We start from the raw sequence: 227925 nt of genomic DNA, 5'->3' as shown, positions 1-227925 counted from the left end.
GCTCGGTGGCCCTGGTGACGGGAGGGAACAGTGGCATCGGTCTCGAGACGGCGCGACAGCTGCTCGCCATCGGTCTGGACGTATGGATCGGAGCGCGGGATCTCGACAGGGGGCAACGCGCCGCCGCGGAACTGGGCTCGGCCGCGCGCGTCGTGCAGCTCGATGTCACGGACCCGTCTTCGGTCGCCGCAGCCGCCCAGCAGGTCGGCGAACTGGACATACTCGTGAACAACGCCGGGGTGAACCCAGGTAACGACGACATAGTCGGCACCACGCTGGAGCAGTTGCGCACCGCGTACGAGACCAACGTCTTCGGTCTCATCTCCGTCACGCAGGGATTCCTCCCTGCGCTGCGCAGGTCCCCGCACCCGCGCATCGTCAACGTGTCCAGCGGAACCGGATCACTGACCTGGAACAGCGGCCCGAACCCACAGTTCGACTGGGAACGAGTGAAGGGCGGCGGCGTGGCCTACCGAAGCTCGAAGACAGCCGTCAACGCCGTCACGCTGCTGACCGCTCAGACCCTGGGCGAGAGGGTCAAGGTCAACGCCCTGGCGCCCGGTCTGCGCCATACCAACCTGGTCGCGGGCATGTCGGCGGGCGGAGACCCGGCCGAGGCGGCCACGGGAGTGGTCCGTCTCGCCCTCCTGGCCGACGACGGCCCCACGGGAGCCCTGTGGTCGTGGGACGGTACGCGCGTGCCCTGGTAGAGGTGAGTGCGCTCCGAGCCACAGTCAGGTCGTATCCACATAGCAGTCGAGCGACGTCACCAGCGAGCCAGTGCCCGCAGCGACTCCGGCGTGCCCGCGTAGTGGTTGATGTCGGTACGCCCGTCGATTCCGGGAATCGTGCCGCGATCGGTGAACTGCCAGAACAGCCACTCGGTCCAGCCGCCGGGGAGCGGCCCCAGCTCGTCGTCGTAGTCGGCGATCCACAGCGGATAGTTGTTGAACTCGTGGGTGTCGGCCATCGCCGTCCGCCAGAAGTTCGGATAGGTGTAGATGATCGGCTGACGGCCGGTCAGCGTCTGGACGGTATCGAGGTACCGGTGCGTCCAGTCGATCACCTCGGCGGGCGACCGGCCCTTCGCATCTTCGAGGTCGAGCACGGGCGGCAGATCGCCAGGGCCGTTGATGCCCAGCACCAGTGCCGAGTAGTACGCGCCCTGCAACTCTGGCGAGAGCGTCACATCGGCGTAGTGGTACGCCCCGCGCGCCACGTTCGCCGTACGCATGACGACGGAATCCTCGACGAAATACGGGTTGACGTAATCCAGCCCTTCGGTGGCCTTGACCATCGCGAATCCGTGGCCTGCAGCCTTGACGGCGTCCCAATCGATAGAGGTGCCGTCGATGTGTTGCCACGACGAGACGTCCGGTCCCTGCGGAACGGCGGACGCTATCCCAGGCGCAGCACAGGCGATGACACCGACCGAGAACAATCCGAACAGGGCACGCAACGTGCGGGAGAAGACCACTCGGGTGAGATTAGGGGCCCGGACCTGGGCACTCAATGGTGAACAGTCACTAATGCACTCTGTTCACAGACGTGGTTGAGTCGTCACTAATGAGACGTGGGTAACACTCACGCTGCCGACAGCGACATACCCAGAGTCGGCACGAACAAACCCAATGGAAACACGAACTACATCTCTTGGCTCGGAGGCGCACCCATGACTGTCGTGAACGATCTCTCGCATCTGGCTCTCACGGAACTCGACCCGTCCGACTACGCGGTGCCGACCATCGCGCCGATCCGAAGCACCGGACACCTCGACCCTGTGTTCTGCATCCATCCCCTGGTGGGTCTGGTCGACTGCTACGTGGGTCTGGCAGCTCACGTCGACGACGACCGCCCCATCTACGGCGTCCAGGTACCCGCGTCCGGTGAGCGCGCCGAATCCTTCGCAGCACTGGCCGCGCAGTACGCCGACGACATCGCTCGCATCCAGACCGACGGTGCCGTCCACCTTCTGGGTATGTCGTTCGGTGGAGTTCTCGCCCACGCCATCGCCGTCGAACTGCAGAACCGGGGCATCAGCGTCGGCGCACTGACGCTGCTGGACAGCGACCCTGTGCTGGCCCGCGCCGAGGGCGCAGATCTCCTCGGAGCCATGGGCGACGAGATCGATCGCAGCCATGTCGAGGAACTGCTCGCCGTCGCGTCGCACAACGACGAACTCGTCCAGCGCCACCTACCCGGCATCTACTTCGGCGACATCCTGGCCGTCTCGTCCCTTGGCACCGACTCCGGTTCCGCATGGCATCCCTTCGTCTGCGGCACCGTCGCCAAGTACCTCGTGCCCGACGCCACCTCGTTCGACGTCGTCGGCCCTCTCGTCGAGAGCTACCTCGACTGACCCTGCTCGCTACCCCAGCCAGTCCAGCACGGCCGCGGCCGTCCAGGATTGCTGCATGCTGCCGAGCGGCTTGCCCGTGAACGGCTCGTAGTACTCGGCGAAGCTGCCGTCGCTGGCCTGGCGCAAGCCTTCGTCGCGCAGCGACAGTGACCGCTCCGACCACCCGCGACGCGCAAACGCCCACGAGAACAGCCACGTCATCACCGGCCATACCGGCCCGCGCCAATACTCACGGGCACGAAAATCCTTCGACACCGGCGACGTCGACGGCGGAACCGCGTACCGCAGATCCGGATGTCCACAGAATCGTGTGCCCTCGAAGATCCGCAGTAGGTTGCGCTCCTGCTCGCGCGGCAGTCCGCCGCACAGCAACGGAGCGAACATCGCGATGGTCTCGGTGCCGATCCACTGACCCGTCCGCAGATCGAAGTCACGGGCCCCACCGGAGCGCGCGTCCGTCGTCGCGATGACTCCCTTCCGGAACTTCACCGCCCACGACCGCAGCTCCCGAACATCGGAGTGGGGACGCGAATGGTCCTCGCCGATGGTCGCGAGCACATCGCAGGCCACCGCGAAGATGGCGCTGACGAACACATCTTCTACAGCAAAGCTCATCTTCGTCTTCAATGCGTCGTCGTCGTACCCGACCTGCTTCATCTCCTCGACGAGCCAGATGTAGCGGTCGTACTCGAGATTGCTGGGCCGCTGGGAGGCATCGGAGATGACCGCCTTGTCCTCCCGGAAGTACGGATCCATCTCTCCGGGAACCACATTCGCGTAGGCCGAATCCCACCGTGGCGAATTGTCCATCCCCGACTCCCAGCCGTGGAAGACGGCGACTCTTCCGTTGTCGTCGACGTCGCGGGCCTGGGCTAGCCAGCGATGCCACCGCACCAGATCACCCCAGCGTCGATCGAGAAACTCCTCGGCGACGGCACGCGTCGTGCGTCCGTGGCGCTTGGAATGATCGAGGATGCGCTGCACGGCAATCGCGTGCACCGGTGGCTGGGTGATGCCCGAGGTCTGCGGGTTCATCGGCGCGTGCGGGGCGAGCGTGCCGGTGGCCCACCGCGCCGGACCGGGAAAGTATCCGTCGACACCGTTGGCGAAGACGATGTGCGGGATCATCCCGTTCTTCCACTGCGCCGAGAGCAGCGTGTCCATTTCCACCACGGCGCGCTCGACACTCAGCGGTGCGAGCCCGACGGAAACGAACGCCGCGTCCCAACTCCACATGTGCGGATACAGCCTCGGGGCCGCGCTGGTCATGGTGCCCAGGTCGTTGCCCCTGAGCAGATATGCCGCGCGCGCCGCCAACTGCGTGGAAGTGAAACCTCGATCGCCCATGCAGACAGTTTGCGTCCGCGCGCGCGATTCCGCTCGTTTCGATTGCGGACCGAACCTGTCCGCGATCACTTCTACAGTGGTTTTCACCAGCCCACCCAGGAGGAAACAATGGCCACCGAGAACACCGACATCGAGAAAATGCTCGCCGAACAGCGCGCGAACTTCCTCATCACGGTCCGCGGCATCAGCGAAGAACAGGCGCACACCCGAACGACCGTTAGCGAGCTCACCCTCGGCGGACTGCTGCATCACGTGATCAGCAACGAACGGCACTGGATGAAGGTGATCGCCGAACTCGACGACACGGCCGAGTTCGACATGGAATCCGCCGGTGGCGAATACGTCATGGCCGAGAACGAAACGGTCGCGGGGTTGATCGCCGAATGGGAAGAGGTGGCACGCTCCACCTCGGCTGCGCTGGAGACGTTGGACCTCGACCTGTCGGTCCCGGTGCCGACGGCACCCTGGGCACCCGAACGCATTTGGCAGAGTGCGCGATTCACAGTGCTGCACATCCTGCGCGAGATCTCCCAACACGCGGGACACGCAGACATCATTCGCGAAGAGCTCGACGGCGCGAACACCACACAGACCTGGGCGGCCGCGGCGGGGATGAGCTTCTAGACCGTCTGGTTACTGTGGCTGTATGACTCGTACTGCGTTGGTGACCGGAGCAAGCCGTGGCCTCGGGGCCCACATCGCCCGACTGCTCGCCCCGGATCACCACGTCCTGCTCGGCGGACGATCGGCCGAGTCTCTCGAGCCGATCGCGTCGGAACTGGCCGGATCCACCCCGTGGCCGGTGGAGCTGACCGATCCCGACGCGTTGGCGGCGGCCGCGTCGGGCATCGATTCTCTGGACGTGTTGGTGCACAACGCCGGAGTGGCGGCGCTGGGGACGGTCGAGGAGTCGACGGCGGAGGATTGGCGTCGCCAGTACGAGGTGAACGTCATCGCCGTCGTCGAGCTGACCCGGCTGCTGCTGCCGGCGCTGCGAAAGGCGAACGGTCATGTGGTGCTGATCAATTCGGGTGCCGGCATTCGCGCGAACCCCGGTTGGGGCGGTTACGCGGCGAGCAAGTTCGCACTACGCGCCTTCGGGGATGCACTGCGGCAGGAAGAGCCGTCGTTGCGCGTGACCTCACTGCATCCGGGACGCATCGACACCGAGATGCAGCAGGAGATCGTCGCGCACGAGGGTGGGGAGTACGACGGCTCGAAGTTCCTGCAGCCCAGCACCGTTGCCCAAGCGGTACGCAATGCGATCGATACGCCTGCCGACGCTCATCCCACGGAAGTGGTGCTGCGCACCAGGTGAGCGGAAATTCGTAGCAGGAGTCGAATTTCCGCTCACAACAAACGGTTTGGCGTAGGTCCGGTCATCGCCTAGTTTGACGGACTTGCGAGGGCATGGGCTATGTAGCTTGCATTTTCGGCAGCGTCTGTGGCGAAACGCACGTTCAACACAATTTGCCCTCCGGACATGCCGATGGCCTGCACTAGGCTGCCCAGCATTGGTCTTTCGACCAGGCCGAATGCCTACGGCAACCACTATCTTGGGCATCCCGGACCGTACCGGGTCGTGGCTGTCGAGCCGGAGATACCGCACGCCGTCCGTCGCAAAGCGGATCGCCGCCGCCGTGCAGTCCCTCGCCCCGAAGGAGCCCGTAACACGTACGCGGTCCGCGTCGAGGAGCTTCACCCATTGGCTCGAGACGAATGGTCAATTCACGCTACCGGCGCATCCGATCACCGTCGCCGCATACTTAGTCGACGCGGCGAACATCCGCACCAAAAGAAGGAGCGCGCCGCGAAAACACACCCCTAGCCGTCAACGACATCGGGCTTTGACGCTTGAACGGAAGTAGGCTCGTCAGGCTTTACCGGTATGTTCTGCGCAGCATGGTTGCCTATCACTTCTTCGGCCGGATCCTTTGCGGCATCGTCTTGATAGTGCTGTTTTTCATGCGTGCTTAGCGAAATAATATCCTCACGGAACTTCGAGAAATCCTCGACAGTCAGCGACTTCGAGTCCTGCAGGTTGTGTTCAGTCCGAATCCTCGACAGCTGGAACGTCGCTTGTTCGACCCAATCGCTCCTGTCAAATGCATCGAGCAGCTCGTAGATTAGTTTCTGCGCTTGGCGTTTTGTAATACCCGTTTTGTAGTTCTGAGCAAAGCTTTTTATCGCGCGCTTGACGCGATCGTCACTCCGGCTGTGCTCTTCTTCTATTTCGGCAGTATCCAGAGCCGCACCAAGGTGTTCCAGAAGGACGGCGAACCGAGTGCGCAGTTTGTCCGCTCCCGCTACGTCAGGTTTGACGTCAAGAAGCAAGACTATCTCGCGAGCCAATCCCACCTTTTCTATATGTTCACCTTCGAACGCTGTGCTGTAGGTTGCCTCTAAGGCGCCCCAGATCGATTTTTTTTCGGCCACTGCGGTCGACAACGCTTGCTCCGAAAAAAGATCGATATCTACCTCTGCGAGGTCTTTGAATCGGGCTAAATGATTGAGGGCCGCTCGGTGAACTATTGATACTGGCAACAGGTCTTCGATCTCTTCGACTACCACACCTCCCTCTGCGTCTAAGCCGCTGGCGCTAAACCATAGGTCAAGTCTAATGATATATTTGTCTTGCAGCACACGCTTACGCCTTGCCTCGCCTCGCTTCAGCACTCTTTCTGCATCACGTCCCGACTGGTCGCCATCAAGTAAAGCTACACACGGGGGTTTAATAGTGTCGCGGCCTCGGGCAAGATATGCCATATAAGGTATGCCGTCCGCTCCGCCCGCAGCAACTATAGTGACATCATTGAGATTCAGTGCCGATTGCCTGAAGGCGGAGAATCGGGAAAGATGAGCTGACAATCCGGCAATTAATACCTGGTCGGCCAGGCCCTCTACAAATAGATTTTGCCCACCGATAAAAGCAGTCTCCGCGACGTATGTTCCGAGTGACGAGCGGAGGGGCTCATACCGATTGTTCGCAGCGTCGCGAACGACGCGCGTACCTTCATCTTCAGCACCTTTGTCCAGGACTCTTATGCGTTGAGGATTGTTCTTGTCGATTAGAAATGGGGAGTGGGTAACGTAAACTACTTGACCCCCGGCAGACCCGTTCTCAGGCAGGGCGTAGTCGTAAAGCACACGGAGTAGATCCTGTTGCCCTACGCTAGAAAGGAACGCATCCGGCTCGTCGAGCAACAATATATCCGGCTTCGTCAGACCTTGCTTGTGTGCTGATAACTGGACAAAATAACTCAAAAAGTACCGCAGTCCTTGACTTCGTTCGGCGAAAGAGTATGTCGAGCCTGTCCTATCTTGGATGGTAAAAGCCAGTTCATGTTCACGCGCTTCCAGAACCAGTTCGAACTTCCGGTCCTGCGTCCACCAGCGCTGGACATTCAAGTTATCGCGTATCGCGGCATTCATGCTGCCGACGACGGCCTCGACCTGACCTTCTTTTCCTGATGCGAGGGCTTGCCTTAGTTCCGTGAATGCTTGAGGGTCGATCCGGGCTGCGTCTACGAGAAGAGTCCGAGCCAACTCGAACTCGTCCTTACGTTGGCGTTCTGCTGCAAGCGATGCTTCATCGATTGGAGATGCTAGCGAAGGGAGTACGGCTTGACCGACGTTGTCTACCGTGGGTTCTTTTATGCCCAGTATTTGAGCGAACAGATTCGATCTCTGCCGTCGGTCATGCAGTCGTATGCGGCTCTCGCCGGTGAGCTCAGCGATAGATACGCTGTCCGGTATCGCCACGCCGGTCTTAAGCTCGTAAATCTCGGGCATGAATGCTTCGAGCTTTGCCAGGTTTTGCGAAGTCAATCGAACTTTTTCATCATTGATCACAAGGTATGGTTCGCCGTCGCCTGGTCGATACAATGTGAATGCCCGTACGTCACGTAACGCGGGTACACCTGGAACCTGATCAGTTTCTTCCAGAGAAAATGATGCGCCGAACTCCGGCAACCGAATTTTTCCAGTCTGAACCGAATACTCATCGCTATATCGGCAAAAATCCTCTCTCGAAATTGGTTTTCCGGTTAGGGCTGCTCTGAGCGCAGTGAGCAGTTGACTCTTTCCCGCTTCATTGGCTCCTACGATGGCGGTGATATCGCGTTCGACGGGCACGCGCACGAACGGATACCAAGGGTCCTTAGTTTCCCAGTCCGCAGGCTCGCTACCCTCACGTGTTTTCAGTTCGAAGTCATAGTTGAAGGATCGGAAGAATCTCACGTCGATACGATCGAGCTTCATGGCGTTTAAATCTCCTCTGAGTGCCCGTCTATGAACCGTGCTGGCGCCCAGCAGGGCTGCTTGCCAGGCTAGCCGTTGACTGTGAATTCGGAGGCGAGACGCAGTGGCGAGGTCTTGGAATTGCTCGCGGAGCTATTACGCGTCAACTCATCTCGGCGGTGCGGTAACTGTCGCGAGCGCATCGTCCCCGTCTCGGGTTCGCCTACGACCACCCGCTGATCTCCACCACTCAGAGATCGTCGAGTTTCACTATGCCGTCTTGCAGAGCCCGGGCGACCAGTGTCGCCTTCGTCGGCGCAGCCCGACCGACGCGGGAGTATTTGTCCCGGATTCGGGTCAGGTGTGTGTTGACGGTTCCCAGGGCGATGTGGAGGCGAGCACCGACTTCGACTTTGGTGTCGCAGTTCAACCAGACCTTCAGGACTACAACTTCACGCTCCGTCAGTCCGGGTGACGTGTACGTCGGCGCTGGCCGTTGGCCATGATCTCGCCCCGAGGCAAGAGTGGAACGGGTGACGGGCGGCCTCGGGCCGAGGGGTTTACGCACTGTCCCGGGCACTGCGACGCGCGTCTGGACTTGGGGTCGATGATCGATCAACACCATCTGGTCCTCCTCGAGATACCGGCCTTGAGGCCGATGTGTATCGGACCACGGCTCTGAACCCCCTGCAACACAAACCAATTCGAGAAGAACATCGATTCGAGTGTTCGGTCTACACCGAGATGTAGTCATAACTAAACAGTGCGGGCACGGTCACCGGATTGCTATAGTTCGTAATCCACTCAGGTGCTCTGAAGTCCAGTGAAGGCGGTTGACGTTGAACCCTAGGCCTGTCCCGCGTGAACAATTTCTCCACGCCGGATACCGGCTCCTGAACGAAGTGGACATGACCGATCTCGCCCGGTCGCTGTCCATCTCGGCGGTAGTCGACGGTGCTGGGCTGTCGCACCAGACGTTCCACAACACCTACCCAGGGAACTCCCGCAGCGGAGGTTCCGGCGGCAAAGAAGCGTTCGTTGCGGATCTGCTCGACAACCTCACCGTGAATTACAGCGGAACTGCACCGACCGACCCGCCTGCCGGGCTACGAGACGCGGCCGCACCCGTGTCCGCCCTATTCGAAGACCTGACCTCCGGCCTGATGCGGCGGCGCCTGGTCGCCACCTTGCTCGCTACCGACCACGACGGGGCACGCAAAGCCGTCACCCCCGAGTTCGAGCGACTGGACGCCGACCTGCGCACCAAGGTGGGTCAGGCTATCCAAGCTCAGGGCGGGTCCGTCCGCCAACCGATGTCACTGACCTCCCTCTCCACTGTCCTCGGAGCTCTGCTCGACGGACTCGCACTACGAGAGATGCTTACTCCCGGTTCCTTCTCCGGGGACGACATTGCCGCAACGACCACCTCGATCCTGCGGTGGGCAATCGATCCACTGCATTCCGATCGGCAGGCACTCGACCCTGAACCGGCATACCCTTCCGACGACTCCGACGCTCTACGGCCAGACCTCGAGGCCGACGTGATCGCCGCAACGGAAGCTCTGTTCGTCGACAACGGATACTTTCTCGTAACTCTCGCCGATATCGCGGCGGCCGCACGCCTCCGAGCCGACGACCTTCGACGGCTGTTCCCGAGCAAAGTCGACATCATCGTGGCCGCGCTGAAACCGAAATTCGATCGAGTTCTGCGATTGCGTCGAGCCGATGAGCGTCTCGGCGTCGAACCCGCTATCGCATTGCGCCGCACTCTGATCGAAGTAGGCGAGTTCGTGATCGACAACCGAGCCATGAGTTCCGGGATGCTGCTCGCCTTGAGCTTCGAGCAGTTTCAGCAACCCAACACCGTCACCACAGTTCTGGAAAACCTCTACCTGCCATCTGCGGTGATCCCGATCCTGGAACGGGGACGCGAAGCGGGCGTGTTCAGCGATGAAGCACCGACGATCGAGGCGGCAATCATGCTGACCAACAACGTCCTGTTTCGATGCTTGACGCGGCCGACCGAAACGGCAGTCGACGTTGCCGACGGCGTACTCCGACTGCTCATGCCCGGCATCGCAACAAGGACCCCATAAGGGTGCCGCACCACCGCGCCGATTACTGCGGCGTGGCGAGGTGAGTGTGACCGAAATGGATCCCATGCACTGGGATCGATTGGCACGACTGTCGCAGCACCTGCTCGACGACATCGAAGTCGGATCCGGGGACCACGGCACCTGGTATGTGAGTCGCGATATCGAGGCCGCGTTGCTTCGACGCACTGTCCTGGGATCCGAGCCGCAGATCGTGGTCGGTGAGGCCGGGCACGGAAAATCGACACTGCTGTGGTCGCTGCACCGAGCGCTACAGGAGCAGGGGCTCCATCCGCTGCTGGTCTCTGCCACCTGGCTCCATCCTGGAGACGACGGTATACGTACAGCCTCGAACGCCGAGATCATCTCCGCCATCACCGGTCGACCCGGCGCCATACTGTTGCTCGACACCGCGGACCTGATGCTGCACAGCCGCTCTGCTCGCCACGACATCATCGACCTGGTCACAGTGGTCGCTCGGACGGCAGTCCCCGTAGTTCTGACGACCAGGCCGCTCGAAGGACAAAGCCTTCCCGCGACCCTGGGGCACAAGATCACCCTCGGGCCGTTCTCCTCGAACTCCGAACTCCCGACCGCAATCGAGGCCCTGACCGTCGAATTCATCGCCGACGACTCGGTGATGTCCACGAATCCGGTGTCGGCGATCCAGTCCGCCCTGGCCCGCGGTGCTCTCGTCGACGACGTGTGCACCAGCCCCTTGCTGCTCAGACTGCTCTTCTCATTGTCGGCACCACATTTCCCTCAGCTCGAACTCGACGTCACCGGCCTCTACAACCTGTTCTGGTCTCGCCGTATCGTCAGCGATCACCGCTCCGGACCGGAGGTACCGGCTGAGGACTCCGATGACCTCTCGGCCAGTGCTGGGTTTCTGGCGATCGCCATGCTCGCTCTGGGCACACCCGAACCACCCGTCGACGTCCTTGTTCGACGCGCGGCGCAGGTCGCCGCATCGGCGGACCATGCGTACGACGACGTTGTCCTACGCAGACATGTACGGGCACTGACCCGGCGCGGAGTGCTGGTGACAACCGACAATCGTGCCCGGTTTCTCCATCAAACGTTCTTCGAGTTCGCCGCCGCCAAGGGTCTCGCCAACAGGGGAGCCGAAGACGAACTGCCGAGATTGACAGCTCGTGTTGCACAGACGCCCGACGATTTGTTCGTCGGTGCCGTGGTCGAACAAACCTTGATCATCCTGGGAGCAGATCGGCTGGCCAGACCCGCCGTCCGCGCGAGCTGTCAGACCCTCATCCGCACCGGGCTTCCGTATCCCATCTCGATTGCCATGACCGCGTGGGCGCATCACCCGGCACTACTCGAGCTCACCGCTGACATGTTCGCTGCGGTCGCCGATGACCAGCTGCGTCATTACCTGACGACGCTGCCCTTGCTGGACTCACGGCAATTCGCCCAGCGTGCACGAGATTTCGGCAACCGACTCGACATCATTCCCAGGGGATCAGGAACAGGAACATTTCACGAAATATTGTCGCCCCACGACAGCTCGGTTCATCCGCCGAAGTCGCGGGGGCCAGACGGACTCACCGCGTACCAAGAGCGCCTCGTTCAAGCCCTGCAGCGCGTGGAGGCCCGGCGGGGTGAACTGGAACGCGCCACGGATGAGGCCTACCGTGCGATTCGACGCGCGGCTGGCAGCAAAGACGACGATCATCTCGGCCGCATCTTGTTCAGCATTTCCCGATCTGCGTTCTATCGGTTGAAAGCCGGTTCGAGTTGGAGTGCACCTGGGGAGAAGCTCTGCGCCGACATAGATGCTCACGGAGACACCATCGGCGAGCGCTTCGACCTCACGCGGTTGCACGACGCCTACGTGGCCGCGGTTCAGGACGCGGACGATGCCCGCCATGCCAGGGATAGGCATGGCGGATCCGCAGGTCGGTGATGTTCGTCGCCAGTTCTGAGTTTCTCGAGAAGTGGAACAAGCACGCCGTGCGATCGGATCACATCGTCCCCCAACGTGATTCCCGTTCACCGCCCGTCCGGCGGTGGACATGATCGAAAGGTCAGGCCATGAACCCGGCAGATCGGCACGACCCAACACACACGGCTCTCCGGCTCGTCCAGTCCATCGCGCTCTCCGTGCCCGCGTATCGCCGTCTCCTGGCCGAGCACGGAATCGAGATCGACGCGATCGCCACGATGACCGACCTCGCTCGGTTGCCGACCACCTCGAAGGACAACTACCGACGAACCAACATCCTCTCCGATCTGCAGGCCGGCGGACCCGAGGAAGTCGAGACCATCGCAAGCAGCGCCGGCTCTTCGGGCACCCCGACCTTCTGGTCACGTGGCCAGCGGAGCACCGATCACGGAGCAGCGATGTTCGGGCACGTACTGCGGGAATGTGCCGACACGGAACAGCGCACGACTCTCGCCCTCGTGACGTTCCCACTCGGTCCGTACATTGGAGGTGCCTTCATGTACGCCATGTTGCTCGAACTCCGGAAGCGTGGTCACCGGCTCTCGATAGCGACCCCGGGCATGGATCCCGACGTCATTGCCGAGATGGTGTCCGAGGCCGCAGATGGATATCAGCAGGTCGTCATCTTCGCGTATCCCCCTATTGCCCGAGACCTCCTCGACACCCACGGCGAACTGCTTCGACGGCACGACGTCGTGATCATCGTCGGCGGTGAACCCGTCAGCGAAGCATGGCGATCCCTCGTCCACGGCATGCTCGGCGACCCCGACGGAGACCGAGTGCGCGTGGTGTACGGCGCAACCGACGTCGGATTCGTCGGCTACGAAACGGCAGCCACAATCGCCATACGCTCAGCGTCAGTTGAGGATTCGGTCTTGAACCGCGCGATGTTCGGTACCGAGTACGCCGAAGGAGATGTCGTGCAGCAACCCGCATTCGTGCAGTATCGACCCGAGTTCACCTACATCGAAGTCGATTCCGACGGGTACCTACTCTTCACGGTCGGCGGCGTACTACCGCTGGTGCGGTACCGGGTGAACGACAGGGGTGAAACCCTCGTCGGCAGCGCCGTCCGCGAACGACTGGCCGACGCCGGCCATCCTGCTCTGGCGGACGGTATCGACCCGAATGCGCACTATCTGTTGGTTTTCGGACGTACCGACGTCGCCGCCATCTACAGTGCCGTCAACATCTATCCGGACTACTTGCGGCCGGCCGTCGAACACATCTCTCTGGCAACACGATTGACGGGACGGTTCATCGCTCGCTGCGAGACCGACAGCGAACAGCGTCAGACATTGACGCTCGACGCCGAGCTTCGGCCCACACTGGAATCCGATCCCGATACTGCCGAACAACTCCGGCAGCTGTCCATCGCCAGCCTTCGACAATTGAGCGCGGAATACCGCATCGTGCACGACCAGAAGGGTCACGACGCAGAACCCGTCGTACGCCTGCGGCCGTTCCGCTCCGCCGGCTTCGTCACCGGAGGTAAGCAGAAGTCGATCGACTAGGCACCTGCTCAGCCCCCCGCACCCGTCCTGCCGACGGGTGCGGGCACCTCACCTGCCCGAGGACCCGTCCACCCGGAGTCCTCACGCGACGCTCGGTCATGGTCGCAGGTCTGGAACTCGGTCTGCGAAAGTCCTACGGTTAGGTCATGGCACTGTCGAAGGCAGAACGCGAAGAGTTTCTGGCCGAGTCTCACGTCGCCGCGCTGTCCGTGGCCGCGGGCCCGGATCGTGGTCCGTTGACCGTCCCCATCTGGTACGACTACACACCTGGCGGCCAGGCCTGGGTCCTCACCGGGAAGACGTCGAAGAAAGCCGAATTGATCAGAGCCGCAGGGCGATTCACGCTCATGATCGAGCAGTCGAATCCGACCATCAGATACGTGTCCGTCGAGGGACCGGTTGCGCGGGAAGAGCCGAGTACGCCGGAGCTACTACGCGCCATGGCTGCACGCTACCTACCGCCGGAGAAGGTCGACGGCTACCTCGAGATGGCCGACAGCGAGCACGAAGAGAACGTGGTGTTCCACCTGCAGCCGGAGCATTGGCTGTCGGCCGATCTGGGCGCGATCTGAGAGAACGCACCAGTACCGTCTTCCCGTATCAAGAAGTCGGTGTCAGGGCGTTGCCGGGCGGGATGGTCGCGCAGTTGCTGTACGTCGGCCCACCCTCAAACCGCTGGGTCAAGAACTGCAGACTCTGAGCCTCGAATGCCGGGAAGGCTTCGCTGTGCGTCAAACCGTCGTACTGCGCATACTGCACATCGACGCCCCGGCCGCAGTATTCGTACGCCAGTCCCTGTACATCCGCGGTGATCATGACGGAATCGCCGATCGGATCGGCGTGCCCGACAGCCAGGAACATCGGCGTCCGCGGAGTGCCCTGGCTACCCATGATGTTGTCGTCGATCGCCGCCACCACCTCGGGCACGTCGAGCATGGAGGTGTACGGAGCCTTGACCATCGAGGCGTCGGTGAGTGTCGGGTAGTCGTCGGCGAACTGGGCGATGCACTCCTGATCGACCTGATCGATCACCTGGCGGCCGTAATCGGAGATGAAATCGTCCAGGTCGAGACCGTAGGCGCGTTCGTAGGCGACGATCAGTGCCGGGATGACCCCCGCCCACTCCTTGTTACCGCTGACGTACGGCAGGTTGTGAGCCAGGTCGACGGGCAGTCCGCCGGCAGCCGCTCCGACGAAGTTCAGCTCGGGTGCGTACTCGGGGGCAATCTCGGCACCCCACTGCGTCGGCACGGAGCCTCCGGAGTACCCAACCATCCCGACGGGTGTGCTCGACGGAAGCTGTAGGAGGGACTGAGCCGCACGAATGCCGTCCAGCGCTGCGTAACCCGACTGCCGCCCGATCGTCCACTCGAGCTCCTCACCCTCGTAATCCGGCACGACGACGGTGTAGCCCGCTGCGAGGTAGCCGGCAATGACCGCCTGTTCCGCGCCGGCAATGGGACTCGTGGACCCGCCACTGAGCGTGTAGGACGGGTTGCATTGAGAGCCGAGGGCGTCGTACGCCATGTGGTACGAGACGATCCGCGTCGGCCCGGGGACCAAGGGTCGCAGCACGGTGGCGACCGTGACGACGCCGTCACCCTGCTGGTCGGTAGTTCTGTACAGCACCTGGCTACCCGTGATCGGGGTCGGCTGGGTGGGGGTACGGAACGTCATGGGCCTCGACCGAAGCACCGTTCCCGGAGAGACGTCCAGGCCGCCGTCCCAATCGTAGAACGGATCGTCGGCCGGAATCGGTGAGCCGGGCCCCGGATCTGCCTGTGCAACAGGGACACTCACGAGCGTGAGGGACCCGAGAACCAGGACGACGGAGGCCACCAACCTCATCGCGAATCCTCTACCGACCTGTGACATGGAACAAATTAAAGCCCCGACCTCGAAGTTATGGACGGAAATCGCCAGATTTTCATCCACAACTTCGAGTTCGGCGGAGGGTCACTTCAGGACGATGTTCACCATTCGACCCGGGATCACGATGATCTTGGTCGGGGCCTTGCCGTCGAGCAGGGCCACGATTTTCTCGTCGGCCAGAGCCGTCTTCTCGACGTCGTCCTTCGTCGCATCGGCGGGGACGGTGATGCGGCTGCGGACCTTGCCGTTGACCTGGATGGGGTAGTCGACGGTATCGGCGACCAGCCACTTCTTCTCCACCCGCGGGAAGGGCCCGTGCGCCAACGACTTCTCGTGACCGAGCTTGCTCCACAGTTCCTCGGACAGGTGCGGGGCCAGCGGAGCGAGCATCAGGATCAGCGGCTCCACCACTCCGCGAGGCGCACCGTCGGGGTACGCCTTGGTGATGTGGTTGGTCAGCTCGATGAGCTTGGCACCGGCCGTATTGTCGCGCAGTGCAGCATAATCCGCGTGCACACCGTCGATCACGCGGTTCAACACCCGCAGCGTGTCCTCGGTCGGCTTGTCGTCGGTGACGCGGACCTCGCCGGTCACCTCGTCGAGCACCAGTCGCCAGACGCGCTGCAGGAACCGCTGCGCGCCGACGACGTCCTTGGTCGCCCACGGCCGGGAGGTGTCCAGCGGCCCCATCGACATCTCGTAGAAGCGCAGGGTGTCGGCACCGTACTCGGCGAAGATCTCGTCGGGGGAGACCGAGTTCTTCAGGGACTTACCCATTTTGCCGTATTCACGGTTGACGGGCTGGTCCTGATGGAAGTAGCCACCGTCGCGTTCGACGACCTCAGCCGCGGGTACGTAGACGCCGCGGGCATCGGTGTAGGCGTAGGCCTGGATGTAGCCCTGGTTGTACAGGCGACGGTACGGCTCGCTCGAGCTGACGTGGCCCAGATCGAAGAGCACCTTGTGCCAGAAGCGCGAGTACAACAGGTGCAGCACCGCATGCTCGACGCCACCGACGTAGAGATCGACTCCGCCGGGATCGTTCGGTCCGTGGATCTCCGGACGCGGTCCGACCCAGTACTTTTCGTTCTCGGGGTCGGCGAAGGCCTCGGAGTTGGTGGGGTCGATGTAGCGCAGCTGGTACCAGGAACTACCGGCCCACTGCGGCATGACGTTGGTGTCGCGGGTGTATGTCTGCAACCCGTCGCCCAGATCGAGTTCGACGTTGACCCACTCGCTGGCCTTCGCCAGTGGCGGGGACGGCTCGGAGCCGGCGTCGTCGGGATCGAACGAGACCGGTGCGTAGTTCTCGACCTCCGGAAGTTCAACCGGCAGAGCGGAATCCGGCAGGCCGTGCGGGTTGCCCTCGGAGTCCCAGACGATCGGGAAGGGCTCACCCCAGTAGCGCTGGCGAGCGAACAGCCAGTCGCGCAGCTTGTACTGAATGGTGCCGCGGCCGGTGCCGTCGGCCTCCAACCGCGCGATGACGGCAGCCTTGGCCTCGTCCACGGGCAGGCCGTCGAGGAAGTCGGAGTTCACCAACGCGCCGTCGCCGACGTATGCCGCCTCGGTGACGTCTCCGCCCGAAATGACCTCGCACACAGGCAGACCGAACGCCGTGGCGAACTCCCAGTCGCGTGCGTCGTGCCCGGGTACAGCCATGATCGCACCGGTGCCGTAGCCCGTGAGCACGTAGTCGGCGATGAACACCGGCACCTGCTCACCGTTGACCGGGTTGCTCACGTAGGCACCGATGAAGACGCCGGTCTTCTCCTTGTTCTCCTGCCGCTCCAGATCCGACTTGGCGGCGATCGACGCGCGATATGCCGCAACGGCTTCCGCGGGAGTGGCGGCTCCGCCCGTCCACTTCTCGGACACGTCGGAAGGCCACTCGGGAGCAACCAACCCGTCGACCAGTTCGTGCTCGGGGGCGAGCACCACGTAGGTCGCACCGAACAGCGTGTCCGGGCGGGTGGTGAACACCTCGATGTTCGAGAACGAGACCTGTGCACCACGGGATCGCCCGATCCAGTTGCGCTGCATGGTCTTGACCTTCTCGGGCCAATCCAGGTATTCGAGGTCGTCGACCAGGCGGTCGGAGTACGCGGTGATGCGCATCATCCACTGCCGCAGGTTCTTTCGGAACACCGGGAAGTTGCCGCGATCACTGCGTCCGTCGGCGGTGACCTCCTCGTTGGCGAGCACCGTACCCAGACCGGGGCACCAGTTGACCATCGAGTTGGACTCGTACACCAGACGGAAGCCGTCGATCACCTCACGACGCTCGCCGACGGTCAGCGAGTCCCAGGAGCGGCCGTCGTCCAACGTGCGCTCACCCGAGGCGAACGCCGCCTCGAGTTCCGAGATGGGCCGCGCTTTGCCGAGGTCCGCGTCGAACCACGAGTTGAAGATCTGCAGGAAGATCCACTGTGTCCAGTGGTAGAAGTCGACGTCCGTCGTCGCCAGGGACCGTCGGCGATCGTGTCCGAGGCCCAGCCGACGCAACTGGCGTCGCATGTTGGTGATGTTGTCCTCGGTGGTGCTGCGCGGGTGCGTGCCCGTCTGCACGGCGTACTGCTCGGCCGGCAGACCGAACGCGTCGTAGCCCAGCGCGTGGAGCACGTTGCGACCCTGCATGCGGTGATACCGCGCGAACACGTCGGTGGCGATGTAACCGAGAGGGTGGCCGACATGTAGGCCGCTGCCCGAGGGGTACGGGAACATGTCCTGGACGAACAGCTTGTCCTTCGGGACGTCTCCGGCGAGGGTTCCGACCGGGTTGGGAGCGTCGAAAGTGCCCTGCGTCTCCCACAGGTCCTGCCACTGCTCCTCGATGTGCCCGGCGAGTTCGGCTGTGTAGCGGTACTCGGGGGCGGACTCGGTGGGTGCTTCAACGGAATCGGTCACACCTACCAGCCTAAAGTGTGACGCGGCCCGGCTGGTACCAGGACCTCGCTGCGCCGTATCCTGGCCAGGTGGTCATCGTCTCGGTTGTGTTGTTCGTGCTCGCCCTCGTCGTCGGCGCTGTCGCCCTCGCGTCGCTGCTGGGCCGGCTCCCACGCAACCGCTTTGCCGGTGTCCGCACCGCCGAGGCCATGCGTGACGACGAGACGTTCACCCTCGCCAATCGCGTCGCCGGTCCCACCACCGCCGCATCGGCCCTGGTGCTGGCCATCGGCGGCGTGGCCGCTCTCGCACTGAGCGGCATCGCCGCCGTCGTGGGCGTCGTCGTTGCCCTCGTTGCCGCGCTGTTCATCGCCGCGGCCGGTGGATCCATCGGGGCCCGCGCAGCAGCGGCCGTTCCGCCACCCGCCGAGGCGGACGGATGCGGAAGCTCGTGCATCTCGTGCAGCCTCAAGGACGCCTGCCAGCCGAGCTGAGCAGATGAAGGCGAAGGCACTACGCACGTTCGACCCGGCCGGAGTCGTCTTCGGCGTCGTCGTCCCCCTTGCGGTAGCCGCACTCGGACTCGTCCTGGCATACCTGTGGCAGGGACGCCTGCCGGAGGAGGTCGCCACTCACTTCAGCGGCACCGAACCGGACGACTTCTCCAATCCGCTCTCCAACGCCTGGACCCTTGCGATCGTGATCGTGCTGGTGGGCGGCGGGTGCAGCGCCGTCGCGTCGTTGGCTCGGGTGCTGCTGATCATGCGTCGCACGATGCTGATCATCGGGCTGACCGTCGTCGGGCTGATCGGTGTTCTGCAGATCGCGACCCTTGTTCGCGAACTGGACATGCCGACCGCGCAGAGCGTCACCATCCCCGGTTGGGCCATCGCGGTGGGGACCGTCGTCGGCTTCGCGGCCGGGCTGTTCGGCGCGTCGCGACTGCGTGACCACCGCGAACGCGTCGTCGCCACGTCTGCGCCGCATTCCGATCTCCCGCGGTGCAGCCCCGAATTACCCCTGGTGGTCCGCGTCGGTGCCAGTCGCATCGCCGGTATCACCGTCGTGGCAGTGTCCCTGGCCGGGGCCGCTCTGACGTGCTATCTGTCCAGCTCACTGTGGCCGATCTTCCTGTTCGCCCCACTGACGATTCTGATTCTGTCGTTGCTGCGATTCACCGTGCACATCGACAGCGACGGCCTCTTCGTGTCCAGCCTGGGCATGGCGGCATTCGATTACGGAATCGACGAGATCACCGGCGCCTCGGTTCGGGCGGTCGATCCCTCGAAGGAGTTCGGCGGTTGGGGTCTGCGGGCCAAGGGACGCGGAAACTACGCCGTCGCCACCGAGGCCGGCCCCGCGGCCTTCGTCACGTTCGCCAACGGGGACCGGCTCACCATCGGTTCTGCCGACGCAAAGACAATCGCAGGCACTCTCAACTCATTGACCGCCCGTACTCGCAGCGCCACGGTGGATTAAGTTAGCCGAGTGAAGTTGTTGCGGGATACCGTGCTGGATCCCTTCCTGTTGGGAATCTTCGCGGTCGCAGCGCTGGCCAGCCTCTTCCCGGCGACCGGCACAGCGGAGGACGTACTGGGCTGGGTGACGCGCATCGCCATTGCGCTGCTGTTCCTGATCTACGGCGCCCGACTCTCGCCCCGCGACGCCTGGAACGGCGTCAAACACTGGCGGCTGCACTCGGTGATCCTGGCGTGCACGTACCTGCTGTTCCCGGCACTCGGGCTGGCCCTGCGGATCCTCGTCCCCGGCGTCATCAGCGACGACCTCTACACCGGAATGCTGTTCCTCTGCCTGGTCCCCTCGACCGTGCAGTCCTCGATCGCCTTCACCTCCATCGCCCGCGGCAACGTCGCCGGTGCTGTGGTGAGCGCCTCGTTCTCCAACATCATCGGCGTCTTCGTCACCCCACTGCTCGTGATCGCCCTGATGACCACGACCGGTTCCGTGACCATCGACCCCAGCTCGGTGCTCGACATCGCCCTGCAACTACTGCTTCCGTTCGCCGTCGGTCAGCTCATCCGGCCCTGGGTGACAGGCTGGCTCACCCGGCACAGCGCGCCGACGAAACTCGTCGACCGCGGTTCGATCCTGCTGGTCGTCTTCGCCGCATTCAGCGAATCCATGAACCAGAACGTGTGGTCCTCGGTGGCGGTGTGGCGCATCGGCGTCGTCGTCGCGGTGTGCGCTGCGTTGCTCGCCCTGGTGCTGGTGATCACCTGGTACGGAGGCAAGTGGTTGGGCTTCCCCTTCGAGGATCGGATGGTACTGCTGTTCTGCGGATCCAAGAAGAGCCTGGCCAGCGGGCTACCGATGGCCGCTGTGCTGTTCGTCGGCCAACCCGTCGGACTGATCGTGCTGCCGCTGTTGATCTTCCACCAGATTCAGCTGATGGTGTGCACCGTGATCGCCCAGCATTTCGCGCGACGACCGGAAACGGAACAGAGCCCGGTGGGCAGCGTCGCGGACTAGATTGGGTGTCACTCGAGCCGATCACGGGAGAAGACGATGACCAGGAAAATCCATGCCGACGGTATCGTCTCTGCGGCCTACACCGGCCGCCTCGCCACCAATCCCGTACCCGCACTGCGACTTCCCGAGGAACAGCTCGACCCCGACGCCGCCTACCGCTACATCCACGACGAACTGATGCTCGACGGCAGCTCGCGCCTGAATCTGGCGACGTTCGTCACCACGTGGATGGATCCCCAGGCCGAGAAACTCATGGCCGAGACGTTCGACAAGAACATGATCGACAAGGACGAATATCCGTCCACCGCCGCCATCGAGGAACGCTGCGTCAACATCGTTGCCGATCTGTTCCACGCGCCGGGACTCGACCGGGAGGACCCGTCGTCGGCCACGGGGGTCTCGACGATCGGATCCAGTGAGGCCGTCATGTTGGCCGGCTTGGCGCTCAAGTGGCGCTGGCGAGCCAAAGGAGCCGGCACCGGCACTCCGAATCTGGTGTTGGGCAGCAACGTTCAGGTGGTGTGGGAGAAATTCTGCCGCTACTTCGACGTGGAGCCGAAGTACCTTCCGGTCGAGCGCGGTCGCTACGTCATCACCCCGGAACAGGTTCGAGACGCGGTGGACGAGAACACCATCGGTGTCGTCGCGATCCTCGGCACCACGTTCACCGGGGAACTCGAACCGGTACAGGAGATCTGCGCGGCACTGGACGCGATCGCGGGTAGCGGCGGGCCGGACGTACCGGTCCATGTCGACGCGGCCAGCGGCGGCTTCGTCGTACCGTTTCTGTACCCGGAGCTCGTGTGGGACTTCCGGTTGCCTCGGGTCAAGTCCATCAACGCCAGCGGCCACAAATACGGATTGACCTATCCAGGAATCGGATTCGCCGTCTGGCGAACCAAGGAAGACCTCCCCGATGACCTCGTCTTCCGCGTCAACTACCTCGGCGGAGACATGCCCACCTTCACGTTGAACTTCTCCAGGCCGGGCAATCAGGTGATCGGGCAGTACTACAACTTCCTGCGCCTGGGCCGGTCCGGCTACACCGACATCATGAAAGCGCTGCGCGACACGGCCGTTCGCGTGAGCCGACACCTCGACAAGCATCCCGACATCGAGGTCATCACCGACGGATCGGCCATCCCGGTCCTGTCGTTCATGTTGAAGGACCATTGCGGTTTCACCGTCTTCGACGTCTCCCACGAGCTACGTGCCCGCGGATGGCAGGTGCCGGCGTACACGATGCCCGACAACGCCACCGACGTCGCCGTACTCCGAATCGTCGTCCGAGAGGGCTTCAGCGCGGACCTGGGCCGAATGCTGTGCATCGCCATCGACGACGTGATCGCCGGACTGAAATCCGGTGGCCACTCGACGGCCACCGCATTTGCTCACTGACCCCACGTCGGAGCAGGTTCCGAGTAGCGTCCACTCCAGTGACGTCGGCGTCCTCGCCGAAGCATGGTGGACCCGGAGATGGGGTGGACTGCATGGGTCTGTTGACTCGCGGTATCGCTTGGATCGGTCTGTACATCGCAGTGGCTGTGGTGCCTTTGATATTCGCGGTGATGGGACACCCAGGTCCCGGACGAGGATTCCTGACCGATTTCTCCGTTGCCCTCGGATTCATCGGGTTGTCGATGATGGGTATGCAGTTCGCCCTGGTCGCTCGATTCCAGGCTGCCGCAGCCCCATTCGGCGAGGACGCGCTCGTGCAGTTCCATCGCCAGGTGTCCTACGTGGCGCTGGCGTTCATCCTCGCTCATCCGATCCTGCTGCAGATCGCAGGAACGGACATCCTCGGCCTGCTCGACCTCGTCGAGGCACCATGGCGGGCCCGGTTCGCCGTGACCTCCACAGTGTTGTTGCTGGTCCTCGTCGGCACGTCGATCTGGCGGCGCAAGCTACGGATGCGCTACGAGGTGTGGCAGATCGTGCACGGGGTGATCTCGGTGGTGGTCGTCGCCTTCGCGTTGGCGCATGTTCTTCTCGTCGGCTACTACGTGGACAGCACGGTCAAGAAGGCGCTCTGGCTGATCATGTCCATCGGTCTGGTGTCGTTGCTGCTGTGGGTACGGGTAGCCCGACCGATTCGGCGTATCCAACGCCCCTGGCAGGTGGATTCTGTCCGACCCGAGCGCGGTGACGCCTGTACCGTGACGCTGAGCCCAGTGGGACACAACGGCTTCCGCTTCGAGCCCGGACAGTTCGGCTGGATCATGGTCGAGCGATCACCCTTCGCCGTCACCGCACATCCGTTCTCGTTCTCCTCGAGCGCCGAGAACACCGCAACCGTGCAGATGACGATCAAGAATCTCGGGGATTTCACTTCCACGGTACCGACACTGACCCCAGGTTCGCGGGCCTATCTGGACGGGCCCCACGGTGCCTTCGGTCCGGATCGACACGAAGGCCCCGGCTTCGTACTGATAGCCGGTGGAGTGGGCATCACGCCGATGATCAGCATCCTGCGCACAATGGCCGACCGTCACGATCGCCGACCCTATGTGCTGTTCTATGCCAGCAGATCGGAAGAGGACATCACCTTCGAGTCCGAACTCGACGATCTACGCGAGCACCTGGATCTGACCATCATCCACATTCTGCAGAATCCACCGCCGGACTGGACCGGCGAATCGGGATTTCTCGATCGTGAGATGTTCGCTCGTCATCTGCCCGAAAGGCACCACGCCATGCAGTACTTCGCCTGTGGCCCAGGGCCCATGCTCGACGCGATCGAGGACTCGTTGATAGCCCTCGGCGTGCCCGCACCGCGAGTACACACCGAACGCTTCACCTTCGTCTGATCGGATGTCATCGTGAGACACGTCTATACGACCCGCGCCGTCTTCGTCATCGCGCTGCTGTTGCTCGGAGCTGCCGCTTGGTTCGGACTGGCGACCCAATAATCGAGAATCAGTTCCGCTCGACATCGATCGGGTGGGACGCGAGCAACGCCAACGGCATCGGCTGTCGTCGCAGTACGTGCGCCCACAGATCGATTCGCGGCGGACCGATCACGTCGGATGCCAAGGCCGACACCACCATCCAGTCCTCGCGATCGAGTTCGCCTTCCAGTTGGCCGAACGTCCAGCCCGAATATCCGGCGAAGATGCGTACACCCTCGATGAGTGGGCCGATATCGGCTGGATCGGAATCGAGATCGACCATCACCACTCGGCCGTCGACGCGGCGCAGACCGGGAACGCCGTCGATCGACACACCGGTCCGCAGCGTCGCCAGGCACAGGGCGGAATCGCGCTTGACCGGGCCACCGACGTACAACGCCTGCGGCTTGGCTGCCAGCTCGGACCAGTTGGGCAGTACGTTCTGCACCGCCGTCTCACTGGGACGATTGATCACGACACCGAGGCTGCCCGCGTCGTTGTGTTCGATGATGTAGATGACGGTGCGCCGAAACGTGGGCTCCACGAGTTCGATGGACGACACCAACAGACTGCCGGGACGAACATCGCGCAAGGCCGACGCCGTCTGGTCCTCGGGTTCCTCCGCATGCGATGCCACGCTCATCATTGTGGCACCGAGCACCCGCGGATGTGGCGCAAGCGATACGGCCAGTCCTCATGAGTCGAGTCCGGCGATATCGGCAAGAAGTCCCAACTGATACTCGAACAGATCGTCCCTGCTGGCGAACGTCGTGGCTCCGTACTGATCGAACACATCGAAGCTGATGGCCCCGAACAGTGACGCCCACACCATGACTCCCAGTGCGATCAGCTCGTCGGGCAGATCCATCTCCATCTGTGCACGAATGTCCTCGAAGCTGCCGTGCAGTGACGCCAGCTCGGGCGGATCGGCCTCGACGTCCGGTCGACGTGTCTGCCACGCCGAGTGCAGGACGGCCACCAACGTGGTGATCACTCGAGTGCCCGGCCCGGTGGTCTGCTCCGCGGGGGCGTGATAGCCGGGCACCGGGCTGCCGAACAGCAACGCGTAGCGCGCCGGCTCCCGCAATCCCCACTGCCGCACCGTCCGGCCGAGCGCGAGGAATTTCTCCTTGGGTCCGTCCGCTGCGTCCACCGCTGCGTCGACGGCGTCTCCGAGCTCGGTGTATCCGTCGACGACGAGCAGGGTCAGCAGCTCGTCGCGACTGGCGACGTATCGGTAGACGGCCGAGGACACGACTCCGAGGTCCCGCGCGACGGCGCGCAACGACAGGGCCGGGGCGCCATCGGCGGCCAGGTGTTCGCGTCCGATGCGCGTGATGTCGGCCAGGGTCTGAGCGCGGGCTCGGGTGCGGGGAGTGCTCGCCATGGCACTCACAGTAACTCCTGCTCTTTTAGGAGAGCAGTGCTCTTGCTTTTGTGCAGCCATGGGTGCAGACTCGACGTATCAGAGAGCACCGCTCTCGTTTACCTCGAATGGAGCGATCATGACCGAACTTCACGTCGTCACCGGAGCCGGACCTGTCGGCTGGACGGTCGCCGAACAGCTTGCTGCACAGGGTCATTCGGTGCGAGTCCTCACTCGATCCGGCAGCGGCCCCGAGCACCCGATGATCGAACGTCGCGTTGTGGACATCGAATCCGATGACCTTCGACCGCACCTGAGCGGTGCCACCGCCGTCTACCACTGCACCCACGTCGCGTACGAGAACACGGTATGGCGGAACAAGCTCGTCGCGATGGAACACCGCGTGCTCGACGCGGCCGCGGGCACCGTCGTCGCGTTCCCCGAAAGTCTGTACGCCTACGGCCGGGTCGACGGACCGATCCGCGAGGATTCGCCCCGAGACGCGACGTTCCGCAAGCTGGGGGTGCGCACCCAACTGTTGGCCGCACGCAACGCGCACTCGACACCCACCGTCAGCGTCGCTGCCTCGGATTTCTACGGGCCGCGTGTGTTGACCTCGCACATGGGTGAGCGGGTGATCGCGCCGATTCTGGCCGGCAAACCGGTCCGCGTCTTGGCCTCTGCCGATCTGCCTCACTCGTTCACCTACGTCCCGGATCTGGCAGCCGCGATGATCACGGCCGCGGCGTCGCCGTCGCTGTGGAACACCGTCCTGCATGCGCCCACCGCGCCTGCGGTGTCGCAACGAGCGATGATCGAGATGTTCTCGGCTGCAGCACAATTACCGTCTCCGAAGGTCGGCACCATTCCGGCCTGGGCACTGCGACTGCTGAGCGCGGTGCCAGGACCGATGAAGGAACTCGGCGACACCCTCTACCAGTTCCGCTACCCCTACGTTCTCGATTCGGGCCGCAGCGAGGCGATCCTCGGGCAGCAGCCGACGTCACTCGTCGACGGCACTGCCGCAACGATGGCGTGGTGGGCCGCGACGCCCGCCGTCTCCGTATGACGGGCGGGGGCTAAAGTCCCGTCGGTGAGCGACGCTTCCTTCCGTACCCGGCTACGCGAATCTCCGGGGGTCGGCAAGCTGACCACCATCAGGTTCGCCGGTCAGTTCGGCGACGGGTTGTTCCAGGCCGCGCTCAGCGGTGCCATTCTGTTCAACCCGGAGCGCGCGACGAATCCTGCCGAGATCGCGGCCGGGTTCGCGGTGCTGCTCGTCCCGTATTCGCTCGTGGGGCCGTTCGCCGGAGCACTACTGGATCGATGGGATCGGCGGTCGGTCCTGCTGTGGGCCAATCTGATCCGCATTGTCCTGATCATGGCCACCGCGCTGCTGCTGTGTGCCGGAGTGGACTCGACACCGCTGTTGCTGCTGGCGCTGGCCACTGTAGGGCTGAGCAGATTCGTACTGGCCGGCGCCTCGGCGTCCTTGCCACACGTGATTCGGCAATCGTGGCTGGTGCCGATGAACTCGGTACTGGCGACCGTCGGATCCGGTTTCGCAGCAGCAGGTGCGGGCCTCGCGGTCGCGGTGATCGGTCTCGTCGGCGCAGGGGATCTCGGTTCGGGCATCGCAGTCGGTCTCGCCGCCACCGGATCGATCGTCGGAGCGATCGCTGCGGCCCGCTTCCGACCACGGTCACTCGGACCGGGCGTCGAGAGCCGCACCGACAGTCCGCTGAAAGACGTTGCTGCAGGGCTGAAATCAGGCGCACAGGCCGTCTGGCGCTCCGCCGGTGTCACGACCGCGATGCTCGGCATCGGTGCGCACCGCATCGTGTTCGGCATCAACACGCTGATCATGGTGTTGATTCTTCGCGAGACTACGGGCAGCACACTGCCCGGCGGCCTCGCCGGCTTCGGCATCGCTGTCGGTGCCACGGCGATCGGCATGTTCCTCGCCGCCCTGATCACCCCCTTCGCCGTTCCCCGTTTCGGGCGCACCCGCACGATCGCCGCCGCGCTTGTGCTCGCCATCGTGGCGCAGCTCGGTGCCGTATCGGGTCTGACGCAGACCAGTCTGCTGATCGGAGCCTTCCTTCTGGGCATCGCCGGGCAGACCGTCAAACTCAGTGGCGACGCTGCCATGCAGATAGAGATCGACGACGCCCATCGCGGACGCGTTTTCGCGTTGCAGGACACCGTGTTCAACGTCGCATTCGTCGCTGCCCTCGCTGCTGCGGCGGTCGCGGTCGGCCCGGACACGACCGATCTGAGCCAGGACCCCACCGCGCACATCCTGGTGTTCGTCGGGGCCGGTATCTACGCTCTCGGCCTGGCCGCGGCGGTGATGAACACCGGGCGCACACGCCGCTGACGTGGTGTACCTTTCCGTATCGGACCGATAGGTTTCGTCGGAGAACACGGGGGCACCGCATGTACGGCCGCACGACGTCGCTCGGGTGCATACTCGCGGTTGCCGCAGGTACGGCCGTTCTTGCTGCGCCCCCGGCGTTCGCAGCACCGCCTCCGCCGGTGAACTCCTGTGGCGAAACAGGATTCGACCCCAAGGACTACCCACCCGAGCCCACCGGGCCGGGCAATCCGCCGCAGCTGCCGCCGTTGCCGGATCGTGTGGTGATCCCCGTGCCGTATCCGTCGATCGAACTCGTGCCGGTTCCCGACCCCGCCCCGAACATCACTCGCGTGCAGGCCGAACCGCTGACCGACCCGTGTGCGGACCCGTGCCCCGATCTCACCGACGACACCGATTCACCGACGCCGGCAACGGGCTCTGCAGATCATCTGCCGTTCCCCCGCATCGAGATCGACCCGCAACCCGAAACCATTCCCATCCCGATTCCCGGCCCGGGCGGCGCACCGGCAACGCCGCCACCCGCACCCGCCATCCCTGCAGCCGAGCCAGGTCCGAAGACTCCGCCTGTGGCGGTACCCACCGTCGGGAGCGTCGCAGTGGTCTCCCAATTGACCGGACCGGGGTCGGAGAACCGCACCGACAAGCGCTGGCAGGTGAACGGAACCGACCTCGGCATCATGTGGGAGAGCAAGCCCGGCGAGGTCGCCGTCGCATTCGGCGATTCCTTCGGTAAGGGGTGGGAGTTCGGCGTCGTCGGCGGCGACGACTGGCGCTCCAACGCGCTCGGCCACAGCACCGACACCGACCTGTCCGACGGTATGACCCTGGACTCGATGGTGCAGGATTCCCGTTGTCACGCAGCCGAATTACTGCCCTCGCGCAAGGTGAAGAACTGGGAGACCACGGTCATTCCCACCTCCGGTTTCGCCATAGACGATCGGCAGTACATGTCGTACATGTCCATCAGGCGCTGGAGCACGATTCCCGGCATGTGGTGGACCAACTACGGCGGCATCGCCTATTCCGACGACAACGGTTCGACCTGGGTCAAGGACGAGCATGCCAAGTGGGACAACGTGTTCGGCTTCTCCAAGTTCCAGGTGTCCACAATGGTCCCGGCGGGGGAGTACGTCTACATGTTCGGCACCGTCAACGGACGCGTCGGACAGGTCGGTCTCGCTCGCGTCCCGAGAACCGACGTACTGAACAAGACCGCTTACCAGTACTGGGTGAACGGCACCTGGGCTCCCGTCGGATCGAACGAGGCCACCCCCATCGCCGACGGTATGGCCGGGGAACTGTCGGTCCGTCACGACGAGTCCCGAGGCCTGTGGCAGATGACGTATCTCGATCCGATCCGCGGGGATCTCGGGCTGCGAGAGGCGAATTCACCCCAAGGGCAGTGGACCGCGCCCAGCACGCTGATCGACACTGCCGAGTACCCGAAGGCGTACGGCGGCTTCATTCACCCGTGGTCGACCTCGAACGAGCTGTACTTCACCATCTCCGAGTGGGACAGCTACAACGTCTACCTCGTCAAGGCCGAGCTTCGCTCGTCCTGAGCACGTGCGCGGGACGCGCCTACTGCGTGGGCCACCACTCGAGCAGCGCGGCCTCGGCGTCCTCGCGGGAGAGCGGTCCTCGATCGAGGCGCAGTTCTTTCAGGAACTTCCATGCCTTGCCCACGTCGGGTCCGGCCGGGATGTTCAGCAACTCCATGATGGCGTTACCGTCGAGGTCCGGCCGCACCCGCGCCAGGTCCTCCTGCTCGGCGATGCGGGCGATGCGTTCTTCCAGGTCGTCGTAGGTGGCCTGCAGCGCCGCAGCTCGACGCTTGTTCCTCGTGGTCGAGTCGGCCCGAACCAGCTTGTGCAGCTTGGGCAGTAGCTCGCCGGCATCGGTGGCGTAGCGACGGACGGCAGAGTCGGTCCACTGACCCTTGCCGTAGCCGTGAAAACGCAGATGCAGGAACACCAGATGCGAGACGTCCTCGATCATCTTCTTGGAATACTTCAAGGCGCGCATGCGCTTTCGGACCAGCTTGGCACCGACGACCTCGTGGTGATGGAAGCTGACTCCGCCGCCCGGCTCGTTTCGCTTGGTATCGGGCTTGCCGATGTCGTGCAGCAGTGCGGCCCAACGCAATACGAGGTCTGGATCGCCGTCCTCGAGATCGATCGCCTGCGCGAGCACCGTCAGCGAGTGGGTGTACACGTCCTTGTGCTGGTGGTGCTCGTCGATCTCGAGCTTCATGTTGGGCACCTCGGGAACGATCCGCTGCGCCAACCCCGTCTCGCACATCACGTCGATACCGTCGACCGGGTGCGCGCCGAGCAACAGCTTGTCCAACTCCACCTGGATTCGCTCGGCGGTGATGCGGTCGATCTGCTCCGCCATGTCCTCGATCGCCCGATGCACCCGAGGCATCAGCGTGAATCCCAACTGAGAGACGAACCGCGCGGCCCGCAGCATCCGCAGTGGATCGTCTCCGAACGATACCTCCGGTGCCGACGGGGTATCGAGAACGCCCTCGAGCAGCGCATCCATACCGCCGAGTGGATCGACGAACTCCTGAGCCCCGTCCGCTCCGAGACGTACTGCCATGGCGTTGACGGTGAAATCGCGTCGAACGAGATCGTCTTCGAGGCTGTTGCCGTACTGCACCTCGGGATTGCGGGAGACCTGATCGTAGGAGTCGGTGCGATAGGTGGTGATCTCGATCGTCTGGCCGTCCTTGGCCGCACTGATGGTCCCGAACGCGATGCCGGTGTCCCACTGATGGTCCGCCCAGCCCGACAGCAACCTCTGCACGTCCTCGGGCCTGGCGTCGGTGGTGAAATCCAAGTCGGTTCCGAGTCGACCGAGAACTGCATCGCGCACCGTGCCACCGACGAGGAAGAGCTCGTGCCCCGCCGCCGCGAACAGTGCACCCAGCGGCGTCAACACCGGAGCGAGTTCGCGCAGCGTCACCGCAGCTCCCGCCAGCAACCTCTCCCGGCGGGCATCGGTGTGCTCGGCGGAAACGGAGGACAGGGACTGATCGGCCACGGTGGAAGAGCCTACTTGCGCCGAGCCGATCGATTGTCCCGGCCTTCACCCCGCGGTGCGGCACAGTAGAAGAGTGCGCACAGGCAACTAGTATGGATCGGGTGTCTGCTGCCGAACGTGCGAACAGGAGCCGCCGCAACCCGCGGCGGCGTCAGGCACGCGCCGACACCGAAGCACCCAAGCTGCGGACCGTCCGCGAGACCTCGGCAGGAGGCCTCGTGGTCGACGGCCTCGACGGGCCGCCGGCCAAACGTTGCGCCGCCCTGATCGGCCGCACCGACCGCCGCGGACGCCTGCTCTGGTCCCTGCCCAAGGGTCACATCGAGCAGGGCGAAACGGCCGAGCAGACGGCCATGCGCGAGGTCGCCGAGGAAACCGGTATCCGCGGTACCGTCCTGGCCTCGCTGGGCAGCATCGACTACTGGTTCGTCACCGAGGGCCGACGCGTCCACAAGACCGTCCACCACTACCTGCTCCGATTCCTGGGCGGCGAACTCTCCGACGAGGACCTCGAAGTGACCGAGGTCGCGTGGGTTCCGCTGACCGAACTACCGTCTCGACTCGCCTATGCCGACGAACGTAAACTCGCCGCCATCGCCACCCGCCTGATCGACGACATGAGCAGCGGCAACTCGGGCGCACCCATCCCCGGCGGGAAGTGATCGTGCGGGCCCGGAAGGTCGCTGCCGCCGCATTGACCACGTTCGTTCTTGCGGTGGCACCGTCGGTCGGCACCGCAGCACTGATCCCCGCGCAGCTTCCCGGCGCCGCAGCCCAACCCGACTCCTCCGTCGGCGACGCGAGCGGCACCACCAGCGCAGTTCCGGACACTCCGATGACGCAGGACGGCAACCCCTTCCTGACGCTGAGCATCGAGACCGTCGCCCCCTCCACCGTCACCACCAGCAGCGACCCGTTCGTCACCGTGCGCGCCACGGTGAGAAACACCGGGGACCGCCGCGTCGACGACGTCAGTGTCCGGATGCAGGCCGCTGCCGCCGTCGACACCACCGCCGGACTGCGGACCTCGTTGACTCTCGACCAGGACCGATTCGAGCGGGTCGGCGATTTCGTCACGGTCGCCGACTCGTTGGAGAAGGACGAGAGCCGCCAGTTCGACATGTCGATGCAGCTGCGCAGCACCACCGAACCCTCGCTGGGAATCGAGGCCCCCGGCGTCTACCCGCTACTGCTCAACGTCAACGGCACCCCCGAATACGGCGGAACCGCACGACTCGACGACGCCCGCTTCCTGCTCCCGGTCGTCGGACTGCCCCGCAATCCCGGTGAGATGGACCCCACCGCTCCCGGCGCGATGCCGCTGCCCCCGAACACCAGCAACCCCGTCGCGATGACGGTCCTGTGGCCACTGGCCGACATTCCTCGTCTCGCTGCCGGAATCCCCGGTTCCGTGGACGAGCGCGTTCGGCTGATCGACGACGAACTCGCCAGCGAACTTGCCGGTGGCGGACGGCTCGACACCCTGCTCAAAGCCGTCGAATTCGCGACGCAACCCGGCCTCGATCCCGACGGCAGACTGGCGTCGAGCCTGTGTATCGGCCTCGACCCCGATCTGCTCGTCACCGTCTCGAACATGACCCGCGGATACCTCGTCGTCGACAACCCGGCCGATCCCGCCAGCACGACCCGCGAGGGCACCGGAAGTGCAGCCGCGGCCCAGTGGCTGTCCCGACTCGAAGCGGTCGCGTCGAGCAGCTGCGTGACGGCGATGCCGTTCGCTCAGACCGATCTGGGAGCGGTGGCCGACATCGGCGATCCCACGTTGCTCAGCAGTGCCGTCAGCACCCCGGCCGACATCGTCGACGGCATCCTCGGCATCACCTCGACGCGAGGCTTCACCTGGAGCACCACCGGTGGGGTCGACCCGGGCACCGCCGATGCTCTGCGGTCGGCCGGCACCGACACCGTGCTGGTCGCCGACAACAGCCTCGACCCGCCGACCTCGGCCCCCACCTCGCTGCTGGTCTCGTCCGAGACCCAGCCGTCGGGGGATCAGCAGACCGAGACACTGGCCGCAACCCACTACGACGCCGCTACTGCTTCGGCGCTGGCCGGCGTCGGAGACACCCCGTCCACGCCCGCCCTGACCCCCACCGAGCAGCGCTTCGATCTCGCCACCGACTCCCGCACCGCACGCCTGCAGGATGCGCTCGGAGCCATCAACTTCCATGCACTCGTCGGCGCCGATCGGCCCGGCCGCACCGTCACCGTCGCGCCCCCGCAGTACTGGACCGCGGGCGGAGACGAACCGTCGGCGATTCTGTCGACGGTGTCCTCGCTGCTGCGTTCCGGTCTGGCGACGCCGCGCCCACTGGCCGAGTTGCTCGCCGAACCCACGTCCGGACCACCGGTGACCAGCATCGACGCGTCCACCGAACTCGATGCCGACACCATCGGCCTGGTGCGATCGCAGAGCGCCCGGGTCGACACCCTGATGCAATCGCTCGTCGACGATCCTCAGTCCGAGCTGACCCCACGGCTGTACACCGCCCCGCTGCGCGAGGACATGCTCCGCGCACTGTCGACGGCGGGTCGCGCGGGCGCCGCCAGTGACGAAACCGGCACCATGGCGAGCGACCGACTCGCCGCCATCCGCATCGGACTGGACACCATCTACGGATCGGTGACCGTGCTGGCCCCGGGCGGGGTCTACACCCTCGCCTCGGAGCAGAGCCCGCTGCTGCTCGTCGCCCGCAACGACCTTCCCGTCCCGGTCAACGTGCTGCTCCGGGTCGATGCGCCGCAGGAGATGACGATCAGTGACGTCGGCATCACCCAACTTCCGGCCCGTGGATCACGGACCATCACCGTCCCGGCCGAGGTGGACGACACCCGCAATCTGTCGGTCGACTTCTCCGTCACGACGCTCGACGGCTCCCGGCTCGGCGAGGTCTCGACGGTGTCCGTTCGATCGAACGCATACGGCCAGGCACTGGCGATAATTACCGCCTGCGCCGGTGCTCTCCTACTGTTACTTGCAGGTCGACGCCTCTGGCACCGTTTCAGAGGTCAACCCGACCCGGCCGACGAAGGGTACGAGAGACCATGACAGGCAACGTCCCGTACGACGGCGACCTGCCGCGGTCACGCATGCCCGCATCGCAGGTGTTCCGGCGCACGACGCCACCGCGATCCGCGCCATGGGAGCGGCAGTCGCGGCCGGAGCTGCGCTCGTACCCGGCGCCGCCGCCGCTCGACGGGCAACCGGCCGCCGACGACACCGTCACCCAGATGATCCCGCGATTCCGGGACGAGGACTACCCGCAGGCACCGTCCGGAACGGTTCCGCCGACCAAGATTCCGCCGGGCGGGTCCGACCCGGCGCCACAGCCCGAACCGAGGCCGCAGAAGTCACTGCTGGCCGCGTCCGGTTCGATCGCGGTAGCGACCCTGGTCAGCCGCATCACCGGATTTGCCAAGCAGGTCGCCATGACGGCCACGCTCGGCCCAGCGCTGGCCAGTGCGTTCACCGTCTCGACGATCCTGCCGAACATGATCTCCGAGCTGGTCCTCGGCGCGGTGCTCGGAGCCATCGTCGTTCCGGTGTTGGTCCGAGCCGAGCAGGAGGACGCCGACGGCGGACGGGCATTCGTTCGGCGCCTCTTCACCATCGCGGTGGCGCTGCTCGGAACCGTGGCGCTCGCGGCCACCATCGCAGCCCCGCTGTTGGCGCGGCTGATGCTCGACGGCGATCCGAAGGTCAACGAGGACCTGACCATCGCGTTCACCTATCTGGTACTGCCCGCGCTGATGTTCTACGGACTGTCCGGCCTGCTCACGGCCGTGCTCAACACCCGGCAGAACTTCAAGCCCGGAGCTTGGGCACCGGTGTACAACAACCTGATCGTGCTCGCGGTGTTCGCTCTGTACTTCGTCATGCCGGGCGAGATCAGCGTGAACCCGGTCGAGATGGGCAACCCCAAACTCCTCGTTCTGGGCCTCGGTGTGACCGCCGGTGTCATCACCCAGGTTCTCGCTCTGATCCCGGCCCTGCGCCGCGAACGCATCGACCTGCGCCCGCTGTGGGGATTCGACGAGCGACTCAAGAAGTTCGGTGCGATGGCCGCCGCGATCGTGCTCTACGTCGTCATCAGCCAGATCGGGCTGATCGTGGCCACCAGGATCGCGTCGGGCACCGACGATGCGAGCAACGTGATCTACTCGCAGGCCTGGATCGTGCTGCAGCTGCCCTACGGCATCCTCGGCGTGACGGTACTGACGGCCATCATGCCCAGACTCAGCCGCAACGCCGCCAACGGTGACACTCCGTCCGTCGTCGACGATCTCTCGGTCGCGACCCGCCTGACGATGGTCGCGCTGGTGCCGATCGTGGTGTTCCTGACCTTCGCGGGGCCTTCGGTGGGCGAGGCGCTGTACGGCTTCGGCCGGTTCGCCGAGGTCGCACCCAGACTCGGCGAGGCCGTCAGCTGGTCGGCGTTCTCCCTCATCCCGTACGCCCTGGTGCTGATTCACCTGCGGGTCTTCTACGCCCGTGAGAAGGCCTGGACACCGACGTGGATCATCCTCGGCATCACCGCCGTCAAGATCGGCCTGTCGTTGCTCGCCCCGATCGTCGCGTCCTCGCCCGAGCAGGTGGTGCTGCTCCTCGGTGCAGCGACCGGCCTGGGCTACACCGTCGGCGCGATCATCGGCGGATACCTGCTCCACAAGAGCCTGGGCAGCCTGCGGATGGCCAACGTCGGCAAGACGGTCTGGCTGGTTCTCATCGCCTCACTGGCCGGCGGCGCGGCCATGCTCGCGATCGACCGGATCCTCGGGCTCGACGCCATGATGAACGGCTGGGTCGGCAACTTCGCCCGCGTGGCGATCGACGCCGTCATCATGCTCGGCATCACGTTCTCGATCCTCTGGTTCGGCAAGATTCCCGAAGTTCTGGCGGTCACTGTGGCCCTGAGCCGCCTCGTCCGCAGATTCCGCGGCGGTTCCGAAGCGCGGGACGCAGATCTCGCTGCTGCAGAAACCGGCGTCATTCCGGTTATTCGATCCGAGCCCACATGGGACACTGCGCGGGATCGGCTCCCGTACCCTGGTCATCGGCACCCGGGGGCAGACGCTCATGAGGGTCGACCGTTCGTAGATCAACACGGGGCATATTCGCCTGAAGGAGTTACTGTGACCGACGACGATGTTGCTGGGGGGCCGGCACAATCTCCAGCAAGCGAAGCCGACCGAACGAGCGGCGGCGTCGAGGTCGACACCCAGGACCGCACCGAGCCCGTGAAGGCCGAGTCTGCTTCTTCCGCCAAGACTCCGAAGCCCGCCGAGACACCGGCGAAGACTGCCGCTGACTCGAAGACTGCAGCCGAGTCGACGGCACCGAGCGCGGCCGCGGCTCCCGAGCAGGACGTCGAGAAGACCGCCGCCGAGGCAACTCCCGTCGAATCCGCTGCCGACAAGCCCGCCGCCGACAAGCCTGCTCCGAAGCCGGTGGATCAGACGATTTCCATCTCCAAGGCTGCTCTCGCGGCGCGTCCGACCGACAAGACCATCTCCATCTCCAAAGCCGATCTCCCGGTCGAGACCCCCGGCGAGAAGAAGTCGACGCAGCAGTCGAAGCCGGAGCAGTCGAAGTCCGCGGCCGATGCGGATTCCGAGAAGACCGCAGCAACCCCGGCCACACCCGGCACTGCCGACTCGACCACCACGGACGAGGCCGCAGCTGCAATGGCCCCGGCGAGCGCTCCCGAGCGCACGCTCCGCGGCCCGACACTCATTCCCGGTGCCTCCGTGGCCGGAGGACGGTACCGACTGCTGGCACCGCACGGCGGCGCACGTGGACTCAAGTTCTGGCAGGCCCACGACGTCAAGCTCGATCGCGAGGTCGCACTGACGTTCGTCGACGCCGATCAGCAATCCACCGCCTCGACCGACGACCGCACCCAGGGACCGCAGGCAATTCTCTCGCGCACGCTCCGTCTGGGTCGGATCAATTCGCCCGGCCTCGCCCGCGTGCTCGACGTGGTGCGTGGCAGCTCCGGTGGCATCGTCGTCGCCGAGTGGACGCCCGGCCGGTCGCTGCGCGAAATGGCCGATACGGTGCCTGCACCCACCGGTGCTGCGCGCGCGATCAAGGTCCTGGCCGCAGCGGCCGAGGCCGCACACCGCAGCGGCGGGGCCCTGTCGATCGATCACCCCGATCGCGTGCGCATCAGCTCCAGCGGCAATGCCGTCCTCGCCTTCCCCGCGACACTGGCCGACGCCGACCCGAGTTCGGATGTCCGCGGACTCGGCGCAATGCTCTACGCGCTGATCACCGCCAGGTGGCCGCTGTCCGACACCACCGGCGGTGCCGTCGTATCCGGTGATGCCGCTCAGGCCCGCAGCGTCGGTGGCATGCGCCCGGCCGACCGCGACGACAAGGGTGCCCCGCTCGAGCCGCGACAGGTCCGTCCGGATGTTCCGTTCGAGATCTCCGCCGTCGCAGTGCGGGCACTGGAACAGAACAGCGGAATCCGCACCGCTGCCACCGTGCAGCACGTCCTCGATCAAGCAGCGGTCGTCAACGACAAGACGGATCTGATGCCGGCGCTGCGACTGGGCCAGCGAGCGCCCGGTGCCAGTGGGCACTCGCTCGCGGATCCCGAGGAGATCGCCGCCGAGAAGGCCAAGTCGATGCGCACCAACATCGCCATCGCGGTACTCGGCGCACTAACTGTCGTCGTTCTCGCGTTCGCCGGCTTCTGGCTGTTCACTTCGATTGCCGGCAACGACACCGACACTCCGCTCGACACCCAGGACTTCGGTCTCACCACTCCGGCCACCGCACCACCGGCAGGCGATGCGACTGCTCCTCCGGCCGAGGCCGGTGGACCGGTGGCGATGAACGGCGTCAGCGTGTTCTCACCCCAGGGTTCCGCGGACAACCCGAGTACCGCCTCCAACGTGATCGACAACGACCCCAACACCGCGTGGACGACCGACTCGTACTTCCAGCAGTTCCCGGCCCTCAAGAACGGTGTCGGCCTGCTCGTGTCCATCCCGTCCTCGACGCTGCAGAACGCGTGGATCGAATCGACGTCTCCAGGAACCGTCGTGGAGATCCGGTCGGCCCCGAACGACTCACCCAGCCTGAGCGACACCACGCTGCTCGGTGAAGCCACGCTGCAGAACGGCCGAACCGACATCGCCCTCAGCGACACGGAGCCGACCGGGAACGTGCTCGTCTGGATCACGAGTCTCGGTGAACAGGGCGGTCGCATCGCCACCTCGATCTCCGGGATCGGTTTCGACTCCTAGATCGGGCATTCGGTAACCAAAACGGGTTCGTTTCGTACTTCGCGGTCTCGATGGCCTAGGCTCCCCCCAATGCGTTAACACGGGGGGAGCCGTTTTCGTATGACCGAACGTTTCGATTCGGCGCCAGGGGAGCGCACGGATGCGGAGCTTCTTGCTGCCCATGCGGCCGGGGAGCCGAATGCCTTCGCCACACTGATCTACCGACACCACGAACATCTGTGGCTGACGGCCCGCCGGACGAGCTACACGCCCGAGGACGCCTCCGATGCTCTGCAGGAGGCATTGCTCTCCGCCCATCGCACGGCCGGGTCGTTTCGCGCCGACGCCGCAGTGCGGAGTTGGCTGCACAAGATCGTCGTCAATGCCTGCCTCGACCGTATCCGTAGAAACAAGGCTCGCCCGTCGGTTCCGTTGAGCGAGAACGAAAGTCACGAGCCGGTGTCGCCCAGGGATCGGATCTCCGAGACGGAGACGAGCATTCTCGTTCGGCAGGCTCTGATGACGTTGCCGCCCGACCAACGTGCAGCCGTCGTCATCGTGGACATGGAGGGCTACTCGGTGGCCGACGCTGCCGCATTGCTCGGCGTTCCCACCGGTACCGTCAAGAGTCGATGCGCCCGCGGTCGACTCAAACTCTCGACGCAGCTCGCGTACTTGAAAGATGCGGGGAACCGAATCTGACCCCCTCGCGTCTATACCGTGTGAGAGGGAAAGCAGACCAGGCGAAGGGAGGCAGGAACGTGCCGTCGAGCACCGACGCTCTACAAGCCCCGTTCTCGCCGGAGCTACTCGCCGATCTGCATGCGGATGCACTTCCCGAGGACGTCAGTAGGCAACTGTGGCCACTGGTTCGACTCGACGAGGATTCGATGCAGATACTCGCCGGTCTCGACGCCGTCTCGGCTCGACTGCACGAGGTGGGCGAGGATCCCACCGGGACGATGCCGATTCCGCCCGACGTCGCTCGGCAGATCGATCGCACCCTCCACACGGTCGAGCAATCGGCGGTCGAGCAATCGGCGTCCCCGGTGGGCGTCGTCGTTCCGCTGCGTCCGCGCAGACGCCGTGTCGTTCTCGGAACCGCCGCTGCCGCAATACTTCTGGCGACCGGATCGATTGCTGCCGCGGCGGTCCTGTTCACACCGGACGAACCCGAATCGATCACTGCCGACCCGTCGCAGGCTCCGGATTCGTCGCTGGTTCTCGATTCTGCCGACCTCGACTCCGGTTTCGCGTTCAGCATCATCGGCAAGCGTGATCCCGGGGTACTGGCCGATCCGGCCGACCTCGCTGCCTGTCTGCAATCCAACGATGTGGATCCGGCCACCACCGTTCTCGGATCGAGTCGAGTGCGCGTCGACGGGCGAGACGGAACCCTGCTGGTCCTCGCCGGAGCGCAGCCCGCACAGTTCATCGCCCTTGCGGTGGGTAACGACTGTGGCACCGCCAACCCGGACGTGCTGACGCGTCGGGATATCGGCTGACAGATCTCTCACCGGGGAACAACTGCCTCTAGGGTGGTGTTGACCAGATGTACGTCGACCGGCGTGTGCGCTGAGCACTCGGTTGTCGACCGCACGTATACCCCGCACATGATCGGAAGGTCTGCATTGAGTACCCCCAAGGTTCACGATCTCATCATCGTCGGCTCGGGACCGGCCGGTTACACCGCCGGTGTCTACGCCGCACGGGCGGAACTGGAACCGATCCTGTTCGAGGGAACGCAGTTCGGCGGTGCGTTGATGACCACCACCGAGGTCGAGAATTTTCCCGGGTTCCGCGAGGGCATCATGGGCCCGGATCTGATGGAACAGATGCGCGAGCAGGCGAAACGATTCGGTGCCGACATCCGAACCGAGGACGTCGAGGAGCTCGACCTGACGGGCCCGATCAAGACGGTCTCCGCCGGCGGCGAGACCTACCGTGCCCGCGCGATCATCCTCGCGATGGGCGCAGCAGCTCGCTACCTATCCATCCCCGGTGAGGAGAAGTTGCTCGGACGCGGCGTCAGCGCCTGCGCCACCTGTGACGGCTTCTTCTTCCGCGATCAGGACATCGCCGTCATCGGTGGTGGCGACTCGGCCATGGAGGAAGCGACCTTCCTCACTCGCTTCGCCCGCAGTGTCACGATCGTGCACCGCCGCAGCGAGTTCCGTGCGTCGCGCATCATGCTCGAACGCGCCAAGAACAACGACAAGATTCGCTTCCTCACCGATACCAAGGTGCTCGAGGTCCTCGGCGACACCAGCGTCACCGGGCTTTCGCTCGAGCACGCGGAAACCGGCGAGAAGACCACTCTCGACGTGACCGGAATGTTCGTGGCGATCGGCCACGATCCCCGCAACGAGCTGGTCAAAGGCCAGGTCGAGCTCGACGACGCCGGCTACGTCACGGTCGCGTCGCCCACTTCGGCCACGTCCGTCGAAGGCGTGTTCGCTGCCGGAGACCTCGTCGATCACGTGTACCAGCAGGCCATCACGGCTGCGGGTACGGGCTGCACCGCGTCGATCGACGCCGAGCGCTGGTTGGCCGAGCAGGGCGACATCACCAGCAACACGCTCGAACACGCCGACCAGCCGGTCGACGCAGTCAACGCCTGACAGGCACCGAACTTCCAACATCGAGGAGATACACAATGTCCGACGACAAGAGCACAGTCACCATCACCGACGCGTCGTTCGTCGACGATGTTCTGACCAGTGAGAAGCCCGTCCTGGTCGACTTCTGGGCCACCTGGTGCGGCCCGTGCAAGATGGTCGCCCCGGTTCTTGAGGAAATCGCGGCCGAGCACAAGGACAAGCTCACCATCGCCAAGCTCGACATCGACGCCAACCCGCAGGCTGCTCGCGACTTCAAGGTCATGTCGATTCCCACGCTGATCCTCTTCCAGGGTGGCAAGCCGGTCAAGCAAATTGTCGGCGCAAAGGGCAAGGCCGCGCTGCTCAAGGACCTCGAAGGCGTTATCTGACTCACCCACACACAGTGTGGATTGCAGCGGAAGCCAGTCTTTCTGCGACAATCATCGGATGTGCCGATGCTTCGGCATCGGCACATCAGCTGCAAGTGTGAGTGCCGTCGGAACGATCGAGAGGCTTTGTCGAGGATGCAGGAACTCAGTCACGGCGATTCCGGACCCGCCGTCGCCGAGGTCCGCGGCACTCTGTCGGCTCTCGGATTTCTTCACGAAGCAGTCGTTCCCCCCGGCCCGATGGACGACGGCCACTGGACAGCTCCCGGTTCCGTCTTCGACGGTGCCCTCGGTGGAGCAGTACGCGCATTCCAGCAGCATCGCGGTCTGCTGGTCGACGGTGTGGTCGGCCCGGCCACGTATCGCGCGCTGAAAGAAGCGTCGTACCATCTCGGCGCTCGAACCCTCATCTACCAGCTGTCCGCACCGCTGTACGGCGACGATGTCGCCTCGTTGCAAACGAGGCTGCAGGATCTCGGCTTCTACAACGAACGCGTCGACGGCTTCTTCGGCCCCCGCACACACGAGGGCCTGTCTTCGTTCCAGCGCGAGATCGGACTCTCCCCGGACGGCATCTGTGGACCGGCGACCCTGCGCTCTCTCGACCTTCTCGGAACTCGCGTCACCGGTGGATCCCCTCACGCCATGAGCGAGGAAGAACTCGTTCGCAAGTCCGGACCGCAGTTGACCGGCAAGCGCATCGTGATCGATCCCGATCTCGGTGGAGCCGACACCGGACGCATCGTCGACGGAGCCTTCGGCCGCGTCTCCGAATCGGAGATTCTCTGGGATCTGGCGAGTCGACTCGAAGGCCGCATGGCCGCGACCGGAATGGAGACCTTCCTCTCCCGTGCGCGCGGGACCAATCCTTCGGTCGCCGACCGCGCCGAGACGGCCAACGCCTGGGGTGCCGATCTGATGATCTCGTTGCGCTGCGCATCGAGCACCAGCCCCGTGGCCAACGGCGTCGCGAGCTTCCACTTCGGTAACTCGCACGGATCCACCTCGATGATCGGTCAAGTACTGACCAGCTACGTGCAGCGTGAAATCGTCGCCCGCACACCGCTTCTCGACTGCCGCAGCCACGGCCGCACGTGGGATCTGTTGCGCCTGACCAACATGCCGACCATCCAGATCGATCTCGGCTACCTCACCAACGAATCCGACGTCGAAGTTCTCAGCGACCCGCGGTTCCGCGACATCATCGCCGAAGCGATTCTGATCGCCGTGAAGCGCCTGTACCTACTCGGTCAGGACGATCAGCCGACCGGAACGTTCACCTTCGCCGAGTTGCTCGCCGAAGAGCTCGCTGCCTCCGATCGCCCCTGACCTACCGCGCGCGAACGCGTCGGTCGGTGAACGGTCAGCGCGCCCCGACCGTCGACTTCTGCTCGATATCGACGACGGAGATGCTGGCCGCGATCAGTAGCTGCTCGAGTGCAGACTCGACATCCTGCTTCCACCCGTGATCGCGATCGAGCTCGAGCCTCAGTCTCGGAAATCTGTGGTGGGGAGCAATGACCTCGAACCCGACCTTCTCGAGGAAGTCCGCTTCGATCATGCACGTCGACGCCGAACACGTCAGCTGCGCCGTGGCGTTCGGAACCGCCGGCGCAGCATCGTCGGCGTTGCGCCGAATACCGAACGCCTCCAGAGCGCGAACTCCACGATTGACGAGATCGCCCACGACCGCCTGAATCAGCGTGGCCGAATGCAGGTCCGCGTCGTCCGGCGAATCGATCCGGAGTTGGGTCAGTAGAACTGCATCGTGACTGACCGGCGATGTCGGGAACGTCGTCGCCCGCGGAACTGCGCGGGGTGGACAGTAGAGGGCGCATCCGATCGTCCTGCCGTCGACGGACAGCAACTGCCCGCACGATCCCCACTCGAGCATGATGGTCGACAGCCATACTTCGTTCTCGAATTCGAGGTCGACCGAGGAACTCTCCGACGCGGGGTCGAGGACCCAGAAGCTGCATCGCCGCGAATGCGTCGGCAAGTGCTCGAACGAACCGAGCGTCACTCCGGTCACCATCGCCGACACCGCTTACCTCAGCCTTCGTGCTCTCGTTCACCGCGAGAATTCTCGATCGGAGCCGATCAGCTCCTCGATCAGGATAGGCGATTGATTCGTTTAACCCGTCGGGTGGAGCCGATCATTCAAATGTGTTGTATCACAGTATTTTTCGAGCAGATTTCGAGATTTCGGGACCGCCTCCGACCGAGCTACGTCACAGTGACGTTTCGACCGCGTATGACTGGTCCTGAAAAATCGCCGCTACTTTTTCTTCTGCGCTTCCATCATCTCGACGATCCTCTGAAGGTCGTCGACCGAACCGAATTCGACCACGATCTTCCCTTTTCGCTTGCCGAGACTGACCGTCACCCGTGTATCGAACGAATCCGAGAGGCGATCGGCGACGTCCTGGAGGCCCGGCATCTGAATCGGCTTGCGCCGGGGTGCCGGTTCCGGGCTCTTTCCGTCCTCCCGATTGGCAAGGGTGACGGCCTCTTCGGTCGCGCGAACGGACAGACCTTCGGCGACGATTCGCGCCGCCAACGACTCCTGCGCATCCGACCCAGCGTCCAGCGACAGCAAGGCGCGGGCGTGGCCGGCCGACAGAACTCCGGCAGCGACTCGTCGTTGCACGGGAATCGGCAGCTTCAACAGACGAATCATGTTGGTGACGACCGGACGTGACCGACCGATTTTCGCGGCCAATTCCTCGTGCGTGACGTCGAATTCTTCGAGCAGCTGTTGATACGCGGCCGCTTCTTCGAGCGGATTGAGCTGCACCCGATGGATGTTCTCGAGCAAGGCATCGCGCAACATGGCGTCGTCTGCGGTTTCCCGAACGATCGCGGGGATCGACTCGAGGCCGGCTTCTTGGCTTGCTCGCCACCGACGCTCGCCCATGACGAGCTGATATTTCGCGTCTCCGGCGGCAGCGGAACCCGATACGAGGCGAACCACGATGGGCTGCATGAGCCCGAATTCGCGGATCGAGTGAACCAATTCGGCCAACGAGTCGTCGTCGAAGACGTGCCTCGGCTGCTTCGGATTGGCTTCGATTCGATCCGGTGCGATCTCGCGGTAGACGGCGCCGACGGGGGAGAGGTCGTCTCCACTCAGCACCGGCGGTGTCGGTGTGGGTGCCGTCGCGGTCTCGGTGGGCTCGTCGGCCGGTGCGGTTCGTTTCGGCTTGGTGGACGTGTCCGGACGGTCCTTCGCGTTGCGATCGGCCCCGATTATCACGTCTGCTGCAGCGTTGCCCAGACGTGGGCCGGCGTCAGGTCCGGTGGGGATCAGTGAGGCCAGGCCGCGGCCCAGACCACCTTTGCGCGTTGAGCTCATCTGGTTACTTCTTTCGTGCTTCGTCGATGCCGGCCGATCGGGCAGCGAGCTCTCGTCCGGCGTCCAGGTAGCTCATCGCACCTCGTGAACCCGGGTCGTAATCCAACACCGTCATGCCGTACCCGGGAGCCTCGGATACCTTCACGCTGCGAGGTATGACGGCGCGCAGGACGGCGTCGCCGAAGTGCTTGCGAACCTCTTCCGCGACCTGGTCTGCCAACTTGGTGCGCCCGTCGTACATCGTCAGGATCACGGTGGAGACGTGGAGTTCGGGATTCAGATGCGACTGCACCAGCTCGATATTGCGAAGGAGCTGGCCCACACCTTCGAGCGCGTAGTACTCGCATTGAATGGGGATGAGCACCTCGGTCGCAGCGACGAGCGCGTTGACCGTCAGCAGACCGAGCGACGGGGGGCAGTCGATCAGGATGAAGTCGGCGTCGATGCCGGCGAGCTCCTCCACCGACAGCGCCGTCTTGAGGCGCCCTTCACGGGCGACCATGGACACCAATTCGATCTCTGCGCCGGCGAGGTCGATGGTTGCCGGGATGCAGAACAACCTGTCGCTGTGGGGACTCTTCTGCACTGCGTCCTTGGCGCTCACCTCACCGATGAGGACCTCGTAGCTGGACGGCACACCGGAGTGATGCTCGACGCCCAACGCGGTGCTGGCGTTGCCCTGAGGGTCCAGGTCGACCACCAGAACTGTCAGGCCCTGGAGTGCGAGTGCGGCAGCCAGGTTCACGGCGGTCGTCGTCTTCCCGACGCCGCCCTTCTGATTGGCAATCGTCAGCATGCGTCGCTTCGCAGGTTTCGGCAGCGACACCGATCCAGGATGCAGAACTTGGCTGGCTCGATGTGCCGCGGCGCCGATGGGAGTGTCGTTCGGTGAGATCGCGTTGGTGTACTCGAACCCGGAGTTGGCCGCCACCCCCGACTTGTTCCCCGAGTTGCTCGACGCGTTCTTCTTGGACGCTGTTTCACGTGAAACAGCGGGATCGGACCCACCCGACATATGTGCTCCTTAGTGCGGAACTGACTGTGTTCAATACGATCGATCAGATCGAGCGTGGGACGTACGAGCCCACGATCGAAATCAGTGACGACTCAGTCTCCGCGGCTCACGCACCGCTCTGACGACGATGGTGGGAGTGGGCAACAGACCCACTCCACACTCCACTACCTCCAGCTTGCCAGCACCCATTCGAGTGAGGGAAGTCCGGTCGCGTTCGATCTCTTCTGCGGCGCTCGAACCCTTCAGAGCCAGCATGCGCCCGTGCTCATGAACCAGGGGGAGTGACCACTTCGCCAGCTTCTCCAACGGCGCCACCGCTCTCGACGTGACCACGTCGGCACCGCCGGCTTCCTTCTTGACGCCGGGCTGTTCCGCGCGACCACGCACGACCAAGATGTTCAGATCGTGTTCTTCGATGAACTCGGCGAGATACACGGTTCGGCGAAGAAGGGGCTCGACGAGGGTCACGCGCAGATCGGGTCGCGCGATCGCCAGCGGGATTCCGGGCAAGCCCGCGCCACTGCCGATATCCACAACGGTCTCGCCTTCATCGATCAGCTCACCGATCGCCGCACAGTTGAGGATGTGTCGCTCCCACAGCCGTGGAACTTCACGCGGTCCGATGAGGCCTCGTTCGACACCGGCCGTCGCCAACGAGTCGTGATACCTCTGTGCCAACTCGAGCCGATCACCGAAGATCTGCTCCGCCACGGCCATCAACTGGTTGCTATCCGATCCTTCTTGTTCCACGTGAAACATCTTCCCGTGCCCGGGCACGGAACGCCAAACGACATTGCTGTAACTCGGTCGAATACGCTCTCCACTTCACAATCGGCCGCAGAGCGGGCACCTGACGGGCGACACTCGGACGGAGCCGCTCATCCATTCACGAACGAAGCGCATGCCGATGTTCGGCCGAGTCGGGCCAACGGATGGAGCTGTCCCGTCCTCGGTCTTGCGGCCAATCTGCCGACCCGAACCGGAATGGTGTGACCCATGCCGCCGGGCCATTTCTTAGCCCTCACAGGCCGCTCGAGTCGGCACGCCATGTTTCACGTGAAACTGCTGCCGGACGGACCATCGGCCGAACCTCTCGACACGTTCTCCCGAGCGTCGTCGACGACATCGCGGTCGACGACTTCCCGACGCATCGATGTCGACATCGTCGCGCCCGTGACTCGGCGAGCTGTTTCGTCCCAACTGGATCGGATTGCCGGCGCTACACACAACGGGCTCGGCCGATCGGTTGGCACACGCCCGCACGACAGTCGACGGATCCACTGGGCGAAGTGTCGGCCACATCAATGTCGGCCGCCCATCCATGACCCCACGCGTTGATGTACACCCGACATCGATCGCGTCCATGTCTGTAGACGCGTCCGTGACACAACCGATCAACCATGACAATGTTTCACGTGAAACTGGGCACCAGCTCGAGCCGGCGTTGTCCGGCGGAGTGGACCCGCGGACGATGGGGACACGAACGAATCTCGTCCACGACGAGCACAGTTCCCAGCACCCGCGGTTCCAGTCACGGCCACAGTGGGGGGAGCGGCCCCGAGACGTAGATGTTCCCGATCGCATCATGATCGACTCGAGCACCTACTCGCTGCATCCGAACTCCAGACGCATCCACAAAGCATCTGCATCTACCGGTCATCCACATCGCCCACGGACTCGACGACCCACACGCGCGTCCTGTCGATGTCCCGCAGTCCCGAACGCACTCCGACCCGTCTCTCCGGCCCGTCTCTCCGAATCGAGAACATCGAGCTCCTCGATCGGCACCGCTCGTGACAACTTCGGCCCCACGCGCCTGGATGGCCTGCCGAGGATGGTCACAGCTCGAACCTCCGACTAGCGGTGCCATCCCTGCAATCCGATTGCCTTGGATGGATCCAGTACCGATGGATCGTCGACATCTCGTGGAGTGCGACTCCAGCCCCTCACAACTATCACACGTCGCGCCACTGAGGGATGGTCACGACCTCATGGGGAGGGCCACCGGCAGAGACCCGCTCAGTGGACTCGATCGCTGAACCCGACAAAGGCCGATCTGGATCGAATCGATTCGGCCTAACACCGGATCGATTGTGACCGGGTGTACTGTGCTGACCGGAAGTCGATCGACTCTGATCGTCGTCGTACTGTTTCACGTGAAACCGCCCGAGATCCGGACCAGCTCGATCGGTTGCCCGGATTCGCAACTGACTGAAACCGACGCCCGTGCATCTATCCGGGCGGTCGGTCGAACGGCAGCCTCCGCGAGCTAAATTCCATCGAAGTTTTGGCCACCAATGTTCGCGCCTCGCATGCGGCGTGTTTCACGTGAAACAAACCCGACCGACACGCAACGGAGCAAAAGAATCACCGTCGCCTTTGCCGTCACAGTGACGAAAGCGCAGTGCATGCCTGATCTCGAGAAATCGGCAAGAAAATCGATCCCAACCGCGCGACCCATTGGCAGCCGTCGAGCAAATTACATCGATGAGATTCCGCCGACGGATCCAGAACATCCGGATACGACGATGGCCCCCACCGAAGTGGGGGCCATCGACTGGAACGCTCTGTTACGCCTTGACGACGACTACTCGTCGAGCCGGCTCGACGCCGGTGCTTTCGCTCGCGACGCCGTCGATCTTGGCGACCGCGTCGTGCACGATCTTTCGCTCGAACGGGGTCATGGGGGTCAGCTCTTCGCGCTCTCCGGATTCGAGTACACGACGCGCTGCTTCGGCACCGAGGTTGCCGAGTTCGGTCCGCCGATTCGCACGCCAGCCGGCGACGTCGAGCATCAGCTTGCTGCGCTCACCCGTCGACTGCTGAACAGCGAGACGAGTCAGCTCCTGCAGTGCATCGAGAACTTCACCCTTGCGGCCGACGAGCTTGGCGAGATCGTCGCCACCGTCGATGCTGACGATGGCGCGGTCACCCTCCACGTCGAGATCGATATCGCCGTCGAAGTCCAGGACGTCGAGCAACTGCTCGAGGTAATCGCCGGCGATCTCGCCTTCTTCGACCAGGTAGTCCTCGTCGTCCTCATCGTCCTCGTCCGACGCATCGTCGGACTTGTCCTCGACGACACTCGAATCCTCGGACTTCTCGACCACAGGAGTCTCGTTCGACTCCACGTCGACTGCACTCACCTGATCGGCCTCGACCGCCACGTCACTTGCTCCATCCCCGGATACCGCACCGACTGTGTTCTGTACTTCGTCGTTCTGAGCTTCTTCTACGTCCGCTGCCATGTTCGTCCTTCTCTCGACGTGTCGGTCAGCGCCGCTTGCGCTTGGTCGACTTGTTCCGGTTCGCCTGCGGTCTCGGTTTCGCCGGTGATGCAGCACCGGTGGTCGAATCGGCAATGCCCTCGCCGGTCTCGGCCGTCGACGAATCGCTCGTCGGCGTCATCTTCGAGAGCTTGGGGCGAGCACCGGGCTTCGGCTTGGTGGTGGACACCGGCTTCACACCCGGCTTCGGCGCGTTCTCGGAACGCTTCTCCATCGCAACTGCGGCCTTGGATGCTTCTTCCTTGTCGATCTTTCCGAACACCAGATGCTGCTGCACGTACGTCCAGGTGTTGTTGCTGACCCAGTACAGCAGGATCGCGACGGGAAGCAGGGCGCCGAACACCAGAACGCCGAGCGGGAAGACGTAGAGCGCGAGCTTGTTCATGATCGCGGACTGCGGGTTCGCAGCAGCGGCTGCGCTCTGGCGTGCAACCGAAGCACGGGAGTTCATGTGCGTCATGATCGCCGCGATGATCATCAGCGGGATCGACACAGCGGCGATGACCCACGTGGACGGAATGGTGGCGTCGGGGCCCACGGCGAATGCGTTGAGCTGATCCTGCGGCATGGTGATCCACGCCGAGATCGGAGCGCCGAACAGACGGGCGTCCAGGAAGGACTGCACGTCGGCCACGTTGAACGCGTAGTTGGACAGCTCGCGGTTCTCCTCGGGGGTCAACCCGAGCTGGCCGAAGCCGGTACCGGTGCGGTTGAACGAGCGCAGCACGTGGAACAGGCCGATGAACACCGGTGCCTGCGCCAGCACGGGCAGGCAACCCATCAGCGGATTGAAGCCGTGTTCCTTCTGGAGCTTCTGCATCTCCACGGCCATCTTCTGCTTGTCTTTGCCGTACTTCTTCTGCAGAGCCTTGATCTGCGGCTGTAGCTCCTGCATCTGCCGCGTGGTGCGGACCTGCTTGACGAAGGGCTTGTACAGAATCAGGCGGAGGGTGAAGACCAGGAAGACGACGGACAGTGCCCAGGCGAACCCATTGCTGGGATCCTGGAACACAAAGCCGAACACCTTGTGCCACACCCAGAGAATCCAGGCAACCGGGTAGTAAATGAAGTCGAGCACGGCTCTATGTACTCCTCTGTTCTTCCACTCGCGCGAGATCGTGGTGTTCTTCGGTTTCGGTCGGTTCGGTGACGATCGCGCGCCACCTACCGGGTTCGGGTACCGGGTCCCAACCTCCAGAGTGCCAGGGAGCACATTTGAGGAGGCGGACGACTGCCAGCAACGAGCCCTTCGTCATCCCGTGTACCTGGAGCGCCTCGATGGCGTATTCGCTGCAGGTGGGGGAGAAGCGACAGGTGGGAGGTCTCATCGGGGACACGTAGGTCCGGTACAACCCGATGAAATAGACGAGTGTTCGAGCAGGAATGGAACGAAGGTTGCCCATGAATGTCATGACGGCGGACCCTTCGGAGCTTCGAGAAGACCGAGCTTCTTCAATCCTGAACGCAGTTGAACCAGTAGATCTGCCGAGGACGCCCTCGCAGCTCCGGGCAGTGCACGGATCACCACGTCGGTGGTCTCGGGGAGCTCACCGATGACGTCGGTACAGATATGCCGAAGCCGGCGCGCAACTCGATGACGAGTTACGGCCGGCCCGACTGCCTTGCTGACGATCAATCCGAAACGTGGCCCGCGAACGGTCGATGCGATGTCCTGTTCGTCACGCACTACGGCGTGAACCACAAGATCCGATCTACCCATTCGGCGTCCTCGACGCACCGCTACGGAGAAATCACGTGCTCGGTGTAGTCGATTCGGCTCAGGAAGCATCCCGAGCTCCAAGCTTCGGACGAACAGATATCAGGCTGTGAGTTCTTTACGGCCCTTGCCGCGACGTGCGGAAACGATCGCACGACCCGCACGGGTACGCATACGAAGACGGAAGCCATGAACGCGCGCGCGGCGGCGATTGTTCGGCTGGAACGTCCGCTTGCCCTTGGCCACGGTCAACACTCCTCGAGATTGAAACGCCGATCTGTCGGCGCCTGCTGGAAAGGTTCTCAGCGAGTCCGGATGAACTTGCTTGCCTCCCGAGCGAGAAATCCGAGTGAAGACAGACTGTGAGCAGCCAGCAAGCATCGGCCACCTCGCTATTGGGTGACTGTTCGAGAGTACTGATCGAGTCACCGCCGGTCAAACTCGCTCTCGAGCCACGAGCGCCGTCGTTCATACACAGGCAGTGCCGGTTTCCGGCCACCGATGGTGTGATGTGCGTCGAAATCGCCGCCGGACGACCGCACGCTGCGACACAATTCGTTCGATCGCACTACAGACAGTCTGCATCGGTGCAGGTCAGACTGGCGCAATTGCCATACCACGAGCCCGAACGCGTTCTGGGGTCACATCGGTGTCGTTTATCCACACCTGTGGATAATTGTGTGGAAACACAGTTCAGGTGGCATATTCGTACCTTGCGGGGTCCACCCACGGACCCTGGTCTCGGCCGCAGCGACGCACGAACGACGACGCTATCCGACGACGTTGCCGCGCGGGTACGAAACGACGCGCGAATTCACGCGTCGAACACCGCCCGAGACCAATGCTCGACGACGGAGGGCCCAACGTGAACGACGATCCGGATGCGCTCGCGCGCATCTGGCCCGAGGTGGTCGCGGAGCTCACATCCGACCGACACAGTGGGTCGCCGCTGACCAAAGGCCAGAAGGCCTGGCTCGCGCTGGTCAAACCGCTGACATTGACGCAGGGCTTCGCACTGCTCGCAGTTCCGTCGACTTTTGCGCAGGAAGCGATCGAACGAGATCTTCGCGAACCCATTCTCGGCGCCCTCGGGCGTCACCTGGGACAGGGTGTCGAGGGACTCGGAGTGCGTATCTCCGCTCCCGAGGACGAGAAGATCGACTCCGAGCGATCGCCGTACCCCGATGCCCCCAGTTCTCCGACCTATCGGCGCCGCGTCCTGACCAGCAGAGACGACGAGCCGTCGGACTCCGAGACGGCCGACTACGAAGAGGTCGACGACGAACGCGAGGCTCTCGCAAGCGTCCAGAACTCGTGGCCGACGTATTTCACGAAACCTCCCGAGTCGACGCCTCCGTCTTCGGGTGCCAACAGCCTCAACTCGAAGTACACCTTCGACACCTTCGTCATCGGCGCCTCCAATCGATTCGCTCACGCAGCCGCGGTGGCGATTGCCGAAGCACCTGCTCGCGCCTACAACCCGCTGTTCGTGTGGGGGGCGTCGGGTCTCGGCAAGACTCACCTCCTGCACGCGGCCGGGCACTATGCGCAGCGCCTGTTCCCGGGCATGCGCGTGAAGTACGTCTCGACCGAGGAATTCACCAACGACTTCATCAACAGTCTTCGTGACGACCGCAAGGTGGCGTTCAAGCGCCGCTACCGGGAGACCGACGTACTGCTCGTCGACGACATCCAGTTCATCGAGGGCAAGGAAGGCATCCAGGAGGAGTTCTTCCACACCTTCAACACCCTGCACAACGCGAACAAACAGATCGTCGTCTCGTCCGACCGCCCACCGAAGCAGTTGGCCACGCTCGAGGAGCGGCTTCGTACCCGCTTCGAGTGGGGCCTGATCACCGATGTGCAGCCGCCCGAGCTCGAGACGCGGATCGCCATTCTGAGCAAGAAGGCTCGGATGGACCGGCTCGACGTGCCGCACGACGTGCTCGAGCTCATCGCCAGCCGAATCGAGCGCAATATTCGTGAGCTCGAAGGCGCCCTCATCCGAGTGACGGCGTTCGCATCGCTGAACGGACAAGCACTCGACCTCACTCTGGCCGAGGTGGTTCTCCGCGATCTCATCCCCGATTCGTCGAGTCTGGAGATCAATGCGGCCACGATCATGGCCGTGACCGCGGAGTACTTCAACACCTCCATCGAGGACCTGTGTGGGCCGGGTAAGGCCAGAGCACTGGCCATGGCCAGGCAGATCGCGATGTATCTCTGCCGGGAGCTCACCGATCTGTCGTTGCCCAAGATCGGCCAGACGTTCGGCCGGGACCACACGACGGTGATGTACGCGGACAAGAAGATTCGCAAGGAGATGACCGAGCGTCGCAAGGTGTACGACCAGGTTCAGGAGCTGACCGCGCGGATCAAGCAGCGCTCGAAGCGGTAGGCAACCGGCAACGAACGATCCCGGACGACGGCACCGAATCCCATCGCGGGTTCGGTGCCGTCGCTGTTTTCCCGTCGTTCGCCGGAGCGATTCTCGACGCAGATTCCTCGATTTCTGGAGGCGCCGACCATTGATTCACACCTGTGGATAACCATGTGGACAACATCGAAGTTCTGGGGATGGAGTGTGGGTGCCTGTGCACCGATGTGATTCGTCCACAGGCAGCCGGTCGTCAACCACGTATTGGTCCCGAGTTCATCCCCACGACACCACGCTCGGCCACCAGCGGATCGAATGGTCCGTGCACAGATTCCACAGGACCTATTAATACTTCTGTTTTCTCCTTGAAAGAACTTCTTTGAAAACAGGTGTTGGGGAACGATCCGTTCACAGGCCCCCCGAGATCACCCGAATCCCACGTTCGGCGTGACCCTCGCGCTTCCGTCTTCGGTTCGGAGGGCATACGGTGTGCTTGCGCTGGATGTGCCACACTCGTCCTTGCATCGGTTCGAGCCGCAACCATCGTGGTTGCACCGCTCCGGCCATGACGACGAACACCACCGAACGAGAGGAAATGCCGAGCGATGGAGCTTGGAAGTTTGAAGTTTCGCGTTGCTCGTGAAGATTTTTCCGATTCCGTCGCGTGGGTAGCCCGTAGCCTGCCGTCTCGGCCGCCCGTTCCCGTTCTCGGTGGAGTTCTTCTCGCTGCCGACGAGCAGGGTCTGACGGTTTCCGGATTCGACTACGAGGTCTCCGCTCAGGTCAAAGTGTCGGCCGAAGTTGCCACTGCCGGCCGAGTCCTGGTGTCGGGCAAGCTACTTGCCGATATCACCAAGTCGCTGCCGAACAAGCCGGTCGACGTCACGGTCGACGGCACCCGCGTTCTGGTCAACTGCGGAAGCGCCAAGTTCTCGCTGCCGACGATGCCGGTGGAGGATTACCCGCAGCTCCCCGAGTTGCCCAGCAACACCGGTTCGCTGGCCGGTGACGTCTTCTCCGAGGCGATTGCCCAGGTCGCGATTGCGGCGGGCAAGGACGACACGCTTCCCATGCTCACCGGTATCCGCGTGGAGATCGACGGCACCAACGTCGTTCTCGCGGCCACCGACCGTTTCCGGTTGGCGGTTCGTGAGGTGGAATGGGCTCCCGCCGGGGCCGACACCACCACCGCGGTGCTCATCCCGGCCAAGACTTTGTCCGAGTCGGCAAAAACGCTCGGTGGTAACTCCGGCTCACCGGTCGAGCTGGCCCTCGGTTCCGGCTCGTCCATCGGTAGCGACGGTTTGCTGGGCATCGTCAGCGACGGGCGCCGCACCACCACGCGTCTGCTCGATGCCGAATTCCCGAAGTTCCGTCAGTTGCTGCCGGCCGAGCACACTGCGGTGGCGACCCTCGAGATCGCATCGCTCATCGAGGCCATCAAGCGTGTGGCTCTCGTTGCCGAGCGTGGCGCGCAGGTTCGCCTGGAATTCAACGCCGAGGGCGTGTTGCTCTCCGCAGGTGGCGACGATGCAGGCCGCGCCGAGGAGGCACTGCCTGCCGATTTCCAGGGCGAGGCACTGACCATCGCGTTCAACCCCGGCTACCTCATCGACGGACTGTCGTCGTTGCACAGCGAGAAGGTCACCTTCGGATTCACCACGCCGAGCCGGCCCGCAGTGCTGCGGCCGACCTCGGACGAGGAACTCGTGCCCGATGACGCAGGCAAGTTCGCGGCGCCGCAGTCCGAGTACACGTACTTGCTGATGCCGGTCAGGCTGCCGGGCTGATCCAGCCTCGTTACTGTTGAACCCGCGGGAACTTTCGCACCTGACACAGACAAGGACGCCTCATCATGCAACTGGGCTTGGTCGGTCTCGGAAAAATGGGCTTCAACATGCGCGAGAGACTGCGTGAGCACGGTCACGAGGTCGTCGGTTACGACCCTCGACCCGAGGTGACCGACACCCCGTCACTGGCCGGTCTGGCGCAGGCGTTGACGGCGCCCCGCGTGGTGTGGGTGATGGTTCCGTCGGGCAAGATCACCCGCGATACCGTCACCGGTCTGGCCGATGTGCTCGAGCCGGGCGATCTGGTGATCGACGGCGGCAACTCTCGGTTCACCGACGACAAGCCCAACGCAGAGTTGTTGGACGCCAAGGGAATCGGCTACATCGATGCCGGAGTATCCGGTGGCGTCTGGGGCCTGAAGAACGGCTACGGCCTGATGGTCGGTGGCCAGGACGAGCATGTCGCCCGTGCGATGCCGATCTTCGATGCACTGCGTCCCGAGGGCGAGCGCGCGGACGGTTTCGTTCACGCCGGTCCGGTCGGTGCCGGTCACTACTCGAAGATGGTGCACAACGGCATCGAGTACGGGCTGATGCAGGCGTATGCCGAGGGTTACGAGATCCTCGAAGCCGAAGAACTCGTGCAGGACGTGCAAGGAGTGCTGCGGGCCTGGAGCAAGGGCACGGTCGTGCGGTCGTGGCTGCTCGATCTACTGGTCGAAGCGCTCGGTCAGGATCCGGAGTTCAGTGAGATCTCCGGGTACACCGAGGATTCCGGTGAGGGCCGCTGGACCGTCGAGGAAGCCATTCGTCACGCTGTCCCCGCGCCGGTGATCTCTGCGGCGTTGTTCGCGAGATTTGCGTCGCGGCAAGAGGATTCGCCTGCCATGAAGGCTGTTTCGGCACTGCGGAATCAGTTCGGCGGGCATGCGGTCAAGAAGGCCGACGCCGACGAGACCCTGCGCGCCCCGGCGCCGAAGAACACCGAGTAAGTGTTCGTCCGGTCTCTGCAGCTACACGATTTCCGATCCTGGGACGACCTCACCGTCGACCTCGGACCGGGCTCGACCGTGTTCGTGGGGCCGAACGGACACGGCAAGACCAATCTGCTCGAGTCGATCAACTATCTGTCGACGTTGTCCTCCCATCGCGTGTCGTCGGACGCTCCCATGATCAGGGCAGGTGCCGCCAAGGCGTTCGTGGGCAGTGCCGTGGTCAATCACGGTCGCGAACTGATCATCGATGTCGAGCTTCTCGAAGGTAGAGCCAACAAGGCTCGGATGAACAGGTCACCACTGCGGCGCCCACGCGAGATTCTGGGCGTGTTGCAGAGTGTGCTGTTCGCTCCCGAGGATCTCTCGCTGGTCCGCGGCGATCCCGGCGAGCGACGACGCTATCTCGACGAGCTGCTCACCAGCCGCATTCCTCGAATGGCCACTGTCCGTGCCGATTACGACAAGGTTCTGCGGCAACGATCGGCTCTGCTGAAGACTGCTAGTGGATCGTTGCGCCGCGGAGCGTCGTCCGGCGACGGCGCGAGTGCCCTTGCCACCCTGGACGTCTGGGATGGTCATCTCGCGGCTCATGGCGCTCGATTGCTCGCTGCCAGAATAGCTTTGGTGCACGAGCTGATGCCCTTTGTGCAACAGGCCTACAGTTCGATCGCACCGGAATCGCGGTTGGCTGCCGTTGCCTACCGTTGCAGTCTTGCCGATGCCCTCCCACCGGAATTCTCCGATGCCGATCGCGCACCCGAGCCTGATGACATCGATGTGCTGGAAGCTGCTTTCCTTCACCAACTTTCGGTGATGAGACAGCGCGAGATCGAACGTGGGGTGTGTCTGGTGGGACCGCACCGCGACGACCTGGAATTGATGCTCGGTGATCAACCGACCAAAGGCTTTGCCAGCCATGGTGAATCGTGGTCGTATGCACTGTCGTTGAGGCTCGGGTCCTTTGCGCTGTTGCGAGAGGACGGCACCGACCCGGTTCTGATGCTCGACGACGTGTTCGCCGAGCTCGACCGCAAGAGGCGCACGGCGTTGGCGACGGTGGCCGCCGGCGCAGAGCAGGTCCTCATCACGGCGGCGGTACCGGAGGACGTCCCTCCCGAACTCGATGCTCGACGGTACGGGGTCGAGGCGACGCAGAGTTCGGATTCCGGTGCAGCAGGGCGTATCTCGCGAATCTCGGACCTGTCGGACGACAACGGCATCGCACGTTCGGAAGGTGAGGTTCCATGACCGACGACGAGGCATCGCCCACAGACAACGGTGAAGTACCGGAACTGAAGGGCGTCGATCTGGCGCGTCGAGCACTCGAGGACGCGCGGGCCGCAGCCAAGGCCAGTGGCAAATCGGTTGGACAGGGACGGTCGTCGCCCACCGGCGGAGTTCGAGCGCTGCGGGGGCGTCGTAGACGCGGTTGGTCGGGTGCCGGACCGGACGACCGTGATCCACAGGCCTTCGGGGCGTTGGCGAATTCGATCGCGTCCAAGCGTGGGTGGTCGGCCAAGGTGTCCGAGGGCGCGGTGCTGGGCCGGTGGCCGAGCGTGGTCGGCGAGGACATCTCGGCTCATGCGGACCCCACCGGTCTCAAGGACGGAGTGTTGAGTATTTCGGCGGAGTCCACGGCATGGGCGACGCAGTTGAGGCTGATGCAGTCGCAGATTCTGGCCAAGATCGCAGCCGCCGTCGGTCACGGCGTGGTGACGTCTCTGCGTATCACCGGTCCGACGACGCAGAGCTGGAGAAAGGGAGAACGTCACGTGCGCGGACGGGGCCCGCGCGACACGTACGGATAGTGATACATCCCAACGATGGCTTTCCGAACCGGCTGGTCCAGGTGATCCTCAACAGATGTTGGGGCCAGTGTTGCTGTGACATGGTCGATGTGCGTAGCGTGATTCGCGACACTCAGCGGTCGGGGGATCGATGAAGATGTTCTGCACGGCCATCGGACGAGGAGAAGTTGTGTCTGCACCAACCAAGAAGGCATCGACAGCGGCCGTCGATGTGGACGGAACCCCCGAAGACCGAGTCGTTCTACATGCCAGAAAAGTCGAGTTCGACTGGAATTCTCTGCCGTTGCACTACATGGACGGCAATCCACTCGCGACCCACCTGATCAACGTGATGCACCTGCTACTGCCCGAGGGCGAGGAATGGTTCGTGCGCACGTTCAAGGAAGCGCTGCCGCTCATCCACGACGATCAACTGCGCGACGACGTGATCGGATTCATCGGTCAGGAAGCCATGCACGCGCAGGCGCACACCGATGTCCACGACCAGCTCCGGGCGCACGGCATCGATGTCGATCCCTACGTCGATCAGATGAAGTTTCTCTTCGGCCGCGCCCTCGGCAACAGGTCCGGTCACGGCCAGAACAGTTTGGTCGAACGTCTCGCCCTCATCGCCGCCGCAGAGCACCTCACCGCCTTCCTGGGCGATTGGGTGCTCAATGCCTCGGAGTTGGACGAGGCCGACGTCGATCCGATCATGCTGGATCTGCTGCGGTGGCACGGAGCCGAGGAGGTCGAACATCGTTCGGTGGCCTACGAGGTGATGCGGTACTTCGACGTGCGCCCGGCCCGCCGAATTCGCACGTACGTCGTCATCGCGCCCACCCTCGTGTGGTTCTGGACCCGCGGTGTTCGCTTTCTGATGAGCCAGGATCCGACGCTCGCGCACCTTCCACCCAAGCAGCGCACCCCGTCGTTCCGAGAATTTCGCCGAGTGGCCAACGCCGGTCTGTTCCCGACCCCGATGTCGATGGTGAAGGCATCGCTGCGCTACTTCAAGCGCACCTATCACCCTTCTCAGGAAGGGTCGACGGCGCAGGCAGTGCAGTATCTGGCCACCTCACCGGCAGCTCGGTCCGCCGATCGATGACCAAACGCACGTTGCGGAGCAAGCTCGGCGCAATGGCACAGATGGTCGACTCGTTCCGAGCGGGACGCACCATTCCGAAAAATCTGTACGGCCGTGACGAGCCCGATCAGACCGTGTCATTGGTGACCGATGCGCTCGACAAATGGTTCGCTCTGCTCGACGGTGACGACTACGACGCGTCGTTCGCGGCGCCGGCCGTCGCACGCACCCGGCTACTGACGTTGGATTCACGTGAGGTGCTGTGCGTCGACGAGCAGGTGGTCCAACTGACGTTCTCGGCCGCCGACGGCGCGGCGCTGCCTGCTTGGGCACCGGGAATGCACCTGGATTTCTATCTCCCGTCCGGACGCCGTCGGCAGTACTCGCTGTGCGGACGACCGAATACCGACTCCTACTCCATCGCCGTGCGCCTGGTGCCCGACGGCGGCGGCGGGTCGCGTGAGATGCACGATCTCCCGGTCGGCACCGAGGTGTCAATTCGTGGGCCGCGCAACGGTTTTCCGTTCGTCCAGTCCGAGCATGCAGTGTTCGTGGCCGGCGGAATCGGCATCACCGCCATCATCTCGATGGTGCGTCGTGCTCGTGAGACGGGGATGGACTGGCACCTCGTCTACTGCGGCCGCTCGCGCGAATCGATGCCGTTCCTCGACGAGATCGCCGGCTGGGATGCCGATCGCGTGACGGTGCGGACCGACGATGTGGACGGCATGCCGTCGAGCATGGATCTGCTCGGTGCCACGGCACCCGGCGGTTCGGTCTACGTGTGTGGACCTCCGCCGATGATCGATCTGGTTCGGGCCTCGTTCGACTCGCTGCCCGCCACTCATCTGCACTTCGAGCGGTTCTCGCCTCCGCCGGTGAAGAACGGCGCCGAGTTCGAGGTCCAGCTCGTCGATTCCGGGCAGGTCATCGCAGTGGGTCCGGACGAGACTGCGCTGCATGCCATTCGGCGTCTGCGCCCGGACGTCGCGTACTCCTGCCAACAGGGATTCTGCGGGACGTGTCGGGTTCGAGTACTGAGCGGAACACCGCAGCATCGAGAGAATCGACTCACGGTCGAGGAGCAGCAGCACGAGATGTTGATCTGCGTTTCGCGATCCGAGGGCGAACGGATCGTGCTCGATCTCTAGCGGAGCAGCTGGATTCACCCTTCATATTTGTCGTCCGGCATCGAGAAAATGCGCCTGTGAAGCAATCAGGGGCCTTTTAGGGGTGTCATCGTGCCCATGCTGTCGTAGGCAACCAGTACTATGGACCGGTACGACATCAAGCCCGGAACAAACGCATGGACCCGGGCGCGGCCGAAAGCGACTGCGCTCGTCCCTGCGGTAGCACCCTGACGGGGTGTGAGCGGGGTAGTGGACGCGTAGAAGGAGAACCAGCTAACCGTGGCTGCCCAGAAGTCAGGTAACAACGAGAACAGCAAGGATTACGGCGCTTCGTCCATCACGGTCCTCGAGGGCCTGGAAGCGGTTCGTAAGAGGCCCGGTATGTACATCGGTTCCACCGGTGAACGAGGCCTGCATCACCTGATCTGGGAGGTCGTCGACAACTCCGTCGACGAGGCCATGGCCGGCTATGCCTCCACCGTCGACGTCACCATCCACGAGGACGGCAGCGTCGAGGTCAAGGACGACGGTCGAGGAATCCCCGTCGCCATGCACTCCTCCGGTGTACCCACCGTCGAGGTCGTCATGACGCAGCTGCACGCAGGCGGCAAGTTCGACTCCGACTCCTACGCGGTGTCCGGTGGACTGCACGGCGTCGGCATCTCGGTGGTGAACGCGCTCTCCACCAAGGTCGAGCTGCAGATCGCGCGCGACGGTCATCGCTACAAGCAGACCTACGACTACGCCAAGCCCAGTCCCCTCGAGACCGTCGGCGACACCGGTGAGACCGGTACCACCGTGCGTTTCTGGGCCGACGGCAAGATCTTCGAGACCCTCGACTACAGCTTCGAGACCGTGCACCGCCGCCTGCAGGAGATGGCGTTCCTGAACAAGGGACTGACCATCAACTTCACCGACGAGCGAGTGGCGGCAACCGACGCGACCGAGGAAGAACTCGGTGAGACGGCCGAGGCTCCCAAGACGGCGGAGGAAGAGCAGGCCGACGCCGCAGCAGCCAAGCCGGCCAAGGTGCGCAAGCGCACCTACCACTACCCCGACGGTCTGGTCGACTTCGTCAAGCACATCAACAGGACCAAGACCGCGATCCACAACTCGGTCGTCGGCTTCACCGGCAAGGGTGAGGGCCACGAGGTCGAGATCGCCATGCAGTGGAACGCCGGTTACTCCGAGTCGGTGCACACCTTCGCCAACACCATCAACACGCACGAGGGCGGCACCCACGAAGAGGGTTTCCGAACCGCTCTGACCTCGACGGTGAACAAGTACGCGCTGGAGAAGAAGCTCGTCAAGGAGAAGGACGTCAAGCTCACCGGCGACGACATCCGCGAGGGTCTTGCCGCAGTCATCTCGGTGCGGGTCGGCGAACCGCAGTTCGAGGGGCAGACCAAGACCAAGCTCGGCAACACCGAGATTCGGTCGTTCGTACAGAAGGCATGCAACGAGCACCTGGCGCACTGGTTCGAATCCAACCCGGCCGACGCCAAGACCATCATCAACAAGGCGGTCTCGTCCGCGCAGGCCCGGATGGCTGCACGTAAGGCCCGAGAGTTGGTGCGCCGCAAGAGCGCAACCGATATCGGTGGCCTTCCCGGCAAGCTCGCCGACTGCCGCTCGAACGATCCGAGCAAGTCCGAGATCTACATCGTGGAGGGCGACTCCGCAGGCGGCTCGGCCAAGTCGGGGCGAGACTCGATGTTCCAGGCGATCCTGCCGCTGCGCGGAAAGATCATCAACGTCGAGAAGGCTCGCATCGACCGCGTCCTCAAGAACAACGAGGTCCAGTCGATCATCACCGCTTTCGGTACCGGCATCCACGACGAGTTCGACATCACCAAGCTGCGGTATCACAAGATCGTGCTGATGGCCGACGCCGACGTCGACGGCCAGCACATCTCCACCCTGCTGATGACGCTGCTGTTCCGCTTCATGCGACCGCTGATCGAGCACGGCCACGTCTACCTCGCCATGCCGCCGCTGTACAAGCTGAAGTGGAGCCGCGGCGAACCGGACTTCGCCTACTCCGACCGTGAGCGCGACGGTCTGCTCGAGGCCGGCATCGCCAACAAGCGCAAGATCAACGTCGAGGACGGCGTCCAGCGCTACAAGGGCCTCGGCGAGATGAACGCCAAGGAACTGTGGGAGACCACGATGGATCCGTCGGTCCGAGTCCTGCGTCTGGTGACGCTGGACGACGCGGCCGCCGCCGACGAACTGTTCAGCGTTCTGATGGGCGAGGACGTCTCCGCGCGTCGTAGCTTCATCGCCCGCAACGCGAAAGATGTTCGCTTTCTTGACGTCTAGTCACTTCCCTTCACGCACCGATGTGTTCTCTCGGTGCGTGAAGGTGACCGTTTCTCGAGGAGAATTGCATGTCTGACATCACCGAACCGCCGGTAGGACCCCCGCCGGGATCGACCACCAACGCCGAGGGCGGCGACCGGATCGATCCGGTCGACATCCAGCAGGAAATGCAGCGCAGCTACATCGATTACGCCATGAGCGTCATCGTCGGGCGTGCCCTGCCCGAGGTGCGTGACGGACTCAAGCCGGTGCACCGCCGCGTCCTGTACGCGATGTACGACTCGGGCTTCCGACCCGACCGCAGCTACGTCAAATCCGCACGCCCCGTTGCCGAAACGATGGGTAATTACCACCCACACGGTGACACCTCGATCTACGACGCACTGGTGCGTCTGGCCCAGCCGTGGTCGATGCGGTACCCGCTGGTCGATGGCCAGGGCAACTTCGGTTCGCGCGGTAACGACGGCGCCGCAGCCATGCGTTACACCGAGGCGCGGCTGACCCCGCTCGCGATGGAGATGCTGCGCGACATCGACGAGGAAACCGTCGACTTCATCCCCAACTACGACGGCAAAACCCAAGAGCCGACGGTACTTCCGTCGCGGGTACCGAACCTGTTGATGAACGGCTCCAACGGCATCGCCGTCGGTATGGCCACCAACATTCCGCCGCACAACCTGCGTGAACTGGGCGACGCGGTGTTCTGGGCACTCGACAACTTCGAGGCCGACGAGGAAGCAACGCTCGCGGCCTGCATGGAGCGCGTCAAGGGCCCCGACTTCCCGACGCACGGACTCATCGTCGGTGGCCAGGGCATCCAGGATGCGTACTCCACCGGCCGCGGCTCCATCCGGATGCGCGGCGTCGTCGAGATCGAAGAAGATTCCAACGGCCGCACCACGATCGTCATCACCGAGTTGCCGTACCAGGTCAACCCGGACAACCTGATCACCTCGATCGCCGAGCAGGTGCGGGACGGCAAACTCTCGGGCATCTCCAAGATCGACGACGAGTCCTCCGACCGTGTCGGTATGCGCATCGTGGTCACCATCAAGCGCGACGCGGTCGCGAAGGTGGTGCTGAACAACCTCTACAAGCATTCGCAGCTGCAGACGAGCTTCGGCGCGAACATGCTCTCGATCGTCGACGGCGTCCCGCGCACACTGCGCCTGGACCAGATGATCAGGTACTACGTCACTCACCAACTCGACGTGATCGTTCGGCGTACTCGGTACCGGCTACGCAGAGCGGAGGAGAGGGCCCACATTCTGCGTGGACTCGTCAAGGCTCTCGACGCACTCGACGAGGTCATCGCGCTGATCCGTGCGTCGCAGACGGTGGATCTGGCCAAGCAGGGCTTGATCGACCTGCTCGACATCGACGAGATCCAGGCCCAGGCCATCCTCGACATGCAGCTGCGACGCCTCGCAGCCCTCGAGCGTCAGAAGATCATCGACGAGTTGGCAGAACTCGAACGTACGATCGCCGACCTGCAGGACATTCTGGCCAAGCCGGAGCGGCAGCGACAGATCGTGCGAGACGAGCTCGCCGAGATCGTCGAGAAGTTCGGCGACGACCGTCGTACGCGCATCATCGCCGCCGACGGGGACGTCAACGACGAGGATCTGATCGCGCGGGAGAACGTGGTCGTCACGATCACCGAGACCGGATACGCCAAGCGCACCAAGACCGACCTCTACCGCTCGCAGAAGCGCGGTGGCAAGGGAGTGATGGGCGCAGGGCTCAAGCAGGACGACATCGTCAGCAAGTTCTTCGTCTGCTCCACGCACGACTGGATCCTGTTCTTCACCACCAAGGGTCGCGTCTACCGGGCCAAGGCCTACGAACTGCCCGAGGCGAACCGAACCGCCCGCGGTCAGCACGTCGCGAACCTGCTCGCCTTCCAGCCGGACGAGCGCATCGCGCAGGTCATCCAGATCAAGACCTACGAGGATGCTCCGTACTTGGTGCTCGCCACCAAGGGCGGTCTGGTCAAGAAGTCACGACTGACCGACTTCGACTCCAACCGCAGCGGCGGCATCGTCGCGGTCAACCTGCGTGGTGAGGACGAGTTGGTCGGAGCCGTTCTCGCGTCCTCGGACGACGATCTGTTGCTGGTCTCGGCGCAGGGTCAGTCGATCCGGTTCTCTGCTACCGACGAGGTGTTGCGCCCGATGGGCCGTGCCACCTCGGGTGTGCAGGGTATGCGCTTCAACGGCGAGGACGCGTTGCTCTCGCTCAACGTCGTCAGCGAGAACAAGTTCCTGCTGGTCGCTACGTCGGGTGGTTACTCCAAGCGCACCGCGATGGAGGATTACCCCCAGCAAGGCCGCGGCGGAAAGGGAGTGCTGACAATCCAGTACGACCCGAAGCGTGGCACGCTGGTGGGAGCTCTCATCGTCGACGACGAGGACGAGCTGTACGCCATCACGTCCAGTGGTGGCGTAATCCGAACCGCTGCCAAGCAGGTTCGGAAGGCCGGCCGACAGACCAAGGGCGTGCGGTTGATGAATCTCGGTGAAGGCGACACCCTGCTCGCGATCGCGCGCAACGCCGACGAGATCGAACCGGATGCTCTGGGCACCGAAGACGATGCAGCGAAGGAGTCGTAAGTGAGCACTCCCAACCGGCCTGGTAGCAGGCCCGGCCCCAGCGGTGGACCGGACAGCCGGGACGGTGATCGGGCTGCGCAGCCCGCGCGTCCGGTGCCGCCCGAGGGAGCTCGCCCGGGCAACCGTCCGCAGCCGGCTGCTCGTCCGGCGCCCGCCGCGGGCCGTGGCCCGGCCCCGCAGGGGGGTGCTCGCCCTCCGATGCGACCGGCACCCGGTGCTCAGAACGGCCCGGCTCGTCCGGCTCAGGGACCTCCGCCCCCGCAGCGACCGCCCGCACCTCAGGGACCGCCGCCCCAGGCGCCCCCGGGGTCCGGCAAACAGGGTCCGCCTGCCCCTCGTCAGGGACAGGCTCCTGCCGGTCCGCCGCAGGCTCAGCCGCCCCAGGCTCCTGGCCGTCAACCCGGTCCAGGTCAGCAAGCACCCGGCCGGCCCAATGGTGGTCCGCCGCCGAACGGTCAGCCACCGCAGCGGCAGGCACCGGCCGGTCAACCCCCACGGCAGGCAACCCCGCAGCCGTCGGGACAGCAGCCCTCGGCCCCGCAGCCTTCGGCGTCGCCCGACGAGACCGTGCGCTCTCCGGAGGTGTCCGCCGAGTCGGCGGCCGCCGGTGAAGCATCTCGTGAGCCCGCTCGGGTTCAGGAGGCCGGTCCGGCAGCCACTCAGGCGATGCCGGCCCAGCAGAACGACGCTCCACACGGTGGCTCCGGAACGCCGCCCTGGCAGCGCGGAGTCGGTCAGCGTCCCGCATCGCAAGGAACGGACGACCGGCAGCAGCCGCAGAACCAGCCGCAGACCAACCTGTCCGGACGCGGTGCCGCATTGCCTCCGAACGCAGAGTTCGATCGGTCCGCACGTACGGCCGCCGAGCCGGTCCAGCGCGAATCGACCGAGGACAAGACCGAACGGCGAGAAGCCGCCAGGTCGAAGGCGGCGGTCATCGACGGGCCGACACGGCACATCGAACGCAAGGATCTGGCGAAGGACATGCCGGATCTGTCTGCCGTCCGGCACCCGGAGCCGTCCCCGTCCGAGCGCGCAGCACCCGCGGCCATCACGGCCGTGCCCAGTGCGGACGGCGATCCCCTGCGGGCGACCATTCAGATCCGCAAGATCGATCCGTGGTCGACGCTCAAGATCGCCCTCGTGATCGCGGTATCACTGTTCTTCGTGTGGATGGTGTCCGTCGGCCTGCTGTACGCCGTGCTCGACGGCATGGGCGTCTGGGAACGTCTCAACAGTGCGTTCACCGAGATCGTCAACGAATCCGGCGACGGCGGACTTGTCAGTGCCGGGCAGGTGTTCGGCTACGCAGCAGTGATCGGTGTGATCAATGTCGTCCTCTTCACCGCTCTCACCACCATCGGCGCCTTCATCTACAACCTGTCTTCGGACCTGGTCGGTGGCGTCGAAGTGACACTGGCAGACCGCGACTGACCTGCACCATCGAGAGCCGTATCGGGCCGTTTTGGAAGACAGCGGCCCGATACGGTAATCTCATCCCTCGGTTCGAGGAGAGGTTTTCTTCGGTCCGAAGTAGTGATGAGGGCCTATAGCTCAGGCGGTTAGAGCGCTTCCCTGATAAGGAAGAGGTCGGAGGTTCAAGTCCTCCTAGGCCCACACCGAACGAACGAAAAGAGGCAGGACGTGAAAATCCTTCTTCTGGTCGCATCGGCGGTGATCGCAGTGCTGACATTATCCAAGGTGCGCTCGCAGCGCAGCTCGGACGGCGTCTGGCACAGCATCCCCACCGCGTGACAATCGCTCGGAGTGGACGTGTAAGGTTCGTTCACGATTACCGGCAACACCCGGGGCCTTAGCTCAGTTGGTAGAGCGCTGCCTTTGCAAGGCAGATGTCAGGAGTTCGAATCTCCTAGGCTCCACAAGAAAAAGGGACGTCCACTTCGGTGGGCGTCCTTTTTTGTCTCTCTCCATCCGGTCCCAAGTCCACTCGATGTGACATCGACCCCCCAAAAGGCCACTGAATGTGACATTGAGTGCCCTCGAGTACCGCGACGTCCGCAGCGGATCAGCCGTCCGGTTGTGATCGGACCCAAGGCGGTCTGTGCTTCGGCGCCCATATATCCAGACAGTCATCTGTTCTGTGTCGCATCGATGGTTCGGTCCTTAGCGTGGTCGGTGTGCAAGGGCGTCGGTTCTCGGATCGACGTGAACGGTCGAGACGGCGCACCGCAGGGGGGTGTGCCGTCGTTCGATCTCGGCGGGCGGTGTTCGCCACTGTCTCGGATCGGTTGGCGATTCGGGCATCTCGAGTTTCGAAGGAGCCCCGCAGATGACGCGTGTTCTCGATCATGAAGAGCTGTTGACCGAACTCGACGGCACGCTGGAAGCCAATCTGAATCGCCATCTGTCCATGGCGAAGGAATGGCATCCGCATGATTACGTTCCGTGGGATCTGGGGCGGAACTTTGCGGCGATGGGTGGGCAGGACTGGTCTCTCGAGCAGTCGTCGCTGTCGGAAGTGGCTCGTACGGCGATGATCACCAATTTGCTGACCGAGGACAACTTGCCGTCGTATCACCGTGGGTTGGCGGACAACTTCTCGTTGGACGGTGCGTGGGGCACATGGGTGGGGCGCTGGACTGCGGAGGAAAACCGGCACGGCATCGTCATGCGCGATTATCTGGTCGTGACCCGCGCGGTCGATCCCGTGGAGTTGGAGCGGGCTCGCATGCATCACATGACGGTGGGTATCGATGCGCCGATGGACGGCGCGAATTTCCTGCACTCGGTGGCGTATGTGACGTTTCAGGAGCTGGCCACGCGGGTCTCGCACCGAAACACGGGGTTGGCGTGCGGAGATCCGGTGGCGGATCGGATGTTGGCTCGTGTTGCAGCGGACGAGAACCTGCACATGATCTTCTATCGCAACCTCGGTGAGGCGTCGCTGGATCTGGTGCCCGATCAGATGGTTCGTGCCATCACCGATGTCGCGACCGACTTCCAGATGCCCGGCCTGAACATGCCCAATTTCCGCAAGAACGCGATGACCTTGGCCAAGCACGGGATCTACGATCTCCGGCAGCATCTGGACGAGGTGTTGATGCCGGTTCTGCGCAAATGGAAGATCTTCGAGCGCAACGATTTCACGGGTGAGGGCGAGCGGGATCGCGATCGACTGGCAGCGTTCGTCGAAGACTTGGCGGAGAAGGCGACCAAGTTCGAGGAGTCACGTGATCGACTGCTTGCCAGGGAGGCTGCTCGCGCCGAGAAGGCGTCCTGACCTGCTGCGTCTTCTCTGGCCAGAGTCGTGATCGCGTCTCGGAGGTGTTAGAGTCCGGGCATCGTTGGGTCATGTGAGGCGATGGCCGTAGTGCGTGGGGAGGGCCGATGGTGCCTGGGGGGTATCGGGTGAGTGGTGGTGTCTCCATCGGTGAATGCTGCCTCCAGACGGCCGAATCATGGTCTTGCACGGTTGGAATCGACTGGTGAGCAGGCCCAGGTTCGACGAGTCCGGCCGCATGCTCGCCGTCTTCGCGGCGGTCACCACGGTTCTCTACGCTGCCAGCGCGATAGCGTCGTGGTCGAATCTGACCGGTGCCCAGCAGGTTCTGGCCGCGTTGGCTCTGCTTCTGGGTCCGGCTGCGATCGTGGTGCTGGCGAGGGCGGGTGTGCCGAGCCCCAAACAGGCGGTGGGATTCGCGACCGCGTTGTCGGTGATGGCACTCGCCTGTGCGTTGGGGAGCAGCGACACCATGCCCGCGTTCTTGATCTGCGTGCAGGCCGCAATGTTCCTCGGTATGCACATCGGTGCGTTCTGGTCCGAACGCAACGCAGGCATTTGGGTTGCAGTGCTTGCTGTTTCGGCGGTCATCGGAGCGGCGATTGCGCCGTACGGAACGCCGTTCATCAGTTACATCCTCGTGGCGCTCGGCATCGTCGGTGCGACCGAGGTGTTCGGTGTCTTCGCGCGCCGAATGCGCTATTCCGCGACGCACGACGCGCTGACCGGTCTGCTCAACAGGTTCGGGTTCGAATCCAAGATCGAGAAAATGCTGCCGGCGTGCGCTGCTCGCGGGTTGTCGGTCAGTCTCGCCGTGCTCGATCTGGACAATTTCAAGGAGATCAACGACGAGTACGGCCACATTGCCGGTGACGTCCTGCTCACTCGGGTCTCGAAGGCCTGGAAGGGGCAGCTGACCAAACGGGATGTTCTCGGTCGGCTCGGCGGAGACGAATTCGTGCTGTTCATGCCGGGAGTTCTCGAAAAGGAGGCCTGGCAGATCATCGAGCGCCTGCGCCTCGCTCATCGCGCGGAATGGAGCGTCGGATTGGCGTGCATGCCCGCGGGACGCCGCTGGGGCGAGATCTATCGTGCAGCCGACGCCGATCTGTACCGGGCGAAGCGAAGCAGACCGCCGAGGACCAGTCGGCCGTCCGATCCCGACGCTGGTTACAGCGGCCCGATCCGCAGAATTGCGCAGTAGCACTCACTCGACGCATCGTTGATCCCCAGATTTCATCCACAGGCTGGGGATAGATTTCTCGGCGAGGTGTACTTCTCGCGTTGACTCGTCGGCAACGACGATGCTGCGGGGGATACGCGATGGTCACTCTCGACGAATTCAGGTCATGGGACAGCCGAGTGCTGGTCGCCGCGTCCGAAAGCCTGATGCGGCGGTGGCGAGAGGTGGCTGCCGTCCACGATTCGGTAACGGACGAAATTGTGGGCAAAGGGTGGGACGGTCCCGCGGCCGAGGCGGCACGGGAGGCCATGAGACGCATCCGGTCCGATCTGGGAGACGCCGCAGCCGAGTTGCTTCGGATCGCGACATGCACCGCGGATGCGTCGATAGACATGCAGAGTCTGGTCACTGCGCTCCGCTCGGTGGAGCAGACGGCGGCGGAGGAGCGATTCGCGGTCGGATCCGACGGCTCGGTGTCCGACGCCGGCGCGTCGTATTCGGTTGCGCTCGTGGATCTGTGGTCGACGATGCGAGAGCGACGTCGATGCCGTGAGGAGCTCGCCGAGCGAATCGCGCAGCTGATTCGTACGGCCACGGACTTCGACGACGTCCTTGCCCGACGCCTCGTCGGGGGAACCTCCGCAGCCTCCGTTGCGACGGCAGTTGCCGCTTCGGTGCCGCGGGACGGGTCCCCGGCGGCCAATGCTGCCTTCTGGAGCGCGCTCTCGCCTGCGGCACGCACCAGGTTGCTGGTCGAACAGCCGGCGCTGATCGGCAATCTCGACGGCCTGCCTGGACGAGTACGTGACAGCGCGAACCGTCGAGTGTTGGCCGCCGAGCGTCTCCGCCTCCGCGCCGTCGAAGTCGAACTGCAGAAAGAGTTGGCCCACAACGTGTTCGGCGGCATGTTCAGTGACGCCGATGCCGGACTCGAGCAGACTCGCACGCGGCTGGCATCACTCGATGCGATCGACGCGACGCTGGCGCAGGGGGCTCGGCAGCTTCTGGTCCTCGACAATTCCTCCTACGAGGAGACGCTGGCGGCCGTAGCGGTGGGCGATGTCGACACGGCCACCCATGTCGCCGTCTTCGTGCCCGGTCTCGACTCGACCGTGCACGGCAACCTTCTTCGTTACGACGGCGACATGGAGAACGTCAAAGACACTGTGCAGCAGCTTGTTCCGCAGTCTGCGGCCGCGGTGACCTGGCTCGACTACCGGGCCCCGCAGCTCGGTTGGAGCCTGCTCGATCCGGACCGGAGCGTGGCCTCGGGTGCGGCGGCGCGGGCGGGAGCGGATCGACTGGTTCCGTTCCTGGACGGCCTCGACGCCGCACGTGCGAGCGACCCGCATCTGTCGGTATTGGCCCACTCGTACGGATCCCTCACCGCGGCAACCGCTCTCCTGGACGACACCGGGGTCGACGATTTCGTCGCTCTCGGATCACCGGGATTCGGCACACACAGCGTGGCAGATCTTCGGCTTCCCGTCGGACACGTCTTCGCGGCGGAGGCCGAGGGCGATATCGTCGCCGACCTGGGTGCATTCGGTCGCGATCCAGGCGCACTGGACGGAGTCACCGTGCTGTCCACGGAGCGTTCCGACGGGGGCCACGATTCGATCGGGCACAGCGACTATCTCACCGAGGGCTCCACCAGCGGCCGGAATACCGCGCTGGTCGTAGCCGATCGCAGCGGGGAGGCCGTGGTCAGAGCGAGGCCGGGTCTGCTCGATCTGCTGCAGAGAGTTCTGTACCTATGACGACGTGTCGTCGTAGTCGGCCAGGCTCGGCGGAGCATCGGCGGGTGGGGGCACCTCGTTGCGACGGCGACCGAGGAAGAACACGACACCACCGACGACGGCAGCAGCGGCGCCGAACACGAGAATTCGCCTGGTCTGACGCGATCCCGAGTCGACCGTGACCAACGCTCGGGTGCGATTCGCTTCGGCAATGCGTTCTGCGGTCACTGCTCGGCGCTGCGCAGCCTGTTTGCGGGCCAGCCCGTAACCTCGTCTGGCCAACAGCAGACCGACTCCGGCCGGGCCCTTGCTTGCGGCGGATGCGGCGCCGAGCAGGGCGGATGCTGCGGTACCGGTGGACGACCGAACCCGGTCGGACTTCGTTGTGCTCGTCATACCCTCACTGTTCCACAACACGACCCCCGCTGAACCTTCGCGATCCAGCCGACTCGACGCCCGTTGTGAACTGCCCGATCGCCCGAGATGGCACGATGGAGGGCGTGACTTCACCAAACAAGACCCAAACGGCCACGCTGCACACCAACCGCGGCGATATCGTCATCGAACTGTTCGGCAATCACGCCCCCAAGACCGTCGCGAACTTCGTCGGTCTCGCGGACGGATCCAAGGAGTACACGACGCAGAACGCGTCGGGTGCCAAGACCGGACCGTTCTACGACGGCGCAGTCTTCCACCGCGTCATCGACGGCTTCATGATCCAGGGCGGCGACCCCACCGGCACCGGTACCGGTGGACCGGGCTACAAGTTCGAGGACGAGTTCCACCCGGAACTGTCCTTCGATCGCCCGTACCTGCTGGCCATGGCGAACGCAGGCCCCGGCACCAACGGCTCGCAGTTCTTCATCACCACCGGCAAGACCCCGCACCTCAACCGCAAGCACTCCATCTTCGGTGAGGTCACCGACGAGGCGTCGAAGAAGGTCGTCGACGCGATCTCGAGCACGCCGGTCGGCCGCGGAGATCGCCCGGTGGACGAGGTTGTCATCAACAACATCACCATCGCCTGATCTGACCGAAGGACTTTCGACAAGATGACGAACCCCGGCTGGGGTGGCGCGTACGGCGACCAGCCCAACCCACCCCAGTCGGTGTGCGTCCGACATCCCGATCGCCCGACCGGCCTGGCTTGTTCGCGCTGCGGCAGGCCCGCATGCCCGCAGTGTCTGCAGGCCGCGGCCGTCGGACAGCACTGCGTCGATTGCGTGCGCGAGGGCAACAAGAACATCCGCACTGCGCAGACCGTCGCCGGTGCACCCATGGCACGATCCGCCAAGACCCCGCTGACGTACGCCCTCATCGCCATCAACGTGATCGTCTATGCCATCACGGTGGCGCAGTCCGGCGATCCGATGAACAACACCTCCGGATCCGCGCTCGCCCGCAGCTGGGCCCTCAACAGCCTGCTCGTCTCCGACGGCGATGTGTTCCGGCTGATCGGCAGTGGCTTCGTCCACTACGGGCCGATACACCTGCTCGTGAACATGTTCGCGCTGTACATCATCGGTCGTGACGTCGAACTCGTGCTCGGCCGAACCCGCTACCTGGTCGTCTACTTCCTCTCGCTCCTCGGAGGAAGTGCGTCGGTGATGCTGCTGGAGAACCCACTGGCGCTCACCGTCGGCGCGTCCGGAGCCGTCTTCGGTCTCCTGGGTGCCCAGGCCGTCATCCTGCTACGGCTCAAGCGAAGCCCGGCACCCATCCTCATCGTCATCGCGGTGAACATCTTCATCAGCATCTCGATCCCCAGCATCTCGCTGTGGGGACACATGGGCGGACTCGTCGCCGGAGCCGCCGCCACCGCCGGTCTGGTGTTCTTGTCCAACCGAACCCCAGACACCGGACAACCACGAACCATGGCCGGCGTGTCCATGGCATGGCTGTCGGTCATCGCCGTCGCTCTGGTGTCCCTGGGAATCATCGCAATCCGCGTCCTCGACCTGCGCGCCCAGATGGGCCTCTAGCAAGTCCACTCGATGTGACATCGACCCCCCAAAAGGCCACCGAATGTCACATCGAGTAACCCACAGGGGCCGGACGCTCAGGTGTTGCGTGGCACCAGCCCGTGGATTTCGAGTGCGTCGAATACGTCTCGCGGGTCGGTTCCGAGGTCCCATCGGCCGAAGATGATCAGTCTGTCGTCGTCTTCGCCGGGTGGTCGGATGTCGAGTTCGAGCATCGGCACTCGTCGGCCGAGTCTGGGGTATCGCACGATTTTGACGCGGACGATGTCGTTGCGGGTGTAGGTGCGTGTTCCGGTGAGGCGTTTCATCACCAGTGATCCGTCGCGGGTGATGGCCAGTCGCGGGCGTTGTGCGCCGGCGAGTGCGGCGATGATCCACATTCCGACGGCTGCGAGGCCGACGAGGAATGTTCCGGCGGCGTCGGTGGAGGAAAATGCGGCGCCGATTCCGAGGGCGATTCCGCCTACGACCAGGGCTGCGACGGCGACGAGGGGCGTCGCCCACTGCTGTTCGTACACACCCTGTGGATCGTTCGTAGAGTTATCCACAGGGTTTATCCACATTGGGGATGAATGACATCGATGTAACTCGGTCGACTCTCAGCGCCACCGCATGGTCATGACGAGTCCGACGACCATGAACCCGAAGCCGATCAGGAAGTTGTAGGCACCGAGGTTTCCGATGAAGGCGATGTCCTCGGAAGCCAGGTAGTAGACGATCAGCCACAGAAGCCCGACCAGCATGAATCCCAGCATCAGCACCACGTACCAGACCGGTGACGGCCCGGCGTTGACCTTGACCGGCGTGCGGTTCGCCGGGTTGATCGTGTAGTCGTTCTTCTTCCGTACCTTCGACTTCGGCATTGCTTCCTCTTCGCGTTCGTGACGGCCCGTGGCACTGCGGCCGTACCTGTGGACAACTGACGATCGGAACCTGTGGATCGGCGGGTGTCGCGCATCCCCAGGCTAGTGTGACTTCGAGGACCGTGACGGTCACCGACCGGTTGCTGTACACGCTAACGCAGGTGAGCCCAGCACCGACCCACCGGACAAATTGCGAGCACCCGTGACACGACGATCGACTGCCCCCGCCGACACCCGCTGGTGGGTGCTCGCCGTTGCGGTGTGCGCTGTCGTCGGTCTGCTGCTCGGCACCACCAGGCATGTATCGGACGGCACCGAGTTGCGCGGCGGGGACACCACCCGGCTCGCAGATCTGGTCGACGCGGCTCAACGCAGCAGTGATGATGCCCAGCGGAGCCGAGACACGCTCGAGCAGCAGCTCGAGTCCATTCAGCAGCGCACTGCGACGGGGGACACCGAGGTCGCCGACGCGTTGGCGCGTGTCGATTCCCTGGCCGACGCGGCGGGACGCGAGCCCGCGTCCGGCGGGGGTCTGACCGTCACGATGGCCGACGCCCCTCGTGGTCCGGACGGCTCGTATGCGTCCGACGCGTCGGTCGACGATCTGGTTGTTCATCAGGTCGATGTGCAGAGCGTGCTCAACGCGTTGTGGGCAGGCGGCGCGTCGGCGATCGCGATGCAGGATCAACGGCTGGTGGCCTCGTCGGCTCCGCGCTGCATCGGGAACACCCTTCTTCTCGGCGGGCGGACGTACAGTCCGCCGTACGTGATGACGGCGATCGGGGATTCGGATCGGCTGCGCGCGGCGTTGAAGAACGAGCCGGGTGTGCGGTTGTACGAGCAGTACGCGTTGCGATACGGCCTCCGTTACGACGTCGCAGCGTCCGAGGACCTCTCGGTGCCCGCGTACTCCGAATCGGTGCGCATGCGGTATGCACAGCCTCGCTGAGTACGCTGTCCGCATGCGTATTCTCGTCGTCGACAACTACGACAGCTTCGTCTTCAACCTCGTCCAGTACCTGGGCCAGTTGAACGCCGATGTCGAAGTCTGGCGTAACGACGACGGGCGCCTCACCGACCGCGATGCGGTCGCGGGCCGGTTCGACGGAATTCTGCTCAGCCCGGGACCGGGCACGCCGCAGCGCGCAGGTGCCACGATGGATCTGGTCTCGGCAAGTGCTCGCACGAAGACGCCCCTGCTCGGGGTCTGTCTCGGTCATCAGGCGATCGGCGCAGCGTTCGGCGCAACCGTGGAGAAGGCTCCGGAACTGCTGCACGGCAAGACCAGTCTGGTGCACCATTCGGGCGTCGGAGTTCTCGAGGGCATGAACGAGCCCTTCACCGCCACTCGCTACCACTCGCTGACCGTCCGGGAAGACACGATCCCGGCCGAACTCGAGATCATCGGGCGCACCGAATCCGGTCTGGTGATGGCGATGAGGCACACCGAGTTACCGATTCACGGCGTCCAGTTCCACCCGGAGTCCATCCTCACCGAGGGCGGACACCGCATGCTGGCGAACTGGCTCACCGTCTGCGGGATGCCGACCGACCCCGGTCTCGTCGCCAAGCTCGAAGCTCAGGTCGCCGAAGCCTTCGCCTGAGCCGGCCTCGGGGCGGCTAGTTGCCGCTGGGGATTCCCAATGCCCCGATGCTCACGGTGATGGTGTCGGTCTTGCTGATCTCCGAGCCCGCCGGCTGGGTCTGATTGACGACCCGGCCGACCATCAGTGGGTCGAGCGTCGACTGCCTCGACGTCGACAGGTTCGACGCCGTTCCGGTCCATCCTGCCGATTCCAGTGCCGTCAGAGCCTGTGCTTCGGTGAGGCCGGAGAGGTCGGGCATCGGGATCTTGTCCCCGTTCGAGACGCGCAGCGTCACGACGGTGTTTTCGGCGATGTTGGCGCCACCGGCGGGGTCGGTCGAGACGACCTGCCCCACCGGCTGGCTGGAATCGATGTTCTGTACCTGGACGCGGAGCCCGGCACCCTCGACGTTCGGCTGCGCGACGTCGACGAGCTGGCCGACGACGTTGGGCATCCGTACCTGCGCCGGTCCCGAACCGAGCGTGATGCGAACCTGCGAGTCGGCGTTCATGCTCACGCCCGAGGACGGGTTCTGCTCGACGACCTTGTCGAGGTTCTCCGGCGTCGACGGCGCACGGGCGACGGTGGGATCGAGTTCGAGGCCCACCTCGTTCAAGGCGTCCGACGCCTCCTGTTGCGTTCGTCCGGTCAGTCGCGGCACCTGCACCTGCTGGGGGCCCGAGGAGACGTCGAGCTGGATGTCCCCGGGCGATTCGGTCTGCGACCCCGCGGCCGGGTTGGTCCCGATCGCCGATCCCTCCGGCACCGAGGCGTCGGGCTTCTCCTGCACGGTGACGCGCAGGCCGACATTCTCCAGCTCCCGTTGCGCCTCGTCCGAGGCCAGCCCGACGACGGACGGCACGGTGACGGACTTGGGATCCGCTCCCGGACCGAGGGACCACAGGAATGCTCCGACGATCGCGACGACGATGATCGACGCCGCGGAGATCAGCGCGATCTTGAGGCCTCGACGGTTCCTGGGTCGATCCTCGGGTTCGCCGTGCCTCGACGCACGGGGTGCGGCGGCGGCGACGGCGGCGGGTTTGTCCGCGCCGGAGAAGTCTGCCTGCCGGGAATCGACCGATCCGAGAATCGTGGTGCGGTCCTCGTCGTTCATGACCATCGGGGCGCTCGGCCGTTGACCTCCGAGGACACGGACCAGGTCGGTGCGCATCTCGGCGGCGCTCTGGTAGCGGTTGGCGGGGTTCTTGGCCATCGCCTTGAGGATGATCGAGTCGAGTTCGCGCGGCACCGTGTCGTTGACCAGCGACGGCAGCTGAGGATCCTCGCGCACGTGCTGGTAGGCGACGGCGACCGGTGAATCACCCTTGAACGGGGGCTCGCCGGTGAGGATCTCGAACAGCACACATCCGAGGGAGTAGACGTCCGATCGAGCGTCGACCTGTTCGCCGCGTGCCTGCTCGGGCGAGAGATACTGAGCGGTTCCGATGACGGCTGCCGTCTGGGTCATCGGCGACGAGGAATCTGCGATGGCGCGCGCGATGCCGAAGTCCATCACCTTCACCGCGCCTGCGTTGTTGATCATGATGTTCGCGGGCTTGACGTCGCGGTGCACGATTCCGTTGCGGTGGCTGAAATCGAGTGCGGCACAGACGTCGGCGATGACCTCCATGGCTCGACGCGGTGCCATGGGTCCTTCGGCGCGCACGATGTCGCGGAGGGTGTCCCCGTCGACGTATTCCATGACGATGAACGGGAGCGGACCGGCTTCGGTCTCGGCTTCACCGGTGTCGTACACGGCGACGATGGCGGGGTGGTTCAGTGCGGCCGCGTTCTGGGCTTCGCGTCGGAACCGCAGGTAGAACGTGGGGTCGCGAGCGAGATCGGCGCGCAGAACCTTGATGGCGACGTCGCGGTCGAGCCGAGTGTCACGTGCCAGATGAACCTCGGACATGCCGCCGAAACCGAGTATCTCGCCCAACTCGTAGCGAGAGGAGAGCGTACGGGGAGTCGTCATGGTTGTCCTCGAGGATCTTGCTGGGATGGAATCTCGATCAGCGGCCGTCTCGTGGTCGTCTGCGTGGGCTGTTCCGAGGTCGTCGTGGTTTCTTCGGTGGTCGTCGGCTCCTGCGTGGTGGTCGTCGTCGTGGTCGTGGTGGTCTCTTCGGTGGTGGTGGTTTCTTCGGTGGTCGTCGTGGGTTCGGTCGTTGTGGTCGTGGTGGTGGTCGGCTGCGTGGTGGTGGTGGTCGGCGGCACGAACGGCGTCGGCGAATCGTCCCTGCCCCCGGTCAACAGCACGTATCCGCCGATGAGGATGGCGAGAAGCAGCAGTCCGGCACCGCCCCAGGCGAGTGCCTTCTGCGCCGACGACATTCCGGTGGCCTCGGGCACTGCGCCCGCAGCCGTTCCGGTGGCCGGTCCGCGGTACTCGCGCTGCGACGTCGGCATCATCTGGGTGCTCGACGGCGCAGGGCTGGGTACGACGCCCGGCATCATGACCCTGCCGGTGCCCGTACCGCGGGAGTTTCCGGGTGCGGGTGGGCGACGGCCGGCCCGGACCGCGGCGACGGCGTCCGCGAATTCGCCACCGTTGGCGTAGCGCGCGGCCGGGTCCTTGACCATCGTGATCTCGATGAGTTCACGCACGGCGGGGGGCAGGTCGAGCGGCATGGGGGCCGGCATCTCGCGGACGTGCTTCATGGCGACGGTCAGCGCTCCGTCGCCCACGAAGGGCCGCGTGCCCGCGAGTACTTCGTATCCGACGACTCCGAGCGAGTAGACGTCCGAAGCCGACGTGGCCTCCTCGCCGAGTGCTTGCTCGGGGGCGATGTACTGCGCTGTGCCCATGACCATTCCGGTCTTGGTCACCGGGGATGCGTCGACGGCCTTGGCGATGCCGAAGTCGGTGATCTTGACCTGCCCGGTGGGGGTGATCAGGATGTTGCCCGGCTTGACGTCGCGGTGGACGACGCCTGCGGTGTGTGCGATCTGCAGGGAGCGGCCGGTCTGCTCGAGCATGTCGAGGGCATGGCCGAGCGGCAACCGGGACATCCGACCCAACACGGCGTTGAGCGGCTCACCGTTGACCAGTTCCATCACCAGGTAGGCCAGTGATTCGCCCGCGCCGTCGCGGGTCTCGCCGTAGTCGTAGACCCCAGCGATTCCGGGGTAGTTCAGCTGCGCGGTTGTGCGTGCCTCGAACCTGAAGCGCTGCAGGAACTCCGGGTCCTCGGAGAACTCGGCCTTGAGTACCTTGACCGCGACACGGCGATCGAGGCGGTTGTCCATTGCTTCCCACACCTGCCCCATGCCGCCGGTGGCGATGAGTCGCAGCAGTCGATAGCGCTGCGCGATGACAGCTCCGTTGCTCAGTGGCACGTCATGTCACCTCCCCTGCAATGCGGCTGCGATGACGGCGCGCCCGATGGGTGCGGCCACGGATCCACCGGTCGCGGCGAGGGCGCGGTCGCCGCCGTCCTCGACGATGACGGCGATGGCGACCTTGGGGTCGTCGGCGGGTGCGAATCCGATGTACCACGCGTGCGGCGGGGTGTTGCGCGGGTCGGAACCATGTTCTGCGGTACCGGTTTTCGATGCGATCTGTACCCCGGGGATCTTGCCCTCGCCGCTGGTGTTGTTCTCGGAGCCGATCATCAGGTCTTTCAGCGTCGCCGCGGTGGTGGAGCTGATCGCCTGGCCCATGGCCTTGGGCTGGTAGCTCGACAGGTCCGACAGGTCGGGAGACTGCAGCTGCTGCACCAGGTTCGGGGCCATTCGCACGCCGTCGTTGGCCACGGTGGCAGCGATGACGGCGTCCTGCAGCGGGGTCAGCGCCACGTCGCGCTGGCCGATGCTGGATTGACCGAGGGCGGCGTCGTCGTCGATGGGTCCGATGGTGCTGTCGGCGACGGTGAGCGGAATGGTGGTGTTCTCACCGATGCCGAAGGCCGCCGAGGTCTCGCGCATCTTGTCCGCCCCGGTGTCGATGCCGAGCTCGACGAAGGCGGTGTTGCACGAGCGTGCGAAAGCTTCTCTCAGCGTTGCCGTCTGGCCGCCGCCGCACGTCGAACCGTTGTAGTTCTCCAGCGTCGTCGAGGTTCCCGGCAACGTGATGTTCGACGCGGCCGTGAGTTGATCGTCCGGTGTCGCGCCCGCTTCGAGTGCGGCTGCGGTGGTGATCACCTTGAACGTCGATCCGGGTGGGTAGGTCTGCGAGATCGCCCGGTTGACCATCGGCTTCTCGGGATCGTTGCTCAGGTTCTCCCATGCCGCGGTGGTGGTGCTGCCATCGTGGCTGGCCAGGAGGTTCGGGTCGTAGCTGGGGGTGCTGGCCATGGCCAGGATGTTGCCGGTGGCCGGGTCGAGGGCCACGACGGAGCCGGTGTATCCCTTGGCGGTCAGCTGGTCGTAGGCGACCTGCTGAACGACGGGATCGATGGTGGTGACCACGTTGCCGCCGCGGGGATCTCGGCCGGAGATGAGGTCGAACAGTCGTCCGCCGAAGAGCCGGTCGTCGGATCCGTTGAGTACGGGGTCCTCGGCGCGTTCGAGGCCGCTGCTCGAGTACAGCATCGAGTAGTAGCCGGTGATCGGCGCGTTGGCCTGCGGGCTGGCCGGGGAGATCGAATTCTGGGGGTACGTGCGCAGGTACTTGTAGCGGTCTTCGGTGGGGACCGAGGATGCGAGCACCTGGCCGCCTGCCGAGATCTGACCGCGCTGGCGTGAGTACTCGTCGAGCAGCACTCGTGAGTTTCTCGGGTCGGTGCGCAGATCGTCGGCCTTGATGACCTGAAGGTAGGTGGCGTTGGCGAGCAACGCGACGACCATGACCATCACGGCGATGGACACGCGGCGCAGGGGAGTGTTCATGCGCGCTTCACCATCTCGGTCGGTGCCTCCGCGATGGGCGCCGCCGGGGCGGGCTTCTTCTTGGGCTTTGCCGGCTCACGGGCTGCGTCGGAGATCTTGATCAGCAGCGCGAGGAGCAGGTAGTTGGCGAGAAGCGACGATCCTCCGTAGGACAGATACGGCGTGGTGAGGCCGGTGAGTGGGATGAGTTTGGTGACGCCGCCGACGACGACGAACAGCTGGATGGCAATGGTGAACGACAACCCCGCGGCCAGCAGTTTGCCGAAGCTGTCGCGAACGGCCAGCGCGGTACGCATGCCGCGAATGATGAACAGCAAGTACAGGATCAGGACCGCGGTCAGGCCGATGAGGCCCAGCTCTTCGCCGACCGTGGCGATGATGAAGTCCGTCTTGGCGAACGGAACCTGGGACGGGCGACCACTACCGAGCCCGGTGCCTGCCAACCCGCCCGTGGCGAAGCTGAACATCGACTGGACGATCTGATAGCCGGTGTCGTTGTAGTCGTCGAAGGGGTGCAGCCAGGTGTCGGTGCGGATCTTGACGTGGCCGAACACCTGGTACGCAAACAGGAACCCGACGAGCAACAGCCCGAAACCGATGATCAACCAACCGACGCGTTCGGTGGCGATGTAGATCATCACCAGGACGGTTCCGAAGATCAGCAGCGACGTGCCGAGGTCCTTCTCGAACACCAGCACGCCGACCGAGACGATCCAGACGACCAGGATCGGCCCCAGATCGCGCGCTCGCGGGAAGTCCATGCCGAGGAAGTGCTTGCCTGCGACGGTGAACAGTTCACGCTTGGCGACCAGCAGCGATGCGAAGAAGATGAGCAGCAGGATCTTCGCGAACTCCCCGGGCTGAATACTGAAGCCGGGCAGCCTGATCCAGATCTTCGATCCGTTGACCTCGGAGAATGCCGACGGCAGCATCGCCGGGATGGCCAGGAGCACCAGTCCGGCGAGTCCGACGGTGTAGCCGTAGCGAGCCAGGGTGCGGTAATCGCGCAACAGCACCAGCAGGGCGACGAAGCCGGCGATGGCCAGCGTGGTCCACAGCACCTGCTGGTTGGCATCGGGCGACGGAATGGGGTTTCCGAGATATTGAGCCTGCTGCTCGTCGGCCAGGTCGAGGCGATGAATGAGCACCAGACCGAGTCCGTTGAGCAGCGCCACGATCGGCAGCAGCAGCGGATCCGCGTAGGGCGCGAAGCGTCGCACGGCCAGGTGCGCCACTGTCATCAGCGCGAGATACGCGACCGCGTACTTCGCCAGATCCCAGGTGATGGTCTGTTCCTGACTGGCTTCGACCAGTACCAGCGAGATCGTCGTGATCAGGACGGCGGCCCCGAGCAGAAGCAGTTCGACGCCGCGCCGGTTCGATTGAATCGGTGCTGGCGCGAATCCTTCGGGCGGACTCGGAAAGGACCCTCCCGCGGACGGATTGGAACTCATCGAGTACCGGTCCTGCAGTTCTGGCCGGGAATCTGCGGAACCGTCGGTGTCGGTGCCGCTGTGGTCGTCGGTGCTGGTTCCGGAGTGGGTTCGACCGTGGGCGGCAGCGGTGCAGCGGGCGGCGGGATGATCGCCGTCGTAGTCGGTTCCACGGTCGTGGTGACGACCGGCTCGGTCTCGCAGACCTGAAGCAGGTCCCCGGAAGCCAACCGCTCGACCTGGCCGCGCGCATCGTCGAGAGATCCCGACGGCAGGCCGGCCGTGACCTGCTCGCGTGCGGCGGGCAGAAGATCGTCGATCTCGAACGGAACGCAGTCCGCCGGAGCGGCATCCGGCGCGGTCAGCGTGACGGCTCCGTCGTCGTCGAGGCAGCCGATCAGCTCGACGCTCTGCAACGAGTAGCCCAGTACCGAGCCGGGAAGCCCGCGCAGCACGGTGACCTTGCTGTTGTCGGCACCGACGTAGTAGTTGCCCTTGATGATCGAATTGGCCACCAGCGCACCGATTCCCGCCAGCACCACCAGGGTCAGGGCGATCAACGTCCAGCGCAGCTTGTGCGACTTCTTCTCGGGCGTGACGACCGGTGCGGTGACGCGTTTGGGCGTCGTACGCGGTGGCCGCATCGCTGCGGCGCGCCCTGCTGCGGTGTTGGGCGGAGGGGCGTCCTCCTCGTCTTCGGTGCTGGCGGCACCGCCGAGGATGGGGTGGCTCTGTCCGTAGTCGAGGTCGATCACGTCGGCCACGACGACCGTCACGTTGTCCGGACCGCCACTGCGAAGCGCGAGTTCGATGAGACGATCTGCGCAGGGCCCCGTCTCGCCCTCGTTCATGGTGTTCTCGATGGTCTCGTCGCTGACGACGTCCGAGAGGCCGTCGGAGCACAGCAGGTATCGGTCACCCGCACGTACTTCCCGAACGGTGAGCGTCGGTTCGATCTCGTTGCCGGTGAGGGCACGCATGATCAACGAGCGCTGCGGGTGTGTGTGCGCCTGCTCGGCGGTGATGCGGCCCTCGTCGACGAGGGATTGAACGAAGGTGTCGTCTCGGGTGATCTGGGTGAGTGAGCCGTCGCGCAGCATGTACGCGCGCGAATCGCCGATGTGCACCAGTCCGATTCGCTTGCCCGCGAACAGGATTGCGGTCAGCGTGGTCCCCATGCCGTCGAGCTCGGGTTCGTCCTCGACCTGATCTGCGATGGACGCGTTGCCTTCGCGGGTGGCTGCTTCGAGCTTGCCCAGCAGATCCTCGCCCGGTTCGTCGTCGTCGAGATGAGCCAGTGCGGCGATCATCAGCTGCGAGGCCACTTCACCGGCAGCGTGACCGCCCATTCCGTCGGCCAGCGCCAGTAGGCGAGCGCCGGCGTACACGGAGTCCTCGTTGTTGGATCGAACCAGACCGCGATCACTGCGGGCGGCATAGCGAAGGACGAGGGTCACGGGCGCAACTCGATCACGGTCTTGCCGACGCGGACAGGGGTTCCCAAGGGGACGCGAACGGCGGTGGTCACCTTCGCGCGGTCGAGGTAGGTGCCGTTGGTCGAACCGAGGTCCTCGACGTACCAATCACCGCCGCGGGGCGAGATGCGCGCATGCCGCGTCGACGAGTAGTCGTCTGTCAGAACGAGAGTGGAGTCGTCCGCGCGTCCGATGAGGACGGGCTGCGTGCCGAGCGAGATGCGCGTTCCGGCGAGACCGCCCTGGGTCACCACGAGGTACTTGGCCACCTTCTGCTTGTTGAACGACGGAAGAACTTTCGAGCCGCCGGAGTAGCGAGCAGGCACTCGCATGCCTGCGGCCGCGTAGATGTCACTGCGCAAGGTGCGAAGGACGGCCCAGACGAAGAACCACAACAACAGCAGGAAGCCCGCCCTTGTCAGTTGCAGAATCAATCCCTGCACGACGATTCACCTCCTCCTTCGCAATCGACCTGCATCCCGCCCACGCACAGAGCCGCGGCGCGGCAGACATGGTTGCCTCGCAGCATCATAGGGTGAAGCAGCTCGTGTCGACGACATACGGGTGGACGAGAGTGCGAGTCGAACCCCCACCCGAGCCCACGAGGATCGTCAGACGATCCGGACCAGAATTTCGGAGTGACCGGCCCGAATGACGTCGCCGTCGGCCAATTGCCAGTCCTGCACCGGGGCGCCGTTGACGGTGGTGCCGTTGGTGGAACCGAGATCGGAGAGCATGGCCACGCGGCCGTCCCACCGGATCTCGATGTGTCGACGCGAGACGCCGGTGTCGGGGAGTCGGAACTGTGCGTCCTGGCCCCGGCCGATGATGTTCTGACCGTCACGGAGCTGGTAGTAGCGGCCGCTGCCGTCCTCGAGCTGCAGCGTCGCGGCGAGCGCCTGACTCTGACCTGCGTACGAGGCGGGCTGGTCGTAGCCGTACCCGTCGCCGCGGTCGCCCGCGCCCTGTGGGTAGCCACGACCGTAGGCGGCCGGAGCGGGCGGGTAGTCGTAACCGGGCTGCTGGTAGCCGGGCTGCTGGTATCCGGCGGCCTGGGGCTCGGCGTACCGACCGGCCTGGTCGTTGTACGCCTGCTCCTGGTAGGGGGCCTCGGAGTATGCGGCACCCTGCTCGGCGGCGTTGTAGTCGTAGCCCTGGCCGTTGTAACCCTGTGCGTCGTACGCCTGGCCGTCGTACCCCTGCGCGTTGTAGGCCTGTGCGTCGTAGCCCTGGTCCTGGCCGCCGGGCGCGCCGTAGGCGTGGGGGTCGTAGCCCTGTTCCTGGCCGGCTGCGCTGTAGGCCTGACCCTGCTCGGGGTACGGCTGCTCGTCGTAACCGCCGTTGTACGCCTGCTGGTCGTAGCGCGGGTCGTGATCGGCCGGTGCGTAGGCCTGTGCGTCGTACCCGTTCTGCTCACGTGCGTTCTGCTCACGTGCGGGGTAGCGCGGATCCTGGCCACCGGCGTAACCGTTGCGCGCACGCGGATCGGGACGATGACCGTCCGCGGGGTCGCGCTGCGGGTCGTAGCCTGGGTTCTGCGTCATGTGGCCGGCTCCTGGTATCGACATCGGTGGGGCAGACGGTCGCTGCGTAGCTGAAGGGACGGGACTCGGTGCTGCTTGTGCCGACGCGCCCTGCTGTGCGGACTCGTTCCGCGCAGCAGTCGCCGATCGTCCCACATCGGGATCGACCGAGCCACTGGCACGGAACTGCCCGGTGTGAAGGGTGGGTGACGGCTCGAAGCGAACCACCACGTCGCCGTAGGTCTGCCAGCCTTGATCGCGGATGTAATCGTCGAGGTGGCGCGAGAACGCCTTGACCGTGAGTGCTCGGTCACCGGCGAGCTCGTCGTGGTCCGAGCTGTTGATGGTGATGACGTAGCTGTTGGGTGCCAGGAGGTGCCCGCCCTCGAGGGGCCGAACCAGATCCGACGCCTCCTGCTGAAGCGCTGCCTCCACCTCCGCCGGTACGACGCCTCCGCCGAACACGCGGGCGAAGACGTCGCCGACAGCGCCTTGGAGCTTGCGCTCGAAACGTTGAACGATGCCCATCGTGACCCCTCCTCTCACTGTGTTCTTCCACCGTGTGGTGCCTGCTGGTGTGCAGGCCGCGACGGCCGCGTGTCATCACGAAGTCGCGCTGCAAGCATGATATACGGTGCCGCCGACGGGGACTGCCCGCCGCCGTCGGCTCCCGGCAGCTCGAAGTGGCGATTTTCGAGCGCGGCATGGTGCGTGTTAGTGTTCTCGCCGTCACCCGGGCGGGTGGCGGAATGGCAGACGCGCTGGCTTCAGGTGCCAGTGTCCTTCGGGACGTGGGGGTTCAAGTCCCCCTCCGCCCACCACACTGGCCGCAGCTGATTCGATCGCTGCGGCCAGTAGTTTTTTCCGGGTGTCCTGCATCGAATCGTCTTACAGGCGTGTGATTTTCGGCCGATGTCGGCAGTGGAGTCGAAGTGCCGGTCCCGAGGACGTCTCGCATACGGAAATTCGCAGGTGAGAGCCCATAATAGGCTTACCTTATTTGCGGGGGCACCCAGGTACTGACTTATCGTTCGTAGTTGGATCGGCCTCACCACGGCCGGATCCGCCCGACCTCACTTTTCTACCACGCGCCTACCTGCTCGTGCAGAGGAAAGCGTCGACGATCGACAGGTGCAGCTTCAACGGCGAGGACGCACCGCAGGCCGTTCGTGCAGCCGGTTACACCACACCGTCGCCGACGAGTATCAAGGCTGGACTTATCCGAAGGCTAGGTATGAAGCACACTCCGGGCCCGCAAGGCCTCTACGATCCCGCCAACGAACACGACTCCTGTGGTGTCGCGTTCGTGGTGGACATGCACGGTCGACGCAGTCGCGACATCGTCGAGAAGGCGATCACCGCCCTGGTCAACCTCGAGCACCGCGGTGCTGCCGGCTCCGAACCGAACACCGGTGACGGTGCGGGCATTCTGATCCAGGTTCCGGACGCGTTCTTCCGCGCCGTCGTAGATTTCGAGCTCCCCGCGCCCGGCGCGTACGCAACCGGTGTCGCATTTCTTCCGCAGGGCCGCAGCGACGCAGCACGCGCCTGCGAGGGTGTCGAGCGCATCGTCGAGAACGAGGGCCTGACGGTCCTCGGTTGGCGTGAGGTTCCCACCGACGACTCCTCCCTCGGCGCTCTGGCGCGCGATGCGATGCCGACCTTCCGTCAGCTGTTCCTCGCTGCCCCCGACGCGTCGATCACCGACCTCGAACTCGAGCGTCGTGCGTTCGTCATCCGCAAGCGCGTCGAGCACGAGCTGGGCGAAGAGGGCGCGGGCAAGGACGGCCCCGGCCGCGAGACCGTGTACTTCCCGTCACTGTCCTCGCAGACCTTCGTCTACAAGGGCATGCTGACCACGCCTCAGCTCAAGGGCTTCTACCTCGACCTGCAGGACGAGCGCGTCGAAAGCGCACTGGGACTTGTGCATTCGCGCTTCTCGACCAACACGTTCCCGTCGTGGCCGCTGGCGCATCCGTTCCGACGCGTCGCCCACAACGGCGAGATCAACACCGCCACCGGTAACGAGAACTGGATGCGTGCCCGCGAGGCGCTCATCACCTCCGACGTGTTCGGCGGCTCCGAGGCACTCGAGAAGATCTTCCCCGTGGTCACTCACGGAGCAAGCGACACAGCACGTTTCGACGAGGTGCTCGAGCTGCTGCACCTCGGTGGACGCAGTCTGCCGCACGCCGTGCTCATGATGATTCCCGAGGCGTGGGAGCGGCACGAGTCCATGGACCCCGCTCGTCGGGCGTTCTACAAGTACCACTCCTCGCTGATGGAGCCCTGGGACGGACCGGCGTCGGTGTGCTTCACCGACGGCACCGTCATCGGCGCGGTCCTGGACCGCAACGGCCTGCGCCCGAGCCGGCTGTGGGTCACCGACGACGGTCTGGTCGTCATGGCCTCCGAGGTCGGCGTTCTCGACATCGATCCGTCGAAGGTCGTCCGCAAGGTTCGCCTGCAGCCGGGCCGCATGTTCCTGGTGGACACCGCGCAGGGCCGCATCGTCTCCGACGACGAGATCAAGGACGAGCTCGCCGCCGAGCATCCGTACCAGCAGTGGCTCGACGAGGGCCTGACCTCGATCGACGATCTGCCCGAGCGTCCGCACGTGCACATGCCGCACGACCGCGTGCTCATCCGTCAGCAGATCTTCGGGTACACCACCGAGGAACTGAACGTGCTGGTCTCGCCCATGGCGAAGTCCGGTGCCGAGGCCATCGGTTCCATGGGTACCGACACCCCGATCGCCGTGCTGTCGGCTCGCCCGCGGATGCTGTTCGACTACTTCTCGCAGCTGTTCGCGCAGGTCACCAACCCGCCGCTCGATGCCATCCGCGAGGAGATCGTCACCAGCCTCGGCGGCACCATCGGACCCGAGGGCGATCTGCTCAACCCGGGTGCCGACAGCTGCAAGCAGATCGTGCTTCCGCAGCCGATCCTGCACAACGACGACCTCGCCAAGCTCGTCCACATCAACGACGAGGGCACTCAGGAAGAGCTGCGCTCGGTGGTCGTGCGCGGTCTCTACCCGGTGGCCGAGGGCGGTGAGGGCCTCCGAAAGTCGTTGGAGGCCATTCGCGCTCAGGTTTCCGCTGCCATCTCGGGTGGCGCCCGGATCATCGTGCTCTCGGACCGCGAGTCCAGCGAGAAGCTCGCTCCGATTCCGTCGCTGCTCCTCACCGCCGCGGTGCACCACCATCTGGTCCGCGAGCGGACCCGCACCAAGGTCGGCCTGATCATCGAGGCCGGTGATGCCCGCGAGGTGCACCACATGGCTCTGCTCATCGGTTTCGGTGCCGCAGCGGTCAACCCGTACATGGCGTTCGAGTCCATCGAGGACATGATCGAGCGTGGCGCCCTCACCGACATCGAGTTCGACAAGGCCGTCACCAACTACATCAAGGCCGCGGGCAAGGGTGTGCTCAAGGTGATGTCCAAGATGGGCATCTCGACCCTCGCGTCGTACACCGGAGCTCAGCTGTTCCAGGTCATCGGCCTCTCGCAGGAACTGGTCGACGAGTACTTCACCGGCCTCAACAGCCACCTCGGCGGCATCGATCTCGATCAGGTCGCCGACGACGTCGCAGCGCGGCACGCCGTGGCGTACCTCGACAACCGTCAGGAGCGCGCGCACCGCGAGCTCGAGACCGGTGGCGAGTACCAGTGGCGTCGCGAAGGGGAGTACCACCTCTTCAACCCGGACACGGTGTTCAAGCTGCAGCACTCCACCCGCACCGGCCAGTACGACATCTTCAAGGAATACACGAAGATGGTCGACGACCAGTCCGAGCGACTCGCGTCGCTGCGTGGTCTGTTCCGCTTCAAGACCGAAGAGCGGCAAGCCATTTCGATCGACGAGGTCGAGCCGGCCAGCGAGATCGTCAAGCGTTTCTCGACGGGTGCGATGAGCTACGGCTCCATCTCGGCCGAGGCGCACGAGACCCTCGCCATCGCCATGAACCGTCTCGGCGGGCGCTCGAACTCCGGTGAGGGCGGCGAGGACGTCTCGCGGTTCGAGCCGGACGAGAACGGCGACTGGCGACGCAGTGCCATCAAGCAGGTCGCGTCGGGACGTTTCGGCGTCACCTCGCACTACCTGACCAACTGCACCGACATCCAGATCAAGATGGCGCAGGGAGCCAAGCCCGGTGAGGGCGGCCAGCTTCCGGCGCACAAGGTGTACCCGTGGGTCGCCGAGGTTCGGCACTCGACGCCCGGCGTCGGCCTGATCTCGCCGCCGCCGCACCACGACATCTACTCGATCGAGGATCTCGCGCAGCTGATCCACGACCTGAAGAACGCCAACCCGCAGGCCCGCATCCACGTGAAGCTGGTCTCCGAGGTCGGCGTCGGAACGGTCGCCGCCGGTGTCTCCAAGGCGCACGCCGACGTCGTGCTCATCTCGGGCCACGACGGCGGCACCGGCGCGACGCCGCTGACGTCGGTCAAGCACGCGGGTGGACCGTGGGAGCTCGGTTTGGCCGAGACCCAGCAGACGTTGCTGCTCAACGGACTTCGCGATCGCATCGTCGTGCAGGTGGACGGTCAGCTCAAGACCGGCCGCGACGTCATGGTTGCCGCTCTGCTCGGCGGCGAGGAGTTCGGTTTCGCCACCGCTCCGCTTGTCGTCTCGGGCTGCATCATGATGCGCGTCTGCCACCTCGACACCTGCCCCGTGGGTGTCGCGACGCAGAACCCGTTGCTGCGCAAGCGTTTCGCGGGCAAGCCGGAGTTCGTCGAGAACTTCTTCATGTTCATCGCCGAAGAGGTTCGCGAGCTCATGGCCGAGCTCGGATTCCGCACGCTCGACGAGGCCGTCGGTCAGGTGGGTCTGCTGGACACCACAGCGGCCAAGGAGCACTGGAAGGCGTCGAAGCTGGATCTGTCGCCGATCCTCGAAGAGGTCGAGTCGGCGTTCATGAACCAGAACCTCTACAACACCGGCGTCCAGGATCACGGTCTCGACAAGGCACTCGATCAGCAGCTCATCGCGGCCAGCCGCAATGCGTTGGACAAGGGCGAGAAGGTCGCGTTCGAGTCCAAGATCACCAACGTCAACCGCACCGTCGGCACGATGCTCGGGCACGAGGTCACCAAGGCGTACGGCGGCGTCGGACTGCCGGACGACACCATCGAGATCACGTTCACCGGCTCGGCAGGCAACAGCTTCGGCGCGTTCGTCCCGTCCGGGATGACGCTCCGCCTGAACGGGGACGCCAACGACTTCGTCGGCAAGGGACTGTCCGGCGGACATCTCGTGCTGCGGCCGTCGTTGAACGCCCCGAAGGGATTCGTCGCCGAGGACAACATCATCGGCGGAAACGTGTTCCTGTTCGGCGCCACCAGCGGTGAGGCTCTCATCCGCGGCGTCGTCGGTGAACGCTTCGCGGTTCGTAACTCCGGTGCCGTAGCCGTCGTCGAAGGCGTCGGCGATCACGGCTGCGAGTACATGACCGGCGGCAAGGTCGTCATTCTGGGCACGACGGGCCGTAACTTCGGCGCCGGTATGTCCGGTGGCGTCGCGTTCGTCTTCGATCCCAACAAGACGTTCGAGGCCAACCTCAACACCGAGCTGGTCGACATCGAGGAGCTCGAGGGTGACGAGTTCACCTGGCTCCGCGACATCGTCACTCGCCATCAGGAGCAGACCGGCTCCGAGGTGGCCGAGCGGATCCTCGCGGATTGGTCACAGCAGGTGAACCATTTCGTGAAGGTCATGCCTCGCGACTACAAGAAGGTACTGCTGGCCATCTCCGAAGCCGAGAAGAACGGCGCGGACGTGGACGAAGCGATCATGGAGGCAGCTCGTGGGTGACCCACAGGGATTTCTGAAGAACACGGTTCGCGAGGTGCCCAAGCGGCGGCCCGTCGACCTGCGCCTGATGGACTGGAAAGAGGTCTACGAAGACTTCTCGAAGGACACCCTGCGCACCCAGGCAAGTCGATGCATGGACTGCGGTATCCCGTTCTGCCACAACGGTTGCCCGCTGGGGAACCTGATTCCCGAGTGGAACGACCTGGTGTTCAAGGACCGCTGGCGCGACAGCATCGACCGGTTGCACGCCACCAACAACTTCCCGGAATTCACCGGACGGTTGTGCCCCGCCCCGTGCGAGGCGTCGTGTGTCCTCGGCATCAACCAGGATCCGGTCACCATCAAGCAGGTCGAGGTCGAGATCATCGACAAGGCCTTCGAAGAAGGCTGGGTGACGCCGGTCTACCCGACCCATCTGACCGGTAGGACCGTCGCCGTCGTCGGATCGGGCCCCGCGGGACTCGCTGCAGCGCAGCAGCTCACCCGCGCAGGCCACACCGTCACGGTGTTCGAGCGTGCCGATCGCATCGGTGGACTGCTGCGCTACGGCATCCCCGAGTTCAAGATGGAGAAGCGCCACATCGATCGTCGGCTGGCGCAGATGGAGGCCGAGGGCACCGTCTTCCGCACCGGTGTCGATGTGGGCGTGGATATCTCGGCCGACGAACTGCGCGAGCAGTTCGACGCCGTGGTCCTCTCCGGCGGTGCCACCGCATGGCGTGACCTGCCCATCGAGGGCCGCGAGCTCGACGGCATCTACCAGGCCATGGAGTTCCTGCCGCACGCCAATCGCGTCCAGCAGGGCGACTTCGCTGCGCCGCCCGTCAGCGCCGAGGGCAAGAAGGTCGTCATCATCGGCGGCGGCGACACCGGCGCGGACTGCCTCGGTACCTCGCACCGTCAGGGCGCCGAGAGCGTCCACCAGTTCGAGATCATGGCCCGTCCGCCCGAGGAGCGTGCGACGTCCACCCCGTGGCCGACGTACCCGCTGATGTACCGGGTTGCCTCGGCACACGAGGAGGGTGGCGAACGCGTCTTCTCGGTCAACACCGAGCGTTTCGTCGGCGAAGACGGCAAGGTCACCGCGCTCGAAGCCTGCGAGGTCGAGTTCAAGGCAGGCAAGTTCGAGAAGGTCGAGGGCAGCGAGTTCACCCTCGAGGCCGATCTGGTTCTGCTCGCCATGGGATTCGTCGGACCGGACAAGGGCGGTCTGCTGACCGACCTGGGCGTCGACTTCAACCAGCGTGGCAACGTCGAGCGCACCAACGAGTGGGTCACCAACGTCCCCGGTGTGTTCGTCGCCGGAGACATGGGTCGTGGCCAGTCGCTCATCGTCTGGGCCATCGCCGAGGGCCGCTCCTGCGCGGCCGCCGTCGACACCTTCCTGCAGGGAGCAACCGCATTGCCGTCGCCGATCGTGCCGACCCAGGCACCGCAGCGGTAGTAGCTTTTCTCGCCGAGCTCGACGTTGTGGACGGATTGCGGTCCGATCCCGTCCACAACGTCGAGCTCGTCTGCGTTTCACGACGCCGGCCACACGGTTACGTCCGTTAACCATGTGGGCATCTGATGGTCACAGGCCGCTGTCATTGTGGTGATCGAACAAACGAAGCGTTCGATCACCCAGTGAGGCCCCCTCCCCATGAGTGTCAAGAAGATCTGCGCCGGTATCGGCGTCGCTGCAGCTGTTGCGTCCGGGCTGGTCGTCGGAGCGGCATCGCCCGCCGCCGCAGACCCTGCCGATTGCCCGACGATGTACGTCGTGGCCATTCCGGGAACCTGGGAGACGAGCTCGGGTGCCGCACCGAAGCCGGGGATGCTCACCGACGTCACCGATCGTCTCGGTAGCGGCATCCGCACCGACTACGTCTCGTATCCCGCCACCGCATTCCCCTGGGAGGGTGAGGTGTACGGGCAGTCCCGCGCCGCAGCCGTCGCCAACGCAGGCGGGATGCTGAAGGCGATGGCGGATCGTTGCGGTGCGACGAAACTCGGCATCATCGGCTACAGCCAGGGAGCCGACGCGGCGGGCGATCTCGCCGCGGCCATCGGCACCGGAGTCGGCGTCGTTCCCGCGGACAAGGTGGTGGCGGTGGGCTTGATCTCCGACCCGAAGCGCTCCGATACCGACGCTCTGGTAGGGCCGGCCGTGGTCGGAACCGGTGTCGGTGGACCCCGGGTCGGCGGATTCGGCTACGTCAGCCCCGTGGTGCGGACGTTCTGTGCCGTCGGCGATCTGTACTGCTCGACGCCCAAGGACGACTACGTCGCGCGGTTGGCCGGATTCTTGGCAGTGTCGTCCAACCCTGCGCCGAACGTCGCCGATCAGTACTCGCAGGAAGCACAGTCCCTGATCGCGGACCTCGCAGCGGCCGGTGGTCTGCCGGTGTTGCAGGGCCAGCTCACCGACCAGGCGAACGCTCAGCGTCAGCGGGAGATCGAGGCGTTCTACCGCTCCGGCATCCACCAGGAGTACCAGAGCTACGACGTCGAGAACGGCCAGTCCGCGACGCGGTGGTTGGCGCGCTACCTCACCGACGCGGTCTGACGGCGGAGCAGCACGAAGACGGTGACTGCACTGACGGCCATCAGGACGGCGCTCGCACCCGACGCAAGAGTGAAGCCGTCGATGAACGACGAGTTCGCGACTGCAGTCAGTTGCGAGGCGAACGGCTCCGGTAGGTAATCGGCGACGGCGACGGCGCCACCGATGGTCTCTCGTGCCGGATCGGCGATCTCGGCGGGCGTCTGCGCGGGGATGGCGTCGTCCATGCGGTGTCGATAGACGGTACTGCCGATCGTGCCGAGGATGGCGATACCGACGGCTCCGCCCAATTCGGCTCCGGTTTCGGACAATGCCGATGCGGCCCCGGCCTTTTCGGGAGCCGCGGCGGTGAGCACGATGTCGGAGTTGAGCGTCGAGGCAGCGCCGATCCCGAAGGTCAGCACGGCCATACCGGTGAGCAGTAACGGTAGCCCGGAATCGGCGTTCACGAATGCCATTGCCGTGCAACCGATGGCGATGGACAACAGTCCGCCCGCAATGATCGTGCCCGTCCGGATCACCTTGCTGAGCGTCGGTGCGAGCACGGCACCGGCCGCGGCGGCGACGGCGGGAACCAGCAGCCACAGGCCGGCTTCGAGCGGTCCGAGACCGACCACGAGCTGTAGGTACTGGGAGGCGAAGAGGCTGAATCCGGTCATCGCGAAGATGACCAGGAACTGCACCACAACAGCTGCGCTGAAGGCTCGTTCGGCGAACAGCGTGACGTCGATCAGCGGGTCCGCGGCCCTGCGCTGCCGGAGAACGAACACCGCGCCCAATGCCAGCCCGGCCACCGCACTCACGACTGCTGCGAGGTCGATTCCCTCCTGCGCGCCGTGTTTGATGGCGAAGACGATCGAGAGCATCGAGGAGATCGCGAGAACCACGCTGATCGGGTCGAATCTGCCGGGGTCGGTGTCCTTGAACTCGGGGACCAGAAGTGGGGCCGCGACGAAGAGTACGACCATGATCGGGATGTTGATCAGGAACACCGAACCCCACCAGAAGTGCTCGAGCAGAACACCTCCGATGACAGGTCCCACCGCGGCACCGCCCGCGAAGCCGGCGGTCCACAGGCCGATGGCTTCCTTGCGTTGCGTCGGGTCGTGAAACATGTTGCGTATCAAGGACAATGTGCTCGGTGCGATGGTGGCTCCACCGATGCCCAGTAGTGCACGCGCGACGAGCAGCATCTCGGGGGAGGTGGAGAACGTCGCGGCGAGTGACGCGGCCCCGAACACGACGGCACCGATCATGAGCAGGGTGCGACGGCCGATCCGATCGCCGAGTGAGCCCATGGTGATGAGGAGGCCGGCGAGCAGGAACCCGTAGATGTCGAGGATCCACAGTGTCTGGTTGCCGGTGGGTTCGAGATCGGCCGTCATGAACGGCAGAGCGAGGTACAGCACCGACATGTCCATCGACACGACGAGAATCGGCACCACCAACACTGCGAGGCCGAGCCAATCCTTCTTGGTGGCGCGCTGGTCGGTTGCCGTCTGGCTCACTGTGACTTCCCTTCCCGAATGGACACCTCAGCTTAGGCGGGTCGGGGGTACGTTCGGTGAAGGAATGTCTCTCTCGCCGAACGAAGGAAGCAACGCCTCATGAGCAACGATCTGAAGGTCGTCGCGACGATCATCGCCAAGCCCGATGCCGTCGACGCCGTGCGCGACGGACTGGTGGCCCTCGTCGCCGAAACACGCAAGGAAGACGGGAACATCTCCTACGAGCTGTTCGAGTCCGCTGTGGAGCCGGGCACGTTCGTCACCATCGAGGTATGGAAGTCGCAGGAGGACCTCGACGGTCACATGCAGACCCCGCATCTGCAGCAGGCGCTAAGCGAGTTCGGTGCCCATCTCGCGGCTCCGCCCGCCATCCATCCGCTCCGGCCCGTCGGCTGAGTCACCCCGCGCGCTCGCATACACCAGCGCCGAGACGGCCAGCAGAGCCGCCGTGGCACCGATCGCGAGCCAGCCGGTCCCGCTCATCTCGCCCGACGCGATGATGCGGGCACCGGCCGCGGTGTAACTCATCGGCATGAACGCCGCCAGATCGCCCCAGATGGGCGCGGTCGACGCGTATGCGAACCCGCAGACGACAACCTGCACCACGAGCGCGACGACGTTGACGATCTGGCCGACCACGGCGCCGAGCACTCGCTGAATCGCTCCCGCTGCGGCCAGATATGCCGCGGCGGAGACGATCAGGAAGACGCCTGCGCCGAGCACCGGCCCGAGGGCCGCATCGGTGGCGAAGGCGAAGGCCACAGCGGCGCTGACGCCGACCGCGGCGACGGCTGCAACCACCGAGAGCAGTCGTGGGCTGCTGTCCTTGCCGAGTACTCGAACGAGGCTGACGCATCCCAGGGCTCCGAGAGCCACCAGGGCTGCGATCAGATACGGGGTGGCACCGGTTCCGGTGGACGTCGTCGCGGCCGCGAGATTCTGGTCCGTGGCGGCGGCGTCGTCTGTGGTGGTGGCAGCGGTTCCCGGCGGGAGTGCCGCGGAGGCGTCGCGCACGTTGGTGGCGATGCCGTTGACGATTCCCTCGACCGGCTCGACCGACGTCACGAGCTGATCGGTGCCCGCTTTGAGCTGTTGGCCGCCGTCGTCGAGCTGGCCCAGTCCGTCCCGCAGCTGGACCGTGGCGTCGCCGAGTTGTGCGGTGGCACCGAGGAACTGACTGTTGGGGTCGTTGAGTTCGGAGGACAGTTGCTGAGCACCGCCCTTGAGGGTCTGCAGCTGGGCGAGGGTGTCGGGCCCGAATGCCTGGGTGTTCAGGGTGTCGATGACCCCGCGGATCTCGCCGGAGATGGCGTCGGATCCTGGGTGCGGGAAGCGATCGACCTGGTCTGCGGTGGCGGCGAGTTTCGCAGTGAAATCGGCCTGCAGAGCGCCGAAGCCGGTGAGTTGGTCGACAACCTGGTCGACGCCACCGCTGATCTGCGACGCGCCGTCCCCGAGCTGACCGATGCCGTCGCGGTACTGCCCGAACCCGTCGGCGAGCTGGATGGTTCCGTCGTGCGCCTGGGTGATGCCGTCGGCGAGCTGTCCGACGCCGTCGTTGAGCTGCGTGCCGCCGTCGGTCAGCTGACCGATACCGCTGGAGAGAAAGGTGATGGGTAGCGAAGCGCTGTTGAGGCTGCTCCTGGCCGCGGCCAGAGGATCCGTCGTCTGCTGGTCCGCCGTCTGCTGGTCCGGTGCCTGCTCTGTGGCGGCGGTGGTGGTGGCCGTGGATTCGCCGCCGAGGTCGTAGCCGGTGCCCAGTGCAAAAGCACCCACCGCTACCAGAGGAAACGCCAGCGCAGTGAGAGCAACGGCAGGACGTCGGAAGATACGCAATTCACCCATGATGGGTTCGAGGCTAACTGCCAGGTACGGCCTCGCCGACCACTCGATGGCCGTCGACGCCGCGTTTCATGCCCTCTACCTGGGAGTTTAAGAGCTCTCTGTGGATTGCCGGTTGCGGGGCAGCAGGTCCCACACATGCTCGGTCTCGTTCACCGAGGAGACCGACCTCGCGCCACTGCGCGAGAACAGCACACGCGTCACCGAGCAGTAGTCGATCGGGAAGCCGAGCACCTTCGGGGTCTGCAGAATGTCCTGCAGCAGGATGTTGATCACGCCGCCGTGGGCGAAGAGCGCCACGGTGTCGGTGTGTGCGGCGGCCGAGACGATATCGGCGACTCCGGCGAGCACTCGCTGCCGAAATGCGTGCTCGTCGACCTGTTCGGGAAGATGCCCGGCCTTGATGCGATCGAATGCCTCCCGGAATTCGGTCTTGGCCGACTCGATCGGAACGTAGCCGCCGAAGTCGCGATCGTATTCGGTCACGCGCTCGTCGGACTCGACGGTCAGACCGAGCCGATCGGCAAGAGGCTGCGCCGTCTGGACGGCGCGCAGCTGCGAACTCGACACGACTCGGGAGATCGGGAATCGGGCCACTGCACCCGGCACCCGCAGAGATTGTTCGACGCCGAGGTCGGCGAGAGCGGGATCGGCCGAGGTCTCCGACCGTTGTGGCAGCGCGTGCCGCACCAGAACCAGTTGCATCGACTCACCTAATCACGAGTGTGCGGCCGCTGCGCTGCACCATCGATCGGAAGGCCGCGACCTGACGCGGCGAATCGGCCTGCGGATCCCACACCATGCCGATACGTCGACGAGCCGCGGGCTGGGTGAGCCCGATGTCGACGGTTCCTCCTTCTCCGCCGTGCGCTCGGATCCGCGGCAGGATGGCGATGCCGAGTCCGGCCCCGACGAGTCCGCGCACCGTGTGGGTGTCCTGCCCCTCGAAGGCGATGCGCGGGCTGAAACCGGCGTCCGCCCACAACTCGTCGCAGATCGACCGCATGCCGAAACCGTGGCCCATCGCGATGTAGTTCTCGTCGGCGGTGTCGGCGAGATCGACCGATCTGCGTGTGGCCAGGCGATGATCGGCCGGGACCACGAGCATCAGCCTCTCGTCGTAGAGCTGGAACGAATTGTCGTCGGTGTGCTCGGCGCTGAGAGAGACGAACGCCAGGTCGGAGACTCCATCGGCGAGACGGTCGAGGCAGCGCGCGCGGGCACCCTGATCCAGATCGAACGTGACGGCCGGGTGGTCGACGCGGAACTGCCGGATCAGCGCCGGTACGACGTCCTCGCCCAGGGTGTTCTGAAACGCCACTGCGATACGGCCGCGGGCCCGAGCGTCGTGCTCGGTCATGGCGTCGATGCCGGCATCGATATCGCTCAACGCTCGCTGCAGGTACGGAATCAGCACTCGGCCGGTGCTGGTGAGCACGATTCCGCGGCCGCGTCGTTCGACGATGTCGACGCCCAGGATCGCCGACGCGCGGGCCACCTGCCGACTGACGGTGGGCTGTGGAAGGCCCAGCACGTGCGCGGCGTCGGTGATGTGTTCGGTGTCGGCCACCGCCACGAGGGTCGGCAGCAGCGGCAGCAGTTCGATCGCTTCGCGACGCATGAAACGAATCATATCGTTGGTGTATTGGTTTCCCATGTCTCATGCATTGGACGAATACCGTGAGCGCTTCTAACGTGATCTGCATGACTACGACGCAGCCCGAGGTCCTCGGGTGGGAGGGACACCCGAAGGGATCGCGCGAATACCGCCGACTGGTCCTGGCCCTGCTGTTCGCCGGCGTCGCAACGTTCGCTCAGCTGTATTCGGTGCAGGGAATCCTGCCGCTCATCGCCGCCAATCTCGACATCACCCCGTCGCTGTCCTCGCTCGCCGTCGGACTCGCGACGGTCGCCGTCGCGGTGTCGGTCATTCCCTGGTCGGTTGCGGCCGATCGCATCGGTCGAGTCCGGGCCATGACGGCGTCGATCCTCGGTGCCACGACGTTGGGACTGCTGGTACCGCTCGCGCCGTCGCTCGAAGTCCTTCTGGTCGTTCGATTCTTCGAAGGTGCTGCACTGGGCGGTCTCCCGGCCATAGCGATCGCGTATCTCAGCGAAGAGGTGCATCGCAGTCACACAGCCCTGGCCGCGGCAACGTACGTGTCCGGCACGACGCTCGGCGGACTGCTCGGTCGCATCGTCGCCGGACCCGTTGCGGAATACACCAACTGGCGCATCGGAACTCTGACCGTCTCACTGATCGCGGCCCTCGCCGCCGCGTTGTTCGTGTGGCTTGCACCGAAACCGCGAACGACGCTGGTGCACAGCCAGATTCGTGACCTGCCGGGACGGCTCTTGGTGAACCTGCGCGAACCGGGGATGGCGGCACTCTACGGCCAGGGATTCCTGCTGATGGGCGGCTTCGTCGCGATCTACAACTACCTCGGATTCCGTTTGGAGGCCGTGCCTTTCGGGCTCCCACAGTCTCTGATCAGCCTGATCTTCGTGGCGTACCTCAGCGGTACCGTGTCGTCACGGGTAGCGGGCAAGCTCGCGACGAAGCACGGCAGGTCGGTGGTGCTCGCCGGATCCACCGCAACGATGATCGCCGGAGTGGCACTGACGATGGCGTCGAATCTCGTCGTTATTCTGACCGGCCTGGTGATCCTGACCATGGGATTCTTTGCGGCGCACGCCATCGCGTCGGGCTGGACCGGACAACGCGCCGTCCACGGCCGCGCGCAGGCGACCTCGCTGTACAACCTCTTCTACTACGGCGGATCGTCCATGGTCGGATGGATAGGCGGCGTCGTGTTCCAGTCGCTGGGATGGAACGCGTTGGCGCTGTTCGTCATTGCGTTGGCACTGATCGCAGGCGTGTGGGCCGCATGCCTGCACGGCCGATTGGCGCAGCCGGTATCAGTAGCTTGACGTGTTCGCGGCAGCGATGGCGAAAATGACGATCGCACCCACGATGACGACGAACAGTGCGATCGAGACGTAACCGATGATCAGCCCTGCGGTCGCGAACCCCGACCCGCCTTCGCCGGTGCGCTTGATCTGACCGCGCGCAATGTGGCCACACACCACCGCGCACACCGACGCAAGCAACGGAATGAACGTCAGACCGAGAATGCCCAGCACCAGCGACACGATCGCCAACGTGTTCGTGGACGCGGGGGCCTGATACCCGCCGGCATACGGCGCATTCCCGTACTGGGGGTTGGCGTATTGCGGGTTTTGGTACTGGGGGTTTTGATACTGCGGGTTCGGAGGGTACTGCTGGTGCTGGGCGTTCGGGTCCAGGTACGGAGGGTACTGCTGCGAATCCCCGTACGACTCGTCCTTCCTGGACGCGTCGAACGAATCGCTGCCTTCACCCTGCGGATAACCCATGGCGGGAGTGTGGCACCTCGGGACAGCCGTCGCAACCGTTCTCTCGTGACGCTACGTGCCGAGCTTGCCCCAGCCCACATACGCGTCGACGGTGACGTAACCGGTCACCCGAGGCTGATCCCGAACCGGATACGGATTCCCGGTGTAGTGCGTCGAAATGCGATCGATATCCACCAGATCGGGATCGTCCTGCAACTCGATCGAGCCGTGCACCGTCACATGGGTGTACCAACTGGCCTCGTCCAACACCGAAATGGAGACCTTCGGATTGGCCCTGATGTGCTCGAGACGCTTCCGAGACGCGTCGAAATTGAGCACGACCTTCCCGTCCTCCCACAAATACCAGGTGGGTGCGGTGATCGGCGTTCCATCGGCACGAACCACAGCCATGACGGCGGGATTCGGCTTCTTCAGCAATTCAACTGCGGCATCGGGCAACGGGGGCTTCGGCATACGACAACCTTACGACTCGACCCCCGCTGCGGTCCTGCTTCCGCCCACACCGCCCCGAAGTCCACTCGATGTGACATTGACTGCCGAAAAGGCCACTGAATGTCACATCGAGTGGACTGGGGTTGAAGGTGCACTCGGGAATCGGGTGCACTCGGTGTGGATGTGCGACTACAGGTTGGGGAGTTTGACTACCTGTCCGGCGTAGGAGAGTCCGGCACCGAAGGCGAGTAGGAGTGCGGTGTCTCCTGCTTTTGCTTTGCCGGTGCGCAGTAGTTCTTCCATGGCCAGGGGGATCGAGGCAGCCGAGGTGTTGCCGGTTTCGGCGATGTCGTTGGCGACCGGGGTGCCGTCGGCGAGGTTCAGGCTCTTGGCCAGCAGTTCGGTGATGCGGCTGTTGGCCTGGTGGGGGATGAAGGCGTGCAGTTCGTCGGTCTTGATGCCGGCGACGTCGAGGACCCGCTGCGCGGCTTTGCCCATTTCGAATGCGGCCCAGCGGAAGACGGAGATTCCGTTCATCCGGATCCAGGGTCGCTCGAGGCCTTCCTCGGTGATGTAGTCGTACCAGTCGGTTGTCTGGACGATGGCGTCGGATTGCGAGCCGTCCGAGCCCCAGACGGCGGGCCCGATCTCGGTTTCGTCACTCTGTCCGACGACCACGGCACCGGCACCGTCGGCGAAGATGAATCGCGTGGTGCGGTCGTAGGGGTCGGTGGTGACGCTGAGCTGTTCTGCACCGATGACGAGGACGTACTTGGAGGTTCCGGCCTTGACCAGGTCCGATGCGACGGCGAGGGAGTAGCAGAAGCCTGCGCAGCCGGCGCAGATGTCGAATGCGGCCGGCCCCTTGGTGCCGAGTCCGTGCGCTACTTTCGCAGCTGCCTGGGGTGTCAGTTCGAGATGCGTCGAGGTGGCGACGATTACGGTGTCGACTTGGTCGGCCGTGATTCCGCTGGCCTCGAGGGCCTTGCGGCCTGCTGCGATGGACATCTCCACGACGTTTTCCTTGGGATCGGCGAAGCGCCGGTTCTTGATTCCCGATCGCGTCTGGATCCACTCGTCGCTCGAGTCGATGAATTCGCAGATCTCGTCGTTGGTCACGACTCGCTCGGGGCGGTGAACGCCGAGTCCGAGTAGTTTCGACTGTCGTCCCTGCGTCGTGCTGATCGCACCCATCTTCAATTTCCTCTCGTGCTACCGCGCCATCGCCGAGCTTCGGCTCGGGTCTTGGGCTGCGGGCTCGGTGACACACGTTACGTGCGTCGCCGCGAGGAGTTCACACCAGTTCGGCGATGAGGGCCGCGACCTCGGCGGGTTTGTCGATCATGGCGTGGTGATGGGCGGGCATGACGACGGTGAAATCCGCTTGCAGGTAGGCAGCGAGTTTGCGCTGTGTCCGTACCCATCTCTTGCCCCACGGCGACGGCCTGCCCGTGTGTGCGGCCGCCACGATGACGGGCACACCGAGTCGGAACTGCTTGCGGATGCGGTTCAGTTCGACGGAGAGATCCGGGTAGACGACGTCCTCCACCAGCGCGGCGGCGAGGTAGGTGGGTCTGCGATAGATGTCGTCGACCCAGTCGAATGTCTCCTGCGGTGTTCCGTCGGGCGGTGTCGCCTGGTTGAGGATGCGGCGTACACGCGGTCCGATCAGTTTCTGCACGCCGGTCTTGCTGAGCATCGTTGCGATCACGTGCGCGGCCTCGACACGCACGGCAGCCGGGATGAAGCGTCGGGGGTCGGATTCTGCGCTGGAATCGAGCAACAGAATCCCGCGGATGCGCGACGGGTACAGCCGGGCGACGGCTTCTGCGTAGAAGCCGGCAATCGAATGACCTGCGACGACGGCCGGCTCGGTGACTCCGAGTGCGTCGAGGACGCCGATGATCCTGTCTGCCTCTCCGTGGACGGTGGGCGTGGCACCGACGGGTAGGGGGTCGCTGAGTCCGAAGCCGGGGCGGTCGAGAACGACCACGTGATGGTGGGCGCTCAAGATGTCGACGGTGTCGTTCCAGTCGAACCAATTGCTGCCGAGGCCTCCGCAGAGGACCACCGTGGGGCCGGTTCCGCGTACGAGCAGATGCAGACGTTGTCCGTCCACCTCGACGTATCGACCGGGCGGATGTTTCACGGGAAACAACGCACTGCGTTCGGCTCGATCCCCGTTGTCCATATTTGGTTCCCCACGATGCTCAGCCGACCTACCGTCTGTTTCACCGTCCAGTTTCCATCATTTTCCCGGTTTTTCACACTCGGCCTCGCGGATGGGGTCGTAGCGGAGGTCATTGACGCGGCTTGGCCAGCGGGAACGCCAACGTTTCGCGGATGCTGCCTCCGGTGATGAGCATGACAACCCGGTCGACGCCCATGCCGAGACCACCGGTCGGCGGCATCCCGTGCTCGAGTGCCTGCAGGAAGTCCTCGTCCAAGCTCATCGCCTCCTCGTCGCCCCCGGCCGCGAGCAGAGACTGTTCGGTCAGTCGCTGCCGCTGATCGACCGGGTCCGTCAGTTCGCTGTACGCGGTACCCAGCTCGACACCCCACGCGACCAGATCCCATTTCTCTGCGACCCCGGGGATGCTCCGATGCGGCCTCGTCAACGGCGACATCGACGTCGGGAAGTCCTTGTAGAAGGTGGGGAATTCCGTGTAGTCCTCGACGAGATGCTCGTACATTCCCTGCGCGACGGCTCCCGCATCCCAGGTCTTCTCGTACGGGATGGCGTTCTCGTCGCACAGGCGTTGCAGTTCGCCCAGTGGGGTCGACGGTTCGACGGGTACGCCCAACTTCTCGGCGACGGCACCGTGCAGCGTCTTGACGGGCCACTCGCCGGAGATGTCGATCTCGATCATCTCTCCGTTCGGGCCGTCGGGACGCAGGATGATCTCGCGTCCGTGCGCCGCAACAGCAGCCCGTTGAATCAACTCGCGGCACAACACCATTGCGCGTTCGTAGTCGCTGTGGGCCTCGTACGCCTCGAGGATCGTGAACTCGGGATTGTGTTTGAAGTCCGCTCCTTCGTTGCGGAACACACGCCCGATCTCGAACACCTTCTCCATGCCGCCGACGCACAGGCGCTTGAGATACAGCTCCGGGGCGATTCGCAGGTAGAGATCGAGGTTGTAGGCATTGATGTGGGTGACGAACGGCGCGGCGTTCGCACCGCCGTGCACCTGCTGCAGAATCGGTGTCTCGACTTCCATGTACCCGCGCTCTGCCAGCGAATCACGGAGGGATTTGACCACATTCGAGCGTGCGATCAGCAGAGCGCGAGCATCCCGATTGATCGCCAGGTCCACGTAACGCTGCCGCACCCGAGCTTCCGGATCGGTGAGACCGCGGTACTTGTCCGGCAACGGATGCAGGCACTTGGCGTTCATGCGCCACTCGGTGGCCAGCAGGGAGAGCTCACCACGCCTGCTGTACCCGATGGTGCCGCTGACCTCGATGAGGTCACCCAGGTCGAAGTCGGCATCGAATTCTTCGATTCTGTCGCCGACGCGTTCGCGGTCGAACAGCACCTGGATATCGGCCGACCAGTCACGGATGACGGCGAAGGACACGCTGCCGTAGTCACGGATACGCAGAATGCGTCCGGCGATTCGCACCGTTGTGCCCTGCGGCGACGCCACCGCTGCCTCGACGGTGTGGGTCGGGGGATACGCGACGGGATAGCCCTCGATGCCCTCGCGTTCGAGGCGATCGAGCTTCGACATGCGCACGCGCACCTGGTCGGGACGCTTCCGGCCCGGCGTCGGCTCGTCCGGAACGCTGTCGGGTCCACTGCCGTCGGGATGAATGTCGGCGGCGTCGGCCAGAGCTGCGGGCACCGCGACGTGGGAACCGGTGTGCTTCGAGGCCCGTCGGAAGGTCGGAAGAGTCAGGAAGCCTTCGGCGATGGCCGACGCGACGCCGACCTTGGGCAACACCCGATTGTCGGCGAAGCAGAGGTAGCGCGGCTCCCATTCCGGAAGGTACTTCACGTTCGAGCGATACAGTGCCTCGAGCTGCCACCACCGGGAGAAGAACACCAGCACGCTTCGCCAGATCCGCAACACCGGCCCGGCCCCGATCCGGCTGCCCTCCTCGAACGCCGCGCGGAACACCGCGAAGTTCAGCGAGATCTTGCTAATACCGAAATGGTCTGCGCCGGTGGCGAGCTCGGTCACCATCAGTTCGATCACGCCGTTGGGCGACGCCGGATCCCGACGCATCAGATCCAGCGATGCACCGGTACGACCCCACGGGACCAACGAGAGAACACCGATCACCTTCTCACCCTGAACTGCCTGCACCAGAAGGCAATCGCCGTCCAGCGGATCACCCAGCCTGCCCAACGCCATGGAGAAACCACGCTCGGTCTCGGTATCGCGCCACGCATCCGCGCAGGCAATGATCTCCGACATCTCCTCCGACGAAATATCCCGATGACGACGCACGGTGACCACAACACCCGCCTTGCGAGCCCGGTTGACCGCCTGACGCACGGGGCGCATCTCGCGTCCATTGAGGTTGAAATCTTTGGTTTTCAGGATTGCTTCGTCGCCGAGTTCGAGGACGCTCAGGCCGGCCCGCTTGTACGCGGTGGCGCCGATCTCGCTGGCCCCCATGACAGCCGGGGTCCAGCCGTACTTCTCGGCCAGGTCCAACCATTCGGATATCGCATGCGGCCACGCCTCGGGGTTGCCGATCGGGTCACCACTGGCAAGACACACACCGACCTCGACGCGATACGTCACCGCCGCCTTGCCACTGGTGGCGAAGATGACGCCCTTGTCGCGCCGGGTGGCGAAGTAGCCGAGGGAATCGTCGGCGCCCCACTTGTCCAGCAGGCCACGCAGAGCGGACTCGTCGCGACCGGTGAGCGCATTGCTCGACCGCTGAGACCGAAACAACGTGATGACAGCCCCCAGCAACGCCAACGCACCGAACAGACCCAACGCCGTGTTGACGATTCCGTTCGGCCTGCCGTCGAACTGCTCGTTGTCCACCGTCGCCAATGCCGTGACCCGATTGAACGCCCACAGGAACGTCTGGCTCTCCGGCAACGACCCGGGGAACAACGCCACCAGCGCCCACCCGATCACCGTCCCGATGGCGGCGCCCAGCACGAGCACGCCGAGCGCCTTCCACACCGCACCGCGGCGCACACGCGTGTAGAACTCCTTGCGGGCGGCGATCAACAACCCCGTCACCACGACATGCACAGCCAGTGCAATCCACGAGCTGACGTCCTTCTCCGTGATGCCCTCGACGACATTGGTGATCGCCAACAACACCAGATAGATCGTCAACAACCACCACGCAATGCGTTTGCGACTCGCCAACGCCGCCGCCAACAACCCGACCACCAACGCCCACGACAAACTCGTATCGGGAGCATCGAAGTAGTAGCTGTCCACGTACTCACGAGGAACATGAATCAGGAAGCGAAGAGTCGGCGACAGACTCCACAGAAACAACAACACCGCGAACACGCCGAGCACCAACCCCGCGATATGGGGCACCTCACTCAACCGACCACGCGCGGGTGGCACGAACGACCGCGGAGCCATGGACCCGGACCGCTCCGAGGGAACTGCTGTCGCCGTCATATCTCACTCCCGAAGTCAGAATGCACTTGCAACGTAGACGGTATCCCCGCCGACCGAGTCAGTTCCCCATTGCCGGACCCGCCCGTCCACTCAATGTGACGTTCAGTGGCCTTTTCGGCAGTCAATGGCACATCGAGTGGACCTCGAATCGAGTGCGGGCAGCGAATCTTCGGGGACATTGGATCGTGATGCAGCGTCGCCTCGGCGCACGAGGGTCGGCAGTTTGTCCACAGGGTGTGAGTTGTCCACAGGGCAATTCGTTTCCCGTCGTCGTGATGGATTCGGGGTGTGCGGACTGTGCATCATCTTGGTTATGAAGCGGGGTGGAGCACGAGTCGACGCGAAGGTAATCGCGGCTGCGTCGGATCGCGGCTTCATGAGGACAGCGCATCTACTCGAACTCGGGGTGGCGTCGAAGACCATTGTTCGACGCACTCAGCCGGACGGCAGCTGGTCACGGGCGCTGCCTGGGTTGGTGTTCTTGAAGAACCGCTCGCTGACGCCGATGGAACGCGCCACCGCGGTGGCGATCTACTGCGGCAAAGATGCTCTCATCAGTGGTCGGGCAGGGTTGGCGTTGCATGGATTCGGTACTTCGGGCTCGCTGGACGAGACTTTCGCACTGATTCCCGAGCCGCAACACCGCAAGTCCGTGAGCTTCGCAGTGGTGGAGCGAACGTGGCGAATGCCCACGGCGGAGATCAGGTCGGGGCTCCGCGTCGCGCCGATCGTTCGGTGCTTGTGCGATGCAGTTCGGCGGATGAAGAATGCCGAGCAGTGCCTTGCGCTGATTGCAAGCGTCGTGCAGCGAGGCGCGGCCACCGTGGACGCGATCATGAAGGAGCTCGACGCCGGCAGTACACGTGGGACGGCGATGCCGCGACGGGTGCTGCGGGAGTTGGCGGCCGGCGCGCATTCCGTTGCAGAAGCCCAGGCGCAGAAGCTGTACGCGCGCAGCGGACTTCCGGCGATGCAACACAATGTGGTCGTCCACGACGAGCGAGGAAAGTTCCTGTTGATCGCCGACAACTGGCTCGATGACGTCGCATTGGATTGGGAGATCGATTCGCTGGAGTACCACCTCTCGCCCGCGGCGCACAGGGCGACGGTGGAGCGTCGTGAACGAGCGCAGAACGCCGGCCTCATCGTGGTGACACATCTGCCGAGCGATATTCGAGACGATCCGGAACGCGTGCTGTCCGACCTTCGGGCGCGCTACGAGCAGGCCAAGGCGCGACCGCGACCGAACGTCACGGTTCGGCCGCGAGCCGATCAGGCTTATCGTCGGTCGGGCTGATACACCCAGACCATGTGCTCGCCGGTCTCTGAAACATCTGCGATCGGTCGATGCTCGATCCTGTCCAGAACGAATCAAGCCGCCTGGGTACGGCCTGGCTTCTGAGATTAGCTGCATCACAATGAATTTCGACTCGGCGGATCCCGTCCAGCATCAAGGCCTCCCGCATGAGGGCAGCGACGGCCTCGCTGATCACCCCACGTCCCTCCGCCTGGGCATCGAGCCAGTAACCCAATTCGATTCCGTGCGGGCCGATTCGGCGATGCATCCCGATTTTGCCCAGAAACGCACCGCCGTCGAGGTCGAAAATTCCGTATTCGAACATCTTCCCGGCATCCCACTGCTCGACGGCCTCGGCGATACGAGCTAATTGTGCCGAAGGCTGTGTGGCTTCTTCGGTCGCCCAACCCATCCAGGGCACGAGGCGAACGAGATTGCGATCGATCGCGTCGGCAATGGCAACCGCATCGTCGACCGATTCGCGACGAATGACGAGTCGGTCGGTGACAATCCGATTGGGAGGCACGTCGAGCATGGTCAGCAGTGTGTCAACAGTGCACCCGACTTGCCAACGAATTTCGCCGCACTTCCACCCGCCCGCAGTCCACTCGATGTGCCATTGACGGGCGAAAAGGCCACTGAAGGTCACATTGAGTGGTCAAAGCGGGGGCAGGGGGCAGGGTCAGGAAGCCGACCAGGATCTCCAGGACAGTTTGTCGATGATGATGACTGGACCCTCGGGTCTGTTGTTTCTGTATTGACTGTATTTCGCGACCAAGGCGTCGGTGGCCGATGTGCCTTCGGTGCTGGAGGATTCGACGATGTGGGCGGATCCGTCTGCGCGGATCCACCAGAGTTGGGACCAGTCGTCGGTGTAGTGGTCGACGATGAGGCTGACGGCGGGGTCGGCGCGGATGTTGTCGAGTCGCTGGAGTTTTCGGGTTGTCTTGGGTTTCCAGTCGATGGCGGTGAAGATGCGGTCGCCGGTGGGCGCGACGGCGAAGACGATCGGTACGAGGTGCGGTGTGCCGTCGGGGTTGATGGTCGAGAGTTGGGCTCGGGGTGCGTCGGTGAAGCGTTGGACTTCGTTGTCGATCTTCACGTTCGGTTCCTCGGGTTAAGCGGATTCGCTGTGGGTGCTGTGTCGGGTGATGAATTGTTCGAGTGCCGCAACGGGCATGGGGCGTCCGAGTAGGTGTCCTTGGCCGAAGGTTACGCCCATGTCGGTGCAGATCTGGAGTTGTTCCGGTGTCTCGATTCCCTCGATGACGGTGTCCTTGCCGAGGGTGGTGGTGACGTCGACGAGGGCGGTGCAGAGCGTGGTCATGGCGCGGCGTCGGTGCAGGTTGTCGCTGTCGAGGTGTTGGGTGAGGGATTTGTCGATCTTGAGGATGTCGACGGGGAGGGTGGCGAGGCGTTCGAGGGAGGAGAAGCCGGAGCCGAAGTCGTCGATGGCGATGAGGACGCCGTGGCGTTGGACGTCGCGTAGTTGGTAGTGGACGGCGTCGAGATCGTGGAGTGTCTGTGATTCGGAGAGTTCGAGTGCGAGCCGTCCGGGTTCGATGCCGTAGGTGTCGACGGTGTCGATGACGTCGGTGGCTAGGGTTCCTGTGGCGAAGTGGGCTGGGCTGATGTTGACGCCCACCTGGAGGTGGATGTTGCGGGCCTGCCAGTCGGCGATCGTGTGCGCGACCTCGGCGAGTATCCACAGGCTCAGCGGGACGATGAGGTCGGCGTCCTCGGCGAGGGGGATGAAGGTGTCGGGCATCAGTAGGCCGAGTTCGGGGTGGTTCCATCGGATGAGTGCTTCGGCCCCGACGACCGTTCCTGTCGCGAGTTCGACGATGGGTTGGTAGACCATCGTCAGTTCGCGCTCGACCATGGCGATGCCGCGTAGTCGTTCGATGAGTTCGAGTCGGGTGCGGTTGGTCTGGTGGAGCTCGTCGGTGAAGACGTGGTGTTCGTTGCGTCCGACGGCTTTGGCGGCGTGCATGGCTGCGGCGGCGTTGTGGACCAGTTGGGTGGCGCTGATGTCGGTGTCGGTGCTGGAGGCGACTCCTACGCTGGCGGTGAGGGTGAGTTGGTGGCCGCCGAGCTCGAAGGCGGGCTCGAAGATGCTCGTGAATCCGGCGGCCATGGCGCGCGCGGCTATGGAGTGGCAGCCTCGTGCGATGACGACGAATTCGTCGCCGGTGAGTCGGCCGATGGTGTCGCCGGGCCGGGTGGAGGCAAGGAGTCGGTCGGCGATCATGCACAGGAGGTCATCGCCTTGGGCGGGGCCGAGGGCATCGTTGAATTCTCGGAATCCGTCGATGTCGACCAGCAGGACGCTGAACTGGCGGTCAGGGGTGCGTCGGTCGAGCTCGGTGGTGATGAGGGCGAGGATCTCGATGCGGTTCGGAAGGCCGGTCAGCGCGTCGTGTTGGGCTGCTGTTCCGGACACGGCTGCGACATGACGGGGCGGCGCGTCGTGCTCTCGGCTCATTGTTCCCCCTCATGGCCGGATAGCCACGAGTGATACTAGCCCAAGAGTTCGGTTAGACGCCATAAACAGGGAACATCCCCTTTTATGGACTATTAGATCACGGTGTTCTCGGTTTGTGTGCCGTTTGTGCGACCTGTCGATATTCGTTTTTCGATTCTCCAGATCGCGTCATCCACACTGTCGCTGAGTCCGAGCACCCACCGGGCCGCCGACCGCCCCTGATCGAACAGCGACTGCGCGACGGTGGTCAATCCGGCTTCGGCTGCGGCGGGGGAGTCGTCCCACCCGGTGACGGCCAGTCGCCCCGGAATGTCGATTCCGGACACGGTTGCAGCATCGAGTACCCCGAGGGCAAGTTCGTCGCTCATCACGAGCAGTGTGTCGATGGCATTGTCCTGCAACAGCAGTCGCGCTGCTCTGTCGCCTTCTGCGCGGGCGTTGTCGGTGGTGAACAGTGTCGGTACCGTCGACCAGTCGATCCCCGATCGCAGGCATGCGTCTCGGTAGCCTGCGAGCCGCGCTCGGGTCACCGGCATCGAGATGTCCGACGCGTCCGCGCCACGCACGATCGTCGATTCGCGTCGGGTATCGGGTCTGAGGGCGACGATGGCAGGTCGAGATCGGCTGTTCAACGCGGTGGTGGCCACGGCGTCGGCTGCAGCTCTGTCGTCTATGGCGATCCAGTTCAGTCCGGGGTGGTCGGGCCCACCCTGGATGCACGTCGGGCGGCCGGTGTCGACGAGCACGTCGAGCAGGGGGTCGCCGGTCTCGGTGGTCCACACGACGTACCCGTCGACCTGTGCGTCCCTGATGCGTGCGTTGTCGGTGTCGCGGTGCAGGTTCGGCAGCATCACCAGCGCGGTGTCGGCGTCGAGACACGCTTCGGCGATCCCGGACAGAAAGCGTCGAGCCTGGGGATCCTCGAAGGCATAGGTGAGTTTCTCGCCGAGGACGACACCGATGCTGTTGTGCCTGCCGCTGCGCAGTGACCGCGCGGTGCGGTTGGGGCCGGCGTAACCGAGGGTGGCTGCTGCCTCGTGCACGCGATCGCGTGTGGCCGCCGAAACCCGGCTCGGTCGGTTGTAGGTGTACGAGACGCTCATGGTGGAAACGCCTGCGGACGCTGCGACGTCAGCCATGGTCACCCGAGTGTTCACCGGGCCACTGTAGCGCGCCGCACGGACCGTGTGTAACGATACACAACATGTCTTCGCCGCTACCGAAGCTGCTGGTGCTCGCCGCAGCCGCATTCATCTACGTCACGGCGGAAACGCTGCCGGTGGGGTTGCTCCCCGAGATATCCGGGGACCTCGGTGTCGGCGAATCCGCCGTGGGTCTGCTGCTGACCTTCTACGCGTACGGCGTCGCGGTGCTGACGATGCCGTTGATTCGGTTCGTGCGCGACTGGCCCCGACGGCGCGTCGTCGTCATCACCGTTGCTGCACTGGCACTCTCGCAACTCCTCTCGGCGGTATCCGTCGGATATCCGATGTTGGTGATCTCCCGAATGCTCTGTGCGGCAACACACGGAGTCTTCTGGGCCGTCGTCGCCCCGGTCGCGGCGTCGCTCGCGCTACCCGGCAAGCAGGGCAAGGCGATCGCCACGGTGTACGCCGGTACGTCGCTGGCGCTGGTGGCCGGCAATCCACTCACTGCCGCACTGGGCCAGTGGTTCGGATGGCGCACGGCAGCAACGATTCTCGGCATCGTGGCCGCAGCGATCGCCGTGGCGCTGTACTTCGTCCTCCCGGCACTGCCGGTCAGCCGGGCGGCTTCGGAGACGAAAAAGACACCGCGGGTGCTCGACGGCACCCTGGCCGTTCTGTGTGGAGTGACGTTTCTGGCCGTCCTCGGTCATTTCGCCGCGTACACCTACTTCTCGGTGATCGTCGACCGTGCCATCGGATCGGCGGGTACCACTCTGACTCTGATGTTGATGCTGTACGGACTGTTCGGGGTGATCGGCATCTGGGTGATCGGCAGAACCTACGACCGGTGGCCCCGACACTCGACCATCGGGGCCCTGGGTGCGGTCGCAGCGGCAGTGGCGATTCTCTGGTGCACTCTGAGCGGAGCGCCCGGTAGCTGGGCCGTGTTCGCCGTCGGTGCCATCGCCCTGTGGGGACTGGCATTCACCACCCTCCCGGTGTGTATCCAATCGGCAGTGGTCAGGGCGGCCCCGGCCGATGCGGACAAGGCGTCGGCGATCTATGTCGTTGCCTTCCAGTTGGCGATCGCGACCGGTGCTCTGGTGGGCGGTGTGGTGATCGACCTCAGCGGCATCGTGGCCGTCACCGCAGCTGCAACGGCGCTGGTGGCCGCAGCGCTGGTGGTTGTCATCGTGGCGCGCAGGACCTTTCCGCGCAGCTATGCCCAGGAGCCGGTGACAGCAGCGGCACGCTGACCCTCGAGGTGCCCCGCACGATAGGGTCAGCGAGCGACGAACGAGGGAATCCGGTGCAATTCCGGGGCTGGCGCGCAACGGTGACGAGTGAGAGCTCGAAGTCCGAATGCTCGGACGTCGCGATCCACCTCCACCCGCGGCTCCGCGACACGAGCCCTCAGCAGGAAGCTCCTCACGATGCGCATCACACTCGCCGTCCTAGGCGCGGTCTCGATCCTCGTTCTCGCCGGTTGTTCGTCCACCGCGACCACCGACGCGGCCACCCCGACCGCCGGAGACTATCCGCTGACCATCGAGAACTGCGGCCGCGACGTCGTCGTCGACGCCCCGCCGCAGCGGGCAGTGTCGCTGAATCAGGGTTCGACGGAAATTCTGCTCTCACTCGGCCTCGCCGACCGCATGGTCGGCACCGCCACCTGGACCGATCCCGTCCGCGCGAACCTCGAATCGGAGAACGCCAAGGTCCCCAGGTTGGCGGACAACAAGCCCTCTCTGGAGGTGGTCCTGGACGCCGAGCCCGACTTCGTCTCCGCGTCGTTCGGCGGCACCCTCGGGCCGGGAGGCGTCGCCGACAGGGACCAGTTCGAGCAGCTCGGTGTGCCGAGCTATCTCTCTCCCACCGACTGCAACGGCAAGACCGACGATAGCGTCAACTCCGACGGTGCGCGTACATCACCGCTCGAAATCGAGACCGTCTACCAGGAAATTCGCGACCTCGCAGCCATCTTCGACGTGCGTGATCGCGGCGAACGCTTCGTCGGCGAGCTGCAGGATCGCTTCGCGACGGCATCAGGAGCCGTCGACGCCTCGGGGGTGACGCTGGCGTACTGGTTCGCCGACACCGACACCCCGTACATGGCCGGATGCTGTGGGTCGTCGGGCATCATCACCGGATCCGTCGGTGCCCAGAACATCTACGCCGACACCACCGACGAATGGCCGCAGGTCAATTGGGAGAGTGTTCTCGATCGCGATCCCACCGCGCTCGTGCTCGCCGATCTGAGTCGACGGAGCATCGCCGGTGATGCTCTCGACAGCAAGATTGCCTTCCTGGAATCGAACTCCGTCACCAGTCGGCTCACCGCCGTCGAGGACAAGCGGTACATCGTCGTCAACGGTGCCGACCTCAACCCGTCGATCCGCACGATCGACGGGGTCGAGAAAGTTGCCGCAGCGCTGCAGAATTGGGGACTGACCACCCCATGAGCCGGACCGATCGCGGGTTGCTGATCCCGCTGCTGCTCGGTGGCTTCGTGGTGTTGGTGCTCTCGATCGGTGTGGCCGTGACGATCGGCCCGGCCAGTGTGTCGGTATCCGATGTGTATCGAGTGATACTGGGGCACATCGGGATCGGCACGGCCGGAGTGAGTCGCATCGAGGACGGCATCGTCTGGCAGTTGAGGTTGCCCCGAACGCTGCTCGCTGCCATCTGCGGTGCAGGGCTCGCTCTGTGTGGAGCCATCATGCAATCGCTGTTGCGCAATCCCCTGGCCGACCCGTTCGTGCTGGGTATCTCGTCGGGCGCATCCACCGGTGCCGTCTCCGTCGCGGTGCTCGGTGTGGGCGGCGGCGCACTGTCGCTGTCCACCGGAGCATTTGCCGGAGCACTGCTGTCGTTCGTCCTGGTGATGCTGCTGGCCGCAGGTGCGGGCGGCGGAAACGACCGCGTCGTACTCGCGGGAGTAGCAGGGACGCAACTGTTCTCGGCTCTCACGTCGTTCATCGTCATCTCCTCGGCCGATGCCGAACAAACCCGCGGGGTGCTGTTCTGGTTGCTCGGCTCCCTGAGCGGCGCCGACTGGACAGACGTGGCATTGTGCGGCGGTGTCGCACTGCTGGGAATGGTGGTGTGCCTGTTCAACACCTCGGCCCTCGATGCCTTCACCTTCGGGCACGACGCCGCCGCGTCCCTCGGCGTTCCGGTGAAGTATGTGCGAATCCTGTTGCTGGTCATCACCGCACTGATCACCGCCGCTCTGGTCAGTGCCGCCGGAGCCATCGGATTCGTAGGACTGGTACTTCCGCATGCCGCCCGCTTCCTCGTCGGCGCGCGCCACCGAAGACTGCTCCCGACGACAGTGGTGATGGGCGCAATCTTCATGGTCTGGGTCGACACCATCGCCCGAACTGTGTTCGCACCACAGGAAATTCCTGTCGGAGTGGTCACCGCTCTGATCGGCGTGCCGGCCTTCGCGCTCATTCTCTTCCGGCTACGGAGGTCCCGATGACACTGCACGCCAGAGACATTCGATGGACCCGCGGTGGACACCCGATCCTCGACGGCATCAGCTTCGCGCCGGAACCCGGCGAGACCATCGGCCTGATCGGCCCCAACGGCTCGGGCAAATCATCGCTACTGCGAATCCTCGCAGGCATCGTCGCCCCCGACAGCGGCGACGTGCTGCTCGACGGAGACAACCTGCGAACACTGCGTCGACGCCGCATCGCCAGACGCGTGGCGATGGTCGACCAACACTCCGACACCGACGTCGACATCAGTGTCCGCGACGTCGTCCGTCTCGGCCGCATCCCCCACCACGGCATCCTCGGCGGCGACGCAGCCGACGACGACGCAGCGATAGCGCAGGCACTCGCCGACACCGCCATGGCGTCGAAAGCCACCCGACGATGGCACACCCTCTCCGGCGGCGAACGCCAACGAGTCCAGATCGCCCGAGCCCTCGCCCAACAACCCACCGAACTACTGCTCGACGAGCCGACCAATCACCTCGACATCCAACACCAACTCGACATCCTCACCCTCGTCGCAGGCCTACCCCTGAGCAGCTACATCGCCCTCCACGACCTCAACCTCGCCGCGATGTTCTGCAACCGCATCATCGTGCTGAACAACGGCGCCATCGTGGCATCGGGAACCCCGAACGAAGTGATCACCGAAGACCTGGTGCGCACGGTATACAACGTGCACGCCAGCGTCACGAATGCCGACAATTACCCACAGGTGACCTATCGCCGCCCCGCCCCATCCGACCCCGGAGTCCACTCGATGTGACATTGACCGTCGAAAAGGCCACTGAATGTCACATTGAGTACCAGCCGAAGTGGTCCGCCGAGTCGATTGGCCCGGCGGATCTAGAGTTGCCGCAGTTTCTTCTCGAATGCGTCGAGGCGGGTGGTGTCCTCGAAGAAGTCTTCTTGGGAGATGATTTTTCCCCAGCTCGTGCGGACCAGGAGCACAGTGCGGTTGCTGTAGATCTGGGTGCCGTCGGCGGCGTGGGCTTGGTCGTCGAAGCGGGCGAGCAGCGTCATACGCCAGGGTGCGCCGCCGCTGTAGATTTCCGTGATCTGGCCTTTGATTCCGGCAGCGACGAAGTCCTGGAAGAATTTTTCGATGGCCGGGCGGCCGCGGTGGGTGCCCGACCAGCGGCTGTCTCCATCGGCGAACTTGAGCACGGCGTCTCGGTGGAATGACGACAGTAGCGGGTGGTAGTCGCCGTTGTTCAGTGCTTCGATGTCTCGCTGCAGCTTGAGTGTCAGCGCTCGCATCAGCAGGAGCTTGAATGCGAAGGCCGTCGAGATGCCGGCCAGAAATCTCAGTTGCATGCCCATACGTTTGCCTACCGTTCACCGGCGTGTCAATCGAGATGGCGGTACGTTCGTTCGATGATTCACCACGTGCAGGTCGCCTGTCCGGCGGGCGGCGAAGACCGCGAGCGGGAGTTCTACTCGGGTGCTCTCGGCTGGCAGGAGATCGCGAAGCCGCCACTGTTGGCCGTCCGCGGCGGCTGTTGGTTTCGCGTGCCGGGAGTGGGCGGTCCCGATGGTGAGGTACACATCGGCATCGAGGACGACTTTCGCCCGGCGCTGAAGGCGCACCCGGCTTTCGTGGTCGATGTCGATGCGACTGCTGCAGCGTTGACGTCTGCCGGCTACCCGGTGAATTGGGCCGATCCCGAGGAGACCCCGGGTCGACGGCGGTTCCATACGCGCGACGGCGTGGGCAATCGAATCGAATTCTTGGCAGCTCGATAGTTGTCGAGTGTCACCGCTACGTCGGGGAGTCGGCCTCGTCGATTCTCCGGACTACGTTTTTTGTGTCGCGAAGACAATGCAAGTGCCGAGATACAGCGGTGGCGTCGGGCCGTGGCATCATGGACGATCGATTCCATGCTGAGTTGGGAAGATCGAATTGCCGAATTCTGGCGCGACGCGGACGATACAGACCCCGTTCGTATGCGGATCCAGATCGACCAATTGCTTTCAGCCGCAGAGTGTTCTGACGCCCGTGCATTGTTCGAGCGAGCTTGCCTGGAGGACTTTTTGGGCGAAGAATCCGCGGCTGTGCCGCTGTACGAGGCGTCGTTGTCCTACGGGCTCGATATCGACAGGGAGAACCAGGCTCGGATTCAACTGGCGAGTTCGCTCCGCAACGTGGGTCGACAGGACGACGCGTTGCGAGTGCTGGAGGAGTTCGAGTTCTCAACCGAATACTCCTCTGCGCGAGATGCATTCGTGGCACTCGCACTCTGGGACAAGGGCGACGGTGCACAGGCTCTGCGGAACGCACTGCATGCCGCATACCCGGCCTTGGGGAGATACCGTCGAGCAATCAAGGCGTACGCGGCGGAGCTGTTCGACGACAGACAACCGTGAGGTCGGAACGGAACAAACGCCTCGTCGACGGCGTTGTCTGCTGAAGTTCGTGCATGCTTGTTTCGACGACAAAAGGGGACTCCATGACCGGAAGCACCTACGATCCACATGCGCTTCTCGAGCAGAGCCGAATCGGCGTGCTGGCCACCATCAAAGCGAGCGGAATACCGCAGCTATCACCGGTGACGCCGTTCTACGACCGGGAAGCCGGCACCATCACGATCTCGGTCACCGAAGGGCGAGCGAAAACGACGAATCTACGCCGAGACCCTCGTGCCGCGCTCGAAGTGACCAGCGCCGACGGCACAGCATGGGCGACGGCGGAGGGAACCGTCACCCTCACCGGTCCGGGATCGTCACCCGACAGCCCCGAAGTCGATGCCCTGGTGGACTACTTCCGCGCCGCCGCCGGTGAGCACCCCGATTGGAACGAATATCGTGCAGTCATGGTCGCCGACCGACGAGTACTGGTGACCATCTCGGTCACACACGTCTACGGCCAATCGATCGCCTGACACCTTTTCCGGTCCACTCGATGTGACATTGACCCCCAAAAAGGCCACTGGATGTCACATTGAGTAGCCATGGCTGGCCGCGACGGCAGGGGGAGGAGTGAAGGACGGCTATCGACTTCGTTGGACTGGAATCCAGAGTTCTCCCGCTCCCGAGGTCCAGTCGGGGGAGGTTTCGGTGACGGTCAGGATCTCCGGTCCCGGGATTGTTTCGTAGGGGTTGGAGGGGAACCATTCGCTGAAGGCGTCGGCCCAGAGTTGTTGCAGTGCGGGCGCGAGTGCGGTGTCGCTGCTTGTCTCGAATACTGCCCAGGTCGATGCGGGCACAGCACGGGTGTCCCAATCGGGTGTTCCAGGCACGGTGCTTGCAACGGCGAAGTAGTAGTCGAAGAGACTGCCGTCTTCGCGTTCGGGCTCGAAGCCGTCGCTGACGAAGAGAATGTCGGGGAGTTCGGGCAGGTCGGCTAGTTCGCGCAGTTGTTCGCCGGTGCCCGGTGTCAGGTTTCGATGGAATTCGGTCATGGCGGTGTTCTCGCCGTGGAACCGGAGTGGGATTCGGGTGGTTCTGCCGACGATATGGAACGCCGGCAGTTCGGTGATGCGGTATCGCATGGTGCTTCGTCCTTCGATGGTCAGGTGAAATGTCACTGCTTGTCTGGAACGCAGGACGGCTCCGGGTCGGCGTGCTCGAGATGGTGTGATGCCGTGCAGGTCTCGGAAGGCGCGGGTGAATGCGTCTGCGGTGTATCCGTACTTCGTCGCAACGTCGAGTACGCCCTGTCCGTCGAGAATATCCGCTGCTGCCAGCGTCATTCGCCGTTGTCGGATGTAGTGCGACAGCGGTAGCCCGGCGAGTGCCGAGAAGACGCGTCGAAAGTGATATTCCGATGTGAGGGTGATCCGAGCGAGCTCGGTCGGATCGATCTCGCGGTCGAGATTGCTCTCGATGTAGTCGAGCGCTGCGTTCCATCGTTCGAGCATGTGCCGATGACCTTCCTTTGTTCTGCCCAAAACGATAGGAGCACGGCACCGATGGAGTCTCGACTTTCCGTGTCGCGAAAGGTCGGATTCGGATCGTGTGTAGGTGCCGCTGTCTTCGATGAGGGTGAATGGCCTCGTGATTCCGGGTTCCGGTGCGTCGGCCAGCACTCGACGCGACTCATGCTCTGCCGTGGACGCTTGGGCATCCGTCCGTCGTCAGCTCGTTGATCGGTGCTTGCACTCCAGAACAGTTGCAATAGAACATCTCTGCCCTCGATGTCACCTTGGAAGAATCTCACCTCGGCGCCACGTTTCGGCCCCGTCCCATCAGGACCTGGCGAACCGAAGAACCACTACCTCGGAGGAGACCGAAAGATCATGGGCTCACCGTCGTCGACGAGTGTGAACCCGGCACGCTCGAGCACCCGGCGGGAGGCCGTGTTCGCCCGGTACACCTGCGCCGCCAGTGGAAGCGCGGCCGCGTGCTCCTGCGCGTGGACGAGCAGCTCGCCTGCGTATCGGTGACCCCAGTGCTCCGGATGCACCCAGTACCCGACCTCGATGTGGTCGGATCGTCTGATCAGGCTGAGCAAGCCGACGGGGTGTCGATCCTCGTCGGTGCCGATGAACCACTGCTGCACATCCGGCCGTTGGCTGTCCGTCGCGTTCAGTGCCTGCGTGAATCGGCGATCGAAATGGTCTCTACTCCAGGGCTTTCCGTCTCCGACCCAACGGACGACCTCAGGGTTCGATGCCATAGAGAATAAGAAGTCGGCGTCGGACTCCTCGGCGGGGCGCAACAGAATCCGTGTCACAACTCTCGAACCCGCGAGGTCAGGTCCCTGCCCGCATCGCCGGTGTCGGCTCTCTCGAACAGCAGCGCGGATACCTCGTCGACTACGCCGATGCTGTCACTGTCGATGCTCATGGGGCTGCCCTTCGTCATCGTTCGAGTCGGCTCGCTGGAATTCTAGCCGGGGCGTGACGCCACTGCAGGGAGGTTGAAGTGCCCGATGTTTCCCACGACAGGCCCACGGTGAGCTACCCGATATACATTGTTGCGCAGTAGGTTTGATTCCCGGTCGGTCAGCGCGCACATCGACGGCCGGACAAGCGAGAGCAGATGACGGGCGGTAGGCTGTTCATGATCTGCAGACGGTATCGGCACGAGCAGTCGGCCGCCATCGAGTTTTCGCAAGGAGACCAAACCACATGAATCTCGCCGACTACGACGTCCTGAGCTTCGATTGCTACGGAACGTTGATCGATTGGGAAGCCGGTATCCTCGACGTGCTCAGGCCATGGGCGCAGCAGGCCGGCTCGCCGTTGTCCGACGACGAGCTGTTGTCGGTGTACGGTGTCAACGAGTCTCAGGCGCAGCGGGATTCGCCCTCGGACCTGTACCCTCGGATACTTGCCGAAGCCTTCGCGCGGACCGGTGGCACGCTGGGAATACCGGTCTCGGCCGAGTGGGCGGACAAGCTCGGGGCTTCCGTTTCGGACTGGCCGGCATTCGAGGATTCGGCCGACGCGTTGTCGTCCCTCGGGGAGAGCTACAAGCTCGTCATCCTCTCCAATGTGCACCGCGACGGCTTCGCAGGTAGCAATCGTCGGCTCGGCGTGCAGTTCGAGGCCATCGTCACCGCCGAGGATGTCAAGGCCTACAAGCCGGCCGACAACCACTTCGATGCGCTCGACGGAGTTCTCGAGACGCTGGGTGCCCCACGATCTCGACTACTCCATGTTGCGCAGAGCCTGTTCCACGATCACGTACCGGCGAAGCGGCACGGCATCGCCTCGGTGTGGATCGATCGGCGGCACGATCGTCCCGGATGGGGAGCAACGCCGGAGCCATCCGGGGAATACAGTGTCGACATGAAGTTCCCGAGTATGGCCGCATTCGCAGCAGCGGCCCGCGAAGCCCGCTCGGATGCGTAAGGTCTCCATCCTGATCGGCTTCTCACTCGGGCTCATCGCCTCTATCGGTATCGTCCTGTGGGCCGATGCGCCGCGTCGAGTGAACTACGCATTCGTCGCGGGCAATTCGCAGTACTCGGAGTTCCTGGGTATGCCCGGGCAGCTGGCCACCCTCGTCGTCGGTTTGCCCGTTCTGGGCGCAGCATTCGGTCTCGTTGCAGGCGTGCTGATTTCGAGGGCGCGTAGGAAACCCTGATCCTAGGATTGCTGTTCGCGAAGGATATACGAGCGCGAATGGTGACGGCGACTCCACCGCCGCTGGCCGCTATGTGTCCGATGGCCATGAGACCAAATGGAAGCTTCCGTGTCGACGGACGAACCAGCACTCCGAGACCGACCACGGCACCGAGAAGCGACGGCCGGTAGTACGACCATGATTTCGAAGAGCGGCCCGGGCTCGATGACTCCGATAAATGCCAGCTGCACAGCGGCATAGAAGGCGATCGACGCCGAGCAGACGACCGAGATGGTCGAGATACCGACGAGTGCTCGCACAGCCGACAGTCTCGCACACGTGGGCCGACGCGCCTGATCGTCACCAATGCCAGGCGTCACCTCCGACGTTCTGGATAGTTCGTTGCAGGACTCGAATAGTGGTGACGAACTCTTCCTGGCCTATTCCCTGCATGCGTTCGTCCTGCAGCATCTGTTGAACGTCTGCTGCTCGCCGAAACAGTGCTTCACCTTCCGGGGTGAATGTCACGCGCGAATTCGATTCCACGACCAAACCTTTGGCGCGTGCGGACTCGATGGCCTCGACGATTGCTTCCGGCGTGTCGTTGTGCCCGATTTTCTCGATGGTCTCGGCGCGATCGGCCCCCGCGGGATGTAGCGAGATCTGGTGCAGGAGCCACCATTCGGGTTGCGTCAGCCCGATATCGTGGAGTGCGCGGCGAATCCGTGCTCGAATTGCCTCCCCGGCGCGCACGGTCCAGAAGCCGATGGGTTGACGCTCGGGCGGTTGCATGGGCTTGTTGGATGTCATGAAAGCGAGCCTAAAACCTGAACATAGCTTCAGGTCAACACCGAGCGCAGGATCAGGGCCGTAGCCACCACAATGGCGCTGGCGGCAAGTGGTCCCACCGGACCGAGGACGGAGGCGTAAGCCCATCCGCCGAGGGCAGGGCCTGCAGCGGCACCGATGTTCAGGCTTGCTGTTGCGAATGAACCCGACATCGTCGGTGCGTCGACTGCCGTGCGCATCACCTGGCTGACCAGGGTGCTTCCGAGGGCAAACGACAAACCGCCCTGAACGAACGCAAGCAGTAGAACAGCCGTTGGCAGGTGGGCCAGGAGGGCGAAGCAGCACCAGCCGCCGAGAAGTGCCAGGCCGCCGATAGACACTATGCGGGAGGTGTGCCGGTCCCCGTACTTCCCGGCGGCCGACACCCCGCACAGAGCGCCCGCTCCGAACAAAGCGAGCACCAGGGGAACCGATGCCGGACGGAACTCTGCACGTTCGATGACGACCGTCGCCAAGTAGGTGAACGAACAGAATGTGGCACCGTTGATCAGAGCACACAGAGCGAGGACGCGAATCAGCGAAGGATTCCGTAGCGCAGCACATTCGGTGGTCAGCGAGACGTCTGCTCGATGGGTTCGACGGTCAGGTGCGGCGATTGCCACGGCGACCAACGCGGGCACCGAGAGAAAAGCTGTTCCCCACAGAGCCGCGCGCCAGTCGAGAAGTGTTCCGACCAACGTGCCGGCCGGCACGCCGAGAACGAGTGCGAGTGTTGTGCCGGCAAGGATCGTTGCCACTGCGCGCGAGATCCGGTCGGGGGTCACCAACGCCGTGACCGTCGCCAGGGTGACCGCAAGAAAACCGGCGTTGGCGAATGCTGCGATGATCCGGGAAACGAACAGCACTTCGTAACTTGTTGTTGTTGCGCCGATTACGTGCATGGCGATGAAGGCAACCAAGAAGGCAGTCATGGCGAGGCGGGGTGGCAGGCGCCGTGTGGCAACAGCCATGGTGGGGGCACCGATGATCATGCCGACGGCGAATGCCGAGGTCAGTAACCCCGCCGTGGGCACAGTGGTGTCCAGGTCGGTGGCGATATCGGGCAGCAACCCGGCCAGAAGGAACTCGGAAGTGCCCTGGGCGAAAACTGCAGTGGCAAGCATGAATACGAGCGGTGGCATGTGTGTGCTCCGAATGTGCGACGGGTCCAGGACAGTTGGACCGGCACACGGGTGCTCACCGAGTGGTTCGTAGTCGAGCGCGTCTGGCTTCTCGAGCTACCGGGGTGCCGGTAGCTCTGATCTGGATGCCTCGGGCGAACTCACCGACACACCGTAACGCGCGTTCTCTCCCGATGCCACCGAGTTTCCTTCGGGTCTCGTGGGTAGAGTCCCGATCGTGGACAGCCCATCAGGGAAAGGCCTCGTGGCGGTGCTCGCCGCAGTCGGTGCCTCGACAGGTGCTGCAGCAGCGGTGGTCTGGCACGTCGCGATTGCCGGTTCGTCCGATGGTGCGCCGGATTTCGGTTCGGCCTATCTGCGGCCGAATTGGTTTCCCATCACCCTGTACCTCGTCGGTGCCGGGCTGGCAATCGGGTTGGTTGCGGCGTCATTTCTCGTCGATACCGGTCTGCGTCTCGTCCAGGATCGCCAACGCAGTCGGATCGATTTGTTCGCGTTGCTGATCGTGATCGGTGCAATGCTGGGATCGGGCGCTGCGCTGGCGTGGACCTACTTGCCGCCGCAACCCACTGAAGTCGTTGTCATGCCACCGGTGTGGCCCCGGTATTTCGAGACCAACGACGGCGCCGCCGGACTTCACCAATCGCTGTACAGCGGTGCCATCGGCGGGATCTCGGTTGATCCCTATTCGGATACGAACTCCGCCACGATCGTTCTCGAGAGTGATGTTGTCCCCTCGACCTTCACCGCCACCATCGGCGATCCGTGGCTGGTGTTTCCGATCGGTGGAGTAGCGATTGCCGCGTTGGCCGCATTGTCCTTGTCGCTGCGGGACTTCCGCCTGACCGTGGTGTCGCGCTCGGATCAGGACGCTGTGTGACGAGCCTTATTCGTCGGTGCGCAGTTCGTCGACCAAGGTGAACAGCCGGCCCAGGTAGTCGCTGTGGAAGACCTCCGTCGCGCGAATCTTGGCGTCCCCGTCGAGACCGAATTGAAGGTTGACGAGTTCGACCCCGATGGCGACGCGTCGAGCATCGAGTTGTTCGAGCTCGGCGGCGAGAGCGTCGACCTTGGCAACCGGAGACAGTTCGTCAGTCATCCCAGAATCGTAGAGGTCAGCCGACGGCCGCGAGGAACTCGCTGTAGAACAAACCGAGTCCCAGCGCCGACGCGATGGCCGCGAACAACCACAGTCGGATGATGACCGTCGTCTCCGCCCAGCCTGCCAGTTCGAAGTGGTGGTGGATCGGTGCCATTCGGAACGGCCGCTTGCCGGTGCTCTTGAACGACGCGACCTGGATGACGACGGAGGCACTCTCGGCGACGAACAGGGCTCCGAAGACGAGGGCGATCAGTTCGGTCTTGCTCACGATCGACAGTCCGGCGAGCAGTCCGCCGAGGGCGAGTGAGCCGGTGTCGCCCATGAAGATCTTGGCCGGGGCTGCGTTCCACCAGAGGAATCCGATACAGGCACCCGCGGCGGCCGCGCAGACGACTGCGAGGTCGAGTGGATCGCGCACCTGATAGCACCCGGCGACGGAGTTGGTCGCGCAGGATTGCCGGTACTGCCAGAACGTCATCACCGTGTACGCGCCGAGGACGAGCGTCATCGACCCCGCCGCCAGACCGTCGAGCCCGTCGGTGAGGTTGACGGCATTGGACCACGCGACGACGAGGAAGACGCAGAAGAGGACAAAGACGATCGGGGCCATGGTGAAGAAGGTGGACTGGCGTACCAACGACAATTCGACATTGCCCGGAGTCAGCCCGTTCCCATTCCGGAACTGCAGCGCCAGCACGGCGAAGATCACCGCCGCACTGATCTGCCCGACGTATTTTCCGGTCGCCTTGAGGCCGAGGCTTCGCTTCATGCGGAGTTTGATGTAGTCGTCGAGAAAGCCGACCACACCGAGTGCGGTCGCAAGAGCGAGTATCAACAGCGCCGAAGCCGACGGTCCATCGCCGCCCATCGTGACCAGGTGGGAGCCGAGGTAACCGGCCCACAGGCCGACGATGATCGCGACGCCGCCCATCGTCGGCGTTCCTCGCTTGGCGTGGTGACTCGCCGGACCTTCGACGCGAATCTCCTGGCCGAAGCCCTGCCGAGTGAACAGCGCGATGAGAAATGGAGTCAACAGAATCGAGACCGCCAACGCGATTCCACCGGCGATGAGAATGTTGATCATGCGTTGAAGCCCACTCTTCCTCTGTGCTGCTGTTCCCCACCACGATGCTTGTCGAGCACCGCGGGATACTGTGCCAAACGAATCGGCAAAAGTCGCATTGCGTGACGAAGGCGTTACTCAGGATTGGTAGGCGCTCGGCGGCATTCCGACCAATTCGGTGAACTCCCGAGTGAAGTGAGCCTGGTCGAACCAGCCGTATCGCGCGGCCAGGTCTGCCAGCGGACCCGAGTAGCCGTTGTCGAGCTCGCTGAGGGCGTCGTGAATCCGATATCGCCCGAGTACCCACTTGGGCGTCGCGCCGACATAACGCTCGAACAGCCGCTGCAATCGACGAGTGCCGATGCCGCACCGCTGTTCCACCTGTGCGACGCGAACCAGCGTCCGGTCGCGCAGCATCGCCGCGATGATGTCCAGGACGGTCTCGTACTCCGGTTCCACGTCACCGGCGTAGGGCGCGAGAACCGAGTCGACGACGGTTCGGCAGTGGTCGGCATCCAGGTGTCCTCCCAGCTCGGCCAGTGCAGCGACGGTCTCGGACCGGAACGGGGTCGGTAGCACGACCGAGACGTCGCGCAGGGTCCGTGCGACGGTTCCGGTGAAACTCGCGTAGCCGCCGGGCCGGAACTTGACGCCGAAGACCCAACCGGACTCGGCGAGGACGACGTCGAAGCGGCGCGTGAGCACACCCGTCACGACCACCGCATCGACGACGCCCTCGCGGCTCCAACCGTGTTCGACGCTCAGCGTGCAGGCCGGGTGCGGGAGCGTCGAGCTGCGATAGGAGATGCCCGACGGCAGATCCCAGCGCAGCTGCCAGTAGTTCTCGACCCATGGTTCGAGGGACGGGGCACACGGCAGCCGTACCAGGTCGACATACTGCGCCAGCTGGTCCGGTCGTAGGACGCCGGACTGCGTGGCTGTCGCGTTTTTCCTATCCGGCACGCGCGTCAGTGTAGGAGTCTGGTCCGACACGAGGAGGAGAACACCATGACCGAGACACCCGTTGCCACCCTGAAGATGGTCACCCTGGACTGCGCAGACCCCGAGGTCAGCGCCACGTTCTGGTCGTCGCTGTTGGGCTGGAGCGTCGTCCATGCGGAGAAGGACTACGCGATGCTGCAGGGGCCCAGCAGTGCGCTCGGATTCGGTCGCATCGACGACTATCGGCCTCCCGCCTGGCCCAATGCCAACGGCAGCAAGCAGTTTCACTTCGATCTCGCGGTCGAAGACCTCGACGCAGCGGCGAGTGCGGCAGTGGAGCTGGGTGCGACGCTGCCCGAGGACCAGCCGGGCGAGACCTGGCGCGTGCTGCTCGACCCGTCCGGGCATCCGTTCTGTCTGACGAATGCCGCGAACTGGGGCTGACCGGTCTAGCCTTCTTCCCGTGAACCCTCGCCTTGCAGGAATCGAAATCGTCGTCGCCGACATGGCCTCGGCTCTGGCGTTCTACCGCGTTCTGGGACTGGACATTCCGGCCGTGGCCGATGCCGAGCAGCATGTGGAGGTCGACCTCGGCGGCGTTCGCCTGTTGTTCGACCTGCCGTCGACCATCACCTCGTTCGATCCGACGTGGACGCCGCCCAGCGGGGGACACCGCGTCGCCCTTGCCTTCGATTGCGGGACGCCCGACGGGGTCGACGCGGCGTGGGCAGCGGTGACCGCGGCGGGGTACACCGGCCACCTGCAGCCCTGGGATGCGTTCTGGGGACAGCGTTATGCCGTTGTGCACGACCCCGACGGCACCACCGTCGATCTGTACGCGAACGTCTGAGGCGTCAGCTCTCGGGTTCTTCGCCGGTCGGTCCGCCGGCCAGTTCGACAGCGATGTCGAGATGACCGAGATGGCGGGCGTATTCCTGGAGCACGTGGAAGCAGATCCAGATCAGCGTCGGCTGCTCGTCGGTGAATCGTCCACCCAGGCTGGCCGATTCGTCCATTCGATGTGAGCTCAGTACCTCGTCGGTGAGGCGGGCACCGTCTGCGAGTCTGCGCAGCAGGGTGTCGGCGTCCACATCGGAGGGCACATGCCACGACCCGTCCTTCTGGTCTCCCCACGGTGCGTCGACTGCGCGGCCGAGGAATCCCCAGACGAACCAGCGCTGCTCCATGTGCACCAGATGGGTCAGCATCTGCAGTGGGGTCCACTCCGAGGGAACGGCTGTGGTGGTCAGGGAATCGCCGCTCAGGGCCGTGATTCGCCGAACCAACTCGCCGCGATAGAAGCGCAGGTATTCGCGAAACAGGTCGGCGGGATCGGAGAGGGCGGAGTTCGGTTCGGGAAAGACCGTCAACTGGGCCATGGTCTCTCTATTCGTCGGGTAGTGAGCTGAGTGTCCACAATTCGGCTCGGCAGGCGGAAAACCGTCCGCAGACGAAAATTGTGGACATTGAGCGATGTTGGCTCAGTCGTTCCTGCGCTGCTCGCGGGCGATGCGGCGCTGTTCCTCGGCGCGGGCGCGGCAACGGCGTAGGAATTCCTCGTCGCTTTCCTGCGATTGGGCCACTGCGCGTCCGGGTCGTGCGTCGTATTCGGGGTAGGCCGACGAGGTACGAGGCACGCCGCTGCCACCCCAGATGCCGCCGTTCTCGGGTCGGCCGACGACGAGCCACGCAATCGACCCGGCGAGCGGCAGAACGATGACGAGCAGCAGCCACACCATTTTCGGAAGATGGCGGATGCCGGAGTCGTCGGCGGTGATGACGTCGATCAAACAGAAGATCGACAGCAGCATGATCAGCAGGCCGAAGTACGGCACGGGAAATCCTCCAGGGTTGTCAGACCGTGCGGTCGGTCTTTCGCGACTATCAGATCACTCGTTGTACCGCGGATCAAGTGCTGGCACGTCAAGTGTCGTGACTCAGCCGAGCACCAGCAGCGCCGCCAGTGTCAGCATCATGATGCCGATCCCGAGGTCGAGTACTCGCCACGCCGCCGGCCTCGCGAACAGTGGGCTGAGCACCCGCGATCCGTATCCCAGGGCGGTGAACCACAGCACGCTGCCGAGCACCGCGCCGCCGGCGAACCACCACCGCAGTTCACCGGGCTGACGGTTCCCGATCGACCCGAGGAACACCACAGTATCGAGGTAGACGTGAGGGTTGAGCCAGGTCAGAGCCAGGCACGTGGCGACAGCGGCGATCAGCGAACCGCCACCGTGCGCCTCCGCGGTCATGGCGGACGGCCTTCGGGCACGGTTCAGTGCCATCAGTCCGTAGACGAGCAGAAACAGTGCACCGAGGACGGTCACGACGCGTAGGGCGACAGGAAACCGGTCGACGAGAACGCCGATTCCTGCCACCCCGGCCAGGATGAGAACCGCGTCGGACAACGCGCACACTGCCACCACCGGCAGTACGTGGGCGCGTTGTAGGCCCTTACGCAGTACGAATGCGTTCTGAGCTCCGATGGCGACGATGAGGGAGAGCCCGACGCCCAATCCGGTGAGGGTCGATTGTGCGGCGGCGAGCGAGGTCATGCCGGCAACGTTAGGAGTGCACCACCGTTAGGTCCAGCGAATGTATTTCAGGAATGATTAGCGTAGCTTCATCTAATGGAGATCGAGCAACTCAGAGCGCTGCGAGCAGTGGTCGACGGCGGAACGTTCGAGGCCGCGGCCCGCACGCTGCACGTAACGCCGTCCGCGGTGAGCCAGCGCATCAAGTCACTGGAACAGTCGCTCGGTCGGACTCTGGTTCAGCGGAGCAAGCCGGTGGTGGCAACCCAGTCGGGTGTCGCCGTGCTGCGTCTGGCGCGTCAGATCGACACTCTCACCGAGCAGACTCGGGCAGAACTGGGTGACGACGGCGTTGCTGCGCCCCTTTCGCTTGCCGTCAATGCGGATTCGATGGCGACCTGGGTGTTGCCCGCGCTCGCTCCATTGGCGCGCAACACCACCTTCGATCTGCATCGACAGGATCAGGACCGCACCGCGCAGTTGCTGCACGACGGGATCGTCTCCGCCGCGATAACAGCGGTGGCCGAGCCGGTTCGTGGATGTACCGTCCGACGCCTCGGCGCGATGCGCTACCGGCCGTCGGCCACCCCGGAGTTCATCGAGCGATGGTTCGCCGCGGGAGTGACGGCAGAGGCTTTGCGCTCCGCTCCGGTGGTCGTGTTCGATTCCGACGACCGGTTGCAGGACAACTACTTACAGCGTTTCGGTATCGAACCGCACGAACCCCCGAGGCACCTGGTACCGGCCTCTGCCGACTACGCGCGGGCTGTCGACCTCGGCTTCGGCTGGGGCATGATCCCCGATTTGCAGGCCCGTGACTCGCTGAAGTGCTTCGACGACCACGGAATCGACGATGTGCTGCTCTATTGGCAGCAATGGTCGCTGTCCTCTGCTGCACTCCAGCGAGCGGCCGACGCCGTGGCAGTGGGTGCGGCACGAATGCTGCTGTAGCTCAGGCCGGACTGTCTTTCGGCACGATCTCGGGCAGTCCATCTCCGATGGGATCGAGAATCGCCGCCGATCGGGTGCCCCACCGCTCGTGAGCCGACTGCCGCGACATTCCGACGGCCGTCCCGATCGTCGCCCACGTTGCGCCCTGAACTCGCAGCACCACAACGGTTTCGATGCCGTCGAGACCCGCTGCCATTTGCACGCGAAGACTCAACAGATGCCACGCGACGCTGCGTCGTGCGGGCAGATCGGTCGATTGCTCGGCTTCCCAGTCCGGTGTGCCCGGCAGGGGTCCTGTGCCGATGATCTCGTCGGCGATGCGCCCGGCCTCGGTGGCCGCTGCCGTCACGACGGCTCGCGTCGCCGCGGTGATATCTGCCTCGGTTGCGAGGGTGATGGGATCCATGACCGACCTCCTTTGTCAGGAAAAGCCTGACATCAGGCAGCGAAGTTGTCAAGAATTACCTGACATGGGTTCGGCGAGGATGAGCCGATAATCGCTGTACCCGACGTGTTGCCGTTGCTATTTTTTGCCGATGACCATTCGCTATCACGTGACCTCGGTGCTCAACCGCGAGTCGATTCGGCGGCACGGACTCGACTGGCGTCGCACGGGTTCCGCTCGCGGTATTGCCGGTAGCCACCGGCCCGAGCAGGAAGGTTGCTTTCTGGCGGCCGATGTGTGGGAACGTGACTGGTTCGTGGGCATGAACAACACCGGTGGACCGGTCGATGTCTGGGAAGTCAGTGGCGTCGAAGACGGTGATCTCGTGCAGTCGCCGGAGAACTTCTACTTTCGTCCCGGTGTCATTCCGACGTCACAGATTCAGTTGGTGCAGAAGGACATCGAGCCCGAGCGCTAGAGCATGCTCAGCACCCGGTCGATGGAGTCGACTGCCTGTGTCAGTTCGGCTTCGGTGATGGTCAGTGCAGGTCGGAATCGCACTGCCGCATCGCCGCAGCCGAGCGCCAGTACATGTTCCTCGGTACGCAACAGCTCGATCACGCGGTCGCGGGTGGAGGCGTCGGGTAGGGAGAAGGCGCACATCAGACCGCGGCCACGGACCTCGGATACAATCGTGTGTCGAGTTGCCAACTCCTGCAACTGGTTCAGCAGTACAGCTCCGAGTTCACCGGCACGAGAGATGAGCTTCTCGGATTCGACGACTTCCAGGATTCGACGCGACCGCACCATGTCGGTGAGGTTGCCACCCCACGTGGAGTTGATGCGGGAGCTGACAGCAAAGACGTTGTCGTCGATGTCGTCGACGCGACCGCCGGCCATGACGCCGCAGACCTGAACCTTCTTGCCGAAGGCCACGACATCGGGGACGACGTCGAGCTGCTGGAATGCCCATGCGGTACCGGTCATTCCAGCTCCGGTCTGCACTTCGTCCATCACGAACAGTGCGTCGAACTCGTGGCAGAGCTCCCGCAGCTTCTGCAGGAAGCGGGGCCGGAAGTGGTGATCTCCACCCTCGCCCTGGATGGGTTCGATGATGGCACAAGCAATGTCGTGCGGATTGGCCTCGAACGCCACCCGAGCCGCCGCCAACGATGCGTCCTCGAGTTCGTCCATGTTCGCGTCGGATCGGATGAACGGGGACGGGATGCGCGGCCAGTCGAATTTCGGGAAGCGGGCAACCTTGTTCGGGTCGGTGTTGGTGAGCGACATCGTGTAGCCCGAGCGCCCGTGGAACGCATGCTCGAAGTGCATCACCTGGGAGCCCAGTGACGGGTCGAGACCATGACGTTCGTTCCAGCGTGACTTCCAGTCGAACGCCACCTTCAACGCGTTCTCCACCGCCAATGCGCCGCCCTCCACGAAGAACAGGTGGGGCAGGCGAGCGTCACCGAGGACCCGCGCGAACGTGTCGACGAATCGGGCCATGGGCACGGTGTAGATGTCGGAGTTGCTCGGCTTGTTCATCGCCGCCTGCATCAGATCGGCCCGAAACTCCGGGTCGTCGATCAGGGCGGGATGGTTCATGCCCAGCGCGTTGGACGCGAAGAACGTGAACAGGTCGAGGTAGCGGGTGCCGTCCCTGGCGTCGACCAGTGTGGAGCCGGTCGAGGCATCGAGGTCGAGAACCAGCTCGAAACCGTCGGCCAGTAGGTGCTCGCCGATCACCTCGCGGACCGTCGAGGCATCGATGGTCGCGCCTGTGCGCTGTAATACTTGCGTCATGAGGTCGAACATACGCGTTAAAATTCCGTAAGCAAGTCCATATGACAGGAAATTATACGGTTGTGACCGTCATCGGTAGGCTGATCTCCGACAGTTCGGTTCTCTTCACGGAAGGTGTACGCGCATGTCTGCATCCATCACCCACGACGAGTTGAGTGTGCGCACTCGCGCGATCCTCGACCGGCTGGGTGCCACGATCGCGCTCGACGCCCCCGCGGGACCGGACGCGATCATCGCGCGCTCGCCGATCACCGGTGGGAACCTGGCGTCGCTGGCGTCGGCCTCGGCGGCCGATGTCGAGACCGTCGTCGCCGATGCTCGCACCGCGTTCGTGTCGTGGTCGCAGGTGCCGGCTCCCGTACGTGGTCAGGTGATCCGGGGACTCGGTGAACTGCTGCGCGTACACAAGGAGGATCTGGGCGCGCTGGTGTCCATCGAGGCCGGAAAGATCGTCTCCGAGGGCCTCGGTGAGGTGCAGGAGATGATCGACATCTGCGACTTCGCCGTCGGACTCTCGCGTCAGCTGTACGGCAACACGATCGCCACCGAACGGCCCGGGCATCGCATGATGGAGCAGTGGCATCCGCTCGGTGTCGTCGGCGTCATCACCGCGTTCAATTTCCCTGTTGCGGTGTGGAGTTGGAACACCGCTCTCGCTCTTGTCGCGGGAGACACGGTCATCTGGAAGCCGTCGGAGAAGACTCCGCTGACGGCCGTCGGAGTGCAGGCGCTGTTCGAGCGCGCCGCCGCCGCAGCCGGAGTGGACCCCACGATCGCGCAGCTGGTGATCGGTGATCGCGCGTCCGGCGAAGCGCTGGTGGACGATTCGCGGGTTGCGTTGGTCTCGGCAACCGGCTCGACGAGGATGGGACGTGCCGTCGCACCGCGTGTCGCCGAGCGATTCGGCCGAGTGTTGCTCGAACTCGGCGGAAACAACGCAGCGATCGTGACGCCGTCGGCCGATCTCGATCTGACCACGCGTGGTCTGGTGTTCTCGGCCGCCGGGACGGCAGGGCAGCGGTGCACCTCGCTCCGACGCGTCATCGTGCATTCCTCCGTCGCGGACGAGTTGGTCGGCAAGCTGGTCGCGGCCTACGAGACGCTCTCGATCGGATCTCCTTTGGCCAGTGACACTCTGGTGGGTCCGCTGATCGATGCCACCGCATTCGCGGGGTATCAGAAGGCTCTCGAGGCGGCGGTGTCCGACGGCGGAACGGTCGTGGTCGGCGGCGAGCGAGTGAACGTGGTCGACGAGTACTCGTTCTACGTTCAACCCGCGATCGTGAGGATGCCCGCGCAGACCGACATCGTCAAGCACGAGACGTTCGCGCCCATCATGTACGTGCTGACGTACGAGACTCTCGACGAGGCGATCGCATTGCACAACGATGTGCCGCAGGGTCTTTCGTCGTCGATCTTCACCACCGACCTGCGTGAGGCGGAGCGCTTCCTGTCCGCTGCCGGCTCGGACTGCGGCATCGCCAACGTCAACATCGGACCCTCCGGCGCCGAGATCGGCGGAGCCTTCGGCGGCGAGAAGGAAACCGGTGGGGGCCGCGAATCCGGTTCGGACGCATGGAAGGCCTACATGCGGCGGGCCACGAACACGGTCAACTACTCCAACGAACTGCCCCTGGCACAGGGAGTGAAGTTCGGCTGACGGCATGATCGGCAGTATGAAAGTACTGTCGATGATCCTCGCCGGCGTCGTCGTCGGCTATGCGATCAGTGATGTCCGACCGCTCGACTCCCTGCTGAGCAGCACGGCCGAATTCGGTTCACCGGCAACGATCGTCAACGGGCTCACTGTCCTCGCACTGACCGCCTGCCTGGTGAGCGTCGTGCTCGCACGTTCGAGTGCGCGGGGTGTGCTCGTCGTGGCGATCGGAGCAGTACTGGTCGTCGTGTTCCGGACAGTCGGCATGGTGACCGGAATGTTCGGAGACTGGGCCGGCGCAGTGGGAGCAGGCGCACTGCTCGGCGCGTCCGCCCTACTGGCGGGGCGACATCGCGGTGCGCAGGCATCGCTGGTCGTCGCCGCTATCGGAGCCGGTCTTCTCGGTAAAGCGCTGGATGCCCTGCTGCAAGCCGACGACGGTCCCGTGTTCGTGTGGGATGTCGTCGGTGCCGAGGACGCAGTGGTTCCGGAGCGGGCGATCGTCATGGTGATCGTGGCCTCGGCCGCGGCGATCGCACTGTTCCTGGCGTACCGCAATCAAGAACTACAGCCGTACGAGACCCGGCGGACTCTGCTGGTCGGCCTTCCGCTGCCTGTGGCTGCCGGTGTTCTGAGTTGGATTGCCGGCGGCCACGACAGTGGGGATGCCGTCTGGCTCGGTGCACTTGCCGGTATGACGGCCATCGCGCTGCTGGCGTCGTTCCTTCTGCCCGGGCGCAACGGACGGCTGCTGCTGGTCCTGTTCGCGTCATCGTCGGCTGGGATCGGCTCGTTCGGCTTCGCTGCCGGTGACAGTGCGCAGTTGGCTCTGAGCGTGGGTCTGCTGATCGTCGGAGCGGGCCTCGGCTACCGCTGGCCGCAGCTGTACATCGGGCTGGGCGGGCTGTTCGTCATCGCCGTTGCGGGCGTGATCGAGGGCTATGCCGAGGTGCCGACGGGATCGGAATTCGCCCTGCCGTTGGTCGCCGCGTACGTGGTGGTGTCGGCTCTCGCGACGTCGCCGGGCTCTCTGGCGCTCTCACTGCCTGTGCTGTTCACCATGACTCTGCCAGTCGTGGTGTATTCCGCGAGCTACGAACCGTCGTTGTCCATGGACGAATCGGTCATCTCGCGCACAAGCGAGCCCGACCACCTGATGCTATCGGTGGTCGGGCTCGTGGTCGTAGCAGTGGTGACGGGTGCCTGCGCGCTTCTGATGCGCAGGTCTGCCGTCATGAGCGGAACCTCGTAGCGGGCTACGAAGTTCCGTTCACCTAGGGTGCCGGGACTGCCGTCGTCGTGGTCGGAACGACGGTCTCCGGAGCTGTCTCGGCAGCCGTGTCGGTCGCGGTGACGCAGACCGGCGGTGCTCCCTCGACCGGCGTCTCACCCTCGACGGGGATCGTGCACTCGGGGGTCGTCGTGACGACGGCGGGTGCCGGCGTCTCGGCGGTGGTGACGGGTGCGGGTGCAGCCGGAACGGTGGTCGTCACGACGGGGGTCGAGGTTGCCGGGGCGGTCGTCGTGGCCTTCGGAGTTGCCGTTGCCGACGTGGTCACCGGTGCGACGATCGTTTCGATCGCTGCGCGTCCGGCCTTCTCCTGAACTGCCTTGGTCTTCACCGGCTCGCCCCGATTGGCTTCCTCCGCCAGTTCGGTCAGCCATGCCGCGGCGTACTGCACCGAGGTCAGCGGCTTGCCGTTGGCGGCATCGGCGTCGCGCCAGTAGTCGAAGTGGTGTCCCGATCCGGGTGCCAGGGTGAGGCCGTACGGGTCGTTCATCACGACGGGGATCGTGTTCTGGTTCGAGGAGATGAAGCCGGTGATCTCCTTGAAGATCTTCTGCGGCAGGTACACCAGGTCGACCATCTGACCGGTCTCGATCGGCTCCTGTTCGCCGTCGACCTTCGCCGAGACGGGGGTCGTCACTGAGCCGGGCTTGTAGTCGGGCTCGGAGACCTTGATCAGCACGTCGAGGAACGTCTCGTCGCTCTGCATCCAGTTGGGCTGCGATGCGATCTCGTTGAAGGCGTTGACTGCGATGCGTCCCAGGGCCAGTGCGAGATCTGCACCGGTGGCGGGAGTGAGGTTCTCGTTCTGCAGCGCGTCGGCGTTGACCTGGCGACCGACGTTGGCGGCCAGGTGAATCAGTGACGTGTTGGCGGGGAGTGCGCAGGTGAGGTCGCCGTCGGAGCAGAAGGACGCCACTCGGCCGTCGAGTGCGCCGAATCCGCCGGACGTACCGGGGAGTGCGCCTTGGCCGGAGACCGCGTTGTTGCCGTTCTGGTACTGGGTGTCGAAGCCGTCCGGGTTACCGAACGGGTTCTCGGCTCCGGGGAACGGGCCCTCACCGGCGACGCGGCCTGCGTCGGCGAAGATGACGACACCGACGACCTGGTTGGGGTCGACGATTCCGTAGGTGCCGTCCGCGGACACAACCTGGTTGCCGACCTCCATCGCGGTGCGGCGGGCAACGTCTGCGCCCTCGCTGTAGCCGACGATGGCGAATCTGGTGTCGGGGCAGGACGCCGAGATCGTCCTCATGATGGTCTGCGAGTTGGTGACGCCGGTCTGCACGGCGTTCTCGTAGCTCGCCAGGTCGGCCGGGTACTCGACGTACACCGCGGCGTAGGAGTCCGGAACCACGTTGCCGTTGTTGGGGGCGCGCACGGCCTGGTCGATCCAGTCGCTGGAGTAGTCACCGGACATCGCTGCGGGGAGCCGCTCGCCCTCGGGGGTGGTGAGCCACTTGACGCCCTCGCGCGGGGTGTCGCCGCGGCCGCCGATCGCGATGCTCACCATGTCGTAGCAGGTGGCCGTCGAGACCAGTTCGATCGATGCTTCGGTGGTCGTGGACGGAGTCGACCACGGTGCGGCGACGACTACTCCGGCACCGAGGGCTCCGATCGCGAACGCGCTCAACGCAACGCGCGCACGCTTCGACTTGCCAACATTCATGTTTTCGATCCCCATCGCTCACGGCCCGAACCGATTTTCCCGACTGCAGTTGCCAGTGGGTTACCCGGGATTTCGTCGGTCGGGTCGTTCGCGTTACAAACCGCGTCATTTACCGTCGTACGCATGGCTTTTCGACCCCAAATGACATCGATGGAATTCGACCTGCCCGACGGGTCGACGTGCGTTGTGCGTGAGGCGGTGGCGTCGGACCTGGAATCGATCGTGGCCTTGCTGGTCGACGACCCGCTGGGTGTCACGCGGGAGTCCGCCGACGTCATGGATCGGTATCGCGCCGCGTTCGAGGACATCTACTCGGACCCCCGAAACCTGCAGGTAGTGGTGGTGCACGGTGACGCGGTGGTGGCAACGCTGCAGTTGACCCTCGTTCCGGGGCTGGCGCGAGGGGGCGCACTGCGGGCGCAGATCGAAGCGGTTCGGGTGCACGCGCGGTGGCGTGGCCGGGGACTCGGCGGTGCGCTGATCAGGTGGGCGATCGCGGAAGCCGAGCGGCGTGGGTGCGCTTTGGTGCAGCTGACCTCCGACGCCAGTCGAACCGACGCCCATCGCTTCTACACCCGTCTCGGCTTCGTCGACTCCCACGTCGGCTACAAGTTGGCACTCGGAACTACCGCCTAGATACCCTGGGGGGGTAGGGTAGTGCTGTGAACTCGGAACGGCAGGAACTCGACGCACCAACCAAACTCCTCGGATTTGTCGTCGGGATCGCGTTCCTGTTCCTGGCGGCGCTGTTCGTCGGGGACAAGATCGGACCCGACGCCCAGGCGACCGCAGCCGCGTCACACACCGGCCACGACGCGCACGACGAGACGGCCGCACCGGCCGCAGTGCCTGCCGGGCTGCAGGCCACCCAGGACGGCTACACACTGTCTCTCGATCGTTCCGTCACCGAGTCCGGACCCGAGGTACCGGTCGCCTTCACGATCAGCGGACCGGACGGGGCGGCGCTGATCGACTACGACGTCATGCACACCGAGGAACTGCACCTCATCGTCGTTCGGCGCGACCTGACCGACTTCCAGCACGTACATCCGACGCGCAACGCGTCGGGAACATGGTCGACGGCTCTCGATCTCACCCGGCCCGGGCCTTATCGTCTGTTCGCCGACTTCACCCCGGCCGGTGGCGAGAACATCACCCTGGGAGCGGAGCTGACCGTTCCCGGCGACTATCGGCCGCAGCCCCTGAGTACACCGAATGTGACATCGAGGGTCGACGGTTACGACGTGACGCTCGCCGGTGCGGTCACCGCGGGGACGAACTCCACCGTTTCCCTGACGATCGAGCAGGACGGTCGCGAGGTCACCGACCTCGAGCCGTACCTCGGTGCCTACGGACACCTGGTGGCCCTACGCGCCGACGACCTCGCCTACCTGCACGTTCACCCCGAGGACGGGCCACCGGGGCCGACGGTCGACTTCACCGTCTCCGCGCCGACCGCGGGGACGTACGCGCTCTATCTGGACTTCCAGCACGGGGGCGTCGTGCACACAGCCGAATTCACCATCGAGGTACAGGAGGGACAGGCATGAGCCAGGAAACCGAACTGATCTTGGGCGGCATGACCTGCGCTTCGTGCGCCAACCGCATCGAACGCAAGCTCAACAAGCTCGACGGGGTATCGGCGACGGTCAACTACGCCACCGAGAAGGCGCGCGTCACCAGTGACGGCGTGGCCACCGAAGACCTCATCGCGGCCGTCGAGTCGGCCGGCTACACCGCCACTCTGCCCGCGGCCGAACCGGACGACGAGCTTCCGACCGACCCACTGAAGCAGCGATTGATCGTCTCGGCGGTGCTCAGCGTGCCGGTGATCGCAATGGCGATGATTCCGGCGTTGCAGTTCACCAACTGGCAGTGGTTGTCGTTGACCCTCGCCGCACCCGTGGTCGTGTGGGGCGCGCTGCCGTTCCACCGCGCCGCATGGACCAACCTGCGGCACGGCACCTCGACCATGGACACCCTCGTCAGCATGGGCACCCTCGCGGCGTTGGGGTGGTCGCTGTACGCACTGTTCTTCGGTACCGCAGGCACGCCCGGCATGACGCATCCGTTCGAGTTCACGATCGCTCGAATGGACGGGGCGAGCAACATCTATCTCGAGGCCGCGGCGGGCGTGACCACTTTCATTCTGGCCGGACGATGGTTCGAGAGCCGATCCAAGCGCCAGGCCGGTGCGGCGTTGCGCGCCCTGATGGACCTCGGTGCCAAGACAGTTGCTGTACTGAAAGACGATAAGGAACAACAGATTCCGATCGAGCAGTTGGCCGTCGGCGATGTGTTCGTCGTTCGTCCTGGCGAGAAGGTGGCCACCGACGGCACCGTCGAGAGTGGATCCTCGGCCGTCGACCGATCGATGCTGACCGGCGAATCCGTGCCCGAGGAAGTCGGCGTCGGCGACGCCGTGGTCGGTGCGACGCTCAACGTGGGCGGCCGAATCACCGTGCGAGCACAGCGAATCGGTGCCGACACTCAGCTCGCCCAGATGGCGAAGGCCGTCGAGGACGCCCAGACCGGCAAGGCGCAGGCGCAGCGCTTGGCCGATCGCATCTCCGGGATCTTCGTGCCGATCGTCATCGCGATCTCGGTCTCGACTCTCGGATTCTGGCTCGGTTCAGGCAGTTCCGCGGCAGGCGCGTTCACCGCTGCAGTCGCGGTGCTCATCATCGCGTGCCCGTGCGCGCTCGGATTGGCCACACCCACCGCACTGATGGTCGGCACCGGACGGGCGGCGCAGCTCGGCATCCTGATCAAGGGCCCGGAGATCCTCGAATCCACGCGCCGGGTCGATACCGTCGTCCTCGACAAGACCGGCACCGTCACGACCGGGGAGATGACCCTGCAGTCGGTGCACGTGGCCGACGGCGAGGACGAGGACGTGGTCTGTGCCGTGGCGGCGGCACTGGAGTCGGGTTCGGAGCACCCCATCGCCCGCGCCATCGCGGGTTCGGCACAGTCCATGACCGTCGAGGAATTCACCAGCCTCGACGGCCTCGGAGTGCAGGGTGTCGTCGACGGTCGCGCTGCGGTGATCGGCCGTCGTTCACTGTTGGCCGACTGGTCGATGCCGCTGCCGTCGGAACTGGCCGATGCATTCGAGACCGCCGAACGGCAGGGCCGCACCGCCGTCGCGCTCGGCTGGGACGGCAGGGCTCGCGGAGTGCTGGTGGTCTCCGACTCGGTCAAGCCGACGTCGAAGCAGGCCGTCGCGGAACTACGGGCACTCGGACTGACGCCCGTCATGCTCACCGGAGACAACGAGGCCGCTGCGCGCACGATCGCCGCCGAGGTGGGAATCGACCATGTCATCGCAGGCGTCCTGCCGACGGGCAAGGTCGATGCCGTCCGCGAGTTGCAGGCGTCGGGCAAGGTCGTGGCGATGGTCGGCGACGGCATCAACGACGCGGCCGCGCTGGCCACGGCCGATCTGGGGCTTGCCATGGGTACCGGCACCGATGTGGCGATCGAGGCCAGCGACCTGACGCTGGTGCGCGGTGATCTGCGGGCAGTGGGCGACGCCATCCGGCTCTCCCGACGCACACTGAGCACGATCAAGGGCAACCTGTTCTGGGCCTTCGCCTACAACGTCGCTGCCGTGCCGCTGGCCGCTGCGGGCCTGCTCAACCCTATGCTCGCCGGTGCCGCGATGGCGTTGTCCTCGGTGTTCGTGGTGAGCAACAGCCTGCGGTTGCGCCGGTTCCGTTCGTCGATGTGACCGGTTGGTAGCAGCGAACGGCTCGCTAGTACAGGATGGAGACATGTCCGACGCACACGATGTCCCCATCCGCGACGAATCGATCAGACTGGGTCAGTTCCTCAAGCTCGCCAACCTCATCGAATCCGGTGCCGAGGCGAAGGGCGTCATCGCCGACGGACTGGTGAGCGTCAACGGGGACGTCGATGTGCGGCGCGGACGGCAGTTGCAGCACGGTGATGTCGTATCGGTCCAGGGTGGGCCCTCGGCCCGCGTGAGCAAGGAAGAGGCACTGTGAAGGTCGGTAAGGGCGGACTGCCGCGCAACGAAGTTCCCGGAGCATTCGATGTCGGCGCCAAGGCGTACGACCGACTCGTCGGAGCGAACCCCGGTTACCACGAACACCTGCTCAAGTCGGCCAAGCGCCTACGGATCCCGAACCTCGGTTCCGGTCTGCGTCTGCTCGACATCGGTTGCGGCACCGGCGCATCCACTGCAGCGCTGCTCGAAGCCGCGCCGCATGCCGAGATCGTCGCCGCCGACGCGTCCGCCGAGATGCTCGAGGTCGCACGGAGCAAGGACTGGCCGTCGAACGTGACGTTCGTGCACTCACGCGTCGAAGATCTGGCGATCAACGGGGTGGACGGTCCATTCGACGCGATTCTCGCCGCCTACCTCATCCGGAATGTGGACGCCCCCGATACGGAGCTCAAATCGCTTCTGTCACTGCTGCGTCCGGGCTCGACCATCGCGTTCCACGAGTACTCGGTGCACGATTCGCTACGGGCCAGGATCTCCTGGAACGTGGTGAGCTGGGGCATCATCATTCCGCTGGGCTGGCTGGCGACGCGCGACGCCACCCTGTACCGGCACCTGTGGCGCAGTGTCGTGACCTTCGACGGTGCCTCGGCCTTCATGCGTCGGATGCAGCGAGCCGGCTACACCGGCGTAGCCAGAGAGACCATGACCGGTTGGCAGAACGGTGTGGTGCACACGTTCCTCGGCTCTCGTCCCACGGAGGAAGAGCGTTGACCGACTCCAAGAAGGTCACCCATGCTGCGGCGCAGGGATATTCCGATGCCGGTCAGCTGGCGGACGTCCCGCACGTGGTGGTGGTCGGCGGGGGAATCGCGGGCCTGAGTGCTGCGACCGCACTGGCCGAGCGCGGCGTGAAGGTGCACGTGGTCGAACGCGAAAGCTACCTCGGTGGCCGCGTCGGCGGCTGGGACACGACGCTCGAGGACGGCTCGCCCGCCACCATGAGCCGAGGCTTCCACGCGTTCTTTCGGCAGTACTACAACCTCCGAAACCTGCTCCGCCGCACCGACCCCGAGTTGGCTCGGCTGCGCCCGGTCGATGATTACCCGCTGATCGACGGCGACGGCCGGATCGACGGATTCAAAGGCCTGCCCGATACGCCGCCACTCAATGCATTCGCGTTCGTCAAGCGCAGCCCGACGTTCCGGTGGAAGGATCTCACCGACCTCAACGGCATCGCGGCACTGCCGTTGATGACGGTAAGTGTGCCGAAGACGTTCGACGAGCTGGATACCACTCCGGCCGCAGAGTTTCTGCGCAACATCAACTTTCCCGAGGCAGCACGGCATCTGGCGTTCGGCGTGTTCTCCCGAAGCTTCTTCGCCGATCCCGAGAAGATGTCTGCCGCCGAACTGGCCATGATGTTCCACATCTACTTCCTCGGCTCCTCCGAGGGCCTGATCTTCGACGTTCCACGCGACCCGTATCCGCAGGCTCTGTGGGACCCGCTGGGGGAGTACCTCACCGGGCTCGGAGTCGACATCAGAACGTCCACTCCGTGCGGCGAGATCAGCCGCGGTGGGTTGCGAAAGTTCCGCGTCGACGCAGGCGGCATCATCGACGCCGACGCGGTGGTGCTCGCCACCGACATCGCCGGATTGCAGCAAGTGCTCGAGCAGTCACCCGAGCTGGGTACGCCCGATTGGCGCAAACAGGTTGCGGCGCTGCAGAATACACCGCCGTTCCTGGTTCACCGAGTCTGGTTGAGCAAGGCCGTCAACGCCGACCGCCCCGCCTTCATCGGCACCGGAGGCATGCCCCCGATCGACAACATCAGCGTGCTCGAACGATTCGAGGACGAGGCCGCGCAGTGGGCTGCCCGCACCGGTGGCTCCGTCGTCGAACTGCACGCCTACGCCGCCGAGGACTCCGAGGAGGTCACCCGGCAGCAGCTGATGGATCGGATGCACGAGATCTATCCGGAAACCGCTGCCGCAGAAGTGATTGCCGAGCGATCCGAGTGGCGCGACGACTGCCCGATGTTCGGCCTCGGTGCGTTCGCCGAGCGGCCGACCGTCCGTACCCCCGAACCCGCACTGGTACTGGCGGGCGACGGCATCCGTATCGATCTGCCGGTCGCGCTGATGGAACGTGCAGCCACCACCGGGCTGCAGGCCGCGAACACACTGTTGGCGAGCTGGGGCATCACTGGTCACGACATCGAAACAGTTCCGACGAGTGGACGATTCAAGATGTTCGACGCCATCGAGAGGCTCATGAACAGGTGAGTTCCGGCATGCGGATCGAGGTCGACGATCTGTCGCGTCCGCACGTGCATGCGCTGCTCACCGAGCATCTCGCGGACATGCACGCCACCTCGCCTGCCGAGAGTGTGCACGCCCTCGATCTGTCGGGCCTGCGCGGATCGGACGTCACCGTGTGGACTGCCTGGGAGGCGGACGCACTGCTGGGAATCGTTGCCTTGAAGGAGCTTTCACCCGATCATGGTGAGCTGAAGTCGATGCGGACCACGGGGGCGGCGCGGGGCCGCGGTGTGGCGTCGAGTCTGCTCGTTCATGTTCTCGACGACGCGCGTCGACGCGGGTACGGGCGGGTGAGCCTCGAAACGGGAACTCAGGACTACTTCGCCGCCGCCCGCAGGTTGTATGTGCGACACGGATTCGCCGAGTGCCCGCCGTTCGCGGACTACGTGGTCGATCCATCGAGTGCGTTCTTTTCTTGTCCCTGTAGATCTTCCGATGAAAAGGGCCGGCACCGAGTGTTCGGTGCCGGCCCTTCTCGTCAGGCTGCGTGCTGTGTGTGCGGGTAGAGATCGTCGTCGAGAGGCTCGGCTCGACACTGATCGAGCACATCTGCCGTCGAGCATTCCCTCATGCTCGTCTCGACGCCCACCACCGTGCGCCACCAGCGCTCACGGTCGGTCGATTCCGTCCACATCACCGCCTCGGATTGCATAGTGCATCACCCCCACTGCCGTGTCGTGGTCGGTTCGATTCAGGCCGTCTCGTGTTCGATGGACTTCTGCTCGGCGTGTGTGATGTCGATCTTGCGCGGTTTCGCGCGTTCGGCCAGGGGAATGGTGATGGACAGAACGCCGTTGTCGTACGCCGCGGAGATGCGCTCGGTATCGACGCCGTCACCGAGAGAGACCTGGCGACGGAACGTGCCGGCGAATCGCTCCGAGGTAATCCACTGCACACCAGTGCTTTCCGGGGTGGATCGATGAGCGGTGAGCGTCAACGTACCGCGGTCGACGTCGACATCGATGGATCCGGGGTCGATGCCGGGTAGATCGGCACTGAGCACGTAGTGGTCGTCGACTTTGTAGAGGTCCATCGGCATGAATCGCGGGGCGCGGTCCGAACCGGAAGAGGCACCCAGCATTGCCGACGTGAGGGAATCGACATCACGGAACGGATCGAAACGAAGCACAGCAACCACCTCCTGTACCCAGATGCGCTCACCCCTGTGGTGAGTCGCTCCTCAACTGTGCAGAACAGAAATTAGCACTCCGACCCCGAGAGTGCCAAGAGGTTTCTCGAAGGTTCTCAGAATTTTTTCAGGTCCAATAGTGCTGCGGCGCAGTAGGGGTCGTGATCGCAGCAGCTTGTTCACATACTTAGCTCTTGCGCTTAGTATTGCCTGCGAGATAGTGTGCCTTATGGCTCAGTATTCGACTGTTCTCGACGATGTGTTTCAGGCACTGGCCGACCCGACCCGGCGGGCTGTGTTGAGCCGGTTGGGATCCGGACCGGCCACCGTGGGCGAGCTTGCCGAACCGTTCGACATGACTCTGCCGTCGTTCATGAAACACATTCATCTGCTCGAGCGCAGTGGCTGGATCCGTACGCGCAAGGTCGGCCGGGTACGTGCGTGCACGATCGAGCGATCCAACCTGGATGCTGCGGGTCACTGGCTGCAGGAACAACGGGCCGTCTGGGAATCCCGGACGGATCGCCTCGAAGACTTCGTCACCCACACCTCGAATGAAAGTGAACCGCAATGACATCGATCGATCCGGCTCTGGATCTGACCATCTCCCGAGTCATCAAGGCTCCACGCGCAGCAGTCTGGAGTGCGTGGACCGACCCGTCGAAGTTCGAGAAATGGTGGATTCCCGCGCCTGCGCTGTGTCGCGTCGACGGTTGGGATCCGAAGCCCGGTGGCGCATTCCGGACCTCGATGAGCGAATCCGGCGGTCCCTACGAGCCCCATATCGACGGCTGCTTCCTGGCCGTCGACGACGGTGAGCGCATCGTGTTCACCAACTCGCTCGTCGAAGGGTGGCGGCCGGCGCCGCAGCTGTTCATGACCGCTGTGATCACCCTCTCCGACCACCCCGACGGAACCGAGTACCACGCCCACGTGATGCACCGCAACGAAGAAGACCGAAAGATGCACGAGGAGTACGGTTTCCACGACGGCTGGGGCACCGTCATTGCACAACTCGCCGAGTTTGTCGAAGGCTAGATCAGGCCCGGCCCTGCGAACGCAACTCGTAGCGTCGCTCGGCGTAGTCGAGATCGTCCTTCCACAAACGTGCAGCGGTGAAGTTCATCGCCGGCCGCAGGAGACCGGATGCCTTGCGCGCCATCTGGAATCCCGGACGATCCGAACTCGCGATCGTGGCCTCGATGACGGCGGTGCGGGGCGTGCCGTCGGCTGCGGGGGCCAGAGGCGTCGCATGCGTTTCGACGACGCTTCCCGCTCCTTCGCCGTCGAGGATGCGCATGACGATGGTGCGGGGACCGGGGCAGACGAACTCGGCCCGCACCGGAACTCCGATGCCGCGACTGACGCGGAAGGTCACGTCGACCAGAAAACGATCATCTTCCTCGGGTACATCGATCTCGGTCGGCGCGCTGACCACCTTCAGCCGAGCGAACGAGTACGGGTGGAACCACGCGCCGTGCCACGGGTCGAGTCGATTGGCGATGATGTCGTCGGGCTCGCACTTGCCGACGAGAGTGACCACACCGGCGATGGCGGTCGAGGCAGGCGGTCGAATCGGGACCACCGGGACGGGCGTCGGCTCCTCACCGCCGAGCTCGTCGAGCCGAACCCACACCAGAACCCCGTCGTCGAATGCGGGAACCGGACGCCAACCGGGCTTGCCCTTCGGCCCGAGCGCGAGACCGTGCCAGCGGCAGACCAACGTGTCGCACTCGATCTTCGCGGTGTCCAACGCTGCACCGAGATGCGGGCACGCACCAGGACCGATGTGGACCTTGCCTGCAGAGTCACGCCAAGCCACCAATTCGGTGGTGCCCACATAACGGCCGAACGGCTTGTCGGCCTTGACGTCGCGACTGGCAGCGAACACGAACCAGTTGCCGGAGGTCCGTGTCTTCGCACGCTTCAAAGCAGACTCGATGACCTGCGGATTCGCACCCTTCCAGGTGGGCTCCTGCTTGGCCCACGACTCCGACGGCAGCGGCTGCAACGGCATCGTCTTCGGCCAACGTCGTCGTACTGCATCCAGCGCGGTCATTGCTGCTCCCAAAGTCGACAATCGATTCCCGTATTCCGTCACCATTGTTCCCGTTGGTGGGTACTCAATGTGACATTCGGTGGCCTTTTCGGGGGTCAATGTCACATCGAGTGGACTTGGGGAGCGGGTGAGCGGCGGCGGGGGAGTCGGTTCGGGAGTGGATCGACCAACTGTTGTCAGTGTCCACAATTTCGCTCGAGAAGCGCGATGCCGTCGGCGGAGGGAAATTGTGGACGCTCAGGTCACCAGGTTCGCGGTATCGACCACCTGGCGGCGCCATTTGCCGAATGATCGCGGCGAGGAGACCGCGAGTACAGCGACGGGGTGATCATCGCGTCGGTAGATCGCGACGAAGGGTCCGGTGGCGGGGTCGCCCTCGACTATGTCGGCGACGCAGTCGGGTCCGTGATGTCCGGCGAATTGGATTCGTGCGGCGTATTGGTCCGACCACACGTACGGCAGTCCGGTGAATCTCTTGGACCCACCGGTGAGGAGCGCTTCGACGGCGACGGCAGGTCGGGTGGCGGCGGAGGTCCAGTGTTCGTCGCGCCGAATCACCCCGGTGGCATCTCGCACCGCAGCGCAGTCACCGACGGCGACGACGGCCGGGTTCGCGGTGATACCGCGCTGATCGGTCACCACTCCGCCGTGGATTTCCAAGCCGGATCCGTCGAGCCAGTCGACGTTCGGCATCGAGCCGACGCCGAGGACGACCACGTCGGACTCGATCATGGAACCGTCCGCCAATTCCACCGCACGCACCCGGCCCGCCTCGACGACGAATCCGGCCACCGATACTCCGGTCAGTAGTGTCGCACCGGCGTTCCGATGCCACCCGGCGATCAGTGAGCCCAGCTCACTACCGAACACGCGGGCAAGCGGAGTCTTCGAGGCCTCGACAACTGTCACCGACGCGCCCAGTCCGACTGCAGTGGAGGCTACTTCGCTGCCGATGAACCCGGCTCCGACCACCGTGACCCGTACTCCCGAGGACAGCGAAGACCGCAGCGCACGGGCATCGTCAAGGCTGCGGAGCACATGAATTCCGTCGATCCCGACGGTGCCGGGGAGGCGGCAGGCCGCGGCACCCGTTGCGATCACCACCGCATCGGCACCGATATCCCCGGATGCGGTCGAGACCGTGGTTCCCGACAGGCCGGTCGCCGCGTAACCCAGACGCCATTCGACGTCGAGGCCGTCGATGTCGAGGGGCAGTGCGGATTCGTCGCCGAGCAGAAAGCTCTTGGACAGCGGCGGCCGGTCGTACGGCAGGTGCACTTCGTCGCCGATCATCGTGATTCGGCCGTCGAAGCCCTGATCGCGCAGTGCCCGCGCCGCGGCCACTCCTGCGAGCGAGGCCCCGACCACGGTCACCGATTTCACGGGGTGACCGCGATGCGGATGACCCCGTCCTCGACGTGTACGGCGTGCGTTCGCACCGGAACCTTGGCGGGCGCGCCGAGTGCAGCACCGGTGCGTAGGTCGAAACATGCTGTGTGGAGCGGGCATTCGACGGCGCAGCCTTCCACCCAGCCTTCGGACAGTGAGGCGTCCTGATGGGTGCAGGTGTCGTCGATGGCGAAGAACTCACCCTCGACGTTGAAGATCGCGATCGGCGGTGCTCCGGCCGGGGTGACGCGTAAGGCCTCGCCGTCGGGGAGATCCTCGGCGCGACCGACGTCGAGCAGGACGCGGGTGGAGAACGTTGCGGTCATGGTCGGGCCTCCGGGGACCTGAGGGTGTGCAGTGCTCGTGTTGTACCCAGCGTGAGATCACCCCGTTGCGGCGGTGGAACGCTCGAGTTTCGATCGTGTGAATCTGTTGCGCTATACGAAGTGCAGTTCGTATTGTGCAACTAAATCAACTCGACGTACACCCCCTAGGAGCGTGTCATGTCCTCGAGCATCCCGAGGGTTGTGATCGTCGGTGCCGGAATCGTCGGCTGCAGCCTCGCCGACGAACTCACCGCACGTGGCTGGACGGACGTGACAGTCCTGGACAAGGGCCCACTCCCGCTCACCGGAGGCTCCACCTCGCATGCGCCGGGCCTGGTTTTCGCCACCAATTCCTCCCGATCCATGTCGCGCTTCGCGGCCTACACGGCCTCCAAGTTCAAGAGCCTCGACTGCTTTCTCGACGTCGGTGGCCTCGAGGTGGCGACGACGCCCGAGCGCGTCGACGAACTGCATCGACGCCACGGCTTCGCCACGTCCTGGGGACTGCAGTCGGAGGTGGTGGACGCCGAACGGTGCCTCGAGCTCTACCCCCTGCTCGAGCGCGGCCGCATACTCGCCGGCCTGTACACCCCCGACGACGGGCTGGCCAAGGCCGTGAAGGCCAGCGCGACGCAGGCCGAGCAAGCCACCGCCCGCGGTGCGCGCTTCATCGGCGGCATGAACGTCACGTCGATCGACCAGAGCAGCGGCCGAGTGACGGCCGTGCGGGCGGGCGAGCACACGTTCGAGGCCGACATCGTCGTCTGCTGCGCCGGATTCTGGGGGCCGGAGCTGGGTGACCTCCTCGGCATGCGGGTACCCCTGCAGCCGCTGGCGCATCAGTACGCGCATACGACCGAGTTGGACCTGCCGTCGCGTCGAGCGCGTACCGAAGCGATTCTGCCCATTCTGCGTCATCAGGATGAGCGGCTCTACTACCGCGAACACGGCGACCACCTGGGAATCGGCTCGTATCATCACCGTCCCATGCCCGTCGATTCCCGCGACCTGGGTTCCAGTGAGAACGTGACCGCACAGAACATGCCGTCGTCGATGCCGTTCACCGAGGCCGATTTCGCCGACGCCTGGCAACGCAGCACCGAGCTCCTTCCCTCTCTCGGAGAAGCGAAGATTCAGCACGCGTTCAACGGCATCTTCTCCTTCACCCCGGACGGCGCGCCGATCGTCGGTCAATCACGAGAAGTGCAGGGGCTGTGGGTTTCCGAGGCGATCTGGGTGACGCACTCTGCCGGTGTAGCGAAATCGCTTGCCGAGCAGATGATCACCGGGCACAGTGAGATCGACATGCACGAGTGCGACCTCTACCGATTCGAGAAGACCGACCTGGTGCCGTCGAATGTGGCGCGCACCAGTGCGCAGAACTTCGTCGAGGTGTACGACATCATCCATCCACTGCAGCCGAAAGTGGAACCGCGACCGCTCCGCGTCAGCCCGTTCTACGGTCGTCAGCAGGAGCTCGGCGCGATGTTCCTCGACGGTGCCGGGTGGGAGCGACCGCACTGGTACGAAGCCAACAGTGTTCTGCTCGAACAACTTCCGGAACAGTGGCAGGCACCCAAACGGGAGCCCTGGTCGGCGAAATTCTGGTCACCGATCAGCGCCGTCGAGGCCTGGCGCACTCGCGAAGCCGTGGCGATGTACGACATGACCCCGCTCCGACGCCTCGAGGTCGGCGGGCCCGGCGCGCTGGCACTGCTACAGAGGTTGACGACCAACCAGCTCGACAAGAAGGTCGGCAGCGTCACCTACGCACTGATGCTCGACGAGACCGGCGGTGTTCGCAGCGACGTGACCGTCGCGCGGGTGGCCGAGGATCGATTCCAGGTGGGAGTGAACGGTCCGCTCGACGAAGACTGGATGCTGCGCCATGCCGGCAGTGATGTGTACGTTCGCGACATCACCGGTGCTACCGCCTGTATCGGTCTGTGGGGACCGTTGGCGCGGGAGGTGCTGGCTCCGCTCACCTCGGCAGACATCTCGCATACCGGTCTCAAGTACTTCAACGGCAGGACCATTCACGTCGGCGGGGTCGACGTCCTGGCGCTGCGACTGTCGTACGTGGGCGAGCTCGGCTGGGAGCTGTACACCGATGCCGATACCGCACTGCGCTTGTGGGACACGCTGTGGGAGGCCGGGCAGGCGCACGGCGTCGTGGCCGCAGGACGGAGTGCGTTCAACAGCCTCCGGCTCGAGAAGGGCTACCGGTCGTGGGGCACCGACATGACGACCGAACACGATCCGTATCAGGCGGGGCTCGGGTTTGCGGTGCGAAAGGCCAAGGGCGACTTCGTCGGAGCCTCGGCGCTGCAGGAAGAACGCGGCGGCCCGGTGTTGACCTGCCTGACGTTGGACGACCCGTCGCACGTGGTGATGGGCAAGGAACCGGTCTTGATCGACGGCACCGTGGCCGGCTACGTCACCAGTGCCGCCTACGGCTACACGATCGGCAAGACGGTGGCCTACGCGTGGCTACCGGCAGGGCTGCAACCCGGCGAACACGTTGCAGTGCAGTACTTCCGTGACCTACTACCTGCGACGGTCATGGCCGAACCGCTGGTGGATCCCGACATGAACAAGATCAGGTGTTGATATGACCTATGACGTGATCGTCCTCGGCATCGGCGGAATGGGCAGTGCCGCCGCCTGTCACCTCGCCCGACGCGGACAGCGGGTGCTGGGTATCGACCAGTTCGGACCCGCGCATGCGCTGGGATCGAGTCACGGTGGCTCCCGCATCTACCGGCAGTCGTACTTCGAGGACCCGGCCTACGTACCGTTGCTCCTGCGCGCGTACGAACTGTGGCACGACCTCGCCTCGGACAGTGGACGGGACGTGTTCACCGAAACCGGTGGCCTCTACGTGGGACGGCCGGACGGGCTCACGTTCGGTGGAAGTCTGTTGGCATCGGAGAAGTGGGGCCTGAAGCACGACGTACTCGACCCTGCCGAAGCGCAGCGGCGCTTCCCGACGGTACGGCTGCAGCCCGACGAGTTCGCACTCTTCGAGGAGAAGGCGGGCATTGCGCGACCCGAGACGACGGTCGCCGCGCATCTCGATCTCGCCGAGGCTGCGGGTGCCGAACTGCGCTACCACGAAAAGGTGCTCGGTTGGGAATCCACCGACTCCTCGGTGACCGTGACCACGGTGGCCGGCACGTACACCGCTGGTGCACTGGTTTTTTCACCGGGAGCGTGGGCACCGAAGCTGCTCGCCGAGATCGGCGTACCGATGGTGGTCGAACGGCAGGTGATGCACTGGATCACCCCGGAGTCGGGTGAAGCGGCCTTCGACAGCTCGCACCACCCCGTCTACATCTGCGGGGATGGGCCGGATCAGATCTACGGCTTTCCGGCCATCGACGGGGAGGGCGGCGGCGTGAAGATCTCGTTCTTCCGCGCCGGAACGCCGTGCGATCCCGACACCATCGATCGCACAGTGCATCCCGAGGAGATCGCTCGGCTGCAGCAGCGCATCGTCACCACGTTTCCGGCGCTGTCCGGACCGCATCAGGATGCGAAGACGTGCATGTACACCACGACACCCGACGAGCACTTCGTTGTCGCCAAGCACCCGGACCACGCGAATGTAACAGTGGCGTGCGGCTTCTCGGGGCACGGCTTCAAATTCGTCCCCGTCATCGGCGAAGTCCTCGCGGACCTCGCGATCGACGGCGAGACGAAGCATCCGATCGCGCTGTTCGATCCCGCCCGATCGATTGCCGACCAGGTGGTGTCGGCATGACGATGCTGGAGCCGGAGTTGGATCCCGAGCCGACCTTGCTTCCCACGTTGGGAGGTGACACCTACGTCGATCCGGCATATTTCGTCCGCGAGCAGGAGCAGATCTTCGAGCAGATGTGGTTCTGTGCCATCAGATCGGACGACATCGGAGAACCCGGAAAATTCCGCACGATTCAGGTCGGTCGAGAGTCGATCCTGATCAGCCGCAATCGGAAGGGCGGTGTGACCGCGTTCTTCAACATCTGTCGACACCGCGGCGCGACACTGTGCACCGAGGCGTCGGGAACGGTGCGGCGAAACTTTCAATGCCCTTATCACGCATGGACGTACGATCTCGACGGCAAGCTGATCGCAGCTCCGAACCTGATCGATATGCCGATGATCGATCGGGTGGAGTACGGGCTCCGTAAGGTGCACGTCCGCGAATGGCTCGGGTACGTCTGGGTGTGCGTGGCCGAGGAGGCTCCGTCCTTCGAGGAGACGGTGCAGGGCGACGTTCGCGAACGGCTCGGGGGTGTGGGTGCCATCGATTCGTACGACATGGAATCACTCGCCCTCGGGCGTCGCATCGTCTACGACGTCAAGGCCAACTGGAAGCTCATCGTCGAGAACTTCATGGAGTGCTATCACTGTGCGACGATTCACCCCGAGCTCACCGAGGTGCTTCCGGAGTTCGCCGACGGCATGGCCGCGCAGACGTACGTGGGCCACGGGGCCGAATTCGGCAGCGACATAGCCGGATTCACCGTCGACGGCTCCCACGGCTTCGACGCCCTGGACGGGGTGGGCGAGGATCGCGATCGCCGCTACTACGCGATCACGATCAGGCCGACGGTGTTCGTCAACCTGGTTCCCGATCACGTCATCATCCATCGGATGTTCCCGATGTCCGCGGATCGGACGGTCGTCGAATGCGATTGGCTCTATGCCCCTGCGGTGGTGGCAGATCCGCACAGTGCGGCGACGATGGACAAGTCGGTGGAGCTGTTCCATCGCGTCAACGAGCAGGATTTCGAGGCGTGCGAGCGGTGTCAGCCGGCGATGTCGTCACGGATGTATCGCGACGGCGGCGTGCTGGTGCCCGCCGAGCATCACATCAGGGCATTCCAGGACTGGGTCGGATCACGCGTGACCGGACCAGCCCAATAGCGTCGAAACGCGCTGCGCAGCATCGAGAACGGATACCCCCGCCGACGTCAGGCGGTCCTCGTCCAGTCGATAGGCGGGACCCGAGACGGTGATCGCACCCACCGCGGAACCGTCGTAGCTCAGGATCGTTGCCGCCGTCGCGTTGAGTCCGATCTCCAACTCCTCGCGCGCGTAGGCGATTCCGGTGGCACGGACCGTCTCGATCTCGTCGAGCAGATCGGCCTTGGTGGTGATGGTGTTCGCGGTGAACAGTTCGAGATGACCGTCGACGCCGGCCTTCAGGAGCGAGTCGTCGTACGCCATCAGGGCTTTCCCGCTCGACGTCGCATGCAGAGCCGACCTCTCACCGAGCCAGTTGTGACTGATGATCGACGAGCCGCCGCGGACCTGATCGATATTGACGGTCACGTTGCCGTCGGGCACAGCGATGTTGACGGTCTCGCCGATGGTGTCGGCGAGTTCCTGCAGGATCGGTCGGGCGATGCGGGTGATGTCCAGTTGAGTGGATACGGACGTCGCGAGGCGGATCAGGCCGATGCCGAGGCGATACTTGCCGCGCTCACCGGGTTGCTCGACGAGTCTGCGAAATTCCAGTGCGCTGAGCAGGCGAAAAGCCGTGGACTTGTGCACCTCGAGGTGCGCCGCAACGTCCTGTACGCCGGATTCACCGTGGTCGGCAAGGTATTCGAGCACCTCGATCGCGCGGTCGACGGACTGGACAGGGGACTCGGACACCAACCCAGTCTTGCAGACTCAGCTGACGCCGACCCATCGAAGTCCCGCAGTAGTGGCAGCTGCGGCGAGAACGATGACGACGAACGGCGCTCGTCGCCAGGCCAGTACAGCGGCAACAGCGACTCCTGCGGGCAACGCGAATCCAGCGAAGTCCTTGCCCACGAGGAGGCTCGATGTGGCTACCAGTGCCACGAAGATGACGGCGACGGCAGTGGTCATCACCTTGTCGATGCGAGGTGAGATGGTGACTCGGGTTCGGAGTGCCGGGCCGGCGATGCGGAGCGCGTAGGTGCCGATGACCAGTGCGAGTAGGGGAATCGTGAGGTTCATGCGGATTCCTTCTGTGTGACAGGAGCATTGGAGAGCATGACCGGTACGACGGCGATCAGTGCCAGGAGCACGGGAAGTCCGCTGGGCAGGAACATCGATGCGACGAGCGCAATGCAGGCTCCGACGAGGGCTGCGTTGCGGGTGGCCCGGTCTCGGAGTGCAGGCATGATCAGTCCCAGCAGGATCGCCGGGAATGCGGCATCGAGACCGAGTGCGGCGGTATCGGTGATCGCGCCGCCGCCGAGCGTGCCGATCACGACGCCGATGTTCCACGTGACGAACAGTCCGATCCCGCACAGCCAGAATGCTGTTCGACGGTTGCCCTCGTCCTTTTCGGCAACGCTGAAGGCCACTGCCTCGTCGGTGATGAGGTGAGTTCCGAGTAGCCGCTTCAACGGCGAGACGTTGCGAAACACCTCACCGATGGAGAAGCCGAGCGGAACCAGTCGGATGTTGGCGAGCAACGCGCTGGCGACGGCGGCAACGGGATTTCCGCCGGCCGCCAGAATGCCGACGAAGATGAACTGCGAGGACCCGGCGAAGACCACAAGTGACATCACCACCGGTAGCCACAACGGCAGGTCAGCGGCCACGGAGATCGCACCGAACGAAGCCCCGACCAGGGCGTCGGCCAGGCAGACCAACGCGATGTCGCGGATGTTGACCCCGCCGAAACTCGTAACCCTGAGGGTTCGCCATGTCGAACGCATGGTCGTTATAGTGGACGATGTTAAGCTGTTCGTCAAATCAAACGTATGTACCGATGGAGTGAACGAATGGCGGATACCGGTCCACCGATCGCGGCGATCGCTGCTGCTCTCCAGCAGGAACGACGCCGCGTCGGCCTGTCTCTGGCGGAAGTCGCGCGCCGAGCCGGCATTGCCAAATCGACTCTCTCGCAACTGGAATCGGGAACCGGAAATCCGAGTCTCGAGACCCTCTGGGCGCTCAGCGTCACGCTCGACGTGCCGTTCTCCAGACTGGTCGAACCCGCGAAGCAGTCGGTCCGCCTGATCCGTGCGGGGGAGGGGCCGAGATTCGCGTCGGACAGGGCGGACTACACGGCGACGCTGCTGGCGTCGTCTCCACCGAACGCTCGACGGGACATCTATCTGATCAGCGCGGACGTCGGTGAGCCGAGGCGATCGGACCCGCACTCGCCCGGAGTCGTCGAACATGTGGTGCTCAGCGCCGGGCGGGCCATGGTGGGGCCGATGGGTGAGGCCGTCGAACTGGCCGCGGGTGACTACGTTGCCTACCCCGGCGATGTGCCGCACATCTTCGAGGCACTCGAGCCGAACACCATGGCCGTGATGATCACCGAACACAGCTGACGTGCGGGGAATAGTCAGCGAAGGCACCTCGTTGGACTCTTTCGACGGCGTTCGCTTGGCAAGCCCCGGGCCTCACCCCATTTGTCGCTTCGAGCGACCACTCGCCGAGAGGCGTTTGCAGCGGACGTCGTCCCTACTTTTTCGCACCTCAGCGTTCACGAACGCATCCGATCGGCGACTTCCCGCATGTCGCGGTCGATAGTGAACGCTCAGGTGCGCGACAACCAGCCGTATTCGCGTGCAGAGGGCGCGGATCTTGCGTCGCGCACGTTAGGGAGCGCCAGTCAGTTTTCTGGAGTGAGCGCGGTGATGTTCGCGGATGTCTGGGTGTCGGTTGCCTCGGCCTCGTCGAAGTAGCGACGAAACAGCATCCGCATCGATTCGATGACGTCGATGTGCTGTTGCAGAATCACATCGAGAGAGCGATCGGTGCCGGTGGCCTTCCTGAGGAATCTATCGCGCAGGTCTTGGGCGGACTTCAAGTCGCCCCAGTCTTTGGCCTCTGCCAACGCGAGCGCGTCGATCTGCATCTTCTCGAGGTGCGCGAGGTAAGCGACACATGCCGCGTCGCACTTGGCAGCGACGTCGGCGGGAATGGCCACGGTGCCTTCGTCGGCTTGGGCATTGAGGTCCCGCCAGTACGTGAGCAGGTCCGATTGGGAATCGGCCACGAGTTCGACGCCTTTCGTTTCGGGGTGGTCTAGGTGGGAAGTTCGGAATCGAGAGCGGCGACGACCGTGTTCAACTCGGTGCATGGGTCGTACGGCGGGTTGCCGACCTGTGCGCCCGTGATGATTGTCGCTCTGATCAATTCAGCGCCTGCGACGAAGGCGACACCGCAGTTCAGATCCGCATCGGCCGCAAGTTGCTGGTACTGCGTGGCGTCGCGTGTGCCCACCCGGACAGGTTGAAGTCGATTGAAGTAGCTCGGATCGTCGACAAAGTCCAACGTCTCGAAACCGACAAAAACCCGCACGTAATACTTGCTACTCGGCGGCTGGCTCTCCCATCCGCAGATCTTGAATCCGTTCTGATCCCGCCCGAACACCCCCGATTCCTTGGTGTCGACGTTCAATCCCGCTCGCTCGATGGCGTCGTCGGGGATGGTGCATGGGTCCCAGGGCGTCGGCGCGGATGTCGTTGTACTTGCCGTCGCGCTCGATGTCTCGCCTGCAAGTGCGTCACCATCGGTGGTGCTCGAGCAGCCCGCGGCCAGCAGAATTACCGCCATCGCCGGCATCCATCGTCGTGCCCTGCGCATTGCCTCACCCATTTCTCGCGAACGTCTACGTCCTTGGACGCGGCGGAGCCCGTGTTGGTTCCACTTCCTGCGCTTCGAACCTGGGCGTTCAGACTCGCAGTCGATCGGCGGGTAGTTGCGCGCGGTGGACGATAGTGAACCATCAGGTGCGGCCACGATTCTCCGATGTCGCGGGTCGAATCGCCTCATACACAGCGGACAATCCAACGCGCTGACAGATCTGCCTCCCTTTGGCATGGTGGAGGGATGCAGCGGCGCGTGGGCGAGAGTTGGTCCGCGGGACCGGTCTCAGGGGTAACCCCTGGGTACATCACGAGAATCGAGCACTGCGTCCGAAGCAGCTCCGCACGCTACGCGTGCCCGCCTGCTCCGAGGACGAAAGATTTCGGTCGCCCCGCGCCGTTGCATGTCACAGCGCTGCACGTGATCGGTAAACATCCGTGAGCGAAAGGGAATTGTCGCCCAGGGCCGCTGCGACACTGGCTCGGCTGGCGGCAGATGCCGAGTGGACGCGATCAGGCCTCGAGGTCGCGTTCGCGCGTCTCACGCCTGAAAAGGCGTCGTGGTTGGCCGATCGCATCATCAATCTGTATCCAAGCCCGCCGTTCGACGAGGCATCGATTTTCGTTCTGTTGCGCGACCTTCCGTTCATCTCGGAGCCCTCCGCGTCCTCGCAGCGACCGGAGGCGCGTACCGGCCGCAAACCCTGGCGATTCGAGGTACCGCGGTACGAGACCACCGGGCAGCTGGCTCGATCTCTCGACCTGACGATCTCCGAAATCGAATGGTTCGCCGACCTGCAGGGCCGGCTGCGTACTGCGCCGTTTCCGTTGCAGCACTATCGATCTGCGCGACTCGACAAGCGGCAGGGCATCCGACTGCTGGAGGTCCCGAAACCACGCCTGCGTGAGATTCAGCGAAAGATACTGCGCCGCATACTCGATCGAATTCCTGCCCATCCGGCTGCGCACGGCTTTCGCAAGGCCCGTAGTCCCAGGACGTTCGCGATGCCGCATTCCGAACGCGACGTGGTGGTCTCGGTGGATCTCCGACGCTTCTTCCCGTCCATCGGCTTCGATCGAGTGGTCGCGATCTTCGAGGCGGTCGGCTATCCCAGGAAGGTCGCGGCGAATCTCGCCGCGCTCTGCACGACGGTCACCCCTGCCGGCGAATTGACCGGTGTGGACCGTCCCACCGCGGCGCGGCTTCGCGCCACCCACCTGCCGCAGGGCGCGCCCACGTCTCCTGCGTTGGCCAATCTCACTGCGCGACAACTCGATATCCGAGCCAGCGGACTGGCCCGATCTGTCGGAGCCCGCTACAGCCGATACGCCGACGATCTGGCGTTTTCCGGTGGTGCAGACATCGACGTCGACAGTCTGCTGTGGCTGGTTTCCCAGATCGCCCACGACGAGGGCTTCACGATTCATCCCGACAAGACTCGGGTCAGGCGCGCTCATCAGCGACAACAGCTGACCGGGCTTGTCGTCAACTCGTGGCCGGCAGTGCCCCGAGAGGAGTACGACACTCTCCGGGCACTGCTGCACAACTGCACAACCGCAGGCGTTGCCGAACAGAACCGGAACGACCACAACGACTTTCGGGCCCACGTCTACGGACGCATCGCCCGCATCGGCGAGACGAACGAAACGCGTCGAGCAAAGCTACTGAACATGGCCTCCCAGGTGAACTGGGACTGAGCCCCTCAGGCAGCTCGCACCCGCAGCAACACACCCGTCTGCGGGAACAGCACCGGTAGTGCCACGCCCGCCTGCGCCAACATCGAACCCGACAGCTCGACCACTCCACCGTCGGCGATCCATGGCGGTAGTTCGATGCCGTTGCCCATGTCGCTGAGCTCACGCACGAACTCGACGCGATACCGAAGGGCCGGATCGAGGCCGGGGAGTCGGACCCGATCGGTGCGATCCTCGGGCGAGGTGTCCATCCGCACCACCGCATACGCGGCCTCCGACAGATCCCCTGCGACGACGCCGTGCACCCAGACGCTCGGGTCGGGATGGTCGGCGCGTACCACGTCGCCGGTGTGCAGTAGCCCGCGCAGTTCCTTGTACAGCGTAGTCCACGACCTCAGGTATTCGTGGTCCTCGGACGAGAGCTCGGTGACGTCCATCTCCAACCCTGCGTGGCCGAACAGTGACGTCAGGCAACGGAACTGGAGAGTGGACCATCGACCCGACGTATGCGCGATCTGCGGCCCGACGTGCGAGCCGATCAGCTCCGGCGGCAGCAGCTGCGTCGTCCACCGTTGCAAGCGTTGACGTTCGAGTGGATCGTTGGTGTCCGACGCCCACACCCGGTCGGTGTGTTCGAGGACCTCGAGGTCGATGCGCGCACCACCGGAAGCACAGGACTCGAACTCGACGTTCGGATGTCGGGACCGAAGCTCGTCCAACAACCGGTAGAACGCCGAGGTCTGGGCATGCACCGCAGCGCGGCCGTCGGAATCGACTGCCAGCATCAGGTCCCGGTTGTGATCCCACTTCACGTAGTCCGGTCGCTCGGTCGCCAAGACCGCATCGATCGACGAGAGCAGGTACTCGAACACCTCCGGGCGGGTCAGATCCAGCACGTGCTGGTGACGCCACTCCAGCGGAATACGACCCGGTGCCGCGAGCAGCCAATCCGGATGGGCCCGAGCGATATCGGAATCCAGGTTGACCATCTCGGGCTCGAACCACAGCCCTGGACTCATACCGAGTTCGCGGACGTGATCGAACAGCGGTGCCAGCCCGTCGGGCCATACGCCCTCGTCCACCTGCCAGTCGCCGAGACCGGCTCGATCGTCGCGTCGGTGCCGGAACCAGCCGTCATCGAGAACAAATCGTTCGACGCCCACGTGCGCGGCGACGTCCGCGATCCCGCGAAGCCGTGCGAGATCGTGGTCGAAGTAGACGCCTTCCCACACGTTCAACACCACCGGCCGCGGCGAGGTGGGATGTAAGCGTCGAGACCGCATCCATCGGTGCAGCGACTGCGCAGAACCGTCGAGTCCTGCAGCGGAATACACGAAATGTACCCACGGAGTCGTGTAGGTATCGCCGTCCTGCAGTACCACCTCGCCGGGCGCGAGCAGCTCACCTCCACCCAGCACGCCCGAGGCCTGACCGGCCCGCTCTGGCAGGCGCTCGGCGAGATGCAGGTGATCACCGCTCCAGGCGACATGCGCTCCCCACACTTCACCGCCGCGAAAGCCGAAGCCCTCACTGCCGGCGGTGAGAACCAGGGTGGCGTCGTGCCCGGTTCTTCCGCGTCGTGAGGCGCGTACGGTCGAGCCGTGATCGAACCGTCGCCGCTGCGGGGTGCGCTCGCGGCAATGCCGTCCCGTCAGGTCGAGTAGTTCGGTTGCAGTGTCCGGCAACGGCATCAGTGTTGCGACGCCGTCGACGGTCAAGGGTCCGCCGGAGATGTTCCGGACACTCTGCCGAACTCGCAGTGATCCGCCGACCTCGAGTGACAACTCGATGGACCACGCAATTCCCAATACGGAGTCGGACGCCTGCACCGCACAATCGAATTCACCGGAGCGAACGGTGACGTCGGCCCACCGCGGATACTGCACGGTGCCGGAGCGGTGCAATGCCAGAGCCGGTGTTCCCTGCCAGGCGTCGTCGCCGCCGGGTGCAAGGGTGAGCCACCGCGGAACGTCCACGCTCGAATGCGGAACCGCAGGGATCGCGGCCCTGCGCAGCTCGGTGAGGTCGTTCTCGGACAGCTCGCCCAGATCGGAACCCCAGTGCAACACGGCGGGAACGGCGGTGGACGACGGTCCGAGGATCACCATGACACCGTCACGGCGAAGGACGGAAAAACTCACTTGTTGGCACCCATCGTCAGACCGGACACGAAGTGGCGTTGCAGCGCAACGAATACGAGCACGGTGGGTAGTGCCACCAGCACCGAGCCCGCGGCGAGCAGGTTGGTATCGGTGAAGAAGCTACCCTGCAGATTCTGCAACGCCGTTGTCACCGGAAGCTTGTCGCCGCTGACCATCAGGGCCAGAGCCCAGAAGAAGTCGTTGTAGATCCACGTCACCATCAGTGTCGCGAGAGCCGCGAGCGCGGGACGGCACAGCGGCATCACCACCTGCCAGTACTGGCGGAACAGGCTCGCTCCGTCGACGGTGGCGGCCTCGAGCAGTTCGTGCGGAACGGTCTTCATGTAGTTGCTCAGCACGAACACGCAGAATCCCGTCTGGAATGCGACGTGCACGATGATGAGACCCCAGTAGCTGTCGTACAGCGAACCGGAGGAACTCATCCAGTATGGAACGGGAATTGCGTTGTACAGACGGAAGAGTGGCGTGAGCAGTGTCTGCTGGGGCAGCAGGTTTCCTGCGATGAACACCGCGAGCATGAAGATGTTGAACTTCCAGCTGAATCTGGCCAGGATGAACGCCGCCATCGAGCCGAAGAACAGGATGAGCAGTACCGACGGCACGGTGATGATCAGTGAGTTGAAGAAGTAGTGCGGGATCCCACCGATCTGCCACGAGTCGATGTAGTTGCTGAACGTGTAGCCGCCGACGGACAGGTATCCGTTGAGCAACACGTAGTCGTAGTCGCGGAATGAGTTGTACACCGCCCACACGAGCGGGAACATCCAGACGAGCGCCATGACGGTCAACAGCACGTAGATCGCGATCTGGGCGGTGCCTGCACGCCGGCGGTTGGCGACGGCGGCGCGGTTGCGGGTCAGCGGATCGCGTTCGGGAGGCGCTGTGCGGGTGAGTGAAGTGGTCATCAGTCTTTGCTCCGAAGAACGATGGCGAGGTACAGGGCGATGAAGACGAGAGAGATGAGAAGCATGACGGTCGCGAGGGCCGAGCCGAAGCCGATGCGGCCTGCTTCACCGACGACGTTGGCCGTGACCAACGCCGATATCAGTTCCAATCCGTTTCTGCCCCTGTTGATCACCCAGACCAGGTCGAAGGCGCGCAGTGCCTCGATGACGGTGATGACGACGATGAGCAGATTGGTGTTCTTCATCAGCGGGAAGATGACGCTGAAGAACGTGCGGATCGGCCCCGCGCCGTCCATCACCGCAGCTTCGCGGACGGACGGATCGATGGCCTTGAGTCCGGCCAAGTACAACAGCATGATGTAGCCGGTGTGCCGCCACCCGGCTGCGACCATCACGGCCCAGATGTTGATGTCCGGGTCGCCGAGCCAATCGACGTCGGTACCGAGCAGGCTGTTGAGGACACCACCCTCGGTGGAGTAGATGAGCTGCCAGATGAACCCGATGAGAGCCATCGACAGCACCACGGGAATGTAGAAGATGCTTTGGTAGAGCCGAGATCCCTTGAGGTTCTTGTCCAGAAGGATCGCCAGCAGGATGCCGATGACGGTGGGGACGAGGAACAGGAACACCAGCCAGAGCACGTTGTTGTGCAGGGCCTGTTGGAACGGTGGGTACGCCTCGACGGCATCGACGTAGTTCTGGGTGCCGATCCACTCGATGCTCGACGTGCCGCCGATGCCGTCCCAGCGGGCGAACGACAGGATCACCGTAAAGATCGTCGGAATCCAGACGAGACCGATGACGATCAGCGCGGGGACCCCGAGCATGAGCGCGATGGTCCACTTCTCGCGAACACTGCGCCGAACCTTCGGCGATTTGACCCGTTCGGTGGTGGTCATGGCTGTACCTGATCTCGAGGTCGGCGGGATGGGAGAGGGACGTCGTTGCGGCTCATGTCGTTCCGAACACCGCCGACTTCTGGCGTTCGATACTGCGGACCAGACCGTCGACATCGTTCGGGTTGCCGATGAACTGCTGCAGAGCCGGGATCATGACGATCGACGCGAAATCGGGACGGGTGTCGCGGTCGAAGAACTGGGTGATCTCCTCCGCGTTCTGCACGAGGTCTGCCGACTTACGCACGAGCGCAGGGAAACTCGACAGGTCGGCATCACGGTGCGCCGGAATGGCCTGCGGATCCTGCTTCGCGTAGGCGACGGCAGGGTCGGGTCCGGTCATGTAGGTGAGGAAGTCCTCGGCTCCGGGCCGGTTGCGCGGGTCGGTGCGCATCATGAACCCGTCCATGGGAGCTTCGACCGTGGATGTTCCGACGGCGGAGTCGAGTTCGGGGAAGGTGAAGAAGTCCAGGTCGTCGCGTTCGGCACCGGCGGGGAAGCTCTGCGCGACGAACATGCCTGCAACGAGTGAGCCGACGCTCTTGTTCAGCAGTGCCATCTGCGCATCGGCGATCTTGCGGCCCAGTGGCTGTGGCTGGTGGAACGGCAGTAGTTCGCGCCAGGTATCGAACACCGAGCGCACGCGATTGTCGGTCCAGCTCACGTCGCCGGCGAGCAGGGTTCGGTGGAACTCGACGCCGTTGAGGCGCAGATTCAGATAGTCGAACGTTCCGAACGGTGGCCACCCGTCTCGGGCACCGAAGCCGATCGGGGTGAGGCCGTCGGCCTGCATCTGTTTGCTCAACGCCACCCACTGGTCGTACGTGGCCGGGGGCTCGTACCCACGCTCGGCCCACAGGCTCGGTCGGTAGAACACCGCCCACGGGTAGTAGAAGAACGGGATCAGGTACTGCTTGCCGTCCATGCCGGTCGAGTTCTCGCGGAAGCTCTCGTTGAAGCCGCCGCCGTGGTTCGCCCAGATCGGCGAGAGGTCCTCCACCAGACCCTTCTCGGCGAAGTACTTCACCCGGTACCCACCCATCCAGGTGATGACGTCGTCGGGCGTGCCCTGGAGGTAGTTGTTGACGTTTTCCTGGAAGGACGTGGAGTCGACGGTGTTGACGGCGAGCTGTCGCCCGGTCTGCTGTCGGTACATCGCGACGAAGTCCTCGACACCCAGCTTGGAGTTGGGGTCGGACAAGCGTGACCCGAGCGTGGTGACGTTCGGGTCGACGCTGTTCGAGCACGCCGACAGCGCGCCACCGGCGGTGATCGCACCCGCGGCGACGAGCGCGGACCGCAGGAAATCGCGTCGGGACGGCTGCCACGTGCGCGGCCACTCGTGTGGGTTCATGGAAGTCCTTCGACGAGAAGTATCGATAACGATCAGAAATGAACATCCCCGCTGTTCGTTTTGCGGTGTTCACCTGACCATTCGGGGTGATGCAGGTTACAGAAACACGACGCTACGGCGTCTGTCAAGCTCTTCGTGGCCCGTTCACCTGCATCAGTAAGAAAATGTTCATTCATGTTGACATCTGAGAAAGCCTCGTTCATATTGTGAGCATGGACACAGCGCGACGCAGCACCTGGCCGACCCAGGGAATCTCCTTCGGCGGCGACTACAACCCCGAGCAGTGGCCCGAGGACGTCTGGCGACGCGACGTCGAGCTGATGCACGAGGCCGGCGTCGACTTCGTGACCGTCGGTGTCTTCTCCTGGGCTCGCCTGCAGCCGACCGCGTCGACGTGGGACTTCGAGTGGCTCGACCGCGTCATGGATCTGATGCACGAGGGCGACATTCGCGTCGACCTGGCCACGGCGACCGCGTCGCCCCCGCCGTGGTTGGCCACTGCGTACCCGCAGATGCGCCCGGTGGACGAGCGCGGTTACCGCTACGCCATCGGCAGCCGCCAGACGTGGAGCCCCAGTTCTGCTGTGTACCGCGAACACTCGCTCGTGCTGGTCGAGAAGATGGCGCACCGCTACGGCGAGCATCCCGCGCTGGCCATGTGGCACGTGTCCAACGAACTCGGCTGCCACAACGCACTGTGTTACTCCGACGACAGTGCGCATGCATTCCGAGAGTGGCTCAGCGGCAGGTACATCGACCTCGAGACCCTCAACACCGCGTGGGGCACCGACTTCTGGAGCCAGCGCTACAGCGACTGGGACGAGATCGTTCCGCCCTCGGTGAGCACCACGTTCGGCAACCCCACTCATCAACTCGACTGGCGCCGCTTCTGCTCGGACGCCCTCCTCGAGCATTATCGCGCCGAGAAGGCAGTGCTGAACCGGATCACCCCGGACGTGCCGGTCACCACGAACTTCATGGTGGGCATGGGCCAGGGCCCCGCGCTCGCCGGCAACATGGACTACGCGGCCTGGGCCCCGGAACAGGACATCGTCTCCACCGACCATTATCTCGTCGGCCCCGAGACCGGCGACGCCGCAGCACATCACAAGCTCTCGTTCTCGGCCGACCTCACCCGTGGCGTTGCCGGCCGTCGACCATGGTTGTTGATGGAGCATTCCACCAGCGCCGTCAATTGGCAGCACATCAACCGCGCCAAGGTCCCCGGCGAGATGATGCGAAACTCACTGGCGCACATGGCTCGCGGAGCGGACGGCATTGCCTACTTCCAGTTCCGCGCCTCCAAGGCAGGGGCGGAGAAGTTCCATTCCGCTCTGGTTCCGCACGCAGGCGAGGACTCCGCGCGCTGGCGTGAGGTCGTCGAGCTCGGTGCGGCGCTGCGTCGCATGGCACCGGTGGCAGGCAGCACCGTCGATGCTCGGGTTGCCGTGCTCTTCGACTGGGCCTCGCAGTGGGCGTGCGAGCAGGAGGGCCATCCGTCGATGGCCATGCAGCCCATGGAGATTGCCCGCCGCGCCCATCACGGGTTCACCTCCGCGGGCGTGACCTGCGATGTCGTTCCGTCGTCGACGGACCTGAGCGACTACGACGTGATCGTGGTGCCGGCTCTGTACCTGTGCAGCGACGAGACCGCCGCGCGGATAGCCGACGCGGCCGACGGCGGCGCGCAGGTACTCGTCACCGCATTCTCCGGAATCGCCGACGAGGACGACCACGTGCGACTCGGCGGCTACCCGGGCGCATTCCGTGACCTGCTCGGCGTGCGCGTCGAAGAGTTCTTCCCACTCGCCGACGGGGAAGCCCTCACCCTGGACGACGAGACCGTCGGCGAGATCTGGAGCGAATATCTCACCGCGTCGGAGGACGTCGACGTGCTGGCGCGGCACACCCAGGGGCATCTGCGCGGCGTCCCCGCGCTGACCAAGCGCACCGTCGGCACGGGTGCCGCCTGGTACGCGGCGACCGTTCCCGACGCGGCAGGCTGGGCCACGCTGGCCGACAAGCTCTGCGCTGCAGCCGAAATCGATACCCGACGCGACCTCGGATCGGACGTGGAGATCGTCCGACGGTCGGCAGGGGAGCAGTCCTGGCTCTTTGTGCTCAACCACGGAACCGACAAGGTCAGCGTGCCTGCCTCGGGTACGGACCTGGTCGGCGGCGCACAGATCGACGGCGAACTCATCGTGGCCGCAGGCGGCAGTGCTGTGATCGCCGAGAACCGCTGATGCTCGCCCACCAGCGTCAGCAGAAGATCCTGGACCAGGTGACGGCCGAGGGCGCGGTCAAGGTCGCAGATCTGGGAGCCGCACTGTCGGTGTCGGACATGACCATTCGACGCGACGTCAACGAGCTGGTCGCTCGCGGTCTGGTCGAGCGGGTGCACGGCGGCGTGACGCTGCCGCGATCGGCAAGCGTGTTCGAGCCGGGGTTCTCGGCCAAGTCCGAACTCGATCGAGATGCCAAGGCCGCCATCGCCCGTGCCGCTGCACGATTCGTGCGGCCCGGGACCTCCATCGGCATCTCCGGTGGCACCACGACGCACGCACTCGCGCAGGAACTGCTCGACGTTCCTGACATCACCGTCGTCACCAACTCCCTGCCCGTCGCCGAGGTCTTCCACACCGGTGGCCGGTCGGATCAGACCGTGCTGCTCACCGGCGGACAGCGCACGCCGTCCTACGCGCTCGTCGGACCGCTCACGGTCAGTGCACTGCAGAGTATCCACCTGGACATGCTGTTCCTCGGCACACACGGTGTGGACATCGAATCCGGGCTCACCTGCCCCAATCTCATGGAAGCACAGACCAATCAGGCACTGGTCGCATCGTCCCGACGCGTCATCGTGCTGGCCGACCACACCAAGTGGGGTGTTCGCGCCCTCGCCAACACCATCCCGCTCTCTCGCGTCGACGTGTTCGTCACCGATGCCGGACTCGATCCCGGCGTCCACGAAGCGTTGTCCGAGACGGTCGACGACGTGGTGATCGCCGGAGAGCAATCCCCCGACACGAACGAGGAACGAGTACTCGATGACCGCGCATGACGCCACGACGCACTCGATGCGCAAGACGTCGACCACTCTGGCCGACGGCCGCGAGCTGATCTACTACGACGACACCGAGCCCTACGTCTCGGGTGAGGCCACCCGCGATCTCGTCGACACGCGAGCCCTCTCTCCGTCGATGTCGCAGTCGCAGATGCGATTCGACGTTCTCACCGGCGAATGGATCGTCATCGCTTCCCAGCGGATGGACCGCACGTTCCTGCCGCCTGCCGACGCGTCGCCGTTGGCACCGAGTCGTCCCGACAGGCCGGCGACCGAGATTCCGGCGGCCGATTACGACGTGGTGGTGTTCGAGAACCGTTTTCCGTCTCTGTCCGAAACCGCGGCGCAGCAGTCACTTCCGAGCGAGGTGGACGGCGAGGCACTGTGGCCGCTTGCACCCGGCACCGGTCGGTGCGAGGTGATCTGTTTCGCCAGTGACCCCGATGCGTCCTTCGTGTCGCTCGAGCTCTCCCGCGTCCGCACCATCATCGATGTCTGGGCCGATCGCACCACGGCCCTGTCCGCCATCCCCGGCGTTCAGCAGGTCTTCTGCTTCGAGAACCGCGGCAAGGAAATCGGCGTCACCCTGACTCACCCGCACGGTCAGATCTACGCCTACCCCTACCTTCCGCCGCGTACCGATGCGCTGATACGACAGTCTCGCAAACACTTCGAGCGAACGGGCCGAGTGTTGCTGGCCGACGTCCTCGCCGCCGAGCTTCGTTCGGGTCGACGGATCGTCGTCGACGCCGAGCACTGGGTGGCGTACGTGCCTGCAGCATCGCGCTGGCCGGTCGAGGTGCATCTCGCGCCGCGTCGCGACGTGTCGGACCTCGCCGAGTTGAGCGGTGCCGAGCGGGACGAGCTGGCGGTGGTCTATCGGGATCTGTTGCGCGGAGTCGACGCGTTCTTCGAGGGGGTCGACGAGGTGCCGTACATCGCGGCCTGGCACCAGGCACCCGTCGGAGCGGATCGCGAACTGGGACGCCTGCATCTGCAACTGTTTTCGATGATGCGCTCACCGGGGCGGATGAAGTTCCTCGCCGGTTCGGAATCTGCGATGGGAGCCTGGATCAACGACACCACTCCCGAGCGGATCGCAGACCGGCTGCGCGAGGTACTGGCGTGAACTGGCTCGACGTGATCGCCGAGGAGGATCTCGCCGACGGTGCAGCGGCGCTGTTCCGCAGTGCATTCGACGGTGATCCCGAGGGCGTCTGGATCGCTCCGGGTCGCGTCAACCTCATCGGTGAGCACATCGATTACGCAGGTGGATTGGTGCTGCCGTTCGCGTTGCCGTATGCCACCGCGGTGGCCGTGCGCCGTCGCGAGGACGCGACGATGCGGGCCGTATCGACGCACACCGACGAGTCGTGGACCGGTGAGCTCGACGAGATCGGTCCGGGTACCCCGTCGGGTTGGGCGGCCTACGTGGCCGGGGTGTCCTGGGCACTTCGGGAGCACGGAGTCGGCGGAGTCGATGTGGCCGTGCATTCTTCGGTGCCGGTGGGTTCGGGGCTGTCGAGCTCGGCCGCCCTCGAGTGCTCGTTCGCCCTCGCTCTCGACGACCTCTTCGATCTTCGGCTCGACCGAAAGGTGCTGATCGACGCCAGTATCCGCGCCGAGAACGAGATCGCCGGCGCGTCGACGGGCGGCATGGATCAGAACATCGCGATGTCGGCAGAACCGGGACACGCGCTGCTGCTGGACTGTCTCGACGGTTCGACGCGTCAGATTCCCCTCGATCTGGCCGGGTCCGGCTCGCGGCTGCTGGTGATCGACACCAACGCGCCGCACCGCCTGGTAGACGGTCAGTACGGTGCCCGGCGCGCGGCCCTGGATACGGCGTACGCAGAACTGGGAGTGAAGACCTTGCGTGGACTCGACCCCGAGCAGGCCATGGCCGGGCTCGACGACGACACGCTGATCGCGCGAGTTCGTCACGTCACCAGCGAGATTCGACGAGTTGAGGCGGCTGCGGAGCTCCTGGATCGCGGAGCCGCCGGGGTCGAACTCGGTGAGCTGATGACCGCGTCGCACATGTCCTTGCGGGACGACTACGAGGTCAGCTCACCGGAACTCGACAGCGCTGTCGACGCTGCATTGCGGGCAGGCGCATACGGAGCGCGGATGACCGGCGGTGGATTCGGCGGCTCTGCCATCGCTCTGGTGCCGTCGGATCTCGTTCGGACCGTAGCGGACGAGATCGCCTTCAGCGCAGCGCGATCCGAGTTGCCGACACCCACTTTCCTGACCGCCGAGCCTGCCGGCTCCGCGCATCGATTCTTCTAACCCATACAAAGGAGCACTCCCATGGCACAGGTCACGTACGAAGGAGCAACCAAGCTCTACCCGGGATCGGACGTCGCGGCAGTCGAATCGCTCGACCTCGCCATCGAGGACGGCGAGTTCCTGGTGCTCGTCGGCCCGTCCGGCTGCGGCAAGTCCACCTCGCTGCGGATGCTCGCCGGGCTGGAGGACGTCGACTACGGTGCCATCAAGATCGGTGACCGTGACGTCACCTCACTGGCGCCCAAGGAACGCGACATCGCGATGGTGTTCCAGAACTACGCGCTGTACCCGCACATGACCGTCGCCAAGAACATGGGCTTCGCACTGCAGATCTCGGGAATGGACAAGGCGGAGGTGGGTCGTCGCGTCGAGGAGGCTGCGAAGATTCTCGACCTCACCGACTATCTGGGCCGTAAACCCAAGGCGCTCTCCGGAGGTCAGCGTCAGCGTGTGGCGATGGGACGCGCCATCGTGCGGAACCCGCAGGTGTTCCTCATGGACGAGCCGTTGTCCAACCTCGATGCCAAACTCCGCGTGCAGACCCGCACCCAGATCTCGCTGCTCCAGCGCAGGCTCGGCACCACCACCGTGTACGTCACTCACGACCAGGTGGAGGCGATGACGATGGGTGATCGCGTGGCGATCATGAAAGCCGGCGTGCTGCAACAGTGCGCCAGTCCGAAGGAGCTCTACGAGCGACCGGTCAATGCCTTCGTCGCAGGTTTCATCGGCTCACCCGCGATGAACCTGTTCGACGTGGACGTCGTGGCAGGCACTGCGAAGCTCGGATCGCTGTCGGTGCCGATCGAGCGTTCGATCGCCGACCGCATCGACGGCAGCCGAGTGACTATGGGCGTGCGCCCGGAAGCGTGGACGCTCTCCGATTCCGGTACCGACATCGTGGTCGACGTCGTCGAGGAGCTCGGGGCGGACTCCTACATCTACGGCCGCACCGCCGAGGACGCGTCTAATCTGGGAACCGTCGGGGCGCAGATCGTCGCCCGCATTCCTGATATCGCGGCCCCGTCGCAGGGTGATGTCATCCGAATCGCCCCGCGCGCCGAGACGGTGCACTACTTCTCGACCACGACGGGATTGAATCTGCGCCCCTGAGCGGTCGCTGATCCGAAACGGAGGGGTATCTGTGACGGTTCACTCGACACTGGTCGCCCCTTCGCATGATCTGCGGGACGCCTGGCTGGACTGTCGTATCGAATGGGGTCCGGGCCTCCACGAGGATGGTTTCGGGTTGACGACCGACGACGATGTCGGGTCCGCACGGGGCTTTTCGGACTGGGTCGATCGGCTTCGGAGCGACGCCGAGTGCACGTACCGCTGGATAGTGGAGGGCGAACGTGTATTGGGCGGCGTCGCACTCAGACACGACGGCCACGAGCTTGCCGACCGTTTCGGACACATCGGCTACGGGGTTCGCCCGTCCGAACGAGGTCGGGGAGTTGCCTCCTGGGCAGTACGCGAGGTGCTGAGGCTCGCCGCAGACTCGGGCATGACCCGGGTGGCGGGGGTATGCGAGGTGGGCAACGCGGCCTCGACAGCGACCCTGGAGCGAGCTGGGGGCCAACGTGTCGACTGCATCGGGTCGGCTGTTCGCTTCTGGATTCCCGTGCCCTGAAGAATCGGGTGCAGTCGACCGCGCTCAGCGCGGTCCAGTGCACCCGATTTTCTCCGCTTGACCCTCACACTGTGTGAGACGAGAACCTCGGAGGGTCATGTTCAGCATCGGAGAGTTCGCATCGATCGGCCGGGTGTCGGTTCGCATGCTTCGGCATTACGACGAGATCGGGTTGTTGACGCCGGCGCGGGTGGATCGGTTCACGGGCTATCGCTCGTACGACGGTTCGCAGTTCGAGGTTCTGGGACGCATTCTCGTGTTCAAGGACCTCGGGTTCAGGCTCGACGAGGTGACGCAGATCGTGCACGGCGAGGTCGACGGTGATCGGCTACGCGAGATGCTCGCCGCCAAACGCACTGATGTCGCGCGTCGACTCGATCTCGACGCGGCTCGTCTGCGTCGTATCGATGCGCGACTCTCCCACACCGAAGGGATGTCGATGATCACCGTGGACACCAAAACATTGCCGGCCACCCGTATCGCTCTCGTCAGCGAGACCGCCGCCGGGTTCGGGCCGGAGAACATCGGCCCGGTCATCGGCCCGATGTACGCCCGACTCGCCCAGACGCTCGCCGGGCACGGCGTGACGTTCGGGCCATCGTCGATCGCCATGTACGAGGCCGTCGACGACGGGGACGGCACCGGCATCACCGTCCATGCCGCATTCGAGGTGGGGCCCGAGGTGGTGGCCGGTGAGGGCTACGAGGTTCGCGAGCTACCGCCCGTCGAGCTCGCGGTGACCACCGTCCACCACGGTTCGATGGCGACGATCGGCGAGACCTGGGAGCAGTTCACGGCATGGATCGAGGCCAACGGCTACGAACTCTCCGGCGTCTGCCGGGAGTACTACCTGGTGTCCGAGCCGCAGCCGCAGGAGAATTGGGTGACCGAACTGCAACAGCCGGTGGTTCGACGTCAGGACGCCTGAGCGAACTCCACGAGGGCGGTGCACTGGCAACCGCCGGTGACCTCCTCGCATTCGAGCACCAGGAAGTGGCGAACGTACTCGAGATCCACGCAGTCCGGCTCCGTGCATTCCGCACCGCCGACCGCGTGGATCACGAGTGTGCCGTTGCAAGTATCGAAGCGTGCGGACATGCGAATCCCTTTCTGTCGTCTCTCTGTACATCCTTGATATCACCGGGCTCCGACAAGTTCGGGAGAAGACCAGCGTGTTCGACGCCTGAGCTGGGTAGCGGCCATCACCGTCAGAGCCGGAATCCAGGCGTATCCGAGGGCGGTCCTGATGAGCGTCCGGTCGCCCAGCCACGCTCCGGCCGACACCAGCACCACAGCCCATACGACTGCGGCCAGCAGGCTGAGCACCACGTATTCGCGGTGCCGCAGTGAGGAGGTCGCCACGAGTCGGGGCGCGATGGTGCGGATACCCCCGATGAGGTGTCCGGCGGTGGCGACAGCGCGTGGCCGTGATCGTGCCTGTGTGGTCAGCCCCAGGACGACCCTCATCACCGCGGCCGGCAGCGCTGACTCCGCTCGCCCGAGACCCAACACCGTCTCGGTGCGGCGACTGTGCCAGAACGCCCACTGCGCACCCATGCTCGACGCCACCGCCGCGGTGATGACGGCAGGCAGCCACGGCACCACGCCGATCGACGTCAGCACCCCGAGCGTGATCGGGACACTGTTTCCTGGTGTGAAGAGACCGAGCAACGACGCGGACTCGAATGCCAGCAGTACGAAGACGACGGCGAAGACGACCCACACGGGCACGGACGACAACCGGTCCACATCGAGGATGTTCAGGTTCATACCTGTCGAATCTCGTCGTCCGTGCCGTGGAAAACACCACGATCGACCCACGGATCGACGGTAGGGCCAGCCCTACCTCGGGCCGTGGGTTCACAGTGCCGACAAGCCGACAACACCCGACTTAGGCTGATCCGCATGAACGAGGCACTACCGATTCCCCTGAATCCGCTCAGGGCATGGATATCGCCGCACTGGTGGCTGGCGGTGGCATCGCTGCTGGTGTCGACGCTCGCCGGGCTGGGCGGCTGGATGATCCTGGGACTGCTGGTACTGGCGGTGTGCGCATTGCCCTTTGCGCTCAGCGGAGTGCTCGTGTTCGCCCTGACGATAGTGGCGCTGCGGTGGATGGACCGTGCAGCGCGCGCCGGAATCGGTTTCACCGGTGGAGTTCTCATCGAGGGCCCTGACGTGACCGTGTACCCGACCAGTTGGCGCACGTTCGTCTGGTGCCTCCGCGACATCGGTTTGTGGAAGTCACTGTGCTATTGGCTCGTTCGCATTCCGGTCTCGGCCGTACTGCTGTTCTTGCTGCCGGCGCTCTTCGTGGCCCTGCCCGTTCTTGCGGCGGCGCCGGTGGCCTGGATAGTGACGAACCCGGTCGCCAATGAGCTCGAAATAGGCGAACGGGTGGGCTATCCGCTCGTCGCGTTGGTCGGCTTCGCCTCGCTGGTCACCCTTGTCGCGGGAGTGCCACTGCTGCTCACGGCCCTGGCGCGACTCGACTGGTGGAGTGCCGCTACCCTTCTCGGCCGATCCGAATCCAGTAGGAGAGTGGACGAATTGACGGTGAGTCGAGCTCGCGTCGTCGACGCTGCGGATGCCGAACGCCGTCGCATCGAACGCGATCTGCACGACGGGGCCCAGCAACGATTGGTATCGGTGGCAATGTCACTGGGACAGGCCAAGTCGCGCGTCGCGTCGACCGGTGATGCGGTCCTGAAGGAATTGCTCGACGACGCCCACCGGGAGGCCAAGAACGCGATCGGTGAGATCCGCACCCTCACCCGCGGTCTGCACCCGCCGATCCTGACCGACCGCGGTCTCGACGCCGCGCTGTCGTCCGTCGCGGCGTTGTGTGCGGTACCAGTGACTGTTCGGATCGACCCCGCCCTCTCCGGTGATCGACGCCCGGACGCCACCGTCGAGTCGACCATCTACTTCGTCGTCTCGGAGGCCCTGACCAATGTGAGCAAGCACGCGAAGGCCGACCACGTCCGAGTCGACGTCTCGAGAGTCGAGTCAGCAGTGCGTGTCACGGTGGTCGATTACGGTTGTGGCGGAGCGTATCCGGCACCGGGAGGCGGACTGGCCGGGCTCGAGGACAGGCTCAGCGGAATCGACGGAACCCTGACCATCACGTCGCCGTCCGGCGGCCCGACGCGGCTCGAGGTGAGTGTCCCGTGCGAGTGATCATCGCCGACGATTCGGTTCTGTTGCGAGAGGGTGTCGCTCGCCTGTTGGTCGACACCGGAGCGGACGTGATCGGGAAGGTGGCCGATGCGTCGGAACTGCTCGCGGCCATGTCTGCCGCCGATCCGCTTCCTGATGTCTGCGTGATCGACGTGCGCATGCCGCCGACCTTTCTGGACGAAGGTCTGCGCGCAGCGCTGGTCATTCGCCAACGGTGGCCCGCTGTCGGTGTTCTCGTGCTCTCGCAGTACGTGGAGGAACGGTACGCAGCCGAGCTCATCCGGCAGAGCACGGACGGCGTGGGGTACCTGTTGAAGGACCGGGTGGCCGACGTCGACGAGTTCGCCGATGCCGTGCGGACCGTTGCCACCGGCGGAACCGTCATCGATCCAGAAGTGGTGCAGCAGATTCTGGCTCGGGCCCCACGATCGGATCCACTCGATTCGCTGACCCCTCGCGAACGGGAAGTTTTGACGGCCATGGCCGAAGGTAAGTCCAATGCCGGCATTGCGGCCGCACTGGTCGTCGGTCAGGCGGCCGTCGAGAAGCACATCGGAAACATTTTCGCCAAGCTCGGTCTGCTCGGAGACAGCGCTGACCATCGCCGCGTCATGGCCGTCCTACGATATCTGGGAGCGATCCAATGAAGAAGTCGATGTGGCGCAGTGTCGTTGCGGTTTCGGCAGCTGTCGCGGTCGTCGGCACCGCAGGAGCAGCCACGGCGGCCACCGTCGCCGTCGGCTTCACCACGCCGAAGATGCAGTCCTTCGATTACTCCGCCGACACAGCGATCGTCGGCAAGAATCTCTCCGTCACAACGCGATTCGCCCATGTGTCGGTGTCGATGAGCCCCGACTCCGACCTGCACGTTCGGGCCGACGGGTCCTACCGAGGAGATACTCCGACGGTCGACATCGGTGACGACGGCTCGACGATCGCTGTGGAATGTTCCTACCGAAAGAATGGTAGCTGCGACATCGGTCTCGAACTACGGGTACCGGCCGGATTGGTACTCGACATCGACGGATCAGCAGGCGACGTGGTGCTCACCGACGTGGACGCGCAGACTTCGGTGTCCACGACCGCCGGCTCCGTGATCGCCCGAGGATCTGCCGGAACCCTGGACATAACAACCAGATTCGGCGATGTCGAGATCACCGATGCGGCTGTGTCGGCAGTCGAGGTGGACACGACGTTCGGTCTGGTCACCCTGGATTCGAGGGTGCCGCCGGACTCGATACGCATGCAGAACATGCAGGGCGACAGCATGATCGAACTCCCGGCGACAGACTTCTACGACGTCGAGGCGACGTCGGAGAAGGGAGACGTCGACATCGACGTCGTCGACGATCCGAGCTCCCCGAGGTCGGTATCGATCACCAGTGAAGAGGGCCAGATTTCGGTGCAGCGGAGATAGTTCTGGTCAGTGACTGCTGTTCAATAACTGCTGTTCAATGACTCCGACGCCAGGCGCTGAACGATCGGACCGAGGACGTGGTGGGACGCACCAGCCACGGCCACGGATGCAACTCGACCGGGGCTATGGCGTCGGCGATGCGGGAGAAGCCGGGAACGGGTGCCCAGGTGGTGGCCACGGATCGTCCGGCCAATTCGTCGGCTACTCGGCCACGACGTACCTCCAACGGGCGGGTCGACGCGATCTCACCGAGCGTCTCGGCAAGAAAGACGAGTCGCTTCCCGGAGAGCCGGAGTTTCCGCAGGAGCGGTTCGTCGAAAACGAACACGGCGGGCCGGTCGGTCTCGGCGGCCAGTGCTGGGTCTGCGGTGCCGAGCGACTCTGCTGTGATCCACACCTGTTCTGCGCCAGTACCTTCCACGTGGGCGGGGCCGGCGGGAATCGGAGCCTTGTTCAGATCGGGACCGTCGACAGTCGGCCCGAGATCGTCGTCGGGCCAGTTCTCGATGGGGCACGCGTCTTTCAGCGCGCAGTTGCGGCACAGCGCCGGTGCTCTCTTGTTCACCTGCCACCGGCTGAAGCCGTAGACCTTGCCGCTTCCGGTACCGACGGTCCATTGCCAGCCGAGGCGGTTGGCAGCGCGAGAACCGTCGAGCAGGTGGGCGAACATCTCGTCCTCACCGTCGCGCCACGTCGCCCCGGCACGGACAGCCCACTGGGAGGCCAGCCACATGCGAGTTTGGTTGACGAGCCAACCGTCCTCGTGCAATTCGCCCACCACCGAGGACATGCACTTCATCTCCTCGGGCCACGGCTGCGCGGTCCAGCCCTGCTGCCGCGGTTGCTCGCGCCGTAGCGAACGGCCGAGATCGGATCCGGTGCGCGCGTAGAGGTGGCGTGCGTACTCCTGCCACATGAGCTCGTCGCGGTACCGGGAACGGTCGCGTGGGGGAGCGTCGGCGACCGCGTCCCATACCTCTCGCAGCGTCAGCAGTCCGTGGCGGATGTACGGCGACATGCGGCTTGCGCCGCGGCGATTCACCGGTAGAACGGTGCTGCGATCGCGCGCATATCCGGTGATGTCGAGTCCGGCCAGGGCGGCATCGGCAGCGGACTGCCCGCCGCGAATGCCACCCGCCGTGACGCCATCCGGACCCTCGCGCGTCAGATCGCCCAGATGCTCGGCAACCCAGGCGACGACGTCGTCGGTGGCGAAGCCGTCGGCGATGGACGGGGGAGGGGGCAGCTCGGGCATGCCGTCGGACTTCCCCGTCGGCCCGGAAGGGAAACGCAGCTGTCAGGGGCGAGGTAGTCGGCGATGGAGGGGGTTCGACGTCGTCCTCGTCGCCGGCCGACCCTGTTGCGGTACGGACGAGACCACGGCGGGCGTGTCCGCAGTGGAGCGCGAGGCGTCGTGTGCCTTCATCGCAGCGCTGTTTCCTCTGCCGAGAGCAGGTGAGGATATCTGTCGTGCAGCTGCTTCTCCGCACTCCGGGCACGTCACCTGCGAGGGCGCGTCGGCCATGGAGAATCGCTGTTCGACGGGGGCGCAACGCTGTGCGCAGCGGAAGCTGTAAGTCGGCACGCATTCGAGAGTAGCGCGATGTGGCGCATCAGCAACGTTCCGGCACAACGTCATACAAGATTTACACGTCAGAATCGGCCGGATGCGCCAGAACGATGCAATGATCGAGGCAGGAGAATCCGCGCAACCGGAGGTGCCTCGTGCCCGAACTGCTGTTTCCGCTCGACTCGACGAAGAGTTTCACCGAACAGGAGATCGTCGGTCACAACCGATGGCATCCCGATATCCCGGCGGCGGTCACGGTCAAACCCGGCACGTCCTTTCGCGCTCATTGTCGCGAATGGTTCGACGGGGCCATCCACAACGACGATTCCGCCGAGGACATTCTGAATGCGCCGCTCAACAACGTGCATACGCTGTCCGGGCCGTTCCATATCGAGGGAGCCGAGCCCGGTGATCTGTTGATCGTCGACATCCTCGACGTCGGTCCGATCCCGCAGGAGGATTCGGGTCCGCTGGCCGGCCAGGGCTGGGGTTACACGGGAATCTTCGCCAAGGAGAACGGTGGCGGGTTCCTCACCGATCGATTCCCCGACGCGTACAAAGCGATCTGGGATTTCTCCGGGCAGACCACCACATCTCGCCACGTCCCGCACGTGAAGTACACCGGCATCACACATCCCGGTCTCATGGGGACCGCGCCCTCGGCGCAATTGTTGGCGAAATGGAACGCCCGTGAAGGTGCGCTGATCGCAACGGATCCCAACCGCGTTCCGCCGCTGGCGCTGGCTCCCGAACTCGACGGTGCGATTCTCGGATCGTTGAGCGGTGACGAATTCTCCCGTGTTGCAGGCGAAGCCGCGCGCACGGCACCGCCTCGCGAGAACGGAGGAAACCAGGACATCAAGAACCTCACCAAGGGCACCCGCGTCTTCTATCCGGTGTTCGTGCCGGGCGCGAAACTGTCGTTCGGAGACCTGCACTTCTCCCAGGGAGACGGCGAGATCACGTTCTGCGGTGCCATCGAAATGGGTGGTTTCATGGACCTGCACGTCGATCTGATCAAGGGCGGCATGGAGACCTACGGGGTGAGCGAGAACGCGATCTTCATGCCCGGCAACACGGCACCGCAGTACTCGGAATGGATTGCCTTCTCGGGTATTTCGGTGACCGTGGACGGCGAGCAGAAATATCTGGACTCCGACCTGTCCTACCAGAACGCATGTATGCATGCGATCGACTACCTCACCAAGTTCGGCTACAGCCCCGAGCAGGCGTACCTGCTGCTGGGATCGGCCCCGATCGAAGGACGCCTGTCCGGGGTGGTGGACATCCCGAACTCCTGTGCCACCGTGTACATCCCCACTGCGATCTTCGATTTCCCGATTGCGCCCTCGGCCAGCGGACCGTTCCAAATCGACCCGGGAATGGGAGCGCCGAGAGCGCAATTCTGATCGACTTCGCTTGATATGTCGCAACTGTGGATGCTCGAGGACATGGAACCGAGGCCCGACGAGCCTGCCGTAGGCACGGTGTTCACGCCCACGACACTATGTGCGTCATCCGACAGGATGGACCTACCCGTCGAGGTGTGCAGTGAGGTCCCCGCTCGCATAGAGGCCGTCACGACCGATGGTCGGACGGAGTGGGTGGCCCACCTCGGCGACGGCTTCACCACGATGATGGGCGACGGCAGCATGGTCGGGGACGTGATGTTGCACGGCTGCCTGGTGTGGGACAGGTACCTGTGGTTGGACTTCAGGACGAGTCCGCAGGGCAGCCTCCGGATCCTGGATCGGCCCGGCGTAATCGCTCAGCGCGAGGATTGGATCGCGACTCAACACTCAGGCGTTTTCAGCGTGATCCCATCCGGTGCGATGGAGTACTACCAAAGTGGTTCGATGTCAATAGGATTCGGAGTCCGACGAAAGGCATCGGTGGTCGAGACCGTTGTATCGGGTGGCTGAGTCATCGCAGTCGTTGCGCTGGTCGTAGTTCGTAGTGACTATCCGGTCGACAATGACAGGCCGCGAAATGGATGCATTATTGCATCGAATGCATTACTGTATCGAAAATGAACGGCAATGGGAGCTCGAGCCTGCACGGTGCGGCACTACCCGCGGACATCAACGCGGCAGGTGAACCGAGAGATCGCCATGTCGTATTCGACCTCCATGGGCATGCGGTGGACGTCGCACCGTGGATCGTTCGTAAAGCGTTCGAGCTGGCGCCCGGGATGGATCCATCGTTCGAGTTGGAATGCCTGTCCTCGTCCGGCATCGATGCGATGGTGGCATGCGTGCTGGGTGACCCGCTCGGAACAGTGTGGAGACGACCGCGGGATCGGTGGGGGGCGGTCAAGCAACAGTTCGACTCCGTGCAACGACAGGCCGAGACCGCCGGTGCGGTAGTTGTTCGACACCGCTCCGAGTTCGAGAGCGCGCGCGCGAGGCGACGTCCCGCGATCGTTCTGGGAGTGGAAGGCGCGGACATCCTCGGACCTGATCTCGAGCGTGTCACGTGGCTTCACGACCGCGGTGTTCGGATGGTGGGGCTCGTGCACTACTCGGACAATGCACTGGGCACCATCGGGACCACTGTGTGCGGTCAGCCCCGAAGTCGGCGAGTGCGGCGCGGAACCCGATCCGCGGGTCTGACGAACCTGGGCCGAGAGGCGATCCGCCGAATGAATTCGCTCGGAATTCTGGTCGATGTCGCCCACGCCGACCAGTCGACAACCATGGCAGCGTGTGAAACCTCCAACGCTCCGATTGTGGCGTCACACACCGGAGTTGCCGCACTCGACGATCTGGCACGCTACATCACCGACGCCGAAATCAAGGCTATCGCCGCCACCGGAGGCCTCATCGGACTGTGGCCGTTTCGCCTCGGCGCGCGCGGCATGGCCGACGCTCGGGCGTTCGCTCACCATGCCGCCCATATTGCCGATCTCGTCGGGGTCGAACACCTCGGCATCGGAACCGATGCCAACGGCGGTCCGTCCACGATGGCGGAATATGCAGGGCCACAGGATCATTCGATCCTTCGTACCGGTCTGAGCAAGTCGGGGTTCAGCGACGAAGATTGCGCCCTGATCATGGGCGGCAACGCGCTGCGGGTCTTCACCGAGGTGTGCGGCTGACACGCGCGATCCCTTCACGTCCACGATCGATCTACCAAAGGAAGCTCATGTCTTCTTCGCCCATTCCGATATTCACGCCGAATGCACCGCCACCGGCCGGGCCCTATTCACAAGCAGTGCGGTTCGGCAGCTCGATTCAGGTATCGGGCCAGCTCGGATTCGACCCGATCGACTTCTCTCTGGGCCCCGATGTGTTCACGCAGACCACGCAAGCCCTGCAGAACATCTCCGCCATCCTGCACGCAGCGGGAGCCGCGCTCGGTGACGTCGTGATGATCCGCGTCTACCTGAGTGAGTTGTCGGACTTTCCGAAGCTGAACGAGGCGCTGGCACCGTGGTTTCCGCAGGGCGGGGTCGCACGAACAACGGTCCAGGTAACTCTGCCCCCCAACGTCTTCGTCGAAATCGACGCGATGGCCGTTTCCTCTTCGATTACGGAGCCCTCATGAAAGTCCACCACCTCAATTGCGGCACCATCACTCCCCCCGGTGGCCCCCTGGTCGACGGTGTGAGCAGGTGGCTCTCCCGGGGCCGCGCGGTGTGTCACTGCTTGCTGCTCGAAACCTCGAGCGGGCTGGTTCTGGTCGACACCGGCATCGGAACGCATACCATCGAAACCCCGAACAGCTCTGTCGAGCGAGCATTCGTCCGTGCGCTGCACCCGGTGCTCGATCCACGCGAAACGGCACTCGCACAAATCAAGGCACTGGGCTTCGACGCCAGCGACGTACGAGACATCGTGCTCACTCATCTCGACATCGACCATATCGGTGGACTTCCCGACTTCCCCAACGCCGCTGTGCATCTGAGCAGCAACGAATACGAAGCTCTGCAACACCCACGGACCTGGTTCGAACGGCGGCGCTACCTCGGTCAGCCGGCGCTGGAACACAATCCGCGGTGGGTTGCGCACGCCAGTTTCGGTGACCCATGGATGGGCTTCGAAGGCGCGCAACTGATCGAAGGCGTCGACGACATCGTGCTGATACCCCTCTACGGCCACACCGCCGGCCACATCGGGATCGCTGTTGCCACCGAAACCCCCACCGGGCCTCGATGGCTGCTCCACGGCGGCGACAGTTTCTCGTATCACGGGCAACTCGAAACACCCGCTCGATACCCGTTCGGTCTACGAATGTTCGACACCGCGTTACAAGCCGACAAGAAACTACGACTGCACAACATCGAACGCCTACGAGAGCTCGAGCGTCGAAGCGATGTCTATGTCTTCGCGGCGCACGACGCGCACGCATTCGACCGTCTCGCCCTACATGGGTCACAACGTTGAGGGGCACCCGGGCGATCCTGCGCGAGAAGGGCGATGACTCCGAAGTCCCTTCCGTGGCGATCGTCGGCGCGGGTGCCATCGCGGGGGCGATGTCGTTGTGGCTGCAGGGTGCCGGCCATCGAGCTCCGCTGGTCTGTGCACGCACCCCGTTCGACTCCTTCACGGTGGCCGGTGATGGTTCCGGACATGACACCCTCACCCGATGCCCGGTTACCGTCATCACAACCCCGGCTGATGCTGTCGTTGTCGACTGGGTCTTCATCACCGTGAAAGCCCATGACACTGCTTCCACGAAACCGTGGCTCGACGCGCTTATCGGACCCGACTCCATCGTCGTGGTCCTACAGAACGGGGTCGATCATCTCGACCGGTTGACACCGCTCACTGGTTCGGCAGAGGTCCTACCGGCGCTGGTCTACGCCGCCGCCGAGCGCACCGCGCCTGCCACTGTCCGTCTGCGACTCGGTGCCAGCCTGGCAGTACCGAACACGGCGGCCGGGCGCTCGTTCGCCGAACTGATGTCCGGAGGCGTTCACGTCACCACCTCCGATGACTTCCTCACCGATTCCTGGCGCAAGCTGATGGTCAACATCGGTGCCAGTCCGATCACCGCCCTGACACTGCGGCATGCAGGCGTCCTACGCGAGGCGCGTGTCGAACGCCTCTGTGCGAGGCTGCTGTCCGAAGCGTGCAGTGTCGGCAATGCAATCGGAGCGCACCTCACCGACACAGACGTGGCCAACGTGATGGGGCTGTACCGCTCGTACCCCGACGAAGTCGGTAGCAGCATGCTCGACGACCGACTGGCAGGCCGCCCTGTCGAATCCGAGCTCCTGTTCGCAGCCCTGATCCAAGCCGCACTCGAGCACGACATCGACGTCCCGATCGCGGAAACCCTCTACGCGCTCACCTCGGCAGCTCACCCACCCCGTGGCGCGCGCTAGCCGCGACCGATCGATCCGCCTCGATGTCGGTGTTCTTCAGGTCGACGCGGGCAGAAGCAACCCGGCCACCACCGAGGGGACCAACTGTCGTTCCAAATCCCCCCCCGCGTCTGTCGGGCCCCGCTCTGTCAGGCTCTGACTGAGCAACCCGTCGCTCAGCGCCATAAGCAGACGCGCCAGGTCCTCGTGCGAGATCTTAGCGACCCAACCGGTTCGCTCGAGTAAAGCGGAGAGCGACGTGGCCATTGTCTTGCGCAAATGTGCATCACGCCGGGCGAGTTCCTCTCCGGCCTCTCGACTGCGGATCGCGTACAGAGTGAACTCAGTGGTCAACAGGAACCACTTCTGCTGCCATACGTTGTGCTGAGCCATCACCTCGGTGATGACTGCGATCGGGTCGGTACTGGCGGTAGCCGATTCAACAGCAGCCGAGAACCTGGCGTCCCGATGTTCCGATTGCCGGGCGAACAAAGCAAAAAAGAGCTCGTCTTTATGTTTGAAATTCGAGTAGAACGCCCCACGCGAGTAACCAGCAGCGGCGCAGATGTCTTCGATCGATGGGGCTCCGAATCCGCGCTCGGCGAATACGTCGGCGGCGGCGTCGAGGAGGCGACTGAGCGTCTCGCGACGCCGCTTCGTGATTCCGGTCGGCACAGTCCTCCTGTCTTCTGGCCAGGCTGAGCCGGCCGTGTTGCGTGACAATACTGCCGAGAATCCAGACTAGCTGTATTGCGGGTCCGCGGCCCGCAGCCCGGCCGGAGACGATGCAGCCCGAGGCCGCGTAGACGGCACCCCATCTCTCGTACCCCACACTCGACGTAGGCGCGTGCCTGTTGCCGCTACCAAGGATGCTGGCGAAGTGGTTGTCCCACAACTGTGTAGGGGTCCTCTGGTCTACAGCAACGACGCTACGGCCGGCTTCCAACAGGCGATCGGCCGCAACCAGCCCTGCGCCGCCACCGATCGTGTCCGTATCTGTGACCTTTGTCGAGCTGGCAAGCATTCCGGCAAACACTAGACGATACGATACTGCATTCGATACAGTAATGTATCTAAGGGAGGATTCGCCATGCTCGTGATGTTGTTGCCGGAGTCCGATTACGACCCCACCGAGGCTGCAGTGCCGTGGTCGGCGCTGCACGACCGCGGGATCGATGTGCGGTTCGCGACCCCTTCCGGCCGCGTCGCGCATGCGGATCGAAGACTGACCCACGACGGGTTCTCGGTTCTCTCGCCTGTTCTCATGACACGGGCCGATGGGTTGGCCGCCTACGACCGGATGCGCCGCAACCGGCATTTCCTTTCGCCCATGAGCTATTCGGATGTCGACCACAGGGACGTCATCGGAGTTTTCGTCCCGGGTGGACATGCACCCGGGATGAAATCGATGCTCGAGTCGCCTGCTGCGCAGGACATCTTCGGCCGAGCGTTGCTTGCGGGTCAGCCGGTGGGCGCGGTATGTCACGGGGTGCTCCTGGCTGCGCGCGCGGTCGATCCCGACACCGGACATTCGGTCCTCTACGACCGCCACACCACGGCCGTCACGGCCCTCCAGGAATTGTCGGCATTCAACGTGACCCGACTTTGGCTGGACCGCTACTACCGCACCTACCCCACGACGGTTCAAGCCGAAGTGACTGCAGCACTTCAACATCCATCTCAGTTCCATCGAGGCCCGATAGTCACCCGTCGTGACAGCCCGTCACATCCGACGCGGGGTTACACCGTCAGAGATCGAAACTACATTTCTGCCCGCTGGCCCGGCGACTGTCATCGCCTCGCCGCCGAATACCGAGACCTCGTGACGACATTGGCCTAGCAACGTTTCTGTCCACCGCAACGACCACCCCGGAGGGGTTATATGTCAAGAACTGTCACACCGCCTGCGCTCGTACCCGAGACGCCTTACGAGCACGGGATATCGGTGCTGCCTGCCGACCATCTCGATCGGACATGGCATGGAAGGCCTTTGTGGCGCTGGGGTTCACACTCCGTACAGCCCCATATCGGGTTGCGGGGCAACACAATCCGATCGTTCGCTGTGCTCGTAGCGGTCGTTACCGTGGTTGCCGCAAGTGCACCGAGCGCGTTCGCTGCCCCGCCGTCGGGGTACGACGATCTGCTCGATGTCTGGCCCACTGCTGTGCCGCCCGCCCAGTGTCGGGCCGATGACCGAATCGAGACCGGTGTGCAGGGCGAGGTCCCACTGGCCGACCGAGACAGTGGTCGAAGCCGCCTGGGATACAACTGCAACATCGATCTGGTCGGACAGTTGCAGAACGAGGGCGCGGGCATCACCAGCGCCTCGTACCGCCAGTGCACCTATACGGGCACGAGTTTCCCAACAAACTTTCTCGACGGAAGTACTGCCGGCATCAGCGTGATCGACGCCACCGACCCTGCCCGCCCCACGCGCACCGCGGTGCTGAACGAGCCTGCGGCGCTCGGTGGGACGTGGGAATCGCTGAAAGTCAACGAAGCTCGCGGATTGTTGGTCGGGACCTCCGTCGGCGTGATCGAAGGAGCCGGCTACATCTCGGTGTACGACATCGCGACCGACTGCGCGCACCCGCGCCTACTCAATCCCGGTGCCGGCACCCAACTGAACATGCCGATACCCATCACGACACACGAGGGGGAGTTTTCTCCGGATGGCAACACCTACTGGGCATCCGGCGTGGGGCCCGGCTACATCAGCGCTGTCGATCTGACCGATCCGAGCAGCCCCATGGTGGTCTGGAGCGGCATTACCGGGATCTCTGCCCACGGGATGGGATTCAGTCCGAACGGCAACACCATGTATCTGTCGAACCTGGCGGGCCTCACCGTGATCGATGTGTCGGCGATCCAGAACCGTGAGCCACGGACTGTTGTCACGCAGCTGGCACCGCACATCGGCCAGAAGTTCTGGGCCGACGGGCAGATCACCCAGCACTCCATCTTCGTCATGTATGACGGTAAGCCCCATGTGTTCTCGATGGACGAGGCCGGATCCGGCGGTGCCAAACTCTTCGACGCCTCCGACTCTGCGAATCTCATGCAGCGCAACGCCATCAAGCTCGCCATCAATCTGCCCGAGAACCAAACCCGAGCCATCGGCAGCGCGTCGGGCAACGGGCCGTTCGCCTACGAGTCGCACTACTGCTCGGTGGATCGCCCGATCGATCCGCAGCGAATGGCCTGCGGTTGGGTCCAGTCGGGGGTCCGAGTGTTCGACATCAGTGATCCCGACCGATTCCGCGAGATCGGGTACTTCAACCCTCCGGCGCAGGTCGGAAAGTCGTTCGACACCCTGAGTAACTCGATCCATGCAGGACTTGCCAATGTCGTTGCGCCCCCGATTCTCGGCGGTGCCGCTCTGGGCCGCGCGATACTCCAGGGCCAAGCCCCGTTGACCGGCGTGATCAACGACCGGTCCCGGCTGGTCGGTGTCGATATGACTGCGGACTGGTGCATGTCGCCCCCGCAGTTCCGTGGCGACCTGCTCTACGTGACGTGTTCGGACAACGGATTCCTGGCGCTGCGCATCGCCCCCAGTGCTGGGGAACAATGATGAAGAGGCGGGTTCGGCTGCTGAGCACGGTCCTCGTTACGGCGGTGGTGGCGTTGACCGTAGGGGTGATGATCGGCCGAGCCGGAGACGCTGCCGATCCGCCGTCGTTGAGCCGCGTAGATATCGGTTTTGCTCAGGACATGCTCGCTCACCACCAACAGGCCCTGGCCATCATCGGGCAGCTGTCGCCGAATGCAGCACCCGAGATTCGCGCTGTGGCCGATCAGATTTCGAGAACGCAGCTCGCCGAGACCGGGCAACTCCGCGGCTGGTTACAGGCCACCGGCAATCCAGAACAGTCGCCGACCCCGATGGCCTGGATGTCCCCGCACGGTCACCATCCGAGCGCTCACACGGCAAGTGGCGCGATGCCGGGCATGGCCACCGATGCCGAACTCACGGCGCTTCATTTCACCGACGGCGTCGCCAACGAGAAAAGCTTCTTGCAGTTGATGATTCGACACCACCAGGGCGGAATCCAGATGACCCAGGAGGTGCGCGAGCATGGCCACAGCCGATCGGTCACCACCACCGCCACTCAGATGCAGGACGATCAGAGCAACGAAGTGGACCTCATGGTCACGTTCCTCACGCAACTCGGTGGTTCGCCGCTCTCGTTCGATCACGGCGGGTGAAACCCGGATCGTAGCTGGCAGATCGTGCCGCGGGTCCTGGTAGATGCAGAAGGATTCGCTCCACAGGCGTAGCCAACCGAACTGGGAATGTATGTTCGAATACTTGTCGGTGGGTCGCGATAGATTCTGTTCATGCTTTCGGGGGACGGCGGATCAGGGGTGGACGGCATCGATACGGTGCCGCCCGCCCCTGACGTGTCCGATCCGGACTTGTCTGCACTGGTAGCCGCAGTGGAATCCGCGGTCGCCGAATTGGCCGGTCAGGCGTCGGTGTCGTGGACGAATGCCGACCGGCGTGCGGTGATCCAACGGATGGAAACCCTGACCCGATCGCTGTCGGCGTACTCGTATACCTGGCTCAACGAACTGATCGCTCAACACGGCCTCGATGTGTATGCGGGTTCGGTGCCGTCGTCGGTGGCGTGGATGCTGCGGATCACCCCACACGCCGCGGGTGCTCGGGTGCGTCTGGCTGCGGAATTGGGCGACCGCACTTCCTTCTCGGGCGAAGTTCTGCCGCCGTTGCTGCCGCACACCGCTGCTGCCTTGCGGGCGGGGTTGCTCGACGCCAAGCATGTGCAGATGATCCGCGAGTTCTTCCGCCATCTGCCCTCGAGTGTCGACCCGCAGACGCGGGAGCGAGCCGAAGAGCAATTGGTGGGTTTCGCCTCGACCAGACGGCCCGACGACTTCGCACCGTTGGTGGCGAACCTGGATTCGATCCTCAACCCCGACGGCGACCACGACGACGAAGATGACGAAGATGACGAAGACGGGAAGCCGAGGCCGCGGAAGCGACGGGATGCGTTCTTCTACCTCGGTGAACAAGGTGCCGACGGGATGTCGGAAGGAAAATTCTGCGTCGACCCCGAACTACGGGCCTACCTCGAAGCCCTGTTCTCCAAAGCCGCGAAACCCGGAGTCAACAACCCCGCCGACCCGACATCGGTCGTCCACGACGAAACCGACGGCGACGACAACGGCGGCGACGACAACGGCGGCGACGACAACGGCGGCGAAGGCAGCGGCGGGGACGGCAGCGCCCCTGCGCCGCAACCCGAGTCGACGCCCAGCGATGCAGGGTCGAGTGATGCAGGGTTGTGGGACACCACCGACTGCGACGGTGACGGCGAATGCGGCGAGGGTGCCGACTGTGGTTGCGGCACAGAGTCGAACGACACCGACGACCCCGACGACACTGCAGGCGCTACTGAACCCGGCGGGCCCTTCGGATCCGATACCGGTGGCGACGACACCGCGGACAAGACAGCCGAGCGGGATGCTGCCGCCGCTCGTGATGTCCGCACCCAACGCGAACGCCACCACGACGCACTGAAACTGGCACTGCGGCACACCCTTGCCTCCGGGACCCTCGGCACCCACCGAGGCCTACCCGTCACCGCCATCGTCACCATGACCCTGAAAGATCTCGAAGCCGGCTGCGGATACGCCATGACCGGCACCGGATCCCGCGTCTCGATCCGCGACGCGATCCGCATGGCCTCCCACGCCCACCACTACCTGACGATCTTCGACGACAACGGCAGAGCTCTCTATCTGGGCCGTTCCAAACGCATCGCCTCCGCCGACCAACGCATCGTGCTGATCGCCCGAGACCGCGGCTGCAGCTTCCCCTCCTGCACCCGTCCCGCCACCTGGTGCCAAGCCCACCACGTCACCGACTGGATCGACGGCGGCAACACCGACATCGACGGACTCACCTTCGGCTGCGACATGCACCACGCACTCGTCGGCACCGGACCAGGAAAATGGACCACCACCAAAACCGTAGCAGGACATCGCTACCCGGGCCGCACCCTCTGGCATCCACCGGCGGGGATGGACCCACGCAGGCGCGGGCTCATCAACCACGCACACCACCCCGAGGAAGTCCTCTACCCACCCGACCAGCACGACGACACCGGGGACGAGGAACCACGACAACCCGCATGACGACCCACACAAGCGTCAGGGCACAGCCCTGTCCGTCGTCGGTACTGGCAGCCGCCCTACCGGTCGTGCGCGAAAAATAGTGGGGCGTCGGTACCTGCGTACGGTAGGCGGATGATGGTTCTCGCGAGCAGGACTGCGGTGTTGTCGCCGCCTGTCTTCTTCGTCTGGAAGTCACTAATGCGCCCAGATGTACATCCGAAGAATCAAGGGTTCCCATGGCCCGTGATGTTCGAGGGTCAGCCGCTACCTCGCATTGTCGAGAGCAGCGAGTTCGACCGCGTCGTCTGGAGCTCGCCGTGGCCGAGCCATCCGGACGTCCTGGTGCAGTTCGACCTGACTCCTGAAACCCGGCTGCGCTGGACACTGTTGGCCCACACGCCCGCGCCCGATCAGCAGGCTGTCGAATAGCTCCGCGATCAGGTGAGCCACCTGGTGAACATCGACCTGCGCAACGCGACCGGGCATTGAACCGTCATCGATTGCCGCCGCTCGCTCCGTAGGGATAGCGCTTGCCGACGGCGAACCACAGGATCGGGCCGATGATGGGCAGAACGAATGCAACGAGAACCCATGCCAACTTGGCCACGAACCCCGTGCTCGGGTCACGGACGATCGAAACAACAGCCATAGCGAACAGGGCAAGCGCGATCGCGCTGCCGGCAGAAATCATGGCTCCTAACGTAACTCAATCCGCTTTGCGGACAACGTCGATCAGCCTGTTCGCGAAACTGGTTGCTGTGATGACCAATCCGTTGTTCAGTTGAGGATCCAGCACCGCGCTGCGACCCGCGGCGACAGCGGGGAGGTTCTGCCATGCGGCGATTCCGTCGATCTGGGTCGGATCGGTGGTCTGGTGGAAGATGAACTCCGCATCCGCGATCTGGTTCAGATTCTCGACCGACAGTCGATAGTTCCCCTCCTCGTCCTGGGGGTTGTTCTGCAGCACAGTGAATCCCATATCTGTGGCGACCGCGTTGCCGAGGTAGTTGGTCCACACGATGACGTATCCCTTGGCAACCGGCTCGCTGGTGATGAGGGCGATCCTGCGACCGTTCGTGACCGCGGCCGCGTCGTTGATGGTTCGGTGGTACTCGTCCAGGCGCGGCTGCACTGTGTCGACTAGCCCGATGGCCGAGAACTGGTCGACGGTGTACTGCTCGAAATTCGGTTCGTTGACTTCGACGGGGAGGACCGGTGCGATCTTGGTCAGTTGCTCGTTTCCGTACCAGTCGAGCCGCCATCCGTTGGCGCGCATCACGATGAGATCGGGAGACAGCGCGGCGATCTCCTCTGCCGCTGGGCCGTCGGGCCCGCCGATGACCTCCGTATTTGCGTCCAGCAGTCCGTCGAACTGGCCCGCGGGACGCGCGCCGGGCTGGAAGGTGTTGCCGGTGGCAATGATGGGATATCCGGCCAACAGGGCGAATTCGAGATCCCCTCGCCCCTCCATCACGACCACGCGGGTGGGTCGCGTAGGAACGGTGACATCGAAGCCGTCGCCCGTCATCCGCACAGTCTCCGAGGTCGTGGCTGCCGCATCCTGGCTGCGGGGCGAGCAGGCCGTAGCGAGTGCGGCAGCCCCGGCGAGTACGAAGAACCCACGTCGATCGAGGGTGCGCGAGGACAAGAATCGAGATGACATTGGGATAGGCTACCCTTTGTCTTCTGTTGAGGGCGGTCGGACCTGGTGCGTCGCGAGCTGTGCTGTCAGTACCCTTCGGTGTGAGAAGCACGGTCACGATGCGATGGATCGTGAATCCGTAGGCAGCCGTGCAAGATCGATGGGGTGAGTATGAGCACCGAGGTCAACCCGACACTTCCGTTGGCGTTCGATCTCGCATGGATGGCTGCAGTTGTTCTGTGGCTGGGCCTCGTAGCCGTCGCGTGGGTGTCGATTCTTCGGAGCAACAGGGCTCGTCGGGGATCCGCGTTCTGGTGGTGTCTGCTCGTCTTGCTCATGCCGATCACCGGGGCGCTGATCTGGTTCGTCGCGCGCCCGCGCAACTTCGATACCGATCAGCGGTCGAGTTCGTAGCGCGCCAGCCACAGTCCCGTCAGTACTTCCTGATCCTCGGTGTGGACGAAGCCGAAGGACTCGTACAACCTGCGGGCCGGTGCATTGTCTCGCCCGGTAGCTACCTGTATGCGTTGTCCCACAATCGAATCGATCATCACCTCGACCAACGCTCGTCCGATGCCCTGACGATGTACGTGCGGTGCCACCACCAGGCGGTCGATATCCGACTCGGACCACGCTGCCGCACCTAGGATTTCGTCACCCTGCCGCGCAACGAGCCAGTGGACCTGTGCAGCACACAGATCGTCCACCGACTCGTGCAGCAACGGGATGCGGTCGTCGCCGATCAGTCTCGCTTCGACTGCATACGAACTCTTCTGCACTGCGAGGATCTGCTCGGCGAGGCTCAGATCGGCGGCAGGGTCGACACCGACGATCTCAATAGCGACCACCGGCGGGTGCCGGCAGTGCGTCGAGTGCAGCGAGGTGGTCCGGGCTCAATGTGAGCGAGGCCGCGCCCGCGTTCTCGTCCAGACGCGAGGTGCGTCTGGTCCCGGGAATCGGGACCACGTGCTCACCCTGTGCCAGAACCCACGCCAGGGCCACCTGCGCCGGCGTGGCACCGAGCTCGTCGGCGACGGCCGCGATGGCGTCGACGATCACGAGGTTCGCGTCGAGATTGTCCTGGCTGAAGCGTGGCAGCCGAGCTCGGAAATCATCTGCAGCGGGCACTGTTCCGCGAAAGTTGCCGGTCAGGAAGCCGCGGCCCAGGGGTGAGAACGGCACGAATGCCGCACCGTTGTCTTGCGTCCACTTCAGCGAGGTGGCGAGGTGATCGCGCGTCCACAGGGACAACTCCGACTGCACCGCAGAAATCGGATGCACCTGCTGGGCCCGATCGAGCTGCTCGACGGAGAACTCCGAGACACCCAGTGCCCGAACCTTTCCGGCCTGCACGGCCTCGGCCATCGCGCCGATGCTGTCTTCGACGGCCACCTCGGGATCGGGACGGTGCAGGTAGTACAGATCGATGTGGTCGACACCCAGGCGGCGCAGCGAATCGTCGATCGCCGAACGTAGGTGTTCGGGCTTGCCGTTGGGGCCCGAAATGACCGGCTCTCCGGCGTCGCCGACGTGGGAGACGAGCCCGCCTTTGGTCGCGAGGGTCACCTCGTCACGCCGGTTCCCAATGGCTTTGCCGACGACTTCCTCGTTGGTGAACGGGCCGTACACGTCTGCCGTATCGATGAAGTTCACGCCCAGGTCGAGGGCGTGCCCGATGACGCGATCGGGGGTCTCCGTTCGATCGTCGGCCTTGTATGCCCAGGTCATTCCCATGCAGCCCAAGCCGATGGCACCCACCTCGGGGCCGTCGTTCCAGAGGGTGCGGGTCAGTACTGTGCGTTCGCTCATGTACTCGACCATACGACGGTAAATGCGTTGTCGCTTGGACTCACCGGGCGACTAGCATCGCCGCATGGCTCTTCCGCACTCGAAGGTGTATTTCGGCGATCGCTTGGTGGACGCGCAGGAGGCGACGCTCGGGGTCGCGACCTCGGCCGTCCTGTACGGGCTCAGTGTCTACACGGTGTTCCCCGTGCAGGTGGACGGTGAACGGCGTACGGCCTTCCGGTTGCTCGATCACTATCAGCGACTCGTCGAATCCTGCAAGATCATCGGTATCGACACGTTCGCCTCTCAGTGGACGTTCGAGAGGTTCGTGCAGGCGACGCGCGACGTGGTCGCGGCCAACGCCCCGACGACCGAGGTCTACGTTCGAGCTACCGTCCACGTCGACGAGTCGATCCCCGGGACGCGGGTGCGTGGGCTGCACACCACGGTGTCCATCTTCCTGTACGACGCCAATCCCATTGTCCCGCAGGACGGCATGCGGTTGAAGACAAGTGTCTGGCGTCGAATTCCCGACTATGCCATTCCCTCCCGTGCCAAGGTGAACGGTGCGTACGTCAATTCCGTTCTGGCCAAACAGGATGCAATCGACAGTGGCTTCGACGACTGCATCTTCCTCGACATCAACGGCCATGTCTGCGAACTCAGTGCCGCGAACATCTTCCTCGTGCGGAACGGAGTGCTCGTCACCCCCGACGTCACCAGCGACATTCTCGACGGCATCAACCGTCGGACGATTCTGACCCTGGCGCGCGAAGAAGGGCTGACCGTCCAGGAGCGCACCGTCGATCTCACCGAGCTGTACATCGCCGACGAGGTCTTCGTCTGCGGCACCTCGGCGGGAGTTGCCCCAGTATACGAAATCGATGGTCGCGCAATAGGAACGAAGCAGTCGGGCCCGGTGACGCTTACTCTACGTAAGCGTCACCAGGCCGCGCTCACCAGCGACGAAGTGCACGGCTGGGTGAGTGTGCTGTAACCGCTACGCGGGGCACGTCGAGGTGAGTCCGGCGATCAATGCTTCGGTGGCCGGCTGTTCGAGTGGGTCGGCGGCGGGGTTCGACCCGGCCGTGGTCCAGGCCAGCGATACCTGACGCTGGCCGTCCGGGCTCGAGAACGCGTAGGTGCGGTAGCCGAAGCCGTTGCCGCGGTTGCCGAACACGAGCTCGCCCGAACCCGGGTTGCACGCGTCTCCGCCCAGCAGCAGGCCGAGTCCGTACGTGGATGGCGTCACGACCTGCATCTCGTCGATCAGGTTCTGCGGGATCAGCGTGCCGTCGAACAGCGCTCTGAAGAAGGTGTTCATGTCTGCCACGGTGGAGACCACGGCAGCCCCCGACGACCAGATACTGGCGTCGTACTCGGTGACGTCGGTGTAGGTCCCGTTCTCCAGCACGTAGCCGTGCAACGCGTCGGGGTCGAGCGTGGAATCGGTGGGGTACGTCGAGTCGGCCATCTCCAGCGGATCGAAGATCCTGTCCTGCAACGACTGTCCGATGGACTTGCCATCGAGGTCGGCGATGATCTGTCCGAGCAGGACGTAGTTGGTGTTGGCGTAGCCGAATTCCTGACCGGGCTCACTCGTCCAGGGCATGGACACAGCCCGGTCGATCAGTTCGTCGTCGGTGACGGCATCGGTTGCGCGTGCGGCGATCTGCCCGGCGGAATCGAATCCGGTGAAGTAGTCGGGAACGCCACTGGTGTGATCGAGTAGTTGGCGAACGGTGACCGGCTTGGGTAGTACTCCGGGAAGCAGTTCGTCGACCTGCTGATCGAGCTCGAGCTTCCCCTCGTCCACGAGTTGAAGCACCACGGCAGCAACCATGGCCTTGGTGACGCTGGCGATACGGACCGGATCCTCGGCGGACGCAGCCTCGGTGCCGTCGCGCTCGACGAGACCGGCCGCTCCCGACCACGAATCCTCGCCGTCGCGTACCTGCGCGACAGCGGCGACGGATCCGGCGTCGACCAGGGCGTCCAAGGCTGCCTGGACGTCGTCGGTCTTGATGGTTCCGCTCGAGGGCGTGGTGGTGGTCGGCTCGACGGCGGACGGCTCGTCCGTCGACGAGCATCCACTGACCAGCAGGGATGTCGACACTGTGAGGGCGGCGAGGATTCGTAGCTTGCTCATGTCTTCGACGCTAACGCCGACCCGCGAAGGATTTCAGTGTCAAATGTCAGTGATTTTCGGTGAGTGGGCGCACCGCATCGTTCAGAAGTGGGTCTCGGACGCGGAAAGCCGCGCACCGCGCACGATAGTGAACGGTGAGGTGCGCTTCTCAGTGATCGACCTGGCAGAAGCGGAGGTTGTTCGAGAACGGATCGGTGATCGTCATGGTCGGACCACCCGGTGCGTCATGATCGATTCCGGGTCGGCTGCGAGGGTTGTTCTTCTGCAGCAGTTCGGCATTGAAGGACGTGACGTCCGGGATCGGTATCCACACCGATGTGCCCGGTGTGCCGTCGCCGTAGTGCTGGGAAAGATCCAGGACACACTTCCCGCGCGAAATGCGAACGTACAGCGGTAAATCCGGCTCGAAGCGATGCTCCCACTCGACAGTGAATCCCAGGTAGTCCACGTAGAAGGCGCGCGCTTCGGCGTCGTCGAAGATGCGGAGAATCGGAATGGCCGGGCCGAATGCCTTCATGATGTCGAGTGTGGCATGCCCAGCAGAACTTTCGCCGCAGCTTGTGCTGCAGTGGCGGATTCGGCCAGTTCGGTGATGGCTGCGGTGGTTTGCGCACCTTCGGCGAGCAAGGCAATCTGCAGCCCGACGGTGGGCTCACATCCGGCGTCGACGGCCAATCGGGTGACGTAGTCGATGAAGTTCTTCTTGTGCTGATGCGCGGCGTCGGCGACCTCGGGCATGGTGGCACCGAGTTCGCCGAAGGAGTTGATGAAGGCACACCCGCGGAAGTCGTCCTCACGAAACCAGTGGTCCAGGAAGTCGAAGATCGACAGCAGCTTCTCTCGAGGGGACTCGTGGGCAGCGGCTTCGGCGTGGATCCCGTCGTTCCACTGCTGTGTTCGTCCGCGAAGCACCTCGGCGACGATGGCGGTCTTCGACGGAAACAGTGAGTACATGCGCTTGAGGGAGATACCCGCGCTGCTGCGAAGCTCGTCCATTCCGACGGCCTGGATTCCGCGCGCATAGAACAGTGCATCCGCTGCTCGGATGACGTCGTCGCGTCCGAGTTCGGTACCCATGACCCACCTACCCCTTGCCGAGAGAACCAACGTTCTCTACAGTAGTCCACACGCGGTGAGAACGACCGTTCTCGCCCGTCGAGCTGCAGGACAACAGGAAGGCAGGATCATGGCGTACATCACCGTCGGAACCGAGAACTCCACCCCCGTCGAGGTCTACTACGAGGATCACGGCACCGGTCAGCCGGTCGTGCTCATCCACGGCTACCCCCTCGACGGCAACTCCTGGGAACGTCAGTCACGGGCGCTACTCGACGCCGGCTACCGCGTCATCACCTACGATCGCCGCGGATTCGGCCAGTCGAGCAAGCCGACCGTCGGATACGACTACGACACCTTTGCCTCGGACCTGGACAAGGTGCTCACCGAGCTCGACCTGAGCGATGTCATCCTGGTCGGATTCTCCATGGGCACAGGTGAACTCGCGCGGTACGCGGCGAAGTACGGCACGGATCGCGTCGCGAAGTTCGCGTTCCTCGCCTCGCTCGAGCCGTTCCTGCTGCAGACCGACGACAATCCCACCGGCGTCCCACAGTCGGTGTTCGACGGCATCGACAGTGCCGCGCGGGAGGATCGCTTCGCCTGGTTCGAGAACTTCTACAAGGACTTCTACAACCTCGACGAGAACCTCGGGACCCGCATCAGCGAGGCCGCAGTACGTGCGAGCTGGAACACCGCGACCGGTAGCGCTCCCGTGGCCGCCTATGCCGTCGTGCCCACGTGGCTCGAAGATTTCCGCGGTGATGTGGAGAAGGTGCGCGAATCGGGCAAGCCGACGCTGATCCTGCACGGCACGGCCGACAACATCCTGCCGATCGATTCCACCGGACGTCAGTTCCACAAGGTGTTCCCGGAGGCGACGTACGTCGAGGTCGACGGCGCACCGCACGGACTGCTGTGGACGCACTTCCAGGAAGTGAACGACGCGCTGCTCGCGTTCGTGAAGTAAGAGCAGCAGACGGCGGCAGGCATCCGGGCCTGCCGCCGTTCGTGGGCTAGACCGCGACGACGCCGTCGTGGTCGCTGTAGACGATCTCGCCCGGGTTGAAGGTGACTCCGCCGAAGCTGACCGGCACGTTCTTCTCACCCGATCCGGTTTGCGTGCTCTTGCGCGGGTTCGTTCCCAGTGCCTTGACGCCGATATCCAGTGTGCGCAGGATCGCCGAGTCGCGTACCGCGCCGTTGACGATGACGCCGGCCCATCCGTTGGTGACACCTCGGCCCGCGATGATGTCTCCGACCAGTGCGGTGTGAACGCTTGCATCGCCGTCGACCACCAGAACGCCACCGTTGCCCGGCTCGCTCAGCGTCTGCTTGACCAGGAGATTGTCCTGGAAGCAGCGGATGGTGGTGATGGGCCCCGCGAATTCGGTGTGCTTGCCGAACTGGATGAACTGGGTGTCGCAGCTGCGGATGTCGGGACCGATCTCGTCGGCCAGATCAGCTGTTGCCTTGAATTCCACAGGTGAAGTCATGCGGCACAGACTATCGCTCGCTCGTCAGCCCCGGCCGTGACGCCGTTCGTAGTCGTCGCGAGTGCGGTCGGCCCGGCTCTGCGCCTTGGCGTTGATCAACTGCGGGTCGAGGCCGTGGATCAGCAGACGATGCCGCCGATAGACGTTCATCAGGGCAATCGAGAAGTACACCAGCGGGATGAACAGCAGCGACATCATCGCCAGGGACATCCACAGCGGCCCCGGGATCAGCAGGAACAGCAGCAGTAGCGGGATGACGGGCACGGTGAATCGGGCGATGTAGCGGACCTGGGCGCCGTTGCCCACGAGATCCTTGCGGACCCAGTCCTGCATGGATTCGGGCAGCGTGCGGCCGAACGAATAGCCCAGAAACTGCAGTGGAGTAGGCGTCGTGCGTTCGGTGGTCATCGCGCAATGCTAGTCCCACAAGAGTTGGTACAAGTCACCGTTGACTGCGGTTTATCTCATATGTGACGATAACGTCAGTTGATACGCCGTTGTTCGGACATCGGAAGAGGCTCCTCGGACATGATCGATCGCAGAACCCTGCTCGGCGCGCTGGGTGCCGCAACGATCTCCGGAGTTGCCCTCTCGACGTTGCCGTCTGCGACCGCATCGGCATCGCCCACTCCGGGCGCCGGTGGAGTGATCGACGTCCATTCGCACATGGTTCCCGACTTCTACCTACGTGAGGCCATCGCGTCGGGCATCGTCTTTCCCGACGGTATGCCGAAGTGGCCGAGCTGGTCGGTCGGTGAACACCTGCAGATGATGGACGGTTGCGGCATCGACAGCGCGATCCTGTCCGTCTCGTCACCCGGGGTGCATTTCGGCGACGACGGCAAGGCCGCCGATCTCGCCCGACGCGTCAACGATTTCGGCGCCGGGGTGGTGGCGAGCGAACCCCGACTCGGATTCTTTGCGTCGCTACCGCTGCCGAACGTCGTCGACTCGACGGCCGAGGCCATCCGAGCGCTCGATCGACTCGGTGCCGACGGCGTGACGGTGATGTCCAACGCCGGCGGCATGTACCTGGGCAACGCCGTGCTGACGCCACTGCTTGCGGCGCTGGACGCGCGATCGGCGGTCGTGTTCGTACATCCCACGTCACCGCCGAATGCTGCTGCGGTATCGCTCGGGCGTCCGGCACCGATGATCGAGTTCCTTTTCGACACAGCACGAACCGTCGTCGATCTGATTCTGCTGGGCGTGGTCGATCGATTCCCGAACATTCGCTGGGTGTTCACTCACGGCGGTGGAGTTCTGCCACTGCTGGCGGACCGGGTCGATTTCTTCCGTACCCAGGTGGGCCTGGGGACCCCGACCACGCCGGATGTGCTGCAGCGCTTGTGGTTCGACCTCGCCGGAACTCCTGTCCCGCGGCAGCTGCCCGCGTTGCTGTCGACCGTCGGCCCCGATCGTCTGGTGTACGGCAGCGACTACTGCTTCACGCCGATCGCCGCGGTGCAGGAGCAGCTGCGATCACTCGACGCCGGTGCCGCGAACGGCGGACTCGAGAACTGGCGCGCAGCCACATCCGGCAACGCCCGCCGACTGCTCGATCTCTGAACCGAAAGAGGTGGACACTGCCGATGAAAACGCAAGCACTGCAACCGATCTCCGAGCACTGGGATTGGCAGATGAATGCCGCCTGCCGCTCGATGCCGGTCTCGATGTTCTACCCGCCCCTGGGTCTACGGGGATACTCGCTGCGAAACCTCGAGCGACAGGCGAAGCTCGTGTGCGATCGATGCCCCGTGATCGAGCGCTGCCTGCAACACGCACTCGACTCCGACGAAAGGCACGGAGTCTGGGGTGGATCGACCGCACACGAGCGGTCCGCGATGGTTCGCGTCAGCCCTGACGAGCGGCGTTCGCGACAATGACATCGCGAATGTACTGCGCCAAGCCCGACGCAATGTCGTTGTAGTGCTTGGCGAATCGCTCGTCTGCGATGTACATCTCCGCGAGGTTCACCTGCATCTCGTAACCGCAGTCGTAGTACCGCTCGATGGAAGCCCGATGACGTTCGGCCAGTAACCCGGCCTCGGCGGAATCCGGCGACACGCCCTGCTGCATCGCGGCCGCGAGATCCGCTTCCAGCACATCCGTTTCGGCCTTGACGGCCTTCCAATCGTCCTTGGTGAACGACGCCGTTCGCTGCTGTGACTGCTTCCACTCGTCGGTCTCGCCCCAGCGTTGCTCGGCCTCCTCGGCGTACTCCTCGCCGGGCCAGTTGTCACCGAAGATCTCGCGCTGCTCCTCGGGAGTCAGTTGCATACCCATCTTCTTCGCCTCCATCATCTTGTCCACGGCCGCAGCCATTGCGTGCAAGTGATCGATCCGCTCGTTCAACAACTCTCGTTGCCGACGCAGATGCGCCATGGCATCGGCCGCCGGGTCGTCGAGCAACGCCGCGATGGCGTCGAGCGCAAACCCGAGTTCGCGGTAGGTCAGCACCTGATGCAGCCGTTCGACATCGGCCGACGAGTACGTCCGATAGCCCTTCGGGGTTCTACCCGACGGCACCACCAACGCGATCTCGTCGTAATGATGCAGCGTTCTGACGCTGACACCGACCAACCGTGCGACGGCGCCGACCTGCATGCCGACCTGGACGTCAACCGAACTGTTCGCGGACGAATCACTCACGAAGGACACTGTGCTGCCTCCCGTGGCGTGAGGGTCAAGCCGCGCTGCTGGCCTCCATGGTCGTTCCGCAGGCTCCACTCCTAACGGGTCACGCGTTCGCAACCGGAGGTGGATTCTCCGGCGAGCCGCTGCCCGAGCCAATCGTATGCACCGGGACGGCCGTTGGTCTGCGCCAGCGAATGATCCCCGGGAACCAGTTCGAGGCGAACCGACGCTCCCGCAGCGCACCACTGGTCCTGCACGGCCTCGGCACCTTCCTTGGGAATGAGGAAGTCCTGCAGACCCTGGTAGATGTAGATCGGTGCGTCCGGCTTCGTCTGGCCCATCCGGTTCTCTTCGACGACGGCCTTGGTGATCGGGTGGTCGAAGACATCGGGCACGTTGGAGAGGTTTCGCTGGTCCAGCAGCAACAGTCCCGAATACGACAACACATCGACGCATTGATCCTTCTGCGCCAAGGCCAGTCGCTTTCCGTTGTCGTTGGCGAGCTCCCGCATCTCCGGGTACTCCCTGGACAACCCGATCGTCGCCGCAGTGAACAGACCGGAACCGATCTGGCCGTTCAATGAGGTCTGCAGAATCTTGTAATCGGTGGGCGGCCCACCGAACGCGACACCGGCGATGTTCAACTCGGGCGCGTACTCGGGAGCCAACTGCGCGGCCCAACCGGAGGCGATGGCACCGCCGGAGTAACCGGTGATGCCGATCGGAGCGTCCGCAGCCACTCCTGCACTCTGGGATGCGCGTAAGCCGTCGAGCACGGTGTGTCCGGAGACGAGGCCGGCCGAATAGGCCTGCCGAGGACCCTGGTAATCGGTGACGACCACCGTGTAGCCGCGGTCGAGCAGGATCCGGACCTGGTCGATTTCCTTGTTGTTGCCGCGCGGCAGGGTGTACGACGGCGCGCACTGGTTACCGAGCGAGTCCGTTGCCTCGTTGTACGCGATGACGGGACGATCTCCGGCTCCGGTCCAGGGCGCGGTGGGCGTCAGGACCGTCGTCGCCGCTGCGATGGGTCGGTTCTTGGAGTCGGTCGAGCGGAAGAGCAACTGCACGGACGACGCCTGGGGAGTCACCGCGACATCTCGACGGTTCAGCACCGTGCCGGGCTGCAGGTTCTCGAATCCGGCCGGCGGATCGAACCATGGATCACCGAGAGAGGTGGGGAGATACGTATCCGGATCGCTCGGCGGAGCGATGAAATCCTGCAGAGGATCGGCCTGGGCCGACCCTACGAACGACAGCATCAATGCTGCGGCTCCGGCCAGAACGAGTGCCTTGCGCATGTGTTTCCCACCCTGTTGCTCCGTACGCCCCGACGTCCGGTAGACCACGGACCATCGTGCCATACGGTGGCGCGATTTCGGGTCTGTGAACTGAGCCAGCGAGCAGGTAGGTTGTCTGTTACTCAGAACACTACTCACCAGTAGGGACACGTCCATGCCAGCACCGTCCGCCTCGACCTTCTCCCGGCTCGCCGATCTCATCGCCATCCCCGACGCCGAATCGCGGCCGACGAAGACCATCACCGAGGTGTTCACCGGCAAGGAGCTGGCGACCATCCCGGTCGGCACCGCTGCCGACGCGACCGCCGCGATCGCCCGCGTTCGCTCAGCTCAGGTGGCATGGGCCAAGCGTCCCGTGTCCGAGCGCGCCGAGATCTTCCACCGCTACCGCGACCTGGTGCTCGCCCACCGCGACGAGCTGATGGACATGGCGCAGGCCGAGACGGGCAAGTCCCGCGCCGCTGCCCTCGAAGAGGTTCTCGACATCTCGATGACCGCGCGGCACTACGCGCGCACCGCCGCGAAGCTGCTGGCCCCGAAGAAGGTCACTGGCATGCTGCCCGTGCTGACCAAGACCCGGATCCGGTACCAGCCCAAGGGCGTCGTCGGAATCATCTCCCCGTGGAACTACCCGATGACCCTCGCGGTGTCCGACGCCATCCCGGCACTGCTGGCAGGCAACGGCGTCGTGCTCAAGCCGGACAGCCAGACGCCCTACTGCGCGCTCGCCTGCGTCGAACTGCTCTACAAGGCAGGTCTGCCCCGTGACCTGTTCGCCGTGGTTCCCGGCCCGGGTTCGGTGGTGGGAACAGCCATCGTCGAGAACACCGAGTACGTCATGTTCACCGGCTCCACCGCCACCGGTCAGCTCCTGGCCGAGCAGGCCGGGCGTCGACTCATCGGATTCTCCGCCGAGCTCGGCGGCAAGAACGCGATGATCGTCGCCAAGGGTGCCAACCTCAGGGAAGTGTCCGACGCGGCCGTGCGGGCCTGCTTCTCCAACTCCGGCCAGCTCTGCATCTCCATCGAACGTATCTACGTCGAGAAGTCGATCGCCGCGGAGTTCACCGAGAAGTTCGGTCAGCGGGTGCGCAACATGAGCCTCGGAGCCGACTACGAATTCGGCATCGAGATGGGCAGCCTCATCTCCGAGGACCAGATCAAGACCGTCTCGGCCCACGTCGACGACGCCAAGGTCAAGGGCGCGACCGTCGTCGCAGGCGGCAAGGCCCGCCCCGACATCGGCCCGCTGTTCTACGAGCCGACGCTGCTGGCCAACGTCACCGAGGACATGGAATGCGCGGCAACCGAGACCTTCGGGCCGCTGGTGTCGATCTACCCCGTCGCCGACGTCGACGAGGCCATCGAGAAGGCCAACGACACCGAGTACGGACTCAACGCCAGTGTGTGGGCCAAGACCAAGGCGCAGGGCGAAGCCATTGCAGCACGGCTGCATTCGGGCACCGTCAACGTCGACGAGGGCTACGCACCGACGTGGGGCACCACCGGCGCTCCGATGGGCGGCATGGGCGTGTCCGGTGTCGGACGCAGGCACGGCACCGAGGGCCTGCTCAAGTACACGGAGTCGCAGACCATCGCGACGACGCGTCTGCTCAATCTCGGTGGGCCGCGCGGACTTCCGCCGAAGCTGTGGGCAAAGATCATGCCGCCCTTCGTCAAGGCGCTCAAGTACATACCGGGTCGGTAAGTAACGTCGACGACGGGGGAGGGGCTATCTCGCTCGTAGGACCGAGATGCTCAGTGCCCTGGTGTAGATCGAGTCGGTGTAGATCGAGTCGGCTTCGACTCGATCGAACATCGGCCACGACTGCCGATCGATTCCCTCGTCGTCGAACGCCGCAACGGGTATGTCCCACACGGTGGATCCGGTTCTGACGTCGATTCCGCGCAGCACTTCCGGTCCGAACAGGGTGGCCACGTCACCGTCGAGCGCGCCGACCTCCGCGAAGGTTCCCGATTCGCGACTCCACAGCGTGTTCCCGGTGTCGAGGTCGAGCGCGGATTCGGTGGCGGTGTCGTTGTTGCGCAGCAGTGCCACCGAACCCGTGATGGCGTAGGCCAGTCCGTGCGTGGACAGGAATGCCGCGGCGGGGGCGCTGATGTCCGACGGAACAGCCCAGGCCAGACTCTCGTCGGTCCACACGGGATCGGGATTCGACGGCCGATAGCCGCCCGTCCCGAGCAGTATCGGGCTCTCCTCGGCGGGGGAATCGAACGTCGGTTGCTGCAGGGTCACGGAATCCGTTGCAGCGAGCACGGTTCCGTCGGTGTCGACGATCTCCGAACCCACGATCGTGTTGGGGTCCGAGCAGTCGGTCCGCACCACCCGCACTGCGCCGTCGCGCGCGGCGATGCCCGAACGAGCGCAGTCGGGAATCGTTCTGGACCACAGGTTGTCGCCAGTGTCGAGGTCGAAGGCGAACACTCCTCGGCCGTCGTCGAACAGTCCGATTCCGTTCTCGGTGTGCAGCGTGGACGCGAACGGTGCACCCGGCGAGGCCCTGGAATCGAACTGCACCGACCAGTCCGCGTCGAGGGCGTCCGCCGTGCCGCGTGACACCGTCGCCCTGGCACCCTCGCGCACCGCCCGGGAGGCGTACACGTGGCCGTCCGCGGTGGTCAGACTCGTGATCGGAAAGGTTGCGTCCCGACTACTGGACTCCCCGGATTCGGCGTCGACAGTGAGGATTTCGGATGTCGTGCCGGTGTTGCCGCGGTAGCAGACGATCTGCCCGTCGACGAATTCCTCACCGCAACCCACAACATCGTCCGCGGGGGTGCGCCAGAGCACCGAGCCGTCCGCGATGCTCAATCCCACCAGGGTCGCGTCGACGAACTCTCTGCCGTCGAGACGGCCGACGAGCGTGACGACCGTCGACCCGTCGGAGATGGAACCGGACTCCATCGAATCGGTGGCGCTGCCGTGGACGGGATCGCGAAATTGACCACCTTCGATACCGACGTCCGAGGGCGTGAGGGACCATCCGAGACCGGGAGCAGATCCTGTTGCACCGTCGACGGGGGTGCCGGCCGTCGGCTGCCGCTCCTCGGATGTGCACGACGCGCAGACCAGCGTTGCTGCCAGGACCGCGGCGGCGGAGATCCGGAGACGACGTGTCACGAAGGATTCTCCCGCCTGTGCAGAACCGAAAGAAGGTGGCCGGTCCGTTCTTCGAAGCATAGAGAACGAAAATTCCCCGCACTCCCTGTGGGGGTGCGGGGAACTGCCGTGACGCGTGGCCTGGTCGACGCTGGGCCTAGTTGACGCTCTGTCCGTTCAGGCCGGCGTGTGCGTAGTGATTGCGACTGTCGGGAATGTGGTTGTCTCCCAACACTCGAGCAATCTGCTGCTCACTGAGTCCGAGGCGACGGAGCCGCTCGCACACTGCATCGAAATCGAGCATCTTCGCGTCGAGTTCCTGCTGCAGTTCGATCACCTCGGCGCGGATGGCCTCGGCCTCGTCCAGTGCGGCCAACGTGTCCTTCGGCTCGGGCAACAGCAGAGCGAGCAGTCGATCACGAGCATCGGTGCTCAGGCCCTCGAAGGGACGTTGACCCGGCTGAGCCTCGTGCCGACCCTCGGCGCGACGATCGGTGTCGTACTCGGCGGAGACGTAATCCTGAGTGGCACCGAAGGACGGAATCTCGGCGAGCTGATCCTGCGGCTCGTCCTTCGGTCCCTGTGCGGGGGCCGACGCGATGTCGATCGTCTGGCGCAGTGGGCGATTCGGAATGAAGACGACTGCGATCAGCGTGACGATCGCGACGAAGCCGGCGATCATGAAGATGCGACCGGTTGCGTCACCGTATGCGGTGCGGACGACTTCGAGGACCGGAGCGGGCAGTGAGGTGAGATCGAGTGATCCACCGCCGCCCGACGAGCTGTCGACGCCGAGCTGGGCCAGGCCGGCTGCGGACTTGTCGGCCACCCGGGTTGCCAGCAGCGATCCGAGAACGGAGACACCGATCGCGCCGCCGAAGGTACGGAAGAACGCAACCGTCGACGATGCCGCACCGACGTTCTGCACACTGACCGTGTTCTGCACTGCGAGAACGAGATTCTGCATCAGCATGCCGGTACCGAGGCCGACGATGGTGATGAAGATGCCGACCGTCACCAGGCTGGTGGCGTGATCGATGGTGCCCAGAAGCAGGAATCCGATCACCAGCAGGATGGATCCGGTGACGATGAACGGCTTCCACTTACCGAACTTGGTGATGAGCTGACCGGAGCCGACGGAGGCGACGAGCATGCCGAACACCAGTGGGATGGACAGCAATCCGGCTTCGGTCGGGGTGTAGCCGCGAGCGGTCTGGAAGTACTGGCCGAGGAAGGTGGTGGCTCCGAAGAGGCCGACACCGACGGCGATGGAGGCGACGATGGCCAGGCCGGTCGTGCGCTCGGTGACGATCTTGAGCGGGATGATCGGCGACTTGTGCCGAGCCTCGACGATGATCGTCAGAACCAGCAGCAGAACTCCGCCGCCCACCAGGTAGGCAGTCTCGCGGGAGAGCCAGGCGTAGTAGTCGGCCTTGCCTGCGAACGACACCCACACGAGGAGAACGGAAACGCCCGCGGTGAGCAGGAGTGCACCGAGCCAGTCGATGGAGACGTTGTCCTTGCGGACGGTCTTGATGTGCAGGGTCTTCTGCAGCAGGCCGAGAGCGACAACCGCCAGCGGCACGCAGACGAAGAAGCACCAGCGCCAGCCGAGGGGGCTGTCGACGATGACGCCGCCCAGGATCGGGCCACCGGACATCGACACGGCCATGACGGCACCGGTGTAGCCGGAGTAGCGGCCGCGATCACGCGGGGAGACGATGGTGCCGATGATGGCGATGACGAGAGCCGTCAGGCCACCCATACCGATGCCCTGCACCACGCGTGCGGCGAGGAGAACAGGCACGTTGTGTGCGAAGCCGGCGATCAACGAGCCCGCGACGAAAATGACGATCGCGCTCTGGACCAGCACCTTCTTGTTGAACAGGTCGGCGAGCTTGCCCCAGATGGGCGTGGACGCGGCATTGGCCAGCAGGGCCGTGGTGATGACCCAGGCGTACGCGGTCTGCGAACCCTTCAGATCACCGATGATGGTGGGCAGTGCCGTCGAGACGATCGTGGTGCTCAGCAGCGCGGTGAACAGCGCGGCCAGCAGGCCGGTGAGGGCCTCGAGGATCTGGCGATGCGACATCGCGTCGGGATCGACGACTGCCTGATTGGGCGGAGTTTCCGCGCTAGGGGATGTTGTCATGTTCTATCTCGCAATCAATTCAATGCGGGCCACGTCCTGGTGCTGAGCGTGGGCGTCTTCGGTGAAGGTGTCGTTCAGTTTGCGGATCGAGTCGAGTGCTTCGAGTGCCTCGGACTCGCTCCAGCCGCTCAGCATTTCTGCCAGGCGGCGTGCGCGTCTGTCCCAAATTTGCTTCAGTCGAACCTGACCGAGGTCCGACACACAGACCCGCGACGCACGTTTGTCGTCGGGATCCGGATGTCGATCGATGTAGCCGAGGTCGACGAGATCTGCGATCTGCCGGCTGAGGGCGGACTGACTGACGCAGAGCCTGCTGGCCAGGTCGGTCTGTCTGCATTCGCCCTCGGTCGCCAGGATGGCCAGAACTCCGGTCAGGGCCTGCGGTAGGGGTGAATCCTCGACTCCGGTGGTCACGGCCCGCTTCAGCGTGCGCCCGAAGAGAAATACCTCTTCGACCAACGACTCCGCTGTCGTGGATTGAACTGCCATGAGTGCTCCAACGATGAGGGTGATTTACTTGCTGTCTGCAACCATATATATACATACATGCGCTAAGCAAATAATATTCCTGTCTCGTGGGTCACAGGGTTGAAGTCGAATCGCGGATCGGCTCCTCGGATATGGATTTGGGCCTCCGATCGCAGTCGGAAATCCGAATCTGGGGAGCCGATCCGCGGTCGAGGGAGGCGGCCGACGTGGACGCGGCGTACCGGGCAGCGATGGACGCCGAACTCGAGATCGTCTACGAGATCAGCAACGAGGAGTGGGGCGTCCGCCGATTCTTCTTCCGCGATGCAGGCGGCAATGTGGTGAACGTGCTTGCTCACATGTGAGATCAGTGGGGGTGCAGCAGGTTCCCTTGTAGAACACCTCGAACTGTGCGGGTGGCCACGATGATCCAGGCGGCGAGCAGTAGGACGTACAGGGCAACGGCCAGAGCCTGCACCGCACCGAAGTTCAGCGCATGACCCAGTGCAGTCGCTCCGGTGACGCAGGTCCCGATGGGGAACGTGAACGACCACCACGTCAGCGAGAACCCCAAGTTTCTGCGTGCCGCGTGCACGGTCAGAGCAGTCGCGAGCGCGAACATCAGCATTCCGAAGCCGCCCATGATCAGCCCGTAGCCGATGCCGAACACGTGTAGCCCGACGGCGATCGACGACTGTGCGCCGGTGAACACCATCGATGCGTCGGTGCCCAGCAGGTTGGCCGCCGTGATCGACTGACCGATCAACCCCAACGTGATCCACACGGTCGGAGCCGCGTCGACGGGCGGCAGTCCGCCGTGCAACAGACGTCCGTAGATCAGAGTCAGCGTGATCATCCCGACGATCAGCGACAGCCCGAACATCGCATAGCAGGCGCACAGCAGCGCCAGCCGCCACTGGCCTTCGGGTAGGTGCGGAAGCAGCAACGCCCCGGTCGACGCCGACACCATCGGCGGGACGACGGGCATCAGCCACGCGGGCAGGGCTGCGACGTCGCGATGATCGGACGCGGTGATCATCCGAAACGGAACGACGACGCTGGTGAGCAGACCGGCAATCGTCCCGGCGATCCACAGGCCCGCGAACAGCGTGGTGGCCGCAGTCGGTCCGAGCAGATCCGCTCCGAGCAGACCTGCGCCCGCGCCGACGGTGAGCATCGCCATGGGCGGAGCGCCGTAGAACTGCACCATCACCGGGTGCCGGGCATAGGCGACGGCCCGGTCGCGGTGCCCGGTCCAGTGCATCACGAAGGCCGCACCGATCACGACCAGCGCCGCGGCGGCACAGGCCCAGACAGCGACCGCGAAGACGTGCAGAGCCGGGAATTGCACCGGCAACGTCGCGGCCGCGGTGGCCACGATGCCGGTCCCCATCACCGCGGCGAACCAGTTGGGGGTGATGTGCTCGAGGGGTCGGCGGTGCGAAAGGTGCTCGGTCGAGATGGCGGCGTGGTCGGTCACGGTCATGTCTTCAGCCTGCGCGGCACCGTGCCCGGCCGGTAGGCGTCAGTTCGTCCACCAGGCATAACCCAGGGTTATGGCTGAAGTCGGGTCTTCGCCGCCACTGTGAGCAACTCCGCGGCCGGTCCACTCGGCGCGCGACCGGACGGCCAGATCGCCCGCAGCTCACGACGCAGAGTCAATCCTGGGATCGGTACGCGAACCAGGGTTCCCGCGGCCAGCTCGGGGGCGACGGCCAGTGAGCTCAGTACGGCCCCACCGATGCCTGCCCCGACAGCGGACTTGATCGCCGTCGTCGAGGAGACCTCGAGGAGCGGCGACATCGGCTGTCCGAGACCCGCTGCGGCCACAGCGCTTTCGTAGGCCGAGCGCGTTCCCGACCCCGCCTCCCGCGTCACCAGTGCTGTGGCGACGATCTCGGTGGCCGACGGCGGAGTGGATGCCCAGGAGTGATCCGGTGCCACCACGAGCACCAGCTCGTCGGTGGCCACTGTCCGGTGGTCCAGTGCCGCAGGCACATCGGGACTTTCGATGAAGCCGAGGTCGGCGGCGCCCGCAAGCACCTTCTCGGCGACCACCGTCGAATTACCCGAACTCAGCGTCGGAACGATGTGCGGGACGAGCGTGTGCAGCGTGACCAGCCAGCGCGGCAGAAGATACTCTGCGACAGTCTGACTCGCGGCGATCTGCACATGGCCGATGCGTTCGGCGTGCAATGTGGCGATCGCCGTCGCCAAGTCCTCGGCGGACCGAACGACCGGCGCGGCCCAGCTCGCGACGAGCTCACCGAGGTCGGTCAGTACCGTTCCTCGCGCTCCGCGCCGCAGCAGCGGAGCGCCGACGCGTCTCTCCAGCGCACGGATGCGCGCACTGGCCGCCGGCTGCGACATTCCGTGAGCTCTACCCGCTCGCCCGATGCTGCCGAGCTCGGCGACCGACAGCAGCAGGTCGATGCTGGTGAGATCGGCAACGTGAGGGGGAAGCGGCACAGGGCGAGCCTACTTTCGTCAGTACTCGCCGAACAGGTCCAGCTCGCCCTCGGGCTCGGCGTCCGGGTCAGGGTCGCTTTCGGTATCGATATCGGAGTCGCGCTCGTGCAGCACCGAACCCACCAACGCGGTGACGTCGATCGCGGCGGGATCGGGGATCGGATGCCCCTCGACGAAAGCGAGTCGCTCGGCCGACAGGTAGGCCAGGCGCACGGCCTGGACCACGAGGACGCGTCGTAGCCCCTCGGAGACCTCGCCGCGTTCGCGAGTGACAGCTGCCAACCGTGAGATGGTTTCGGCGCGGCGTGCGATGCGGATATCGGGATGTCCGCGCTCGCGGCGGGTCTGCTCGGAGATCAGCGACCGACGCAGTGACGCAGGGAGTGCGATGGGCTCCGAGACCGGCGGAATCTTCTCGTTGAGGATCGCCTTGTGCCGCGACTTGTCGATGGCCTCGAGGTATGCCGTGTACTCGTGAGCATTCAGATCACGCTCGGCGGCGCGGAATTGCTCTGCGCCGTCGGACTTCTTGAGGTCCTCGTACTGCCACAGCGGCCAGATCTCGATCTCCGCGACCTCGAAGACGTCGAGCACCCGCATCGCGACGGCGTCGGTTCGCTGGTTGGTCAGATGACGCTGCACCCGGACGCTGAGCTTCTCCTTGGTCTGCCCCACGTAGATCGGCTCACCGTCGTAATCGTAGAACGCATACACGCCCCACTTGGCCGCCGACCACATCCGGCCCCGATCGTCCTTCTCGCTCAGCACTTCTCGCAGCGCGGTGCGAAAGGACTGCACGTCGTCCGCGGGAAGAGTGCTCTTGCGCGGCGCGACGGCAGACGACCGCAGCGAGGACTTACCGTGACTGGACATGTGCCGCAGCAGAATTGAAAGATCCGCTGACCAGTGGCATCAGGTAGTGCTCGGCGAGCCACGCGACCACGGGAACGCACACGGCATCACCGAAACCGAAGAGCGCCTGGTTGTTTCGCAGACCGTCGAGTGTGTACTCGCCGGCACCCATCAGGCGAGCGTATTCGAGTGGCGTCATCCACCGCACCTGCAACCGGCCGTTGCCCATCTTGACCACCGCTTGCTTGGACGAACCGCCGCGGGCGGTACGGAGGCAACCGGAGATGTCGTCGGGGCGCGCCTCCCACACGGCGACGCCGTTGCGGGTGCGACGGTAGGCGGTGCGGTAGCTGACCTTGCGAGCCCTCTTCAGAATTTCGATGCGCTGCAACTGAATCGGCGACAACGACTGCACGAACGCCGCGGTTCGGGCTGCATCCCACCACCGCTCGTCGCGGTAGTCCATGCGCTCGACCACATCACCGAGACCACTGGTCAGCGGAATCGGTGGACTCGGCAGCGGAGCCCGATGCGTCAGCAACGTCGAATCGCCGTACACCGCCTGCAACCAATCCGGTCGAAGCTCACTGTTGGGATCGCGGGCATCCTCGGGGGGATTCTGCGCCCCGATGAGGAACAGCCGTGGACGTGACTGCGGAACGAAGCGTCGAGCATCGATGGTGAGGACATCGACCGAGTAGCCGAGCTCGTTGAGCTCCCGGACCGCTGCGGCCAGATCGTCTCCACCGTGACTCGTCGCCAGCCCGACGACGTTCTCGAGCGCGACCACCTGGGGCCGAGCATCACCGAGCTCGCTCAGGACCCGAGTGAAATGCCGGAACGTAGAGGAGTTCTTGCCCGCAAGCCCGGCCCGGCCGCCGGCCAACGACAAGTCGGTGCAGGGAAACGACGCCCACGCCAACGACAGCCCCTCGGGCAGATCGTCTCCTCGAGTGCGAGCGACATCACCGAGTTGGAAATGGCCTGCGTCGTCGCCGAAGTGCTGGCGATACATGTGATGCTTGTCGCGCTCGATGTCGTTGGCCCACGAGACCTCGAAACCGGCCTGCTCCAAGCCCATTCGCACCAGGCCGATACCGGCGAAGAACTCCGCGACAGTGTGGATCCGACCGAGCGCAGGTGCCGAAGAACCACCCGGCACCACAGTCAACTTCGGCATGCACCCAGGCTAGTACAGAGTGCCGACAAGGTTTCGGCTACTGCCGGCTCACGCAGTGGTCGCCAGCGCCGCAGCCAAGCCGAACGCCACCGCCAGCAGGCAGACGTGCGCCGCCGCACGTCCCACCGACTGCTCCACCGTGGATCGGTGTGCGGACACGGTGGGCAACCACGTCCCACGGATCCGGTGAGCCGACGCGATCAGGATGACCGTGACGAGGACCTTGGCGAGAACGATTCGGCCGTAACCGGTCTCGATCACGGCACTGAGGTCGCCCAGCTTCAGGACCGCGTCCAGCACCCCGGTGGTGGCTACTCCGACGACGCACCAGAACGCGACTCGCGAATAGACCGGCAACAGCGTCGCCCACGCCGATTTGCTCCGCAGACTCAGCGCCATCGCACCCAGAACACCGAGCCACACCGACGCGCACACCACATGCACGGCAACGGCGAAGGACCCGAATGCGAACTGCGACATGTGCCCGGTGATCGGCCGAGCGACCAGGGCAAGGGACGCCAGCACGATCACCGGAATCGGAGACCAGCTCGCCCCCAGCCGATACCCGGCCACGCCGATGGCACACAGAGCGAGCGTCAGGACCACCGTCGCAGAACCAAGACGGCCCACGGAGATCGAGGTGGCGAACGTGGTGAAAGCGCTCGGCGACAACGTCAGTGGCGTACGCCCGGCGGAATCGGCCGCCGCCGCGACCAGCAGAACGAACTCGGCCACCGCCCACAGTCCCGACAGATAGCCGATCGCGCGCCACATCACCAGTGAGTCGACGGCGGGGCGTCGGGAATCGGAATTGCCGTCCAGGACAGCGAGAACCCCGAACCCCAACACCACCGAGCCCGACGCCACCGCGATCACCCGTAGCCACGACGACCCACCGGGAAAGGTGGGGTACGCCAGCGCGAACGCTGCCGCGACCCCCAGCAACGTTGCAGCTGCGGCGGCGAGTACCAGCCGAACGCTTCTCTCGCCCACCGCAGCCACGTCGGTGCTACTTCCCGGTCTTCGTCTTGTTCGGGGCTTTCGGCTTACGCAGGGCGAATCCCAATGCCCCGGCGAAGGCCAGGACCGCCACTGCGATCAGCGCGATGTTCCCGTAGCCGCCGAGGAACGAGCCCTCGGACTCCTCGGAAGTTCCCGACGCGTCGGCCGGTGCCCCCGGAGTTCCCGACCCTTCCTGCGTCAGCGTGAATGTCGCGGTACCGCTCACGGGATGCCCGTCGGCCGAGGTGATGCGATACGCGAGGGTGTACTCGCCGATCGGCCCCAATTCACCGACGTCGACGACGACGCTCTGGCCTTCGATGCGGGCGTCGCCCTTCGACCAGATGTTGCCGTCGGGCCCGACGACGTTGAGCGTGGCGAACTGCGACTGGGGCACCTCGTTGAACGACACGGATGCCGTCGCCGGAGACGAGTCCAGGGAGGAGCCGTCGGCCGGGCTGTATCCGGTGACCTGCGAGTGCGCCGACGCGATCGGTGCGGCGACCAACAGCATCAGCAGTGCTGCGACCGAGACGACCAGCGCCTTCGTGGACAGGACGAGCGACCTCATGAGCGCCGCGCCCGGACCGTCGCACCGATGCCCAGACCTGCGCCGACGGCTCCGAGTACGAGTCCGACGCCGGCGAGCCAGCGGGCGGTGTTGTCCTCCGAAGACGCCGACGCCTCGGTGGTGGCGGTGGTCTCGGTATGGGCGCTGCCGTGCCCATCGCCGCTCGCCGCGGCGAGAGTCAGAGTGGGAGCGGGCAGTTCGGGCTCGCTACCGTCCTCGGTCATCGGCTCGTTCCAGTCGACGACCTCACCGTCGGTGTAGGTCTGGGTGGCCGGGAACGAGACGGTCTCCTGCTCGGGCAGCGGGCCCGCCGAGAGCAGGAACTGCTGGAACTGGCCCGGTCCGACCTCGGAACCGGGGTTCGCCGTCCACGTCACCGACACCGCGAGATCGGCGGAGTCCTTCTCGACGGTGGACGTCCAGCCCGGAATGGGCTGTGTACGAGCTGAATTGAGGCCGGGGAGGGTCACCTTGACCGAACTGGTCGAGGCGGTATCGGACTCGGTGGGAACACGGAACGTCAGCACCGAGTAGCCGCCCTGCGCGGCGTCGGGAGCGGAGACGACGACGTGAGCGGACGCGGCACCTGCGCCGATCAGCAACGCGCCGACGGTGGCTCCTGAGACGAACAGGGCACGGGAAAGAGAGCTCTTCATGGATTGGGTCATTTCTGTGCAGAGATGTGCGGAAAGGGATGTCGGTCAGTACGCCGACACCGGGGGCCCGCGACGAGAGATGACCCAGTCGAGAGCGGCACCGTCTACCGAGGGAACCGCGACGGACATGGACACGCGACCGACGGCGGAACCGTCGGGCAGGGGAGTGAGGAGCGCGAGAACCGCTCGGACGATGGACGTGATCGGGCCGTAGAGGCGCTCGGCCGCGGCGATGGTCAGACCGGCGACGACCGAGGCGGCCGCGTGGAAGGCGATCATCGCTGTGCTGGGCAACAGCGAGTGTGCGTGCATGTCGGCCGTACCGCCGAGGCTCAGCGCGATGTGGGCGACGAGTTGGCCTGCCAGCAGGGCCGGGAGCAACAGAACGGTCGAACGTCTGGGCAGGGCCGTCATGGCACCGATACCGATGCCGACGAGGATCAGCAGGGCCAGTGCGGAACCGGCGGGCCAACCGCCGCCTGCCATGCCGTGTGCGGCCACCGCGAGTGTCGCGGTGACGATACCGACAGCTCCGCCGCGAAGCGGTGCGGCTGAGCTGTCGGTCATCGGTTGTGCAGGGGTCAGCGCACGCCGAGACGGGCGAGCAGGTCGGCCTCGATGCCGTCGAGCTCGGCGGAGATCGCGGCGTGTGCGGTCTTGCGGCGAGCGGGCGGCATCTGCTCGGACGCGCGGACAGCGGTGGTCAGATCGTCCAGACGCTCGCTGATCGCGGCGCCGAAGCTCTTGGTCTCGGGATCGGAGTGGCGCGCACCGATGGTGTCGAGCGACTTCTCGGCACCGGCGATGCGGGCGCTGAGCTTGCCGCCGTGGCCGGTGTACTCGCTGAGCTGGTCGGGAGCGACCCCGAGCTGCTGCGCCTTGCGGCTGTCCAGCTGCGCGCGCACAACCGTCGCACCGCGGTAGAGGATGGGGGCCAGCACCGGAATCAGCAGCCGAGCGATGCCGAGGTACTTGCGAATCTGGGCCACGCTGAGCGTTCCCTGCACCGCAGCCTTCTGCTGCGCCTTCAGAGCAGATACCTGGGCCTTCTCGACGTTCTTCTGCGACTTCGCCTCCACCGCGCTGAGCTTGCGCTGTGCCTTGGCGATCGACTTCAACTGCTTGCGCTCGTTCTTCGCGCCCAGCTTCGCTTCGAGTGTTGCCTTGTGCTTGAGCGCCTTGGCCTCTGCCTTGCGAGTGGCTCGACCCTTACGCTTGCGGAACAAACCCATCGAAAAGGCTCCTGACGTGTGCTGCTAGGCGGGAACAGTGCGTTGCCTACACCCTATCGGGCAGGTGATCGTTCCTGGCTGTCGGAGGGCTGACCTAGTGTCTAACAGTGTGAACGGTCAACGAGGCGCGGCAGCCACATCACCTGTGCCCGTGCTGCTCGACGCCGGGTCGTTGACGCGCTGTCGGCATCGGCTCTATCTCGACACCGCGTACGGATCGTTGCTGCGCGGTGAACCCGAGAACCCCGGGGTACGGCAGCGCCGAGAAGCAGCTCAGGCCCATCGTGAGAACGTCCGCGCGAAGCTGGCCGTGGACGATTCGATGCTGTGGACCGAGATCGACCGACCCACCGCCCGAGACGCTGCCGACGCCACCGTCGCCGCCTGCCGGGCCGGAGTGGAACGCATCTGGAATGCGGTACTGCCCCTCGAACGCGACACCGGCCGACGCGGTCGCAGCGAACTGCTCGTCCGCGATCCGGCGGGTGGATACATCCCGGTGATCGTCGTCAACCACAAGGTCACCGACCCCGGCCGCGGCGCGCGCACCACCCCACTCGACCAGTGGTCTCCGTCGATCGACGAGACCCGCAAGGTGCGCAGTCAGCTACGCGACCAGCTCCGGCTCGCGCACCTGTACCGCATGCTGGCGCACGAGGGCCTGGCCACGGCCACACCCGTCGGCGGCGCGGTGGGCTACAAGGGCGAATGCATGCTGGTGCACGATCTCACGACGGTCCTCGACGAATACGACACTCGCTTCGCGGACCGGCTCTCGGTGGCCCAGGGCATCTCGTTCACCGTTCCCTCCCAGGTGAGCGAATGTCGGTCGTGTTCGTGGTGGTTCGACTGCAAGCCGCAACTCGAGGCCGTTCGTGACGTCTCGCTGGTCGCCTCCGGGTCCCGCGCCGATGTGCTGCGCAGCGCCGGCGTCCGCACCATCGACGAGTTGGCGCAATGGACCGGCCCGGCTCCCGAGGAGTGGCCTTTCGGGAACTTCGACGACGCGGTGTCCGCCGCGCTGGCCTGGCGAGCGGACGTGCCGTTGCTGCGGCGCTCGGAGACCGTCTCGGTGCATCGCGCCGACGTCGAGGTGGACGTGGACATGGAGAGCTACCAGGAACACGGCGCGTATCTGTGGGGCACGCTGCTCACCGAGGCAGGCGGTCCGCCGCCGTCGTATCGCGGTTTCGTCACCTGGGATCCGCTGCCGACCGTCGACGAGGGCCGCTCGTTCGCTGTGTTCTGGAACTGGCTGATGGACACCAGGGCCGACGCGGCCGCGCGCGGCAAAACCTTTGCCGCGTACTGCTATTCGCGGCAGGCGGAAGACAAGTGGCTGCTCGATTCGGCCCGCCGTTTCGCGGACGTTCCCGGGGTTCCCACCGAGGCGCAGATTCGTGAATTCATCGACAGCGAGCAATGGGTGGACATCTACCAGGCCGTGAGCGATCAGTTCATCTGCCCGAACGGCAAGGGACTGAAGAAGATTGCGCCCGTCGCAGGGTTCGCGTGGCGGGACGACGAAGCCGGCGGCGAGGCGTCGATGGGGTGGTATCGGGAAGCAGTCGGATACGACGCGGAGCCCGACCACACGCAGCGCGAGCGACTGCTTGTCTACAACGAGGACGATGTTCTGGCGACGAAAGTGTTGCGCGAGTGGATGTCCGACCGCGCGGAGAAGGAGATTCCTACGGTGGCGGACCTGCGCGCTCGCGCGTGACCCCGCCTCGATCGGCGGGGCCACCCGGAGTGGTCAGTGATTAACGCGGAGCCATGCGGATTGCGCCGTCCATGCGGATGGTTTCGCCGTTGAGGTAATCGTGCTCGGCGATCATCTGGACCAGCTGCGCGTACTCGGTGGGCTGCGCCAGACGCGAGGGGAACGGCACCGATGCCTCGAGGCCCTGACGGTATTCCTCGGTGACGCCTGCCAGCATCGGGGTGTCGACGATGCCGGGGGCGATGGTGTTGACGCGGATGCCGACCTGGGCCAGGTCGCGAGCGGCGGTGATGGTCATCGCGTGCACGCCACCCTTGGACGCGGTGTAGGCGATCTGGCCGATCTGGCCCTCGAACGCCGCGACCGACGCGGTGTTGATGACGACGCCGCGCTGGCCCGCGTCGTCGACGGTCGACTGCGACTGCATCCGATTCGCGGCCAGCCGCATCACGTTGAACGTGCCCAGCAGGTTGATGGTGATGACGGTGCGGAACAGCTCGAGATCGTGCGGCCCCTTCTTGGACAGGATGCGGCCGGCCCAGCCAACGCCTGCGCAGTTGACGACGATGCGGAGGGGCACACCGGATGCGACGATCGTGTCCAGTGCGGCCTCGACCTCTGCCTCGCTGGTGACGTCCGCGGGGAGCAGCGTCACTCCGGCCGGGACGCTGTCTCCGGCGCGCTCGATGGACTGCGGCAGATCGAGCCCGAAGACGGTGACGCCCGCGGCGGCCAGACGTGCGGCCGTTGCGGCACCGAGGCCCGATGCCCCGCCGGTGACAAGTGCTGCTGTTCCTGAAATCTCCACGTCGTGGATCCCCTTCGCTCACAGTGACGGGCCGCGGCACAGGCAGCGACCTCGTGGTCGTTCTGCACCATAACCGGCGGGGAACCTCAGGTACCGACGGGTGCCGTAGATCCCGTCAACGCCGGATGTGACCGGTGTGGTCGTACTCGACTCGGTGCGCATTGTCGCCCAGGTCGTCGAGCAGAATCGTCGCCGCCACGGGACGGCCCGGAGGCAGGAGGCGGACCGTCACCGCGCCTGCCTCTGCGGCATCGAGTGCCCTCGCCGTAGCGGCCACGATGCGGTCTCGGACGTCGTCGTCGAGTGCGTCCGGGGACCGATCGTCGAGCATCATCACCTCCACCCCGCGGGCCCGCGCGGACCTGGCGGCGCGAGCGAGATCGGGCCGAACGAGACCGCGGGCGCGCAGGGTGTCGCGAAGTTCGGCTTCGAGAAGCCGACACGCGAGGACTTCCTCGTCGGTGGGATCGGGACCGTCGGCGATGCGTTGGAGCAACGGACGGGCCAACGCGTCGAGACTGGCCAGGCGAGCGTCCCGTTCTTCCAGCGCAGCCGCCGCCGCGGCCTGGGACGCGATGCGCACTGTCGACTGCGTACGCAGCGCGAAGATCGCCGCGGCCAACGGCCGGATGGTGAACGCGAAGAACGTCGCCATCAACAGCGGCGCGATGTTGATGGCGCTGAACGAGAGCCCGTACAGAAATCCCTGACCCGTCACCACCGCCCATCCGATGGCGACGGACATGGTCAGTGCCAGCCCGAGCCACGCGGCCGGCGTGCGGCCGCGGACACACATGAAGGTATAGATCACCACGGACATTCCCAGCGGCCAGGTCTGCAGGCTTCCGGCCAGTGGAACCGGCAGCACGGCGAAGACCAGAGCCGCTGCCACCGGGCCCGATACGGTCATCAGTGCGGTCGACCGTGCGCTCGGTGGATCACCCGGCGCTCGGAGCAACAGGATGACCGCGGCCGAGAGCGCAAGCACCGCTGCGTATTCGGGCCACACTGCAGACACCCCGGTCAGGGTTGCGGATGCGGACACCAGGCAGGCGAGGACGAAGAATCCGGCAACTGCATACGCTGCTGCCGACTTCATCGCCAGCAGATCGCGAATGTCCTGGCCGTTCATCGCTTCCAGCCCAATCGCACGATGGTGCCTGCGGTGGAGGATTCGATCTCGGACGATCCGCCGTCGAGCTGACGCATTCTGCCCTCGATGCTGACCGCGACGCCGAGTCGGTGGGGCGGCACCGAACGTCGATCGAAGCCGATGCCGTCGTCCTGCACGGTGATGTGCATCGACGACGGGTTCAGCTCCACGGCAACCGAACGGTGTGATGCTCTCGCGTGAATCAGGCTGTTGCGGAGCGCTTCTGCCAATGCGGCAGCGATGGCTCGTACCGTGTCGGCAGGGTAGACCTCCGTGAGCTCGAGCGCGCCCTCGTGCACGGTGAATTCGATCGACTCGTCGACTGTCGTTGCGGCAGAACGAAGCTGGGCCAGAGCCTCGTCGGCCGAGAACGTCTCGGAGACGGTGCCGGTGGTCAGGTGATCCAGATGCATCAGAGCCGAGCGGGCCTGACGGGCCAGGCTGGGCGTGCGGCCATGGCGAGCCACAGCCAGCAGTGACGACATGACCTCGTCGTGGATCAACGCGTCGAACCGTTCGCGCTCGACCTCACGCGCGGTGGCCGCAGCCGCCCGGGCTGCGTCGTCGTGCGTCGTCGAGATCGTCGCGTCGAGAATGCGTCCGGTGCGTACCGCCGCCAGCGTGGCGGCCACGAACACCGTGCAGAACATCATCGAAAAGAAGATCTCCGCGATGATGTTGCTGCGGGGGAACGGCTCTCGCACAGCCTGATTCATCAACTGTGCGAGGACAACGCTGACGCTCATGTGGACGAACGCCGGGACGGGTCGCCACACCGTGGCGGCGGCGAGTGCAGCCAGGCCGGGAAACGCCGCGAGAAATGTCGGGGCCTGGTCGAAGGTGGCACCGTCCCAGGCCACCCACCACAGCAGGGCCATGATCGGGAACGTCACTGCTGCGATCGAACCGGCGATCCTGATGGCGGTGATACTCGGCTGAAAAGTGATGGCCCCGAATGCGAAACCACTGCCGAACACGACCACGACGGTGACCGGAGTCCACCAACCGGGAACCACCTCGCTGCTCCGCGCGATATCCGGGATCAACAGCAGCAGATAGATGAGATAGCCGGTACCGACGAAACGACCGAAGATTCTGATCAGCCGATCGGTCGAACGGTGCGCTGCGTCGGTCTTGCTCACCTGCTGGTCGTCGTTCATGCACCCCTCCCGGGAGAGGAGTGTAAACCAACGTCAGGCGCGCTCGATGGTGTCCTGCTTCTCCGATTCCCTTGCTGCCCTGGTGCGGGAGCGCCGGACGAACACGGCGACGACTACGGCGGAAATCGCGACGACCGCGCCGGCAGCGATGTACGGGGCTGCGGTACCTGGCATCAGGCCCTCGAAGAACAGGACGGCACCGAAGACGAAGAACAGGATGGCCGCGCCGTACTGGATCATGCGCTCCGGCAGGTGCTTTCCGAGTACCGCGCCGACCACGATGGCGAGCGCATCGGCGGCGACCATGCCGATGGTCGAGCCGATCCACACACCCACCCAGTCGTTGTCGGCGGCGAGAGTGACGGTGGCCAGCATCGTCTTGTCGCCGAGCTCGGCGAGGAAGAACGCCGACGCGATTGCGAGGAACGCGGATTTGGTGACCCGGGACGCTTTCGCGCCTTCGTCGTCGGACAGGGAGTCGCCGCGCAGCGTCCAGAGCCCGAAGATGACGAACGCGATGCCGCCGACGATGGAGATCGCCTCGGTGGGGATCGACACCCCGAGGAAGTGGCCGACCGCGACCGAGACCAGGTGCACGACGGTGGTGGCAACGGTGATGCCGCCGATGACGACGTACCACTTGTAGCGCAGGGCGAACGTCATGGCCATGAGCTGGGACTTGTCACCCAGCTCGGCGACGAAAATGACAGCAAAACTCAGCAACAATGCGGACAGCACAGCAGACTCCTCGGTCGTCGAATGGACCGAAGGTCTCGCCCACCGGAACTGGCCGGTTCAGGTGCCGGGTCGCAATGAGCGACCAGTATGTCGACACGATGATTGGGGGCTACTCCCCTTCGCTGCACACGACTTTAGGGGCCTCGCCGCGAAATGTCCAATGCGCCAATAAGTTTGGGTTCCCGAAAATTCGAGTGCGGATGGCGGTCAGGATGCGAGGAGCATCGCCAAAACTGCGGTGTCGGGATCGCTGATGGGATCGAGACCCACCCGGCTGACCATCGAGGTGACGGTGCCGTCGGATTCTGCCTCGACCCAGGCCGCCCGATGATCGAGCCCGAGGTGTGGCAGTCCGGGGAGCAGAACGCAGCCGGACGCCGCGCCCGCGCACTCGGGGAGCGTCGGGGTCGTCTCCGACGGTGGGTGCAGCATCAGCAATGCGGCAGGTTGATGTGCGGCGAACCGTCCGGGAGCCAACGCGAAATCCCCGATCACCGGACCCTCGGCGACGACCAAACCGACCGTCCCCGGCGCGGGGTCGTCGGGCAGTTCCTCACGCACCCCGAAGACCGTCGACGTCGCCAACAGGCCCGGCATCGAGGCCACCCGCACAGCGAGGGCCAGGAACTGTGCCCATTCCTTGGTGGTGTCCGGCCAGCGGCCGGAGATCACGAATCCGCGCAGCAGACCGGCGGCATGAAACGGTGAAACACCGATGAGATCTCGCTCGTCCATCTCGATCGTTCCTCCCAGACAGGTACAGGGCTCGAAGCCGGGTACACGACGTTGGGTAGGAAGAGAATGACGCGAAAACGGCTGGCACACAAGATGGGGAGAGTGCCAGCGGGCTCCCCCCTTCGAAGCGTCAATGGACCACTGCACCCGTCTGAGCGGGGCAATGGTCCATTGACGCTGTCGGTGAAGCGAGTGGTGCGACGACCTACGGGAAGATCAGACCCGGGGTCTTCGACGTTGCGGCCTCGAAACGAGCCTGGACGTCGGCCCAGTTGACGACGTTCCAGAACGCCTTCACGTAATCGGCCTTGACGTTCTTGTACTGCAGGTAGAAGGCGTGCTCCCACATGTCGACCTGGAGCAGCGGGATGATACCCAGCGGCACGTTGGCCTGCTGATCGTAGAGTTGGAAGGTGAGCAGCTTCTTGCCCAGCGAGTCGTAGCCCAGAACTGCCCAGCCGGAGCCCTGCAGGCCGTTGGCGGCAGCGGTGAACTGTGCGCGGAACTTGTCGAACGAACCGAACTGGTCGTCGATCGCGGCACCGAGCTCACCCTCGGGCTTGTCGCCACCGTTGGGCGAGAGGTTCTTCCACCAGATGGAGTGGTTGACGTGGCCGCCGAGGTGGAACGCGAGGTTCTTCTCGAGCAGGAAAATGGCTGCATGATCGTCGTTGTCACGCGCTGCGGCGAGCTTTTCGACCGCGGTGTTCGCGCCTGCGACGTAGGTGGCGTGGTGCTTGGAATGATGAAGCTCGTTGATCTCGCCCGAGATGTGCGGCTCGAGGGCGGAGTAATCGAAATCAAGGTCGGGCAAGGTGTACTCGGACACGTGGTTCCCTTCTCTAACGACGCCGTACCCATCGTGTGATGCGGGCACGTTCGTCCTACTGCGGATCTTTCGTAGGGTTCAACCCAATCTCATTCCTACCCTCAGTGCAACAGTTGTAACCGAGATGCTTTTCTCGGAATAAATTCGTGTGAACGTCGCAGTCGAATTGTTCGACTGTGAATCCGCTCCGAATATCACGAAACAGTTGCGGAGCGACTGCGGATTGGTCCAATACATGAACGGAACCTAAACTCGCGGGTGTGAACGGGGACCGACCGAGCCAGAGCACGGTCGACGAGTCCGCCTCCATACAGCGCGTCGACGCACCCCGAGTCCAGATGGACGGTGCCGACCTCCTCCGCGTCATCGCCGTCCTCGCGGTGTTGTACTCCCACATTTCGTTCTATCTGCTCGACGACATCGGCGGCGGCTGGTGGATGATCGACGTCGTCAACACCGTTCTCATCGAGGACGCAGGCCTCAACCTGCACCTGTCCTTCGTCGGCGTCAGCATCTTCATGCTGCTGACCGGCCTGCTGATCACCCGATCCGCCATGCGGCAATCGCGTCGGGACTTCATGGTCGCGCGCCTCGCCCGCCTCGTCCCGGCCCTCTGGTTCGCCATCGCCATGGCCGTCATCCTCGTCAAGCTCGGCCTCAACGGGATGTTCAGCGGCCAACCCGGTATCACCAACGGCGAGGCGTTCCTCAGCTTCTTCCTCGGCGGCTTCTTCCTCCGACCCGAGGTCGCCGTCCTCGGTGTCACCTGGACGCTCGTCGTGCAGATCGTGTTCTACCTCTACTGCATCTCGATGCGCGGGACACTGAACACCAGGCCCATCGTGGTGCCACTCGTCGGCGCTGCACTGTGCGCACTGGTGATCGTCTACAACCTCTACCTGCCGCAGCCCTACACAGTTCCGTTCCTGACCAAGGTCGCGGGCGTACTCCCTACCCTGTTCCTCGGCCAGATCGCCTACCTCGGATGGGCACGCCTGATCACCTGGCGCTGGGTCGTCGTCGGCGTCATCGCTCAGATCGAAGTGATCCGACTCGCCATCGAAGTCCACACCTTCTGGATGGGCGACACGTACCTCTGGACACTGCTCGTCGTCACCGGAACCGTCTTGATCCTCGCCCGATACAACGGACCCATCACCCGCTGGCCCGTCATCCGATGGATCGGCACCCGAAGCTACGCGATCTACCTGATCCACACCCTCGTGCTCTACCGGATCTACGCAACCGTCGAACCGCACCTGGGCCCCAGCGCCGCCGTCCTGGCATTCCTGGCCGGTACCGCCGCACTCGCCGAAATCATGTACCGATGGATCGAACTGCCCGCTGCACGACACATCAGCGCTCAATACGCTCGCCTACGCGCCCGATCCGCCACCTGACCGAGCCCCCCGGGTACTCAATGTGACATCCAGTGGACTTTTGGGCAGTCAATGTCACGTCGAGTGGACTCGGGCGGGCCGGTTTCTGGAGGGTCAGAGCTGCGGGAGAACCTCGGATGCGACGAGTTCGAGGTGATCGAGATCGGTGAGGTCCATGGTCTGCAGGTACACGCGTGTCGCGCCGATGGCTCCGAAGCTGCCGATTTTGTCGACGAGTTCGGCGGGGCTTCCTGCGGCACCGTTCTCCCGTAGTTCGGATACTTCGCGGCCGATGGCGGCGGCGCGTCGGGTGATGTCTTCCTCGGTGCGGCCACAGCAGAGGACGAGGGCGTTGGAGTAGACGAGGGAATCGGGGTCGCGGTCGGCGGCTGTGCAGGCGGCGCGGACGCGACCGAACTGAGTCTCGGTGTCGGCCAGCGAGGCGAAGGGGATGTTGAATTCGTCGGCGTATTTCGCTGCAAGTGCCGGGGTGCGCTTCTTACCGCCGCCGCCGATGACGATGGGCGGGTGCGGGGTCTGCACCGGCTTCGGGAGCGCGGGTGAGTTCGTGACGGGATAGTGCGTGCCGGCGTGCGAGAAGGTCTCGCCGACGGGCGTGTTCCAGAGCCCGGTGACGACGGCCAGTTGCTCTTCGAGTCGGTCGAAGCGTTCGCCGAGCGGCGGGAAGGGAATGCCGTACGCCGTGTGCTCGTTCTCGAACCAGCCGGCACCGAGGCCGAGGTCCACGCGACCACCGCTCATGGCGTCGACCTGGGCGACGCTGATGGCCAGGGGCCCCGGGTAGCGGAAGGTCGCAGAGGTGACCAGCGTGCCGAGCCGAATGGTCGAGGTCTCGCGGGCCAGCCCGGCCAGGGTGATCCACGCATCGGTGGGTCCGGGTCCGCCGTCGCCACTCATCGCGAGGTAGTGGTCGGATCGGAAGAATGCGCCGTAGCCGAATTCCTCGGCAGCCTTGGCGACGCGGAGCAGTTCGTCGTACGTGGCGCCCTGCTGCGGTTCGGTGAAGACGCGTAGCTCGATGGAAGTCATGTTCGCCAGCCTAAACAGCGGATTCACAGGACCGCAGACGGCGGCTGTGTCAAATCACCATCGATCCACAGGCCCAGTTGGTACTCGATACACCGCGAGGCCTACTCGGAGCTTTGACCTGTGGATAGAAACCGGCACGAGCCCCGATTCTGTGGATCGATCTGTGGATACTGTGGATAACTTCTGTGACTCCAGTGACATAGGTCATAGCGAGGCAGCGCTTCGGTCGAGAGGACACGGGTGGCAGCCCCGCGCGGACGCGTGACAAGATCGAGGTGTGTCTCATCCCGAGCAGTCGCCTGCCGTCACCGTCGATCGTCTCCCGGTGCCGTTCCCGCCGGCGGCCATCCTGCTCGACGTCCGCGAGGACGACGAGTGGCAGGCCGGACACGCACCTGACGCCGTCCACATCCCGATGGGCGACATTCCGTCCCGCGCCGGTGAGATCGACAACCAATCCGAGGTGTACGTCGTCTGCAAAGCCGGTGGTCGCTCGGCTCGCGTCGTCGAATACCTCAACCGCGTGGGCTACGACGCGATCAACGTCGACGGTGGGATGCTCGCCTGGCAGGCCGCTGGTCGACCGATCCAGCGCGACGACGATGCCCACGAAGCGAGAATCATCTAGATGTCGGCACCGCAGGGACGCGCTCAGGCGTTCCAGGTCTGTGCCCGCTGCAGCACCCGCTGGGCTGTAGGCGCACGGCCGGGCACCTGGTGCCCTCGCTGCCACGGCGTGCTGCTCTCACCGGTGTCGACCAGGGCACCCGCACAGGGTGCCCGAAACTTTCGATGGGTGGCCCGCCCTTCGGCCTCGTCGACAAAATCCGAGCGTCGCAGCCGATCCGCATCCCCGACCCCGACGCCGCACTACGCCTCGACGCCCACCTGGGGATTGCGGGACATCCCGCGCGATCCCGACGCCGATCGCCGCATCGGTCGCGTCGAGCGGTACGCCGCGAATGCTCAGAACCTGGTCGTCGTCACCGCGATGTTGCTGACGCTGGCCGCATTCGCCGAAGTGTTCCGGTACGGCATCCTGCTGCACAATCGCGAGCGACTGATCTCGCCGATCACCCTGGCCGTGTCCGACGCATTGGTGTACTTCGCCCAGGTCGGCGCGCTCCTCATCGGTCTGGCGGCGCTGATCTCCTCGTCCTGCTGGCTGATCGACCAACGCAGACGCGCCTTCACCGCCGCCGGCTCCACCGATCCGCGATCGGTGCGCACGATGTTGCTGTTGTCGATGCTGCCGTTGGTCCGCATCGTGATGCCAGGGGTCTACCTCACCGAGGTGGTCCGTCTCCGCGGCGGTGCCGATGCCGACGTGCACCGCGAACTGACACTGGTTCGCATCTGGTGGGCCGTCTGGGCAGCGAGCAACGCGCTGGTCGTCGTCCAACTGCTGTGGAACCTGCGCGATTCCCTCCAGGCCCGCGCCGACGGAGTTCTGCTGTCGGCATTCGTGGCACTGGTCGCCGCGGTCTCGGCCGTGCTGACCCTGGCCGTGATGCGCCGACTCGAAGGCCGCACGCTGCGCGGCTCCGCCATGTCGCGTCCGACCCGCTGGGTGATCGCCACCGGCACCGAACAGAAACCGAAGCAGCAGTCCGAACAACAGCAGTCCGAACAACAGCAGCCCGAAGAAAAGCAGTCCGAGGAGAAGCCGCCCGAGCGTGAACCCGAGGCGGTGACGGCGTCGTGAGTCCCGATCGGCGTGGGCCACTGGTCGTCGCGCATCGAGGTGCGTCGGCGGCCAAGAAGGAACACACTCTCGCGGCCTACGACCTCGCGCTGCGCGAGGGAGCGGACGGCGTCGAATGCGACGTGCGGCTGACCAAGGACGGCCATATCGTGTGCGTGCACGATCGCCGTGTCGATCGAACCTCGAACGGCACCGGCATCGTCAGTGAGATGGACTTCGCCGACCTCGCCCGACTGAACTACGGCGAGGCCGACGAACCCGCCGAACTCCTGACGTTGCACGACCTCATCTCTCTCGTCCTTGACTGGAACAACAAGCCGGTCAAACTCTTCATCGAGACCAAGCATCCCGTGCGGTACGGCTCGCTGATCGAAAGCGCGGTGCTCGCCGAACTGCACAAGTTCGGCATCGGCGCGCCTGCGTCGGCGGACCACTCGCGGGCGGTCATCATGTCGTTCGCGCCGTCGGCCGTCTGGCGCGTACGGCGGTCGGCTCCGATGCTTCCGACGGTGCTCCTCGGAGACAGCTCGCACTACCTCGGTGGGGGAGCGGCGACAACCGTCGGCGCCACCGCCGTCGGGCCGTCCATACGGGCTCTGCGCGAGCACCCGTCCATCATCGACCGCGCAGCAGCGTCCGGCCGGGCCAGTTACGTGTGGACCGTCGACGAGAAAGAGGACGTGGACCTGTGCCGCGAGCTCGGTGTCGGGTGGATCGCCACCAACCACCCCGGTCGAACGCGAGCCTGGCTCGAATCGAAGAACGTGTAGGTTTTCGGGCGTGGGTAAGAGCAAAAGAAACAGTGGACCGAAGCAGGACAGCAACCGAGCAGCGAAGCTTGCTCAGCGGGAAGCGGAACGCGCGAGCATCGAATCGGCGTCGGCTCGCCCGTTCGAAGGCCTCGCCGCCGAATGCGACCTGGTAGCGCTGCGCGAGTTCGTCCCGTCGGCTACGGCAACCGCGCCGATCACGGTGGACGGTCGCACCATCACGTTGGCCACGGTGCTACCCGGTGCCGTCGCGGCATTGGTGCGCGAAGACGCCGATACCGTCGAGGGATTCGTCGGCCTGCAGGTGCAGAACCAGTCGAAAGACGTTGCAGCAGATATCAGTAGCGCGCTCGGCTGGGCGTCCACCGCGTCCCCGGGAGAGTCGCTCGAAGCCGCGAAGATCACCGACAGCACCCCCGCGTTGACCGAGGTGCTCGACGCGTCCGCACTGCTCGAGATCACCGTCCATCAGGACTTCAACTGGTGGATTCCCGAAAGTGCCACTCCCGCAGCCGATGTGACTGCCACCGTGGAGCGCGCGAACCAGGCGATCATGCCCTCGGCGCGAATCGAGGCCGACGGCGTCGTCGCGGCCTGGTGGGTGGATGCAGGCGACAAGGCGCACATCCGGTGGGTTCGTCCGGAGAGCGAGGACGACGTGATGCTCGCCCTCGCGCGCCTGCACGCTGCGGGTGATCTCAACTTGGGTGAGGGCTCGCGCTACGCCGGTTCGTTCCGCACGCACGGGGTGCTGGTGCCGGTGTTCGATCTCGATCCCGAGATGCACCCCACCGAATGGGCAGGGCCCACAAAGGAATTCGGCGAGAAGCTGGGCGAGGCACTGGCTGTCGACGCTCCGCTCACGGCGGCGCAGTTGCGTTCGCGCGACGGCCTACGCGGCCGCCAGGTCACTCTGCGCTAGAACGCGAGAAGGTGGCCGCCCGAACAAGAACTGCTTGTTCGGGCGACCACCTCTATGAGCGCGAGGGTTCGCGCGTTACTCGTGGGAAATTGCGACGTGCAATTTACAGCGATCCGCCGGCAACGGTGGGTGCGCCCGAGTCGGCGACCACGCTGGTGTTCATCTCGCGGGCGACGAACTGCTCGAGGTCGAACAGGTTGTGGCCCGCGCGGTCGGCGATGTTGAGCAGCGTCTTCATGCTGGCAACTTCCTCGACCTGCTCCTTGAGGAACCACTGCATGAACTGCTCGCCGAGGTAGTCGCCCTCTTCACGTGCGGTGCTCGCCAGAGCGATGATCTGCTCGGTGACGGTCTCTTCCTGCGCCAGCGCCAGGGCGATGGCCTCACGCGGATCGGTGAAGACGGACTTCGACGCGTCGACGCCGGTCAGCTCGACCGTGATGTCGCGATCGAGGAAGTACTGCACGATCATCATCGCGTGGTTGCGCTCTTCGACCGACTGCGCGTAGAAGTGCTTCGCCAGCTGCGGCAGATCGACATTGGCGAAGTAGACCGCGGTGGCGATGTACTGCTGCGAGGCGTTGAACTCGTTGCGAATCTGGTCGCGGAGAAGTGCGTGGAACTTGGTGTGGCTGGTTTCCTTGATGTCTGCGCTCATGCTCAGGACAATATGCCTGGTCAGAGGGCATTGTCATCCAAGTCGATCCTTATTGAGGCGAACGTTGCCTAATACAGTCGATCCTAAATGTCGTCTCTGAGCAGGGCGCAAACTACGCCCTTCCGGCTTCTTTCGGGGCATTGGTGGCGCGGATCACCGTGGAGCCGATCTCGCGAGCGACGTACTGCTCGATGTCGAACAGGTTCGATCCGGCCCGGCGAACGATGTTGAGCAGACTCTGCATCGCCGCCACCTCCTCGACCTGTTCGGTGAGGAACCAGTGGGTGAACTGCTCGCCTATGTAATCGCCCTCGGCCCGGGCAGCGCGCGCCAGCGCGGTGATCTGCTCGGTCACCGTCGACTCCTGAGCCAGCGCCAATTCCACCGGTTCGACGACCGACTGGAAGGCCGTGACCACGTCGTCGATTCCCGACGTGTCGACCTCGAGTCGATTGTCGATGAGGAAGCGGATCATCATCATGGCGCGCCGCCGCTCCTCGGCGGACTGAGCGTAGAAGCGCGTGGCCAACTGCGGTAGATCGTTGCGGTCGAACCACACCGCAATCGCGACGTACTGCTGTGATGCGGTGAACTCGTGCCGCACCTGGGCGCGCAGAAGATCGTGGAACGACGCACCGGGCGTCGCGGCGGGCTGGGCAGACGGCGATGTCATGGTCCACAACCTACATTCAGGGTCGTTCCGCAGGCTCCACTCCCGCCTACCGGCTGCCCATGGGGAAGTCAGGGTCGCTCAGGGGCCACCGGTCAACAGTTCCGGCGGGATCTCACGGTCCTGCGCAATGGCGTCGAAGAATGCCGGAGCGCGCGTGTCGTCCCACAGCAGTACGTTTCCGACGTCGGAGTCCTGGAATCCGCCGACGGGAACCGTCGTGGTCACCGGACCGCTGCGCATCGCCCAGGCCAGTGCGGCGAGGTTCCAGATGTGATCTCCCTCGTCGACGCTCAACGACGAGGCGGTATCGGACACCAGCGGCCACAGCCGGAACGGGTTGAGGAAAGTCGAAGCGCTGGTTGCCTTTTCCAGGAGGGCGGACATGAACGCGCGCTGATTGTTCATCCGATCGATGTCGGCCAATGCCGTCGCGCGGGACCGCACGAATCCGAGCGCCTCGGCTCCGGTGAGATCCTGGCAGCCGGCGGCAATGTTGATGCCCGCCAACGGATCGTCGATCGCATTCTGCACGCAAACGTTGACGCCACCGACCGCATCGACGATCCCGGCGAAGCCGCCGAATCCGATCTCGGCGTAGTGATCGATGTGCACACCGGTTGCACCCTCGACCGTCTGTACCAGCAGTGGCGGACCGCCGAATGCGAAGGCCGCGTTGAGTTTGTCCTGGCCGTTGCCCGGAATCGACACGTACGAATCGCGCGGCAGGCTGACCATCGTGGGCGCGCCGCTGCCCTCGGGGATGTGGATCAGGATGATCGTGTCGGTGCGGCTCGGGCCCACCTCGCCGCCGGTCGCGAGCGAGGCTTCCTGCTCCGGCGTCAGGCCGGCTCGTGAATCCGATCCGACGAGAAGCCAGTTGGTGCCAGGGGTGTCGCCGATGCGCCCGGGATACGAGGTGAGGGCGTCCACGCGCGTCAACGAGCTGTCGACGTAGTAGACGGCACCGCCGATTCCCAGCACGAGGACCAGCAGCACGATCAGGAAGCGTCGACCCCAGCGTCTGCGCTTGCGCGGCTTCGCGACCTTCGGTGGCCGTGAATCACGCTGCGGCCGAGCGGGTTCGGGGCGTCGCAGCGCACGCTGCGCAGGTGCTGCCGGTTGCCTGCGCTCCTCGGTGAACGGCTCCGGCTGCTGACGCGGCGCATACCCGGTGCGACCCGGTGGATCGTCCTGGGGGCGTGAATACTGACGCGTCGAATTCGGGAGATCCGACTGTGCAGATCGGGGTTCGGGTGCCTGCGACCAGGCCTGCTGAGGGCTGTGGCGTGGGAGTGGCGCCGGGCGAGGCGGCACGTCCGGCCTGGGAGTGGGGCGGCCGTCGCGTCGGATGAACTCGGTGCCCTCCGGTGGCGGCTGGTTCGGGCGATATCCACGTGGGGGCGGCTGTTGGCCGGGCGGTGGACGGTTGGGTCGTGGCGGGGGCGGCTGGTGGCCGGGCGGCTGCTGACGGG

217 protein-coding genes and 3 tRNA genes (1 of these 220 only partly in view) are annotated in these 227925 nt (G+C 64.5%); 114 read left to right on the top strand and 106 right to left on the bottom strand.

Annotated features, from left to right (window positions below):
- On the top strand, positions 1-710 hold the 3' portion of the coding sequence (locus CH302_RS12665; RefSeq protein ID WP_052048101.1) for an SDR family NAD(P)-dependent oxidoreductase. Its footprint begins 49 nt before the window's first position; 710 of the gene's 759 nt are visible here — the last part of the coding sequence; the start codon falls outside the window, past its left edge; it ends in the stop codon at positions 708-710.
- A 56-nt stretch (positions 711-766) separates the two neighbouring features.
- Here CH302_RS12665 and CH302_RS12660 read toward each other — a convergent pair whose 3' ends face one another.
- Positions 767-1477 (bottom strand): glycoside hydrolase family 25 protein, encoded by a 711-nt coding sequence (locus CH302_RS12660; protein WP_052048069.1) that lies wholly within the window; start codon positions 1475-1477, stop codon positions 767-769.
- Positions 1478-1672: 195 nt separating this feature from the next.
- On the opposite strand from CH302_RS12660, the gene CH302_RS12655 reads away from it, so the two are divergent.
- Entirely contained in the window at positions 1673-2359 is a 687-nt protein-coding gene (locus tag CH302_RS12655) for a thioesterase domain-containing protein (RefSeq protein ID WP_037195692.1), read from the top strand.
- A gap of 9 nt (positions 2360-2368) precedes the next feature.
- Here CH302_RS12655 and ggh read toward each other — a convergent pair whose 3' ends face one another.
- Positions 2369-3706 carry a glucosylglycerate hydrolase gene (gene ggh, locus CH302_RS12650; protein WP_037195251.1) on the bottom strand — a complete coding sequence of 446 codons (1338 nt, stop codon included), beginning with the start codon at positions 3704-3706 and terminating at the stop codon, positions 2369-2371.
- 108 nt (positions 3707-3814) lie between these two features.
- On the opposite strand from ggh, the gene CH302_RS12645 reads away from it, so the two are divergent.
- Both CH302_RS12645 and CH302_RS12640 read left to right on the top strand, forming a co-directional pair.
- Positions 3815-4330, top strand: coding sequence for a DinB family protein (locus CH302_RS12645; protein ID WP_037195695.1), 516 nt, complete (start codon positions 3815-3817; stop codon positions 4328-4330).
- A gap of 22 nt (positions 4331-4352) precedes the next feature.
- Positions 4353-5024 carry an SDR family oxidoreductase gene (locus CH302_RS12640; RefSeq protein ID WP_037195253.1) on the top strand — a complete coding sequence of 224 codons (672 nt, stop codon included), beginning with the start codon at positions 4353-4355 and terminating at the stop codon, positions 5022-5024.
- Between the two features lie 506 nt (positions 5025-5530).
- On the opposite strand, the gene CH302_RS12635 is transcribed toward CH302_RS12640, so the two are convergent.
- Positions 5531-7966: an AAA family ATPase gene (locus tag CH302_RS12635; RefSeq protein WP_141216639.1), complete on the bottom strand. Its 2436-nt coding sequence runs from the start codon at positions 7964-7966 to the stop codon at positions 5531-5533.
- 229 nt (positions 7967-8195) lie between these two features.
- On the bottom strand, positions 8196-8570 hold the full coding sequence (locus CH302_RS30865; protein ID WP_141216638.1) for a LuxR C-terminal-related transcriptional regulator: 375 nt from the start codon (positions 8568-8570) through the stop codon (positions 8196-8198).
- Between the two features lie 283 nt (positions 8571-8853).
- On the opposite strand from CH302_RS30865, the gene CH302_RS12625 reads away from it, so the two are divergent.
- The 4 genes from CH302_RS12625 to CH302_RS12610 all read left to right on the top strand — a co-directional run bounded on the left by CH302_RS12625 (position 8854) and on the right by CH302_RS12610 (position 14087).
- Entirely contained in the window at positions 8854-10041 is a 1188-nt protein-coding gene (locus tag CH302_RS12625) for a TetR family transcriptional regulator (RefSeq protein ID WP_141216637.1), read from the top strand.
- Positions 10042-10087: 46 nt separating this feature from the next.
- A complete protein-coding gene (locus CH302_RS12620) occupies positions 10088-11962 on the top strand; it encodes a hypothetical protein (RefSeq protein WP_176460696.1) in 1875 nt (624 codons plus the stop codon).
- A gap of 128 nt (positions 11963-12090) precedes the next feature.
- Positions 12091-13515 (top strand): phenylacetate--CoA ligase family protein, encoded by a 1425-nt coding sequence (locus CH302_RS12615; RefSeq protein WP_052048071.1) that lies wholly within the window; start codon positions 12091-12093, stop codon positions 13513-13515.
- Between the two features lie 146 nt (positions 13516-13661).
- Complete coding sequence (locus CH302_RS12610; protein WP_037195259.1) at positions 13662-14087, top strand: pyridoxamine 5'-phosphate oxidase family protein; 426 nt, start codon at positions 13662-13664, stop codon at positions 14085-14087.
- 28 nt (positions 14088-14115) lie between these two features.
- Here CH302_RS12610 and CH302_RS12605 read toward each other — a convergent pair whose 3' ends face one another.
- Positions 14116-15363: a lipase family protein gene (locus CH302_RS12605; RefSeq protein ID WP_037195703.1), complete on the bottom strand. Its 1248-nt coding sequence runs from the start codon at positions 15361-15363 to the stop codon at positions 14116-14118.
- Positions 15364-15471: 108 nt separating this feature from the next.
- Entirely contained in the window at positions 15472-18294 is a 2823-nt protein-coding gene (gene leuS / locus CH302_RS12600; RefSeq protein WP_037195261.1) for a leucine--tRNA ligase, read from the bottom strand.
- A gap of 68 nt (positions 18295-18362) precedes the next feature.
- On the opposite strand from leuS, the gene CH302_RS12595 reads away from it, so the two are divergent.
- The 5 genes from CH302_RS12595 to CH302_RS12575 all read left to right on the top strand — a co-directional run bounded on the left by CH302_RS12595 (position 18363) and on the right by CH302_RS12575 (position 23570).
- Positions 18363-18767, top strand: a complete 405-nt coding sequence (locus tag CH302_RS12595) for an SdpI family protein (protein WP_037195704.1) — start codon at positions 18363-18365, stop codon at positions 18765-18767.
- Positions 18768-18771: 4 nt separating this feature from the next.
- Positions 18772-19752 (top strand): DUF1648 domain-containing protein, encoded by a 981-nt coding sequence (locus tag CH302_RS12590; RefSeq protein ID WP_037195263.1) that lies wholly within the window; start codon positions 18772-18774, stop codon positions 19750-19752.
- Between the two features lie 9 nt (positions 19753-19761).
- A complete protein-coding gene (locus CH302_RS12585; protein WP_037195265.1) occupies positions 19762-20763 on the top strand; it encodes a bile acid:sodium symporter family protein in 1002 nt (333 codons plus the stop codon).
- Positions 20764-20799: 36 nt separating this feature from the next.
- Positions 20800-22161 carry a glutamate decarboxylase gene (locus CH302_RS12580; protein WP_037195267.1) on the top strand — a complete coding sequence of 454 codons (1362 nt, stop codon included), beginning with the start codon at positions 20800-20802 and terminating at the stop codon, positions 22159-22161.
- 92 nt (positions 22162-22253) lie between these two features.
- The gene (locus CH302_RS12575; protein WP_037195269.1) at positions 22254-23570 is read left to right on the top strand and encodes a ferredoxin reductase family protein; all 1317 of its coding nucleotides are present in this window, start codon (positions 22254-22256) and stop codon (positions 23568-23570) included.
- Between the two features lie 109 nt (positions 23571-23679).
- Here the strand turns inward: CH302_RS12575 and CH302_RS12570 are convergent, their stop codons facing one another.
- Positions 23680-24297, bottom strand: a complete 618-nt coding sequence (locus CH302_RS12570) for a YqgE/AlgH family protein (RefSeq protein ID WP_037195706.1) — start codon at positions 24295-24297, stop codon at positions 23680-23682.
- Positions 24298-24345: 48 nt separating this feature from the next.
- Entirely contained in the window at positions 24346-25038 is a 693-nt protein-coding gene (locus tag CH302_RS12565; RefSeq protein WP_037195271.1) for a TetR/AcrR family transcriptional regulator, read from the bottom strand.
- Positions 25039-25156: 118 nt separating this feature from the next.
- On the opposite strand from CH302_RS12565, the gene CH302_RS12560 reads away from it, so the two are divergent.
- The 3 genes from CH302_RS12560 to CH302_RS12550 are packed head-to-tail and all read left to right on the top strand — an operon-like array spanning position 25157 to position 28959.
- Positions 25157-26086 (top strand): NAD-dependent epimerase/dehydratase family protein, encoded by a 930-nt coding sequence (locus tag CH302_RS12560; protein ID WP_037195273.1) that lies wholly within the window; start codon positions 25157-25159, stop codon positions 26084-26086.
- 24 nt (positions 26087-26110) lie between these two features.
- Positions 26111-27397: an MFS transporter gene (locus CH302_RS12555; protein ID WP_037195275.1), complete on the top strand. Its 1287-nt coding sequence runs from the start codon at positions 26111-26113 to the stop codon at positions 27395-27397.
- A gap of 59 nt (positions 27398-27456) precedes the next feature.
- Positions 27457-28959 (top strand): DUF4185 domain-containing protein, encoded by a 1503-nt coding sequence (locus CH302_RS12550; protein ID WP_037195277.1) that lies wholly within the window; start codon positions 27457-27459, stop codon positions 28957-28959.
- A gap of 19 nt (positions 28960-28978) precedes the next feature.
- On the opposite strand, the gene CH302_RS12545 is transcribed toward CH302_RS12550, so the two are convergent.
- Complete coding sequence (locus CH302_RS12545; RefSeq protein WP_037195279.1) at positions 28979-30445, bottom strand: CCA tRNA nucleotidyltransferase; 1467 nt, start codon at positions 30443-30445, stop codon at positions 28979-28981.
- Positions 30446-30546: 101 nt separating this feature from the next.
- Between CH302_RS12545 and CH302_RS12540 the strand changes: the two genes are divergently transcribed.
- From CH302_RS12540 to CH302_RS12505, 8 genes are all read left to right on the top strand, one after another.
- Positions 30547-31107, top strand: a complete 561-nt coding sequence (locus CH302_RS12540) for an NUDIX hydrolase (protein WP_032396972.1) — start codon at positions 30547-30549, stop codon at positions 31105-31107.
- A gap of 2 nt (positions 31108-31109) precedes the next feature.
- Positions 31110-33515 carry a glycoprotein gene (locus tag CH302_RS12535; protein WP_094649960.1) on the top strand — a complete coding sequence of 802 codons (2406 nt, stop codon included), beginning with the start codon at positions 31110-31112 and terminating at the stop codon, positions 33513-33515.
- Positions 33512-37723 (top strand): lipid II flippase MurJ, encoded by a 4212-nt coding sequence (locus tag CH302_RS12530; protein WP_037195283.1) that lies wholly within the window; start codon positions 33512-33514, stop codon positions 37721-37723. The genes CH302_RS12535 and CH302_RS12530 overlap by 4 nt, the downstream gene beginning before the upstream one ends.
- A 99-nt stretch (positions 37724-37822) precedes the next feature.
- Positions 37823-38404 (top strand): RNA polymerase sigma factor SigM, encoded by a 582-nt coding sequence (sigM, locus tag CH302_RS12525; RefSeq protein WP_037195284.1) that lies wholly within the window; start codon positions 37823-37825, stop codon positions 38402-38404.
- A gap of 59 nt (positions 38405-38463) precedes the next feature.
- Entirely contained in the window at positions 38464-39207 is a 744-nt protein-coding gene (locus CH302_RS12520; protein ID WP_037195708.1) for a hypothetical protein, read from the top strand.
- A 126-nt stretch (positions 39208-39333) separates the two neighbouring features.
- Positions 39334-40323 (top strand): thioredoxin-disulfide reductase, encoded by a 990-nt coding sequence (gene trxB, locus CH302_RS12515; protein ID WP_037195710.1) that lies wholly within the window; start codon positions 39334-39336, stop codon positions 40321-40323.
- Between the two features lie 35 nt (positions 40324-40358).
- Entirely contained in the window at positions 40359-40691 is a 333-nt protein-coding gene (gene trxA, locus CH302_RS12510) for a thioredoxin (RefSeq protein WP_008711582.1), read from the top strand.
- A 135-nt stretch (positions 40692-40826) separates the two neighbouring features.
- Positions 40827-42020 (top strand): N-acetylmuramoyl-L-alanine amidase, encoded by a 1194-nt coding sequence (locus tag CH302_RS12505; RefSeq protein WP_037195287.1) that lies wholly within the window; start codon positions 40827-40829, stop codon positions 42018-42020.
- Between the two features lie 34 nt (positions 42021-42054).
- Here CH302_RS12505 and CH302_RS12500 read toward each other — a convergent pair whose 3' ends face one another.
- The 9 genes from CH302_RS12500 to rpmH form a co-directional block, all read right to left on the bottom strand.
- Positions 42055-42735 (bottom strand): hypothetical protein, encoded by a 681-nt coding sequence (locus tag CH302_RS12500; RefSeq protein WP_037195290.1) that lies wholly within the window; start codon positions 42733-42735, stop codon positions 42055-42057.
- Positions 42736-42969: 234 nt separating this feature from the next.
- Complete coding sequence (locus CH302_RS12495) at positions 42970-44046, bottom strand: ParB/RepB/Spo0J family partition protein (RefSeq protein ID WP_037195292.1); 1077 nt, start codon at positions 44044-44046, stop codon at positions 42970-42972.
- A gap of 4 nt (positions 44047-44050) precedes the next feature.
- Positions 44051-45061, bottom strand: coding sequence for a ParA family protein (locus CH302_RS12490; protein WP_037195294.1), 1011 nt, complete (start codon positions 45059-45061; stop codon positions 44051-44053).
- An 81-nt stretch (positions 45062-45142) separates the two neighbouring features.
- Entirely contained in the window at positions 45143-45820 is a 678-nt protein-coding gene (gene rsmG / locus CH302_RS12485) for a 16S rRNA (guanine(527)-N(7))-methyltransferase RsmG (RefSeq protein WP_037195712.1), read from the bottom strand.
- A 1811-nt stretch (positions 45821-47631) separates the two neighbouring features.
- Complete coding sequence (locus tag CH302_RS12480) at positions 47632-48309, bottom strand: Jag family protein (protein ID WP_037195296.1); 678 nt, start codon at positions 48307-48309, stop codon at positions 47632-47634.
- 25 nt (positions 48310-48334) lie between these two features.
- Positions 48335-49426, bottom strand: a complete 1092-nt coding sequence (gene yidC, locus CH302_RS12475; protein ID WP_037195298.1) for a membrane protein insertase YidC — start codon at positions 49424-49426, stop codon at positions 48335-48337.
- Positions 49427-49430: 4 nt separating this feature from the next.
- Positions 49431-49760 carry a membrane protein insertion efficiency factor YidD gene (yidD, locus tag CH302_RS12470; RefSeq protein WP_037195300.1) on the bottom strand — a complete coding sequence of 110 codons (330 nt, stop codon included), beginning with the start codon at positions 49758-49760 and terminating at the stop codon, positions 49431-49433.
- Entirely contained in the window at positions 49757-50137 is a 381-nt protein-coding gene (rnpA, locus tag CH302_RS12465; protein ID WP_037195303.1) for a ribonuclease P protein component, read from the bottom strand. Before rnpA ends, yidD begins: the two co-directional genes overlap by 4 nt.
- 30 nt (positions 50138-50167) lie before the next feature.
- Positions 50168-50311, bottom strand: a complete 144-nt coding sequence (gene rpmH, locus CH302_RS12460) for a 50S ribosomal protein L34 (RefSeq protein WP_026347786.1) — start codon at positions 50309-50311, stop codon at positions 50168-50170.
- A gap of 619 nt (positions 50312-50930) precedes the next feature.
- Here rpmH and dnaA point away from each other — a divergent pair.
- The 15 genes from dnaA (at position 50931) to CH302_RS12385 (ending at position 70349) form a co-directional block, all read left to right on the top strand.
- Positions 50931-52463, top strand: a complete 1533-nt coding sequence (gene dnaA / locus CH302_RS12455) for a chromosomal replication initiator protein DnaA (protein WP_037195714.1) — start codon at positions 50931-50933, stop codon at positions 52461-52463.
- A gap of 584 nt (positions 52464-53047) precedes the next feature.
- Entirely contained in the window at positions 53048-54232 is a 1185-nt protein-coding gene (gene dnaN / locus CH302_RS12450; RefSeq protein ID WP_037195305.1) for a DNA polymerase III subunit beta, read from the top strand.
- A gap of 65 nt (positions 54233-54297) precedes the next feature.
- Positions 54298-55224: a phosphogluconate dehydrogenase (NAD(+)-dependent, decarboxylating) gene (gnd, locus tag CH302_RS12445; RefSeq protein ID WP_037195307.1), complete on the top strand. Its 927-nt coding sequence runs from the start codon at positions 54298-54300 to the stop codon at positions 55222-55224.
- A complete protein-coding gene (recF, locus tag CH302_RS12440) occupies positions 55225-56475 on the top strand; it encodes a DNA replication/repair protein RecF (protein WP_037195309.1) in 1251 nt (416 codons plus the stop codon).
- Complete coding sequence (locus CH302_RS12435; RefSeq protein ID WP_037195312.1) at positions 56472-57035, top strand: DUF721 family protein; 564 nt, start codon at positions 56472-56474, stop codon at positions 57033-57035. Before recF ends, CH302_RS12435 begins: the two co-directional genes overlap by 4 nt.
- Before the next feature lie 169 nt (positions 57036-57204).
- A complete protein-coding gene (locus CH302_RS12430; RefSeq protein ID WP_082323866.1) occupies positions 57205-58122 on the top strand; it encodes a metal-dependent hydrolase in 918 nt (305 codons plus the stop codon).
- A 32-nt stretch (positions 58123-58154) separates the two neighbouring features.
- A complete protein-coding gene (locus tag CH302_RS12425; RefSeq protein WP_052048104.1) occupies positions 58155-59252 on the top strand; it encodes a PDR/VanB family oxidoreductase in 1098 nt (365 codons plus the stop codon).
- Positions 59253-59510: 258 nt separating this feature from the next.
- On the top strand, positions 59511-61553 hold the full coding sequence (gene gyrB, locus CH302_RS12420) for a DNA topoisomerase (ATP-hydrolyzing) subunit B (RefSeq protein ID WP_037195316.1): 2043 nt from the start codon (positions 59511-59513) through the stop codon (positions 61551-61553).
- Positions 61554-61621: 68 nt separating this feature from the next.
- Positions 61622-64165, top strand: coding sequence for a DNA gyrase subunit A (gene gyrA, locus CH302_RS12415; protein ID WP_037195319.1), 2544 nt, complete (start codon positions 61622-61624; stop codon positions 64163-64165).
- Positions 64166-65599, top strand: a complete 1434-nt coding sequence (locus CH302_RS30570) for a DUF3566 domain-containing protein (RefSeq protein WP_255138032.1) — start codon at positions 64166-64168, stop codon at positions 65597-65599.
- 109 nt (positions 65600-65708) lie between these two features.
- Positions 65709-65782, top strand: a tRNA-Ile gene (locus CH302_RS12405).
- 190 nt (positions 65783-65972) lie between these two features.
- A tRNA-Ala gene (locus CH302_RS12400) sits at positions 65973-66045 on the top strand.
- Positions 66046-66455: 410 nt separating this feature from the next.
- Entirely contained in the window at positions 66456-67406 is a 951-nt protein-coding gene (locus CH302_RS12395; protein ID WP_037195719.1) for an acyl-ACP desaturase, read from the top strand.
- Between the two features lie 205 nt (positions 67407-67611).
- Positions 67612-68610, top strand: coding sequence for a GGDEF domain-containing protein (locus CH302_RS12390; protein ID WP_230596490.1), 999 nt, complete (start codon positions 67612-67614; stop codon positions 68608-68610).
- Positions 68611-68729: 119 nt separating this feature from the next.
- Positions 68730-70349, top strand: a complete 1620-nt coding sequence (locus tag CH302_RS12385) for an alpha/beta hydrolase (protein ID WP_052048074.1) — start codon at positions 68730-68732, stop codon at positions 70347-70349.
- On the opposite strand, the gene CH302_RS12380 is transcribed toward CH302_RS12385, so the two are convergent.
- Positions 70344-70724 (bottom strand): hypothetical protein, encoded by a 381-nt coding sequence (locus tag CH302_RS12380; protein WP_141216635.1) that lies wholly within the window; start codon positions 70722-70724, stop codon positions 70344-70346. The genes CH302_RS12385 and CH302_RS12380 overlap by 6 nt on opposite strands.
- A 95-nt stretch (positions 70725-70819) precedes the next feature.
- On the opposite strand from CH302_RS12380, the gene CH302_RS12375 reads away from it, so the two are divergent.
- Positions 70820-71356, top strand: coding sequence for a peptidylprolyl isomerase (locus CH302_RS12375; protein WP_094632154.1), 537 nt, complete (start codon positions 70820-70822; stop codon positions 71354-71356).
- Positions 71357-71380: 24 nt separating this feature from the next.
- The gene (locus CH302_RS12370) at positions 71381-72310 is read left to right on the top strand and encodes a rhomboid family intramembrane serine protease (RefSeq protein WP_037195326.1); all 930 of its coding nucleotides are present in this window, start codon (positions 71381-71383) and stop codon (positions 72308-72310) included.
- Positions 72311-72387: 77 nt separating this feature from the next.
- On the opposite strand, the gene CH302_RS12365 is transcribed toward CH302_RS12370, so the two are convergent.
- Both CH302_RS12365 and crgA read right to left on the bottom strand, forming a co-directional pair.
- On the bottom strand, positions 72388-72873 hold the full coding sequence (locus CH302_RS12365; RefSeq protein ID WP_052048075.1) for a PH domain-containing protein: 486 nt from the start codon (positions 72871-72873) through the stop codon (positions 72388-72390).
- A 36-nt stretch (positions 72874-72909) separates the two neighbouring features.
- On the bottom strand, positions 72910-73173 hold the full coding sequence (gene crgA / locus CH302_RS12360) for a cell division protein CrgA (RefSeq protein ID WP_032396997.1): 264 nt from the start codon (positions 73171-73173) through the stop codon (positions 72910-72912).
- A 202-nt stretch (positions 73174-73375) separates the two neighbouring features.
- On the opposite strand from crgA, the gene CH302_RS12355 reads away from it, so the two are divergent.
- Both CH302_RS12355 and CH302_RS12350 read left to right on the top strand, forming a co-directional pair.
- Positions 73376-74122, top strand: a complete 747-nt coding sequence (locus CH302_RS12355) for a DUF881 domain-containing protein (protein ID WP_037195330.1) — start codon at positions 73376-73378, stop codon at positions 74120-74122.
- Positions 74123-74135: 13 nt separating this feature from the next.
- Positions 74136-74777, top strand: coding sequence for an aminodeoxychorismate/anthranilate synthase component II (locus CH302_RS12350; RefSeq protein ID WP_037195727.1), 642 nt, complete (start codon positions 74136-74138; stop codon positions 74775-74777).
- A 16-nt stretch (positions 74778-74793) separates the two neighbouring features.
- Here the strand turns inward: CH302_RS12350 and pknB are convergent, their stop codons facing one another.
- The 7 genes from pknB to CH302_RS12315 all read right to left on the bottom strand — a co-directional run bounded on the left by pknB (position 74794) and on the right by CH302_RS12315 (position 84548).
- On the bottom strand, positions 74794-76737 hold the full coding sequence (pknB, locus tag CH302_RS12345; RefSeq protein WP_037195332.1) for a Stk1 family PASTA domain-containing Ser/Thr kinase: 1944 nt from the start codon (positions 76735-76737) through the stop codon (positions 74794-74796).
- Positions 76734-78098: a serine/threonine-protein kinase gene (locus CH302_RS12340; RefSeq protein WP_037195334.1), complete on the bottom strand. Its 1365-nt coding sequence runs from the start codon at positions 78096-78098 to the stop codon at positions 76734-76736. Before CH302_RS12340 ends, pknB begins: the two co-directional genes overlap by 4 nt.
- Before the next feature lie 6 nt (positions 78099-78104).
- A complete protein-coding gene (locus tag CH302_RS12335; protein ID WP_037195336.1) occupies positions 78105-79589 on the bottom strand; it encodes a peptidoglycan D,D-transpeptidase FtsI family protein in 1485 nt (494 codons plus the stop codon).
- Positions 79586-81043, bottom strand: a complete 1458-nt coding sequence (locus tag CH302_RS12330; protein ID WP_037195339.1) for an FtsW/RodA/SpoVE family cell cycle protein — start codon at positions 81041-81043, stop codon at positions 79586-79588. The genes CH302_RS12335 and CH302_RS12330 overlap by 4 nt, the downstream gene beginning before the upstream one ends.
- Positions 81040-82479 (bottom strand): PP2C family protein-serine/threonine phosphatase, encoded by a 1440-nt coding sequence (locus CH302_RS12325; RefSeq protein ID WP_037195341.1) that lies wholly within the window; start codon positions 82477-82479, stop codon positions 81040-81042. Before CH302_RS12325 ends, CH302_RS12330 begins: the two co-directional genes overlap by 4 nt.
- The gene (locus CH302_RS12320) at positions 82476-82940 is read right to left on the bottom strand and encodes an FHA domain-containing protein FhaB/FipA (protein WP_037195344.1); all 465 of its coding nucleotides are present in this window, start codon (positions 82938-82940) and stop codon (positions 82476-82478) included. Before CH302_RS12320 ends, CH302_RS12325 begins: the two co-directional genes overlap by 4 nt.
- A gap of 168 nt (positions 82941-83108) precedes the next feature.
- The gene (locus CH302_RS12315; RefSeq protein ID WP_037195346.1) at positions 83109-84548 is read right to left on the bottom strand and encodes a DUF3662 and FHA domain-containing protein; all 1440 of its coding nucleotides are present in this window, start codon (positions 84546-84548) and stop codon (positions 83109-83111) included.
- Between the two features lie 207 nt (positions 84549-84755).
- Between CH302_RS12315 and CH302_RS12310 the strand changes: the two genes are divergently transcribed.
- The 4 genes from CH302_RS12310 (at position 84756) to CH302_RS12295 (ending at position 92392) form a co-directional block, all read left to right on the top strand.
- Positions 84756-84841, top strand: a tRNA-Leu gene (locus tag CH302_RS12310).
- 413 nt (positions 84842-85254) lie between these two features.
- Positions 85255-89844: a glutamate synthase large subunit gene (gene gltB, locus CH302_RS12305; RefSeq protein ID WP_037195348.1), complete on the top strand. Its 4590-nt coding sequence runs from the start codon at positions 85255-85257 to the stop codon at positions 89842-89844.
- Positions 89837-91288, top strand: coding sequence for a glutamate synthase subunit beta (locus tag CH302_RS12300; RefSeq protein ID WP_037195349.1), 1452 nt, complete (start codon positions 89837-89839; stop codon positions 91286-91288). The genes gltB and CH302_RS12300 overlap by 8 nt, the downstream gene beginning before the upstream one ends.
- A 198-nt stretch (positions 91289-91486) precedes the next feature.
- The gene (locus CH302_RS12295; protein ID WP_037195350.1) at positions 91487-92392 is read left to right on the top strand and encodes a cutinase family protein; all 906 of its coding nucleotides are present in this window, start codon (positions 91487-91489) and stop codon (positions 92390-92392) included.
- Here the strand turns inward: CH302_RS12295 and CH302_RS12290 are convergent.
- On the bottom strand, positions 92371-93897 hold the full coding sequence (locus tag CH302_RS12290) for an MFS transporter (RefSeq protein WP_037195352.1): 1527 nt from the start codon (positions 93895-93897) through the stop codon (positions 92371-92373). The genes CH302_RS12295 and CH302_RS12290 overlap by 22 nt on opposite strands.
- Positions 93898-93996: 99 nt before the next feature.
- Between CH302_RS12290 and CH302_RS12285 the strand changes: the two genes are divergently transcribed.
- Positions 93997-94293 (top strand): putative quinol monooxygenase, encoded by a 297-nt coding sequence (locus CH302_RS12285; RefSeq protein ID WP_037195354.1) that lies wholly within the window; start codon positions 93997-93999, stop codon positions 94291-94293.
- Here the strand turns inward: CH302_RS12285 and CH302_RS12280 are convergent.
- From CH302_RS12280 to CH302_RS12270, 3 genes are all read right to left on the bottom strand, one after another.
- On the bottom strand, positions 94228-95742 hold the full coding sequence (locus CH302_RS12280) for a phage infection protein (RefSeq protein ID WP_037195356.1): 1515 nt from the start codon (positions 95740-95742) through the stop codon (positions 94228-94230). The two genes, CH302_RS12285 and CH302_RS12280, sit on opposite strands and share 66 nt — an antisense overlap.
- An 87-nt stretch (positions 95743-95829) precedes the next feature.
- Positions 95830-96444 carry a histidine phosphatase family protein gene (locus CH302_RS12275; RefSeq protein ID WP_037195358.1) on the bottom strand — a complete coding sequence of 205 codons (615 nt, stop codon included), beginning with the start codon at positions 96442-96444 and terminating at the stop codon, positions 95830-95832.
- Positions 96445-96448: 4 nt separating this feature from the next.
- Entirely contained in the window at positions 96449-97360 is a 912-nt protein-coding gene (locus CH302_RS12270; protein WP_037195730.1) for a LysR family transcriptional regulator, read from the bottom strand.
- An 83-nt stretch (positions 97361-97443) separates the two neighbouring features.
- Here CH302_RS12270 and CH302_RS12265 point away from each other — a divergent pair, with 83 nt between their 5' ends.
- Complete coding sequence (locus CH302_RS12265) at positions 97444-98670, top strand: MFS transporter (RefSeq protein WP_037195359.1); 1227 nt, start codon at positions 97444-97446, stop codon at positions 98668-98670.
- On the opposite strand, the gene CH302_RS12260 is transcribed toward CH302_RS12265, so the two are convergent.
- The 5 genes from CH302_RS12260 to lysX form a co-directional block, all read right to left on the bottom strand.
- Entirely contained in the window at positions 98659-99135 is a 477-nt protein-coding gene (locus tag CH302_RS12260; RefSeq protein ID WP_082323852.1) for a DUF4190 domain-containing protein, read from the bottom strand. The two genes, CH302_RS12265 and CH302_RS12260, sit on opposite strands and share 12 nt — an antisense overlap.
- Positions 99136-99186: 51 nt before the next feature.
- Entirely contained in the window at positions 99187-99588 is a 402-nt protein-coding gene (locus tag CH302_RS12255; protein ID WP_037195361.1) for a PPOX class F420-dependent oxidoreductase, read from the bottom strand.
- Between the two features lie 168 nt (positions 99589-99756).
- On the bottom strand, positions 99757-100761 hold the full coding sequence (locus CH302_RS12250) for a beta-ketoacyl-ACP synthase III (RefSeq protein WP_032378786.1): 1005 nt from the start codon (positions 100759-100761) through the stop codon (positions 99757-99759).
- A gap of 100 nt (positions 100762-100861) precedes the next feature.
- The gene (locus tag CH302_RS12245) at positions 100862-101758 is read right to left on the bottom strand and encodes an alpha/beta fold hydrolase (RefSeq protein ID WP_176460695.1); all 897 of its coding nucleotides are present in this window, start codon (positions 101756-101758) and stop codon (positions 100862-100864) included.
- A 109-nt stretch (positions 101759-101867) separates the two neighbouring features.
- Positions 101868-105179 (bottom strand): bifunctional lysylphosphatidylglycerol synthetase/lysine--tRNA ligase LysX, encoded by a 3312-nt coding sequence (gene lysX / locus CH302_RS12240; RefSeq protein WP_037195363.1) that lies wholly within the window; start codon positions 105177-105179, stop codon positions 101868-101870.
- A 313-nt stretch (positions 105180-105492) separates the two neighbouring features.
- Between lysX and CH302_RS12235 the strand changes: the two genes are divergently transcribed.
- A complete protein-coding gene (locus CH302_RS12235) occupies positions 105493-106476 on the top strand; it encodes a hypothetical protein (RefSeq protein ID WP_037195364.1) in 984 nt (327 codons plus the stop codon).
- Here the strand turns inward: CH302_RS12235 and CH302_RS12230 are convergent.
- From CH302_RS12230 to CH302_RS12215, 4 genes are all read right to left on the bottom strand, one after another.
- On the bottom strand, positions 106430-107011 hold the full coding sequence (locus CH302_RS12230; RefSeq protein WP_230596492.1) for a GNAT family N-acetyltransferase: 582 nt from the start codon (positions 107009-107011) through the stop codon (positions 106430-106432). The genes CH302_RS12235 and CH302_RS12230 overlap by 47 nt on opposite strands.
- Before the next feature lie 147 nt (positions 107012-107158).
- Positions 107159-107578, bottom strand: a complete 420-nt coding sequence (locus tag CH302_RS12225; RefSeq protein ID WP_037195366.1) for a TIGR03668 family PPOX class F420-dependent oxidoreductase — start codon at positions 107576-107578, stop codon at positions 107159-107161.
- A 15-nt stretch (positions 107579-107593) separates the two neighbouring features.
- Positions 107594-108961, bottom strand: a complete 1368-nt coding sequence (locus CH302_RS12220) for a putative bifunctional diguanylate cyclase/phosphodiesterase (protein WP_082323853.1) — start codon at positions 108959-108961, stop codon at positions 107594-107596.
- Positions 108962-109053: 92 nt separating this feature from the next.
- Positions 109054-110118, bottom strand: coding sequence for a substrate-binding domain-containing protein (locus tag CH302_RS12215; protein WP_230596496.1), 1065 nt, complete (start codon positions 110116-110118; stop codon positions 109054-109056).
- 47 nt (positions 110119-110165) lie between these two features.
- Here CH302_RS12215 and CH302_RS12210 point away from each other — a divergent pair, with 47 nt between their 5' ends.
- The 4 genes from CH302_RS12210 to CH302_RS12195 all read left to right on the top strand — a co-directional run bounded on the left by CH302_RS12210 (position 110166) and on the right by CH302_RS12195 (position 114378).
- Positions 110166-111365, top strand: coding sequence for an MFS transporter (locus CH302_RS12210; RefSeq protein WP_037195368.1), 1200 nt, complete (start codon positions 110166-110168; stop codon positions 111363-111365).
- 177 nt (positions 111366-111542) lie between these two features.
- Positions 111543-112571, top strand: a complete 1029-nt coding sequence (locus CH302_RS12205; protein ID WP_037195370.1) for an ABC transporter substrate-binding protein — start codon at positions 111543-111545, stop codon at positions 112569-112571.
- Positions 112568-113593, top strand: a complete 1026-nt coding sequence (locus CH302_RS12200; protein ID WP_037195372.1) for a FecCD family ABC transporter permease — start codon at positions 112568-112570, stop codon at positions 113591-113593. Before CH302_RS12205 ends, CH302_RS12200 begins: the two co-directional genes overlap by 4 nt.
- Complete coding sequence (locus tag CH302_RS12195) at positions 113590-114378, top strand: ABC transporter ATP-binding protein (RefSeq protein WP_037195374.1); 789 nt, start codon at positions 113590-113592, stop codon at positions 114376-114378. Before CH302_RS12200 ends, CH302_RS12195 begins: the two co-directional genes overlap by 4 nt.
- Before the next feature lie 80 nt (positions 114379-114458).
- Here CH302_RS12195 and CH302_RS12190 read toward each other — a convergent pair whose 3' ends face one another.
- Positions 114459-114929 carry a nuclear transport factor 2 family protein gene (locus tag CH302_RS12190; RefSeq protein ID WP_176460694.1) on the bottom strand — a complete coding sequence of 157 codons (471 nt, stop codon included), beginning with the start codon at positions 114927-114929 and terminating at the stop codon, positions 114459-114461.
- 60 nt (positions 114930-114989) lie between these two features.
- Between CH302_RS12190 and CH302_RS12185 the strand changes: the two genes are divergently transcribed.
- From CH302_RS12185 to CH302_RS12175, 3 genes are all read left to right on the top strand, one after another.
- Entirely contained in the window at positions 114990-115358 is a 369-nt protein-coding gene (locus tag CH302_RS12185; protein ID WP_037195378.1) for a VOC family protein, read from the top strand.
- 135 nt (positions 115359-115493) lie between these two features.
- Positions 115494-115979, top strand: a complete 486-nt coding sequence (locus tag CH302_RS12180) for a tetratricopeptide repeat protein (RefSeq protein ID WP_037195380.1) — start codon at positions 115494-115496, stop codon at positions 115977-115979.
- An 83-nt stretch (positions 115980-116062) separates the two neighbouring features.
- Positions 116063-116494 (top strand): PPOX class F420-dependent oxidoreductase, encoded by a 432-nt coding sequence (locus tag CH302_RS12175; protein WP_037195382.1) that lies wholly within the window; start codon positions 116063-116065, stop codon positions 116492-116494.
- Positions 116495-116602: 108 nt separating this feature from the next.
- Here the strand turns inward: CH302_RS12175 and CH302_RS12170 are convergent, their stop codons facing one another.
- On the bottom strand, positions 116603-117472 hold the full coding sequence (locus CH302_RS12170) for an AraC family transcriptional regulator (protein ID WP_037195384.1): 870 nt from the start codon (positions 117470-117472) through the stop codon (positions 116603-116605).
- Between the two features lie 353 nt (positions 117473-117825).
- A complete protein-coding gene (locus CH302_RS12165; RefSeq protein ID WP_037195386.1) occupies positions 117826-118287 on the bottom strand; it encodes a GNAT family N-acetyltransferase in 462 nt (153 codons plus the stop codon).
- A 397-nt stretch (positions 118288-118684) separates the two neighbouring features.
- On the opposite strand from CH302_RS12165, the gene CH302_RS12160 reads away from it, so the two are divergent.
- Both CH302_RS12160 and CH302_RS12155 read left to right on the top strand, forming a co-directional pair.
- On the top strand, positions 118685-119410 hold the full coding sequence (locus CH302_RS12160; protein WP_037195388.1) for an HAD-IA family hydrolase: 726 nt from the start codon (positions 118685-118687) through the stop codon (positions 119408-119410).
- A complete protein-coding gene (locus CH302_RS12155) occupies positions 119403-119645 on the top strand; it encodes a hypothetical protein (RefSeq protein WP_037195390.1) in 243 nt (80 codons plus the stop codon). The genes CH302_RS12160 and CH302_RS12155 overlap by 8 nt, the downstream gene beginning before the upstream one ends.
- Positions 119646-119984: 339 nt before the next feature.
- On the opposite strand, the gene CH302_RS12150 is transcribed toward CH302_RS12155, so the two are convergent.
- Entirely contained in the window at positions 119985-120434 is a 450-nt protein-coding gene (locus CH302_RS12150) for a MarR family winged helix-turn-helix transcriptional regulator (protein ID WP_037195392.1), read from the bottom strand.
- Positions 120435-120463: 29 nt separating this feature from the next.
- On the bottom strand, positions 120464-121594 hold the full coding sequence (locus CH302_RS12145; RefSeq protein WP_037195394.1) for a Cmx/CmrA family chloramphenicol efflux MFS transporter: 1131 nt from the start codon (positions 121592-121594) through the stop codon (positions 120464-120466).
- 217 nt (positions 121595-121811) lie between these two features.
- Between CH302_RS12145 and CH302_RS12140 the strand changes: the two genes are divergently transcribed.
- Positions 121812-122474 (top strand): hypothetical protein, encoded by a 663-nt coding sequence (locus CH302_RS12140; protein WP_141216634.1) that lies wholly within the window; start codon positions 121812-121814, stop codon positions 122472-122474.
- A 6-nt stretch (positions 122475-122480) separates the two neighbouring features.
- Here CH302_RS12140 and CH302_RS12135 read toward each other — a convergent pair whose 3' ends face one another.
- From CH302_RS12135 to CH302_RS12125, 3 genes are all read right to left on the bottom strand, one after another.
- Positions 122481-122693 (bottom strand): hypothetical protein, encoded by a 213-nt coding sequence (locus tag CH302_RS12135; protein WP_037195400.1) that lies wholly within the window; start codon positions 122691-122693, stop codon positions 122481-122483.
- 16 nt (positions 122694-122709) lie between these two features.
- Positions 122710-123780: a phospho-N-acetylmuramoyl-pentapeptide-transferase gene (gene mraY / locus CH302_RS12130; RefSeq protein ID WP_032397044.1), complete on the bottom strand. Its 1071-nt coding sequence runs from the start codon at positions 123778-123780 to the stop codon at positions 122710-122712.
- Between the two features lie 117 nt (positions 123781-123897).
- Entirely contained in the window at positions 123898-124722 is an 825-nt protein-coding gene (locus CH302_RS12125) for a helix-turn-helix transcriptional regulator (RefSeq protein WP_255138012.1), read from the bottom strand.
- 45 nt (positions 124723-124767) lie between these two features.
- On the opposite strand from CH302_RS12125, the gene CH302_RS12120 reads away from it, so the two are divergent.
- Together CH302_RS12120 and CH302_RS12115 are read left to right on the top strand one after the other, a co-directional pair.
- The gene (locus tag CH302_RS12120) at positions 124768-125145 is read left to right on the top strand and encodes a VOC family protein (protein ID WP_037195403.1); all 378 of its coding nucleotides are present in this window, start codon (positions 124768-124770) and stop codon (positions 125143-125145) included.
- The gene (locus tag CH302_RS12115; protein WP_217903116.1) at positions 125126-125551 is read left to right on the top strand and encodes a VOC family protein; all 426 of its coding nucleotides are present in this window, start codon (positions 125126-125128) and stop codon (positions 125549-125551) included. The genes CH302_RS12120 and CH302_RS12115 overlap by 20 nt, the downstream gene beginning before the upstream one ends.
- A 4-nt stretch (positions 125552-125555) precedes the next feature.
- Here CH302_RS12115 and CH302_RS12110 read toward each other — a convergent pair whose 3' ends face one another.
- The 3 genes from CH302_RS12110 to CH302_RS12100 all read right to left on the bottom strand — a co-directional run bounded on the left by CH302_RS12110 (position 125556) and on the right by CH302_RS12100 (position 127256).
- Positions 125556-126080 carry a mycothiol transferase gene (locus tag CH302_RS12110; RefSeq protein ID WP_037195406.1) on the bottom strand — a complete coding sequence of 175 codons (525 nt, stop codon included), beginning with the start codon at positions 126078-126080 and terminating at the stop codon, positions 125556-125558.
- A 102-nt stretch (positions 126081-126182) separates the two neighbouring features.
- Positions 126183-126536 carry a PLD nuclease N-terminal domain-containing protein gene (locus CH302_RS12105; RefSeq protein ID WP_037195407.1) on the bottom strand — a complete coding sequence of 118 codons (354 nt, stop codon included), beginning with the start codon at positions 126534-126536 and terminating at the stop codon, positions 126183-126185.
- A 102-nt stretch (positions 126537-126638) separates the two neighbouring features.
- Positions 126639-127256 carry a LysE/ArgO family amino acid transporter gene (locus tag CH302_RS12100; protein ID WP_037195409.1) on the bottom strand — a complete coding sequence of 206 codons (618 nt, stop codon included), beginning with the start codon at positions 127254-127256 and terminating at the stop codon, positions 126639-126641.
- 75 nt (positions 127257-127331) lie between these two features.
- Between CH302_RS12100 and CH302_RS12095 the strand changes: the two genes are divergently transcribed.
- Positions 127332-128186, top strand: coding sequence for a LysR family transcriptional regulator ArgP (locus CH302_RS12095; RefSeq protein WP_037195411.1), 855 nt, complete (start codon positions 127332-127334; stop codon positions 128184-128186).
- A 1-nt stretch (position 128187) separates the two neighbouring features.
- Here the strand turns inward: CH302_RS12095 and CH302_RS12090 are convergent, their stop codons facing one another.
- Positions 128188-128592, bottom strand: a complete 405-nt coding sequence (locus tag CH302_RS12090) for a hypothetical protein (RefSeq protein ID WP_037195412.1) — start codon at positions 128590-128592, stop codon at positions 128188-128190.
- Between the two features lie 130 nt (positions 128593-128722).
- On the opposite strand from CH302_RS12090, the gene CH302_RS12085 reads away from it, so the two are divergent.
- Positions 128723-129049: a hypothetical protein gene (locus CH302_RS12085; RefSeq protein ID WP_037195414.1), complete on the top strand. Its 327-nt coding sequence runs from the start codon at positions 128723-128725 to the stop codon at positions 129047-129049.
- Here the strand turns inward: CH302_RS12085 and lat are convergent.
- Complete coding sequence (lat, locus tag CH302_RS12080) at positions 129046-130374, bottom strand: L-lysine 6-transaminase (protein ID WP_037195741.1); 1329 nt, start codon at positions 130372-130374, stop codon at positions 129046-129048. The two genes, CH302_RS12085 and lat, sit on opposite strands and share 4 nt — an antisense overlap.
- 124 nt (positions 130375-130498) lie before the next feature.
- On the opposite strand from lat, the gene amaB reads away from it, so the two are divergent.
- Complete coding sequence (gene amaB, locus CH302_RS12075; RefSeq protein WP_037195416.1) at positions 130499-132034, top strand: L-piperidine-6-carboxylate dehydrogenase; 1536 nt, start codon at positions 130499-130501, stop codon at positions 132032-132034.
- A 16-nt stretch (positions 132035-132050) separates the two neighbouring features.
- Entirely contained in the window at positions 132051-133283 is a 1233-nt protein-coding gene (locus CH302_RS12070) for a hypothetical protein (protein WP_141216633.1), read from the top strand.
- 22 nt (positions 133284-133305) lie between these two features.
- Here the strand turns inward: CH302_RS12070 and CH302_RS12065 are convergent, their stop codons facing one another.
- A complete protein-coding gene (locus tag CH302_RS12065) occupies positions 133306-135003 on the bottom strand; it encodes a cutinase family protein (protein ID WP_037195421.1) in 1698 nt (565 codons plus the stop codon).
- A 108-nt stretch (positions 135004-135111) separates the two neighbouring features.
- Here CH302_RS12065 and CH302_RS12060 point away from each other — a divergent pair, with 108 nt between their 5' ends.
- The 7 genes from CH302_RS12060 to CH302_RS12030 are packed head-to-tail and all read left to right on the top strand — an operon-like array spanning position 135112 to position 141788.
- Positions 135112-135624: a GNAT family N-acetyltransferase gene (locus CH302_RS12060; protein WP_230596505.1), complete on the top strand. Its 513-nt coding sequence runs from the start codon at positions 135112-135114 to the stop codon at positions 135622-135624.
- Between the two features lie 26 nt (positions 135625-135650).
- Positions 135651-136538: a hypothetical protein gene (locus tag CH302_RS12055; protein ID WP_037195423.1), complete on the top strand. Its 888-nt coding sequence runs from the start codon at positions 135651-135653 to the stop codon at positions 136536-136538.
- On the top strand, positions 136535-138721 hold the full coding sequence (locus tag CH302_RS12050; RefSeq protein WP_037195425.1) for a heavy metal translocating P-type ATPase: 2187 nt from the start codon (positions 136535-136537) through the stop codon (positions 138719-138721). The genes CH302_RS12055 and CH302_RS12050 overlap by 4 nt, the downstream gene beginning before the upstream one ends.
- Positions 138722-138764: 43 nt before the next feature.
- Positions 138765-138998, top strand: coding sequence for an RNA-binding S4 domain-containing protein (locus tag CH302_RS12045; protein ID WP_032397061.1), 234 nt, complete (start codon positions 138765-138767; stop codon positions 138996-138998).
- Positions 138995-139732, top strand: coding sequence for a class I SAM-dependent methyltransferase (locus CH302_RS12040; RefSeq protein ID WP_037195427.1), 738 nt, complete (start codon positions 138995-138997; stop codon positions 139730-139732). The genes CH302_RS12045 and CH302_RS12040 overlap by 4 nt, the downstream gene beginning before the upstream one ends.
- Positions 139729-141246, top strand: coding sequence for an NAD(P)/FAD-dependent oxidoreductase (locus CH302_RS12035; protein WP_037195428.1), 1518 nt, complete (start codon positions 139729-139731; stop codon positions 141244-141246). The genes CH302_RS12040 and CH302_RS12035 overlap by 4 nt, the downstream gene beginning before the upstream one ends.
- Before the next feature lie 8 nt (positions 141247-141254).
- On the top strand, positions 141255-141788 hold the full coding sequence (locus tag CH302_RS12030) for a GNAT family N-acetyltransferase (RefSeq protein ID WP_082323867.1): 534 nt from the start codon (positions 141255-141257) through the stop codon (positions 141786-141788).
- A gap of 185 nt (positions 141789-141973) precedes the next feature.
- Here CH302_RS12030 and CH302_RS12025 read toward each other — a convergent pair whose 3' ends face one another.
- Positions 141974-142411, bottom strand: a complete 438-nt coding sequence (locus CH302_RS12025; protein WP_037195747.1) for an Hsp20/alpha crystallin family protein — start codon at positions 142409-142411, stop codon at positions 141974-141976.
- 229 nt (positions 142412-142640) lie between these two features.
- On the opposite strand from CH302_RS12025, the gene CH302_RS12020 reads away from it, so the two are divergent.
- Complete coding sequence (locus CH302_RS12020; RefSeq protein ID WP_037195431.1) at positions 142641-142985, top strand: ArsR/SmtB family transcription factor; 345 nt, start codon at positions 142641-142643, stop codon at positions 142983-142985.
- On the top strand, positions 142982-143449 hold the full coding sequence (locus CH302_RS12015; RefSeq protein WP_037195432.1) for an SRPBCC family protein: 468 nt from the start codon (positions 142982-142984) through the stop codon (positions 143447-143449). Before CH302_RS12020 ends, CH302_RS12015 begins: the two co-directional genes overlap by 4 nt.
- A gap of 1 nt (position 143450) precedes the next feature.
- Here the strand turns inward: CH302_RS12015 and CH302_RS12010 are convergent, their stop codons facing one another.
- The 3 genes from CH302_RS12010 to CH302_RS12000 form a co-directional block, all read right to left on the bottom strand.
- Entirely contained in the window at positions 143451-144470 is a 1020-nt protein-coding gene (locus CH302_RS12010) for a DUF5914 domain-containing protein (RefSeq protein ID WP_037195433.1), read from the bottom strand.
- Between the two features lie 237 nt (positions 144471-144707).
- Complete coding sequence (locus CH302_RS12005; RefSeq protein WP_037195434.1) at positions 144708-145853, bottom strand: NAD(P)/FAD-dependent oxidoreductase; 1146 nt, start codon at positions 145851-145853, stop codon at positions 144708-144710.
- Positions 145850-146185 carry a bifunctional 3-phenylpropionate/cinnamic acid dioxygenase ferredoxin subunit gene (locus CH302_RS12000; protein WP_197477884.1) on the bottom strand — a complete coding sequence of 112 codons (336 nt, stop codon included), beginning with the start codon at positions 146183-146185 and terminating at the stop codon, positions 145850-145852. The genes CH302_RS12005 and CH302_RS12000 overlap by 4 nt, the downstream gene beginning before the upstream one ends.
- A 177-nt stretch (positions 146186-146362) precedes the next feature.
- Between CH302_RS12000 and CH302_RS11995 the strand changes: the two genes are divergently transcribed.
- From CH302_RS11995 to CH302_RS11985, 3 genes are read left to right on the top strand one after another with little or no spacing between them, the layout of a single operon-like run.
- Positions 146363-148795 carry a GcvT family protein gene (locus tag CH302_RS11995; RefSeq protein WP_037195436.1) on the top strand — a complete coding sequence of 811 codons (2433 nt, stop codon included), beginning with the start codon at positions 146363-146365 and terminating at the stop codon, positions 148793-148795.
- Position 148796: 1 nt separating this feature from the next.
- Positions 148797-149948: an N-methyl-L-tryptophan oxidase gene (gene solA / locus CH302_RS11990; RefSeq protein WP_037195438.1), complete on the top strand. Its 1152-nt coding sequence runs from the start codon at positions 148797-148799 to the stop codon at positions 149946-149948.
- Complete coding sequence (locus CH302_RS11985) at positions 149945-151096, top strand: aromatic ring-hydroxylating oxygenase subunit alpha (protein WP_052048080.1); 1152 nt, start codon at positions 149945-149947, stop codon at positions 151094-151096. Before solA ends, CH302_RS11985 begins: the two co-directional genes overlap by 4 nt.
- Here the strand turns inward: CH302_RS11985 and CH302_RS11980 are convergent.
- The 3 genes from CH302_RS11980 to CH302_RS11970 are packed head-to-tail and all read right to left on the bottom strand — an operon-like array spanning position 151070 to position 152871.
- On the bottom strand, positions 151070-151831 hold the full coding sequence (locus tag CH302_RS11980; RefSeq protein ID WP_052048106.1) for an IclR family transcriptional regulator: 762 nt from the start codon (positions 151829-151831) through the stop codon (positions 151070-151072). The genes CH302_RS11985 and CH302_RS11980 overlap by 27 nt on opposite strands.
- Positions 151832-151849: 18 nt before the next feature.
- A complete protein-coding gene (locus tag CH302_RS11975; RefSeq protein ID WP_037195442.1) occupies positions 151850-152161 on the bottom strand; it encodes an AzlD domain-containing protein in 312 nt (103 codons plus the stop codon).
- Positions 152158-152871 (bottom strand): AzlC family ABC transporter permease, encoded by a 714-nt coding sequence (locus CH302_RS11970; RefSeq protein ID WP_037195444.1) that lies wholly within the window; start codon positions 152869-152871, stop codon positions 152158-152160. Before CH302_RS11970 ends, CH302_RS11975 begins: the two co-directional genes overlap by 4 nt.
- Positions 152872-152937: 66 nt before the next feature.
- Between CH302_RS11970 and CH302_RS11965 the strand changes: the two genes are divergently transcribed.
- Complete coding sequence (locus tag CH302_RS11965; protein WP_037195446.1) at positions 152938-153495, top strand: helix-turn-helix domain-containing protein; 558 nt, start codon at positions 152938-152940, stop codon at positions 153493-153495.
- 284 nt (positions 153496-153779) lie between these two features.
- Here the strand turns inward: CH302_RS11965 and CH302_RS11960 are convergent, their stop codons facing one another.
- Complete coding sequence (locus CH302_RS11960; protein WP_037195449.1) at positions 153780-154166, bottom strand: hypothetical protein; 387 nt, start codon at positions 154164-154166, stop codon at positions 153780-153782.
- Between the two features lie 29 nt (positions 154167-154195).
- Positions 154196-154726 (bottom strand): DUF3558 family protein, encoded by a 531-nt coding sequence (locus CH302_RS11955; RefSeq protein ID WP_230596506.1) that lies wholly within the window; start codon positions 154724-154726, stop codon positions 154196-154198.
- A 470-nt stretch (positions 154727-155196) separates the two neighbouring features.
- On the opposite strand from CH302_RS11955, the gene CH302_RS11950 reads away from it, so the two are divergent.
- Positions 155197-156456 carry a reverse transcriptase family protein gene (locus CH302_RS11950; RefSeq protein ID WP_037195452.1) on the top strand — a complete coding sequence of 420 codons (1260 nt, stop codon included), beginning with the start codon at positions 155197-155199 and terminating at the stop codon, positions 156454-156456.
- A gap of 5 nt (positions 156457-156461) precedes the next feature.
- On the opposite strand, the gene CH302_RS11945 is transcribed toward CH302_RS11950, so the two are convergent.
- The 4 genes from CH302_RS11945 to CH302_RS11930 are packed head-to-tail and all read right to left on the bottom strand — an operon-like array spanning position 156462 to position 161770.
- Complete coding sequence (locus CH302_RS11945; protein ID WP_230596509.1) at positions 156462-158594, bottom strand: alpha-galactosidase; 2133 nt, start codon at positions 158592-158594, stop codon at positions 156462-156464.
- On the bottom strand, positions 158591-159520 hold the full coding sequence (locus CH302_RS11940; RefSeq protein ID WP_082073862.1) for a carbohydrate ABC transporter permease: 930 nt from the start codon (positions 159518-159520) through the stop codon (positions 158591-158593). The genes CH302_RS11945 and CH302_RS11940 overlap by 4 nt, the downstream gene beginning before the upstream one ends.
- Positions 159520-160419, bottom strand: a complete 900-nt coding sequence (locus CH302_RS11935; RefSeq protein WP_037195454.1) for a carbohydrate ABC transporter permease — start codon at positions 160417-160419, stop codon at positions 159520-159522. Before CH302_RS11935 ends, CH302_RS11940 begins: the two co-directional genes overlap by 1 nt.
- Positions 160420-160471: 52 nt before the next feature.
- Positions 160472-161770: an ABC transporter substrate-binding protein gene (locus tag CH302_RS11930; protein WP_037195456.1), complete on the bottom strand. Its 1299-nt coding sequence runs from the start codon at positions 161768-161770 to the stop codon at positions 160472-160474.
- A gap of 212 nt (positions 161771-161982) precedes the next feature.
- Here CH302_RS11930 and CH302_RS11925 point away from each other — a divergent pair, with 212 nt between their 5' ends.
- The 7 genes from CH302_RS11925 to CH302_RS11895 all read left to right on the top strand — a co-directional run bounded on the left by CH302_RS11925 (position 161983) and on the right by CH302_RS11895 (position 169690).
- A complete protein-coding gene (locus tag CH302_RS11925; RefSeq protein WP_037195458.1) occupies positions 161983-164016 on the top strand; it encodes a beta-galactosidase in 2034 nt (677 codons plus the stop codon).
- Positions 164016-164834, top strand: a complete 819-nt coding sequence (locus CH302_RS11920) for a DeoR/GlpR family DNA-binding transcription regulator (protein ID WP_037195460.1) — start codon at positions 164016-164018, stop codon at positions 164832-164834. The genes CH302_RS11925 and CH302_RS11920 overlap by 1 nt, the downstream gene beginning before the upstream one ends.
- Before the next feature lie 16 nt (positions 164835-164850).
- Positions 164851-165966 carry a galactose-1-phosphate uridylyltransferase gene (galT, locus tag CH302_RS11915; protein ID WP_037195754.1) on the top strand — a complete coding sequence of 372 codons (1116 nt, stop codon included), beginning with the start codon at positions 164851-164853 and terminating at the stop codon, positions 165964-165966.
- Positions 165963-167129, top strand: a complete 1167-nt coding sequence (gene galK / locus CH302_RS11910) for a galactokinase (RefSeq protein WP_037195462.1) — start codon at positions 165963-165965, stop codon at positions 167127-167129. The genes galT and galK overlap by 4 nt, the downstream gene beginning before the upstream one ends.
- Before the next feature lie 21 nt (positions 167130-167150).
- Positions 167151-168242, top strand: coding sequence for an ABC transporter ATP-binding protein (locus CH302_RS11905; protein WP_037195464.1), 1092 nt, complete (start codon positions 167151-167153; stop codon positions 168240-168242).
- Positions 168243-168378: 136 nt separating this feature from the next.
- The gene (locus tag CH302_RS11900; RefSeq protein WP_176460693.1) at positions 168379-168762 is read left to right on the top strand and encodes a GNAT family N-acetyltransferase; all 384 of its coding nucleotides are present in this window, start codon (positions 168379-168381) and stop codon (positions 168760-168762) included.
- A 97-nt stretch (positions 168763-168859) separates the two neighbouring features.
- Positions 168860-169690: a MerR family transcriptional regulator gene (locus CH302_RS11895; RefSeq protein ID WP_037195466.1), complete on the top strand. Its 831-nt coding sequence runs from the start codon at positions 168860-168862 to the stop codon at positions 169688-169690.
- On the opposite strand, the gene CH302_RS11890 is transcribed toward CH302_RS11895, so the two are convergent.
- Together CH302_RS11890 and CH302_RS11885 are read right to left on the bottom strand one after the other, a co-directional pair.
- Entirely contained in the window at positions 169678-169860 is a 183-nt protein-coding gene (locus CH302_RS11890; RefSeq protein ID WP_032397091.1) for a hypothetical protein, read from the bottom strand. The two genes, CH302_RS11895 and CH302_RS11890, sit on opposite strands and share 13 nt — an antisense overlap.
- Before the next feature lie 39 nt (positions 169861-169899).
- Entirely contained in the window at positions 169900-170532 is a 633-nt protein-coding gene (locus tag CH302_RS11885) for a hypothetical protein (RefSeq protein WP_037195468.1), read from the bottom strand.
- Positions 170533-170667: 135 nt separating this feature from the next.
- On the opposite strand from CH302_RS11885, the gene CH302_RS11880 reads away from it, so the two are divergent.
- Genes CH302_RS11880 through CH302_RS11870 form a run of 3 tightly spaced genes read left to right on the top strand, consistent with a single transcriptional unit; the run spans position 170668 to position 173359 of the window.
- Complete coding sequence (locus CH302_RS11880) at positions 170668-171942, top strand: sensor histidine kinase (protein ID WP_082323855.1); 1275 nt, start codon at positions 170668-170670, stop codon at positions 171940-171942.
- A complete protein-coding gene (locus CH302_RS11875; protein WP_037195469.1) occupies positions 171933-172589 on the top strand; it encodes a response regulator transcription factor in 657 nt (218 codons plus the stop codon). The genes CH302_RS11880 and CH302_RS11875 overlap by 10 nt, the downstream gene beginning before the upstream one ends.
- On the top strand, positions 172586-173359 hold the full coding sequence (locus tag CH302_RS11870; RefSeq protein WP_037195470.1) for a DUF4097 family beta strand repeat-containing protein: 774 nt from the start codon (positions 172586-172588) through the stop codon (positions 173357-173359). Before CH302_RS11875 ends, CH302_RS11870 begins: the two co-directional genes overlap by 4 nt.
- A 34-nt stretch (positions 173360-173393) precedes the next feature.
- Here CH302_RS11870 and CH302_RS11865 read toward each other — a convergent pair whose 3' ends face one another.
- Positions 173394-174614 (bottom strand): FAD-binding domain-containing protein, encoded by a 1221-nt coding sequence (locus CH302_RS11865; protein WP_037195471.1) that lies wholly within the window; start codon positions 174612-174614, stop codon positions 173394-173396.
- A gap of 42 nt (positions 174615-174656) precedes the next feature.
- Positions 174657-174998: an FmdB family zinc ribbon protein gene (locus CH302_RS11860; RefSeq protein ID WP_082323856.1), complete on the bottom strand. Its 342-nt coding sequence runs from the start codon at positions 174996-174998 to the stop codon at positions 174657-174659.
- Positions 174999-175084: 86 nt separating this feature from the next.
- Here CH302_RS11860 and fmdA point away from each other — a divergent pair, with 86 nt between their 5' ends.
- From fmdA to CH302_RS11830, 6 genes are all read left to right on the top strand, one after another.
- Positions 175085-176338, top strand: coding sequence for a formamidase (gene fmdA / locus CH302_RS11855; RefSeq protein ID WP_037195472.1), 1254 nt, complete (start codon positions 175085-175087; stop codon positions 176336-176338).
- A 42-nt stretch (positions 176339-176380) separates the two neighbouring features.
- Positions 176381-176851: a hypothetical protein gene (locus tag CH302_RS11850; protein ID WP_230596511.1), complete on the top strand. Its 471-nt coding sequence runs from the start codon at positions 176381-176383 to the stop codon at positions 176849-176851.
- Between the two features lie 107 nt (positions 176852-176958).
- A complete protein-coding gene (locus CH302_RS11845; protein ID WP_052048081.1) occupies positions 176959-178026 on the top strand; it encodes a dipeptidase in 1068 nt (355 codons plus the stop codon).
- 47 nt (positions 178027-178073) lie between these two features.
- Positions 178074-178475 carry a RidA family protein gene (locus CH302_RS11840; protein ID WP_037195474.1) on the top strand — a complete coding sequence of 134 codons (402 nt, stop codon included), beginning with the start codon at positions 178074-178076 and terminating at the stop codon, positions 178473-178475.
- Positions 178472-179314 (top strand): MBL fold metallo-hydrolase, encoded by an 843-nt coding sequence (locus CH302_RS11835; RefSeq protein ID WP_037195475.1) that lies wholly within the window; start codon positions 178472-178474, stop codon positions 179312-179314. The genes CH302_RS11840 and CH302_RS11835 overlap by 4 nt, the downstream gene beginning before the upstream one ends.
- 53 nt (positions 179315-179367) lie before the next feature.
- The gene (locus CH302_RS11830) at positions 179368-180258 is read left to right on the top strand and encodes a 2-dehydropantoate 2-reductase (RefSeq protein ID WP_037195763.1); all 891 of its coding nucleotides are present in this window, start codon (positions 179368-179370) and stop codon (positions 180256-180258) included.
- 36 nt (positions 180259-180294) lie between these two features.
- Here CH302_RS11830 and CH302_RS11825 read toward each other — a convergent pair whose 3' ends face one another.
- Positions 180295-180912: a TetR/AcrR family transcriptional regulator gene (locus CH302_RS11825; RefSeq protein WP_037195477.1), complete on the bottom strand. Its 618-nt coding sequence runs from the start codon at positions 180910-180912 to the stop codon at positions 180295-180297.
- A 415-nt stretch (positions 180913-181327) separates the two neighbouring features.
- On the opposite strand from CH302_RS11825, the gene CH302_RS11820 reads away from it, so the two are divergent.
- The 5 genes from CH302_RS11820 (at position 181328) to CH302_RS29605 (ending at position 186807) form a co-directional block, all read left to right on the top strand.
- Positions 181328-182077, top strand: a complete 750-nt coding sequence (locus CH302_RS11820; RefSeq protein ID WP_037195479.1) for a type 1 glutamine amidotransferase domain-containing protein — start codon at positions 181328-181330, stop codon at positions 182075-182077.
- Between the two features lie 243 nt (positions 182078-182320).
- Positions 182321-183811 carry an LVIVD repeat-containing protein gene (locus tag CH302_RS11815; protein WP_230596512.1) on the top strand — a complete coding sequence of 497 codons (1491 nt, stop codon included), beginning with the start codon at positions 182321-182323 and terminating at the stop codon, positions 183809-183811.
- Positions 183811-184446, top strand: a complete 636-nt coding sequence (locus CH302_RS11810; protein ID WP_176460691.1) for a DUF305 domain-containing protein — start codon at positions 183811-183813, stop codon at positions 184444-184446. Before CH302_RS11815 ends, CH302_RS11810 begins: the two co-directional genes overlap by 1 nt.
- A 132-nt stretch (positions 184447-184578) precedes the next feature.
- Positions 184579-186399 carry an HNH endonuclease signature motif containing protein gene (locus tag CH302_RS11805; protein WP_094649950.1) on the top strand — a complete coding sequence of 607 codons (1821 nt, stop codon included), beginning with the start codon at positions 184579-184581 and terminating at the stop codon, positions 186397-186399.
- 111 nt (positions 186400-186510) lie between these two features.
- Entirely contained in the window at positions 186511-186807 is a 297-nt protein-coding gene (locus CH302_RS29605; RefSeq protein WP_052047249.1) for a hypothetical protein, read from the top strand.
- A 64-nt stretch (positions 186808-186871) separates the two neighbouring features.
- Here the strand turns inward: CH302_RS29605 and CH302_RS11795 are convergent, their stop codons facing one another.
- Together CH302_RS11795 and CH302_RS11790 are read right to left on the bottom strand one after the other, a co-directional pair.
- The gene (locus CH302_RS11795; protein ID WP_037186654.1) at positions 186872-187069 is read right to left on the bottom strand and encodes a PLD nuclease N-terminal domain-containing protein; all 198 of its coding nucleotides are present in this window, start codon (positions 187067-187069) and stop codon (positions 186872-186874) included.
- A 15-nt stretch (positions 187070-187084) separates the two neighbouring features.
- Positions 187085-188041, bottom strand: coding sequence for an ABC transporter substrate-binding protein (locus CH302_RS11790; RefSeq protein ID WP_052047248.1), 957 nt, complete (start codon positions 188039-188041; stop codon positions 187085-187087).
- 150 nt (positions 188042-188191) lie between these two features.
- Here CH302_RS11790 and CH302_RS11785 point away from each other — a divergent pair, with 150 nt between their 5' ends.
- A complete protein-coding gene (locus CH302_RS11785; protein WP_037186652.1) occupies positions 188192-188434 on the top strand; it encodes a PLDc N-terminal domain-containing protein in 243 nt (80 codons plus the stop codon).
- Here the strand turns inward: CH302_RS11785 and CH302_RS11780 are convergent.
- Both CH302_RS11780 and CH302_RS11775 read right to left on the bottom strand, forming a co-directional pair.
- On the bottom strand, positions 188416-188868 hold the full coding sequence (locus CH302_RS11780; RefSeq protein ID WP_052047247.1) for a GNAT family N-acetyltransferase: 453 nt from the start codon (positions 188866-188868) through the stop codon (positions 188416-188418). The two genes, CH302_RS11785 and CH302_RS11780, sit on opposite strands and share 19 nt — an antisense overlap.
- On the bottom strand, positions 188855-189829 hold the full coding sequence (locus CH302_RS11775; RefSeq protein WP_037188549.1) for an aldo/keto reductase: 975 nt from the start codon (positions 189827-189829) through the stop codon (positions 188855-188857). Before CH302_RS11775 ends, CH302_RS11780 begins: the two co-directional genes overlap by 14 nt.
- 64 nt (positions 189830-189893) lie before the next feature.
- Between CH302_RS11775 and CH302_RS11770 the strand changes: the two genes are divergently transcribed.
- Complete coding sequence (locus tag CH302_RS11770; protein ID WP_037186649.1) at positions 189894-190805, top strand: aminotransferase class IV; 912 nt, start codon at positions 189894-189896, stop codon at positions 190803-190805.
- Positions 190806-190808: 3 nt separating this feature from the next.
- Here CH302_RS11770 and CH302_RS11765 read toward each other — a convergent pair whose 3' ends face one another.
- The 3 genes from CH302_RS11765 to CH302_RS11755 form a co-directional block, all read right to left on the bottom strand.
- Positions 190809-191957, bottom strand: coding sequence for a serine hydrolase domain-containing protein (locus CH302_RS11765; protein ID WP_037186647.1), 1149 nt, complete (start codon positions 191955-191957; stop codon positions 190809-190811).
- A gap of 148 nt (positions 191958-192105) precedes the next feature.
- Positions 192106-192474 (bottom strand): glyoxalase superfamily protein, encoded by a 369-nt coding sequence (locus CH302_RS11760; RefSeq protein WP_037186645.1) that lies wholly within the window; start codon positions 192472-192474, stop codon positions 192106-192108.
- Complete coding sequence (locus CH302_RS11755; RefSeq protein WP_037186643.1) at positions 192471-193034, bottom strand: TetR/AcrR family transcriptional regulator; 564 nt, start codon at positions 193032-193034, stop codon at positions 192471-192473. Before CH302_RS11755 ends, CH302_RS11760 begins: the two co-directional genes overlap by 4 nt.
- A gap of 109 nt (positions 193035-193143) precedes the next feature.
- Between CH302_RS11755 and CH302_RS11750 the strand changes: the two genes are divergently transcribed.
- Positions 193144-193983: an alpha/beta fold hydrolase gene (locus CH302_RS11750; protein ID WP_037186641.1), complete on the top strand. Its 840-nt coding sequence runs from the start codon at positions 193144-193146 to the stop codon at positions 193981-193983.
- 46 nt (positions 193984-194029) lie between these two features.
- Here the strand turns inward: CH302_RS11750 and rraA are convergent, their stop codons facing one another.
- Together rraA and CH302_RS11740 are read right to left on the bottom strand one after the other, a co-directional pair.
- Entirely contained in the window at positions 194030-194509 is a 480-nt protein-coding gene (gene rraA / locus CH302_RS11745) for a ribonuclease E activity regulator RraA (RefSeq protein WP_037186639.1), read from the bottom strand.
- A 24-nt stretch (positions 194510-194533) separates the two neighbouring features.
- On the bottom strand, positions 194534-194917 hold the full coding sequence (locus CH302_RS11740) for a DUF5313 family protein (RefSeq protein WP_037186637.1): 384 nt from the start codon (positions 194915-194917) through the stop codon (positions 194534-194536).
- Between the two features lie 120 nt (positions 194918-195037).
- Between CH302_RS11740 and CH302_RS11735 the strand changes: the two genes are divergently transcribed.
- Positions 195038-196078: an amidohydrolase family protein gene (locus tag CH302_RS11735; RefSeq protein WP_230596120.1), complete on the top strand. Its 1041-nt coding sequence runs from the start codon at positions 195038-195040 to the stop codon at positions 196076-196078.
- Positions 196079-196101: 23 nt separating this feature from the next.
- Positions 196102-196395 (top strand): WhiB family transcriptional regulator, encoded by a 294-nt coding sequence (locus CH302_RS11730; protein WP_037186635.1) that lies wholly within the window; start codon positions 196102-196104, stop codon positions 196393-196395.
- Here the strand turns inward: CH302_RS11730 and CH302_RS11725 are convergent.
- Positions 196364-197116, bottom strand: coding sequence for a MerR family transcriptional regulator (locus tag CH302_RS11725; RefSeq protein WP_037188546.1), 753 nt, complete (start codon positions 197114-197116; stop codon positions 196364-196366). The genes CH302_RS11730 and CH302_RS11725 overlap by 32 nt on opposite strands.
- A gap of 125 nt (positions 197117-197241) precedes the next feature.
- On the bottom strand, positions 197242-198447 hold the full coding sequence (locus CH302_RS11720; RefSeq protein WP_037186633.1) for a lipase family protein: 1206 nt from the start codon (positions 198445-198447) through the stop codon (positions 197242-197244).
- Between the two features lie 115 nt (positions 198448-198562).
- On the opposite strand from CH302_RS11720, the gene CH302_RS11715 reads away from it, so the two are divergent.
- Positions 198563-200155 carry a succinic semialdehyde dehydrogenase gene (locus tag CH302_RS11715; RefSeq protein WP_255138067.1) on the top strand — a complete coding sequence of 531 codons (1593 nt, stop codon included), beginning with the start codon at positions 198563-198565 and terminating at the stop codon, positions 200153-200155.
- 24 nt (positions 200156-200179) lie between these two features.
- Here the strand turns inward: CH302_RS11715 and CH302_RS11710 are convergent, their stop codons facing one another.
- The 3 genes from CH302_RS11710 to CH302_RS11700 form a co-directional block, all read right to left on the bottom strand.
- Positions 200180-201589, bottom strand: coding sequence for an outer membrane protein assembly factor BamB family protein (locus CH302_RS11710; RefSeq protein ID WP_037186626.1), 1410 nt, complete (start codon positions 201587-201589; stop codon positions 200180-200182).
- 136 nt (positions 201590-201725) lie between these two features.
- A complete protein-coding gene (locus tag CH302_RS11705) occupies positions 201726-203660 on the bottom strand; it encodes an MDR family MFS transporter (RefSeq protein ID WP_052047246.1) in 1935 nt (644 codons plus the stop codon).
- 63 nt (positions 203661-203723) lie between these two features.
- A complete protein-coding gene (locus tag CH302_RS11700) occupies positions 203724-204209 on the bottom strand; it encodes a MarR family winged helix-turn-helix transcriptional regulator (protein WP_037186621.1) in 486 nt (161 codons plus the stop codon).
- Positions 204210-204340: 131 nt separating this feature from the next.
- Between CH302_RS11700 and CH302_RS11695 the strand changes: the two genes are divergently transcribed.
- Complete coding sequence (locus tag CH302_RS11695) at positions 204341-204553, top strand: VOC family protein (protein WP_052047245.1); 213 nt, start codon at positions 204341-204343, stop codon at positions 204551-204553.
- A 2-nt stretch (positions 204554-204555) separates the two neighbouring features.
- Here CH302_RS11695 and CH302_RS11690 read toward each other — a convergent pair whose 3' ends face one another.
- The 9 genes from CH302_RS11690 to CH302_RS11650 all read right to left on the bottom strand — a co-directional run bounded on the left by CH302_RS11690 (position 204556) and on the right by CH302_RS11650 (position 212150).
- Complete coding sequence (locus CH302_RS11690; RefSeq protein ID WP_037186618.1) at positions 204556-205674, bottom strand: TDT family transporter; 1119 nt, start codon at positions 205672-205674, stop codon at positions 204556-204558.
- A 68-nt stretch (positions 205675-205742) separates the two neighbouring features.
- Positions 205743-206657, bottom strand: coding sequence for a LysR family transcriptional regulator (locus CH302_RS11685; RefSeq protein ID WP_037186617.1), 915 nt, complete (start codon positions 206655-206657; stop codon positions 205743-205745).
- Positions 206658-206675: 18 nt separating this feature from the next.
- Positions 206676-207530, bottom strand: a complete 855-nt coding sequence (locus CH302_RS11680; RefSeq protein WP_052047244.1) for a GIY-YIG nuclease family protein — start codon at positions 207528-207530, stop codon at positions 206676-206678.
- Positions 207514-208689: a DNA cytosine methyltransferase gene (locus CH302_RS11675; protein WP_230596119.1), complete on the bottom strand. Its 1176-nt coding sequence runs from the start codon at positions 208687-208689 to the stop codon at positions 207514-207516. Before CH302_RS11675 ends, CH302_RS11680 begins: the two co-directional genes overlap by 17 nt.
- Positions 208690-208737: 48 nt before the next feature.
- Entirely contained in the window at positions 208738-209691 is a 954-nt protein-coding gene (locus CH302_RS11670; protein WP_052047243.1) for a CopD family protein, read from the bottom strand.
- Between the two features lie 7 nt (positions 209692-209698).
- Positions 209699-210262 (bottom strand): MprA protease, GlyGly-CTERM protein-sorting domain-containing form, encoded by a 564-nt coding sequence (gene mprA / locus CH302_RS11665; RefSeq protein ID WP_037186615.1) that lies wholly within the window; start codon positions 210260-210262, stop codon positions 209699-209701.
- Complete coding sequence (locus tag CH302_RS11660; protein WP_037188534.1) at positions 210259-210918, bottom strand: YcnI family copper-binding membrane protein; 660 nt, start codon at positions 210916-210918, stop codon at positions 210259-210261. Before CH302_RS11660 ends, mprA begins: the two co-directional genes overlap by 4 nt.
- A 45-nt stretch (positions 210919-210963) precedes the next feature.
- Positions 210964-211485: a hypothetical protein gene (locus tag CH302_RS11655; protein ID WP_037186613.1), complete on the bottom strand. Its 522-nt coding sequence runs from the start codon at positions 211483-211485 to the stop codon at positions 210964-210966.
- A 14-nt stretch (positions 211486-211499) separates the two neighbouring features.
- The gene (locus tag CH302_RS11650) at positions 211500-212150 is read right to left on the bottom strand and encodes a DUF6474 family protein (protein ID WP_037186611.1); all 651 of its coding nucleotides are present in this window, start codon (positions 212148-212150) and stop codon (positions 211500-211502) included.
- A gap of 109 nt (positions 212151-212259) precedes the next feature.
- On the opposite strand from CH302_RS11650, the gene CH302_RS11645 reads away from it, so the two are divergent.
- Positions 212260-213873 carry a TM0106 family RecB-like putative nuclease gene (locus tag CH302_RS11645; RefSeq protein WP_371828409.1) on the top strand — a complete coding sequence of 538 codons (1614 nt, stop codon included), beginning with the start codon at positions 212260-212262 and terminating at the stop codon, positions 213871-213873.
- 40 nt (positions 213874-213913) lie between these two features.
- Here the strand turns inward: CH302_RS11645 and CH302_RS11640 are convergent, their stop codons facing one another.
- The 6 genes from CH302_RS11640 to CH302_RS11615 all read right to left on the bottom strand — a co-directional run bounded on the left by CH302_RS11640 (position 213914) and on the right by CH302_RS11615 (position 219296).
- Complete coding sequence (locus CH302_RS11640; protein ID WP_032397116.1) at positions 213914-214681, bottom strand: SDR family NAD(P)-dependent oxidoreductase; 768 nt, start codon at positions 214679-214681, stop codon at positions 213914-213916.
- A gap of 115 nt (positions 214682-214796) precedes the next feature.
- Positions 214797-215813, bottom strand: a complete 1017-nt coding sequence (locus CH302_RS11635) for a hypothetical protein (RefSeq protein WP_052047242.1) — start codon at positions 215811-215813, stop codon at positions 214797-214799.
- Positions 215810-216994 carry an ATP-binding protein gene (locus CH302_RS11630; RefSeq protein WP_082323441.1) on the bottom strand — a complete coding sequence of 395 codons (1185 nt, stop codon included), beginning with the start codon at positions 216992-216994 and terminating at the stop codon, positions 215810-215812. Before CH302_RS11630 ends, CH302_RS11635 begins: the two co-directional genes overlap by 4 nt.
- 33 nt (positions 216995-217027) lie before the next feature.
- Entirely contained in the window at positions 217028-217732 is a 705-nt protein-coding gene (locus CH302_RS11625) for a TMEM165/GDT1 family protein (protein ID WP_037186607.1), read from the bottom strand.
- Positions 217733-217939: 207 nt separating this feature from the next.
- Complete coding sequence (locus tag CH302_RS11620) at positions 217940-218467, bottom strand: hypothetical protein (RefSeq protein WP_037186605.1); 528 nt, start codon at positions 218465-218467, stop codon at positions 217940-217942.
- A gap of 205 nt (positions 218468-218672) precedes the next feature.
- Positions 218673-219296, bottom strand: coding sequence for a superoxide dismutase (locus CH302_RS11615; RefSeq protein ID WP_037186603.1), 624 nt, complete (start codon positions 219294-219296; stop codon positions 218673-218675).
- A 338-nt stretch (positions 219297-219634) separates the two neighbouring features.
- On the opposite strand from CH302_RS11615, the gene CH302_RS11610 reads away from it, so the two are divergent.
- Complete coding sequence (locus CH302_RS11610) at positions 219635-220696, top strand: acyltransferase family protein (protein WP_094649955.1); 1062 nt, start codon at positions 219635-219637, stop codon at positions 220694-220696.
- A 93-nt stretch (positions 220697-220789) separates the two neighbouring features.
- Here the strand turns inward: CH302_RS11610 and CH302_RS11605 are convergent, their stop codons facing one another.
- Positions 220790-221716 (bottom strand): LLM class F420-dependent oxidoreductase, encoded by a 927-nt coding sequence (locus CH302_RS11605; RefSeq protein ID WP_170945854.1) that lies wholly within the window; start codon positions 221714-221716, stop codon positions 220790-220792.
- Between the two features lie 286 nt (positions 221717-222002).
- On the opposite strand from CH302_RS11605, the gene CH302_RS11600 reads away from it, so the two are divergent.
- From CH302_RS11600 to CH302_RS11585, 4 genes are read left to right on the top strand one after another with little or no spacing between them, the layout of a single operon-like run.
- Positions 222003-222353 carry a rhodanese-like domain-containing protein gene (locus CH302_RS11600; protein ID WP_037186596.1) on the top strand — a complete coding sequence of 117 codons (351 nt, stop codon included), beginning with the start codon at positions 222003-222005 and terminating at the stop codon, positions 222351-222353.
- On the top strand, positions 222354-223430 hold the full coding sequence (locus CH302_RS11595; protein WP_082323440.1) for a DUF4328 domain-containing protein: 1077 nt from the start codon (positions 222354-222356) through the stop codon (positions 223428-223430).
- Positions 223427-224200: a glycerophosphodiester phosphodiesterase gene (locus tag CH302_RS11590; RefSeq protein ID WP_037186592.1), complete on the top strand. Its 774-nt coding sequence runs from the start codon at positions 223427-223429 to the stop codon at positions 224198-224200. Before CH302_RS11595 ends, CH302_RS11590 begins: the two co-directional genes overlap by 4 nt.
- A 10-nt stretch (positions 224201-224210) precedes the next feature.
- Entirely contained in the window at positions 224211-225122 is a 912-nt protein-coding gene (locus tag CH302_RS11585) for a DUF5926 family protein (protein WP_037186590.1), read from the top strand.
- 103 nt (positions 225123-225225) lie between these two features.
- Here the strand turns inward: CH302_RS11585 and CH302_RS11580 are convergent, their stop codons facing one another.
- The 3 genes from CH302_RS11580 to CH302_RS11570 all read right to left on the bottom strand — a co-directional run bounded on the left by CH302_RS11580 (position 225226) and on the right by CH302_RS11570 (position 227803).
- A complete protein-coding gene (locus tag CH302_RS11580; RefSeq protein ID WP_037186588.1) occupies positions 225226-225780 on the bottom strand; it encodes a ferritin in 555 nt (184 codons plus the stop codon).
- 112 nt (positions 225781-225892) lie between these two features.
- Positions 225893-226453, bottom strand: a complete 561-nt coding sequence (locus CH302_RS11575) for a ferritin (RefSeq protein WP_037186586.1) — start codon at positions 226451-226453, stop codon at positions 225893-225895.
- 78 nt (positions 226454-226531) lie between these two features.
- Complete coding sequence (locus tag CH302_RS11570) at positions 226532-227803, bottom strand: LCP family glycopolymer transferase (protein ID WP_371828418.1); 1272 nt, start codon at positions 227801-227803, stop codon at positions 226532-226534.
- Positions 227804-227925 lie beyond the last annotated feature (122 nt).

The organism is Rhodococcus sp. 15-2388-1-1a (assembly GCF_002259145.1).
Lineage (GTDB): Bacteria > Actinomycetota > Actinomycetes > Mycobacteriales > Mycobacteriaceae > Rhodococcoides.
Note: the sequence above shows the minus strand (reverse complement) of the source record. Positions and strands in the feature narration are given on the sequence as shown.

What these genes read in the sequence shown, in the direction of transcription:
- CH302_RS11790 (WP_052047248.1), bottom strand. Translation starts at nt 188,041, where the DNA reads ATGTCATCTCGATTCTTGTCCTCGCGCACCCTCGATCGACGTGGGTTC.
- solA (WP_037195438.1), top strand. Translation starts at nt 148,797, where the DNA reads ATGACCTATGACGTGATCGTCCTCGGCATCGGCGGAATGGGCAGTGCC.
- CH302_RS12505 (WP_037195287.1), top strand. Translation starts at nt 40,827, where the DNA reads ATGCAGGAACTCAGTCACGGCGATTCCGGACCCGCCGTCGCCGAGGTC.
- CH302_RS11795 (WP_037186654.1), bottom strand. Translation starts at nt 187,069, where the DNA reads ATGATTTCTGCCGGCAGCGCGATCGCGCTTGCCCTGTTCGCTATGGCT.
- gltB (WP_037195348.1), top strand. Translation starts at nt 85,255, where the DNA reads ATGAAGCACACTCCGGGCCCGCAAGGCCTCTACGATCCCGCCAACGAA.
- CH302_RS11810 (WP_176460691.1), top strand. Translation starts at nt 183,811, where the DNA reads ATGAAGAGGCGGGTTCGGCTGCTGAGCACGGTCCTCGTTACGGCGGTG.
- CH302_RS12330 (WP_037195339.1), bottom strand. Translation starts at nt 81,043, where the DNA reads ATGAGTTCCAATCCGTCCGCGGGAGGGTCCTTTCCGAGTCCGCCCGAA.
- CH302_RS12050 (WP_037195425.1), top strand. Translation starts at nt 136,535, where the DNA reads ATGAGCCAGGAAACCGAACTGATCTTGGGCGGCATGACCTGCGCTTCG.
- CH302_RS11840 (WP_037195474.1), top strand. Translation starts at nt 178,074, where the DNA reads ATGTCTTCTTCGCCCATTCCGATATTCACGCCGAATGCACCGCCACCG.
- amaB (WP_037195416.1), top strand. Translation starts at nt 130,499, where the DNA reads ATGTCTGCATCCATCACCCACGACGAGTTGAGTGTGCGCACTCGCGCG.
- rraA (WP_037186639.1), bottom strand. Translation starts at nt 194,509, where the DNA reads ATGACTTCACCTGTGGAATTCAAGGCAACAGCTGATCTGGCCGACGAG.
- CH302_RS12375 (WP_094632154.1), top strand. Translation starts at nt 70,820, where the DNA reads ATGGAGGGCGTGACTTCACCAAACAAGACCCAAACGGCCACGCTGCAC.
- CH302_RS12260 (WP_082323852.1), bottom strand. Translation starts at nt 99,135, where the DNA reads ATGGGTTATCCGCAGGGTGAAGGCAGCGATTCGTTCGACGCGTCCAGG.
- CH302_RS11835 (WP_037195475.1), top strand. Translation starts at nt 178,472, where the DNA reads ATGAAAGTCCACCACCTCAATTGCGGCACCATCACTCCCCCCGGTGGC.
- CH302_RS11760 (WP_037186645.1), bottom strand. Translation starts at nt 192,474, where the DNA reads ATGAAGGCATTCGGCCCGGCCATTCCGATTCTCCGCATCTTCGACGAC.
- CH302_RS11620 (WP_037186605.1), bottom strand. Translation starts at nt 218,467, where the DNA reads ATGGACGAGCGAGATCTCATCGGTGTTTCACCGTTTCATGCCGCCGGT.
- ggh (WP_037195251.1), bottom strand. Translation starts at nt 3,706, where the DNA reads ATGGGCGATCGAGGTTTCACTTCCACGCAGTTGGCGGCGCGCGCGGCA.
- CH302_RS11630 (WP_082323441.1), bottom strand. Translation starts at nt 216,994, where the DNA reads ATGAACGACGACCAGCAGGTGAGCAAGACCGACGCAGCGCACCGTTCG.
- yidD (WP_037195300.1), bottom strand. Translation starts at nt 49,760, where the DNA reads ATGACATTCATGGGCAACCTTCGTTCCATTCCTGCTCGAACACTCGTC.
- CH302_RS11720 (WP_037186633.1), bottom strand. Translation starts at nt 198,447, where the DNA reads ATGCGCAAGGCACTCGTTCTGGCCGGAGCCGCAGCATTGATGCTGTCG.
- CH302_RS12425 (WP_052048104.1), top strand. Translation starts at nt 58,155, where the DNA reads ATGGCACAGATGGTCGACTCGTTCCGAGCGGGACGCACCATTCCGAAA.
- CH302_RS11805 (WP_094649950.1), top strand. Translation starts at nt 184,579, where the DNA reads ATGCTTTCGGGGGACGGCGGATCAGGGGTGGACGGCATCGATACGGTG.
- CH302_RS11725 (WP_037188546.1), bottom strand. Translation starts at nt 197,116, where the DNA reads ATGCAGGTCGGCGCCGTCGCACGGTTGGTCGGTGTCAGCGTCAGAACG.
- CH302_RS11660 (WP_037188534.1), bottom strand. Translation starts at nt 210,918, where the DNA reads ATGAAGAGCTCTCTTTCCCGTGCCCTGTTCGTCTCAGGAGCCACCGTC.
- CH302_RS12205 (WP_037195370.1), top strand. Translation starts at nt 111,543, where the DNA reads ATGCGCATCACACTCGCCGTCCTAGGCGCGGTCTCGATCCTCGTTCTC.
- CH302_RS12530 (WP_037195283.1), top strand. Translation starts at nt 33,512, where the DNA reads ATGACAGGCAACGTCCCGTACGACGGCGACCTGCCGCGGTCACGCATG.
- CH302_RS12095 (WP_037195411.1), top strand. Translation starts at nt 127,332, where the DNA reads ATGGAGATCGAGCAACTCAGAGCGCTGCGAGCAGTGGTCGACGGCGGA.
- CH302_RS12160 (WP_037195388.1), top strand. Translation starts at nt 118,685, where the DNA reads ATGAATCTCGCCGACTACGACGTCCTGAGCTTCGATTGCTACGGAACG.
- CH302_RS12065 (WP_037195421.1), bottom strand. Translation starts at nt 135,003, where the DNA reads ATGGGGATCGAAAACATGAATGTTGGCAAGTCGAAGCGTGCGCGCGTT.
- CH302_RS12495 (WP_037195292.1), bottom strand. Translation starts at nt 44,046, where the DNA reads ATGAGCTCAACGCGCAAAGGTGGTCTGGGCCGCGGCCTGGCCTCACTG.
- CH302_RS11955 (WP_230596506.1), bottom strand. Translation starts at nt 154,726, where the DNA reads ATGGCGGTAATTCTGCTGGCCGCGGGCTGCTCGAGCACCACCGATGGT.
- CH302_RS11850 (WP_230596511.1), top strand. Translation starts at nt 176,381, where the DNA reads ATGGAACCGAGGCCCGACGAGCCTGCCGTAGGCACGGTGTTCACGCCC.
- CH302_RS12190 (WP_176460694.1), bottom strand. Translation starts at nt 114,929, where the DNA reads ATGCAACTGAGATTTCTGGCCGGCATCTCGACGGCCTTCGCATTCAAG.
- CH302_RS12090 (WP_037195412.1), bottom strand. Translation starts at nt 128,592, where the DNA reads ATGGATCCCATCACCCTCGCAACCGAGGCAGATATCACCGCGGCGACG.
- CH302_RS11905 (WP_037195464.1), top strand. Translation starts at nt 167,151, where the DNA reads ATGGCACAGGTCACGTACGAAGGAGCAACCAAGCTCTACCCGGGATCG.
- CH302_RS12135 (WP_037195400.1), bottom strand. Translation starts at nt 122,693, where the DNA reads ATGACTGACGAACTGTCTCCGGTTGCCAAGGTCGACGCTCTCGCCGCC.
- dnaN (WP_037195305.1), top strand. Translation starts at nt 53,048, where the DNA reads ATGGAGCTTGGAAGTTTGAAGTTTCGCGTTGCTCGTGAAGATTTTTCC.
- CH302_RS12550 (WP_037195277.1), top strand. Translation starts at nt 27,457, where the DNA reads ATGTACGGCCGCACGACGTCGCTCGGGTGCATACTCGCGGTTGCCGCA.
- CH302_RS12170 (WP_037195384.1), bottom strand. Translation starts at nt 117,472, where the DNA reads ATGCTCGAACGATGGAACGCAGCGCTCGACTACATCGAGAGCAATCTC.
- CH302_RS12085 (WP_037195414.1), top strand. Translation starts at nt 128,723, where the DNA reads ATGACCATTCGCTATCACGTGACCTCGGTGCTCAACCGCGAGTCGATT.
- CH302_RS12385 (WP_052048074.1), top strand. Translation starts at nt 68,730, where the DNA reads ATGGTCACTCTCGACGAATTCAGGTCATGGGACAGCCGAGTGCTGGTC.
- CH302_RS11675 (WP_230596119.1), bottom strand. Translation starts at nt 208,689, where the DNA reads ATGCCGAAGTTGACTGTGGTGCCGGGTGGTTCTTCGGCACCTGCGCTC.
- CH302_RS12230 (WP_230596492.1), bottom strand. Translation starts at nt 107,011, where the DNA reads ATGCTCGACGTGCCTCCCAATCGGATTGTCACCGACCGACTCGTCATT.
- CH302_RS12610 (WP_037195259.1), top strand. Translation starts at nt 13,662, where the DNA reads ATGGCACTGTCGAAGGCAGAACGCGAAGAGTTTCTGGCCGAGTCTCAC.
- CH302_RS11765 (WP_037186647.1), bottom strand. Translation starts at nt 191,957, where the DNA reads ATGAGCAAGCTACGAATCCTCGCCGCCCTCACAGTGTCGACATCCCTG.
- CH302_RS30865 (WP_141216638.1), bottom strand. Translation starts at nt 8,570, where the DNA reads ATGGTGTTGATCGATCATCGACCCCAAGTCCAGACGCGCGTCGCAGTG.
- CH302_RS12235 (WP_037195364.1), top strand. Translation starts at nt 105,493, where the DNA reads ATGAAGCGGGGTGGAGCACGAGTCGACGCGAAGGTAATCGCGGCTGCG.
- CH302_RS11575 (WP_037186586.1), bottom strand. Translation starts at nt 226,453, where the DNA reads ATGACATCGCCGTCTGCCCAGCCCGCCGCGACGCCCGGTGCGTCGTTC.
- pknB (WP_037195332.1), bottom strand. Translation starts at nt 76,737, where the DNA reads ATGACGACTCCCCGTACGCTCTCCTCTCGCTACGAGTTGGGCGAGATA.
- CH302_RS12615 (WP_052048071.1), top strand. Translation starts at nt 12,091, where the DNA reads ATGAACCCGGCAGATCGGCACGACCCAACACACACGGCTCTCCGGCTC.
- CH302_RS12185 (WP_037195378.1), top strand. Translation starts at nt 114,990, where the DNA reads ATGATTCACCACGTGCAGGTCGCCTGTCCGGCGGGCGGCGAAGACCGC.
- CH302_RS12365 (WP_052048075.1), bottom strand. Translation starts at nt 72,873, where the DNA reads ATGTGGATAAACCCTGTGGATAACTCTACGAACGATCCACAGGGTGTG.
- CH302_RS11730 (WP_037186635.1), top strand. Translation starts at nt 196,102, where the DNA reads ATGAAAACGCAAGCACTGCAACCGATCTCCGAGCACTGGGATTGGCAG.
- CH302_RS12295 (WP_037195350.1), top strand. Translation starts at nt 91,487, where the DNA reads ATGAGTGTCAAGAAGATCTGCGCCGGTATCGGCGTCGCTGCAGCTGTT.
- CH302_RS11650 (WP_037186611.1), bottom strand. Translation starts at nt 212,150, where the DNA reads ATGGGTTTGTTCCGCAAGCGTAAGGGTCGAGCCACTCGCAAGGCAGAG.
- CH302_RS11740 (WP_037186637.1), bottom strand. Translation starts at nt 194,917, where the DNA reads ATGACCACCGAACGCACGACGCCTACTCCACTGCAGTTTCTGGGCTAT.
- gyrA (WP_037195319.1), top strand. Translation starts at nt 61,622, where the DNA reads ATGTCTGACATCACCGAACCGCCGGTAGGACCCCCGCCGGGATCGACC.
- CH302_RS11965 (WP_037195446.1), top strand. Translation starts at nt 152,938, where the DNA reads ATGGCGGATACCGGTCCACCGATCGCGGCGATCGCTGCTGCTCTCCAG.
- mprA (WP_037186615.1), bottom strand. Translation starts at nt 210,262, where the DNA reads ATGAGGTCGCTCGTCCTGTCCACGAAGGCGCTGGTCGTCTCGGTCGCA.
- CH302_RS12255 (WP_037195361.1), bottom strand. Translation starts at nt 99,588, where the DNA reads ATGCCGAAGCCCCCGTTGCCCGATGCCGCAGTTGAATTGCTGAAGAAG.
- CH302_RS12110 (WP_037195406.1), bottom strand. Translation starts at nt 126,080, where the DNA reads ATGGCCCAGTTGACGGTCTTTCCCGAACCGAACTCCGCCCTCTCCGAT.
- CH302_RS11885 (WP_037195468.1), bottom strand. Translation starts at nt 170,532, where the DNA reads ATGAACCTGAACATCCTCGATGTGGACCGGTTGTCGTCCGTGCCCGTG.
- CH302_RS11880 (WP_082323855.1), top strand. Translation starts at nt 170,668, where the DNA reads ATGAACGAGGCACTACCGATTCCCCTGAATCCGCTCAGGGCATGGATA.
- CH302_RS11785 (WP_037186652.1), top strand. Translation starts at nt 188,192, where the DNA reads ATGAGCACCGAGGTCAACCCGACACTTCCGTTGGCGTTCGATCTCGCA.
- CH302_RS11895 (WP_037195466.1), top strand. Translation starts at nt 168,860, where the DNA reads ATGTTCAGCATCGGAGAGTTCGCATCGATCGGCCGGGTGTCGGTTCGC.
- CH302_RS12490 (WP_037195294.1), bottom strand. Translation starts at nt 45,061, where the DNA reads ATGTCGGGTGGGTCCGATCCCGCTGTTTCACGTGAAACAGCGTCCAAG.
- CH302_RS12560 (WP_037195273.1), top strand. Translation starts at nt 25,157, where the DNA reads ATGACCGAACTTCACGTCGTCACCGGAGCCGGACCTGTCGGCTGGACG.
- CH302_RS12625 (WP_141216637.1), top strand. Translation starts at nt 8,854, where the DNA reads ATGACCGATCTCGCCCGGTCGCTGTCCATCTCGGCGGTAGTCGACGGT.
- CH302_RS12575 (WP_037195269.1), top strand. Translation starts at nt 22,254, where the DNA reads ATGGGTCTGTTGACTCGCGGTATCGCTTGGATCGGTCTGTACATCGCA.
- CH302_RS12480 (WP_037195296.1), bottom strand. Translation starts at nt 48,309, where the DNA reads ATGGCAGCGGACGTAGAAGAAGCTCAGAACGACGAAGTACAGAACACA.
- CH302_RS11680 (WP_052047244.1), bottom strand. Translation starts at nt 207,530, where the DNA reads ATGTCCAGTCACGGTAAGTCCTCGCTGCGGTCGTCTGCCGTCGCGCCG.
- CH302_RS12060 (WP_230596505.1), top strand. Translation starts at nt 135,112, where the DNA reads ATGGCTTTTCGACCCCAAATGACATCGATGGAATTCGACCTGCCCGAC.
- trxA (WP_008711582.1), top strand. Translation starts at nt 40,359, where the DNA reads ATGTCCGACGACAAGAGCACAGTCACCATCACCGACGCGTCGTTCGTC.
- CH302_RS12275 (WP_037195358.1), bottom strand. Translation starts at nt 96,444, where the DNA reads ATGCAACTGGTTCTGGTGCGGCACGCGCTGCCACAACGGTCGGAGACC.
- CH302_RS12070 (WP_141216633.1), top strand. Translation starts at nt 132,051, where the DNA reads ATGAAAGTACTGTCGATGATCCTCGCCGGCGTCGTCGTCGGCTATGCG.
- CH302_RS11975 (WP_037195442.1), bottom strand. Translation starts at nt 152,161, where the DNA reads ATGAACCTCACGATTCCCCTACTCGCACTGGTCATCGGCACCTACGCG.
- mraY (WP_032397044.1), bottom strand. Translation starts at nt 123,780, where the DNA reads ATGATCAACATTCTCATCGCCGGTGGAATCGCGTTGGCGGTCTCGATT.
- CH302_RS12570 (WP_037195706.1), bottom strand. Translation starts at nt 24,297, where the DNA reads ATGATGAGCGTGGCATCGCATGCGGAGGAACCCGAGGACCAGACGGCG.
- CH302_RS12605 (WP_037195703.1), bottom strand. Translation starts at nt 15,363, where the DNA reads ATGAGGTTGGTGGCCTCCGTCGTCCTGGTTCTCGGGTCCCTCACGCTC.
- CH302_RS11695 (WP_052047245.1), top strand. Translation starts at nt 204,341, where the DNA reads ATGGATTTGGGCCTCCGATCGCAGTCGGAAATCCGAATCTGGGGAGCC.
- CH302_RS11635 (WP_052047242.1), bottom strand. Translation starts at nt 215,813, where the DNA reads ATGAACGGCCAGGACATTCGCGATCTGCTGGCGATGAAGTCGGCAGCA.
- CH302_RS11935 (WP_037195454.1), bottom strand. Translation starts at nt 160,419, where the DNA reads ATGACCACCACCGAACGGGTCAAATCGCCGAAGGTTCGGCGCAGTGTT.
- CH302_RS12220 (WP_082323853.1), bottom strand. Translation starts at nt 108,961, where the DNA reads ATGAGCCGAGAGCACGACGCGCCGCCCCGTCATGTCGCAGCCGTGTCC.
- CH302_RS12000 (WP_197477884.1), bottom strand. Translation starts at nt 146,185, where the DNA reads ATGACCGCAACGTTCTCCACCCGCGTCCTGCTCGACGTCGGTCGCGCC.
- CH302_RS11595 (WP_082323440.1), top strand. Translation starts at nt 222,354, where the DNA reads ATGTCGGCACCGCAGGGACGCGCTCAGGCGTTCCAGGTCTGTGCCCGC.
- CH302_RS12590 (WP_037195263.1), top strand. Translation starts at nt 18,772, where the DNA reads ATGAAGGCGAAGGCACTACGCACGTTCGACCCGGCCGGAGTCGTCTTC.
- CH302_RS11890 (WP_032397091.1), bottom strand. Translation starts at nt 169,860, where the DNA reads ATGTCCGCACGCTTCGATACTTGCAACGGCACACTCGTGATCCACGCG.
- CH302_RS12045 (WP_032397061.1), top strand. Translation starts at nt 138,765, where the DNA reads ATGTCCGACGCACACGATGTCCCCATCCGCGACGAATCGATCAGACTG.
- CH302_RS11925 (WP_037195458.1), top strand. Translation starts at nt 161,983, where the DNA reads ATGGACACAGCGCGACGCAGCACCTGGCCGACCCAGGGAATCTCCTTC.
- CH302_RS12015 (WP_037195432.1), top strand. Translation starts at nt 142,982, where the DNA reads ATGACATCGATCGATCCGGCTCTGGATCTGACCATCTCCCGAGTCATC.
- CH302_RS12640 (WP_037195253.1), top strand. Translation starts at nt 4,353, where the DNA reads ATGACTCGTACTGCGTTGGTGACCGGAGCAAGCCGTGGCCTCGGGGCC.
- CH302_RS12150 (WP_037195392.1), bottom strand. Translation starts at nt 120,434, where the DNA reads ATGACATCCAACAAGCCCATGCAACCGCCCGAGCGTCAACCCATCGGC.
- CH302_RS12380 (WP_141216635.1), bottom strand. Translation starts at nt 70,724, where the DNA reads ATGACGAGCACAACGAAGTCCGACCGGGTTCGGTCGTCCACCGGTACC.
- CH302_RS12270 (WP_037195730.1), bottom strand. Translation starts at nt 97,360, where the DNA reads ATGCGTCGCGAAGCGATCGAACTGCTGCCGCTGCTGCCGACCCTCGTG.
- CH302_RS11610 (WP_094649955.1), top strand. Translation starts at nt 219,635, where the DNA reads ATGGACGGTGCCGACCTCCTCCGCGTCATCGCCGTCCTCGCGGTGTTG.
- rnpA (WP_037195303.1), bottom strand. Translation starts at nt 50,137, where the DNA reads ATGCTTCCTGAGCCGAATCGACTACACCGAGCACGTGATTTCTCCGTA.
- CH302_RS12350 (WP_037195727.1), top strand. Translation starts at nt 74,136, where the DNA reads ATGCGTATTCTCGTCGTCGACAACTACGACAGCTTCGTCTTCAACCTC.
- CH302_RS12155 (WP_037195390.1), top strand. Translation starts at nt 119,403, where the DNA reads ATGCGTAAGGTCTCCATCCTGATCGGCTTCTCACTCGGGCTCATCGCC.
- CH302_RS12635 (WP_141216639.1), bottom strand. Translation starts at nt 7,966, where the DNA reads ATGAAGCTCGATCGTATCGACGTGAGATTCTTCCGATCCTTCAACTAT.
- CH302_RS12580 (WP_037195267.1), top strand. Translation starts at nt 20,800, where the DNA reads ATGACCAGGAAAATCCATGCCGACGGTATCGTCTCTGCGGCCTACACC.
- CH302_RS12285 (WP_037195354.1), top strand. Translation starts at nt 93,997, where the DNA reads ATGAGCAACGATCTGAAGGTCGTCGCGACGATCATCGCCAAGCCCGAT.
- CH302_RS12280 (WP_037195356.1), bottom strand. Translation starts at nt 95,742, where the DNA reads ATGGGTGAATTGCGTATCTTCCGACGTCCTGCCGTTGCTCTCACTGCG.
- sigM (WP_037195284.1), top strand. Translation starts at nt 37,823, where the DNA reads ATGACCGAACGTTTCGATTCGGCGCCAGGGGAGCGCACGGATGCGGAG.
- CH302_RS11870 (WP_037195470.1), top strand. Translation starts at nt 172,586, where the DNA reads ATGAAGAAGTCGATGTGGCGCAGTGTCGTTGCGGTTTCGGCAGCTGTC.
- CH302_RS11860 (WP_082323856.1), bottom strand. Translation starts at nt 174,998, where the DNA reads ATGACGTTGTGCCGGAACGTTGCTGATGCGCCACATCGCGCTACTCTC.
- galT (WP_037195754.1), top strand. Translation starts at nt 164,851, where the DNA reads ATGCGCAAGACGTCGACCACTCTGGCCGACGGCCGCGAGCTGATCTAC.
- CH302_RS12120 (WP_037195403.1), top strand. Translation starts at nt 124,768, where the DNA reads ATGACCGAGACACCCGTTGCCACCCTGAAGATGGTCACCCTGGACTGC.
- CH302_RS12395 (WP_037195719.1), top strand. Translation starts at nt 66,456, where the DNA reads ATGACGCGTGTTCTCGATCATGAAGAGCTGTTGACCGAACTCGACGGC.
- CH302_RS11820 (WP_037195479.1), top strand. Translation starts at nt 181,328, where the DNA reads ATGCTCGTGATGTTGTTGCCGGAGTCCGATTACGACCCCACCGAGGCT.
- CH302_RS11750 (WP_037186641.1), top strand. Translation starts at nt 193,144, where the DNA reads ATGGCGTACATCACCGTCGGAACCGAGAACTCCACCCCCGTCGAGGTC.
- CH302_RS11755 (WP_037186643.1), bottom strand. Translation starts at nt 193,034, where the DNA reads ATGGGTACCGAACTCGGACGCGACGACGTCATCCGAGCAGCGGATGCA.
- rsmG (WP_037195712.1), bottom strand. Translation starts at nt 45,820, where the DNA reads ATGTTTCACGTGGAACAAGAAGGATCGGATAGCAACCAGTTGATGGCC.
- CH302_RS12250 (WP_032378786.1), bottom strand. Translation starts at nt 100,761, where the DNA reads ATGGGTGCGATCAGCACGACGCAGGGACGACAGTCGAAACTACTCGGA.
- CH302_RS12435 (WP_037195312.1), top strand. Translation starts at nt 56,472, where the DNA reads ATGACCGACGACGAGGCATCGCCCACAGACAACGGTGAAGTACCGGAA.
- CH302_RS11690 (WP_037186618.1), bottom strand. Translation starts at nt 205,674, where the DNA reads ATGACCGTGACCGACCACGCCGCCATCTCGACCGAGCACCTTTCGCAC.
- CH302_RS12655 (WP_037195692.1), top strand. Translation starts at nt 1,673, where the DNA reads ATGACTGTCGTGAACGATCTCTCGCATCTGGCTCTCACGGAACTCGAC.
- CH302_RS11940 (WP_082073862.1), bottom strand. Translation starts at nt 159,520, where the DNA reads ATGACCACTTCACTCACCCGCACAGCGCCTCCCGAACGCGATCCGCTG.
- CH302_RS11995 (WP_037195436.1), top strand. Translation starts at nt 146,363, where the DNA reads ATGTCCTCGAGCATCCCGAGGGTTGTGATCGTCGGTGCCGGAATCGTC.
- CH302_RS12010 (WP_037195433.1), bottom strand. Translation starts at nt 144,470, where the DNA reads ATGACCGCGCTGGATGCAGTACGACGACGTTGGCCGAAGACGATGCCG.
- CH302_RS11655 (WP_037186613.1), bottom strand. Translation starts at nt 211,485, where the DNA reads ATGACCGACAGCTCAGCCGCACCGCTTCGCGGCGGAGCTGTCGGTATC.
- CH302_RS12020 (WP_037195431.1), top strand. Translation starts at nt 142,641, where the DNA reads ATGGCTCAGTATTCGACTGTTCTCGACGATGTGTTTCAGGCACTGGCC.
- CH302_RS11845 (WP_052048081.1), top strand. Translation starts at nt 176,959, where the DNA reads ATGAACGGCAATGGGAGCTCGAGCCTGCACGGTGCGGCACTACCCGCG.
- CH302_RS12145 (WP_037195394.1), bottom strand. Translation starts at nt 121,594, where the DNA reads ATGCCACCGCTCGTATTCATGCTTGCCACTGCAGTTTTCGCCCAGGGC.
- CH302_RS11985 (WP_052048080.1), top strand. Translation starts at nt 149,945, where the DNA reads ATGACGATGCTGGAGCCGGAGTTGGATCCCGAGCCGACCTTGCTTCCC.
- CH302_RS12265 (WP_037195359.1), top strand. Translation starts at nt 97,444, where the DNA reads ATGACTACGACGCAGCCCGAGGTCCTCGGGTGGGAGGGACACCCGAAG.
- CH302_RS12245 (WP_176460695.1), bottom strand. Translation starts at nt 101,758, where the DNA reads ATGGACAACGGGGATCGAGCCGAACGCAGTGCGTTGTTTCCCGTGAAA.
- CH302_RS11770 (WP_037186649.1), top strand. Translation starts at nt 189,894, where the DNA reads ATGGCTCTTCCGCACTCGAAGGTGTATTTCGGCGATCGCTTGGTGGAC.
- CH302_RS11920 (WP_037195460.1), top strand. Translation starts at nt 164,016, where the DNA reads ATGCTCGCCCACCAGCGTCAGCAGAAGATCCTGGACCAGGTGACGGCC.
- CH302_RS11700 (WP_037186621.1), bottom strand. Translation starts at nt 204,209, where the DNA reads ATGGCAGTTCAATCCACGACAGCGGAGTCGTTGGTCGAAGAGGTATTT.
- CH302_RS12200 (WP_037195372.1), top strand. Translation starts at nt 112,568, where the DNA reads ATGAGCCGGACCGATCGCGGGTTGCTGATCCCGCTGCTGCTCGGTGGC.
- CH302_RS12180 (WP_037195380.1), top strand. Translation starts at nt 115,494, where the DNA reads ATGCTGAGTTGGGAAGATCGAATTGCCGAATTCTGGCGCGACGCGGAC.
- CH302_RS12565 (WP_037195271.1), bottom strand. Translation starts at nt 25,038, where the DNA reads ATGGCGAGCACTCCCCGCACCCGAGCCCGCGCTCAGACCCTGGCCGAC.
- CH302_RS12100 (WP_037195409.1), bottom strand. Translation starts at nt 127,256, where the DNA reads ATGACCTCGCTCGCCGCCGCACAATCGACCCTCACCGGATTGGGCGTC.
- CH302_RS12335 (WP_037195336.1), bottom strand. Translation starts at nt 79,589, where the DNA reads ATGAACACTCCCCTGCGCCGCGTGTCCATCGCCGTGATGGTCATGGTC.
- CH302_RS12195 (WP_037195374.1), top strand. Translation starts at nt 113,590, where the DNA reads ATGACACTGCACGCCAGAGACATTCGATGGACCCGCGGTGGACACCCG.
- CH302_RS11865 (WP_037195471.1), bottom strand. Translation starts at nt 174,614, where the DNA reads ATGCCCGAGCTGCCCCCTCCCCCGTCCATCGCCGACGGCTTCGCCACC.
- lat (WP_037195741.1), bottom strand. Translation starts at nt 130,374, where the DNA reads ATGACGCAAGTATTACAGCGCACAGGCGCGACCATCGATGCCTCGACG.
- CH302_RS12315 (WP_037195346.1), bottom strand. Translation starts at nt 84,548, where the DNA reads ATGGGCATCGTTCAACGTTTCGAGCGCAAGCTCCAAGGCGCTGTCGGC.
- CH302_RS12370 (WP_037195326.1), top strand. Translation starts at nt 71,381, where the DNA reads ATGACGAACCCCGGCTGGGGTGGCGCGTACGGCGACCAGCCCAACCCA.
- CH302_RS11580 (WP_037186588.1), bottom strand. Translation starts at nt 225,780, where the DNA reads ATGAGCGCAGACATCAAGGAAACCAGCCACACCAAGTTCCACGCACTT.
- CH302_RS12210 (WP_037195368.1), top strand. Translation starts at nt 110,166, where the DNA reads ATGTCTTCGCCGCTACCGAAGCTGCTGGTGCTCGCCGCAGCCGCATTC.
- CH302_RS11735 (WP_230596120.1), top strand. Translation starts at nt 195,038, where the DNA reads ATGATCGATCGCAGAACCCTGCTCGGCGCGCTGGGTGCCGCAACGATC.
- CH302_RS12030 (WP_082323867.1), top strand. Translation starts at nt 141,255, where the DNA reads ATGCGGATCGAGGTCGACGATCTGTCGCGTCCGCACGTGCATGCGCTG.
- crgA (WP_032396997.1), bottom strand. Translation starts at nt 73,173, where the DNA reads ATGCCGAAGTCGAAGGTACGGAAGAAGAACGACTACACGATCAACCCG.
- CH302_RS11970 (WP_037195444.1), bottom strand. Translation starts at nt 152,871, where the DNA reads ATGCGTTCGACATGGCGAACCCTCAGGGTTACGAGTTTCGGCGGGGTC.
- CH302_RS29605 (WP_052047249.1), top strand. Translation starts at nt 186,511, where the DNA reads ATGATGGTTCTCGCGAGCAGGACTGCGGTGTTGTCGCCGCCTGTCTTC.
- CH302_RS11705 (WP_052047246.1), bottom strand. Translation starts at nt 203,660, where the DNA reads ATGTCGCATCGCCAGATCCTCGAGGCCCTCACCGGCCTGCTGGCCGCG.
- gnd (WP_037195307.1), top strand. Translation starts at nt 54,298, where the DNA reads ATGCAACTGGGCTTGGTCGGTCTCGGAAAAATGGGCTTCAACATGCGC.
- lysX (WP_037195363.1), bottom strand. Translation starts at nt 105,179, where the DNA reads ATGACGGCGACAGCAGTTCCCTCGGAGCGGTCCGGGTCCATGGCTCCG.
- CH302_RS12115 (WP_217903116.1), top strand. Translation starts at nt 125,126, where the DNA reads ATGCCGCGAACTGGGGCTGACCGGTCTAGCCTTCTTCCCGTGAACCCT.
- CH302_RS11930 (WP_037195456.1), bottom strand. Translation starts at nt 161,770, where the DNA reads ATGAACCCACACGAGTGGCCGCGCACGTGGCAGCCGTCCCGACGCGAT.
- CH302_RS12175 (WP_037195382.1), top strand. Translation starts at nt 116,063, where the DNA reads ATGACCGGAAGCACCTACGATCCACATGCGCTTCTCGAGCAGAGCCGA.
- CH302_RS11775 (WP_037188549.1), bottom strand. Translation starts at nt 189,829, where the DNA reads ATGAGCGAACGCACAGTACTGACCCGCACCCTCTGGAACGACGGCCCC.
- CH302_RS12645 (WP_037195695.1), top strand. Translation starts at nt 3,815, where the DNA reads ATGGCCACCGAGAACACCGACATCGAGAAAATGCTCGCCGAACAGCGC.